General features: G+C 34.0%; 193 protein-coding genes, 1 tRNA gene and 3 pseudogenes (2 of these 197 cut by a window edge). 91 read left to right on the top strand and 106 right to left on the bottom strand.

Features of this window, described 5'->3' with window-relative positions; translation table 11 throughout:
• Positions 1-505 (bottom strand): annotated as a pseudogene (locus ASG22_RS01095) (DNA polymerase III subunit alpha) (its annotated part extends 848 nt beyond the left edge of the window); the annotation flags it as partial.
• Position 506: 1 nt separating this feature from the next.
• Here ASG22_RS01095 and mobA point away from each other — a divergent pair.
• On the top strand, positions 507-944 hold the full coding sequence (gene mobA, locus ASG22_RS01100) for a conjugal transfer protein MobA (protein WP_055980228.1): 438 nt from the start codon (positions 507-509) through the stop codon (positions 942-944).
• A 1-nt stretch (position 945) separates the two neighbouring features.
• Positions 946-2,256, top strand: a pseudogene (gene mobB, locus ASG22_RS01105) (conjugal transfer protein MobB).
• An 883-nt stretch (positions 2,257-3,139) separates the two neighbouring features.
• On the opposite strand, the gene ASG22_RS01110 reads toward mobB, so the two are convergent.
• Both ASG22_RS01110 and ASG22_RS20940 read right to left on the bottom strand, forming a co-directional pair.
• Entirely contained in the window at positions 3,140-3,736 is a 597-nt protein-coding gene (locus ASG22_RS01110; protein ID WP_055979246.1) for a hypothetical protein, read from the bottom strand.
• 139 nt (positions 3,737-3,875) lie between these two features.
• Positions 3,876-4,049 (bottom strand): hypothetical protein, encoded by a 174-nt coding sequence (locus tag ASG22_RS20940; protein ID WP_157844696.1) that lies wholly within the window; start codon positions 4,047-4,049, stop codon positions 3,876-3,878.
• Positions 4,050-5,019: 970 nt separating this feature from the next.
• Between ASG22_RS20940 and ASG22_RS01115 the strand changes: the two genes are divergently transcribed.
• Positions 5,020-5,271 (top strand): hypothetical protein, encoded by a 252-nt coding sequence (locus ASG22_RS01115; RefSeq protein WP_055979249.1) that lies wholly within the window; start codon positions 5,020-5,022, stop codon positions 5,269-5,271.
• Between the two features lie 716 nt (positions 5,272-5,987).
• On the opposite strand, the gene ASG22_RS01125 is transcribed toward ASG22_RS01115, so the two are convergent.
• Positions 5,988-6,827 carry a hypothetical protein gene (locus ASG22_RS01125; RefSeq protein ID WP_055979254.1) on the bottom strand — a complete coding sequence of 280 codons (840 nt, stop codon included), beginning with the start codon at positions 6,825-6,827 and terminating at the stop codon, positions 5,988-5,990.
• A gap of 277 nt (positions 6,828-7,104) precedes the next feature.
• Here ASG22_RS01125 and ASG22_RS01130 point away from each other — a divergent pair, with 277 nt between their 5' ends.
• Positions 7,105-7,875: a transporter gene (locus ASG22_RS01130; protein WP_082504915.1), complete on the top strand. Its 771-nt coding sequence runs from the start codon at positions 7,105-7,107 to the stop codon at positions 7,873-7,875.
• 160 nt (positions 7,876-8,035) lie between these two features.
• Here ASG22_RS01130 and ASG22_RS01135 read toward each other — a convergent pair whose 3' ends face one another.
• Genes ASG22_RS01135 through ASG22_RS01145 form a run of 3 tightly spaced genes read right to left on the bottom strand, consistent with a single transcriptional unit; the run spans position 8,036 to position 10,699 of the window.
• Complete coding sequence (locus ASG22_RS01135) at positions 8,036-8,950, bottom strand: helix-turn-helix domain-containing protein (protein WP_055979261.1); 915 nt, start codon at positions 8,948-8,950, stop codon at positions 8,036-8,038.
• 21 nt (positions 8,951-8,971) lie between these two features.
• Complete coding sequence (locus ASG22_RS01140; protein WP_055979266.1) at positions 8,972-9,709, bottom strand: SDR family oxidoreductase; 738 nt, start codon at positions 9,707-9,709, stop codon at positions 8,972-8,974.
• 12 nt (positions 9,710-9,721) lie between these two features.
• Positions 9,722-10,699 carry an aldo/keto reductase gene (locus ASG22_RS01145; protein WP_055979269.1) on the bottom strand — a complete coding sequence of 326 codons (978 nt, stop codon included), beginning with the start codon at positions 10,697-10,699 and terminating at the stop codon, positions 9,722-9,724.
• Positions 10,700-11,276: 577 nt separating this feature from the next.
• Between ASG22_RS01145 and ASG22_RS21605 the strand changes: the two genes are divergently transcribed.
• From ASG22_RS21605 to ASG22_RS01185, 8 genes are all read left to right on the top strand, one after another.
• Entirely contained in the window at positions 11,277-11,456 is a 180-nt protein-coding gene (locus tag ASG22_RS21605) for a hypothetical protein (protein ID WP_409991351.1), read from the top strand.
• A 2-nt stretch (positions 11,457-11,458) separates the two neighbouring features.
• Positions 11,459-11,665: a helix-turn-helix domain-containing protein gene (locus ASG22_RS01155; protein ID WP_055979275.1), complete on the top strand. Its 207-nt coding sequence runs from the start codon at positions 11,459-11,461 to the stop codon at positions 11,663-11,665.
• Positions 11,666-11,784: 119 nt separating this feature from the next.
• A complete protein-coding gene (locus ASG22_RS01160) occupies positions 11,785-12,657 on the top strand; it encodes an ABC transporter ATP-binding protein (protein WP_055979277.1) in 873 nt (290 codons plus the stop codon).
• Positions 12,658-12,659: 2 nt separating this feature from the next.
• Positions 12,660-15,830, top strand: a complete 3,171-nt coding sequence (locus ASG22_RS01165; protein WP_055979280.1) for an ABC transporter permease/M1 family aminopeptidase — start codon at positions 12,660-12,662, stop codon at positions 15,828-15,830.
• Between the two features lie 653 nt (positions 15,831-16,483).
• Complete coding sequence (locus ASG22_RS21270; protein ID WP_238586832.1) at positions 16,484-17,170, top strand: helix-turn-helix domain-containing protein; 687 nt, start codon at positions 16,484-16,486, stop codon at positions 17,168-17,170.
• A 139-nt stretch (positions 17,171-17,309) separates the two neighbouring features.
• Entirely contained in the window at positions 17,310-17,918 is a 609-nt protein-coding gene (locus tag ASG22_RS01175; RefSeq protein ID WP_185113776.1) for a DUF2306 domain-containing protein, read from the top strand.
• 256 nt (positions 17,919-18,174) lie between these two features.
• Positions 18,175-19,146 (top strand): aldo/keto reductase, encoded by a 972-nt coding sequence (locus tag ASG22_RS01180; RefSeq protein ID WP_055979282.1) that lies wholly within the window; start codon positions 18,175-18,177, stop codon positions 19,144-19,146.
• Positions 19,147-19,956, top strand: a complete 810-nt coding sequence (locus ASG22_RS01185) for a helix-turn-helix domain-containing protein (protein ID WP_055979285.1) — start codon at positions 19,147-19,149, stop codon at positions 19,954-19,956.
• Between the two features lie 136 nt (positions 19,957-20,092).
• Here ASG22_RS01185 and ASG22_RS01190 read toward each other — a convergent pair whose 3' ends face one another.
• From ASG22_RS01190 to ASG22_RS01215, 6 genes are all read right to left on the bottom strand, one after another.
• Positions 20,093-20,971, bottom strand: coding sequence for a glycerophosphodiester phosphodiesterase family protein (locus tag ASG22_RS01190; protein WP_238586833.1), 879 nt, complete (start codon positions 20,969-20,971; stop codon positions 20,093-20,095).
• Positions 20,972-21,270: 299 nt separating this feature from the next.
• Complete coding sequence (locus ASG22_RS01195) at positions 21,271-22,674, bottom strand: RagB/SusD family nutrient uptake outer membrane protein (protein WP_055979292.1); 1,404 nt, start codon at positions 22,672-22,674, stop codon at positions 21,271-21,273.
• Positions 22,675-22,677: 3 nt separating this feature from the next.
• Positions 22,678-25,899, bottom strand: coding sequence for a SusC/RagA family TonB-linked outer membrane protein (locus ASG22_RS01200; RefSeq protein WP_055979294.1), 3,222 nt, complete (start codon positions 25,897-25,899; stop codon positions 22,678-22,680).
• Positions 25,900-25,971: 72 nt separating this feature from the next.
• A complete protein-coding gene (locus ASG22_RS01205) occupies positions 25,972-26,781 on the bottom strand; it encodes a FecR family protein (RefSeq protein WP_055979297.1) in 810 nt (269 codons plus the stop codon).
• 161 nt (positions 26,782-26,942) lie between these two features.
• Entirely contained in the window at positions 26,943-27,434 is a 492-nt protein-coding gene (locus ASG22_RS01210; protein ID WP_055979300.1) for an RNA polymerase sigma factor, read from the bottom strand.
• 195 nt (positions 27,435-27,629) lie between these two features.
• Positions 27,630-29,435, bottom strand: a complete 1,806-nt coding sequence (locus tag ASG22_RS01215) for a hypothetical protein (protein ID WP_055979304.1) — start codon at positions 29,433-29,435, stop codon at positions 27,630-27,632.
• Positions 29,436-29,709: 274 nt separating this feature from the next.
• Between ASG22_RS01215 and ASG22_RS01220 the strand changes: the two genes are divergently transcribed.
• From ASG22_RS01220 to ASG22_RS01235, 4 genes are all read left to right on the top strand, one after another.
• Positions 29,710-32,520, top strand: a complete 2,811-nt coding sequence (locus tag ASG22_RS01220; RefSeq protein WP_055979307.1) for a TonB-dependent receptor — start codon at positions 29,710-29,712, stop codon at positions 32,518-32,520.
• Positions 32,521-32,550: 30 nt separating this feature from the next.
• Entirely contained in the window at positions 32,551-33,576 is a 1,026-nt protein-coding gene (locus ASG22_RS01225; protein WP_055979310.1) for a phytase, read from the top strand.
• Between the two features lie 302 nt (positions 33,577-33,878).
• A complete protein-coding gene (locus tag ASG22_RS01230) occupies positions 33,879-34,937 on the top strand; it encodes a 3-oxoacyl-ACP synthase III family protein (RefSeq protein WP_055979313.1) in 1,059 nt (352 codons plus the stop codon).
• Positions 34,938-35,143: 206 nt separating this feature from the next.
• Entirely contained in the window at positions 35,144-35,338 is a 195-nt protein-coding gene (locus ASG22_RS01235; RefSeq protein WP_055979315.1) for a cold-shock protein, read from the top strand.
• Between the two features lie 149 nt (positions 35,339-35,487).
• Here the strand turns inward: ASG22_RS01235 and ASG22_RS01240 are convergent, their stop codons facing one another.
• Positions 35,488-36,483 (bottom strand): SDR family oxidoreductase, encoded by a 996-nt coding sequence (locus ASG22_RS01240; protein WP_055979318.1) that lies wholly within the window; start codon positions 36,481-36,483, stop codon positions 35,488-35,490.
• Between the two features lie 404 nt (positions 36,484-36,887).
• The gene (locus ASG22_RS01245) at positions 36,888-39,776 is read right to left on the bottom strand and encodes an AsmA-like C-terminal region-containing protein (RefSeq protein ID WP_055979321.1); all 2,889 of its coding nucleotides are present in this window, start codon (positions 39,774-39,776) and stop codon (positions 36,888-36,890) included.
• A gap of 454 nt (positions 39,777-40,230) precedes the next feature.
• Between ASG22_RS01245 and ASG22_RS01250 the strand changes: the two genes are divergently transcribed.
• The 3 genes from ASG22_RS01250 to ASG22_RS01260 all read left to right on the top strand — a co-directional run bounded on the left by ASG22_RS01250 (position 40,231) and on the right by ASG22_RS01260 (position 45,526).
• Positions 40,231-41,472, top strand: a complete 1,242-nt coding sequence (locus ASG22_RS01250) for a helix-turn-helix transcriptional regulator (RefSeq protein ID WP_131726131.1) — start codon at positions 40,231-40,233, stop codon at positions 41,470-41,472.
• A 367-nt stretch (positions 41,473-41,839) separates the two neighbouring features.
• Entirely contained in the window at positions 41,840-43,207 is a 1,368-nt protein-coding gene (locus ASG22_RS01255) for a T9SS type A sorting domain-containing protein (RefSeq protein ID WP_055979326.1), read from the top strand.
• Positions 43,208-43,366: 159 nt separating this feature from the next.
• Positions 43,367-45,526: a TonB-dependent receptor domain-containing protein gene (locus ASG22_RS01260; protein WP_055979330.1), complete on the top strand. Its 2,160-nt coding sequence runs from the start codon at positions 43,367-43,369 to the stop codon at positions 45,524-45,526.
• A 79-nt stretch (positions 45,527-45,605) separates the two neighbouring features.
• Here the strand turns inward: ASG22_RS01260 and ASG22_RS01265 are convergent, their stop codons facing one another.
• The gene (locus ASG22_RS01265) at positions 45,606-46,355 is read right to left on the bottom strand and encodes an NUDIX hydrolase (RefSeq protein ID WP_055979333.1); all 750 of its coding nucleotides are present in this window, start codon (positions 46,353-46,355) and stop codon (positions 45,606-45,608) included.
• A gap of 593 nt (positions 46,356-46,948) precedes the next feature.
• Here ASG22_RS01265 and ASG22_RS01270 point away from each other — a divergent pair.
• Positions 46,949-49,213, top strand: coding sequence for a TonB-dependent receptor (locus ASG22_RS01270; protein WP_055979336.1), 2,265 nt, complete (start codon positions 46,949-46,951; stop codon positions 49,211-49,213).
• A 9-nt stretch (positions 49,214-49,222) separates the two neighbouring features.
• Positions 49,223-51,514: a glycoside hydrolase family 3 protein gene (locus ASG22_RS01275; RefSeq protein ID WP_055979339.1), complete on the top strand. Its 2,292-nt coding sequence runs from the start codon at positions 49,223-49,225 to the stop codon at positions 51,512-51,514.
• 64 nt (positions 51,515-51,578) lie between these two features.
• Here ASG22_RS01275 and ASG22_RS20945 read toward each other — a convergent pair whose 3' ends face one another.
• On the bottom strand, positions 51,579-51,722 hold the full coding sequence (locus ASG22_RS20945) for a hypothetical protein (protein WP_157844697.1): 144 nt from the start codon (positions 51,720-51,722) through the stop codon (positions 51,579-51,581).
• Positions 51,723-51,835: 113 nt separating this feature from the next.
• On the opposite strand from ASG22_RS20945, the gene ASG22_RS01280 reads away from it, so the two are divergent.
• The 4 genes from ASG22_RS01280 to ASG22_RS01295 all read left to right on the top strand — a co-directional run bounded on the left by ASG22_RS01280 (position 51,836) and on the right by ASG22_RS01295 (position 57,907).
• Entirely contained in the window at positions 51,836-52,714 is an 879-nt protein-coding gene (locus tag ASG22_RS01280; protein WP_055979342.1) for an alpha/beta hydrolase, read from the top strand.
• 14 nt (positions 52,715-52,728) lie between these two features.
• A complete protein-coding gene (locus tag ASG22_RS01285) occupies positions 52,729-53,760 on the top strand; it encodes a nucleoside hydrolase (RefSeq protein WP_055979346.1) in 1,032 nt (343 codons plus the stop codon).
• Positions 53,761-53,772: 12 nt separating this feature from the next.
• Positions 53,773-56,229: a glycoside hydrolase family 3 C-terminal domain-containing protein gene (locus tag ASG22_RS01290; protein ID WP_055979349.1), complete on the top strand. Its 2,457-nt coding sequence runs from the start codon at positions 53,773-53,775 to the stop codon at positions 56,227-56,229.
• A gap of 256 nt (positions 56,230-56,485) precedes the next feature.
• Positions 56,486-57,907, top strand: coding sequence for a sugar MFS transporter (locus ASG22_RS01295; protein WP_055979353.1), 1,422 nt, complete (start codon positions 56,486-56,488; stop codon positions 57,905-57,907).
• A gap of 68 nt (positions 57,908-57,975) precedes the next feature.
• Here the strand turns inward: ASG22_RS01295 and ASG22_RS01300 are convergent, their stop codons facing one another.
• A complete protein-coding gene (locus ASG22_RS01300) occupies positions 57,976-59,067 on the bottom strand; it encodes an AbiH family protein (RefSeq protein ID WP_055979356.1) in 1,092 nt (363 codons plus the stop codon).
• Positions 59,068-59,459: 392 nt separating this feature from the next.
• On the opposite strand from ASG22_RS01300, the gene ASG22_RS01305 reads away from it, so the two are divergent.
• Complete coding sequence (locus ASG22_RS01305; protein ID WP_055979357.1) at positions 59,460-60,149, top strand: DUF6261 family protein; 690 nt, start codon at positions 59,460-59,462, stop codon at positions 60,147-60,149.
• A 52-nt stretch (positions 60,150-60,201) separates the two neighbouring features.
• On the opposite strand, the gene ASG22_RS01310 is transcribed toward ASG22_RS01305, so the two are convergent.
• On the bottom strand, positions 60,202-60,990 hold the full coding sequence (locus ASG22_RS01310) for an SDR family oxidoreductase (RefSeq protein WP_055979360.1): 789 nt from the start codon (positions 60,988-60,990) through the stop codon (positions 60,202-60,204).
• Positions 60,991-61,271: 281 nt separating this feature from the next.
• Between ASG22_RS01310 and ASG22_RS20885 the strand changes: the two genes are divergently transcribed.
• From ASG22_RS20885 to ASG22_RS01345, 7 genes are all read left to right on the top strand, one after another.
• The gene (locus ASG22_RS20885) at positions 61,272-61,715 is read left to right on the top strand and encodes a hypothetical protein (RefSeq protein ID WP_131726133.1); all 444 of its coding nucleotides are present in this window, start codon (positions 61,272-61,274) and stop codon (positions 61,713-61,715) included.
• Entirely contained in the window at positions 61,712-63,820 is a 2,109-nt protein-coding gene (locus tag ASG22_RS01320) for a GMC oxidoreductase (RefSeq protein WP_055979366.1), read from the top strand. Before ASG22_RS20885 ends, ASG22_RS01320 begins: the two co-directional genes overlap by 4 nt.
• Positions 63,801-65,255 (top strand): ferritin-like domain-containing protein, encoded by a 1,455-nt coding sequence (locus tag ASG22_RS01325; protein WP_131726134.1) that lies wholly within the window; start codon positions 63,801-63,803, stop codon positions 65,253-65,255. The genes ASG22_RS01320 and ASG22_RS01325 overlap by 20 nt, the downstream gene beginning before the upstream one ends.
• Before the next feature lie 175 nt (positions 65,256-65,430).
• Positions 65,431-66,435 carry an aldo/keto reductase gene (locus tag ASG22_RS01330; protein ID WP_055979373.1) on the top strand — a complete coding sequence of 335 codons (1,005 nt, stop codon included), beginning with the start codon at positions 65,431-65,433 and terminating at the stop codon, positions 66,433-66,435.
• A gap of 19 nt (positions 66,436-66,454) precedes the next feature.
• Positions 66,455-67,357: a helix-turn-helix domain-containing protein gene (locus tag ASG22_RS01335; protein ID WP_055979375.1), complete on the top strand. Its 903-nt coding sequence runs from the start codon at positions 66,455-66,457 to the stop codon at positions 67,355-67,357.
• A 103-nt stretch (positions 67,358-67,460) separates the two neighbouring features.
• Positions 67,461-67,817: a response regulator transcription factor gene (locus ASG22_RS01340; protein WP_055979378.1), complete on the top strand. Its 357-nt coding sequence runs from the start codon at positions 67,461-67,463 to the stop codon at positions 67,815-67,817.
• 177 nt (positions 67,818-67,994) lie between these two features.
• Positions 67,995-69,848, top strand: a complete 1,854-nt coding sequence (locus ASG22_RS01345; protein ID WP_055979381.1) for an ATP-binding protein — start codon at positions 67,995-67,997, stop codon at positions 69,846-69,848.
• Positions 69,849-69,971: 123 nt separating this feature from the next.
• On the opposite strand, the gene ASG22_RS01350 is transcribed toward ASG22_RS01345, so the two are convergent.
• The 7 genes from ASG22_RS01350 to ASG22_RS01380 all read right to left on the bottom strand — a co-directional run bounded on the left by ASG22_RS01350 (position 69,972) and on the right by ASG22_RS01380 (position 77,933).
• Complete coding sequence (locus ASG22_RS01350; protein WP_055979385.1) at positions 69,972-70,421, bottom strand: PA2169 family four-helix-bundle protein; 450 nt, start codon at positions 70,419-70,421, stop codon at positions 69,972-69,974.
• A 253-nt stretch (positions 70,422-70,674) separates the two neighbouring features.
• A complete protein-coding gene (locus ASG22_RS01355) occupies positions 70,675-71,160 on the bottom strand; it encodes a DUF4385 domain-containing protein (protein ID WP_055979388.1) in 486 nt (161 codons plus the stop codon).
• Positions 71,161-71,516: 356 nt separating this feature from the next.
• Positions 71,517-72,131 (bottom strand): DUF4142 domain-containing protein, encoded by a 615-nt coding sequence (locus ASG22_RS01360; RefSeq protein ID WP_055979393.1) that lies wholly within the window; start codon positions 72,129-72,131, stop codon positions 71,517-71,519.
• A 598-nt stretch (positions 72,132-72,729) separates the two neighbouring features.
• A complete protein-coding gene (locus tag ASG22_RS01365; RefSeq protein WP_055979396.1) occupies positions 72,730-73,896 on the bottom strand; it encodes a zinc-dependent alcohol dehydrogenase in 1,167 nt (388 codons plus the stop codon).
• Between the two features lie 48 nt (positions 73,897-73,944).
• Positions 73,945-76,080 carry a catalase gene (locus ASG22_RS01370; protein WP_055979398.1) on the bottom strand — a complete coding sequence of 712 codons (2,136 nt, stop codon included), beginning with the start codon at positions 76,078-76,080 and terminating at the stop codon, positions 73,945-73,947.
• Between the two features lie 252 nt (positions 76,081-76,332).
• Entirely contained in the window at positions 76,333-76,974 is a 642-nt protein-coding gene (locus ASG22_RS01375) for a ferritin-like domain-containing protein (protein WP_082504895.1), read from the bottom strand.
• Positions 76,975-77,054: 80 nt separating this feature from the next.
• Positions 77,055-77,933 carry a KGG domain-containing protein gene (locus ASG22_RS01380; RefSeq protein ID WP_055979400.1) on the bottom strand — a complete coding sequence of 293 codons (879 nt, stop codon included), beginning with the start codon at positions 77,931-77,933 and terminating at the stop codon, positions 77,055-77,057.
• Positions 77,934-78,519: 586 nt separating this feature from the next.
• Between ASG22_RS01380 and ASG22_RS01385 the strand changes: the two genes are divergently transcribed.
• The 7 genes from ASG22_RS01385 (at position 78,520) to ASG22_RS01415 (ending at position 85,475) form a co-directional block, all read left to right on the top strand.
• Complete coding sequence (locus tag ASG22_RS01385; RefSeq protein WP_055979401.1) at positions 78,520-79,125, top strand: hypothetical protein; 606 nt, start codon at positions 78,520-78,522, stop codon at positions 79,123-79,125.
• Positions 79,126-79,383: 258 nt separating this feature from the next.
• Entirely contained in the window at positions 79,384-79,980 is a 597-nt protein-coding gene (locus ASG22_RS01390; protein WP_055979404.1) for a Crp/Fnr family transcriptional regulator, read from the top strand.
• A gap of 176 nt (positions 79,981-80,156) precedes the next feature.
• Entirely contained in the window at positions 80,157-80,471 is a 315-nt protein-coding gene (locus tag ASG22_RS01395; protein WP_055979408.1) for a hypothetical protein, read from the top strand.
• A 49-nt stretch (positions 80,472-80,520) separates the two neighbouring features.
• Entirely contained in the window at positions 80,521-80,691 is a 171-nt protein-coding gene (locus ASG22_RS20825) for a lmo0937 family membrane protein (protein WP_055979411.1), read from the top strand.
• 142 nt (positions 80,692-80,833) lie between these two features.
• Positions 80,834-82,678, top strand: coding sequence for a chloride channel protein (locus ASG22_RS01405; protein ID WP_055979416.1), 1,845 nt, complete (start codon positions 80,834-80,836; stop codon positions 82,676-82,678).
• A 107-nt stretch (positions 82,679-82,785) separates the two neighbouring features.
• The gene (locus ASG22_RS01410) at positions 82,786-83,346 is read left to right on the top strand and encodes a hypothetical protein (protein WP_055979419.1); all 561 of its coding nucleotides are present in this window, start codon (positions 82,786-82,788) and stop codon (positions 83,344-83,346) included.
• 5 nt (positions 83,347-83,351) lie between these two features.
• A complete protein-coding gene (locus tag ASG22_RS01415; RefSeq protein WP_055979423.1) occupies positions 83,352-85,475 on the top strand; it encodes a cation:proton antiporter in 2,124 nt (707 codons plus the stop codon).
• A 77-nt stretch (positions 85,476-85,552) separates the two neighbouring features.
• Here ASG22_RS01415 and ASG22_RS01420 read toward each other — a convergent pair whose 3' ends face one another.
• Positions 85,553-85,927 (bottom strand): PleD family two-component system response regulator, encoded by a 375-nt coding sequence (locus ASG22_RS01420; RefSeq protein WP_055979426.1) that lies wholly within the window; start codon positions 85,925-85,927, stop codon positions 85,553-85,555.
• A gap of 275 nt (positions 85,928-86,202) precedes the next feature.
• Between ASG22_RS01420 and ASG22_RS01425 the strand changes: the two genes are divergently transcribed.
• The 3 genes from ASG22_RS01425 to ASG22_RS01435 all read left to right on the top strand — a co-directional run bounded on the left by ASG22_RS01425 (position 86,203) and on the right by ASG22_RS01435 (position 90,387).
• Positions 86,203-88,311, top strand: a complete 2,109-nt coding sequence (locus ASG22_RS01425; protein WP_055979429.1) for an ATP-binding protein — start codon at positions 86,203-86,205, stop codon at positions 88,309-88,311.
• Positions 88,312-88,511: 200 nt separating this feature from the next.
• Entirely contained in the window at positions 88,512-90,023 is a 1,512-nt protein-coding gene (locus ASG22_RS01430; RefSeq protein ID WP_055979431.1) for a PAS domain-containing sensor histidine kinase, read from the top strand.
• Positions 90,013-90,387 carry a response regulator gene (locus ASG22_RS01435; RefSeq protein WP_055979434.1) on the top strand — a complete coding sequence of 125 codons (375 nt, stop codon included), beginning with the start codon at positions 90,013-90,015 and terminating at the stop codon, positions 90,385-90,387. Before ASG22_RS01430 ends, ASG22_RS01435 begins: the two co-directional genes overlap by 11 nt.
• Before the next feature lie 96 nt (positions 90,388-90,483).
• Here the strand turns inward: ASG22_RS01435 and ASG22_RS01440 are convergent, their stop codons facing one another.
• The 5 genes from ASG22_RS01440 to ASG22_RS01460 are packed head-to-tail and all read right to left on the bottom strand — an operon-like array spanning position 90,484 to position 94,641.
• On the bottom strand, positions 90,484-91,173 hold the full coding sequence (locus ASG22_RS01440) for a lycopene cyclase domain-containing protein (protein WP_055979436.1): 690 nt from the start codon (positions 91,171-91,173) through the stop codon (positions 90,484-90,486).
• Between the two features lie 3 nt (positions 91,174-91,176).
• Positions 91,177-91,632, bottom strand: a complete 456-nt coding sequence (locus ASG22_RS01445; protein ID WP_055979439.1) for a sterol desaturase family protein — start codon at positions 91,630-91,632, stop codon at positions 91,177-91,179.
• Positions 91,633-91,657: 25 nt separating this feature from the next.
• On the bottom strand, positions 91,658-92,494 hold the full coding sequence (locus tag ASG22_RS01450; RefSeq protein WP_055979442.1) for a phytoene/squalene synthase family protein: 837 nt from the start codon (positions 92,492-92,494) through the stop codon (positions 91,658-91,660).
• A 5-nt stretch (positions 92,495-92,499) separates the two neighbouring features.
• Complete coding sequence (locus ASG22_RS01455) at positions 92,500-93,969, bottom strand: phytoene desaturase family protein (protein WP_055979445.1); 1,470 nt, start codon at positions 93,967-93,969, stop codon at positions 92,500-92,502.
• A 3-nt stretch (positions 93,970-93,972) separates the two neighbouring features.
• Positions 93,973-94,641 carry a MarR family winged helix-turn-helix transcriptional regulator gene (locus ASG22_RS01460; protein WP_055979448.1) on the bottom strand — a complete coding sequence of 223 codons (669 nt, stop codon included), beginning with the start codon at positions 94,639-94,641 and terminating at the stop codon, positions 93,973-93,975.
• 203 nt (positions 94,642-94,844) lie between these two features.
• Here ASG22_RS01460 and ASG22_RS01465 point away from each other — a divergent pair, with 203 nt between their 5' ends.
• Entirely contained in the window at positions 94,845-95,207 is a 363-nt protein-coding gene (locus tag ASG22_RS01465) for a response regulator transcription factor (protein WP_055979452.1), read from the top strand.
• Between the two features lie 183 nt (positions 95,208-95,390).
• Here the strand turns inward: ASG22_RS01465 and ASG22_RS01470 are convergent, their stop codons facing one another.
• The 3 genes from ASG22_RS01470 to ASG22_RS01480 form a co-directional block, all read right to left on the bottom strand.
• Positions 95,391-96,158: a hypothetical protein gene (locus tag ASG22_RS01470; protein WP_055979455.1), complete on the bottom strand. Its 768-nt coding sequence runs from the start codon at positions 96,156-96,158 to the stop codon at positions 95,391-95,393.
• A 244-nt stretch (positions 96,159-96,402) separates the two neighbouring features.
• The gene (locus ASG22_RS01475) at positions 96,403-98,079 is read right to left on the bottom strand and encodes an alpha/beta hydrolase-fold protein (RefSeq protein ID WP_055979459.1); all 1,677 of its coding nucleotides are present in this window, start codon (positions 98,077-98,079) and stop codon (positions 96,403-96,405) included.
• Positions 98,080-98,148: 69 nt separating this feature from the next.
• Complete coding sequence (locus ASG22_RS01480) at positions 98,149-98,961, bottom strand: AraC family transcriptional regulator (protein WP_055979464.1); 813 nt, start codon at positions 98,959-98,961, stop codon at positions 98,149-98,151.
• Positions 98,962-99,170: 209 nt separating this feature from the next.
• Here ASG22_RS01480 and ASG22_RS01485 point away from each other — a divergent pair, with 209 nt between their 5' ends.
• From ASG22_RS01485 to ASG22_RS01510, 7 genes are read left to right on the top strand one after another with little or no spacing between them, the layout of a single operon-like run.
• Complete coding sequence (locus tag ASG22_RS01485) at positions 99,171-99,827, top strand: hypothetical protein (protein WP_055979466.1); 657 nt, start codon at positions 99,171-99,173, stop codon at positions 99,825-99,827.
• A 1-nt stretch (position 99,828) separates the two neighbouring features.
• Entirely contained in the window at positions 99,829-101,157 is a 1,329-nt protein-coding gene (locus ASG22_RS01490) for an ABC1 kinase family protein (protein ID WP_055979469.1), read from the top strand.
• Entirely contained in the window at positions 101,147-101,290 is a 144-nt protein-coding gene (locus tag ASG22_RS20650; RefSeq protein WP_082504897.1) for a DUF2256 domain-containing protein, read from the top strand. Before ASG22_RS01490 ends, ASG22_RS20650 begins: the two co-directional genes overlap by 11 nt.
• Before the next feature lie 15 nt (positions 101,291-101,305).
• The gene (locus ASG22_RS01495; protein ID WP_055979471.1) at positions 101,306-102,784 is read left to right on the top strand and encodes a cryptochrome/photolyase family protein; all 1,479 of its coding nucleotides are present in this window, start codon (positions 101,306-101,308) and stop codon (positions 102,782-102,784) included.
• Positions 102,784-103,062, top strand: a complete 279-nt coding sequence (locus ASG22_RS01500) for a TIGR03643 family protein (RefSeq protein WP_055979474.1) — start codon at positions 102,784-102,786, stop codon at positions 103,060-103,062. The genes ASG22_RS01495 and ASG22_RS01500 overlap by 1 nt, the downstream gene beginning before the upstream one ends.
• Positions 103,063-103,090: 28 nt before the next feature.
• Positions 103,091-103,789, top strand: a complete 699-nt coding sequence (locus ASG22_RS01505; protein ID WP_055979477.1) for an SDR family NAD(P)-dependent oxidoreductase — start codon at positions 103,091-103,093, stop codon at positions 103,787-103,789.
• 41 nt (positions 103,790-103,830) lie between these two features.
• The gene (locus ASG22_RS01510; RefSeq protein ID WP_055979480.1) at positions 103,831-104,487 is read left to right on the top strand and encodes a MarR family winged helix-turn-helix transcriptional regulator; all 657 of its coding nucleotides are present in this window, start codon (positions 103,831-103,833) and stop codon (positions 104,485-104,487) included.
• 81 nt (positions 104,488-104,568) lie between these two features.
• Here the strand turns inward: ASG22_RS01510 and ASG22_RS01515 are convergent, their stop codons facing one another.
• Entirely contained in the window at positions 104,569-104,802 is a 234-nt protein-coding gene (locus ASG22_RS01515) for a hypothetical protein (RefSeq protein WP_131726135.1), read from the bottom strand.
• A gap of 174 nt (positions 104,803-104,976) precedes the next feature.
• On the opposite strand from ASG22_RS01515, the gene ASG22_RS01520 reads away from it, so the two are divergent.
• Complete coding sequence (locus tag ASG22_RS01520) at positions 104,977-105,291, top strand: hypothetical protein (RefSeq protein ID WP_055979486.1); 315 nt, start codon at positions 104,977-104,979, stop codon at positions 105,289-105,291.
• A gap of 71 nt (positions 105,292-105,362) precedes the next feature.
• Here the strand turns inward: ASG22_RS01520 and ASG22_RS01525 are convergent, their stop codons facing one another.
• Together ASG22_RS01525 and ASG22_RS01530 are read right to left on the bottom strand one after the other, a co-directional pair.
• The gene (locus ASG22_RS01525) at positions 105,363-107,357 is read right to left on the bottom strand and encodes an ATP-binding protein (protein WP_055979489.1); all 1,995 of its coding nucleotides are present in this window, start codon (positions 107,355-107,357) and stop codon (positions 105,363-105,365) included.
• A gap of 78 nt (positions 107,358-107,435) precedes the next feature.
• Positions 107,436-109,538 (bottom strand): outer membrane beta-barrel family protein, encoded by a 2,103-nt coding sequence (locus ASG22_RS01530; protein ID WP_055979491.1) that lies wholly within the window; start codon positions 109,536-109,538, stop codon positions 107,436-107,438.
• Positions 109,539-109,711: 173 nt separating this feature from the next.
• Here ASG22_RS01530 and ASG22_RS01535 point away from each other — a divergent pair, with 173 nt between their 5' ends.
• Together ASG22_RS01535 and ASG22_RS01540 are read left to right on the top strand one after the other, a co-directional pair.
• A complete protein-coding gene (locus tag ASG22_RS01535; protein WP_055979494.1) occupies positions 109,712-110,734 on the top strand; it encodes a sensor histidine kinase in 1,023 nt (340 codons plus the stop codon).
• Entirely contained in the window at positions 110,727-111,413 is a 687-nt protein-coding gene (locus tag ASG22_RS01540; RefSeq protein ID WP_055979497.1) for a LytR/AlgR family response regulator transcription factor, read from the top strand. Before ASG22_RS01535 ends, ASG22_RS01540 begins: the two co-directional genes overlap by 8 nt.
• A gap of 335 nt (positions 111,414-111,748) precedes the next feature.
• On the opposite strand, the gene mdlD is transcribed toward ASG22_RS01540, so the two are convergent.
• The 22 genes from mdlD to ASG22_RS01650 all read right to left on the bottom strand — a co-directional run bounded on the left by mdlD (position 111,749) and on the right by ASG22_RS01650 (position 139,185).
• Positions 111,749-113,068, bottom strand: a complete 1,320-nt coding sequence (gene mdlD, locus ASG22_RS01545) for an NAD(P)-dependent benzaldehyde dehydrogenase MdlD (protein ID WP_055979500.1) — start codon at positions 113,066-113,068, stop codon at positions 111,749-111,751.
• A gap of 3 nt (positions 113,069-113,071) precedes the next feature.
• The gene (locus ASG22_RS01550; protein ID WP_055979502.1) at positions 113,072-113,503 is read right to left on the bottom strand and encodes a MarR family winged helix-turn-helix transcriptional regulator; all 432 of its coding nucleotides are present in this window, start codon (positions 113,501-113,503) and stop codon (positions 113,072-113,074) included.
• Positions 113,504-113,551: 48 nt separating this feature from the next.
• A complete protein-coding gene (locus tag ASG22_RS01555; RefSeq protein WP_055979505.1) occupies positions 113,552-114,232 on the bottom strand; it encodes a type 1 glutamine amidotransferase domain-containing protein in 681 nt (226 codons plus the stop codon).
• Between the two features lie 464 nt (positions 114,233-114,696).
• Positions 114,697-115,476 (bottom strand): SDR family NAD(P)-dependent oxidoreductase, encoded by a 780-nt coding sequence (locus ASG22_RS01560; RefSeq protein ID WP_055979508.1) that lies wholly within the window; start codon positions 115,474-115,476, stop codon positions 114,697-114,699.
• Positions 115,477-115,502: 26 nt separating this feature from the next.
• Positions 115,503-118,571, bottom strand: a complete 3,069-nt coding sequence (locus ASG22_RS01565; protein ID WP_055979511.1) for an efflux RND transporter permease subunit — start codon at positions 118,569-118,571, stop codon at positions 115,503-115,505.
• A gap of 6 nt (positions 118,572-118,577) precedes the next feature.
• Entirely contained in the window at positions 118,578-119,621 is a 1,044-nt protein-coding gene (locus tag ASG22_RS01570; RefSeq protein WP_238586834.1) for an efflux RND transporter periplasmic adaptor subunit, read from the bottom strand.
• A 13-nt stretch (positions 119,622-119,634) separates the two neighbouring features.
• Positions 119,635-120,969: a TolC family protein gene (locus ASG22_RS01575; protein WP_055980240.1), complete on the bottom strand. Its 1,335-nt coding sequence runs from the start codon at positions 120,967-120,969 to the stop codon at positions 119,635-119,637.
• Positions 120,970-121,026: 57 nt separating this feature from the next.
• Complete coding sequence (locus ASG22_RS01580) at positions 121,027-121,644, bottom strand: TetR/AcrR family transcriptional regulator (protein ID WP_055979516.1); 618 nt, start codon at positions 121,642-121,644, stop codon at positions 121,027-121,029.
• Positions 121,645-121,810: 166 nt separating this feature from the next.
• Complete coding sequence (locus ASG22_RS01585) at positions 121,811-122,506, bottom strand: VIT family protein (protein WP_055979518.1); 696 nt, start codon at positions 122,504-122,506, stop codon at positions 121,811-121,813.
• 64 nt (positions 122,507-122,570) lie between these two features.
• Positions 122,571-123,740, bottom strand: coding sequence for a DUF3570 domain-containing protein (locus tag ASG22_RS01590; RefSeq protein WP_055979521.1), 1,170 nt, complete (start codon positions 123,738-123,740; stop codon positions 122,571-122,573).
• Positions 123,741-123,767: 27 nt separating this feature from the next.
• On the bottom strand, positions 123,768-123,995 hold the full coding sequence (locus ASG22_RS01595; protein ID WP_055979523.1) for a DUF4266 domain-containing protein: 228 nt from the start codon (positions 123,993-123,995) through the stop codon (positions 123,768-123,770).
• Positions 123,996-124,036: 41 nt separating this feature from the next.
• Positions 124,037-124,963, bottom strand: a complete 927-nt coding sequence (locus ASG22_RS01600; protein WP_055979525.1) for an FAD:protein FMN transferase — start codon at positions 124,961-124,963, stop codon at positions 124,037-124,039.
• 3 nt (positions 124,964-124,966) lie between these two features.
• On the bottom strand, positions 124,967-125,413 hold the full coding sequence (locus ASG22_RS01605) for a thioredoxin family protein (protein WP_055979527.1): 447 nt from the start codon (positions 125,411-125,413) through the stop codon (positions 124,967-124,969).
• Positions 125,414-125,456: 43 nt separating this feature from the next.
• On the bottom strand, positions 125,457-125,873 hold the full coding sequence (locus ASG22_RS01610; protein ID WP_055979529.1) for a hypothetical protein: 417 nt from the start codon (positions 125,871-125,873) through the stop codon (positions 125,457-125,459).
• Positions 125,874-126,357: 484 nt separating this feature from the next.
• Positions 126,358-127,281 carry a hypothetical protein gene (locus ASG22_RS01615; protein WP_055979532.1) on the bottom strand — a complete coding sequence of 308 codons (924 nt, stop codon included), beginning with the start codon at positions 127,279-127,281 and terminating at the stop codon, positions 126,358-126,360.
• Positions 127,278-130,439: a hypothetical protein gene (locus tag ASG22_RS01620; RefSeq protein ID WP_055979535.1), complete on the bottom strand. Its 3,162-nt coding sequence runs from the start codon at positions 130,437-130,439 to the stop codon at positions 127,278-127,280. The genes ASG22_RS01615 and ASG22_RS01620 overlap by 4 nt, the downstream gene beginning before the upstream one ends.
• Complete coding sequence (locus ASG22_RS01625; RefSeq protein ID WP_055979538.1) at positions 130,436-131,110, bottom strand: condensin complex protein MksE; 675 nt, start codon at positions 131,108-131,110, stop codon at positions 130,436-130,438. The genes ASG22_RS01620 and ASG22_RS01625 overlap by 4 nt, the downstream gene beginning before the upstream one ends.
• Entirely contained in the window at positions 131,086-132,444 is a 1,359-nt protein-coding gene (locus ASG22_RS01630) for a hypothetical protein (RefSeq protein WP_055979541.1), read from the bottom strand. Before ASG22_RS01630 ends, ASG22_RS01625 begins: the two co-directional genes overlap by 25 nt.
• A 13-nt stretch (positions 132,445-132,457) precedes the next feature.
• Positions 132,458-135,391: a DEAD/DEAH box helicase gene (locus ASG22_RS01635; RefSeq protein WP_055979544.1), complete on the bottom strand. Its 2,934-nt coding sequence runs from the start codon at positions 135,389-135,391 to the stop codon at positions 132,458-132,460.
• Complete coding sequence (locus ASG22_RS01640) at positions 135,388-136,176, bottom strand: Hachiman antiphage defense system protein HamA (RefSeq protein ID WP_055979547.1); 789 nt, start codon at positions 136,174-136,176, stop codon at positions 135,388-135,390. Before ASG22_RS01640 ends, ASG22_RS01635 begins: the two co-directional genes overlap by 4 nt.
• A gap of 46 nt (positions 136,177-136,222) precedes the next feature.
• Positions 136,223-137,989 carry an ATP-binding protein gene (locus tag ASG22_RS01645; RefSeq protein WP_055979550.1) on the bottom strand — a complete coding sequence of 589 codons (1,767 nt, stop codon included), beginning with the start codon at positions 137,987-137,989 and terminating at the stop codon, positions 136,223-136,225.
• Positions 137,986-139,185: a hypothetical protein gene (locus ASG22_RS01650; protein WP_055979552.1), complete on the bottom strand. Its 1,200-nt coding sequence runs from the start codon at positions 139,183-139,185 to the stop codon at positions 137,986-137,988. Before ASG22_RS01650 ends, ASG22_RS01645 begins: the two co-directional genes overlap by 4 nt.
• Positions 139,186-139,510: 325 nt before the next feature.
• Here ASG22_RS01650 and ASG22_RS21275 point away from each other — a divergent pair, with 325 nt between their 5' ends.
• The 3 genes from ASG22_RS21275 to ASG22_RS01660 are packed head-to-tail and all read left to right on the top strand — an operon-like array spanning position 139,511 to position 141,170.
• A complete protein-coding gene (locus tag ASG22_RS21275; RefSeq protein WP_238586835.1) occupies positions 139,511-140,008 on the top strand; it encodes a recombinase family protein in 498 nt (165 codons plus the stop codon).
• A complete protein-coding gene (locus tag ASG22_RS01655; RefSeq protein WP_238586836.1) occupies positions 139,963-140,982 on the top strand; it encodes a recombinase family protein in 1,020 nt (339 codons plus the stop codon). Before ASG22_RS21275 ends, ASG22_RS01655 begins: the two co-directional genes overlap by 46 nt.
• 5 nt (positions 140,983-140,987) lie before the next feature.
• Positions 140,988-141,170 (top strand): hypothetical protein, encoded by a 183-nt coding sequence (locus ASG22_RS01660; protein WP_055979555.1) that lies wholly within the window; start codon positions 140,988-140,990, stop codon positions 141,168-141,170.
• 169 nt (positions 141,171-141,339) lie between these two features.
• Here the strand turns inward: ASG22_RS01660 and ASG22_RS01665 are convergent.
• From ASG22_RS01665 to ASG22_RS01675, 3 genes are all read right to left on the bottom strand, one after another.
• Positions 141,340-141,413, bottom strand: a tRNA-Arg gene (locus ASG22_RS01665).
• A 61-nt stretch (positions 141,414-141,474) separates the two neighbouring features.
• Positions 141,475-143,238 carry a TonB-dependent receptor gene (locus ASG22_RS01670; protein ID WP_055979558.1) on the bottom strand — a complete coding sequence of 588 codons (1,764 nt, stop codon included), beginning with the start codon at positions 143,236-143,238 and terminating at the stop codon, positions 141,475-141,477.
• Between the two features lie 85 nt (positions 143,239-143,323).
• Entirely contained in the window at positions 143,324-146,287 is a 2,964-nt protein-coding gene (locus ASG22_RS01675) for a tetratricopeptide repeat protein (RefSeq protein ID WP_055979560.1), read from the bottom strand.
• Positions 146,288-146,538: 251 nt separating this feature from the next.
• Between ASG22_RS01675 and ASG22_RS01680 the strand changes: the two genes are divergently transcribed.
• Both ASG22_RS01680 and ASG22_RS01685 read left to right on the top strand, forming a co-directional pair.
• A complete protein-coding gene (locus ASG22_RS01680; RefSeq protein ID WP_055979562.1) occupies positions 146,539-148,209 on the top strand; it encodes an APC family permease in 1,671 nt (556 codons plus the stop codon).
• A 118-nt stretch (positions 148,210-148,327) separates the two neighbouring features.
• Positions 148,328-148,663, top strand: coding sequence for a DUF962 domain-containing protein (locus tag ASG22_RS01685; RefSeq protein ID WP_055979565.1), 336 nt, complete (start codon positions 148,328-148,330; stop codon positions 148,661-148,663).
• Positions 148,664-148,686: 23 nt separating this feature from the next.
• Here the strand turns inward: ASG22_RS01685 and ASG22_RS01690 are convergent, their stop codons facing one another.
• On the bottom strand, positions 148,687-150,042 hold the full coding sequence (locus ASG22_RS01690; RefSeq protein WP_055980243.1) for a deoxyguanosinetriphosphate triphosphohydrolase: 1,356 nt from the start codon (positions 150,040-150,042) through the stop codon (positions 148,687-148,689).
• Positions 150,043-150,113: 71 nt separating this feature from the next.
• Here ASG22_RS01690 and ASG22_RS01695 point away from each other — a divergent pair, with 71 nt between their 5' ends.
• The gene (locus ASG22_RS01695) at positions 150,114-150,848 is read left to right on the top strand and encodes a DNA-formamidopyrimidine glycosylase family protein (protein ID WP_055979568.1); all 735 of its coding nucleotides are present in this window, start codon (positions 150,114-150,116) and stop codon (positions 150,846-150,848) included.
• 3 nt (positions 150,849-150,851) lie between these two features.
• On the opposite strand, the gene ASG22_RS01700 is transcribed toward ASG22_RS01695, so the two are convergent.
• Both ASG22_RS01700 and ASG22_RS01705 read right to left on the bottom strand, forming a co-directional pair.
• A complete protein-coding gene (locus ASG22_RS01700; RefSeq protein ID WP_055979572.1) occupies positions 150,852-151,574 on the bottom strand; it encodes a LytR/AlgR family response regulator transcription factor in 723 nt (240 codons plus the stop codon).
• Entirely contained in the window at positions 151,571-152,644 is a 1,074-nt protein-coding gene (locus ASG22_RS01705; RefSeq protein WP_055979574.1) for a sensor histidine kinase, read from the bottom strand. Before ASG22_RS01705 ends, ASG22_RS01700 begins: the two co-directional genes overlap by 4 nt.
• A 188-nt stretch (positions 152,645-152,832) precedes the next feature.
• On the opposite strand from ASG22_RS01705, the gene ASG22_RS01710 reads away from it, so the two are divergent.
• Together ASG22_RS01710 and ASG22_RS01715 are read left to right on the top strand one after the other, a co-directional pair.
• The gene (locus ASG22_RS01710; protein WP_055979577.1) at positions 152,833-153,261 is read left to right on the top strand and encodes a hypothetical protein; all 429 of its coding nucleotides are present in this window, start codon (positions 152,833-152,835) and stop codon (positions 153,259-153,261) included.
• Between the two features lie 2 nt (positions 153,262-153,263).
• Positions 153,264-154,229 (top strand): DUF6268 family outer membrane beta-barrel protein, encoded by a 966-nt coding sequence (locus tag ASG22_RS01715; protein ID WP_055979580.1) that lies wholly within the window; start codon positions 153,264-153,266, stop codon positions 154,227-154,229.
• Positions 154,230-154,351: 122 nt separating this feature from the next.
• Here the strand turns inward: ASG22_RS01715 and ASG22_RS01720 are convergent, their stop codons facing one another.
• Positions 154,352-154,687: a DMT family transporter gene (locus ASG22_RS01720; protein ID WP_055979583.1), complete on the bottom strand. Its 336-nt coding sequence runs from the start codon at positions 154,685-154,687 to the stop codon at positions 154,352-154,354.
• 934 nt (positions 154,688-155,621) lie between these two features.
• Here ASG22_RS01720 and ASG22_RS01725 point away from each other — a divergent pair.
• Both ASG22_RS01725 and ASG22_RS01735 read left to right on the top strand, forming a co-directional pair.
• Positions 155,622-156,335 carry an AAA family ATPase gene (locus ASG22_RS01725; protein WP_055979584.1) on the top strand — a complete coding sequence of 238 codons (714 nt, stop codon included), beginning with the start codon at positions 155,622-155,624 and terminating at the stop codon, positions 156,333-156,335.
• Between the two features lie 364 nt (positions 156,336-156,699).
• Complete coding sequence (locus ASG22_RS01735) at positions 156,700-157,527, top strand: hypothetical protein (protein ID WP_131726136.1); 828 nt, start codon at positions 156,700-156,702, stop codon at positions 157,525-157,527.
• 98 nt (positions 157,528-157,625) lie between these two features.
• On the opposite strand, the gene gcvP is transcribed toward ASG22_RS01735, so the two are convergent.
• The gene (gene gcvP, locus ASG22_RS01740; RefSeq protein ID WP_055979595.1) at positions 157,626-160,484 is read right to left on the bottom strand and encodes an aminomethyl-transferring glycine dehydrogenase; all 2,859 of its coding nucleotides are present in this window, start codon (positions 160,482-160,484) and stop codon (positions 157,626-157,628) included.
• Between the two features lie 382 nt (positions 160,485-160,866).
• Between gcvP and ASG22_RS21090 the strand changes: the two genes are divergently transcribed.
• A complete protein-coding gene (locus ASG22_RS21090) occupies positions 160,867-161,022 on the top strand; it encodes a hypothetical protein (RefSeq protein ID WP_185113777.1) in 156 nt (51 codons plus the stop codon).
• On the opposite strand, the gene ASG22_RS01745 is transcribed toward ASG22_RS21090, so the two are convergent.
• A complete protein-coding gene (locus ASG22_RS01745) occupies positions 161,019-161,669 on the bottom strand; it encodes a DnaJ domain-containing protein (RefSeq protein ID WP_055979598.1) in 651 nt (216 codons plus the stop codon). The genes ASG22_RS21090 and ASG22_RS01745 overlap by 4 nt on opposite strands.
• A gap of 592 nt (positions 161,670-162,261) precedes the next feature.
• On the opposite strand from ASG22_RS01745, the gene ASG22_RS01750 reads away from it, so the two are divergent.
• The 3 genes from ASG22_RS01750 (at position 162,262) to ASG22_RS01760 (ending at position 163,531) form a co-directional block, all read left to right on the top strand.
• Entirely contained in the window at positions 162,262-162,816 is a 555-nt protein-coding gene (locus tag ASG22_RS01750) for an RNA polymerase sigma factor (RefSeq protein WP_238586837.1), read from the top strand.
• A 13-nt stretch (positions 162,817-162,829) separates the two neighbouring features.
• Positions 162,830-163,174 (top strand): hypothetical protein, encoded by a 345-nt coding sequence (locus tag ASG22_RS01755; protein ID WP_055979604.1) that lies wholly within the window; start codon positions 162,830-162,832, stop codon positions 163,172-163,174.
• A gap of 84 nt (positions 163,175-163,258) precedes the next feature.
• The gene (locus ASG22_RS01760) at positions 163,259-163,531 is read left to right on the top strand and encodes a hypothetical protein (protein ID WP_055979607.1); all 273 of its coding nucleotides are present in this window, start codon (positions 163,259-163,261) and stop codon (positions 163,529-163,531) included.
• Between the two features lie 66 nt (positions 163,532-163,597).
• Here the strand turns inward: ASG22_RS01760 and ASG22_RS01765 are convergent, their stop codons facing one another.
• The 19 genes from ASG22_RS01765 to tpx form a co-directional block, all read right to left on the bottom strand.
• The gene (locus tag ASG22_RS01765; protein ID WP_055979610.1) at positions 163,598-164,059 is read right to left on the bottom strand and encodes a hypothetical protein; all 462 of its coding nucleotides are present in this window, start codon (positions 164,057-164,059) and stop codon (positions 163,598-163,600) included.
• Positions 164,060-164,113: 54 nt separating this feature from the next.
• Positions 164,114-164,587, bottom strand: coding sequence for an SRPBCC family protein (locus ASG22_RS01770; RefSeq protein ID WP_055979614.1), 474 nt, complete (start codon positions 164,585-164,587; stop codon positions 164,114-164,116).
• Between the two features lie 45 nt (positions 164,588-164,632).
• Positions 164,633-165,061, bottom strand: a complete 429-nt coding sequence (locus ASG22_RS01775; protein WP_055979616.1) for a hypothetical protein — start codon at positions 165,059-165,061, stop codon at positions 164,633-164,635.
• A gap of 76 nt (positions 165,062-165,137) precedes the next feature.
• Positions 165,138-165,971: an SDR family oxidoreductase gene (locus ASG22_RS01780; RefSeq protein WP_055979620.1), complete on the bottom strand. Its 834-nt coding sequence runs from the start codon at positions 165,969-165,971 to the stop codon at positions 165,138-165,140.
• A 75-nt stretch (positions 165,972-166,046) separates the two neighbouring features.
• Complete coding sequence (locus ASG22_RS01785; RefSeq protein ID WP_055979623.1) at positions 166,047-166,913, bottom strand: VOC family protein; 867 nt, start codon at positions 166,911-166,913, stop codon at positions 166,047-166,049.
• 18 nt (positions 166,914-166,931) lie between these two features.
• Positions 166,932-167,174, bottom strand: coding sequence for a hypothetical protein (locus tag ASG22_RS01790; RefSeq protein WP_238586838.1), 243 nt, complete (start codon positions 167,172-167,174; stop codon positions 166,932-166,934).
• 29 nt (positions 167,175-167,203) lie between these two features.
• On the bottom strand, positions 167,204-167,617 hold the full coding sequence (locus ASG22_RS01795; protein WP_055979627.1) for an SRPBCC family protein: 414 nt from the start codon (positions 167,615-167,617) through the stop codon (positions 167,204-167,206).
• 78 nt (positions 167,618-167,695) lie between these two features.
• On the bottom strand, positions 167,696-168,127 hold the full coding sequence (locus tag ASG22_RS01800; protein WP_055979630.1) for a VOC family protein: 432 nt from the start codon (positions 168,125-168,127) through the stop codon (positions 167,696-167,698).
• Between the two features lie 227 nt (positions 168,128-168,354).
• Entirely contained in the window at positions 168,355-169,056 is a 702-nt protein-coding gene (locus ASG22_RS01805; protein WP_238586839.1) for an alpha/beta fold hydrolase, read from the bottom strand.
• Positions 169,057-169,058: 2 nt separating this feature from the next.
• Positions 169,059-169,583 (bottom strand): hypothetical protein, encoded by a 525-nt coding sequence (locus ASG22_RS01810; RefSeq protein WP_055980246.1) that lies wholly within the window; start codon positions 169,581-169,583, stop codon positions 169,059-169,061.
• A gap of 109 nt (positions 169,584-169,692) precedes the next feature.
• Positions 169,693-170,100, bottom strand: a complete 408-nt coding sequence (locus ASG22_RS01815) for a VOC family protein (protein ID WP_055979633.1) — start codon at positions 170,098-170,100, stop codon at positions 169,693-169,695.
• A gap of 78 nt (positions 170,101-170,178) precedes the next feature.
• The gene (locus ASG22_RS01820; protein ID WP_055979637.1) at positions 170,179-170,769 is read right to left on the bottom strand and encodes a Crp/Fnr family transcriptional regulator; all 591 of its coding nucleotides are present in this window, start codon (positions 170,767-170,769) and stop codon (positions 170,179-170,181) included.
• An 80-nt stretch (positions 170,770-170,849) separates the two neighbouring features.
• The gene (locus tag ASG22_RS01825) at positions 170,850-172,061 is read right to left on the bottom strand and encodes a DUF763 domain-containing protein (RefSeq protein WP_055979640.1); all 1,212 of its coding nucleotides are present in this window, start codon (positions 172,059-172,061) and stop codon (positions 170,850-170,852) included.
• A gap of 78 nt (positions 172,062-172,139) precedes the next feature.
• Positions 172,140-173,021 carry a YitT family protein gene (locus tag ASG22_RS01830; RefSeq protein ID WP_055979645.1) on the bottom strand — a complete coding sequence of 294 codons (882 nt, stop codon included), beginning with the start codon at positions 173,019-173,021 and terminating at the stop codon, positions 172,140-172,142.
• Positions 173,022-173,029: 8 nt separating this feature from the next.
• Positions 173,030-173,614 carry an HD domain-containing protein gene (locus ASG22_RS01835; RefSeq protein ID WP_055979647.1) on the bottom strand — a complete coding sequence of 195 codons (585 nt, stop codon included), beginning with the start codon at positions 173,612-173,614 and terminating at the stop codon, positions 173,030-173,032.
• A 108-nt stretch (positions 173,615-173,722) separates the two neighbouring features.
• Positions 173,723-175,729, bottom strand: coding sequence for an adenylate/guanylate cyclase domain-containing protein (locus tag ASG22_RS01840; protein WP_157844698.1), 2,007 nt, complete (start codon positions 175,727-175,729; stop codon positions 173,723-173,725).
• Between the two features lie 4 nt (positions 175,730-175,733).
• Positions 175,734-177,773, bottom strand: a complete 2,040-nt coding sequence (locus ASG22_RS01845; protein ID WP_185113778.1) for an adenylate/guanylate cyclase domain-containing protein — start codon at positions 177,771-177,773, stop codon at positions 175,734-175,736.
• Positions 177,774-177,783: 10 nt separating this feature from the next.
• Positions 177,784-180,117 (bottom strand): adenylate/guanylate cyclase domain-containing protein, encoded by a 2,334-nt coding sequence (locus tag ASG22_RS01850; RefSeq protein WP_055979655.1) that lies wholly within the window; start codon positions 180,115-180,117, stop codon positions 177,784-177,786.
• Positions 180,118-180,203: 86 nt separating this feature from the next.
• A complete protein-coding gene (tpx, locus tag ASG22_RS01855) occupies positions 180,204-180,704 on the bottom strand; it encodes a thiol peroxidase (protein ID WP_055979657.1) in 501 nt (166 codons plus the stop codon).
• Between the two features lie 170 nt (positions 180,705-180,874).
• Here tpx and ASG22_RS01860 point away from each other — a divergent pair, with 170 nt between their 5' ends.
• Complete coding sequence (locus tag ASG22_RS01860) at positions 180,875-183,094, top strand: NADP-dependent isocitrate dehydrogenase (protein ID WP_055979659.1); 2,220 nt, start codon at positions 180,875-180,877, stop codon at positions 183,092-183,094.
• Positions 183,095-183,296: 202 nt separating this feature from the next.
• On the opposite strand, the gene ASG22_RS01865 is transcribed toward ASG22_RS01860, so the two are convergent.
• The 3 genes from ASG22_RS01865 to ASG22_RS01875 all read right to left on the bottom strand — a co-directional run bounded on the left by ASG22_RS01865 (position 183,297) and on the right by ASG22_RS01875 (position 186,558).
• Complete coding sequence (locus tag ASG22_RS01865) at positions 183,297-184,487, bottom strand: MFS transporter (protein ID WP_055979662.1); 1,191 nt, start codon at positions 184,485-184,487, stop codon at positions 183,297-183,299.
• A 76-nt stretch (positions 184,488-184,563) separates the two neighbouring features.
• The gene (locus ASG22_RS01870) at positions 184,564-185,565 is read right to left on the bottom strand and encodes an aldo/keto reductase (protein WP_055979665.1); all 1,002 of its coding nucleotides are present in this window, start codon (positions 185,563-185,565) and stop codon (positions 184,564-184,566) included.
• 87 nt (positions 185,566-185,652) lie between these two features.
• The gene (locus ASG22_RS01875) at positions 185,653-186,558 is read right to left on the bottom strand and encodes a helix-turn-helix domain-containing protein (protein ID WP_055979668.1); all 906 of its coding nucleotides are present in this window, start codon (positions 186,556-186,558) and stop codon (positions 185,653-185,655) included.
• A gap of 283 nt (positions 186,559-186,841) precedes the next feature.
• On the opposite strand from ASG22_RS01875, the gene ASG22_RS01880 reads away from it, so the two are divergent.
• Positions 186,842-187,636: an alpha/beta hydrolase gene (locus ASG22_RS01880; RefSeq protein ID WP_055979672.1), complete on the top strand. Its 795-nt coding sequence runs from the start codon at positions 186,842-186,844 to the stop codon at positions 187,634-187,636.
• A 204-nt stretch (positions 187,637-187,840) separates the two neighbouring features.
• Here ASG22_RS01880 and ASG22_RS21280 read toward each other — a convergent pair whose 3' ends face one another.
• Entirely contained in the window at positions 187,841-189,796 is a 1,956-nt protein-coding gene (locus tag ASG22_RS21280) for a sigma 54-interacting transcriptional regulator (protein WP_055980251.1), read from the bottom strand.
• Between the two features lie 216 nt (positions 189,797-190,012).
• Here ASG22_RS21280 and ASG22_RS01890 point away from each other — a divergent pair, with 216 nt between their 5' ends.
• The gene (locus ASG22_RS01890; RefSeq protein WP_055979674.1) at positions 190,013-192,421 is read left to right on the top strand and encodes a histidine kinase dimerization/phosphoacceptor domain -containing protein; all 2,409 of its coding nucleotides are present in this window, start codon (positions 190,013-190,015) and stop codon (positions 192,419-192,421) included.
• Between the two features lie 11 nt (positions 192,422-192,432).
• On the opposite strand, the gene ASG22_RS01895 is transcribed toward ASG22_RS01890, so the two are convergent.
• The 7 genes from ASG22_RS01895 to ASG22_RS01925 all read right to left on the bottom strand — a co-directional run bounded on the left by ASG22_RS01895 (position 192,433) and on the right by ASG22_RS01925 (position 198,729).
• Positions 192,433-193,053: a pyridoxamine 5'-phosphate oxidase family protein gene (locus tag ASG22_RS01895; RefSeq protein ID WP_055979678.1), complete on the bottom strand. Its 621-nt coding sequence runs from the start codon at positions 193,051-193,053 to the stop codon at positions 192,433-192,435.
• Positions 193,054-193,070: 17 nt separating this feature from the next.
• Complete coding sequence (locus ASG22_RS01900) at positions 193,071-194,054, bottom strand: type I glyceraldehyde-3-phosphate dehydrogenase (protein ID WP_055979681.1); 984 nt, start codon at positions 194,052-194,054, stop codon at positions 193,071-193,073.
• Positions 194,055-194,056: 2 nt separating this feature from the next.
• Positions 194,057-194,833, bottom strand: coding sequence for a sulfite exporter TauE/SafE family protein (locus ASG22_RS01905; RefSeq protein WP_055979684.1), 777 nt, complete (start codon positions 194,831-194,833; stop codon positions 194,057-194,059).
• A gap of 185 nt (positions 194,834-195,018) precedes the next feature.
• Positions 195,019-195,429 (bottom strand): DUF1348 family protein, encoded by a 411-nt coding sequence (locus ASG22_RS01910; RefSeq protein WP_055979687.1) that lies wholly within the window; start codon positions 195,427-195,429, stop codon positions 195,019-195,021.
• A 228-nt stretch (positions 195,430-195,657) separates the two neighbouring features.
• Complete coding sequence (locus ASG22_RS01915; RefSeq protein WP_055979690.1) at positions 195,658-196,524, bottom strand: alpha/beta fold hydrolase; 867 nt, start codon at positions 196,522-196,524, stop codon at positions 195,658-195,660.
• 185 nt (positions 196,525-196,709) lie between these two features.
• Entirely contained in the window at positions 196,710-197,549 is an 840-nt protein-coding gene (locus ASG22_RS01920; protein ID WP_055979692.1) for a helix-turn-helix domain-containing protein, read from the bottom strand.
• 316 nt (positions 197,550-197,865) lie between these two features.
• The gene (locus ASG22_RS01925) at positions 197,866-198,729 is read right to left on the bottom strand and encodes an alpha/beta fold hydrolase (RefSeq protein WP_055979695.1); all 864 of its coding nucleotides are present in this window, start codon (positions 198,727-198,729) and stop codon (positions 197,866-197,868) included.
• Positions 198,730-198,941: 212 nt separating this feature from the next.
• Between ASG22_RS01925 and ASG22_RS01930 the strand changes: the two genes are divergently transcribed.
• Both ASG22_RS01930 and ASG22_RS01935 read left to right on the top strand, forming a co-directional pair.
• Positions 198,942-199,577: a Crp/Fnr family transcriptional regulator gene (locus ASG22_RS01930; RefSeq protein ID WP_055979698.1), complete on the top strand. Its 636-nt coding sequence runs from the start codon at positions 198,942-198,944 to the stop codon at positions 199,575-199,577.
• Between the two features lie 86 nt (positions 199,578-199,663).
• Positions 199,664-200,737, top strand: coding sequence for a proline iminopeptidase-family hydrolase (locus ASG22_RS01935; RefSeq protein ID WP_055979701.1), 1,074 nt, complete (start codon positions 199,664-199,666; stop codon positions 200,735-200,737).
• Positions 200,738-200,849: 112 nt separating this feature from the next.
• On the opposite strand, the gene ASG22_RS01940 is transcribed toward ASG22_RS01935, so the two are convergent.
• Together ASG22_RS01940 and ASG22_RS01945 are read right to left on the bottom strand one after the other, a co-directional pair.
• Positions 200,850-201,923, bottom strand: coding sequence for a TlpA disulfide reductase family protein (locus tag ASG22_RS01940; protein ID WP_055979704.1), 1,074 nt, complete (start codon positions 201,921-201,923; stop codon positions 200,850-200,852).
• 322 nt (positions 201,924-202,245) lie between these two features.
• Positions 202,246-202,512, bottom strand: coding sequence for a hypothetical protein (locus ASG22_RS01945; protein ID WP_055979707.1), 267 nt, complete (start codon positions 202,510-202,512; stop codon positions 202,246-202,248).
• A 151-nt stretch (positions 202,513-202,663) separates the two neighbouring features.
• Here ASG22_RS01945 and ASG22_RS01950 point away from each other — a divergent pair, with 151 nt between their 5' ends.
• The 11 genes from ASG22_RS01950 to ASG22_RS02000 all read left to right on the top strand — a co-directional run bounded on the left by ASG22_RS01950 (position 202,664) and on the right by ASG22_RS02000 (position 213,291).
• Positions 202,664-203,026 (top strand): two-component system response regulator, encoded by a 363-nt coding sequence (locus ASG22_RS01950; protein ID WP_055979709.1) that lies wholly within the window; start codon positions 202,664-202,666, stop codon positions 203,024-203,026.
• A gap of 66 nt (positions 203,027-203,092) precedes the next feature.
• Positions 203,093-203,548 (top strand): hypothetical protein, encoded by a 456-nt coding sequence (locus ASG22_RS01955; RefSeq protein WP_055979711.1) that lies wholly within the window; start codon positions 203,093-203,095, stop codon positions 203,546-203,548.
• A gap of 392 nt (positions 203,549-203,940) precedes the next feature.
• The gene (locus ASG22_RS01960) at positions 203,941-205,401 is read left to right on the top strand and encodes an OmpA family protein (protein ID WP_055979714.1); all 1,461 of its coding nucleotides are present in this window, start codon (positions 203,941-203,943) and stop codon (positions 205,399-205,401) included.
• Positions 205,402-205,752: 351 nt separating this feature from the next.
• Positions 205,753-206,445 (top strand): hypothetical protein, encoded by a 693-nt coding sequence (locus tag ASG22_RS01965; RefSeq protein ID WP_055979717.1) that lies wholly within the window; start codon positions 205,753-205,755, stop codon positions 206,443-206,445.
• A gap of 150 nt (positions 206,446-206,595) precedes the next feature.
• A complete protein-coding gene (locus ASG22_RS01970; RefSeq protein ID WP_055979721.1) occupies positions 206,596-207,492 on the top strand; it encodes an SDR family oxidoreductase in 897 nt (298 codons plus the stop codon).
• 45 nt (positions 207,493-207,537) lie between these two features.
• On the top strand, positions 207,538-208,452 hold the full coding sequence (locus ASG22_RS01975; RefSeq protein ID WP_185113779.1) for a helix-turn-helix domain-containing protein: 915 nt from the start codon (positions 207,538-207,540) through the stop codon (positions 208,450-208,452).
• Positions 208,453-208,949: 497 nt separating this feature from the next.
• Positions 208,950-209,489, top strand: coding sequence for a pirin family protein (locus ASG22_RS01980; protein ID WP_082504899.1), 540 nt, complete (start codon positions 208,950-208,952; stop codon positions 209,487-209,489).
• 352 nt (positions 209,490-209,841) lie between these two features.
• The gene (locus tag ASG22_RS01985; RefSeq protein ID WP_055979728.1) at positions 209,842-210,750 is read left to right on the top strand and encodes a universal stress protein; all 909 of its coding nucleotides are present in this window, start codon (positions 209,842-209,844) and stop codon (positions 210,748-210,750) included.
• A 10-nt stretch (positions 210,751-210,760) separates the two neighbouring features.
• A complete protein-coding gene (locus ASG22_RS01990) occupies positions 210,761-211,207 on the top strand; it encodes a GNAT family N-acetyltransferase (RefSeq protein ID WP_055979731.1) in 447 nt (148 codons plus the stop codon).
• A 1-nt stretch (position 211,208) separates the two neighbouring features.
• On the top strand, positions 211,209-212,324 hold the full coding sequence (locus ASG22_RS01995) for an alanine racemase (protein ID WP_055979734.1): 1,116 nt from the start codon (positions 211,209-211,211) through the stop codon (positions 212,322-212,324).
• An 82-nt stretch (positions 212,325-212,406) separates the two neighbouring features.
• Positions 212,407-213,291 (top strand): helix-turn-helix domain-containing protein, encoded by an 885-nt coding sequence (locus tag ASG22_RS02000; protein WP_055979736.1) that lies wholly within the window; start codon positions 212,407-212,409, stop codon positions 213,289-213,291.
• A 27-nt stretch (positions 213,292-213,318) separates the two neighbouring features.
• Here the strand turns inward: ASG22_RS02000 and ASG22_RS02005 are convergent, their stop codons facing one another.
• Positions 213,319-215,055, bottom strand: a complete 1,737-nt coding sequence (locus ASG22_RS02005) for an APC family permease (RefSeq protein WP_055979738.1) — start codon at positions 215,053-215,055, stop codon at positions 213,319-213,321.
• 236 nt (positions 215,056-215,291) lie between these two features.
• Here ASG22_RS02005 and nhaA point away from each other — a divergent pair, with 236 nt between their 5' ends.
• Both nhaA and ASG22_RS02015 read left to right on the top strand, forming a co-directional pair.
• Positions 215,292-216,635 carry a Na+/H+ antiporter NhaA gene (gene nhaA, locus ASG22_RS02010; protein WP_055979741.1) on the top strand — a complete coding sequence of 448 codons (1,344 nt, stop codon included), beginning with the start codon at positions 215,292-215,294 and terminating at the stop codon, positions 216,633-216,635.
• Positions 216,628-217,914, top strand: coding sequence for a DUF389 domain-containing protein (locus tag ASG22_RS02015; RefSeq protein WP_055979743.1), 1,287 nt, complete (start codon positions 216,628-216,630; stop codon positions 217,912-217,914). The genes nhaA and ASG22_RS02015 overlap by 8 nt, the downstream gene beginning before the upstream one ends.
• A gap of 81 nt (positions 217,915-217,995) precedes the next feature.
• Here ASG22_RS02015 and ASG22_RS02020 read toward each other — a convergent pair.
• The 4 genes and pseudogenes from ASG22_RS02020 to ASG22_RS02035 all read right to left on the bottom strand — a co-directional run.
• Positions 217,996-218,358, bottom strand: a pseudogene (locus ASG22_RS02020) (dihydrodipicolinate reductase C-terminal domain-containing protein); the annotation flags it as partial.
• Positions 218,359-219,489: 1,131 nt separating this feature from the next.
• The gene (locus ASG22_RS02025) at positions 219,490-220,401 is read right to left on the bottom strand and encodes a DUF5655 domain-containing protein (RefSeq protein WP_055979745.1); all 912 of its coding nucleotides are present in this window, start codon (positions 220,399-220,401) and stop codon (positions 219,490-219,492) included.
• A 3-nt stretch (positions 220,402-220,404) separates the two neighbouring features.
• Complete coding sequence (locus tag ASG22_RS02030; RefSeq protein ID WP_055979746.1) at positions 220,405-220,878, bottom strand: hypothetical protein; 474 nt, start codon at positions 220,876-220,878, stop codon at positions 220,405-220,407.
• A gap of 3 nt (positions 220,879-220,881) precedes the next feature.
• Complete coding sequence (locus tag ASG22_RS02035; protein WP_055979749.1) at positions 220,882-221,421, bottom strand: hypothetical protein; 540 nt, start codon at positions 221,419-221,421, stop codon at positions 220,882-220,884.
• Between ASG22_RS02035 and ASG22_RS02040 the strand changes: the two genes are divergently transcribed.
• From ASG22_RS02040 to ASG22_RS02060, 5 genes are all read left to right on the top strand, one after another.
• Positions 221,411-222,145, top strand: coding sequence for an AAA domain-containing protein (locus ASG22_RS02040; RefSeq protein WP_055979752.1), 735 nt, complete (start codon positions 221,411-221,413; stop codon positions 222,143-222,145). The genes ASG22_RS02035 and ASG22_RS02040 overlap by 11 nt on opposite strands.
• A gap of 643 nt (positions 222,146-222,788) precedes the next feature.
• Positions 222,789-225,986, top strand: coding sequence for a sacsin N-terminal ATP-binding-like domain-containing protein (locus ASG22_RS02045; RefSeq protein WP_055979754.1), 3,198 nt, complete (start codon positions 222,789-222,791; stop codon positions 225,984-225,986).
• Between the two features lie 242 nt (positions 225,987-226,228).
• The gene (locus ASG22_RS02050; protein ID WP_055979757.1) at positions 226,229-227,827 is read left to right on the top strand and encodes a TIGR04141 family sporadically distributed protein; all 1,599 of its coding nucleotides are present in this window, start codon (positions 226,229-226,231) and stop codon (positions 227,825-227,827) included.
• Between the two features lie 22 nt (positions 227,828-227,849).
• Entirely contained in the window at positions 227,850-228,677 is an 828-nt protein-coding gene (locus tag ASG22_RS02055) for a glycosyltransferase family 32 protein (RefSeq protein ID WP_055979760.1), read from the top strand.
• Positions 228,678-228,680: 3 nt separating this feature from the next.
• Positions 228,681-230,686, top strand: partial view of a family 16 glycosylhydrolase gene (locus ASG22_RS02060; protein WP_055979762.1) — the 5' portion only. 148 nt of this gene lie beyond the right edge of the window; only the first 2,006 of its 2,154 coding nucleotides appear in the window; its start codon is at positions 228,681-228,683; its stop codon lies beyond the right edge, outside the window.

Consider the following 230,686-nt stretch of genomic DNA (forward strand, 5'->3'; position numbering starts at 1 on the left):
GATTAACGCAGGGATTTAAGATGTTGGCACCTGACATTTTTGCTTCGTGTACATAGACCTCTGTTCGGTAAAACCCGCCCTGATTGTTAATGACCGCTACCATAAATTCTATGGGATAGTACACTTTTAGATACAAACTTTGGTAGCTCTCTACCGCGTAGGAAGCGGAATGGGCTTTACAGAAGGAATAGCCCGCAAAACTCTCAATCTGCCGGTATACCTCAGCACTTAATGTTTCGGAGTGGCCTAACTTTTTGCAGGATTCAAAAAAGTGATCTTTTACTTTCTGTAAAGCGTCCAGTGACCGCCCCTTACCACTCATGGCACGCCGCAACACATCGCCGTCGGAGGCCGAAAGCCCACCAAAATGCAGGGCGATTTTAATCACGTCTTCCTGGTACACCATGATCCCGTAGGTCTCTCCAAGCTGTTCCTGAAAAACTTTATGGAAATATTCGAACTTTGTCGGGTGGTTATGCCTGAAAATGTATTCCTTCATCATCCCGATGGACCGGAATAATAACACAAAACAGCATAAAGGCGGACGGAACCCGAAAAGTGATCCCAGCATCCACCGCCATGTTTTTCGTCTCACCGACGAAGAAAACACCAGGCTGTTATCACTTTTTGAAGCTTCAGGAATGAACAACAAAGCAAAATTTATCATATCCCTCTTGTTCGGAAAGCAAATCAGAACGGTCAAAATTGATAAAGCAGCGATGGATTATTACATGAGGCTGACCTCTTTATACGGACAATTCAGGGCGGTTGGGGTAAATTACAACCAGATCGTAAAGCTCCTTTACCGTAATTTTTCTGAAAAAAAAGCGGCTGCTTATCTCTATAAAGTGGAAAAACAAACGCAGGAAATGGCAAAATTATGTCAGGAAATCATTCGGTTGACGCAGGAATTTGAAGAAAAACACCTTAAAAAAGATTTGTAAAATGATTGCAAATATATGCTGGGGAGAAAATTTATTGGGTGCAATTGCCTATAACCTGCTGAAAGTAGAGAAAGAAAACGGAAAGATTTTATCTACCCATAAGATGGTGGAAACACTGAGCGGTCAGTATACAACCGCACAACTGCTCCGCTCTTTTCAACCTTATCTGCTCGCCAATAACAAAACTGAGAAGCCTGTTTTGCACATTTCCCTTAATCCAAATCCAAAAGATCAGGTCAGTGATGAGAAATTCAGGACGATGGCTGAGGATTATATGAAAGAAATGGGATACGGAAACCAGCCTTTTGTCGTGTTCAAACACACAGACATTGAGCGTACACATATCCATATTGTATCGGTATGTGTGGATGAAAATGGCGTAAAAATATCTGACCGTTTTGATAAAAGACGTTCCGTTAAAATTACAAGGGCATTGGAAGAAAAGTACAGACTATTACCGACAACCGAGGGAGGGGTTCAAAATAACAGAATTTTCCGACCCCTGGATTACAGTATGGGAGATTTGAAAAGCCAGATCGCCTCGGTCGTCCGCCATCTGCCATCCTATTACAGGATGCAAAGCCTTGGCGAATACAATGCCCCGCTCTCTCTTTTCAATATTACCGCGGAAGAGATCAGAGGGGAACTGCATGGAATGCAGAAACAGGGACTCATTTATTTCGCATTGAATGAGCATGGTGAAAAGATCAGCAACCCATTTAAAGCCTCACTATTCGGAAAAAGCGCAGGATACAAGCAGCTTAACAACCATTTTGACCAGTGCAAAGAATCCTTCAAAAAGGAACCTGCAAAGCCGCTGCTGATCAATCTAATCAAGGTTGCCCTACAGGATTCTTTTGATGAAACAAGCTTTAAAAAACAGTTGCAAGAGCAGGGTATCAATCTTGTGATCCGCCGGAATGATACCGGACGGATTTATGGAATCACCTTTATTGACCACAACTCCAAAACGGTATGGAACGGATCACGTTTGGGTAAGGAATTCTCGGCGAATGTTTTTAATGACTGGTGGAATAACCATCAGAAACCTGCTCTTAAAGGTACTACGTCCGAAGAGGTTGAGGACAAACAAAGTGGCATTAAAGACGTTGATTCTCAACATAAACCCCATGATCTGTTTAATTTTCTTTCCGGTACTGATTTCCAATCTACAAACAATCTGAACTAGCAGGATCTGATAGAAAGTATTGCCGGGTTGTTCCCTGACGCTTTAGGTGAGAATTACGAAGAACTGGATTTTGAAAATCAGATGAAGAAAAAGAAAAGAAAGAAACCTGGTCATCAGAAATAGCATACAACTTTTGGATGCTGGCGAGCATTATTATGGAAGAAAAAAGGACAATTTTAAATGGTCAAAATTAATTTCATTGTTTTGACTTTTTAATACTTTACCAGCCAAATTTTAAATACCCTATTAAAAAAACAAGTATCTCCACAACTACATTCCAAATGATTAGTTGTAACAGAGATTTTATTTCAACGCTTTGCCTGCGAACAAATCGGTAAAACAGAAAAATCAACAATAGAATGATGCATGCCGGAAATGCAAGGAATATCATACTATAAAACGTGCCATAAAATACGATGTAAGGAATGGCATATAAAGTAGTTACAGTTGTTTCAAACCGGCCGTAATAGCCTGTCTTAGGTAAAATAACGAACAGCAATGATAAAATACTCAAGCCCAACGACAGCCGGAATATAATCTTAATTATATACATAACCGTTAAAATACATTGGTCGTAGATACCGTTTTTGAATGATTCTTTAATTTTTATTTTCACCTTCTTTCCATTATGTTATTAGTTTTGTCATTATCCAGCTGTAAAATATTGTCAATGCGTTTTTCCTTTTGTTGAATAACCTTTAGGAATTGCCTTTCCTTTTTTAAATGTCCCTGTTACAGCAACTTTGAAGGGTAATGTTTCTCCACTCCATAGCTTATTGACATCCGGCAGTTTTTCACTTCCTCTTTCTAAAAAATGTTTTCTTTTTCTCCCTCAACTTTCCATTGTGCACAGGGACACGAAATTGCTGAATAGGACGCAACGATTCTTTTTTGTGGCGCCCCATATAAAAGTTGTAGGATAGTTAGGAATGTTATTAGTTTTGTCATTATCCAGCTGTAAAATATTGTCAATGCGTTTTTCAGCAATTTTTATCAAATATAAATATTACTCGCAAACGAAAACTTTATTCTGAAACACAAATCCTACGGGTGGCTTTCCTGAGTACAAATTAGAAAAAGTAACTACATTTTTATAGGAATCGATATTTTCCAGAACTTCCTGACAATTTGGAAAATGTTTCTTGATGGCCTCAAGCATTACCTTTTCTTTTGATGGTGTATCTTCCCTATAGAATGCTGATACGATGTCTTTATTATTAGCGTCTAAAATGGAGTAACTGATTTGAAGTCTGTCTCTGTCACTTCCATAAGGTCTGAAACAAATCACCAGCTTTTTACCGGCACCATTTATCAAAGTTTTATAGAAACCATACGGTGCTTTTTCATCTCTTCTAAATGTTGTGTATGTAACGCCATTCACCGTTTCAAGTTTTTCGATCTTTTCTATATCTATCTGGCGAGGCGAAGACTCAAATTTACCGTTTTTCTTTAGTTGATGGATGTAAACTCCATCACGCCAGGTAAAATAAACATCATGGTCTTCTATCATAAGTTTTTCTCCGGTTTTTAAATACAGAAAAGAATTTTGAGAATAGGCATAGATACAAGTTAGAAGAGCTAACAGCAGTAATAATTGTTTCATGTTTAGAAGTTGTTTGTATTATTAGTATTGAATTTTCAAAATCATAAGGAGAAGTGTATGAATCTACTTTCCGAATGCTAATGGTTAGATTAATTTCTTTTAAATATAATCATTATTCTAATACAAGACGCATTTATCTTTAACTGGATATTTGGTGTGTGATGTCCAATACTTTATTAATTTCATTACCATCATTTGCCTGATCGTCGTCATACAATCTAAACTTGCGTGCCACAGACTGCGTTTGTAAGTATTCAATATTTGCCATACATTTTTGCGAGCCTCCTTTTGATCCGTTATAAACTACTCGCATTATGGTTATAATACAAATGAAACAGGTGAATGGTTGAAGGGTGTTTTTCACAAAAATGATAGTTATCAATTACCAATTGTAATAAATCCATTTCGCGAAGAAGGTAATATAGATATAAATTCTGAAAGTACTTAGCATCATCTCGTTTTCTCGTAAATATTTTACAAGAAAAAAATCTTAGAACTATTGCAAGCGGTAAAGATGTTTCACATATATCAATAGAAATTGATTATAAGAAATTTAGTCATTGGGACGAGAGTGAAAAAAAAGATCTTCGGATAAATAATAGAGATGAAGAAAAAATTGAATATCTCGAATTGTTACTTGAAATATTTTATAATGAAAAAATAGAAATCAAAAACGTTATCAACAAAAGTTTTTACCCTTACTTGAAAGATTATATTCTTTGATACAGCATTTAAGTCTAGAATAAATCCCGAAGAACATTATTTAATGAATAAGTTCTCTATTGCACAGTCGCTTCCTTCTATCTTTAAAGTAAATTACTTTTTTGGAGAATTATTCAAATCATAATTTTAATAATTTTAGCTCTGGAGAGAAGCAAAAATTGTATAGCATTCATTCAGTAATTTATCATTTGCGAAATCTAAAATCTGTTCAAGAGTTAATAATAGATGAGAACGATCCAAATGAAAAAATGATTTATTATAAGAATGTTAATATAATTTTTGATGAAATAGAATTATACTCGCATCCTGACTTTCAAAGAACTTTCCTAAATGATTTGTTGAAAGCGATAAATTCCGTTTATCAACGATATGACAATCTCAATATTCTGTTTATTACTCATTCGCCGTTTATATTATAAGATATTCCAAAACAGAACGTACTCTTTTTAAAAGATGGAGGTGTAGATAGTTTTGATAGAGCAAGTACTTTTGCTGCAAATATTTCTGATTTATTAGTTAATAGCTTCTTTTTCAGTGATGAAATCAAAAGTGGCTTATTAATGGGGGAGTTTGCAGAAGAAACAATAAATAAAACAATTCATTGGATCAGCGAAGCTAAAAAAAGTGAAAAATCTTTTAATCAAAATAAAGATGATTTTGATTACCATAGGCAGATTATCAAAATTATTGATGAACCAATATTAAGATTGAAATTGGCAGAAATGCTAGACGAGCTTTCAGGGAAAAGCGAAGTACAAAAGCAGGTAGCAAGAAAACAAATTGATTATTTGAACAAAAAATTTAATTTATAATACTAACAATAAATCCATCTGAAAGTGCGGTAAAATTTCATAAACAAGAAGTTACTAGAATATTCAAAAAAATACTTACCGACAAGTTTGTAATAAGAGTAAAAAGTAGAGAAAGAAAATACTTGCATTTTAGCTTCTTAAAATTCCTAAAGGAGCATTATAAAGAGCTGATTAGTAGCAAACCAAATGAGCTTTTAAAATTGCATAAGAAATATGAATCTTTACCATTATCTTCTAATCACAGAAAACCTATTAAAAGTTTTTTTATTGACACAGGATATGGCAATTTTAATAACCAAGAATTTTTAGAAAAGCTTAATATTGTCAAGCGCAAAGATAATAACTAAATTCTCGATTTGAACTCTAAAAAACCTGTTCAAATTTTGAACTTTTTACTTGCAGATTTGAGCAGAAATTTTCACCTTTACTACCTAATATTTAAATTAGGATTTTACCACTTTTTTGCAAATGCCCTATTTAAGCCCTTTCACAAGATGCTACAGCGAAACGCTTATCAATAAAAGGACGGGAAGAAGTTACAAAAACCCTCTCTCTCCGCATTAATGCAAAAGAAGATTTCTTCTTAATACAAAAAATTATAAAAAAGCCTGTGATTTTAAAGAATTGCAGGCTTTTTTCATTATATGTATTAAATTATTCTTACTTTATGACAAATTTGTGGTTTAAAAAAATAAGTCCCACGATGTCAAGCTAAATTAATCTATCTTCTCTAATTCAAGGACGGTTTTTGTGTTGTCAATGTTTGTATATTCAAGTTTTACAAAACCAAATTTGGGATTAAAGTAAGAGATGAGTTCAGTTTTACCTATTCTGTTATTTGCATTTGCATGAACAACATAACATTCTAAATTTCCTAACTTCGTTAAAATATTTTTCTTGTCTTTTATTTCGTATGTATATTGATTTTCGATGCCTCCTTTCCATTCAAGCCATCTCTTGTCCGACCAATGGTCTCCAATTTCTAGACTCCAATTCCATTTTGTTCCTATTTGGTAAGGTGCTTTGATGTAAGGAAAAGGATTTATCTCTAAAATTTTGAAAAAATCATTTCTTGGTGGATGTATCCAGACGTTCATTTCATTCTCGATTGCACCGGTTTCTTCCGTGCTTAGAAATTCGCCATTAGCCATCACATATTCGTATCCTATGGCAGTTTGGTTGTAATCGGGAACAACTCTTTCAAATGGATTTCCTAGCTTAGGTTTTAAAATTAAATGATTTATGGTTTCTTTATCCTGTTTATCTGTCTTCACAAATTCCCAACCAGCAATACTGTAACCTTCAGGCTGTAAAATTTCCTTCCCTTTTTTTATTAGAAATTTTTCTCCTTTTATATCCTGATAGAAATAGGAGTAAGTGAATTTTTTCCCATGAGTGTAGATGATATTATTGTTGTTATAAATTTCATCATAAGGTCTTTTGCCGTCAGGTTTTTCAACCATTATGCCATCATCAATAATATATTTTTCCGAATTTGTTTGTGAAAAACAAGAATTACTGAATAAAACAAATGGTATAATTTTAATAAGGTTCATTGATAGATATTTAGGTTGGTGATAAGTTCCAAATATACTATTTCTTGAAATAGTGAGAAATTTTATTTATATCTTGATATGTTTCAACAAAGCCGTTTTGTGAGATCATTTTTTAATCTAAAAGAAAAATGAATTAATAAATAATTTTGATTGATTTTATCATTAGTACACAATTTGTATTACTCTTAAAAAAATCATGGATCAGAATTCTAATCGACAAGTATTAATATTTATTTTTTTCACACTAATTCTCTCGTATCCATGTAGTGGACAGCAGATGAAGACTGAAAATTTTTCACTTTTCAACCCTGTTCCCAAAGCCAATATGCGAGAAATGGAAACTGACCGTCCAGATGTGACTGAATCTCCGTATACGGTTGATGCGGGACATATTCAGTTTGAAACAGATGTAGTCAGATTTATAAAAGAGAAAGATGAAATAGTACAAACAAATACCCTATTAATCAATCAAATGAATCTCAAAATTGGATTAACAAATAATACAGCAATACAGATTGGTTTTCAATCTTATGGCAAAATGCACGAAAAAGAATTGGATTCTGATACCGAAGAAATAACTTCCGGTCATGGTGATCTTACATTCAGGTTAAAACAAAATTTAATAGGAAATAACAAAGGCGATTTTGCACTGGCGGTTCTTCCCTATATAAAACTTCCTATTTCAAAATATGACAGGGAGAGTCGCTTTGAGGGAGGTGTTATTGTCCCAATGTCTTACAAATTCGCAGGAGAATGGAAGCTCGGACTTCAAGTTGAAGTGGATCGATTAAAGGATAAAGACCAGCCTGCAATGCATACTGAATTTTTGCAGACATTAACCATTAGTCACCCATTAACTAAACATGTAGACTGGATTGCAGAGACTTACTATACCTATGATTTTAAAGCACATCATTTTTCAAATTTTCTCAATGCAGCTATTCAGGTTGAAATATTTAATGATTTCAAACTTGATGCGGGATTGAATTACGGTTTACAGGATTCTGCGGATAAACATTTCTTTTTCGGTGCTTCATACCGTCTTTAATAAAGTTGAAAAGAATTTTTCAGAATATTATTAGATGGAAAGAATTGATAAGTTAAAGTCACTACTCCACATTATGCCCTTTAGGATTGTATTGGCAAGTTATATAATTTAACTAAGATTCAAACCCCGTAAATATTAATAATTCTGTTTTATCTCCCTATTAATTAAACGACTTTCTGAACTCCAAAGGTGAAACATCAGTTTTAGCCTTAAATAATTTGCTGAACGACTGCGAATGTTCAAATCCCAATTCATAAGCAATTTCTGAAACGGATAAATTTGTATTTGATAATTTTTCTTTCGCCCTTTCTATGATGGTATTTTGAATATATTGTTGCGTGTTGAGTCCTGTCAGTGAACTCAACATATCACTCAGATAGCGTTGTGATAATTTTAATTCTGTGCTGATGTATTTGACAGACGGTAAACCGTTCTTAAGGCTGTTCTCTTCCTCAAAATAATTATTTAGCAGTTTATCCAAAGAAGTGATGATATCGTGATTGACTGCTTTCCTCGTAATAAATTGCCTGTTGTAAAAACGGTTGCTATAATTCAGTAACAATTCTATCTGAGAGACCAAAACATTCTGGCTGAAATTATCAATATTATTTTCCAATTCATTGGCTATTGAAGCAAATAAACCGGCTATGATTTCTTTCTCTTTTGCCGATAAAAACAAGGCTTCTGAAACATCGTAAGAGAAAAAGCCATATTGACCGATTGTTTTTCCTAATGGATAATTTCGGATAAAATCAGGATGGAAATACAGCGAGATTCCTTCATAACTTTCTATTTCTTCAGGCGGAAAAACAATTTGTTTAGGCTTCAAAAAAGCCAGTCCGCCTTCTTCAAAATCGTAATACCCCTGTCCGTACTTGATATGACCTGTGAATGTAGGTTTAAAGGAAACTTTATAAAAATCGATACTCACTTTTTGTCCTTTCGGAAACATATCATTGGAGACCGAATTGTAATCTACCAATGCAATTAAAGGATGCATTGGCGCAGGTAATTCCAGCATACGCACCAATTGCGATATGCTGTTAATATGATTGATGTTGGTTGGTTGCTGCATTTTTTTCTACTACTAATGTAATCAATTTTGCTTTGACGGACGAATGACGATATCACCAATTTCAACATCTTTTGGTTGGCTTATGGCATAAATCACAGCATTGGCGATGGCTGTCGGGTTGATAGCAATTTCTTCCATCCCTTTCTGAATAGCTGTTTTCATTTCTTCGTTTTTGATGTTGTCCGCAAAATCTGTTTTCACAAATCCGGGCGAAATTCCTGTAATACGAATGGTTCCGTCTGACTCCTGACGAAACGCTTCTGCAATCGTACGAACGGCATTTTTAGTGCCTGCATAAACACCTTGCAGCTGAACAATTTTTATTCCCGAAGTTGAAATGATATTGATGATATGCCCCGATTTTTGTCGTTTAAAAATAGGAATTGCAGCCGCCATCCCATACAGAACCCCTTTTAGGTTAATGTCGATCATTTCTTCCCAACCGTCCACGTCCAATTCATCAATTCTGCTTAATTGGCTGACACCCGCATTGTTGACGATAACATCTAATTTTCCGTATTGCTCCACTGCTTTATTGACCAGCCGAACTAGATCGGTTTTATTCTTCACATCAATTTGAGCAAAGGTGGCATCACCACCTTCACTTTTTATTTCTTCAACAAGTTGTTGTAATAGTTCTCTGCGTCTTGCACCCAAGACAACCTTTGCACCTTTTTTGGCTAATTCTATGGCAATGGCTTTGCCCATTCCGCTGCTTGCACCGGTAATAACCGCTACTTTTCCTTTGATATTTTGCATTGCTGTTAATTTTTATTTGTCTATTTGTTTTGCTAAAAATTCAGGATAACGCTCTCCTACCAATGTAATTCCATTGAGTGTTGTGTTAATTTTTGTAAGCTCATCAGCTGTTAAAATAATTTTTGTACTCCCGATGTTTTCCTCTAAGCGATGTAATTTCGTGGTCCCGGGAATTGGTGCGATCCAAGGCTTCTGAGCTAATAACCAAGCTAATGCCAATTGTCCGGTCGTCACATTTTTTTGTTTAGCAATCTCAGAAAGTGCATCTACCAAAACCAAATTGGCTTTAATATTTTCTTCTGCGAAACGGGGAAGAACATTTCTACGGTCAACATCCTCTAATTTTTTGTTAATAATTCCTGTTAAAAAACCTTTTCCCAAAGGACTAAATGGAACAAAACCAATTCCCAGCTCTTCTAAAGTAGGTATGATTTCATCTTCCGGTTCTCTCCAAAACAGAGAATATTCGCTCTGCAATGCCGATACAGGTTGAATTGCATGTGCTTTTCTAATTGTTTTTGCACTTGCCTCCGACAAACCGAAATATTTTACCTTGCCCTCCTGTATCAGGTCTTTCACTGTTCCTGCAACATCTTCTATCGGAACATTGGGATCAACTCTGTGCTGATACAATAAATCGATGTAATCTGTTTTTAATCTTTTCAATGATGCTTCAGTGACTGCTCTTATCGTTTCGGGCCTGCTGTCCAGACCTATCGCCGGGCTCGCATCTTTGCAACCAAATTTCGTAGCGATTACTACATCTTTTCTAAAGGGCATTAATCCTTCGCCTACGAGTTCTTCGTTGGTGTAAGGTCCGTAGGCTTCTGCGGTGTCGAAAAATGTGATTCCTCTTTCAACGGCGTTTTGAAGTAAGGTGATGGCTTCTTTTTTATCAAGACCTTTCCCATCGAGAAAGTTCAAACCCATACATCCAAAACCCAATGCTGAAACTTCCAATCCGCTATTTCCTAATTTTCTTTTTTGCATAATTTTTTTATTAATTGATTTTAAAAGCGACTTTATTTTCAATTACAAAATTGCCGATTATCATTCTATAAAAAGTAGCCTGATTGGTAAGTATTGTAGCCAGATTGTTTCATCCTCTAACACCACAAATCTGATATTGTCCAACAATTTAAGTAACGTTGGATTAAATAATATTTTTAATTAATTAATGTTTTACGATAATTAATTATATATTTGCATTAACAAATTTATTGATCATCTTATGAATCAGAATAAAAACATTTCAAAGATCTTATATTACCTGTGCATTGTATTATCCGCAGGCTATCTCCTTACGTTTTTCTATTCGGTATTTTGCCTGTTGACAGGTTTTGCTGTAACTCCTTACAAAGAAGATCTGTATCTGCATATTAACTATCCTTTTACCGAGCAGCCTTTTTTGAATATTGAAAATAACTATCCGTATATCATTCTGTCTTTCCTGCTGGTCCTATTGACTTACGGAATCTTTTTTTGGTTGTCAGCAAAAGTGTTCAAGGTTTTCTTTCAATTTAAATTATTTACCGAAGAAAATATAATACATCTTAAAAGATTTTACATGTATAACATTTTCTGTCCTTTACCGATTGTCATTATAGCAAGTTTCTTTGTAGAAGTGGAAAGTTTCATTTGGGGACTGGTTTTTATTCATTTCATGTTGGGAATTTTCTGTTATTTTCTTGCCAATATTTTTAAACAGGGATTACATTTACAAAACGAACAAGATTTATTTATATAAAAATGCCAATTATCATCAACTTAGACGTCATGCTTGCCAAACGAAAAATGCAGAGTAAAGAATTGGCAGAAAAACTGGGCATCAGCACAGTCAACATTTCTGTTCTTAAAACGGGAAAAGCAAAGGGTGTCCGTTTCGATACCCTAGAAGCAATCTGTAAGGCTTTGGAATGCCAGCCCGGAGATATTCTGGAGTATAAAGAAGAATAATTAATATAACAAAAGCTTCTGTGACCTTAGTTAATTAAGCTTTATTATAAACACTTTTATGCACAATTTAAAAAGCGATGGAGACGTTGCCAGGAATTCCATGATCTAAAATCAATCCTATGAATACTTTAACAATTAATAATCTAAACCTCACCTACAAAAATGGTTTCCAAGCTATTAAAGACATTTCTTTAAAAATAGAAAATGGGATATTCGGTTTATTGGGACCTAATGGAGCCGGAAAATCATCTTTAATGAAAACCATCGTTGGGCTTCAGAAACCAACTTCTGGAACGATCACATTCAATGGGATAAATGTTTCCGAAAATCCGGATCATATCAAACGAAATCTCGGATTCCTGCCGCAGGATTTTGGCGTTTATCCCAAAGTATCTGCATATGATCTTTTGCAGCATATCGCTCTGTTGAAAGGGATTAGCAACAATACAGAGCTGAGTAGCCAAATTTTAAACCTGTTGGAAAAAGTCAATCTTTCCGATTTTAAAAACAAGGAAGTCCATACCTTTTCCGGTGGGATGCGGCAGCGATTCGGTGTAGCACAGGCATTGCTGGGAAATCCTAAGATCATTATTGTTGACGAACCGACCGCTGGTCTGGATCCCGAAGAACGAAACCGCTTCAATTCCTTACTTAGCGAGATCAGTAATGATGTGATCGTGATTCTTTCTACCCATTTGGTTGAAGATGTACGGAATCTATGTTCAGATGTAGCCATTATCAATCTGGGGAAACTTTTAACTCAGGGAAATCCAACTGAATTGATTGCTGAGTTGGAAAATAAGATCTGGTCAACACCTATTGAAAAAAATCAGTTGGAAGATTACCAATCCCGTTACCGCATCATCAGCCAGCAGCTGATCGAAAGAGAATTATATATCACTGCCTTCTCGGAACAGCCGCTTCCTGATTTTACATCCGTAAATCCATTGTTGGAACACGTCTATTTCAACACACTTACCCAAAACTCATAGTTATGAATGTTTTATTCTTATTCGAGGTCAAACGTACAATCAAACGTTGGCCTGTATATCTTATTGCCTTAATTCTAGTATTGATCGGCATTTTTTGCGGCAATCAGTTCAACCTGACAGTTGGAGAAGGAATTTATCTTAATTCTCCTTACACGATTGGTTTTATGGCAGGATTACTGAGTCTGGTTATCATCTTTTTTGCAATAATTTTTGCTATTCAGGTGCTTTTTAAAGATTGGGATTCGAAATTTGATATTCTTATTTTCTCGTATCCCTTTTCAAAGCGAGCTTATTTACAGGGAAAGTTTCTCACATTTTTTCTACAGACTTTTTTAAGTTTTACATTTTTAATGATCGGATTTGTAATTGGACAAAATCTAAGAACGGGAAGTGAGATCCAACCTTATTTTAACTTTTGGCATTACCTCTACCCTCTTCTGATCTTCGGAGGAATCAATTGTTTTTTCGTGTGCAGTTTTTTATTTTGCATCTCTTTCAACACGAATAAAAAGCTTCTGGTTGTGGTTGGCGGACTGTTTCTTTATGTTCTATACATGATCATACTGGTATTTTCCAACTCGCCCTTTATGGCAGGAAGTTTACCACAATCCCTGGCAACACAGCAATTATCAGCATTGATCGACCCTTTTGGCATTTCATCCTATTTTTTTGAAGCAAGAACATTATCTGCTCAGCAAAAGAATGAAATAATTGTTCCCTTTTCAGGATATTTATTGATCAACAGAATCGTTTTTGTGATTATTTCAATGCCCTTTTTAGTAGTGACATACAGGTTGTTTTCATTCTCTCTGCTTTCTCAAAACAGAAATAGAATCAAAAAAGGGATAGCAAGTATTTCTTTTAATAAAAATTTAGCACCTTTTGGAACCGCAAGATCTTCTTTTGGGTTTATTTCTAATATAAAATCCATATTATCGTTTGCGAAGATCGATCTCATTTATCTTTTTAAAAGCATCACTATTATAGCTGTTTCAATATTACTCTTATTTTTTGTGGGAATGGAAATGTATGCTGAAATTGAAAAGGGAATCCGTATTCCGCAACAATACTCAAGTTCAGGATTGATGTCGACCACCATTTCGGAAAATTTTCATCTTCTCGGAATACTTATTGCCATTTATTTTATCAACGATCTGTATTGGAGAAGCCATTCGTCGGGATTTTTACTGATTGAAAAAAGCACCTTTTTTTCTAAAAATAAATTGAGCGGGCATTTTCTTTCTATCACTGTTTTATTTTTCTTTCTTACCGCAATTTTAATTTTTGAAGGGTTGATATTTCAGTTCATTTACCGTTATTTTCAAATCGATTGGAATGCGTATTTGGGAACCGTTCTTTTTAATACTTTTCCATTGATTCTTTTTTCAGCTTTTATTTTGCTAATCAATGACAATATCAAAAATCGATTTGTAGCGCTGGGAGTTTCCGTGCTTGTTGGTTTTACATTTGCCGGACCGGTTTCAAAAAAAATCTTATCCAATCCACTGTTGAGAATATTTTCTGATTATAAAGGGGTCTACAGCGACTTTAACGGATATCAACCCTATGCTTCAGCTTTTGTAGAACGATTGCTGTTTGGATTAGGTCTAATTGCTGTTTTATGGATGATTAATGAGTATGTTAAAACTAAAAAACGAAATATCAAATCACTTATTTTCGCCACCCTTTTATTATTTATCGGAGTTTTTGCTGGAAATCTTTTTATGAAAGGCTATATTCCTCAAAATGAAGATGAAAAGATCATACAATCGGCTCAATACGAACAGAGATTTAAACATTATAAAAATATTGCACAGCCAACGATCATAGATGTGATAACCGAAATCCAGCTTTATCCATCTGAAAATTCTTATAAAATAAACGGAACCTATAGGTTATCAAATCAGACTGATAAGCCTATTGAAAAGATCTTAATTAATTTCAATCCCGACCTCAAAATAGAATCAGCTACTTTCAAAACAGCTTCCGAATCCAAAAAAATTGATCATACAGTCACTGTGCTTTATCTAAAACAACCTTTACAGCCGGGAGGAAAAGCCAGTTTAGATTTTAAAATTTCCTACCATTGGTCGGCTGTCAATGGTCACGATTCTTTCAATTCAATCATAGAAGATGGATCTTTTATGAGGATCAGCCGATATTTTCCTACTTTCGGATACCAAGCGAGTAATGAAATTGAAGATGAAAAAAAACGGGCCGAATTTAAGCTGGGAAAACAATCGGAATTAAAAAAATTAGAAACTCCTGAAGTATTAAAAAAAGATTTCATTAATCTGGATATGACCGTTTCTACGGAAAAGAACCAGACTGCTATCGGAACCGGAGATTTAATTCAACATTACGGTAAAAATAACAGAAACTATTTTCATTACAGATCGAATGGCATTCCGTTTCGTTTTGCGGTTTCTTCTGCTCGTTATAAGGTAAAAAGTATGATCTATAAAGGAATAACGATCAATATTTTCTTTAACAAAAAACATTCAGAGAACGTAAATCATTTACTTGAAAATGCAAAAATCACATTAGATTACTGTAGAGAAAATTTTGGAAAATATCCATTCAAGACCGTTAATTTTGCAGAAGTTTCTTCTTTCACCAAAGGTTTTGCAGCAACTGCTTATCCATCATCCATCTTTATGACGGAAGATATGCTTTTCCACGCCAATATTCGTGCAGATAAAAATCAGGATGTCATCAATGAGCTTGCCGGACACGAACTTTCACATCTCTGGTGGGGAAATAGCCAAATCGATCCGGATGAAAGAGAAGGTGCGACGATGCTGACCGAGACGCTTGCCATGTACACCGAAATGATGATCTACAAAAAAATGCACGGTAAAGAAAAAATGATGGAAAAACTGAAAGTGCATCAACAGATATTTGACAATGAAAAAGGCTTGTCTGAAAATCAGCCTCTTTACAAAGTGAGCGGTGAAAATACGCATATTTCGTATTCAAAAGGTGCAATCATTATGGTAAAATTAAGCGAAATGATTGGTGAAGACAAAGTTAATATTGCTCTTAAAAATTTTCTTTTGCACAATCAATATCCTAAAAAACCAACCACTTTGGATCTGCTTCAAGAATTTTATAGAGTAAGTCCTAATGAAGAAATCAGAAAGAAAGTCTACAATTTATTCAGTTCTAAATAACTTTAAAACCTGTATTAATCATATTTAGATTACCTAAATGAACAAACAAATCCTCACTTTTATCATTGTGGGGATTTGTTTAATATCAATTTTTAACTCTAAGACATAGTTTCCTTTAAATATCAATGCCTAACCTGAAAGTTTTGTTTTAATTTTCTTATTAAATTTAAAATGAATATATTTCAGTTCATTTTATGTCTATTTTGATGGGTCTTGATGTAGAATCTTTTTCTTTGCAACTATTTTATTTAGCTGGAATTTTAATTGCTTTTTTTGCCTGCTTTCTAATATTGGGAAAGCCTCACAAAAGATCGGCAGATTATTTTCTTTCGGTATGGTTCTCCTTAATTGGGATACATCTGATCTGCTTTTTATTTATATTTTCAAACACCTATATTGAATTTCCTCATTTCCTTGGGTTAGAAATACCTCTGCCTCTGGTTCATGGTCCAATGTTATATTTGTATATTCGATGTCTTACAGGGAATTTTCCGAAAAGAAAGACCTGGCTGCTACATTTCGTACCCATGCTGATTATTTACATTTTTCTGACGAACTTTTTTTTGATGTCATCCCACGAAAAAATTGCTATCTATCAACATAATGGAGGCACTTACAAAATACTTCGTACCATCATAAGCTTAATAATTCTTATGTCTGGTATTTTATATATCATTTTAAGTACTTTAGAAATAAAAAAATATCAAAGACAGATATCAAATATCTTCTCCAATACTGAAAAGATCAACCTGAACTGGGGATATTATCTTATCATTGGAATATCGACAATCTGGATAGCTGTTATCATAAAAAGTGAAATTCTCATCTTTTCTCTCGTGGTATTATTTGTGGTATTAGCAGCTTATTTTGGAATCAGTAAAGTAGGTATTTTAAATCCGGATCTACTCACAAAGAAGGACGAAGAGAATTTAAATACCGACAATGATCTTGAGCATCCAAAATACCGGAAAAATTTTGCCGGTGACGAAATGATCCAGCGCATTTATAAAAAATTAGATTTTTTGATGAACGATCAGAAGATTTATAAAGATCCGGAACTCAATCTGAACCATATAGCAAAACTACTGGATGTTCATGCCAACGTATTGTCGCAAACCATCAACTCTGTCGAAAATAAAAACTTTTACGACTACATCAACCGTTACCGTATCGAAGAATTTAAAAGGCTAGTTATATTACCGGAAAATCAAAAGTTTACAATTCTGACATTGGCATTTGAATGCGGGTTTAATTCCAAGACCTCCTTCAATAGAAATTTCAAGAAATTTACAGGTTGTTCACCTCGAGAATTTTTAAAAGACCAAAAGATTATTTCCTGATGATCTTTCCTGCAATTCAAAACAGACACACCGAGCATTTTTATATTTAAATTATCTAAAAAATAGGTATCATCTCTCATTTTGGAACACTTTGATCATCTGTAATGCTGACATTTACAGAAAATTGATAAATTATATTATGAGAAAATTACTGTTTGTAATACTTTGTATTTCTGCGCTTTTAATTGGTGCCTATCCTTTGATCTATCTTTTTGTAGATCATAAAAACACTTTCCTAAGCACCAAATCGCCAGAGCTTATCACTGATTTAGTTTGGAGATCCGCATTTTTTCTACATATTATTTTTGCTGGTTTTTCATTATTAATTGGCTGGGCACAATTTGGCAGTAAGTTTCGAAATAAGCATTTGAAACTACATAGAGTTGTAGGAAAAATCTACATTATATCTGCATTGATAGGCTCGCTTTCAGGAATTTATCTAGGCTTTTACGCTAATGAAGGCACCTTAGCCGCTTTAGGATTTATATCTTTGGGATCGGTCTGGTTTATATGTACACTTACTGCTTTTTTAGAAATCAGAAAAAGAAATATAATACTCCACCAACAACTTATGACATACAGTTATGCGTGTACATTTGCAGCGGTTACACTGCGATTGTGGTATCCATTTTTGGTAAAAATGACTAATGATAATTCCATCTCATACATTGCTGTTGCTTGGTTATGCTGGATTCCCAATATTTTTGTGGCTTATTTTATTAATAAAAAGAATAAAATAATATCGTAAATGTAAATCAGTACAAATTTGTAAGTATCTTTTATTCTCTGTATTGATTTTATTATTCTTGTTACAAATACAACCATTTTCCGATCAACTCCAATACAAATATCTTTGCAAAAAACTAAATAACAGTATAAAAAGTTTAGTGACTTGTCAATTCAATGTTGTTATAATGAACTGTACAGACAAGTAAATTGAACCGTACGCTAAAGTTACCTGCCGAATAAATACTGAACTTTGTCTTATCAAATTCAATCAAAAAATGTCAAAAATTACAAAAATTCAATTGGGTCATAATGGACCTATGGTTTCAAAACTCGGTCTGGGATGTATGCGAATGTCATCAATATGGGGAGGTTCAACTCCTGATGAGACAGAAAGCATTGCCACAATTAATGAAGCTTTGGACAGCGGGATCAATTTCCTGAATACCGGAGATTTTTATGGTGCAGGCCACAACGAGATGTTGATAGGAAAAGCCATCAAGGGAAGACGGGATGATGCCTTTATCAGCGTCAAGTTCGGAGCTATTTTCCACAATGGGCAGTGGATCGGAATGGATCTTCGTCCTGCAGCCATCAAAAACTTTGTCAACTATTCCCTTACCCGATTAGGAATAGAGACCATAGACCTTTACCAGCCCAGCAGAATTGACAATAGTGTTCCAATAGAAGACATTATCGGAACAATCGCAGGTTTGGTTGAGGAAGGCAAAGTACGTCATATCGGGGTATCAGAGATAACTGCTGATCAGCTTCGTACGGCTAACAGTGTCTATCCGATCAGTGCCCTGGAGATCGGTTATTCTTTGGCAGACCGTCAGATAGAATATGATCTGTTGCCTGCTGCAAAAGAATTGGGAATTGCTGTCATTGCTTTTGCCAACACAGCCGAGGGTCTTTTGACAGGAGATCTGAAAGCACCAATCGCAAATAATGACTATCGAAATCATTTCTCCCGTTTTCAGGGCGAAAACCTGATCCATAATCTTGAGAAAGTTGAGATTCTGAAACAGATGGCTCACAGCAAAGGTTGCACACCGACTCAGCTGGCGATTGCCTGGGTCAAGGAGCAGGATAAAAACATAATGCCATTGGTAAGTATGAGCCGCAGATCAAAGCTGCCCGAAAACATTGCTGCAATGGATATTGTATTTACACAAGAGGAGATGAACATTTTAAACAGTACATTTGCAATAGGTGCCATCAAGGGCAGTACTTATTTACAAAGATAAATGGAAAGTCCAGCAGAAATTCTTCCCGGCGTTATATTTTACTCTTACCTTTCGTCAGAAAAGAAGGAAAAGGCATGTATCTGGAATCACCACACATTGGTAATGCAGGTTTCCGGTCAGATGGTTCTTGAAACTTCGGAGCAGAATTTAACAATCTCTGCCGGAGAAGTGTTGCTGATCCATAAAAATCAGCTGGGAACGCTTACCAAAACACCTGAACCCGGTGGATATTATGAAACGATAGTTATCTCACTACAGGAAGATCTGATGCGTAAGATTTTTTTGGAAGATAAAATGGATGTTGTTTGTAAATATACAGGTGCTCCCAATTTAGTAATCCCCAATGATGATTTTCTCAAAGGTTATTTCCAGTCTATCATTCCTTATGCGCGAAATTCAGGTGCTGCAATGACAGACGAAATGGGACTTTTAAAAGTGAAGGAAGGCATCAAATTAATGCTGCTTGCCGTTCCGGAACTTCGAAATTTTTTATTCGATTTTTCAGAACCGTTTAAAATCGATCTTGAAAGATTTATGTTGAGTAATTATCAGTTTAATGTTCCAGTAGAAGAATTTTCAAAACTAACGGGCAGAAGTCTTTCCGGGTTTAAAAGGGATTTCCAGAAAACTTTTGGAATGCCCCCACGCAAATGGTTGCAGGAAAAAAGACTGAATGAAGCCAGGCATTTAATTGAAAATAAAAATAAAAAACCGTCTTCCATCTATCTTGATCTTGGATTTGAAAGTCTTTCCCATTTTTCTCATGCTTTTAAGAAGAAATTTGGGAAAGCACCCACATTAGGCTTGTAAAAAGAACCTTTTCAATGAATAAACAACAGCCCTGAAACTTTTGATAAAGCATCAGGGCTGTTCATCATTTTTTAGCATGACATTCCTTATTTAATTACCTGAATACAAATAAGATGACTCGCAAATTATTTTTAATCTAATAATAAAGTTTTTTATTTTTCAGATAGATAATCAACTCTTTAGGTCTGTCTGTTTGGATAATATTAACCCCTTTGCTGATGTACCAATCATAAATATTAGGATTTTCCAGCACTTTATCGTCATTATTTCCTGCATTGTGATGTGGCCATAAAGAGTTTACCCATATTTTAACCTTGTTTTCTCTTATTTTCTTAAAATCGATCAGGCTCTTTTCGGTTACTCCAACTGTAAATTCAAAGCCATATACCTTATAGTTTTTAAGAAAATCTGAAATGTTTTTAAGATCTTCATCTTTCCCTAATCTGATAATCGGCATATAATGAATCTCATTTTTAATACTACTATATTTTTCATTAAACTCAGCATAAGATTCGTGACCCTTAAACAAAATCTGATCAAACATTTTTCTATTTTTCACTAAAGGATAAACCTGTTTGATGTAATCAAAACCTTTGTCCAGATTAAGCAGAATTTTCCCTTCAGAAATTTCCAAAATTTCCTGTAATGTAGGAACTTTCATTTGAGTTTCTACTCCCAAACCGTCTCTGAGATTAAGCTGTTTAATTTCAGCTAATGTAAAATCCGATGGTTTTCCTTTTCCGGTTGTTGTTCTGTCGATTGTATTGTCATGCATTAAGACCAAAACACTGTCTTTCGTCATTGCAAGATCTATTTCAGCCATATCAACCCCTTTTTCAATGGCCTTTTTTACCGCCCATACAGAATTTTCAGGAGCTTCCCTCCAATCACCACGATGAGCAACCACCATTACTTTATCATCAGGAAATTTAGATAAAGAAACTTCTTTTTTTTGAGCAGAAAATTTTAAAAAAGCAGCTACAAAAAGCAGTACAAATAATTTATTATTGATCATTATTTTTAGTTTAAATTATTAATTGATTTTGAAAATCCCATCCCGGGAAAGAAAGTGTAAAAAATTAAATCTAAAGGAGGCCGGGATGAGATAAATTATTTTAACCGTTGTACATTTTGCTGCATTCTCGTCGATTTGAATATCTTTTTGAAAAAATTCATATCGAAAAGCTTGTAATTTTGAAGATAAAATCTATTCTCGATACATTTTTTCTCCACTTTGTTACGAAAAAACACTCGAATTGAAGAATTTAATACCAATTTTTTTCAAATGCACAACGGCTTTATTTTATTATATTTTTAATATCCGGGATTTTGCTTAAGCGCAGGATCTGTATTAATTTGTCCTTGTGGAACAGGCATAAAAAGATGATGTTCTTTAATCTGCGCCGTGCTGTATCCCGGATTATTATTGAAATACGTAGTCATTACCGAAATAGCTTTTCCTGTTCTTACCAGATCAAACCAACGGTGCCCCTCTCCCACAAATTCCAGTCTTCTCTCTCTGTCTATTTCATTTAAAAGTAAATCTTTAGTGGAAAGACTGACGGTGGAAATTCCTGCTCTGGTTTTGATTTTATTTAAATAGAAATTAGAATTGGTAAAATCGTTCTGTTCTGCGAAACATTCAGCCATCATTAAATAAACATCGGCTAGCCTTAGAACGACAAAATTACTTCCCCCATCGGCAATGGTATTGGAAGTTTTCGCCAATTTTTTACTGAACGGAATTCCGTTTGATGTAAGACCTATGTAAGCCGAACGTCTTGTATCGCCCGCTGAATAAAGATTATAAACTTCTTTGGTCGGAAGATTATGTCCTTTTGCCCCGGAAACCGACCCCGATGGACTGAACATCTGAAAAGCTGTACTCCCTTCTGAGTTTCCATTTAATCCTGACGCAAACTGTACATCAAAAATAATCTCTGCGTTGTTTTCATTGGCAACATCGAAAATTTTACTGACATCCGTTAATAATTGATACCCCAACCCTTCAATCTGATTGAGATACGTTAAAGATTCTGCATATTTTTTCTGTGTTAAAAGCACTTTGCCTAAAATCCCTAAAGCAGCACCTTTTGTCACTCTCCCCTTCTGAATTGTAGACGTGGGTAATAAAGTAATAGCTTCTTTTAAATCAGTTTCTATTGCAGTATAAACTTCTGAAACAGGTGTCCTTGGCTGACCGAAATAGTCGTTCACATTAGTAGTTTCTTTTAAAACCAGAGGAACATCACCGAAAGTTCTTACGAGATTAAAATACATCAACGCTCTTAAAAACTTCATTTCGCCTTTTCTTGAACTTTTCAGAGCATCTGTCATATCAGAGATTTTATCAATTCGTGCCAAAATAATATTGGCCTGCTGGATTCCAATATAGTTGTCTTTCCAAGTGCTTGCAATTAAACTGTTATTAGGCTGAATGGTAAAAAAATCAAGTTCTCCATACGTGAAAGCGTCGTTTGCAGGAACCTCATCGTAGGTATTGTCAGATGGCAATTCTCCCAACGCCGGCATTCCCAATTGGTATTGTCCTGTATACTGAAGCGATCCGTACACTGATGTTATACCCTGCTCGATTTCTGCAGAATTGGTGTAAAACTGTGATGAAACTTTTTGTGCTTCAGGATTTACATCCAAAAGATCAGATGAGCACGAAGCAATAACTGAAAGGCTGAATATTGTAATAATTATTTTTTTCATAATTTAAAATTTAAGATTAAAGCCCATTGAATAAATTCTGGCAACAGGATAATATGCCTGATCGAAACCTTGTGTCAAAACATTATCTGAAGTGGCATCGATGTTCATTCCTTTATATTTTGAGATGGTAAAAATATTGTTTCCGACAAGGTAGATTTGAGCATTTTCGATTCCTATATTTTCAAGCATATTTTTAGGTAAATTAAAAGCTAATCGGAGTGACCTCAATCTTACATAATCTCCATTTTTGAAATAAAGATTTGAAGTTCTTGCTTCTTTTCTGTTATTTGAAAAATTCATATTTGGCATCCCAAAAAATCCGCCCGGATTGGAAACTGCATTGTAACGGTTATCAAAATAATATTGCGAAGCCATCCCGAAACCTTCCCCGGATTCTAAAGTGGTCACCGCATCAGCATTGTAAATTCTCTTCCCAAGTTCACTGTATAAACTGAAACTTAATTCAAAAAGACCGTATCTGAAATTGTTATTAAAACCGAAAATATATTTAGGAACGCCCGTTCCAAAGCTTCTTTTATCATTAACATCAATTTTTCCGTCTCCGTTCAGATCTTCCATAATATAATCTCCTACCATTGTTCCCGTAATATGTGGCGAATTGTTGATTTCAGCCTGATTTTTATAAATCCCAAGAATATTGTACCCGTACATTTCACCGATCGAACCGCCTACTTTTGTAATCGAGAAATTATTTTCTCCGGTAATAATTTGATTTTGACCATTAGCTAAAGCCAACACTTCATTTTTATTGGTTGAAAAATTTAAACTTCCTGAATACGTAAAATCTTTTGCAATGCTGAAAGTTTTTGATGCAATTTGCAATTCAAAACCTGAGTTTTTAATTTTACCAATATTTTGCAATGAAGTACTAAATCCTGACTGTTGCGGAACCGGAACATCGAGTAACAAACCGTCTCTATTCAGTATATAATAGTCTGCAGATATATTTAATACATTTTTAAATAGAGAAAAATCGACTCCGAAATTATTAGATCTGGACTTTTCCCAGGAAATATTCGGGTTTGGCGCTGTTGCGGTAGTGTAACCGGGAGACAAAGTTCCGCCAAAATTATAATTATCCGGATTCATTAAAGAAAGTGCCCCGAAATTCGGGATCTGATTGTTCCCATTGCTTCCTAAACTGTACCTTAATTTTAAATCTGTTACTACCTTATTCTCAGGGAAAAAGTTTTCATTACTGATCGTCCAGCCTGCCGAAAATGCGTAGAAATCTCCCCATTTGGAGTTTTTCCCAAAACGTGAAGAGCCGTCTCTCCGGTAAGATGCCATCACATTATATTTATTATCATACGTATAATTTACCCTTGTAAAATAGGAAAGCAATCTCCACTTATACTGTGTTAAAGTATTTTTAAAAGCCGTTCCGCCTGCGATATTTCTGATGCTGTTATCAGGAAATGCTGTTGCTTCTGTTAAAAGCTGCGTATTATCTTCTTGTTGGAAAGACTGCCCTGCAATTGCATCTACTCTGTGATTTCCCCACTTTCTGTCGAAGGAAAGCAAGTTTTCAATTAAATAATTTTTACGGATATATTCTGTTCTGTTGGCGAAAGTGACATCCGGGGCGGCAGCTCTGTAAGCTCCAACTGTAGATGGATCAAAGAAATTATATTCATAATTTGAATAATCTCCGCCCACCGAGAATCTGTATTTAAAACCTTTCATCAATTCCAGCTCGGTGAAAATATTTCCGAAAGTTTTAAATAAAGTATATTTTCTGTTGGTCATCTCCTGAACGGCAACAGGATTTTCGACCAAAGCGGCATCTGTAGGTGTGTTTCCTAAAATTTGCTGTGAAATCGTTGGGCTTCCGTCATCATTGTATGCCTTAAAAAACGGATACATCGTTGTTGCCATCTGTACCGGATTATAACTTCTGGACAAATCTGCGACAATAGTTCCTGTGGCGTAAGATGGAGTCATCGTAATACCTACTTTCCATTTATCCGTAAGATCAGTTGAAAGATTTACACTTGTTGAAAATTTCTCATAATCTGTACCTATTACTAACCCTTTCTGGTTAAAATAGCTTGTCGTAAAGGCATATTTACTTTTATCACTTCCTCCCGTGATATTTAATGAAGTCTGACTTATTGGTGCAGGTCTCATGACGGTATTCAGCCAGTCGGTATCTGTTAATCCCGGTTGCTTTGCCAAGTAAGGTGCTAAATAATCCGGAATCAATTCCCTCAAAGAAGCGCCTTTGCTTATTCTTGTTGCAGTATCATCTAAACTGCTTCTGTTACTTCCTTTGGATAGATAATTATTATCTCTTGCCTCTTTAAGGAAAGTCGCCATATCATAAGCATTCACCAGTTTTACATTGTCGCTTCTGGTCTGCATTCCGTAATAAGTATCAAAAGAAACATTCATTCTTCCCTTTTTCCCCTGCTTCGTTTCAATAATAATAACTCCGTTAGCACCTCTTGAACCATAAATGGCAGCAGAAGCGGCATCTTTTAGGATATCAATTTTAGCAATGGAATTAGGGTCTATTGCATTTAGATTTGAACCTTCGGTTAAAGGAAATCCGTCTACCACAATCAATGGATTTGAACCTGCCGTTAAAGTTCCTATACCTCTCACTCTGATGGATGGTGAGCTTCCCGGACTCGCATTAGCTTGTGTAATCTGAATACCTGTAGCCTTTCCTGCAATTAAATCTCCGAAATTACTTGAAGCTACGCCTTTCATCTGTTTTTCGTCAATAGAAGAAATAGATCCTGAATTGTTTTTCTTGCTTTGTTTTCCGTAACCTACCAAAACGACTTCATCAATTGTTTTCTCTTTAGATTTTGCAGTATCTTTTACAGAATTTGCCTCATCTAAAAAGTGAACAGCATTCATTCTCTGGATATTGGCAATTGTTTTTGGATTCAGGCGAACCGTAACTGTTTTCTGATCAACATTAAAATCTAACCCCACATTTTTCTTCAGATAATCTAAAGAAGCTGATAAAGACTGATAATTAATTTGAGATTCATCAATCTGAATATCTTTCAGATCTGAAACTGAATAAAAGAATTTTACTCCATGTAATTTTGAGAGCTTCTCAAAAACTTTAATTAAAGAAGTTTTCCTCTGAATTACAGATTGTTGAAAACATTTTTTAGCCTCTGCGAAGGAAAATTGTGGTGCACACAAAAGCCCTAACAACATCATGCTAATTGTTGTTTTTTTCATAGCTTTGCTTAAAATTAGTTGTTATTTGACTGATTTATATTCAATGCATCGGTAACCCCCATTACCGCTGCATTATTTTTTTAGAACAATATGATTATCTGAAATTTTATTTGTCTTTAAATTAAACGGAAAACTCATGGTTTGAAGCACCTTATCCAGATTTCCGATGATATCACCGTCGATAATATTACTTTTAAATTCCTGCGGATAATCTATGGTGATATTATATGTTTCCTCTAGTTTTGAAATAGCTTCACTGAATTTCATATCATTAAAATTGAACTTCCTTTGTACATCCTGATCATAGAAATGTTTCTCAATTCCATTTTTGTCTGCGAGCCAGGTTTCTTTAGGAAGAAGATAAGTGATATGACCTTCATAATCAACCTTTACTTTGCCTTCTTTCAGATAGACTTTGTTATTTTCTTTCTGATCTAATATAAATTGAGTTCCTAAAACCTGTACCTTAAAACCTTTTGCATCTATAATAAACGGTAAGTTTTTATTTTTTGCAACAGAGAAAAAAGCTTTTCCGGTAAAAGAAACGTTTCTGGCTTTCGAGCCGAAATCTTTCGCCAGTTTCAGTTTACTTTGAGGTTCAAGCGTAATGGATGTTCCATCTGGTAAGACAAATTCTTTCTTTTCATTAGCCGTTTGAAAAACCAGTTCCTTCTGAGTCAAAAATGAATTTTCACCGCCTACAAAAAATAAACCTGTTACAATGAATAATGGCAAAAGAACCGCTGCAACCGTAATAAACTTTCTTCTATTATTTCTAACCTGAATTTTTCGTTCAAGCCCGATCCAAATTCTTTGGTCTGAAGCTGTATTGATTTTACGGTTTTCTTCTTGTACCGATTTCCACTGATTTTCGAAATCCATAGTATTCTTTTGTCTTTATTAGAGAATACGCTGAAGTAGTACAATCGTCCACCCCACTTTTCCTGAATTAATAATTAATTCATATTGATTAACATTGCGTTTAATTTAAAAACAATGTATCATCCGAGTTTGTAATCGGAAAACTCGTAAGTATTAGATGATTAGAAAAAGTTTAGATTTGTTCTTAGAAACTTCAACACTTTATTGACGTGCTTTTCAACAGCCGTTTTGGAAATATCATTTTCCTGAGCAATAGTAAAAAGGCTGAGATTCTGGATTTTATTTTTGATGAAAAAATCCCGGCTTCTTTCGGGAACCTGTTCGAGAAGATTTTCAATTTTTTGAAGCTGATCTTCCTGTGTGATTTTCTTTTCGATATCAGAATTTTCTTCAGTATTTGTCTCCTTAGAATTTTCCAATGGAACGAAAATCATTTTTCTTTTTCGGTAGAAATGGGAGATTTCCTGTTTGGCAGATTTAAATATAATTGCCTCAGTTTGAGATGCAGAATCAGTTTTGGAAAGGTGTTTCCAAACGTGTATAAAAATATCCTGTACCAACTCTTCAATGTCATTTTCATCAGAAACATATTTAGCCACAAAAAAATACACTCGGTGTTTGTATGTGGAATATATTTCTTTAAAATCCTCCATTTTGCAATATGTCTTAGTAGAATTTAGAACTCGGTTTTGCAAAAGTATCTAAAAGTGACATCAATCACATTAAGCTTATATTAAGTTTAATTTTTAGAAATTGTATATATGTTAAATATTTTACTTTCTTGGAAATATGACGAAAATTTTTTCTATAAAAAGAGCCTTTACATACAGTTAAAGGCTCTTTTATTTTTATTTTTGAATCTGTAGAATTTCTATTTCCAACAGAGATATTTGATATTGCTGAAGCTGCTCAATGAGTAACAAATCTTTCTTAAAAAAATCCGATTCTGCGAATATATTCCTGTAATAATAAATTCCCTGCAAAAGATTTTCTTTAAAAGTGTTCCATTTTTTAACCTGAGAATTGGTAATCGCTTCAGAAAAATATGCAATTTCTTTTTTGAGATGATCAACATATAATTTCAGTTCGTTGATAAACATATTCGGCCGGTTATTTTCCGAAATAATATTATCATTTCCATAAATATGCTTTACCATTTTTGAAAGAGAAACTTCTTTATCAAAAAATGCCAAATTCGGTCCCGGACAGATGACAACACCTTGCTTTTCACCTTTTATTTGTAGATTCTGCTCCATGTAGGCCGCATTTACCAAGCCCACGCAGAGACAGGCTTTTTCAGTAATTTTTGCCTTTCTATTTTCAAATTGTTTTTCCGTTAACTGTTCTTTTTCATTTTCAAGCTCCGAAAGTTTAATATCCTGATATTTCTTTGAAGCAGTACAGATTCCTTCATTTGAAAACTCTTTACTTAAAGCCAACAATTTCTTAGGGCAAGAACTTCCGTAATGGTTTTTATTTTCTTTGTTTCGTCTAAAAATTTCGTTTGAAGTTCCTTTCACTGTATTAAAAGGTACTCCCAAAGGAGAAATATTGCTTAAATAAAAATCTTCTTCTTTAGATTTAATCAACAATTCACGGGTCTCTCGATCCATCGCCGTAGCTTCCGGAACCAATAAAAACGGAGATCCCCAACCCACACTGTCAACATCATAATTTTTCAGTAGAAAATCGTGTTCTTCAGATGTTCCTACCCCACCCTGAACGGTAATTTTCATTTTAAGAGGTTCAGAAACTGTATGTTTTCCTTTTTGCTCTAAAGCTTTAAGCATTAATGAAAAAGCAGATTGAATCAAATCATTCTTTTTTTGCTTAAATTCTTCCATAATCGGACCTAACAGCAAACCTTCTGTTGCAAAAGCATGACCACCACAATTCAAGCCGGATTCTATTCTGTATTCTGAAACCCAAAGTCCTTTTTTAGCCAAAAAATTCCCCTGAATCATTGCTGAACGGAAATCACTTACTTTTAGAATAATTTTTTTCTTTAAAAATCCGTTTTCATCAGGAAAAAAATCGTTGAATTCTTCAATATAACTGTACAAACGAGGATTCATGCCTGCAGAAAGTACAACTGATGAAGATAATTTACTGTTGGCAAAACCACGCAAAGACGCATGAGCGTCATTGTACATAATAGGTAGCTGCTCATTTTTACTAAAATTATCTTTGTCAACTTTCGTCATGATGTTGACATCTATACTTCCGGGAGTAAGATGTGTCTCAACAAAATTTTTAATGGAAGAAGTAAGATTATCTTTCTGATTGAGAAAATTCTGAAAACTATCCTTCAACTCAGAGGTATTAGGAAGCATTTCCACAAAATTCATCAAAGCCGTTTTGTTTTTAGAAATTTCTTCTTTAAATGCCTCAAATTTTTCGTTGACAATATCATCCATCATGTCCAGATAAGCGGTTATTCTTTTGGCACGATAGTCTTCTATCTTCGTAGAAATACTTAAGAAATTCAGATTGAACTTCTTACTGTAAAAATTTTTCATCTTTTCTATAATCTCATCATCAATTATAGAAACTACGGAAGAAATTCCGTACTGCGCCACACGAATCGGACTATCGATCGTGTAAGCTAATCCCATTACGGGAATATGGAAATTGTGCAAAGGTTTTTTAATCATTATTATATTTAAATTAAAATAATTCTTACCTCTAAATTCCCATCAACTAATTCACGCCTACAAAATTATCAGTTTAAAATTAATTATGCATATAATAATAAATATTTTTCTAAGAAATATGTTGAAAATCATTCATAGAAAAATTTAAGAATATCATAACATTGATCCGGATAATACTATTTTACGTAACAATTCTTTAAGACAAGCATAAAACTCTGTTCAACTCATTCTCTAACCAACTATTTAATTTTGCAAGAATTTAAATCGAAAGAAAGTGAAGAAAATTTTTACCTCTGTGCTGTTTTGCGCATCCATATATTTTTATGCTCAGACAGGAACGGTTTCGGGAAACATTAATGACGATGCCAGAATCGCATTACCTGGAGCAAAAATATCTCTGACTCCCGGAAATATCTACACAACATCCGACGACCACGGAAATTTTGTATTTCTTAATGTTCCGGCAGGAAATTATACGATGTCAATCGATTATTTGGGATATGGAATTCATGAATATAGTGTAGCGGTAGAATCAGACAAAAATACCAAACAGAATATTGTTTTCGCCAAAAAAGAAACAACCATACAGGAAGTTGTTGTCAACGGAGCAACATTAAAAAATCAGGCAAGAGCTTTAAATAAACAGAAAAGTAACGCCAATATTACCAACGTAATTTCTTCAGACCAAATCGGACGTTTTCCGGATGCCAATATTGGTGATGCATTGAAGCGTGTTCCGGGAATTACCATTCAAAATGATCAGGGTGAAGCAAGAAATTTGATTATCAGAGGTCTGGCTCCCAACTTAAATTCTGTAACACTGAACGGTGACAGAATCCCATCTGCTGAAGGCGATAACAGAAATGTTCAGATGGATTTAATTCCTTCCGATATGATTTCCACGATTGAAGTCAACAAAACCCTAACTCCCGATATGGATGCAGATGCAATCGGAGGTTCAGTTAATTTGATTACCAGAGCTTCACCGAACGGCCAGAGAATTTCTGCAACCTTGGCTGGAGGTTATAATCCGATTCGTGAAAAAGGAAATTATACCGCAGGTTTGGTGTATGGAGACCGTTTTTTAAATAAAAAATTAGGAGCCGTTTTCAGTTTTTCATATAACAATAATAATTTCGGATCAGACAATATTGAGCCAACCTGGAGTTTAGCTAATGATGCTGCGCAAACTGCTTATGTAAGCAAAATGGGAATCCGATATTATGATGTTCAGCGTATCAGACATAGTTTTGATTTAAATCTTGATTATGAATTTAATTCTAAAAATAAGATTTATGCTTCAGCAATGTATAATTTCAGAACCGACAGAGAAAATCGTTATGCTTTAGGATACAAAATTAAACCAGTCTACAACGATGACGAATCTGAAATAACAGGCTGGAAAGGAAGCATGACAAGACAAAATAAAGGCGGAGATTTTAATAATGACAATGCACGTCTTGAAAGACAGAAAATTCAGAATTATGCACTACGCGGAGAGCATCTTTTAGGTTCAAAAATCGATTTGGACTGGTCGATGAACTACGCCATGGCAAGTGAGAAAAAACCGCATCAACGTTATATTGAATTTGAAAGTGACGGCTTGAAATTCAATACAGATTTCAGCGATTCTCAAAAACCAATGATCTCAACAATCGGAGCAGATAATCTTGCAAACTATCAGCTGAGTGACCTTTCGGATGCTAATGATTTTACGCAGGAAAAAGAATTTGGAGCTAAAGTGAATTTACGTTTCCCATTCTCGGTTATCGACGAACAAAAAGGAAGAATCCGTGTGGGAGCCCGTCTGCGTTTAAAAACCAAAGAAAGAGAAAATGATTATTTTGCTTTTGAGCCCATCAATGATATCGGAAGTCTACTGAATGTTCCAACTACGAATTTTGACGGACACAACTTTCAGCCGGGAAATTACATTCCGGGAACTTTTGCCAGTGCTTCTTATTTAGGCGGATTGGATTTGTTTAATGCTAATTTATATAATTCAGAATCAAAACCAGACGAATTTCTTTCCGGAAATTACAGTGCCAAAGAAAATATTTATGCTGGATATATCCGTTGGGATCAGGATTTTAGTGATAAATTATCAATGATTGTCGGTGCCCGTATCGAAACCACAAATATTGATTACACAGGAAATTATGTTTTGGATGAAGAAGATTTAGTAGGAAAAATCACTAACAACAATACTTACACGAATATTCTCCCAAATTTATCATTTAAATATGTTCCGACGCAGAATCTGGTTCTTCGTGCGGCATTTACAACCGCTTTGGCTCGTCCTAATTATTATGCTTTGGTTCCTTATCTTAATGTCGTTTCGGGAGACGAAGCAATTTCTGCAGGAAATCCCGATCTGAAGGCGACTTACGCTTACAATTTCGATTTTATGGCAGAAAAATATTTTAAATCTGTCGGAATTCTTTCCGGAGGTTTCTTCTATAAAAATCTGAAAGACTTCATTTATACCTATTCAAGAAAAAATTATTCTGCGGCTGATTTTGCCAATGATTTTGCCGGCCAGTCAAACCCGATTCCGGCAGGCGACAACAATTGGAATTTTACACAACAAAGAAATGGTGACAATGTAGATCTTTTCGGTTTTGAAGTTGCCTTACAAAGACAGTTAGATTTTATTCCGGGAGCTTTCTGGAAAGGGTTGGGAGTTTATGTAAACTATACTTATACCCATTCCAAAGCAAAAGGAATCACCAATGAGGATGGTTTGGAAAGAACAGATGTCGGATTTCCGGGAACTGCTCCGCATATGTTCAACGGATCACTTTCTTGGGAGAACAAACGATTTTCCGCAAGGGTTTCTATGAACTATGCTTCTCATTACATCGATCAATTGGGAGGAAATGCTTTTGAAGACCGTTATTACGATAAGCAGATTTTTCTTGATGCCAATGCTTCCTACAAGATTACAAGTAAACTGAGAATTTTTGCTGAGGCTAATAATTTAACCAATCAACCATTGAGATATTACCAGGGAATCCCAAGCAGAACGGCTCAGGCAGAATATTACAGACCGAGATTTACGATGGGTGTAAAGTTTGATTTCTAATTGAAAATATAAATAATTGTTTTAATTTAAATGAAAAAAGTAAATTACATCATAGCTTTTTCCGTTTTGCCATTTGTGGTAAATTGTGTCGGGCAAAGTCAATTAGGAAAAAAAATAAAACCAACCGTTGTTACAGAAACGGTCATGTACGATACAGACGATCCTGCGATTTGGATTAATCCTCAAGATGCATCAAAAAGTATCATTATCGGAACTGATAAAGATACGAATGGCGGTTTATATGCTTTTAATTTAGACGGAAAAATCATCAATAAAGTTTTAGGATTAAAACGTCCGAACAATGTTGATATCGAATATGGATTTAATTTAAACGGGAAAAAAATCGATTTTGCAGCGACTACAGAAAGAGAAACCAATAAAGTAAAATTGTACTCTCTTCCCGATTTGAAAGAAGTTGGGGAATTCTCTGTTTTTGATGGAGAAACGGAGCGCGGACCGATGGGAATTTCCATGTACAAAAATCCGGATACAAGTGAAATTTTTGCGATTGTCGGAAGGAAATCCGGACCAAGTGACGGTTATTTATGGCAATACAAATTACTTGAAAGAGATGGAAAAATAACGGGAGAAGTTGTAAGAAAATTCGGTAAATACAGCGGTTTAAAAGAAATTGAAAGTATTGCTGTAGATGATGAAATGGGATATATTTATTATTCCGACGAGCAATTCGGTGTTCATCAATATTATGCTGATCCGGCCAAAGGAAATGAAGAATTAGTAGTTTTCGGAAAAGGAGATTTCAAATCTGATGTTGAGGGAATTTCCATTTATCCTACTTCTTCAAATACAGGTTATATATTGGTTTCCAATCAGCAGAAAGATACTTTTAATGTGTATTTAAGGGAAAATCCTTCAAAAGGAATGATTGCAGAAATTCCGGTTTCTACCAAAGAAAGTGACGGATCGGAAGTAACCCATGTAAATTTAGGACCGAAATTTCCCAAAGGTGCTTTTGTTGCCATGAGCAACGGAAGAGTTTTTCATTTTTACGACTGGAGGATCGTTGAAGAAAAAATTAAAGCCAATATGAAATAAACAAGAATAAAATCAATTACTATATTTTCAAAGAAAGCCGTTGCGATCATTTAATTGCAATGGCTTTAATTTTTAATTAGTTAGCTAATTAATATACAACTTTTATTTTAAATTGATAGTTATTTAATAAAAAACATTTTTTAGTCTAAAGCATTGATTTGAAAATAAAATATTATGCAAAACTTTATTAATTTTGTTTAATTTTTAATTAGTGATACAATTTCCTCCTAATAATGACTATCTTTACTTCATTATTCGTTTAACCAAAATTAGAAGACAAAAAGCGTCTAAGTTTATATTTAATGACAAGTAAAATAACCGGAGTTGGTAATTATATACCTTCAGAAACAATCACCAATTTGTTTTTTGACAAACACGTTTTTCTTAATGAAGAAGGGGTTTTATTGAAAGACAACAATACAGCAATTACTGCTAAATTACAAAAAATAACAGGTATTGTAGAAAGGCGATACGCCAAAAATACTCAGGTAACTTCTGATTTGGGTTTAATTGCCGCTCAGGCAGCAATAGAAAATTCAGGAATAGATCCTGAAACATTAGATTATATCATATTTGCCCATAATTTTGGTGATGTAAAATTCGGTACTGTTCAGTCCGATATGGTGCCAAGCCTGGCATCGAGAGTAAAACATTTATTAAAAATAAAAAATAACTTCTGTGTTGCCTATGATGTTTTGTTCGGTTGTCCGGGCTGGATTGAAGGAGTGATACAGGCCAATGCATTCATCAAATCTGGTATTGCGAAAAAGTGTCTGGTAATCGGTGCTGAAACACTTTCCAGAGTTTCGGATTCGCACGACAGAGACAGTTTAATTTACGCAGATGGTGCAGGAGCAGTAGTTTTGGAAGCTTCAGAAGATGAATCTGGAATACAGTCTCATTTATCTGCTTCTTTTACATTTAAAGAAAAAGATTATCTGTATTTTGGAAAGTCATATAATAATGAAGAATGTCAGGACACAAAATACATTAAAATGGATGGGAGAAAAATCTATGAATTTGCTCTTGTAAATGTTCCTGAAGCCATGAAACAATGCCTTGATAAAAGCGGATATTCTATTGATCAGTTAAATAAAATCATCATTCATCAGGCAAACGAAAAAATGGATGAAGCTATTGTAGAGAGGTTTTATCAGCTTTACGACAAGCCACTTCCTGATAATATAATGCCAATGGTTATTGATAAATTGGGTAACAGCAGTGTTGCAACAATTCCTTCTTTATTGACGATGATTCTGCAGGACGAACTAGAATCTCATAAGATTGAAAAAAATGATATTGTTTTATTTGCATCGGTAGGTGCTGGAATGAATGTTAATGCTTTTGTTTATAAATTTTAAATAGTAAAGTCACTCATTTTTGATAATATAATATTTTTTTGTCAATCAATTAATTAAAATAAAGAATATTCATTTATTTATTGTATATTTGCAAAGTAAATAGGTTCTTATTTAAAACAATTAAGTTTTTAGTTCCTGTTTATGGTTAACATTTTAGCTTTTAAAATGTGGCCAAATAATAACAACAATTTTTTAATACAATTACCATGCAAGAAGGTACAGTAAAATTTTTTAACGAAACAAAAGGTTTCGGATTCATTTCTCCAGCAGACGGTGGAAAAGACGTATTTGTACATTCATCAGGTTTAGTTTCTAGAAACATCCGTGAGAATGACCAAGTAACTTTTGAAGTAAAAGAAGGACCAAAAGGTTTAAATGCAGTTAATGTAAAATTAGCGTAGGCATTTGAATATCTGAAATATATAAAAATAAATTTTTCATTATCTTTTGAAATTCGAAAGGTTTTAAAAAATTCAGATATTAAAAAGTACAAAAGCTCTGATCAATGCGATCAGAGCTTTATTTTTATGTTTAATAGATAAAACTATTCTCATTTATTACTTGAAGATCTATTTTTTAAGATCATATATGCTAATCCCAATCCAACTCCTGCAACTAAAGCTATCTTAGTTTTTCTTGAAGGTACAGGAAGTATGGTTTCTCCATAAATACGATGTGGCTCAGAGGAAGGTTCCAATACATTTCCAGAATCAGCGGGAGCATTTTTAATTTTCATCATCAGTCTCATAGCCGCAGAAGCCGTATTGATAATTGGTTTAGGAAATAATCCGTACATATTTTTAAGCAACAAGGAAGTAAAATCCGGAAATAAATCTTTTCTTGGATTTTTTGCCAACTCAACAATTTTAGCCGCTGTATCTCTCGGATCTGCCGCAAACGGAGGAATTTTAAAATCCAAACCCGAATATTTAGCAGAATGCATATTTCCTGTAGATCGCTGAATCTGTGGATAAAGATTACAAATATGAATATCTTCGAAGTCCGAAATTTCACCATGAAGACATTCCATCATGCCACGAATTCCGAATTTCGTTGATGAATAAACTGCGCTGTAAGGTGCAGGCATGAATCCACCAATTGAGACATTATTAATTAAAATACCGTCGTTCTGCTTTTTGAAAATCGGTAAAACACTGTACGCACCATGCATATATCCGAAAAGATTGGTTTTAATAACCTGTTCGTTCAGATCCATTGGGATTTCTTCAAACTTTCCGCTCGCCATAACACCTGCATTATTCACCCAAATATCAATTCTGCCGTTAAATTGCAATGCTTTATTGGCTAAATTCTGAACATCTGAAGCTATAGAAACATCAGTCGGAATGCCAATTGCCGAAACTTCTAAATCTCTGCACAAAGACACCACTTCATCAAGTCCTTCCTGCCCTCTTGCTGCAATTACAATATTGCAGCCTTCCAAAGCAAACGCTTCTGCAGTCGCTCTACCTACTCCACTGCTTCCTCCCGTAATGACGACGGTCTTTCCTCTAAGGCTTTTTTCAATTATATTGTTTGATTTCATTTTGTGAATGGTTTTGAATTTAGTATCTAAAATCAACCTATTATCATGCCATACAATTCTATCATTAATTAATTTGATGAAATCTTGACTGATAGAATGTCTATCAAAGAACAGTATAAAAATTTCTAATGATGAATTCGACTAAAACTTAAAAATTATTATTTTTTCTTAAATAATCTTAAATTTTCATAATAAAAAACTGATAATAAATTCTTGGCACAATATTTTAATATAGTATAATAACTCAGTTTAATTTGAGTTTTCATGGTTATTAGTTTTTATCCTCAGGTTTCTGAGGATTTTTTGTTTTTATAGATGATATAATATTATATTAACAAAAAATCGAGTTTCGACAAATCAAATATTTGTCAAAACTCGATCAACTAACTGAATTTTACTATAAATTATTTTTCTTTAATATCTTTTTTAATTTGTTTTTCTGCCTGTATTGCTTTTTGTTCCTGAACTTTCTTAGTTTTACGCTGTTCTCTTCTTGATTTTTTCTCGGCACGTCGCTCTTCTCTAATAATCTTGTTCGATTTTGTATTATACAAAGCATCTACAATTCCCTGTCCGGTTTTGCTGAAAATTTTAATTTTTGGTTTTTCATGAGTTCCGGTGACAACAACCGGAAAACCTATCAGTCCACCAGGCAGAATTCCTACTCTTATTCTTAAATCCAATAATCCGTTAAAACTCGTTGTACCGCTGATTGTAGGTCTTAAAATAGAAACTTTAAACGTAAATTTATCTACGTGAATCAAATTATTCTTGATATGTGTTTCAATATTCACGCCCTTCATATTCGGATCATTAAACGCTTTCGCCCCGATATTATCACCAACTGCCGAAAGCATTTTCAAATTTTTCACTTCCACGTCACGAAGATTTACAACTCCTCCGCCTTCTAGAGAAGGATAAATTGGAGCCATATTTTTGTCAAAATCTCCTTTTAATTTATAATCTACAGATACAATTCCCTTTACATTTTTTGCGGCAGTTGCCATTTCACGCACCATATCAATTTCTTTATAAGCCCTTTGTACATCAAAATCCAATACTTTCAATGCAACATCATAATTGGCCGTCAACGGAGATTCATCCTGATAACGGGCATCAATATTCATACGGCTTCCAACGACATCAAATGAAGTATTTTTAAGGTAAACCTGACCTGCATTTACCGAAGCTGTTCCTATAAGATGATTTAAACCTAATCCTTTAAACTCAACTTTTTTTGTATTAACGTCCAGAGAAACATCCAGATTTTTAGGAACAATCACAACTCCGCTACTTTTAGGGTTTTCTACTTTTGCATATTCAACTTCTATCGATTTATCTGTATTATCTCCATTTTTCAACGCCATAAATTCATCGATTAAAATGTAATTAGAATTAAGTCCAAATTTGCCGTGAAGTGTTCCTTTTCTTTCGATAAAATAATTGATTGTATTTAAAAGATAACCATTTAAAGCAAAATCTGATTTTCCATACGTTGCAAAAAATTTCCTGAACCACATTTTTTCATTTTCAAACTGAAAATTTCCTTCTTTGATGTAAAATGATTTCGGTAAATATTCTGTAGTGGCTTTTATATTTTTTAAAATTAAATTTCCTTTATTATCCAATTTGCTGTATTGACCTGTCGTAGCATAGCTCTGTCTGCCATTTAGGGAAAGATCAGCCATAATCAATCCACTGATATCCAATCCTTTTTTCGCAAATACTTTATAAATTCTGCCGACATTCAAAACACCTTTTGCTTTAACTTTATATAAAACATCTTCAAAATTTTGTAAATCTGCATTGATGAAAACAGGATTTCCTTCAAAATCAAACTTAAACGGATCAAGCTTTACCCCTAAACTTTTAAATGTCCCATCTGTATTGATAATATTCGCAACAATATTGATATTCTGAATTGGGTTTGGATAATACTTTGTCTTCAACCAGCCATTTTTCAGATTAAGATATCCATCGGTTTTAGGAAATAATTTTTTATCTAAACTAAATATTCCATTGGCTTTTATATCTGTATTCATCAAGCCTCTCACATCAATATCTTTCAATCCTAATGCATTATTTAAAGTCTGAAGATCTACAACGCCTTTTATTTTAGCCTCAACCTGCATTTCGTTCATACCTTTTGTCTGTACAGCTGCTTTAAAATTATTCGGTCCAAGATCAAAACTTAAATTTCTCAAATCCAGACCTAACTGTTCTGTGTCTAACGAAGGCAAATCAACATTTAGATCCATATTAAGATGATTCATAGGAACGGGCGCTTTTCCGTTAGAAACAAATCCGTCTTTTACAAAAAGTCTTGCTTTTAATCTAGGTTTAAGATTTTTCTGCTCACTAAATCTTCCTTTCAAACTGAAAAACAAATCACTATTTCCTTCAATTTTAGTGTCTTTTGCCCAATCCAGATATTGTGGCGGCAGTACAGAAATCATATCACGGATAGTTGTTTTTTCAGAAGCGGCTTCAATATTAAGGTTATACCCATCCTTTAAAATACTCAAAAATCCTGTGAATTTCAACGGCAAATCATTAATTCTCAATTCATTTTTACGTAAAACGAAAGTTAATGCGTTGGTATTTATTCTTGTAATTAAATCGGCGTGAAGCGATTTTTGTTTTGCATAATAAATTCTATTTAGACTAAAATCAACCTTATCAATATTAAGATCCGTTTCCAGATCAAAAATATCCTGACTTAATCCACCTTTTCCTGTATAATTTAATCCTTTTGCATCTACTAAAATCCTTGCAGAATGATCATTATACTTTATATTAAAATTTCTGAACTTTATAAGATCCAATTTAATAGAAGCTGCGGTTGCTGTTGTATCTTTCGGTTTTTCGGATGGTTTTGACACATAAACATTATAATTAGCTTCCCCTTTACTGTTAACAAAAACATTGGCATTAGCATCTGTTACGTAGATTTCATCGATTTTAACTTCACCGTCAAAAATCAGATTTTTTAAATTAATTCCTGCTGCCACTTCTTTAGCAGAAAGCAAGGTGTCATTTTGAAATGGTTTTGAACCTTGTAAAACCAAATCATCCACAGAAACTGTAAGCGATGGAAAATGCCTGAAAAATGACAGGTGAGTTTTTTTATAATCTAATTTTCCTGCAAGATGTTTATTGGCAAAGATCTTCACCTGCTGAGAAATCGTTCCGGGAAATAATATAGGAATTATAAACATTAGAAATAAAATTGCCACAATTGAAATTCCTGTCCATTTTAGAATTTTCAAAATTATTTTTTTGAACCTTTCCATAATTTATAATCTTGAGTTGATAATATATCCTATTTTTAGCTATTAAAGTTTATAATTATCTAAAATCAAGCCATTTCACATAAAATAAAATCTGCTTCTTTATGAGATTGATTGAAAATATATTATAAGTAAATTTAAATAACTCCTATTTTCTGTTTTCATTATAATTTCACATAATATGATGATAAAACTTATAAATTAATATCTCAACAATAAGATACCACAAAAATTATTGTTAAATTTACACAGTATTCATAATTTTTATTTAATCTAACCCACACAATAAATGATTGAAAATTCTACCCGATTTTTATTTTTTTTCAGCTTAATTATAAGTTCAATAGTATTTTCTCAATCAAAAAAAAACCTTGAGGGATTTAAAAGCAGGGTTAACGCTAATTCTCAACTTTTCAATACAGATATTAACAAAGCATATCTTCAAATCAATCAACTTTTGAGAGAATCCAGGATTTTAAAAGATTCTCTATCTGAAATGAAGCTTTTGGATAAAAAATGTCGGTATTTCTATTATAAAAATCTTACCGACAGCTTAATTATTTCCTCAGAAAAGCTTCAGGACATAGGCAAAGAATACAATAATGCATATTACGAGGCAATGGGAAATGTTTATATTGCTGAAACATATTCGGTGAATAAATTTTATGATAAAGCTATTTTCCATTTAAATAATGCTTATACGATTCTCCAAAAAGACAAATCAAAAAGTAAGAAAATTTTCTATGCAAAAGCTAATGTTCTGAGTAGTTTTGCAAATGTTTATGTAGATAAAAATGAACCTAAAAATGCCACAAAAAAAATTCTTGAAGAAATAAAAAGTGGCAGCGAATTGAAAAATCAAAGAGAATTTGCCAATTTTCAGTACCTGAATTATTCTAACATATCCAATATTTACTCATTATACAATATAGATTCGGCGTATTATTATGCTCAACAGTCAATCAATATCAAGCCTTCGGATATTTCTGATGACAAAGCGATGATTGATAATTATACGGTAATCGGTCAATATTACCAGAAGCGAAAGGATTTTAAAAATTCGATTGATAATTTTCATAAAGCCTTAAAAACTATTAAAATAACAGGTATTGAACTCAATATCAATCATATCAACACCTATTTAAAAGAAATATACACTGAAACGAATCAAAAAGACAGCGCAGAATATTATGCAAATAAGATCGAGCAATATGAGCTTAAAGTGCTTCAAAGCAAATATAATTCGCTGCAACAGGTTATTGAGAAAGGTGAAAAAGAACAAAGCAAATCATCTTATAAAAATCTTTTGATCTGGATAATTTCTCTCTGTTTAATTACAGGTGTATCGGTATTTATCTTCTTCAGGTTTAAAAAGAAAAAGATTGTAGAAGTTAATAAAAATCTGAATGAGATGTACAACCATCTGATTGATCTTTTGCAAAAAAATGACCCTGGATTTATGTTTGCCTTTGAAAATATCTTCCCTGATTTTTCCGAAAATCTTTTGAAAAAACATCCGGAATTGCAACAATCGGAAATCGAATTTTGCGCTCTTTTGAAATTAAAATTAACAACAAAAGAAATTGCAAAATATACCTTTATTGAAACTCGCACCGTTCAGAATAAGAAATACAGATTGAGAAAAAAGTTTGAAATTCCCCAATCTGTAGATATCTATCAGTGGATAGACAACTTATAAAATTCGTCATTTATTCATTTTTATTTCAACAGAATAATTTATAATAATTAAAAAATACTGCTTTTAATTATCAATTTATCAATTCTAAATTTCGCTGAGATTTAGAATTAATTCTGATTAATTCTCTTCTAAAGATTCCGAAATATTTTCAAAAAATTATATAATTCACAAAAATTACATTTAAATACACTAAAAAGTATGTAATGAGTATCTAATTTTTTAAGAAATTTTATTCAAAAGTAGAGTTATGTTAATCCAACGTATAAATTTGCTGATAATTCTTTTCCGATAGAATACCACCCGACATCACAATATATCAGATTAAAAATTCGTAAAAAAAGTTCAATATTTTAAAATCCCCTTTATTATGAGAAAAAACTCTTTTTTTAATTTTAGAAAAACTCTTTTGGTTTGTGGAGTTGGTCTGAATATGTTTATGAATGCCCAACAGTGGGACGTTGTAGGATCTACAGATATTGTTTCAGCAGGAAATTCAAGTTATAACAATTTAGTTATTGATGCATCTGGAAATTATTATCTTTCTTATTATGATGTTTCAGTAGCAAAAGGATCAGTACAAAAATTCGACGGAAGTTCATGGTCATATCTTGGAGGTTCTCCAGGAATAACTACCGGAACAGCTCTTTATAATTCTTTATGCATCGATGGGCAGGGAAGACTTTATTACAGCAATCAGGCAGGTTATCCGGCAACCGGATTGGAGGTTAAAAGATTCTCATCCGGAGCTTGGGCTGCATTACCCAATGCAACAAATGCTGCAGTAAACTATCAGGCAACAGCCATTTCCCCTTCCAATACTCTTTTTGCGTACAGCTCAGATGGAGCAGGTACAGTAAGAAGGTTTTCTAACGGTGGGTGGGAGCAGGTAGGAAATGTGGGATTTGCCGGTGGATCTACTTTTGCAGAAATGGTCATTGGTTCAGATAATAACATCTATGTCTGTCAGATTGCGAGTGGCGTAAAGGTCTACAGAATTAGTGCCACTGCATCAAGTACAGATTCCTGGACATTACTTGGAGGAATGGCTGTAGGCAACGGATACAGTTCAGATAACTCTTTTTCAGACATCGCTTTAGACAGCAATAATATACCGTATGTTCTCTATGTTTCCAGTACTGCAGAAGGAAGAAAACTCAATGTAAAGAAATTCGATGGAACCTCATGGATTCAGGTAGGGGCAGCTAACTTTTCTGATACTATGGTAAATCATACAGCAATTACCGTTTCACCAGACGGTACACCTTATGTTGTAGCAAGTATTTGGGACAGCTCAAATGCCAACCACACAAAAAATTCGGTATATAAATTTAATTCAGGAACATCTAGCTGGGCAAAATTTGGTGGTGATATGGTTTCAGACGGTACTGCAACCTATAGTGATTTAGCATTTGACCCTGTTAATAACTATTTAGTATTAGCATATACTCAAAACGGAACTCATATTAAGAGAATTTCTACGGCTGTTTTATCTACGAATGAGGTAAAAACCACTGACAGTTTTTCAGTCTATCCAAATCCTACCAACGGAATAGCTTTCATTAAAAATGAAGAAAAAATAAAATTAGCTGAAGTTACAAATTCTGTAGGACAGATTATAAAAACAAGATTTTCAGATCAGCAAATTGATCTTAACGGAGTTCCAAACGGTGTATATTTTGTGAAAGTTCAGTTTGAAAACGGAAAAACAATCACTAAAAAGGTGGTTAAAAAATAAAAAATTTCATACTTAATAAATTTGGATCGAAAACGTGGGACCTGTATTACAGTGTCTTGCGTTTTCTTTTTTTTAGCTAAAATAAAACTTTTAAATATTTTCACTTTTGATGTAACAAATATTCTCATGTAAGTGTCTTATAGCTAAAACCATTACTTCATGAAAATTATTTTCGTACCAATCGCCCTGATCATAAGCACTGCGGCTTTTGCACAAACACAAAATGATACCATCAAACCCAAAGAAAAAGAAATTGAAGCGGTAACCCTTGTTGCACGAAAACCAACTGTAGAATCCAAGGTCGACCGTACTGTTTTCAATGTTTCCAACAGCTCAATTTTAGCAGGAAATACCACTTGGGACGTATTGAGAATGACGCCTTTGTTAAGTATTGATAACAACGACGCAATTAAGGCAGAAGGAGAATCGGTTACCGTTTACATCAATGATAGAAAAACAGTTTTCACCGGTAAAGAATTAAAAGAATATTTAAAGACTATTCCTGCTGATAATCTAATGAAGATCGAGGTAATTACAAGTCCGTCTTCACGTTATGAGGCAACAGGATCGGTTATTAATATTGTTTTGAAGAAGCGTGATGATGAAGGATTAAAAGGAAGTGTAACCTTCAATAACAGACAAAATACCAAAAATTCACAATACACGAATTTAAATTTAAATTATCATAAGAAAAATTTTACTCAAACATTAATCGGAAGTTATAGTGACAACACTAATGTCCAAAGAAGTTCCAGTTTGTACACTTGGTATCAGGATAATGAGACCAATAATATTGACAATTACTTAATAAGCAGAAGCAAAAGCCCTTCCCTTTCTTCAACCTCAGAATTTGAACTCAACAGCAAAAATACAGTAGGTGTTATTTTAGAATATTACCAAAGTAATTCTACTTCAAATTCCGAAGCCAGCAGATTAGACTATATTAATAATGTATTCAAAAGTTCTTCTGAACAAAATCAAAATTCCACCGGACTCAATCGTAATTTAGGAACTAATTTTTTCTATAAATGGTATGATAAAGAAAAGAATAAAATTCTGGATGTAAACTTGGGTACAAATTATTACGGACAATCTGAAGACAGCTATTTTGTTAACAATATCACTTCAAGTACAGATTCAGAAACAAAAGATTTAGGAATTCTTTCAGATAACGAAAACCGAAATTATTTTATCAAAGTTGATTATACACAGCCTTTAGGAAAATCCGGTGCTACTTTTGAAGTAGGTGGAAAAATGAGTTTTAACAACAATGTAGTTCCTAATAATTTGTATGGCGAAATACTTCCCGGGCTAAGTGCGCATGATATTTTCCATTATGAGGATAATATTAACTCTTTATATGCAAATTATAGCAGAACTTTCTTTAAGAAATTAGAGACAAGAGTCGGGCTCCGTTATGAATATATTGATTATAAAATGCGTCAGGATGTTGCCGGAGCATCAAGAAAAGATTCATATGGTACTTTCCTGCCGAATCTTTTATTAAAATACACATTTTCAGATAAATATGACTTAAGTTTAACCTATAACAAAAATATCTGGAGACCTTGGTATGCAGAATTCAATCCTTTTATGACTCCAAACACCGACGGAATTTATACCCGTGGAAATATGGATCTGGAGCCAAATCCAAGCCACAGAGTTTACATGAAATTGGGAATTTTAAAGAAATATTTTCTTTCAGCAAGATATTCATTTACCGATCAGGATTACTGGACAGATTATTTAAAGGGGGAAGTCGGTAACGAAACAGTTCCAATCAGTCAGGAATCTAATTTTAAAGGAAAAGTACATAAATACTATCTTTATGCAAATACCAACCAGACATTTTTTAAAAATAAGTTTACGGTAAATGTTGGTTTAGGATGGTATTATATTGATAATAGTGATTTCAACAAACAAAATGGTTTAGAAAACAACTTCTACATCAGTTATTTAAGTGCTTCTACTAACCTTTCTTATAATAATCTTTTCAATAAAAATATTAATATAAGTGCGTGGGTTGAAGTTTCTAATCAGAATAACGGAAACTCTACTACCAATAAACCGAATATATTTCACAATATTTCTGCGACCAAAATATTCCCGAAAACTCAGATGGAAGTCAGCTTACAACTGATGAATATTTTCCAGCGACCAAATTATGATGCAACTTCATACGTCCAGGGAGGATACGTTAGAAGTACTTCCAAATGGGATTGGTACGGTGCCTCCATCTCTTTTGTGAAACGATTTGGAAACCAGAAGGTAAAAGAAAATACCAAAACCGATGTTGAAAAAAGCGGCGGCGGAAAATAAAAACTAATAACCTTCAATATAAAATAAAAATACCTTCTGCACAGAAGGTATTTTTATTATCAAGACTGCACTACTCTATTTACCAGCTGGTTAAGCCATTTTCAAGAGCTTTCAGGTAATTTTCTTCGTCAAAAGAATATAAATCAGGGGCTTTATGAGCGCCTCCTGTTCTTCTTTCATCCAATTTTTTAAGAATTCCAAGATTTTTTATTTTTCTGTAAAAATTTCCCCGGTTTAATTCTTTTCCTAAAATAACTTCGTACAGTTTTTGTAGTTCTGAAAGTGTAAATTTTTCCGGTAAAAGATTGTATCCTATAGGTTTATGAGAAATTTTTTCTCTTAATGTCAGCAAAGCTTTTTCAACAATTTCACGATGATCCATCGCCATTTCGATTTCAGGAAGTTTACTCAGATAAATCCATTCACATGTTTCACTGAATTCATCAGCAGTCAGACTAAATCTGTCAGGATTGTACAATGCATAAAATCCGATGGTGATAAATCTCTGCTTATGAAAAAGCGTCTCATCGAAATCTTCAAAATAAAATTCGCTTCTGTTTTTCTTTCCAAAAACTCCAAATTCTTCAAGATAAACATCGGTAATTCCCGCTCTGTCTCTTACAATTCTTACAACTGCATCATCAAGATCTTCATCCTTACGAACATATCCACCGGGTAAAAACCACTGTTTCCGGTAGTTCATTTTTAGAAGAAGAACTTTGAGCTCGTTCTGATCAAAACCAAAAATTACAGGATCTGCCGACAAATGAGGAATAAAAATTTCTTTTGCTTCATTTGATCGTTGTAAAATTAATTCTTTTGAATCCATTTGTTGTTTGAAAAAGTATATTAAATACAAATCTAACAATAAAATTTTTGTATCAGCAGAAATGTGGCATCTTGAGACCTTTTTTGGGGATTTTTTAAGATGATTTTTATCATTGTTTCGTATAGAATCAATAATTAAATTTCATAATAATAAAAATTATACATTTGATTATCAGTTAATTAAATTCAATATTAACTTTTATTAATATTTTTCTTGGTAGATTAATGAAGATAATGTACTATTGTAATGCTTCGCATTGAAGCAATGATAACACAAGCTTTTGATCAGAGAATTATTCGATAAATTACTTCTTCAAAAAGTAATAGTAACTGAAAATGATAAAATTAATTCAGTTAAAAATATTGCTCGAAACAAATTATGCGAGTTTCCGCAATATAAATGTTGTGAAGGTACAAATGCTGATGAAAGCCGGCTAAAATAAATCAATCCGGTGCTGATATTTTACAAAGTTCATCCCAATGAAAATTTGGATGCAGGATATTTTTATGTCTTTATTTTAAACAGAGAAAAAGAATTAAAACATTCAAAACCAGTAAATTAAAACAATAATTAGAAACTATACGAACTAAGAAATGAAAAAATCAACTTTAAAAATCTCAGCATTAGGGCTTTTGCTTTCTTTCGCAACAGCCTTTGGACAGGAGAAAACTGATACATTAGCTGTAAAAAATGCCATAACCGCAGCAAAAACGGAAGAAGGTGTAAAAACTGTGACAACTTCATCCAAAGAAGATAACAACAGAAACGTAATGTTGAACGCAGCTAATAACACAAGTCCGAGAGACGTGAATATCGGTTTGCCGTCAACAGTTGGAGGAATTACGATCCTTGAAAACGACCTTCCTGCAGTATATTTTTTCTGGCCTGAACTTCCCAACAAAACATGGAGACAAAGTGTAGGTTTAGAAAAAACAGGACTTCTGAAAATGGATCAGCTTGCCAATACAATGGGAGACCTTGGTTTTGCGGTAAATTCTTATTCTCAGACAGGAACTAAAGATTTCAAATTAAAAGGAAAATTAACAACAAGTACTTTCGGCTGGTTGCAGGGCGATGTAAATGCTTCAGGACCGATTTCTAAAAACGGCTGGACGTACACCGTTGGCGCTTTTGCAAACTATGATCCAAGTACCTATAAATTAGGTTTTGCCAGAAACGCCGATGAAACTAAGATTTTCAGAGCAGGAATTACCAAATATTTCAATGACGATAAAGGTAAAATCTCAATTTTATACAAATACTCAGATTCTTACAGCATTACCAACTATGCGGTTTTTCAATATGGAGAAAATGGGAAAGTTACCGAGTTGGATAACTTCAAAATTGGTAGAGATTCTTACGTGGTGAATGATGGAAATATGAAGTTTAAAGACATTCTTTCCGGACAAACCTATTTTGCAAACCTTGCAGGAAATGACAACAGGTCAAGTGCACATAACATCGATGTTTTAGGAAATTATATGTTGAATAACGGTTGGAATTTCAAATTCTCTACAAGAGCGCATTTCTCAAAAGTGAAAATGGCCAACAGCATTCCTTTAAGTATTTTCAATGCAGATTCGGCGGCTGGTTACACTTTGGCTTCCAACGGTCAGGCTTATTCTGGACCAGTCGGAACGCAATTGGCAATGTACACGCCAGAAACTCCGATTACAAGTATTTCAGGACGTTTTTCACTAAACAAACAGGTTGGAAATCATAATCTTACGGTAGGTATTTTGGAGCAATATTATCACGTCGATAAATTTACTTCGAACCGTTCTTTCTTCTACCAGACTGTTGGCGCGCAACCTCAAAGATTAATTGGTCCGAATACAGATGCAGACGGTTTTTATAACTACAATGCAGGCGCAGAATACCATAGCGGAACAGAAAACAAATTATCAGTTTACGGAACAGACGAATGGAAAGTTTCTGACAATTTCAATTTGAGCTATGGTCTACATTTGAAAAATCATATTTTGGACGGAGAATATTCTCTAACACCGAGAACAATTGGTTTCAGCTTTACAGACCCAAGTCAATTTAATCAGATCAATCACAGCTTTTTCCAGATTGGAGGTAGTTTGAATGCGACTTATAACATCAGCAAAAACTTCGGAGTTATTGCCAACTTACTTTATACCGAAGAAAATAGAAGACTGGAAAGTTATTCTCAAGCCTTTGAACCAAATACCAACAAAATTAAAAGTCCGTTGGGAGCTTTAGGAATTTTCTGGAATACAGATTGGATTCAGTTAATTTCTCAGGCGACTTATCTTAAGAAAAATAACAACCTGAACAGATACAATTTGGTAAATCCTGCCAACAGTTCACAGGCGCAGACGACGACGGTTTATTACGATATTCAAACGTTGGGTTGGACGACAGATTTTGTTTTGAAACCTTTCAAAGGATTCAATTTACATTATTTGGTAACGTTCCAAAATCCGGTTTACAAGAAATTTAATTTTGACGCTTTCGGAACATCTTACAATTACAGTGATAACAATGTGCTAGGAGTTGCTAAAGTGTTAATGGAAATCGACCCAAGCTATACCATTGACAAGTGGAGATTTTGGGCAAGTTTCAGATATTTTTCAAAACAATATGCTAACCTTACAAACGCTTTATATTTTGCTCCAAGATGGGAAACTTTCGGTGGCGTGACTTATACAGTTAATAAAAATATCAATGTTGGCGCAACGGTTATCAACTTCCTGAACCAAAGAGGAGCAAGCGGAACAATCAACGGAGCCGAATTGATTACCGATGCAAGTCCATACTACGGAAGATTGTTGACGGGAACGTACATTATGCCATTAACGGGTCAGTTTTCTGTAAGCTTTAATTTCTAAAATTTAACAATGAAAAAATCAGTATTAAATATAGCCGCATTATTTTTAGGCATCACTGCTTTTTCTCAAAATATCCAAACCGTGACCAATTCCAAGGGTCCGGTTTTGGGGTATTCGGTTGATTCAGGTGTGAAAATTCTAACAATTGGTGGGAATAAATTCAAAGATTTAAACCGTAACGGAAAACTCGATAAATACGAAGACTGGAGACTTCCTGTGGACGAAAGAGCAAAAGATTTAGCTTCAAAAATGACGGTTGAGCAAATAGCAGGATTGATGTTATACAGCGGTCACCAATCAGTTCCGGCTCCTGCAGATGGCTTCAGAGCAGGGAAATACAACGGGATGTTCTACAAAGAAAGTGGTGCAAAAGCTTCTGATTTAACAGACCAGCAAAAGAAATTTTTAAAGGAAGACAATCTTCGTCATGTTTTGGTAACAACGGTTGAGTCTCCTGCAATTGCTGCTCAATGGAGCAATAATATTCAAGCTTATATTGAAGGCTTAGGTTTAGGAATTCCTGCCAATAACAGTACAGACCCAAGACATTCAGCAACCGTAACAGCCGAATTTAATGAAGGAGCAGGTGGACAGATTTCACTTTGGCCGGACGGTTTGGCAATGGGCGCAACTTTTGACCCGGAATTGGTTAAAAAGTTCGGAAACATCGCAGCTCAGGAATATAGAGCCTTGGGAATTTCAACCGCTCTTTCTCCACAAATCGATTTGGGAACAGAGCCCCGTTGGTACAGAATTGCTTATGTTTTCTCTGAAAGTCCGGAATTGACGGCAGATATGGCAAGAGGTTATATCGACGGTTTCCAGACGACAGCTGGAAATAAAAACGGTTGGGGAAATAAAAGTGTGAATGCTATGGTAAAACACTGGCCGGGAGGCGGACCTGAAGAAGGTGGTCGTGACGGTCACTGGGCGATGGGAAAATATGCGGTTTATCCCGGAAATAATTTCCAGAACCACGTGAAACCTTTTACCGAAGGTGCTTTCAAATTAAATGGCGGAACCAAAGAAGCCGCTGCGGTAATGCCGTATTATACGATTAGTTTTAACCAGGATACGAAAAACGGCGAGAACGTTGGAAACGGTTACAGCAAATATATCATCACCGATTTACTTCGTGGAAAATACAAATACGACGGTGTAGTTTGCACCGATTGGCTCATCACCGCAGACGAACCAAAATCTCCAGGCGGATTTGCAGGAAAACCTTGGGGCGCAGAAAAATTATCTATTGCAGAACGTCATTATAAAGTCTTGGAAGCTGGTGTTGACCAGTTTGGAGGAAACAATGACAAAGCACCCGTTTTGGAAGCGTATCAAATGGGAGTAAAAGAACACGGAGAGAAAGCATATCGTGCAAAATTTGAGCAATCTGCAGTTCGTTTATTGAGAAATTTCTTCAGAACAGGATTATTTGAAAATCCTTACGTTAACATTGAAGAAACTAAGAAAATTGTTGGTAATCCTGAATTTATGAAAGCAGGTTACGAAGCTCAGGTGAAATCTATCGTGATGCTGAAAAATAAAGCGAATGTTCTTCCGATTAAAGAAAGAAAAACGGTTTACATTCCGAAGAGATATTCTCCGGCAACCTTCAACTGGTGGGGAATTTACACTGCTCCATATTTAGAATATCCTGTTGATATCGAGAAAGTGAAAAAACATTTTAACGTAACGGAAAACCCTTCAAAAGCAGATTTCGCATTGGTTTTCGTGAAAAGTCCGCACAGTGAAGAAGGCGGTTACAGCGACATCGATGCAAAAGAAGGCGGAAACGGTTATGTCCCGATTTCCCTTCAATATCAAACGTACACAGCAACAGAAGCTCGTGAAAAAAGTATTGCTGCTGGCGACCCGGTTGTTGCACCCAATATTCACGACAGAACATTCAAAAACAAAACTTCTACAGCGACCAACTTTACCGATTTGTTAGCAATAGAAAATGCGTACAAAGCAATGAACGGAAAATCGGTAATCGTTTCTGTAACCGCTTCAAAACCTATGATTTTTAATGAATTTGAAAAGCACGCAGATGCGATTTTGATGAATTTCAATGTTTCAAATCAGGCTGTTGTGGATATCATTACAGGAAAATACGAACCTTCAGGATTACTTCCGCTTCAGATGCCTGCGAATATGGTAACGGTCGAAAAGCAGAAAGAAGACGTGCCGTACGATATGGAAACGCACAAAGATTCAGAAGGTCACAACTACGATTTTGGATACGGAATGAACTGGTCTGGAGTAATTAAAGATGCCAGAACTCAAAAATATCATAAATAATATTTCATCATAAATTGGTTAAATTGATGTCTTGAGACCGGATATCTTGTTCGGTTTCATTTCTTTAAAAATATTTATTTGGGCAGCTATTTCCGCCTTCCGTTCCCGCTTTTTTGTCATTGCGAAGAAACTGAGTCAATAAGTTGAACTTTTCAGCAATCGCAATAACAAAAAGAGCTTCACTCAAGTCGGGCTGCGTACGATTCAATGTTACAAACCTTGTTTTACTTATATAAGTGAAACGGCTTTGCAAACTTAAAAACGTCGAATTACATAAAAAAAACTTTGCGCTCTTTGCGTTTAAAAAAAAATAAAATCAAAATGAAAAGATTAATCATAGCAGGTTTATTTCTTGCAGGTTTAACGACCATCAACGCTCAAAAATCAATTCCATTATACAAAGGAAAAGCGCCCGGAACAGAAAGCTGGACGCAGAAAGAAGCGCAACAATTCAACGAACTTTTCAAAACAGAAGTTGTTTTCAACGTGGCACAACCTTCAATGTTAGTTTTCGAAGCCGATAAAGCAAAAGCCAACGGAACAGTTATCGTTATCGCTCCAGGAGGCGGTTTTCAAAGTTTATCCATCAACCGGGAAGGAATTGATGTTGCCAAAAAACTAGCCGAAAACGGAATCACCGCAGTCGTTTTAAAATACAGATTACTGGAAACCAAATCTAACGATCCTGCCAAAGAAATGATGGAAAACATCAAAGACAGAAAAGCGTTTGATGCGAAAACGGCACCGATTAAAGTAATGGCAGGAGACGACATCAAAACGGCAATCACCTACATCAGAACCCACGCCAAAGAATTGAATATTAATCCAGAAAGATTAGGCGTTATCGGTTTTTCTGCGGGTGCCAGTGTCATTCTGGAAAGCGTTCTTCATAGTAAAGACTTTTCAACTATTCCAAATTTTGCAGCATCCATTTATGGTGGACCAAGTGAGGAAATTTTAGATACAGAAATCCCAAAATCTTCTCTCCCATTATTCATTTGTGCAGCGAGTGACGACCAATTGAAACTCGCTCCAAAATCTGTTTTGCTGTATAACAAATGGTTGGAAGCAGGACAACCAGCCGAACTTCACCTTTACGAAAAAGGCGGTCACGGTTTCGGAATGGGAAAACAAAATCTACCGGTTGATAAATGGTCTGATGTTTATCTGGATTGGTTAAGATTCCACAAATTTTTATAGTCAAAATTTCATTTATGAAAACAATATTTGCAAGTATTTTATCCGTATTTGCTGGAACATCATTGCTTGCGCAGACGACTTCTGTGATTTCAGAAATGGACAAATACGTAAAACCCCGCTATCGTGTCATTGTTGATAACGATTTCGGCGGCGATCCCGACGGATTATTTCAACTCGTTCATCAGATTCTTTCGCCTTCCACTGAAATCAAAGGAATCATCGGTTCTCATTTAAAACCGGGCGACCCATTTGATTCTTCAAATATTACCGCTGAAAATGCGGTGAAGAAAGTTAATGAAACATTGGAAGTAATGAATCTGAAAAACAAATTCAACGTTCTACAAGGTTCCAATGACCAATTGAAAGATTTGAAAACACCAAACATTTCCGCAGGTGCAAAAGTGATTGTTGCTGAAGCAATGAAAGCTGATGAAAAAAATCCTTTATTCGTGTTTTGTGGCGCAGGTTTGACGGAAGTGGCGAGTGCTTATTTAATGGAACCAAAAATCGCCGATAAAATTATTGTCGTTTGGATTGGCGGTCCTGAATATCCAGATTTGGCAACGCCACCACCCGGTTACACGCCCTTGGAATATAATCTCGGAATCGACATCAAAGCAGCGCAGGTTGTTTTTAATGAATCGAATTTAAATATATGGCAAATCCCGAGAAATGCTTACCGACAGACTTTGATGTCTTATGCAGAACTCATAACAAAAGTAAAACCGGAAGGAAAAACCGGAGTTTATTTAACTAAAAAGATTGAAGATTTGATGGAAATGGTTCAGAAATTCAATCTGAAAATTGGTGAAACATACATTATGGGAGATTCTCCATTGGTTTTAGTAAACGCTTTACAGTCGTCATTTGAAGCTGACCCGTCTTCGAGTTCTTATGTTATCAAAAATGCGCCTAAAATCAATGATAACGGACTGTACGAATACAATCCGAAAAGCAGAAATATCAGAGTTTATACACAACTCGACACTCGACTGATGTTCGAAGATTTCTATTCAAAATTAAAATTATTCAATACTAAAAAATAAAAATATCTACATATGAAGAAGAATATATCAACATTGATAGGACTTTCTCAGAAAGCAAAATATGCAGGAATGTTCGTGGCTTTACTGGCTGCTGCACCTCTCGCAAAAGCCCAGGATAATCCTACAGTTACGGTTGGTGGAAAAACATTCAAAGACCTTAACAAAAATGGAAAATTGGATGTTTGGGAAGATACCAGAATTTCGGTTGACAAAAGAATTGAAGCCATCATCAAACAAATGACCAACGCTGAAAAAGTTGATTTGCTTATTGGAACAGGAATGCCTGGAATTGAAGTTTTGACAGGTCCTGTTGGAGATTCAAAACAAGGTTTGGTTCCCGGAGCTGCTGGAGGAACAGCAAATTTCGACCGTTTCGGAATTCCTGCGACGGTAGTTGCTGATGGACCTGCAGGTTTGAGAATAGCACCAACGAGAGATAATGATTCAAAAACATACTATGCAACAGCATTTCCGGTAGGAACAGCTTTGGCTTCGACCTGGAATAAAACGCTTTTGGAACAGGTGGGAAAAGCGATGGGAAATGAAGTGAAAGAATATGGCGTTGACGTTCTTTTAGCACCTGCATTAAACATTCAGAGAAATCCACTAAACGGTAGAAACTTCGAATATTATTCTGAAGACCCTTTGATTTCAGGGAAAACCGCTGCGGCAATCGTAAACGGAATCCAGTCTCAAGGTGTAGGAACTTCCATCAAACATTTTGCTGCGAACAATGAAGAAACCAACCGTTTGACCATCAATGCGCACGTTTCTGAAAGAGCAATGAGAGAATTATATCTTAGAAATTTCGAAATCACTGTAAAAGAATCTCAGCCTTGGACGGTAATGTCTTCTTATAATAAATTGAATGGCGTTTATACATCAGATTCCAAAGATTTGTTAACTCAGGTTTTGAGAAACGAATGGGGTTTCAAAGGCATTGTAATGACCGATTGGTTTGGAGGTTTTCCAGGATTTGAATCGATCAGAGGCGGTGGAATTTCTGATGTTGTAAAACAGATGAACGCCGGAAACGACCTTTTGATGCCGGGAATTCCAGCGCAGAAAAAAGTGTTATTGGCAGCTTTAGATTCAGGAAAATTGTCTCAGGAAGTTGCTAATCTGAATGTAAAGAGAATTTTGGGATATGTTTTCAAAACACCAACTTTTGCTCAATACAAATACAGCGACAAACCGAATCTGGTTGAGCACGCAGAAATAACAAGAAGTGCTGCTACAGAAGGAATGGTTTTACTTAAAAACGAGAAAAATGCACTGCCTTTTGCCGACAAACAGAAAGAAGTTTCGTTGTTCGGCGTGACATCTTATGCGTGGATTACAGGTGGAACAGGGAGCGGAGCTGTTAACAATAAACACACCGTTTCTTTGTTGGAAGGGCTGAATGCTGCAGGTTACAAATTAGACAAAGAGTTAGTTGATTTATACAAACCATTCGCTGAAAAAGAACAGGCTGCAGAAAAGGAAAACAGAAAGAAAAGAGGAATTTTAGCTTTGCCGGAAAGACTTCCTGAAATGAAATTAGACGATGCTTTCTACGCTAAAAAAGCGGAAACTTCTGAAATTGCTTTCGTAACTTTGGGAAGAAACTCAGGTGAAGGCGGTGACCGAGTGGTAGACAATGATTTCAATATGGCAACAGAAGAAATCGAAATGCTGGATAAAATCTCTAGGGCTTTCCACGCAAAAGGGAAGAAAGTTGTGGTCATTCTTAACATCGGTGGTGTAATCGAAACCGCTTCCTGGAAAGATAAAGCAGACGCTATCTTGTTGGCTTGGCAACCAGGTCAGGAAGGTGGACATTCCGTTGCAGATGTGATTTCCGGAAAAGTAAATCCTTCCGGAAAACTGACGATGACTTTCCCGGTGAATTATGCAGACCACGCATCAGCGAAAAATTTCCCGGGAATTCCTGCGGATAATCCGAAAGAGGTGACATATCAGGAAGGCGTTTATGTTGGATACCGTTATTTCAATACTTTTGGGGTGAAACCTTCTTACGAATTCGGTTATGGGAAATCTTACACGGATTTTGCCTATTCAAATATTAAAACCAATTCTAAAACTTTTAATAATAAATTAGAAGTTAGTGTTGAAGTTAAAAATACCGGAAAAGTTGCCGGAAAAGAAGTCGTAGAACTCTATCTTTCTGCGCCAAACCGATCCATCGACAAACCAAAATCTGAGTTGAAAGCCTACGCCAAAACAAAAGATCTGAAACCGGGAGAATCTCAAACCATTACTTTGACTTTGAATCCGAAAGATTTAGCATCTTATGAAACGGCAAAATCAGCGTGGGTTGCAGAAGCCGGGAATTATAAAGTTTCTGTTGGTGCATCATCTTTAGATATTAAGCAAACGGCAGAATTCTCTGTTCCGAAAGAATTGGTTGTTGAAAAAGTTCAGCACGTTTTTCCTGCGGATACAAAGTTTGAAGATTTAAAACCCTAAAATTTTCTTTGGTTTTAAAATTTTCAATTATAAGGTAACTGTTCGTCAATTAGAGTGATTTTTGAAACGGAGTGAAAAAAATTGTATCGAGAATGGGTAATAATACAAAAACTTTTCGATACAAAATTCTTTCAGAATTTCACTCGAATCGACGGTTTCTTAAAAAAACATTGAGAATCCAATAAATTCATTGTCTCAAATTAAGATATTATAAACAAAAGGGGCTATCTTTAGCCTCTTTTTAAATTAGATGTATATGATCAATAATGAAGTACAATCGAAGAGGAATTATACCGTTCCGCTGATTACCATTACACTTTTATTTTTTATGTGGGGATTCATCACCTGTATGAATGACATTCTTATCCCCTATCTGAAACAGCTTTTCAAACTGACATTCTTTGAATCGATGTTGGTGCAGTTCTGTTTCTTCGGAGCTTATTTTATAGGTTCATTAATATATTTTCTCGTTTCCACATCGAGTGGAGATCCCATCAACAAAGTCGGATACAAAAAAGGAATTCTTTTCGGGATTTTCCTTGCGGCATTCGGATGTATTCTATTTTATCCGGCGGCAACTTTCTCTTCTTACGGATTGTTTTTAGGCGCTTTGTTCGTTCTTGGATTAGGATTTACTGTTCTTCAGATTACCGCAAATGCTTACGTTTCGCTGTTGGGTTCAGAAGATTCTGCATCGAGCCGACTGAATATGACACAGGCTTTCAATGCATTCGGAACTACGATTGCACCGGTCTTAGGCGGACATTTGATTTTTGAATTTTTCTCAGCTGACGACGGTTCGTTTTCTGCGGTGGCAACAAGAATTCCTTATTTAATTTTTGCTGGAATTTTATTATTAGTGGCTTTGTTAATTTCGAGAGTAAAGCTTCCATCGTTTCAGACTGCGGAAGAAGAAATCGAAAAAGGTTTCGGAGCATTTAAATTTAATCATTTGAAATTCGGGGTTTTGGCGATGTTTTGTTATGTTGGTGGCGAAGTTGCCGTGGGAAGTTTCATCATCAGTTTCCTTGAGCAGCCACAAATCATGAATCTGAATGAAGTAGTAAGCAAAAATTATCTTTCTCTGTATTGGGGAGGTGCGATGATCGGAAGATTTCTGGGAGCAATTTCTCTGAATCATTCGATCAGTCAGGGGAAGAAAGCCCTGTATATGCTAGGTGCGGCGGCAGCGGTTTTCTTAGTGATTTTCAGTATTGTTGATCTCACTTTTTCACAGATTAGCTTTTTCTTAGTATTTATCGCCCTGAATTTTGTGGCTTTCTTTATCGGAAAAGCTGCTCCGGCAAGAACGTTGTCGATCTTTGCATCAGTCAATGTTCTATTATTGATTTCAGCGATGCTGAACCACGGTGAACTGGCAATGTACAGCATTTTAGGAATCGGAATTTTCAACTCTATTATGTTCTCTAACATTTATACACTGGCGATTTCAGGATTAGGAAAATATACCAGTCAGGGTTCTTCTTTGGTCGTGATGGCTATTTTGGGAGGCGCCATTGTTCCTATTTTTCAGGGATATCTGGCTGACCAGTTTGGCGTTCAGCATTCCTTTATTATTCCTGTGTTCTGTTATATTGTGATCTTGATTTTTGGTGCGTATTGTACTAAATATTTAAGTCATGTGAAACAGGATGGCGATGCGAAATCGGGACATTAAGATTTTGTTTTTATATATTAAAACCTGCCGTTGGGCAGGTTTTTTTAACACTTATTTAATTACAAATCTTAAGTTAAAGTATCACATAAATTTTTTTCAACTACTTTTTCTCTAAACGTGAAGTTTTTGGTAAAGTTTCTATAAATGTTACAGATTATATCGAAATAGTTATCACCTCCATCCCATGCATGATAATACGGTTTTATGGAAATGCAGTTTTCGTGTTCAAAAATTGTATTTAAAAGTGTTCTATCAGAATTACCACATGAATGTCCCATTATAGTAGCTTGAAATTTATCCTGAGATAAAAATTGTAAAACATCTTTATAATTACTAGAAAACTGATAATTAATTGATTTAACATTTTTTAAAAATTCACTATTATTAAAATCCACAATATCTTTACTATGTTTATCTAACTCATCTCCATAGCCAAATATCATCGGATTTTTATGAAACTCGTTGATATCACCATGAATATGAATAATAGAAACAGTACAAAAATTTTTACTCGCTAAATGTTTCAATTCATCTAAGTAAACTTTTTCAATAGTATTAGTATAATTAAAGTTAAGAATAAGAATATTGTTTAATGAAAAAGAATATCTATTTAAATGAGAGAAGTCATTTATATCTGGCGTTAATAAAATATTCTTAAATATTTTTGAATTTAATTTTATTGGTTTTATCATTTCATTTGACAAATGCTTACATAATAATTTTTTAATAGATTCGAAATTCTTATTGAGTTGTTTTAAGTCATCAATGCTTTCTAATTTTTTACACTTATCAAGATGGTTAACTAATGTTTTATAATACTCATTTTCAACATCAACCCAATTTTCAATACTATTAATCTGTAAAATTTTTTGGAAAAAATCGCCTTTAATTCTATAATCGTACGCTGGTCTGAGATAAGATTTTGCTTCCTTTAGGCCTTTTGTGGCTAATATCTCTTTTAAATTATATATAGCCATTTGTTTTTGTTGAATAGTAACAAGTTCATCATCATATGTCAGATAATGTGATTTTCTATTAGCATTCAATTTATAACATTCATCAAAGAAATTATTCCAAAAGAAATCAACCATATCAGAATATTTCGTTTTTAGACCATGAGCTAAATCAAAACCATTTCCAACTATTATAAGTTTATTCATTATAATTATTCATCATATTTTTAGTTTGTAAATATATTTAATTTAATTCTCAATATTAGATATTATCGTTTAGTTAACTCCTGTTTCCACCTTAAAATCTAAGGAAAACAAATAATTATGGCGAAAATCACAACAACTCCTATTTCATTTAAAACACAACTGTTTGTAACAAAACATAATCTCAGGAAAATACAAACAACTTGTTTAAACAAAAACAAAAACCCATTTTAGTCCAAACAACCTGTTTTAATTAAAACCAAAAACTGTGCAAGCTCAAACATCATGTTTGCACTAAAACATAAATTTATTTTAATCTAAACATGATGTTTTGTTATAAATAAAAAAGTTTATATCTTTAAAACTTAGAATTAATAACAAAAACACATTAACTGATGAAAATTACACTATCCACGCTGAGTACAAAAGACTTGGCAACGTTTACTCAAAGATTGATCAATACTTCAACTTCCGGAAGTTATTCTGTAATCAACAATCATCCCCTTATTAATGACATAAAAAGTAAGTATGCAGACTATGATGCTGTGTACACAAAACAGACCTTCAGCGGAAAAGGGCGTGATGTAAATAGCGCAGATAGAGAAAGGGACTCTGCTTTTATAAATTTAAAATCGTATCTGAGCAGCTACAGAAAAATGAGCTCACTGCCGAATCACCAATATGCAGAAGACCTGTATCAGATATTTAAAGTGCATGGTCTTGATCTCGACCGCATGAGCTATTCTTCCCAAACGGCTCAAATGAAAAAACTGATTGAAACTCTACAGACAACCGAGAATATACAGAAAATTACAGCTCTTTCTCTTCACACGGCTTTCAGTGAAATGAAAAGCAAGCAGAATGCTTTTGAAAGTATTTTTGCAGAGCAGGCAGGCGCCAACGCCGAACTCCGACAAATGAACAGTGCATCGTCTATCCGCAGAGATCTGGAGAAAACACTGAAATCTTTTCTCAGTCTTATTACAGCCATGAAGGATGTTCCGGACTGGCAGCTCCTATACTTCGATACCAACGAACTGGTGAAAGCGGCTAAAAATTCTAATACTGCAAAAGAGAAAAACTAAGAAAATCTAAACATAAATAAATATAAAGAGGTTAAAATTTTTAACCTCTTTTTTAATAGGTATTATTCAGTCCGCCATCCAGAGGAATGCTTGTTCCGGTAATGTAAGAAGCAAAATCTGAAGCCAGAAAGGAAACCAAATGACCGTATTCTTCAGGCTTTCCTAATCTTTTCATCGGGATTTTTTCTTCTCTGCCTTTTTTAATTTCTTCCACGGATTTATTGGTTTGCTGAGCTTCATGATCGATGAGATTTTTAATTCTTTCAGTATCAAAATATCCGGTCAGAATATTATTGATTGTCACATTATGTTTTGCAACTTCAATGGAAAGTGTTTTCGACCAGGCAATTACCGCCGAACGAATAGAATTGGAAAGTGCCAGATTAGGAATCGGCTCTTTTACAGACAGTGAAGAAACATTAATAATGCGCCCACTCCCCTTTTTGATCATATTGGGTAAAGCGAGATTGGTTGTTTCACACACGGTTTTAAAGAGAAGATCAAATGCTGTTTGATACTCTTCAACGTCTTTATCCTTAGCTAAACCGGGACTTGGACCATTGGTATTATTAACTAAAATATCGACTTCATTTTCATTAAAATACTCTGTAATAATCTTTTTAAAATTTTCAAAATCAGAAAAATCCGCCACCAGATATTGATGTTTCTGCTGATCATTAATTATGGGAAGTGTTGATACAAAATCTTTTAATTTTTCTTCATTTCGAGCCATAACGGTTACGTTGGCTCCGCATTTTGCGAGTTCAATGGCGATCCCTGCTCCTATTCCCTGCGTAGCAGCTCCTACCAAAGCATTTTTTGAAGTTAATTGAATATTCATAAAAAGTTGATTTTACATTTTGTTGTTAGGTAGGATAAATTTACTTAAAATCGATTAGTTTTTGTATTAAAAATATATTTCAGATGGAGTAATAATTATCTTCAAAATTTTGCTTCTTGCTTTGAAACATTCTAAATTACAGTGTTTCATTAAATTTTATTCAAAATCATGTGAAAAAAAAATTAATTTTATCATTCATAATTTCATTATTAAAAAAGATTAAACATGAATTAAAACAATATAATAATAAAACGAAAACTTTAACCATAAAAATTCAACGTATGCAAATTAATCCGATCCTGAACGTCAGCGATTATTATTTTGACGTGTTTATGTCAATTTCAGAGGCACTCACTGGCTTTTCTGTCAACGAACTGCAATCAACCGGTCTGGCAACCGATTATTACACTCATATTCTGGGGGAAATTGAACTCGCCACTTTTACAGCATTCCTTAATACTTCAAGACGTATATTAGAATCTTCTTCCGATGAAGAGCAGCTTGTCCATTCTATCAAAACAATCATTCTTTCGGCTCCCGCTACAAAAGGTATTGCAGACAATGTGATTACGCTTTGGTATCTGGGAACCTGGGAAGGATCTTATGTAAATGACCGGTCTTATAAAGAAGGTCTGGTATGGAATGTCATGCATTCTCATCCACCGGGAGCAAAACAGCCGGGCTACAAATCTTGGGCTATTCAACCTGTAAACAGCAAATTATGAATCCATTAGAAAAATTAGAAAAAAAAGATGTGATCATTGTCGGTACGGGTATCGCAGGATCACTTATTGCTAAAATTTTGACCGATCATGTTTTCGATGTATCGAAGGGAAAAATCATCCATCGGACAGAAATTGAAGACAGCAGCTTAGTTAGGGAATTACAAATCGTGATGTTCGAGGCAGGATTAGAGGCTGGTCTCGAATTGGAATCTGCCGATTCTGCAACAACTTATAATGAGTATATCCGCACTTTTTATATGAAAGAAGCGAAAGTTCCCAATTCTCCTTATCCGAATTTAAAGCAGGCTCCTTCGCCTGATGTTTTGGATATGCAGAAAATAATTCCGCCATTTCCGGGTAAAAAAGGTTATTTGGTACAGTTTGGTCCGATGCCGTTTGCAAGTGATGCTATTCGAATTGGTGGGGGAACTACCCTTCACTGGCTGGGAACTACGCCAAGAATGCTTCCGAATGATTTCAGATTAACCAAAGAATATGGAATTACCATAAATAAACCAAATTCTGAGGAACAAACACCAATCAATTGGCCAATCGATTACGAAACTTTAAAGCCGTATTATGAAATGGCTGAATTTGAAATCGGTGTTTCAGGAAATGTTTCAAAACAGGAATATCCTATTTCTGAAAGCATGGAAGAATATTATGGTGATTATGTTTTTCCGATGGAAGAAATTCCTCAAAGTTATATGGATCATCAAATTGCAAAAACATTGACGGGAACAAGTATAGAACTAAAATCTGAAAACTTCCCTATTCTGCTGGTTCCGTCTCCACAGGGAAGAAATTCTGTTCCCAATCCAGCATACGGAAAAACAAAAATCATAAAAGCGGAAGCATCGGATAATCAATACAAATTAACTCTAAACGATTATAAAAAAGAAGATTACAAAGCATTAGGCTCAGTCTGGAATCCGTATATGGGAGAACGTTGCGAAGGAAATGCATCTTGTGTTCCCATCTGCCCTGTTCAGGCTAAATATAATGCACTGAAAACATTAAAAAAGGCACTTTATAAATTCAATAAAAACGAAAACCTTGTCTCAAATAAAAACATTCAGGTGAGATCACAAAGTGTCGTGTACAGATTGAGCGTGGATCAGGAAAAGATATCGAAAGTACACATCAGAAGATATATTTCTGAAGAGAAAACAAATTTTGTGGAGGAAGTTATTGAGACATCAGATTCTGTTGTTATTCTCGCAGCCAACGCCTTTGAAAATCCTAAAATATTGCTCAATTCTAAATATACGGTTGAAGAAAACGGTGTAAAAGTTGAAAAAACCGTTGCTAACAAAAGCGATCAGGTAGGACGAAACCTGATGGATCATATGGTGATGCTGACTTGGGGATTATTCCCTGAAGCAGTTTATCCGTTCAGAGGTCCTGGTTCTACAACTAATATTTCGTCTTTCCGGGACGGAAAATTCAGAAGCGAATATTCCCCATGGATTTCACCTCTCGACAATTGGGGCTGGGGCTGGCCGGCAAATTCACCATCATCCGACCTGCAGGAATTTATCGGAAATGGGCTTTTTGGAAAAGAACTGAAAGAAGCTTTGGCTGACAGACTTTCCAGACAAGTATTGTTTCATTTTGAAATCGAACAATTACCAAATCCAAATAACCGAGTAGTTATTAATAATGAATATCTCGATGTATTGGGAATTCCAAGACCTGTCGTTTATTATGAACTGACAGATTATGAAAAAATAGGAATGCAACAGGCAAAACTAGCTTCCGATCAAATGTTTAAAACACTTGATATTAAAGATCATACAGAATATAAAGCATCCGACAACAATACTTTTGTGTATGATGATGTGAGATATTCTTATAACGGTGCCGGGCATATCGTGGGAACTCACAGAATGGGTGATTCACCGGAAGATTCGGTAACCAATAGCTATTGTAAATCCTGGGACCACTCGAATTTATACATCGTAGGCGCAGGAAACATGACGACGCTAGGAACATCAAACCCAACTTTAACATTATCCGCATTTACCATCCGTTCTGTAGAATCTATTTTAACAGATCTTGAGCAAAAATTTAAAACAGAAAAACATGAGACAAAAGCTTATTAATAAAACAGAACCTCAACAACCTATTGTAGAAACCAATTCTTTCGCAAAAGGTGCAGCCGTAGCAGTGGCAGAAGATTCAACTTCATTACAGTCAATCATTTTTGATTCATCCATCAGCAAAGAAGAATGGATCAAATCATTGAAATACCACAGCCAAATGGTTACGAATTTACTGCTGAATAATGAAACTGAAAAATTCAATCAATATTTAAGTTTACAATTTAACGGGAAAATAGATTCTTCTGCGAAGAGCAAATTAGAAAATATAAACTATATTCCTATTTTACAGGATTTTCTGCAGACTGCCATTCTTATTGAACACTCAACCATTCCACCGTATCTTACAGCTTTATATTCCATAAAAGACGGAACGAATCTTTTGGCTTCACAGATTATCAGAAGTGTTGCCGTGGAAGAAATGCTTCACATGATCATGGTTTGTAATGTGATGAATGCGGTTAATATCCAGCCAAGCGTTAATCAGAAACAAAATTACCCGATGTATCCGATGAAACTGCCTATGAATGTAGATTTCTTTGTCGGATTGGAAAAATTTTCAACGAACAGTATCGCAACATTCATCGCCATTGAAAGTCCGAGCAATCCTATGGTAAAAGCTCCTGAGTTTCATTTGGAACTTGAAAATGCGGTAATGCAGACTAGAAAAATGATACAGGAAAATAATTTCTGGAATCTTGATGACATGAAAGATTTTATGATGAAAAACGTTCATACCATCGGTGAATATTATGATCTTGTATTCTTTTATATTGTTATTTTCCAAATTATAGAATATTATAAAGTAAACAGTACCCTTCCGCAGACTTTTGAAGAATTAAACAAAGGTGGAATTTTCACAGGAGATCCTGCCAAACAAATTCGTCCGGAACAATATTACGGAAGCGGAGGGAAATTGCATTTTGTAGAAGCCTTATCCGGTGTTATCGAAGTTTTTCAGGAAATAAAAGGTCAGGGCGAAGGTGTTGATGATTCTGTTTTCACGGTAGATGCTTCTCAATTTGAAGAAGGTGCAGAACTGGCACATTACTTCCGTTTCAAAGAAGTTTTTCATGAGCATTTTTATGCGGGAGGAGATTATACACCATTCGCAGAAGATGGAATGATGCCTGTCACCACGCCGCCTGTCGGAAAAGAACTTCCTGTCGACTGGAACGCCGCATATCCGATGAAAACCAATCCGAAAATAGAAGAATATAAATCCAATCCTCAGTTGTATGCTCAGGGGCAGGCATTTAACGCTACTTATAAAAAATTACTTGATGCTATTCAGGCAGCGGTAGAAGGTCATTCGGAAGAACTGGAAAAATCAATCATGTATATGTATGCTTTAAAAGAGCAGGCTGTGGAATTAATGAAACAACCATTAACCGCTCAGGAAAATGCAGGACCAACTTTCGAATTCCCTTTAAATTAATAAAATCTTTCCTCAGATTTACATACCTTAAATTTGAGCTTATGGATAATAATTATCCCTTTAAATTTTATTTGAAGGGATTTTTCATTTCAGTAATTTACATACAACCTTCTTCGTTTTGCATACATTTATGTAATGGTTTCTTCTGAATTTTGTACTCAATAAAATCAACAATATGAGTTTAAAACACATTAAATTAGGAAGTCAAGGGTTGGAAATACCAAATATCGGATTAGGATGTATGGGAATGACAGGTTTTGAAGAAGCTAATATGTATGGCGAAGCTGATGAAAAAGAAGCTATTGCAACCATCCATCGTTCATTTGAATTAGGAGGAAATTTTTTGGATACAGCAGATCTGTACGGTCCTTTAAAAAATGAACAGCTTATCGCAAGAGCCATCGGAAACGATCGTGACAAATATATTATTGCCACAAAATTCGGGTGGGAAATTAATGATGCCGTAAAAGTAACTTGGGCAATTAACGGAACTAAGGAATATGTAAAAAAAGCAGTGGAAAGGTCATTAAAAAATCTAAATACCGATTATATAGACCTTTATTATATGCACCGTTTAGATAAAAATACTCCGATAGAGGAAACGGTTGGTGCTATGAGTGATTTGGTGAAAGAAGGAAAAATCGGATACATCGGATTATCAGAAGTTTCTTCAGAAACCGTTACAAGAGCGCATGCCGTTCATCCGATTACTGCTGTACAAAGTGAATATTCTCTGTTTGAAAGAACAGTTGAAGAAAGAGGCGTGCTAAAAACGCTTCAGGAGCTTGGGATCGGATTTGTAGCTTATTCGCCGCTGGGTCGTGGTTTTCTTTCCGGGCAGATACGTTCGATTGATGATTTGCCGGAAAATGATTTCAGAAGAGCAATTCCTCGTTTTCAGGAACAATATTTCCACAAAAATATCGAACTGGTGGAAGCGATCGAAAATATGGCGAAAGAAAAAAATATTACATCCTCCCAATTGGCTTTGGCATGGATTATAAGCAAGGGCATTGTACCAATCCCGGGAACGAAACGCAGAAAATATGTCGAACAGAATATTGAAGCTGCCAACATACAATTGTCTGAAAGTGATCTTGCGAAGCTGGAAAGTATCGTACCTTTAGGAACCGATACAGGAGCTCAGTATGATGAATTCAGCATGGGACTTTTAGATTAAAAATTTTTAATAATCGATTATGAATATTATTCCGTCAATTTCAGCTTTTCATCGTTTATTGTCTTTGCCAGAACCTAAACATCCGCAGGTAAGTGTCATTAATTTATCCGAAAGTATTTTTCTGGATGATGAAATCTGGAAAGGTTTTACCAATAGATTTTATTGTGTGGCTTTGAAAAGAGATGCAACAGGTAAAATGAAATACGGACAGCAGCACTACGATTATGATAAAGGAGTTTTAAGCTTTACTGCACCCAATCAGGTGCAGTATCTTGACTTCCACAATATGGAATGCGGTGCCGGTCATCTGCTTATTTTTCATGAAGATTTCATGCTCAGCCATCCGCTTGCCGAGACTATTTCAAATTTTGGATTCTTTTCTTATGCTGTGAATGAAGCTCTACACCTGTCTGAAGATGAGGAAAATGATTTAATTGAAATTCTCCATAAAATAGATAAAGAATGCCAGCATATTGACAGACACACACAGGAAATTATCTTGTCACAGATTGATCTGCTTCTTAATTATTCAAACCGTTTTTATGAAAGACAGTTTATCACCCGGAAAAACAGCAACCATCAGCTATTAGCAAAATTTGAAAAGTTTTTAAACGATTATTTTGATCAGGATAAACCCGCAGAAAAAGGACTTTTAACTGTTCATATAATTGCTGAAGCGATGAATCTTTCTCCCAATTACCTCAGCGATCTTTTGAGAATTCACACAGGACAAAACACACAGCAGCATATCCACGAAAAACTGATCAGTAGAGCGAAAGAAAAACTCTCTAACACTCAATTATCAGTGAGTGAAATTGCTTATATACTAGGTTTTGAGCATGCACAGTCATTCAGTACTTTATTTAAAAAGAAAACACAAATGGCTCCTTTGGAATTTAGGGCTAAGTTTAAATTTAATTGATCATAATTAATTGATCGCTATACCTTTAAGCTTTAATTATTAATCATTTAAATAAAATATTTCATCTCATGCTAGATTGGCTTTGTTTTTGCCAGCCAAGGGTATGAAAACAATTTTTATCGTGGAAGATGAGACAGGCATTAGAGATGCATTACAATTGCTCCTGTCATTCGAAAATTATGATGTTCGTTCTTTTTCAAATGTAGAAACATTTAATAACCGTGACAAATCTGTAGTTCCTGATATTTTTATCTTGGATGTAATGCTTCCGGATGGACGGGGAACCGACCTTTGTAATCAAATTAAAGAAGATCAGACGACTGCAGCAGTTCCCGTGATCATTATCAGTGCACACGCAAAATCCGATGATGTTGCCGGACAATGCAAGGCAGATGAATTTGTCAGCAAACCTTTTGATATTGATGATGTTATTTCTAAAATTGAGAATTTAATCAATTAAGATATTTTACACGTTACCATTAAATATAAATACCACACATACGCTCCGAAGTTTTCACTTTGGAGTTTTTTGTAAAATTATTTAGTGAAAAACTTTAAACATTTTTGCAAAAGTGGTACTTAAAAATTTAGTAAAAAGTGAAATAAAAATTATTTTTGTAATCAAGATAGTGCATACATGGAAAATTTTAATAATAACAATATTTCTCACGAATCTCTGTTAACTTTATTCAGTAAGGCTCCTGTTGCAATGGCTTTAGTTACGGGGGATGATTTTATTATTAGTAATGCAAACCCTAAGATTCTGGAACTTTGGGGAAGAGATAATTCGGTATTGGGAAAGCCTTTATTTGATGCCCTTCCTGAAATAGAATCACAGGGTTTCAGGGAGATTTTTAACAATGTATATAATAAGGGAGAAATATTTAATGGCAATAAATGGTCAGTTTTTCTGTATAAACAAGGAAATTATGAAGAACATTTTTTCAATTTTATCTATGCACCGGTTTTTAATGATGATAAAAAAATTACCGGAGTCACTATAGTTGCTACTGAAGTAACGGATCAGGTAATATCTGAGCAAAAACTCAAAGAAAGCGAATACCGTTTTGAAGATTTGATCAAACAGTCGGATTATTCCATTGCCATTTACCGGTCTGAGGATCTATTTATTGAACTTGCCAACGAACCTATGCTGAAGAGTTGGGGGAAAGATTCTTCAGTTATTGGAAAAAAACTTGAAGATGCACTTCCCGAGCTGGAGGGACAGCCTTTTGTCGGAATTTTAAAAGATATATTTAAAACTGGAATCCCTTATATGGCGACTGAAGATGAAGCAAACCTTGTCGTAGATGGCAAACTTCAGACTTTTTATTTTAATTTTTCATATAAACCGTTGAAAAATTCTGCAGGAGAAATTTATGCTATTTATAATACCGCAGTGAATGTTACCGATTTGGTGATGGCAAGAAAAGCCATTCAGGAAAATGAAAAAAAATACCGTGATCTTGCGGATTCTATGCCTCAATTTGTCTGGACCTCTGATAAAGATGGCAGGATTACCTATATGAATGATAACTGGTACAAATATATGGGTTTCAGTAAAGATGAAAATGCCAATGAAGCTATTCGCAAGATTATTAGACCCGAAGTTTATCCCAGTATCATTGAAATTTGGCAACAAAGCACAAAGACGGGAAAACCATTTGAAGTGGAATATGAATTTGCCGATCCTCAAAATCCTGATAAATACCGTTGGTTTTTGGGAAGAGCGGTTGCTAATTTTAATGAAATTGGAGAGATCAGCCAATGGATTGGAACTTTTACGGATATTGATGATTTTAAACAACTCCAGACCCAAAAAGATAATTTCCTCGGCATAGCGAGCCATGAGCTGAAAACACCACTTACAAGCCTTAAATTATACACTCAATTTATCGAACTAAATCTGAGTAAACAGGGGGATATAAGAAATGCCGAAGTTGCCAAACGCATGAACAGTCAAATTGATAAACTTACCGAACTTATTAATGATTTGTTGGATGTAACCAAAATACAGAACGGAAAAATCCAGTTAAACGACTCTGATTTTGATTTTGACAAGCTTGTAGAAGAAGTGATTATTGAACAACAAATGACTGCCAGACATAAAATTCTGTCTAATGAACATCATATCGGTATTGTAACCGCAGATCGTCACAGGATTTCTCAGGTTATGAGTAATCTTATAAGCAATGCTATTAAATATTCACCTGATGCAGATGAAATTTTAGTATCAGTAACTTCAGAGGAGGATACGATTAAGTTCAGTGTTAAAGATTTTGGTATCGGAATTCCTACAGACAAACAGCAAAAAGTTTTTGAGCAATATTATCGTGTAAGCGGAACAAAAGAACATACATTTCCGGGTCTGGGATTAGGTTTGTACATATCATCTGAAATCATTAAAAGAACAGGAGGTAAAATTTACGTTAATTCTGTAGAAGGAAAAGGATCTGATTTTTGTTTTGAAATTCCTAAACTAAAAGTATAAAGTTGGTTAGCGTTAATTCGTTGATAAATACTGTTATTATTTTCAACATAATGATCTGAAATTCTTATAAATAAAAAGGTTGCCATTTTCAGGCAACCTTTTCTGTTTGAAATCAAGGATATTTTAATTTCTGTTTTCTAAATTTTCAAATTTAGCATAAGATGATTTTAAATGATGAAGCTGATCAGAAACCAATCTTGTACTTTCCGGGCAAAGATCTCCGCTGTCTAAAGCATCCTGATAAGCATCAATAGCCGCTTTTTCTCCAAACACTACATTTTCCAGAGTCGCTTCATCCTTATCAGCTGAAAAAGAGTTTTTCACATCAATCCATGCTCTGTGAATGGCTCCTGCAGTACTTGTCGTATTATCTGCTTCTCCACCTTTTTGGGTAATCAATCCGATAACATCATTTTTCATCGCCTGAGATTGAGAAACCATCTGGTCGTAATCGACTTTAAGGGCAGAATGAGTATCCCAAACTTTGTCTTCTACTTTTGAAAATCCTTCAATTCTGTCGTTGGTAATGTTCAGCAAATCGTTTAGTACTGAAACTGTGTTTTCGTTGTTCATATTAAATTATTTAATGGTGTTGTTATTTTATAATATTTAAATTGATTGGTGATTTTTTTGGTTGATTGCTCCCGCTAATAGAAGAATTGAAAGTTGTGTCAATTTTTGCGAGAATATTCCGTCTCGTTAGTTGTTTTCCATTACTAATAAATTTCGTGATTGAATGTGGATGACGATAATTATACAACTATAAGACCATCCTTGCCATAAATCTTGAAATGTGGTACTTAAAGTTTTTTAATTAATAACTATGTCAACCTTTTTCCTCTTTCCACTTTTTTTTCATGAATGCGTATTGAGGATCTGCCTCAGCTTTTTGCCATTTCTCATAAAATATAGCTGCCGATATGGCTTTTTGAGGATCACCGGTTCCTTTTTCCAAAACATTATAATTGTTGTCTGCATCATATTTTTTTCCGCCTTTATAGTTGCAATATCTTCTTGCCCTCGTAAAACCCATTTGCAGATATTTCCTTGCCATATCTGCTCCTACAAAATCGTCTTGTGAAAGATAATTTTCAAAAAGTTCAAATATTTTCTCTGAACTTTCCTTGGCAATATCCGGTGTTTTAAATCTCCAAAATTTTCCGATTTCACTTTTATAAGGTTCACAAATCAATACACCTTGTTCACCCTTACCCACTCTGTACTTTTCAGGATGCAGCCTATAATCAATATTCGGTTTCCAATGATAATCTGAATTATTAAAATTCAGATAAGAAGGTTTTTGCTTTTTCATAATGGTCTATAAAATGAAATATGCTTAAATAATACCAATGTGCACTTTTAACATGTAACGGTGAAGCTTTTGTATATTTTCAACTTTATTAAACAGAATTAGTATTGGATTTTATAGATATTTTTCAATCATATTTAATAATCAATCACTACTATGAAATTAAATTTTGAAGAAATCTTTTTGTGCTATTTAAATTTTAATTTTTGCTATGGAAATTGTCATCAGAACTAGAAATATCCATCATATTATCAAAATAAATTAGGATTTAAAAATAAAAATTCCGAAAATCCAACTATAAAAGCTTTGATTTTCGGAATAAACTTAATATTGAGTTATATTAAAGACCGGAAAGTACTTTATTTCACAGCAGCTTTTGCTTTTTCAGATTCCATTAAATGGTGCTCTAAAGTAGGTACTTTACCGCTTGCAAAAGATTTTAATGAAGTTTCTGTACCTTCAGAAGCTTGTTTTTTAAATTCTGCTATATCCATTTTGTGGTCAGAAACCATCAGATCCGCATACATTTTATCAAACTCTGCTCCTTTTTTTACTTTCAGGTCATCATACTTTTTTTGCTGATCACTGTCTAAAGCCGTTGGAAGCGCATAACCTGCCTTTGTCGCCCAACCTTTAAGTTCATCATTAGCTTTTCCATGATCTTTTACCATCATTTCGCCAAGTGCTTTCACTGTTGCATTGCTCGCATTAGTTGCAGCTAATTTTCCCATCATCACTTCCATCATTCCGCCTTTTGCTGCTGCGTCGGCAAATTTTTTGTCCTGATCACTCAAAGCATTAGTTGTTGCCTTGGTGTCGGTAGATACGTTTGCAGAGTCTCCAACTACCCTACCCGAATCTGCCGGAGCAGATACCGAATTGCTATCTGTAGACTGATCTACAGCTGTTGTTTCATTTTTTTTGCAGGCTACCATAGCTGCTACTGCGAAAATCGCTAAAATCGAATTTTTCATATTATTATTTAAATGGTTAATGGTGATATTACAATAGTCTTAACAATTTGTTTGCCAAAACTTTATAAAATCATTTCAAATATTACCAATCAATCGGTTTAAATCAATATTTTTTAAATGGATATTGTTTAATTAGCAAAAATTTAATTTAAAATAATTTTTATGTGAATTTTATTCTTTATTAATATTAATTATTAGTAAAAAATTAAATATTGGCATATCATTTGAACACTCAACGACGACTGTTGAAAAACAGCTGTTAATAAAGGGGGTATCGCAATATTCCCGAAAAAATTCGGGAGTATTTTACCCTATTAAAAACGAAACACCATCACTTTTAAAATACTTTCTTTCATTAATCCTTGATTTCGGTCGAGGATTTTTTTTATTAGTTTTTAACTCTACATATAAAAAATAGTTTAATTGAACGCAGACAATTTATCAACTCTGGCATAATCACACATAAAACTCCCGAAATCGATTGACTTCGGGAGCTATTTAATCAAATAAAAAATATGGAGTCTAATTGTTGGATTCCTGAGCGTTCTCCCAAAGCCACATTGAAAAGATGGCAAGTGAAAAAACTACAAGAAATTGATTATTTCCAAGGATCAAGAACGACCTTTACACATCCATCTTCTTTCTTATCGAAAATATCGTAGCCTTTCGCAACATCCTTCAGAGAAAGCCGATGGGTAATAATATCATCCAGAATAACACGCCCGCTTTGTACGTGATCCATCAATTCATCAATAATCGTATGTACGTTACATTGACCTGCTTTAATGGTAATTCCTTTATCGAAAATCTGTCCCAACTTGAAGTTGTCATAATTAACAGGATAAACACCTAAAATAGAAACGATACCGCCACGTCGTACGGCACTCATACAGGCTTCCAGCACTTTGATAGACCCTTTTTCAAGATTCAACACTGCTTTTGCTCTGTCTAATAAATTTCTGTCGGGTTCAAAACCTACGGCTTCAATACAGACATCTGCCCCTCTGCCGTCGGTCATATTCCTAATTTGTTCAATAACGTCTTTTCCATCTTTCCATAGAATGGTATCGCAGCCTGTTAATGCTTTTATCTGATCTAATCTGTATTGCTGGGTATCAATAACAATTACTTTTTTAGCATTGTGCAGGATGGCACTTTTTGCTGACATAGATCCTACAGGCCCAGCTCCAAAAATGGCTACTGTTTCTCCACCTTTCAGTTCTCCCCACATTACTCCGGTGTAACCTGTAGGGAAAATATCGGTAAGAAATAACACCTGTTCATCAGTAAGATTATCAGGAACTTTTCTGGGTCCGATATGAGCATAAGGAACTCTTACATATTGTGCCTGACCTCCATCGTAACCACCATATAAATCTGAATATCCGAACATTGCTCCACCTTTTTCAGTGACGATTCCTCCTTCAGGACCGTAATGTTCAGGATTGCTGTGCTCGCAAGCTGTCGGAAGATCATGCTGGCAAAAGAAACAACTTCCGCATGAAATAGGAAAAGGAACTACCACTCTATCTCCAACCTGAAGATGGGTTATATTTTTCCCGAGTTCTTCTACAACTCCCATGAATTCGTGCCCCATAACCATTGGTCTGGCTTGAGGAATCCCTCCCGAATACATGTGGAGATCACTCCCACAAATCGCTGTGGAAGTGACTCTTAATATAATATCATTTTGATCTTTAATGATGGGATCATCTACGGTATCGCATGTAATGACTCCCGGTGAATGAATAACTGCTGCTTTCATAATTTTAATATTTAGTGTGGTGTAAGGGTGTGATATATTTTAAGTGAGTTAAGAATTTCTTTCAACTTCTAATTCCCAAACTCTGTGATTAGCAATTGCTTTGATGAATTTATCCGATCCTTCGGCATCGTCCCAGTTAATAATAGCAGGATCTTCGTGTTTTTTTGAAGCTACATTGCTGTTTGCATAAATTGGTTCTGTTCCTTCTCCAAAATAAATAGCCTTGCAATGTTTGTAAGCATCATTAATAAAACACAATACCAAATGTTTATTATCCGGAAGCAAAAGTTCTTTCGTAGAATCTTCTCCTGCCGCAATATATAAAGCATCAAAACAAACGCTTGCTGTACTTTGCAGAGAATGCTGAGGTGTTAAAGCTGTTCCGTCATTTGTTTTTACCGGAGCAACACTCGGAGCAATAATTTCTACTACGGCACCTTCGCTTTCCAATTTTGTTTTTAAATCATTTACTGCTGAAGCATCTGCCCCATTTCCTATAATAAATCCGATTTTTCTACTTTTAACCGTATCTTTTACGGTATTCGCCATACTTAAAGCTTCTGAAATTCTCGTGTGCGCTTCTCTTTCTTCACTTTGAAGTTCCGCAGGGTCTGCATCAGCCGGAAGACTTTGATTCGGCATCTCCAGTTCTTTTACCTCGACACCAAGTTTTACCGCTACCTTAGACGCTAAATTTTTATCAATAAAAGCCAACTGTGAAACTAATCTTTGTCTGATTTCAGGAATGGTGACTTTCGATAATTCGAAAATAAGTGCATTCTGAAGGTGCATTTTTTCTGGTGCCGATTGGCTGTTGTAGAATAATTTTGCCTGAGAATAATGCTCTACAAAACTCTTGCTTCTGCTTCTGATCTTAGAACCTGAAACTCTTTCCTGATGAGAAACGAAACCGCCTTCTTTCATCATCGCCTGGAAAGGACAACCCCCTCCTATAGAATTGGGTTCATAGTTTACCTTATCTTTTGAAATCTGTTGTCTCATAATACCGTCACGCTGATTATTATGAATTGTTTTTACCGGTCTGTTAATCGGAATTTCATGAAAGTTCGGCGATCCCAATCTCGTAAGCTGAGTATCGGTATAAGAGAATAATCTTCCCTGTAACAAAGGGTCGTTGCTAAAATCGATTCCAGGAACCAAGTGCCCCGGATGGAAAGCAATCTGCTCTGTTTCTGAAAAGAAATTATCGGGATTTTTATTTAAAGTTAATGTTCCGATGATCTGAACGGGCACTTCTTCTTCGGGAATCAGTTTTGTAGGATCCAATAAATCGAAATCGAATTTATCTTCATCTTCTTCAGGAATTAGCTGAACTCCGAAATCCCATTCAGGAAATGCACCTTTGTCAATAGCTTCCCAAAGATCTCTTCTATGGAAATCGGGATCGTAACCGGAAATTTTCTGTGCCTCGTCCCAAGCCACGGAGTGAACGCCCAATTTTGGTTTAAAATGAAATTTCACAAAATGAGATTTTCCCTCCTGATTGATAAATTTAAATGAGTGCACACCAAAACCTTCCATCATTCGAAGACTTCTCGGGATTGCTCTGTCGCTCATCAGCCACATAATCATGTGCATACTTTCCGGCATTAATGAAATAAAATCCCAGAAACTGTTATGCGCAGAAGCTGCCTGTGGCATTTCATGATCCGGTTCGGGTTTTACAGCGTGTACCAAATCCGGAAATTTAATCGCATCCTGAATAAAAAATACAGGAATATTATTCGCTACAAGATCATAATTTCCTTCTTCCGTATAAAATTTTACGGCAAATCCTCGTACGTCTCTGGCAAGATCTGTACTTCCTCTGCTTCCGGCAACTGTTGAAAATCTTACGAAAACCGGAGTTTCTTTTCCTACTTCATTTAAGAAATTGGCTGTAGTAAATTCTTCAAGGCTTTTCGTTAATTTAAAAACACCGTGAGCACCAGATCCTCTTGCGTGAACAACCCTTTCAGGAATTCTTTCATGATCAAAATGGGTAATTTTTTCTCTTAAAATAAAATCTTCCAACAAGGTTGGACCTCGGTCGCCTGCTTTTAACGAATCCTGGTTATTATTAATCCTTATTCCCTGATTCGTTGTCAGTTTTTCTCCTTCATTTGAGGTTGTGTGCGATTGTAATTGATCCAACTTTTCATTGGTAGGTTTATTGTCTTTCATAATTCTTAATTTATAATGTGGTAATTTCTTTTATCAGTAAAATAAAGTGTTGTATTAAAAGCAGTCAGTTCAGTTTAAGTTGCTTTTAAATATTCTTGAAATAATGGAGATCGTTTTCATTGGTATAAACCTATAAAATAGGATTTGCTCCGGTTCTCAAAAGCAAGCACACTTCTGTTTTTTCTTCATTCATATCTTTGATTTTATCGTAAAAAAGCCATATAGAAAGCTCTACATGGCTTTTTTGATTTATTAATTTTCCTGTTGTGCATCAAAATTGATGTACGTTTCGGCAATTTCTGTAAGATTATAATCGGTATCTTCTTCTTCCTGAAGTGTTTTTTCTAAAAGGTCGGCAGCTTTGTCATGTCCCATGGTAATCGCCAATTGAGCTAATCCGCCGTAGGTTGCAATTTCGTAGTGCTCTACTTTTTGCGCAGCAATTATTAACGCAGCATCTCTTGTCATAGAACCTTCTTCGGTAGATTTGATGATTTCTTCACCTTCTTCAATAATCCCTTTGATTGCTTTACATTCTTTTTGTTCAGGCTTTTCATCAATTAATTTGAACACTTTTTCTAAACGGCTGATGTGTTTTTTTGTCTGAAGTTGATGATCTTCAAAAGCTTCTTTCAACTCCTCAGTTGTTGCTGCTTCCTCCATTTTTTGCAGTGCATCTACAATTGCATTTTCAGCAAAATAAATATCTTTTAATGCCGAAACAAAAAATTTGTGAAGTGAAGAATTTTTCATTTCGCTTTCACTAACCTCTGCATTGTCTACAGACATTGTTTTTTCTGATGTAGATGCTTTTGTTGATGTTGAAGTAGCTGTTGCTGAATCTGAAGTTGCAGATGTCGTTTTATCTTTATTTTCTAGTGATTTAGTTGCCATAATATATAGTGGTGTTTGGTGTTAAAAAAGATTACCCCTTTATGTAATCAAATCGGATAAAGGGGTAATTGTAGAAAGAATTATGAATTACGTCTGCCTCCAAATCCTGATCTTCCGGAACCTGAAGCATTTCCGCCGCTATGAGAAGCCTGACCGCCCATACGAGCAATTCTAGTACGTTCTGCCTTACTCATTGAAGCGAAACCTCTTTTTGAAGTTCCAGAACCTGATCCTGAATTGGAGCCACGACCTGAACCGCTGTTGCCGCTATTTCCTGATCTGGAATTTGAGCCGGAATTTCCTCTTCCGCTGCCTGATCCTGATCTTCCTGAATTGGAGTTTGAATTAGATCTTGACCCTGAATTGGATCCCGATCTTCCTGAGTTTCCTGAATTTGATGATCTTCCATTGTTGCTTCCGCTGCCTTTCGGTCTCCCTGGATTATCGTGTCTGCGGTCATAATTATCATTGTCTGATGATCCTCTTGACGATCTTCCACTTCCGCCTGATCTTGAACCAGAACCGGAGTTAGAATTAGATCTCGAGTTGGATCCTGAATTTGAACGACCTGTTGAACCGCCTCTGTTTCCGCCACTTCCAGAAGTAAATCTTCCTTGATTATCTCTTTGCTGGTTTCCGTTTCCGCTATTTCCTCGGCTTCTGCCTCTTCCACCTCCTCTGTTGTCTTCATCTTCGTCGTCATCATCATCGTCATAATCTTCATCGTAGTCATCATCTTCATAATCGTCGTCATAACTATTTTCATAATCATCGTCGTCGTAATCCTCGTCTTCATCAAAATAATCTTCATATTCTGAGAAGTCATCATCATAATCTTCATCATTTTGGGCATCTTTATATCCATGATCATACCCTAATTGATAAATTTCTTCAAGATTACTGCTTGATGAATTTGAGTTTCCTCTGGAACTACGGTTGTTTGAATTTCTAGTGTTCATAATAGATTTTTTATATTAATATTTAGTGATAATTATTGCTGGCCGTGACTAGTATTAGACAGCAATAGATTTGATTATTAAAAGTTGCATGAAAAAAGCTAATGCTTTATAAACTGCTCAGTAACAGAGCAGAAAAATATATGAATTATTATTTACTCAAATGTACAACAGACTACTTCACTTATATATGATTTGAGTCATAATAGATTGAATTGTAGTAATTTTTCATATTTTAATTAATTGATATTTAAATAATTCTGGTATAGTATTTCAAATAATACACCAAAGCAAGAATTTTTATGAATAAAAAATACCACATTTTAGCACTTTTATTTTAAGTTAGAAATAAGTTATTTTTTATTCGTGAAAATTCTTGTTTTATTTAAGTAATTTCAATTGAAAAAAAATGATTAAAATATCTATTAATATTTCTCCTATTCCATCGTTTTTGTCAATATGCAAACCGAATTTCGTAAATAAAATGTATAATGAATATGATTTCAATCAAATGAAGGATATTATGATTCTGCTCATAATCAGTACACTCTATAGATTCTAACTTTGTAAAACATCAAAGAATATTCTTATGAAACCGAAACAGATCCCTGGAATCCCGATGCAGAAAAAAGGAGGATTCCATGATACCGAAAGTATACAGCAATTTAATGTTTTAGAGATACATTCAAAGTTTGATGTTTTAAAAGAACGTTTTTTTTCCATAAATAAATGGAAAGAATATTGCGGAAATGCATCTGCAGAGTTCAAACATTTTGATGCTACAGGACAATTTGTTGACAGGATTCCGGTAAAAGGAGATTTGATCCGGATAGGTATTCCCGGCCCTGGTACAAAAGAAGCTGACGGTTATGACTGGGTTGAAATTATAAATATATCTCACAAAAATACTGATACCTATGAGTCTTTTCTGATGATGTGCCGACCGTGTAAAGCCCCTCATACGCTAAAAGGTTATATTGCCCATTTTTATAGTCCTGCTGCTACTTCCAATTTAATGATTGTAAAAGAAGGAGACACTTTAAAAGTAGGAATCTACGGGCGTAACGAAAGACCCAATTTTAATGCTGGGTTTTTAGATAAAATAAGAAATTTCTTCATTGCATTCGGCGGAATGTTCGGTTTCGGAAAAATGCAGTGGAAAATGCTGACAGAAGGATTACTGAACTTTAAATAGCCGAAGATCAAAACAAAAATCCCCGATTAAAAAATCAGGGATAAAACTAATAACCATGACACCTCATTTGAAATGAGAATCGGGACAAATATATTGATAAACTACGTCTTACATTATGATTCAAATCTATTCACATCCTTTTACACCATCTAAATAAAATTTCGCTCGTATTCTATTATGATTTCAATCATAACAGTTCATTTGTTTTAGCTCTATATTTAAATATTTATCGTTTAATTTTTATAACTAATATTATTTATGCTAATCCCTGAAGAACTTTTATTAGCGTATGGTGCTGACACAGAAATACTTGATCCACATCAAACCATATTTAATGAAGGTGATACTCCCAAATATTATTATCAGATTGTTGAAGGAAGAATAAAACTTAATCACTATAATGATGATGGCAAAGAACTTATTTTAGCAATTCTGGATAAAGGATTAAGTGTTTGCGAATTGCTATTGTTTATTGATAAAACCTATCCTGTAAACGCCATAACTTTTGAAAAATGTACCATTTTACAACTTCCAAAAAGCAGTTTTGTAAAATTGGTTGATGAAAATCCTAATATTTCTAAAGATATCAATAAGTTTCTGTCCGAAAGACTGTATTACAAATATATCATGCTTGAAAACAATTCATCTCTGCGACCTGACATTAGAATTAAAGGGATGCTCAGTTATCATAAAAGCTTTAGCGAACATCAGGACAGATTCACTTATGAACTGCCATTAACAAGACAACAAGTGGCATCGCTGACCGCATTGAGAGTAGAAACTGTCGTGAGAACCGTAAAAAAGCTGGAAAAGGAAAACTTCCTTAAAATCATCAACAGAAAGATTCATATATAAGTATTCCTAAAATATATCATTTAAAAAGAGACCGAAAAACGGTCTCTTTTTATTATTTATCTTTTCAATTTATGACGTATGTGAATAAAAAGCAAAAATAATATCACATAAAAATACCACATATTTTCTCAATGGCAGAAGATTTGTAACTACATCATTAAAATAAATAATATCGTATGAAAAATACAGTAAAAATAGCATTGGCATTAGCAGCAGGAAGTTCTCTACTTTATTTGGGTCTGCGTAAAAAAAATAAAAAAGAAACCTTTCTTGCTCCGGACGGTAACACTTATGAGAAAGATCAAATTTATCGCACATACGACAATAAATTGTTTAAAAACGGTAAAGAATTTCACTTCAATACTCCGGAAATGAATCAATCAAATCAAATAAGTTTGAATCAAGGTAAAACTCATGAAAATCTTCATCAGAATTATCAGGGTACAAACAAAGAGGTAAATTATCACCAAAAAGGTTTCAGACATCAATAATCAAATAATCAAATAATCACACAATACTAACCACAAAAAAAATATTATTATGAGAAGTTTATTATGGCTCGTTGCAGTAATCTGCATTATCGCTTGGCTACTGGGAATGTTAGGAGTAATTCCGGGAATGGATACAGGAAGTTTAATTCATGCACTGTTGGTAATCGCAGTAATTGTCATTTGTATTAATCTTTTTACAGGAAGAAAACCACTCAATTAACTGAGTATTAAGAAATAAAAAACACCGCTGAAAATATGTTTTTAGCGGTGTTTTTTTGGGAATAAGACAACTCATTCTATTGTTGAAAATATATTCCTTAAATTTACAATTCTATTCATTATTTACTCCCAAATTAAGACAGGTGAAAATTCATAATAAAAAAAAATTCCTAAGCTTTTTAAAGTTTAAAAGAGACTTTCAGAAGTTTGGGCTTGAAAAGGCACGCAGTTATGAGATTATTCTTCATTGGCTGAATAACAGACTCAGCAGAAATCAGTTTTTAGTACTTTCCGGAATTTTGGTGGGATGTACAGCCGGTTTGGCAGGCGTTTTACTGAAAACTCTCGTGCATACAATTCACCATTTCATCACGACAAAAGTTCATTTTGAATATCAGATTTTATTTTATGTTGTTTTTCCGTTTTTAGGTATTGTTTTAACGACAAGTATTGTTTTAACTCTATTTAAAGGGCAGGATAGAAAAGGAATTGGTGCTATTTTATACGAAATTGCACAGAATTCCAGTATCGTATCATCGGTAAAAATGTATTCTCAAATTATTCAGAGTGCAGTTACAGTAGGATTAGGAGGATCTGCCGGTCTCGAAAGCCCGATCGCAGTGACGGGAGCTGCCATTGGCTCAAACTTCGCTCAAACTTACCGATTAAGTTATAAAGAACGTACACTTCTTCTGGCGGCAGGAGCCACAGCCGGAATTGCCTCTGCCTTCAATGCTCCGATTGCGGGAATTATGTTTGCTTTTGAAATTCTGTTAACGGGTGTTGTTTTCACAGATTTTATTCCTTTGGTTGTAGCTGCGGTTTGCGGAAGTTTACTATCAAGAATTTTGTTGCAGGAAGATGTCCTTTTCAGATTTTATACCAGAGAAGCTTTTAATTATAAGAATGTTCCTTATTATATGATTTTAGGGATTGTCACAGGTCTTTACGCAAGATATTTTGTTGTCATTTCTCAGAAAGTTGAACATTTCATTAAAGGTTTACGAATGTCCCGTTTAAGAAAAGCAATGTTTGGAGGAGCTGTTCTTTCTTTACTTTGTGTCTTGTTTCCACCTCTGTTTGGAGAAGGTTACGAAACGGTAAAAGCCCTTACCAACGGAGATACCCATCAGATTATAGAAAACAGTTTTTTCAGATATTTTGAAATTAAAAATTTCACCATCATCATTTTTTTGGTTTTGGTTTTACTTTTAAAAGCTTTTGCTACTTCTTTCACAATTTTCAGTGGCGGAAACGGTGGGAATTTTGCGCCTTCTCTTTTTGCAGGCGGAACTGTAGGATATTTATTTGCAATAGTTTGTCAGCAGATTGGTTTTAGTGAAGTTCCTATAACAAATCTGGTTCTGGTAGGTATGGCGGGGGCAATGAGCGGCGTTATGTATGCACCGCTGACTGCAATTTTTCTTATTGCAGAATCAAGTTTCGGTTATGATCTTTTTATTCCTTTGATGATTGCGTCCATCATATCTTATCTTATTGCTAAATGGTTCTCCCCTATTTCTCCGGAGCTGAAATTCATGGCTGATCAGGGAAAAATATTCACCAATAAACATGATAAGAATTTATTATCTTCATTAAAAACAGAAGATTTTATCGACAAATATTCTCAAGCCATTAATGAAGAAGCACCTATTACAGAATTATTTGATTTAATTAAAAGCGGAAATAAAAATATTTTTGCCATCGTTAATGATCAAAAATTACTGCAGGGAATTCTTACATTAGACGATATAAGACCTTATCTTTTCAGTAACGAAAAAATTTCTATAAGAATAAAAGAAGTGATGAAAGTTCCTCCGGCAATTATTCATCCTGAAGATCAGCCGTTAGAAATCCTTCAACAATTTGATGATACGGGAGTCTGGAATTTACCGGTAGTAAATAATAACAATGTCTTTATCGGTTTCATTTCAAAATCTACAATATTAACGAGTTACAGGCAATTATTAAAAGGTTATTCTGAGTAAATTTCATCGGATTTTATGAGATGAAAATACTCTAATTCTCCGGTTTTTGCTTTCAAATTGGGGATAATTTGTAAGTTTTTCTTATATTTAGGTAACAACTTATCTATATGAAAAATCCTATACTTATCATTTTCAGTCTTTTCGTATTAATTAGCTGCAACGACAAGGCTAAAGAAACCGATCTGGTAGCAAGAGAACAACAATTGTTGGAAAAAGAAAAATCATTTGCTCAAAAAGAATCAGAATATCAGTCTCTTTTAAAAATGAGAGACAGTATTTTTGCTAAAAAAGATACAGTTGAAATTGTAGATTGGCCCACAGAAGTTTCCGGTGCATGGACGGGAAAGGTGATCTGCACAGAATCCAACTGCAGCGATTATGTAGTTGGAGATCAAAGAATTGACACTTGGGAATTCGACAGTGATTCTACAAGATTATTTACCAAAATCATCAACAATAATAACCTGGTAAGAGTCTATTCCGGAAGGTTGGAAAATAACGAAATCAAACTTAATTTTAAAACTGATTCCACGGCAAAAAAACAAGTGGATATGAATATTTTACTTAACGAAATTTCTGCCAGCAAGATCAGAGGAACCAGAAGCATTGCAGTCGAAAACAGCTGTATGGCAAGATTCTCTGTAGAATTAACCCGTTCCACAAAATAGCACCTATGATCTTACTGAATATACAAAACCTGACTCTTCCCATTGAAGATCCGGTCCTGAAGTTTTTGCTGGTGCTTATCATCATTCTGGCGGCACCGCTTTTACTGAATAAAATTAAAGTTCCTCATTTATTGGGATTAATTATCGCAGGAGCAGTTATCGGTCCAAACGGATTCAATGTGCTGTCCCGTGACAGCAGTATTGTGGTAACAGGAACTACCGGACTCCTTTACATTATGTTTCTTGCCGGTCTAGAAATCGATATGGGAGATTTCAAAAAAAACAAATGGAAAAGTCTCACTTTTGGACTTTACACTTTTATTGCCCCTTTTATTTTAGGATACTTGGGAGGAATTTACATCCTAAATTTCTCAGTATTAACGTCGGTTCTTTTTGCCAGTTTATTTTCCTCGCATACACTGATCGCTTATCCTTTAGTTAGTAAACTCGGAATTGCCAAAAATCCTGCCGTCAACATTACCGTTGGAGGCACCATGATCACTGATGTGTTAGCACTTTTGGTTTTGGCCGTTATTGTAGGAATGTCTCAGGGAGATGTAGGAACAAAATTTTGGTTGAAACTTTCTGTTTCATTTATTGTTTTCGCCCTTATCGTTTTGTTGATTTTTCCGATGATCGGAAGATGGTTTTTCAAAAAAGTGGATGATAAAATTTCCCAGTACATATTTGTATTGGTGATGATATATCTGGCTGCTTTACTGGCTGAATTAGCTGGTCTCGAAGCAATTATAGGAGCCTTTTTCGCCGGATTGGCTTTAAACAGATTAATTCCGCATACCTCTTCATTAATGAATCGTGTAGAGTTCGTGGGAAATGCTATTTTTATTCCTTTTTTCCTTATTAGTGTAGGAATGCTGATCGATTTTAAAGTTTTCTTTAAAAGCTGGGAAACGCTTGAAGTGGCGGGAATTATGCTGGTGGCATCCATTGGTGGTAAATATGTTTCTGCGGTAGCAACTCAAAAAACTTTCAGGCTCTCAAAAGAGGAAGGAAAATTAATTTTCGGGTTAAGTTCTGCTTCTGCGGCGGCGACTTTAGCTTCTGTAATGGTTGGTTATAACATTGTACTTTCAGAAACCGAAACCGGCGAACCTATAAGATTATTAAACGAGCATGTGCTGAACGGAAGTATTTTACTAATTTTAATTTCCTGTACAATTTCATCATTTATCTCGATGTCAAGCGCCCAGAAAATTGCAGAACAGGATAATGAAGATACCGTTTCAGGAAATACACATGAAGAGGAAAATATTCTTCTCGCCATCAATCATGAAGCGACGGTGGAACGAATGGTAAATCTGGGAATTTTAATTAAAGCACATTCAAACAAAGAAAATCTTTTTGCCTTAAATGTAATCAATGAAGATAAAAATGAATCTTCAGTAAAAAATGCTGAAAAACTTTTACATCAGGCAGTTGATACCGCCGCCGCCGCCGATGTGAAAATGCAATCGTTGAAAAGATACGACAATGATGTCATCAATGGTGTAAATAATGTAATAAAAGAGCAGAATATCACCGATCTCATCATCGGACTGGAAGATCAAAAAGGCTTCTCTCCTTCTTTTGCTTATAATTTGTATAATGGTTATCTTCAGAGTGATGACGTGAATGTTCTGGTGTATCATGCTGCACAGCCTATATCAACGATAAAGAAATATGCTGTCATGATTCCCGAAAACGCTCACAAAGAAGCCGGTTTTTTCCACGCACTTCTGAGAGTGTGGAACATCGCCAGAAATTCAGGAGCAACCATTGTTTTTTATACCCCTGAAAATATTTTGAATTTATTGCATAAAATTATTAAAAAAGCAAATATTGAAGCAGAATTTGTTATCATGAATTCGTGGAAAGACGGTGAAAAAACGGCTGCCCAGCTTAAAGAAGATGAAGCATTAATTGTCTTTATGGCGAAAAACGGAATGCGTTCCTATATTCCAAGAATGCGATTGATACCGGAACTGTTAAATAAATATCTGAATAATCATAATTATCTTTTAATTTTCCCGTTTTCTGAATTCGATAAAAATAATACTGAAAAACGTTCTGTTGGCAATCACGATGATTTTATGGAAATCGGAAATGTGATTAAAAAAATATTTAAATAAAAAATATAGTATAATATAACAAAAAACACCGCTGGAATTAATTTCTAAGCGGTGTTTTTTACATTCTATTTTAATTACTAATGTACGAAAAGTAACTTCTCAACCATTGTTTCCAATGCTGCCAGATCAAAAGGTTTAGCGATATAATCGTCTGCCTGCGCTTTTTTAGCCAACGAATTGATATCGCTGTTTGCACTGATGTAGATGACAGGAATATTCCTGAAATCTTCATTTTCTTTAAGAAGTTTCAATGCTTCAATACCTCCGATATTCGGAATCCAATTATCCATTAAAATCAAATCCGGCTGAAAATCTGCTACTCTTTCAATAATATCATGGGACGTTTCAGAAATTTCGACTTCGTATCCGTTTTCTCCAAAAATGATCGTAAAAACATCTAAAATTGCCTTTTCATCATCAAAAACTAAAATTTTCTTTTTTTCATTCTTCATTTTTGAAATATTTAGGCATCAAATATAAAATTTAAATCTGATACAGATTATGATCATAATCTGTTTTACGAAAATATTATAGTTAATAAAAATATTAACTGACTATCCAACATTGATGTAAATCATTCTTTTTCATTAGACTTAATTTAACAACGGAAGAAAAAACCATAATTTATAACCAATCAAAATTTCATTTGTTTAAAATGCAGCGCATAGGTACCTGATATTTATATCATTTAAAATTATATCTTTACTTACTCATTTGTGTAGTTATTATGATTGAAAATACTTTTGGTATCAACATTATACCTGATAATGAAGCCGGCCGTTTGGCAGCTTTACAACGGTATAAAATTACAGATACTCCTTCAGAAGAAAGTTTTGATGGGATTGCCAGACTGGCTACACAGATCTTTAACGTGCCTATATCTCTTCTGTCATTAGTGGATGCAGAATCTGTATTTTTTAAAGCCAATATAGGCATGGGGAAAGCCACAGAAGCTAACAGAGGGAAAAGCCTTTGTGCATTGGCTGTTTTGAATGAACAAGTTACGGTTTTTGAGGATGCTATAAAAGAACCTTGTCTTATGTCTAATCCTAATGTTGTTGGCGATTTTGGATTAAGATTTTACGCCGGAGCGCCATTAATTACTCATGACGGATTTTTGATAGGTACTTTATGTATCATTGATAAAAAACCACGGGAATTTTCTGAATCTGACCGCCGTATACTGGAAGGGCTGGCTAAAACAGCAATGGATCAGATAGAACTCAGAAGATCAGCACTGGATACGATTGACGAGCTTAAACAGTCTAATATTAAATTGTTAAATGCCCAGCAGTCACTGGCAGATTTCAATATGGAAATGGAAGCCACCAATGAAGAACTGAACAGCATTAATGATCAGTTAGGTAAATCATATGACCTTACGGTGTTGCTTAATAAAAATTTAGAAAAAAGTGAACAGCGACTGAAGTCTTTCATCAGTAAAGCACCTGTTGCTTTTGGCATCCTTACAGGACGTGAGCTGGTAATTGAAGTTGCCAACGATATGATACTAAAGGTTTGGGGTAAAGATTTGTCAGTAATTGGAAAGCCTCTGGCAGTAGCACTTCCCGAACTTGATGGGCAGCCCTATTTTTCTATTTTGGATGATGTATTTACTTCAGGAATGACCTACATTGGAGATACTGCTTTTGTGCAGTTAAAATCTGAAGGAGTTGTTAACGACTGTTATTTTGACTTTATCTACGAACCATTGAAAGATCAGGATGGTAATACAGTTTCAATTATTGTGATTGCGAATGAAGTTACTGAACGTATTAAGAAAAAAGAAGAACTTGAAGACCTTAACAGACAACTTCAAACTGCGCTTCATGCAGGGCAATTAGGATCTTATAACCTTGATCTTACAACAGGAAAAATGGATTGTTCAAAAATTTGCAAATCAAATTATGGTGTTCCTGAAAATGAACCTTTTAATTTTGAAGATCTTATGGAAACCATTATTCCGGAACATCGGGATTTAGTGAAAGACAAAATGAGTGAGGCAATACAAAATAAGTCAACCTATCAGGCCGAATATTTAATTAAATGGCCCGACGGATCAAGCCATTGGATGAGTGCTATCGGGCTTCCAAGTTATGATACAGAAGGAAATCCGACCAATATAATCGGGCTTACAGTAGACATTACCCAAAGAAAAAATTATGAAACGCAGAAAGATGATTTTCTGGGAATAGCGAGCCACGAGCTTAAAACTCCTATTACAAGTTTAAAAGCAACCTTGCAGTTACTTTCGAGATTAAAAAATAATCTGACACATGATATGGTTCCGAGGTTAATCGAACAATCATCGGCAAGTCTCGAAAAATTAAATAATCTGGTAGATGATCTGCTGAATATGCACCGCATCAGTGAAGGACAACTTGAACTGAAAAAAGAGATTTTTTCCGTTTCACAAATGATTCAATCTTCAATAACCGATATCCGACTGACTGAAGAACACGAATTGATTATTGAAGGAGATCTGAATGCAAAAGTATTTGCCGACGAACACAGAATTGATCAGGTTGTGGTAAATTTCATCAATAATGCAGTGAAATACGCTCCGGAATCTAAAAACATTCATATCATCATTGAATCAAAAAATGATCATGTAAAAATATCTGTAAAAGATCAGGGCGAAGGTATTGATCCTGCAATTCAGCCTTATCTTTTTGACCGGTATTACAGAGCCAATCATCAGGGTAAAAAATATTCCGGTCTTGGATTGGGCCTTTATATTTCTTCAGAAATTATCAAACGTCACGGCGGCGAAATTGGTGTAGAAAGTACCAAAGGAAAAGGCAGCACTTTCTGGTTTTCATTACCTACACTTTAAAAATGAAGGAATTTATGATTATAGATATATATTTAACCAAGATGATAAATTTTTAATAAAAAATTGGTGAAGATTATTTTTAGAGGCATAGTATTTGTGTTATGTCTTAAAACAAAGCATACAAATTTTATTTGCGAATAATTTCTGTTGCTTACTTTATAAAAAACTAAGATTTGGAAACACCACACAATAATAATATTATGAATAAGGATCTTGCTATTTATCTGCAGGCTTTGAATTCCACTAACTGCGGTGTCATCATTACAGATAATACTCAGCGTGACAACCCTATCATCTATTGCAATAAAGCATTTGAAACGATGACTGGATATTCTACAGACGAAATTATAGGTCACAATTGCCGTTTTTTACAGGCACAGGATCGATCGCAAAGTGAAAGAAAAAAACTTCGTGAAAGTATTAACAATGGTGAAGATTGTAAAGTAGAAATCCGTAATTACAAGAAAAACGGAACTTTATTCTGGAATGAATTATTTATTTCACCGGTAAAAAATGAAAACGGAGAAATTATTCATTTTATCGGAATTCAAAATGATATAACAGATAAAAAGAATACCGAGCACCAACTTCGTGAAGAAAAGCATTCGGTAGAAAAGAAAATTACAGAACGTACAAAAGAACTTACTGATAAAGAAGCATTTCTCTCAAGTATTATTCAAACAGTAAGAGAAAGTCTTTTGGTATTAGATGCAGATTACAGAGTTTTAAGTGCTAACAGTCATTTTTTGAGTTCGTTTAAAGTTACGCTGGATGACACATTGGGAAAAGTTCTTTTTGAACTCGGAAACCACCAATGGGATATTGATCAGCTGAAAGAACTTCTTACCAAGATACTGCCAACCAATAATCCTGTTGTAGATTATGAAGTCGAGCATCATTTCCCGCACATTGGCAAAAAAGTAATGCTTCTTAATGCATATAGAATAGAGTTTGAAGGGGAATATAAAGACAGAATATTAATTGCAATAGAAGATATTACCGAAAAGAAGGAGCTGGATCGTAGAAAGGATGATTTCTTATCAGTAGCAAGTCATGAATTGAAAACACCTTTAACAACCATTAAGGGTCTTATTCAACTATTGCAAAGAATGGCTCCAAACGGACCTACTGATAAATTTATTTCATTGCTAGATAAAGCTTCAGTGTATGTAGACAGGCTTAATATTCTTATTACTGAACTTTTAGATACTTCCAAAATACAATCCGGAAACATAGAGTTGCATAAAGACCCTTTCGATATTGATACTCTTATGCGGGATACTATTGAAAACCTGTCAATGGCAAATTCAAGTTATAAAATATCATTATCAGGCAATACAAAAGCTACTGTAAATGGTGATGAACTTCAAATTTCGCAGGTAATTAACAATCTGATTTCCAATGCAATTAAATATTCTCCGGAAGCCGATAAAGTTGATGTTAATATGAATGTTGTAGGAAGTTTTATTAAAATTACCGTTACAGATTACGGAATGGGAATTCATGCGGATGATAGAACGAAAATTTTCGAGAGATTTTTTAGAGCTAATAATATACAGAAAAAATTTCCTGGCTTAGGAATTGGATTGTATGTGTCCAAAGAAATTATTGCCAATCATAAAGGAACGTTATGGGTGGAGAGTGAAGTTGGTGAAGGATCAACATTTAGTTTTACATTACCAATTATGAAAAAAGAAAACGATGGAAAATAAAAAAATAATGGTTTGCGATGATGATCAGGGAATACTCGATGTTTTGGAAATGCTGCTTGAGACAGAAGGTTTCGGTGTTTATACAGAAATAAACAGTACAAATCTAGTCGATGAAATTTTACTGAAATCCCCGGATTTGCTTCTCCTTGATCTCTGGATGCCATTGTTATCCGGTGATCAGGTTTTAAAGACAATCCGAAATACTGATAAAATTAAAAACTTACCGATAATTGTGCTTTCTGCGAGTGTCGATGGCAGCGATATTTCAAAAGATGCCGGCGCAGACAGTTTTGTTGCAAAACCATTTGATGTGGATGATCTCATCCAAAAGATAAGAAATTTGTTAGAAATCCAGGTTATTTAAACTATTTGAAATAAATCAACTTTATTTTTAATGATTAATTATATACTTAAAGCAGCAGTTTGACTCCTGCTTTATTTTAATGATGACTAGAAAAAATTACATCTCTACTTTTTTGAATTTTTCGAAGAAGTAAATATTCCACAAAATCAGAATGTAGCCGTATACCGTATCTTCAATCGGAATGGTTAAAATTCTCAGTCCTATAAAATTATTGGGGTTATAATTAACAATTGGAGATTCAAGTCCGGTTCCTGTTAAAATGCCATTTACCATTAAAAATCCCGGCATCAATAAGAGATAGATAAACGAAGCTTTTCCGATCCATTTTACTTTTAAAATGAAATACAAAACGGAAAGGCTGACTGCTGTGGAAATAAAGGTAATACACGTATAAATTTTATCATTAAAATATAAACCAATAAACAAAGCGATAATGATACTTGTTATGACAAAAATCTTTTCAGGCAGAGGTTTCCAGTCTAATTTAAAAAATTTATTAATACAGAAATAAGTAAAAATACACGAAAAAGGAATACAGAAAAAAAATAAAATCTCCTCAATCGGCAAATCCAAAAGCCTGAGTCCGATTAAATATTGATCATTAAACCACCACACTCCTATTTTTGTAAACCAAGCATCCCAGACAATAAAAACTAAAGCAACCAGAAAAGATGATTTAATAAAAGCACCAAAATGTCTGTTGAATTTTATTTTATGATGAAAAGAAAAAATAAAACAGATAATTATCGTGAAAAAATTAATTAAAAGATAAGTGTAGGAAAGCATCTATTATTTATTTTTATTAAAAAACATTTTAAAATATTTCACGGGAACCCAAAGAAAACCAAAACATTCTCCAAATTCTTTCCCTATATGCTTATGATGCTGTTTATGCGCCCTTCTGATGGCTAAAAGATATGGATTTTGGGTATTTCGCAAAAATTTAATCCGTTGGTGGATAAATATATCATGAACGAAAAAGTACGCCATTCCGTACAATGCAATTCCTACAGCGATGTAAAACCAATGATTAAAATTCTGGATTGTTCCGTAATACATTAAAATAATAGTGGGAATAGCGAAAATCACGAAAAAATAATCATTTTTTTCCATATGCCCTTCATTGCTGTGATCATGGTGATCTTTGTGCAAAGCCCAAAGAAAGCCGTGCATAATATATTTGTGAATCAGCCACGTCATTCCTTCCATGACAAAAAAAGTTACTGTTACGATCAGAAAATTCATATCTTATTGTTAAAGAGTAATTTATTTATAAAAGAGTCGTTTTATACTGAACATAGCTGCTCATCATTAAAGAAATCTTGGCTCCGTTTGATATTCTTATTCTTTCGCACATAATGTTTGTTGCAGAACTTTTTTTAATCTTTCTGAAAAGAGATAAATAGTAACGGTAAGCCAGATAAACACCGAATCTTGAGGAGCTTGGAAGTCTTCTAATGCCTTCTAAAGCTTCTCTGAATTCCAATTCTATATCTTTTTCAATGGAAAGTTTTACCTGATTATCAAAAGAAGAAATATCCAGATCGGGGAAATAGCATCTCCCCAAAATATCAAAGTCATCTTTCATATCACGAAGGAAATTGACTTTTTGGAAAGCAGATCCCAATTTCATAGCGAAAGGTCTCAGTTTCTCAAACTGATCTTTATCTCCGTTTACAAAAATCTGAAGACACATCAATCCCACCACTTCTGCCGAGCCCAGAATATATTCTTTATATAAATCTGAATTATAATCGATTTTTTGAAGATCCATTTCCATACTTTTTAAAAACTGATCAATAAGATTTTGATCAATATTAAACTGATGAATAATTTCCTGAAATGAATGAATAATAGGATTTAAGGATATTTTTTCCTCTAATGCCTGCCATGTTTCATCTCTGAATCTTTTAAGCAGTTTTGCCTTATCAAACCCGTGAAAACTGTCTACAATTTCGTCTGCCAATCGAACATATCCATAAATGGCGTAAATAGGATTTCTTATAGTCGGCGACAAGGCAAGAATTCCCAAGGAGAAACTCGTGCTGTATTTTTTCGTGGTCTCCTTGCTGATTTTAAAAGAGAGTTCATCAAACAAATTTTTCATAGTAATTAATTTTTGGTGGCTTCGTGTGCTGCTATTTTCCCGGAAATAATGGACGGCGGAACTCCCGGCCCGGGAACGGTAAGCTGTCCTGTGTAATACAGGTTTTTAACTTTTTTATTTTTAAGCGACGGTTTCAAAACTGCAGTTTGCGACAGTGTGTTTGCTAAACCATAGGCATTTCCTTTGTAGGCGTTATAATCTTCCTGAAAATCTTTTATACAATAGCTTCTTTTATAATCAATTTTTGATAATAAATGATCAGTTGCCGTATGTTTTTCCAATCTTGAGATCATTTCAAGGAAATATTTCTCCCTGATTTCTTCAGAATCTTCAATTCCCGGTGCAACTGGCATGAGCAGAAAAACATTTTCACAGTTTTCCGGTGCTACGGAAGGATCGGTTTTAGAAGGACAACAGACGTAGAATAATGGTTTTGTAGGCCATTTTTTATCTTTATAAATCTCTTCGGTATGAAGGTCAAGATCATTTTCAAAAAATAAAGTATGATGCTTTAGATTATCTATTTTTTCATTAAAACCTAAATAATAAATAAGACAGGAAGGTGCAAAAACACGTTTTTCCCAATACTTTTCATCATAATTTCTGAACTCTTCCTGAAGAAGTTTTGTCTCGGTGTGATGATAATCTGACGAAGCAATAATAGCATCAAATTCAATTTCTTCGTTATTTACAGTTAATGATAACGCTTTATTATTTTCAACATTAATTTTTTCAACATTAGCATCAAAATAAAATTTTGTCCCGTGCTGATCAGCCACTTCTTTCATTGCATCAATAATTTTTGAAAAGCCTCCCATCGGATACCATGTTCCTAATTTGTATCCTCCATAATTCATTAAACTGTATAATGCAGGAATATCTTTGGGTGCAGCTCCGAGAAAAATCACGGGAAACTCCATCAACATTATTAATTTGGGATGCTTAAAGTATTTTCTGACGAACTTTTGAAAATTGGTTAACAGATCTAATTTAAATGCACTTTTTGCAATTTTTGGAGAAACAAATTCAAACCATGAATGGCACGGTTTATTCACGAAATCTTTCATGCCCACTTCATATTTATACTGCGCATCTTCCATGAATTCATCCAGTTTATTCCCTGCTCCGGCCTCTGTTATTTCAAACAAATCTTTCATTTCCTGATAATTATGAGGAATATTCATAACACCATCAGAAAAGACCATCTCAAATTGCGGATCTAAAGGTACGAGAGTATAGAAATCAGAAGAATTTTTACCAAAATCATTAAAAAAAGAATCGATAATATCCGGCATCCAATACCAGCTTGGTCCCATATCGAAGGTATAACCGTTTTCAGTTTTAAAATGTCTAGCCCTTCCGCCGGCATCAACATTTTTTTCGAATAAATGAACTTCATGACCGTCTTTTGAGGCATATGCTGCCGCAGACAATCCTGAAAATCCAGAACCAATAACTGCAATTCTCTTTTTCATGGTTTAATTTTTTAATGAATATTCTTCATAAACTGTTTTGAGAAGATCTCTGCTGTTTATATTTTTAGAAAATATAGGATAATGAAAACGATCAAGCTTATTTAGAATTCTGATTAATTCCATTTTTTCACTATAATTCAAGTTACCGGCAACAATTTCTGTTGCCTTACGAATGTTGACCATTTGATTTTCCAGTGCTTCTCTACCTTTTTCAGAAATAGAAATTACTTTAGTTCTTTTATCAGCATCAGAATCTATCTGTTCAATCCAGCCGTGTTTTAACAATCTTGCGATGATGAGCATCCCAACAGGTTTATCGTGAATATTTTTCTTAATAAGCTCCATCTTTGTCATACTTCCCAATGCTTTCAGATTAATTAAATAAATAAAATCCTCCTGAGTGGCAAAGTCCGAATCTGAAATTGCTGATTTTGAATACGTTTTTGCGTATCTGTTAAGATGTACTAATAATGTGCTTATAGCACTTTCAGGACTTCTTCCGCTTTCTTTGCCTTCCCAATATGGTTCCTCCTTATCACTTATTGTACCGTTATTATTATCGCATATCCACTGTTTGAAACCATGCAGATCTTTAGAATAGTAATCATTGCTATTCTCAGTTTCAAATTGCTGTAAAAGATCAAAGATATCTTTAGCGATGCCGTAGTTCATAGGACTAAATTTGTTTACAACTGAACTATAAATTAATTTAATAGTTCATAAATAAACCAAAGCATCTATTGTGCCAAAGAATATTTAATGGTATAAAATAATTCGACAGTGAAATCATATTATAAAAAAATTAATTTGAAATCATAAAATATATACAAAAAGGTCTGATATTTGCTTCCCAATATGCAAAATCAAAATGTACCATGTCTACACAAGTTTTAGTATTAGATGATAATCCCGCAATTGTTGATTCTATAGAGATGATGATGGAGCTTGAAGGATTATCCGTATCCAAGTTCTACAAGGGTTCTGATATGCTTGATGTATTAAGTACACAGACCAAACCTGATGTTATTTTGATGGATATGTGGCTTTCAGGCGAAGATGGAAGAGATATTTGCAAACATATACGATCAGATGAAAACCTCCATGATATTCCCGTTATTATCATGTCCGCCAGTAGAGGTCTCGGTCAGTCAGCATTAGATGCGGGTGCCAATGATTTTGTAGCGAAGCCTTTCGATATGGATGATATAATCAATAGAATAAGAGTTTACATCAAATAATTGTTCTGCCATCGAATTGTGCTAAACATTACTTAATCAAAATAAAGTTAATAATTCTATTCTATTTTTGGAATTATTATCAAGTCGAACAGCAAAATTTATCTGGAAATTTCGGGTTGAGTATTCTAGTTTTTGTTTCTGCATAAGATTAGGAAGTTTATTTCGTAACTTTTTGTCTTTTCCTTATTGTTTTTTCCAAAATTGATTTCCTGGTGAATAAATCTGGAGACTTTCCATCTTTTTAATATAAGATTTTTCAAACATTGCTAGGTTAATTTCTATTACATTAATCGATTTAGCTTTTCTACTTCCCTGTGAATCATAGGATACTTCCTCCTCCTCACCTTCTCTCTTAGAAAGAAAATAATAGAACGATTGATCTTCACAGTAAAAAGCATTAGAGTCATTATCATCAACAGTAATTTTCTTAGCATTTTTACTGAGGTATTCTTTAATTTTATTAAAATCATGTATAGTCTTGGAAGTTTTTCCAACCTCAAGATACGTAAGGTTTCCTTTACGGTCTTCTACCATATCCATTTTGGGGAATGAGATGGTATTAAAAATAGCCAAAGTATCTTTTTCAGGATCATGTGCAACGGTTTTGTAACCGTAACCAAATATTTCGGTTGGCTCTTTATTTCTTACCATCCAATCATTGGTTGGCTCCAAAGACAAATCTGTAGGTAGTCTTCCATCTGTTTTAAAATAACCTAAAGTATCTTTTACAAAAAAAGCATTGTTTAAAAGTTCTAATGCCTTTTCTTTACCCACACTTTTAGGATCCGTTGCAATTGTTTCATTAGTCTGTTTAACTTTGTTTTTGTAAAATTCTGAAACATCAAAATCATTTGATATTTTTGTTAAATCAACAAATTTTTGATCTTGAGAATGGCATGAAGCAACTATAACTGAAGCAAAAAGAAAATAAATCTTAATGGTATTTTTCATAAAATATAAATTTGGTGGTGTCTTTTAAAAAATTATAATGAGAGAGATATTTTATGTCTCACGTTATTATTTAAAATTTTCATGCCTTTGATTAGAAATAGTTTTAATTGTTTTCCACAATTGCAATAAAATATATTCTGAAAAATAAGCATTTTTTTAAGGTAATAGTCATTAATAAATCAATAGGAAAAAATAATCTTAAAGAAATGATATTTTGCACTATAGATTTAACCAAGAGTAAAAATTATATCACTATTTTAATATGATTTACCCAAACTTGCTCTCTGTCTCTGTTATCCTCAAAAGTTTGTAACATCAATTTATTATCATATTTTATTTTCTGGTGAAAATATAGTTTTCCATTAACGTACACTCTTACTTTTTTATTTAGATTAACCATTTCTGGAGAGATATTAATGTAGAATGATTGTAGACATGAAGTTCTCAAAGAGAAAATATTATTTGCATATGTGGCCTTTATTTTTCCAGATTTTCTTTTGAAATTAAAGGCTTCTTTATTTACTTTCTCAAGAATCAAACTGTCATTTTTATCGTATTTTAACCATTCTGTTATTTTGAAATTCAGTTCTTTGTGCCAAACAGCTTTTGATTTGAGGGTATCAAGTTTTGCATTAGATAACCAATCGACAGTACCATATTTATCATCATCAAACTCCCAGGAAATATCTTTAGGAAAAGAATTTCTTGTACGGTCTTTTATATCTTTAAAAAGTATCTGATAAGCAGGCTCAGATTCATCAAATTGAGGAAACCAATGAGGAAAACCTGTGTACCGATATTCTTTATAATCAGCATTTATTCCTTTCATAAGTTTGTTAAGATCATTATTGGCATTAGGAGGGTAATAATAATCCTGATCAGTAGAAAAATTAATGAATGAGCGGTTTTTAATATTCTCTACGAAAGTTCCGCCAGTGAAAACTTTAGGATATGTATTAAAGCCATAGAAACCTGCAAACTGGGTAGATTCTTTCATTAAGTAAGAAAATGAGCCTGTAGCACCGTTGGAATGCCCGGAAATAAAAACTTTATTATCGTCAATATTGATTGTTTTCTTAATCTGTTTCAGCATATCCGGTATCATGAAAAAGCCATCATCCGGACTCATCCAGTTATATTTCTCACTTCCTTTTGGAAAAACCAATATCACATTATTTAAATCTGCATATTTGGTGTAAAATCTGTTCCATCCGCCTAAATTTTCCTGTACCATCTGATAATCTGACAGAGCATTTACTCTGACCGCACCGTGTAGAAAGAAAAGTAATGGATATTTATTCTGAGGATTGTAACTTTGTGGTAAATGGATAAGATAAGAAGTTTGTGCAGAATCACTTATTTTAAATGTGATGGAATAATTCTGTTGATTTTTTGGTAAATATGGGTTGTAATTTTTTATCTTTTCATACAATGCTTTTCCATCCAGCGCTTCATCCAAAGAATAACTCTTTATCTTGAAAAATTCGTCTTCAATTTTATTTAATTCCTTATAAAATTTTTCTTTATCCTTTATGGCGTTTTGTTTTAAGACATTCCACCTTTTGTCACCAAGTAAATTTTCATATTCACTTTCTGCTGATTCTCCAATGATATAGCTCCAGCCCGGAAAGCCATCTTCATCTACCTTCATCTTCGCCAATGGGATAAGGTATTTGAAAGCTTTATCATAATCTTTCAACTCTGCTGCAATAACAGAGGATTTGTAAAGTCCTGTTCCATCAATACTGTCAGGATACATTTTAAAAGCCTTTTCATACATCTCCAATGCTTTTTCGTAACCTGCTTCGTCCTTAGATTTCCACATAGTCTCCAATGCTTTTTGAGTTAATGTCGAATAATTCTCCTGTCCGTTTGCAAAAAAAACAATTAAAAAAAGGCTCAATGTTAAATACAATCTCATAACTAAAATTTGATAGGACAAAAATAATAGCAATAAGTTTTGAAAACTTGTAAAAATGGAACATTAAGATTATTGCTGCAAACGCCAGAATATATCTTGATTTCCCAAAACAGTGCCTTTGTTGAAGAAGCTTTTCGGTGAGTCTGCTGTAAAATTTTTGTAAGTCTTATTTAAATGAGATTGGTCATTATAGTTAAATTCATAAGCAAGTTCAGTAAAGTTTCTTTTGGGATTTTCGAACAGTTTATTATTGATAGTCTTTCTGAACAACACGATTTCGTGAAATTTTTTAACCGAAACTCCTAAAAATGATTGGAAGTTTCTGTTGAGATGCTGTCTGCTAATTCCAATTGCAGCTGATAAGTACGCAACAGAAAAATTCTCACAATTATTAAATATATATAAGATTGAACGTTCTAAGATCGAATTTTCAACATGATTAAACCTACTTAACAGCAACCTGTCGAGCGATAGAGCTAAAGTATCTGTGTCTGTGGTACAGAATATTTCCTGTAACTCATATTCTTTAAGAAATTCAAAACTTGTAATATAGTTTGCAAAATTGAGGTCTTTGTAGAACTGTTGAATTCCCAAAGGCTTAAACACAATAACAACTCTGTGCACTTCTCCTCTTTGTATTACATTGAGAACTCTCTGCCTGATGGGTGTGAATATCTGTAAAGCAAGATCAGTATTGCTGAAAATAATTTCTCCGTTTTGAGACCTGATGTGAGATCTGTAAAATGATATTGTATTATTGAAATGCGGGAAACATTGAAATTCGTTGATACTATTATCTGGTTTTATATCCAAATAATAATAATCCACATATTTTTTGATCAGCAGATGTTGAGGTTTGAATGTTTTAAAGATTTCTTTCATTGTAAATAATGACGTAAATACATTTCTTTTGACCAATATACTAAATCAGAAATAAATTTCAATTCAGAAAAATCATTTTTATAAGTTAAAATATGATAATCGTTTATCATATAATAGCATTTTTCAATAATTCAAATATAATATGTTTTACAAATATTTTATATTTAGTATAATTAATTACTAAATTTGTTCTATAATAAAATTGTATTATGGAAAAAGAAAATCAAATCACAGAAGAAAAAATATTCGAGTTATACGGCGATTACATTTTAAATCATGGTGAAAGACCGAAAAACATTTACCGTTTTACAAAAGACAATCAGTTTGAAGAAAAAGAATTTTACGATTATTTTGCCAGTTTCGAGCAGATTGAAAAACAGATGTTGGTCAATCTTTTTGTAAAATCTGTAGAATTGGCCGCAGAAGTAAATGACACAGACGTAATCACTCCAAAGGAAAAACTGCTGAACGTTTATTACATATTTTTCGAAAATCTGACGATGAATCGCTCATTGGTTTTAATGATTTTAGGAAATAAAATGCAGGCTGCAAAAATTTCAAATCAATTAAAAGAAGTTCATCGGGAATATATCAGGACACTTGATTTTAACGATTGGGAAATCATTGAAAAAGCAAAGGAAAACATCAAAAATGCTCATCAAAAAGCCCGTGAAGAAGCACTCTGGCTACATTTGGTTTCTGCAATAGAATTCTGGAAAAAAGATAGCTCTCCTGCTTTCGAGAAAACCGACATTTACATAGAAAAGACTATTGATACAGGATTTGAATTGATGGATAATGAACCATTGAGAAAATTGGCAGACTTCGGAAAGTTTTTATTTAAAGAAACATTTAAGAAAAACTAAGATGAAAACACTCAATAAAATCCCGACCGGGAAAATAGAAAGAACAGGCAGTTTACTGAAAGCCGGAGCCAAAATCGGCGTTAACTACATTAAATATTACGGAAATAAAATAACTAAAGACGAACAGGAAGCAAGACAGATTTTAAACGAAGAAAATGCCACAGATATCTATGATTCATTAAAAGAATTAAAGGGTTCTGCTTTAAAAGTTGCCCAAATGCTGAGCATGGAAAAAAATATTCTTCCGCAGGCTTATGTTGAAAAATTTTCTCTGTCTCAATTCTCAGTTCCGCCACTTTCAGGGGCTTTGGTCAAGAAAACTTTTAGAAAATATTTCGGTAAAAATCCGGAAGCAATGTTTGATCAGTTTTCTGCAGAATCGGTGAATGCGGCAAGTATCGGACAGGTTCATAAAGCGAAAAAGGATGGTAAAGATTTGGCAGTTAAAATTCAATATCCCGGAGTAAGAGAAAGTATTTCCAGCGATTTAAAATTGGTAAAACCAATTGCTATTAAGATGTTTAACATCAAAAAAGAAGGTTCTGAATCTTATTTTCAGGAAGTTGAAAATAAATTGTTTGAAGAAACAGATTATGATTTGGAATTAAAAAGAAGCCAGCAGATTTCTGAAGATTGCAGCCATTTACCGAATCTAAAATTTCCAAAATATTATCCCGATTTGTCGTGTGAAAAAATCATCACGATGGATTGGATGAACGGAAAACATTTTTCTGAATTTACCAAACAAAACAATTCTCAGGAAAACCTTAACAAAATCGGGCAAACGCTCTGGGATTTTTATATGTACCAGATGCATATTTTGAAACAAGTTCATGCAGATCCGCACCCCGGAAACTTTTTGGTTTCGGAAAATAACGAATTATTGGTCATTGATTTTGGTTGTATCAAAGAAATTCCCACTGAGTTTTATGAACCTTATTTTGAATTGGCAAAAGAAGAAAATCTTAAAAATCCTGAAGTTTTCAGATTAAAACTTTATCAATTGGAGATTCTCCGTAATGACGATACACAGAAAGAAAAAGAATTTTTCACTAAATTATTCTATGAGCTTTTAGAATTATTCACAAGACCTTTTAACCGGGAGACTTTCGATTTTTCTGATGAAAGTTTCTTCCAGGAAATTGCAGACCTCGGTCAGCGTTACGCTAAACTGAGCGATATGAAAGGAATGAATGCCAACAGAGGTTCTAAACATTTTATCTATCTGAACAGAACTTTTTTCGGGTTGTACAATATGATGCATGATGTGAGAGCTAAAGATATTAAGATAAATCATTACAAAAATTTCATCCGACAAGATGCCCGCTAATTTACCTTCAAAAATCTGCGAAGTTTGCGGACTGCCATTCAACTGGAGAAAAAAATGGAAGAAAAATTGGGACGAAGTAAAATATTGCAGTGAAAAATGCAGGAAGAATAAAAGTTTGAAAACATCAGAATAATCAATTAAATAGGAAATGACAGAGACTGAAAATTTGGTTGCGCAGTTGATATTTCCGCATCAGCTCTTAAAAAACACCGATTATTTAGATAAAAATCAGCCGATTTATTTGGTTGAAGAATTTCTGTTTTTCAAACAGTATAAATTTCACAAACAGAAAATTGCCTTTCACCGGACGAGTATGAAGTTTTATGAAAAATATTTGCTGGAAGCTGGTTTTAATGTTCATTACGTTGAAAATAGTGACGAATTATCGGACATTCAACAATTGATCAAACACTTAGAAAAGAAAAAATTTACCGAAATACTGATTACAGATGTTTGTGATAATTGGCTGGAAAAAAGAATAAAAGAAACAAAATTAAAGCTTAAAATTGTCGACAATCCGATATTCATCAATACGAAAGAAGATCTGAAAGAATATTTTGAAGGCAAAGAATTTTATCATCAAACCGATTTCTATAAACAGCAGAGAATTTCACGGAATATCCTGATGAAAGCTGGAAAACCTTTGGGTGGAAAATGGACTTTCGATACAGAAAATCGTAAGAAATATCCAAAAAATAAAAAATCGCCGTCCATCATTTTTCCCGAAAACTCAGAATATTATGAGGAAGCGAAAATTTACATTGAAAAATATTTTGGAGAAAATTATGGTAATCTGACGAGTTATCAACTCTATCCGACAACTTTTGAGGATGCTGAAAAATGGCTCGACCAGTTTTTAGAAATGCGTTTTGCCGACTTTGGAATTTATGAAGATAGTATTGTTGAACGTGAACATTTCCTGCACCACAGCGTGCTTTCTCCCCTACTCAACATCGGACTTTTGACGCCTGATTTTGTTTTGGATCAAGCTATAAAGTATGCTGAAGATTTCGATATTTCCACTAATTCTTTAGAAGGATTTGTTCGTCAGATTTTGGGTTGGCGTGAGTTCGTGAGAGGAATTTATTTATACCAAGGAACGTTTCAGAGAAATAAAAATTACTGGAAACACAAAAATGCTCTTCCAGAATCATTTTACACAGCAAAAATAGGAATCAAACCTATTGATAGCACAATTCTGAAAGTTTTAAAAACAGGATATGCACACCACATTGAACGACTGATGATTTTTGCCAACTTGATGAACCTGATGAATATAAATCCAAACAATATCTATCAATGGTTTATGGAAATGTTTATCGATTCTTACGATTGGGTAATGGTTCCCAACGTTTATGGAATGAGCAGTTTTTCTGACGAAGGAAAAATGAGCACGAAACCGTACATCAGCGGAAGCAATTATATTAAAAAAATGAGTAATTACTCCGATGGTGACTGGTCGGAAAAATGGGATTCGCTGTTTTGGAATTTTGTGAATGACAATCGTGAGTTTTTCGAGAAAAATCCGAGGTTAGGAATGATGATTCGGACTTTTGATAAAATGACGGACGAGAAAAAAAATGCACATCTGAAATTGGCGAAACAAACGATAAAAAACTTAAAATAATGAAAGATTTTAATCCAGAACAGACCGACCGTATCATAGAAATGGCGTGGGAAGACAGAACTCCTTTTGAAGCCATCGAATTTCAGTTTGGAGTAAGTGAGGCGGAAGTGATTGAAATAATGCGAAGCGAACTAAAACTTTCAAGCTTTAAACTTTGGAGGAAAAGGGTAAATTCCGGTGTGAGTCAGAAGCATTTGAAGAAAAGAAACACTGAGATTAACCGTTTTAAATGCAATAGACAACGAACAATCAGTCATAATAAAATTTCAAAGAGTTAATATTTTATTAAACTTAAAAAAATAGGAAATGAAAAATATCGTCATTATCGGTTGTGGACAGGGCATCGGGTTTGCCACTGCAAAACTTCTTTCGGAGAAAAATCATATTATCGGAATTTCAAGAAGTCATAACGCTGAAGTAGAAAATTTAAATATCAATTTTCATCAAATGGATATTCTTTCTGGAAATCTAGATGAAATTAATTTTCCTGATGTGATTGACGGATTAGTATATGCGCCGGGAAGCATCAACTTAAAACCATTTAACAGACTTTCAACGGAGGATTTTAGAAATGATTTTGAAATTAATGTTTTAGGAGCTGTGAAAATAATTCAGAGATTATTGCCCAACCTGAAAAAATCTGAAAGTGCATCTGTTGTACTGTTCAGTTCGGTTGCTGCGAAATTAGGAATGCCTTTTCACGCCTCTGTTTCAGCCAGTAAAAATGCGGTAGAAGGTTTAACCAAAAGTCTTGCGGCAGAACTTTCTCCTCAGAAAATAAGAGTCAATTGCATTGCACCGTCTTTGACGGATACAAATTTGGCTTCACAACTTCTTTCAACAACTGAAAAACGCGAAGCTTCCGGAAAGAGGCATCCTTTGCAAAGAATCGGAAATGCAGGAGAAATGGCAAAAATGACAGAATTTTTATTATCTGAAAACGCCTCGTGGATTACAGGACAAATCATCGGTATTGACGGCGGGATGGGTAATACAAAGCTTTGATTGAAAAAACTAAATATTTATCTTTGTTTTAATATAGAACTATGAAAACCGATTTTATTATTGATCTTCTTCTTCAGGTCAAAGAATTTGAAAACTCCTCTGCCTGCAAGCCCAATTGTAGCGTAGAAGATTTTAGGATGTGGCTGAATGATAAAAAATATACTGAGGAAAGTCCTACCAAGCTTTTTAAAAATGAAAATCATTTGGTTTCATTTACAGAGAATGAAATTTGCAAGCAGGTTCTCTTATTAGGTAGATATTCTAAATTGCTTATCAGGAAAGGTTTGGGAGAATTCCCTGAACTCGCCAACGAAGAATTCACCTACTTGTATCGTCTTAAAGATGAACCTTTTTTAACTAAAATTCAGTTGATCGAAAAAAATGGTCACGAGAAACAAACGGGAACTCAAATCATCAAAAGACTTCTGGAAGCGGGATTTTTAGAAGAAAAAAATGATGAATTTGATAAAAGAAGCAAAAGACTTAATCTTACGGAATTGGGTCAAAAAACCTTTCACGAATCTGTTGAAAAGGTAAATCAAACTTCAAAAATACTGTCTGGAAAATTAGATGATGAAGAAAAGAATCAACTGTTGAAAATTCTTAAAAAACTTAATGAATTCCATGGTCATTTATATACTGAATATCGAAATACTGATATCAAAGAAATTGGCATCATGCTACAAACAATATCATAACAGATTGGTTTAAATATAATTACCGGAATATTTAATACAAATTAAGTAAAAAAGCCTCTTCCAAGAAAAGGCTTTTCTATATTAGATAATGACAGGGGTAACTTTATCATCCCCTTTTTCTATTTCAATGATACTGTTTTTTAGAAAAAGTGCAGGGAAGAATTTAGAAGAACTGTCCTGTTCATAAAAAACCCCTTTCGTATTGCTGTCATCTGTTAGAGCTTCTAAGATTTGCTCATGAATTTTTATGAAATCCTCTTCGCTTTCAAAAGTGAGAGAAAACTCTTTAAAACTGCTGATAATTTTTATAACCATAAATCGTAAGCACCACATTTGAGTGGTTAACCTTTAATAACGGAATTCAAATACGTAGCCAAACTGTTAACGGACAGATAAATTCCCAAAACTTAATTTTAATGGCTTCCTCAACACTTTATTTTTTATCTTACAATTTTAAAATCTTATTTATATTTGTCTGATTTTAATGATATGAAAATACCAATACACTTTAAAGCACTAATTAATTTTTTCAGTACCGAAAAGGGAGGACTTGTAACTCCTTTATCTTCAGGCTATCGCTCAGAGATCAAATTCCCTTTTGAAATGAATTCTTTTATCGCAGCTCAGACCTTTACAGAGACTGAACTTATATTCCCGGGAGGCTCAGCTGCTGTTGATATTACACTAATCGGCGCAGAACAATTTCTGGAGAAGTTGTACAACGGGATGGATTTTGAGCTTTACGATAACTCAGGTATTATCGCTGATGGTGTCGTTACAGAAGTTTATGCGAAATATAATTAACAATAGAATACTCAACATTCCATCAAAATGAGTGAAAGTTTAATTAAAAAAATGACTTTTTAGCAAAATGATCAGTTGGTAGCCGTATCTCCATCAAGTGGTAGAACAAATGAAAATGTAGTGCCCTCGTTCGGGTAACTTTGAACTTCAATAATACCGTTATGAAGTTCGATAAATTCTTTACAGAGATAGAGTCCTATACCAAATCCTGCTATTGATGCATTGTTAATACCCTTTACACGATAGTAGCGATCAAATATCCGCTGCTGGTCGTCTGCTGAAATTCCTATTCCCTGATCCTGAACATTAATTTGTAAATTATTATCTGTAGTTATCATATATTCTACGATGATTAACGTTTCCGTAGGAGAATACTTCACTGCATTTCCGATAAGATTATTTAGTACTTGTGAAATCTTTTCGCGGTCTGCAAGTATTGATAGTGGTCCGGCAGATTTGAATAGAAAATGATGTGTATGAATGGTTGAAATCACTTCATCCTCAATTTCCGAGAATAATAACTGGAAATCAAAGGCGGTTTTATCAATGTAAATTTGTCCTGAATCAAGTCTGGAAACATTGAGGAAACCGTTAATCATACCGGTCATATTATCCACCTGTTTTAAAGATTTTTCCAGTGTATTTTGCTGTAAAACGCTTTCCATATTTACTGCCATTCGTTGTAAAACCTGAAGGTATGCCTTGAGTGATGTAAGTGGTGTTTTAAGTTCATGACTTACCATTCCCATAAAATCATCTTTTCGCTCTTCCTCTTTTTTTTGTTCAGTAATATCTCTGAGCGTACCGTTAAGACTTAACGGATTGCCCTGTTGATCATAGAAGACTCTGCCATTTGCTTGTAAAAGTCTTATCTTTTCGTCTGTTTTATTTTTAATTCGGTATTCTATAAAGTAATAGCCGTCAGAATCTTTACTCAAAGATTGCGAAATAGCTGCCGTCACCCGATCCCGATCCTCTGGCAAAATAACTTCTAATGCTAAGGATAGATCTAGATTTTCCTCGGAAGATAAACCAAACCATGTTTTAAGTAGATTATTTCCTGAAAAGAGATTTGTTGTGGGTTGATAATAGAAGGTAGCAAGTTCCCCGGCATCTATCGCAAGAGCCAACATTTGCTGGTCATTTTCATTCTTGCGCCGCTCTAAAACCTGTTGGGTAATCTCTTCAAGAATGACAAGAACACCTGAAATATCGCCGTTATTTGAAAAAATAGGCTGATAGATAGAGTTTACAATAGCTTCTCTTAATCCATCTTTATGGTACAGCTTGACTGTAAATTCGGTATTAATTTTGGGTTTTCCGGTTTGGTAAACTTCTTTAAGCCAAATATTGACAGACTGCCCATGCAATTCAGGACGTGCATTCTCATGAGCATAACCAATTACTTCCGATTCTGTACGCCCCCATATATTGAGAATAGCCGGATTGGCGATTTCTATGATATGTTCAGGTCCTTTCAACATAGCAATTCCGACAGGTGCCTGTTCAATGATGGTCCGGATATACTCCCTGCTTTGGGCAAGCTGCTCTATAGAATTGCTGAGCTCATCATTGGTGGAAGTCAGTTCTTCAAGTGTTGCAGCCATTTCCTCATTGAGACCATGTTCCCTTTCTTCTTTCTCCTGTATCTGCTGTAAAAATTCTCGGCGGGAAGTTACCTCAAGTGCTGTATTAAGGATGCACCATGTTTTATTATGATGATCAGTAAGTGCTTTATATTCGTAATCAAAATAATCAAGCGTTTCCTCTCCGTTTTTTATCAGTTTTGCAGGAGCGTCAACTACCGAATAGGTTTTACCGGAACGCCAGACCTCTTGCAACAGTTCTAAAAACGGTTGTCCTTCCAATTCTGGAATTGCCTCCATCAATGGTTTACCGATAACAGAAGAGTCTTTGCCCCAAAGTGCTAACATACCTTCATTCGCAAAACGTATGACCATTTCTTCGCCCGAATAAATAGATGTAGGTGTAGGAGACGAAGCAAGCGCCTGGATAATTAAATCAGAACTAAACCTATTATCAAACAAACTTTCTTGAGTACTCATAAATTATAACAAATATATGTAAAAGCATTTATTTTCCATCAAACATGGTATATGAAATACTAAAGTTCAGTAAGAAATTTAATTTACTCTATCCACTTCTTCAAACTTGATATTCTTTTTTTGGATTTGTTTTTTATTATTCCCGAAGGTATAGTTCACACTCAGTCTCAAACTTCTGCCATCCCAATAATTATTGAAATATTGGCTGTTATCTTTGAAAAACATATCACCACGGAATCTTTGGGCAAAAATATTCGTTACCGTTGCATTGATTTGCAGTTGCTTTTCCATCAAAGAAAACTTAAATCCTGAATTCAGATTAGAAAAATTATGAATATGAGTATTCACATTATCGTTTGGTAAACTTTGGTCGTAATTTAAAAACAGAGAAATCGTTCTTTTTTTGTTCAACATAAAAGTGTTGTTGATAGAATAATTGAATGAATTTCCTTTCTGAGCGACGGCTTCAATTCCGAAAACTTCTGAAGTTTGGATGGTTGCATTCAAGGTAACTGTTGCTTCCCAGAATTTGAAAAAAGTATCGGTGTAAGAAGCATTTATGCCGTAGGAATCGTTGTTATAATAATTCAGATAGCCTCCGATTTGGGATTTTTCAGTAAGATTGGCAATTTGTCCGAACGCATTTTTTAGTTTTAAATAATAAATACTCGCCGAAAATTTATTATTGAAAGTATAACCCAATTCAAGATTATTGATGTAAGAAGGTGTGAGCAAAGGATTTCCTGTGGAATAAGAATAAGGATTTTCATACCAGCGAAACGGATTCAAATTACTCATACTTGGACGGTTAATTCTTCTGGAATAAGAAAAACTGAACACATTTTTTTCATTTTTATAAGACACAAAAGCAGAAGGAAACCATTGTCCGTAATTGAAATTATTCACTGTGCTTTTCACAGACGTATTTTCATATCGTATTCCGGCTTTCGTTTCCCAATGTTCACCGAAATTCTTTGCAAAACTTCCGTACACTGCATAATTTTCTTCCTGATATTCGAATTGACTTCCTTTTTCTTCATCAATGATGTATTGATTATTTTCAAGATTCAAATATTTCAAATCCGCAGAATTCCTGAATTGATTGAACTTTACTCCTGTTTCTATCATCCCAAAAGAAAACGGCAACTCCAAATCTGCCTGAACAGAGAAAATTTGTGGTTTAACTTCCGACAAAGTTTTCACATCCTGAACCGTATTCTCCGGAAGTGTCAAAGTTGAAAAATTAACTTCTGTATCATTGTTATTTTTATAAAAATTTCCAGCTAAACTCAATTTCTTTCCTAATGAATCCAACTTCAAGTCATAATAAGCACTGAAAGTATGCGTTGGCGATTTTTCTCTGTGAAAAGTATTGGTTAAAAGGTTTGTTTCTTTTAAATCTGAACTGATGTTTCGGGTTGTATTCAAAATATTCATTCCGTTTTTGTCGCCACCAAAAATATATTCAAATCCAACTTCAGAATTTTTATTGATTTTATAAGAAGCGTTCAAACTTGGTGCTAAATCCTGCCACATATCTTTTCGGATAGATTGGCTGTAATTTTTCGATGCACCGAGAATCGTAAATCTTTCATCTGTACGTTTCGCACCTTCAATATAAGCTGTTTTTAAACTTAAACTAAATTTTTCAGTTTGGTAATTCAAAGTTCCGTTCGTGCTTCCATTGTGATAAGTCCTTTGCGTCAGTCCAGAACTGATATTTCCGCTGAAACCAAGATTCGGATTTTTCTTTAGAATAATATTGATAAGCCCGCTGTTTCCCTGAGCTTCATATTTTGAAGGCGGAGTCGTAATCACCTCGATTTTCGAAATATTTTCAGAACGAATAGATTTTAAATAATTCAAAAGCGCAGTTCCGGAAAGATTCAGCATTCTTCCGTTTACCATCACATTCACAGAACTTTTCCCGGTAATAGAAATCGTTCCCAGATTTTCATCCACTTTCAACATGGGAACATTGGCTAGAGTTTCGCCAGCATCCATTCCTTGAGAAGCGATGGATGCATCTACATTGAAAATTAATCGGTCAGCTTTTCTTTCCAGTAATTTTTTCTTTATCAATATGTTAACTTGCTCGATTTCCTTTAGACTGTCTTTTTGAGTTTGGGCAAAAGCTGCTGTTGAAAATAATGTTGCGATGAATAGATAAGTCAGTTTCATAATTTCGAATAGTTTAATTTTCTTGGTACAAAAGTATTTTCAAACTAAATTTTATGAAATAGCATTTAGATTTGTCCCAATTTTAATCCGACCAAAATATGTTCATCGATAAAAAATGGAGGTTTGTCGGAAATGGTTTGGTTGAAGAAAACTTAGAAGCTTACATTTGAAATATGAAAAAACAACAAATCATCTTACTGCAGATCATCTATTGGAGTCTCAACTTTTTTGGAGCCGTGATTACGCCTGTTTTCTTTTTTGCGAAAGAGAATGATTTGCAGAGTACCGTTTTGAGAACTACTTTTTTCCTAAGTGGTATTTTTACATTTTACATTTGTTATTTAATCATCATCCCCAAAATTTTCAAGCCTGAGAAAATCTATACTGCAATTATTTCATTTTTTTTGTCGATTGTTTGTTTTGCTACGATTAGATATTCTTTAGAAGAAATTTTAGCGCCCGCAACATTTGGATTCAGAAATTATGACCAAGAAACGGGATTGCTTTTTTACTTTTTTGATAATATTTATTATGGATGTATCAACGTATTTATCGCAGGTGTTTTATGGTTGCTGGAAAAATTTGGAGTGATAGAAATTGAAAGACAAAAATTGGAACAGGAAAGAAATCAAGCGAAAATTCAAGCTTTAAAAACACAAATTAATCCTCATTTTATATTCAATACACTCAATAATATCTATTCTTTGGTGTATCAAAACTCTGAGAAAGCTTTGCCTGCGATTGAAGAATTGAGTCAATTATTGAGATACAGCACCAAAGACTTAGAGAAAGATTTCATTCCATTGGAAAAGGAAATCGGTTATTTAGAAAGTCTGATTGAACTTGAAAAACTCAGAATCAAAAATCCGGAATTATTAATGATTAATAAAAAAATTAATTTCCCTACTATGAATATTTCTCCCATGCTTTTGGTTCCGTTTGTGGAAAATGCTTTTAAACACGGCGACTTCAGTGGAAAAGGTTTTGTAGTAAAAATTTCTGATGAGAATCAAAGGTTGCAGTTTTACCTTCACAATTTTAAGAAATCGAAATCAAAAGATTCACTTTCCGGAATTGGAATCGGGAATGTGAAAAAACGTCTGGAAATTCTTTATCCAAACAAACATGAACTGAATATTACTGAAACCGAAACCGATTTTACCGTAGATTTGAAAATTGATTTAAAAAATGGATAAAATTAAATGTATTGTTGTTGATGACGAACCGCTTGCAGTTTCTTTGCTTGGAAGTTATGTGGAGAAAATCCCTTTCTTGGAGCTGGTTTTTTCTACAGAAAATCCAATTGAAGCCATGGAATTTATCCAAAATAACGAAGCAGATTTGATTTTTCTCGATATCCAAATGCCCGAACTTTCAGGCATTAATTTCATGAAGATCGTCGGCAGCAAACTCAAATATATTCTCACAACAGCCTATACAGAATATGCTTTGGAAGGCTACGAACACAATATTATCGATTATCTTCTGAAGCCAATTTCTTTCAGTAGATTCGAAAAAAGTACACAAAAAGCTTTGGAAAGATTTACGATAAATGAAACCAAAGAAAATACTTATTTTTTTGTAAAATCTTCCGGACAGCAGCATAAAATTAATTTTGATGAAATTCTTTTCATAGAAAGCATCAAAGATTATGTGAACATTAAAACTGAAAATCAGGAATATATCGTTCTTGATACGTTAAAATCTCTGGAAAATCAATTGCCGGAAAATTTTGCGAGAGTTCATAAATCTTTTATTTTAAACCTCGATAAAATTGAAAAAATTGACGTTAAAAATGTCTGCTTAAGCTCTGGAAGAGAAATTCCTATTGGTGAAACTTATAAGTCTGATTTTTTTAAGAGATTAAAAAAATAATCCTTTATTTCTAATTACAGTTAAAAATAACAAGACTTAAAGTTTATTATTCTATACCCGTTGTGCATTTTGATGTACTTTCGTCACTTCGAGTAGGTTTTTGAAAAAAATCGTATCGAGAAGTTTGTAATTGAAGGCAGATCTATTCTCGATACATTTTTTCTCCACTTCATTACGAAAAAACACTCGAATTGACGTATCTAACATTAAAATTTTTCAAAATGCACAAAAACACTGAAGATCCTTCTTCAGTGTTTTTTCTATTTGCAGCTGTTTGTATTTTTGAAGTTTAAGCTTTTCCCGTGGAATTATTAAAGTAAATTATCATATTCTGCTTACTTAACTTGCAAAATCGATCTTTGGTGACTGAAATTTTCCAAACTAAATTTTCCGTGGTATTTTCCCATTCCTGAAGTTCCCACCCCACCAAATGGCAGAAAATGAGATCCTACGTGAATTAATGTGCTGTTGATTTCCGCATCTCCGCTGGTGGTTCTTGCAATTACATCATCTGCAAAATTTTGATCTTCAGAAAATACATACAATGCCAAAGGTTTTGGTCTGTTGTTGATTTCTTTTAGCGCTTCGTCAATATTGCTGTACGTTAAAATCGGTAAAACCGGACCGAATATTTCCTGCTGCATCACCGCATCATTCCAATTGACATCCGACATTAATGTTGCTTCAAAATGACGTGTTTCCAAATCATAATTTCCGCCATACACTACTTTTTCAGGAGCATCTTCTAAATATCCTGCTAAATTCTTTATCTGATGCTGACTTACTATTTTTCCAATCTTTCCTAATGATTCATCGTTGTAAGTCGCTTTCAAGTAAGATTTAAATTGATCAATTAAAGCATCTTTAACCGATTCATGAACATAAATATAATCCGGAGCAACACAGGTTTGTCCGCAATTAATCCATTTTCCGGCAGAAATTCTCTGAACAGCTTTCTCTAAATCTGCATCGTGATGAACAATCGTTGGAGATTTTCCTCCTAACTCTAAAGTTAAAGGGATCAATTGTTCTGCAGCAGCTTTCATTACAATTTTACCTACATTCGGACTTCCAGTAAAGAAGATATAGTCGAAAGGAAGACTTAATAAATAAGTATTTTCTTCAATAGCACCTTGAAAAACGGCTACATATTTTTCGTCAAAAGCTTCAGTTACAATCTTCTCAATAACTTCTGCAACGTGTGGAGTATTTTCAGAAGGTTTAATAATCGCTGTATTTCCTGCCATTAATGCCCCAATTAAAGGACTGAAAGTGAGCTGTACAGGATAATTGAAAGGCCCGATAATATAATTTACCCCATAAGGTTCGTAAATATATTTGCTGATAACTTCAGCTCCTGAAGAATGAGGTTTTGATGCTACGAAAGTCGGTTTTACCCATTCTTCCATATTTTCAATCATATCATCCAGCTCATCCAGCACAATTTGCACTTCCACATATTCAGCTTCTGCTCTGCTTTTTCCTAAATCGATATTCACGGCGTCACAAATTGCATCAGTATAACCTGCAAATACGTTTCGTAAATTTTGTAACTGTTTTTTACGGAATGCTATTTCTTTAGTTTGTTGAGTTGCGAAAAATTCTTTTTGTTTTTCGAATACTTCTTTTATTCTGTTTTGAATTTCTGTTGTCATTTTTTACATTTTTTGCGCTCCATCAAATACCTTATCGGATAAAGTTTTTAGAGCATGCATATCATCTAAATTAAGATTCAGTGCAGTTAATATTTGACTCGGAACACAAGCTGCTTTTTCTTTCAATTTCTCTCCTTCATCTGTCAAATTGATTTCTACAACCCGTTCGTCGCTTTTTCTTCGGGTACGGGTAAGAAGATTTTTAACTTCCAAACGCTTTAATAACGGGGTTAAAGTTCCATTGTCCAATTTTAATTTATCCCCTAATTGGTTAACAGTCAGCCCATCATTTTCCCATAAAGCCATTAATGTGATATACTGTGGATACGTTAAACCTATATTATCCAAAATAGGGCGATATTGTTGCATAATTTCCCGATGTAAAACGTATAGAGAAAAGCACAGCTGTTTATCTAATTTTAAATAATCTTCCATCTGTATTAAATTTTAAAGGCAGTTTTTACTGCCTTTAATTGATTATTTTTACTTCTTTAAAAGTGTGATAAGCTTTTCAGCAACACTTTCTGACGATGCAGGATTCTGTCCTGTAATCAAAAGCCCATCTTCTACAACATGAACTCCCCAATCATCAGTTTTGGTATAATGACCACCTGACTTTTTTAATTCATCTTCAACTAAGAATGGAACTACATCGGTCAATTGAACTGCGGCTTCCTCTGTGTTTGAAAAACCCGTCACGTTTTTACCTTTTACAAACGGCTCTCCATTATCGAATGTTATATTTTTGAAGACACCCGGTGCATGACATACCGCACCTACAGGTTTTTCACTGTTATAAAAATCAAGAATCAATTGTTGAGAATCTTTGTCATTTGCCAAATCCCAAAGCGGCCCGTGACCTCCCGGATAAAAAACGGCATCGAAATCACCGGCCTTCTGATCACTCAATTTTTCTGTATTGGCAATAATATTTTGTACGTCCTCATCTTTATAATAACGTTCTGTTGCAGGAGTTTGCGCATCAGGAACTTCACTGTTAGGGTCAATCGGTGCCTGTCCGCCTTTTGGAGTAGCAACAACTACTTCAAATCCTGCATCTTTAAATGAGTAATATGGAGCTGCAAATTCTTCAACCCAAAATCCTGTTTTATGACCTGTCTTACCCAATTCATCGTGGGATGTTACTACAAATAGTACTTTCATTTTGTTTATATTTAGTGTTAATTTTTAGTATTAATTATTTTAAACGGTAAGTTTTACTTCAATTCTTCATTGGCATTTTTGGAATAAGCACAGATCTGATATCCTTTCTCAATTAGAATTTACGTTCGGGATATTAACATACAATTCCACTGCCAATCCAAATCCTCCATTTTCCAATGCTCACTTTAGCCATTAATCAGTTTATCCAGCTTTAATCATACTGACCAATCCTCTTGGTATCCTTACTTGAAGATTATAACTCCGCTAACTCGTAACATTCCATTTCTTACACCTTTTCAGTTGGTTAACTTTCTAATGTTTCAATTATTAGCGTTTTTTAATTACTATACAAATGTACACATAAAATTATATTGCGCAAAATATAATATTGTAAAATATTTTAGTATTTTATATTTTGATTAAATGGATGTCGGTAATGTAATATGCAATTTCATATCTTTATTTTACGAATGCTGACTCGAAAGTTTTCTTTTAATTTTCATCATCAGAACATCAGGCGTAATCCTAGGTAAGTTAGAAAGAAACCAATTCATCGAACCGACTATTTTTTTGCCTTTGCCATTTAGTAAAAGTTTCACACCAGCTTTAGCTACAACTTCAGGATGGACAGGTTTATTGGTCTTCATCATATTGACTTTAAGCATTTCCTCGTTGTAAAATCCGGTATCAATCGGTCCCGGACACAGCGCCGTAACTATCACTCCTGTTCCTTCCAGTTCCGAAGCCAGTGTTTCGGTAAATGCCAAAACGAAACTTTTTGTCGCTGAATAAACCGAATAGTAAGGAAAAGGTAGAAATGCCATCAACGAAGCTATGTTCATTATCCTGCCTGATTTCCTTGCTACCATATCTTTCACAAAGAGTTTATTGAGTGCCACCAAGCTCGAAATATTAAGGTCTATCATTTTCAATTCTTCTTGCAAAGAAGTTTTGGTAAATTCGCCATAAGTTCCTACTCCTGCATTATTGACCAATCCCGAAACTATCAGATTTTTGTTTTTAACTTCGTTGTACAATAAAATGGCATTAGAGACAACAGAAAGGTCTTTTACAATATAATGAACATCAACTTTGTAAATTGATATTAATTTTTCCTGTAGTTTTTTCAGTTTTTCCTCGCTTCTTGCGACCAATATCAGATTTTTGCCATTTTCGGCAAGCTGAACCGCCATATGATAGCCGATGCCGGATGATGCGCCGGTAAGTAAGATGTATTCTTCCATTTTTATTTAAATTTTAATGATTAATTCTAATTTTCTTCGTCTCCGTTTTCAATATTCAGACTTGGCGGAATAAGCTTGTACATTACCGGTGTGACAATCCTTGATAGAATCGTTGAACTGATGAGTCCTCCAATCAATACAATAGCTAAAGGTGCAATTAATGGATTTGAGTTTAAAGCTAATGGAATAAGCCCACAAATTGCTGTAATAGAGGTCAACACTACTGGCAAGAAACGGGTTTCTCCGGCAATAGCAATCGCTTCATCAATCGACTTTCCTTCCATTCTGAGCTGGTTGGTAAAATCCACCAGAAGCAGCGAATTTTTAACCTGAATTCCTGACAAGCCGATAAAACCGATGATGGCAACTAATGACATCGGGCTTCCATTAATTAACAATAAAATAACACCACCCAATATTCCCAACGGGATGATTGACAGTACGATAATAATTCCTTTAAATGTTTTGAATTGAAGAAGCAAAACTGCCACAAACAAAAATGTACTCAAGATAATAACTGAAAGAAAATTTCCTCCTAACGCATCGCCCTCCGATTCTTTTTCTCCAGCCAATTTATAGGAATAACCTTGCGGCATCTTCAGCTTGTCAAGTTGTGGAATAATCTCCATCAGCAGATCATTCGCATAATACCCTTTTGCAGACATTGCGGTTACTTTAGCAAAACGAGATTTGTTGAAATGGTTGATTGCTGTCGGCGAAGTTTCAAAGGTAACCGTCGCAATCTGATTCAATGCGATCGGTGCTCCCTGAACATTATTGACATAAAGATTTTTCAGGGCATCCAGGTTAGAGAATTTTTCTCTTGGTAATGTTAAGGTCACTGTCCGAGCATCGCCACGGTCATCAATATAATCACCGACAGAAAGTCCTGCTACCGCAAGACGGATCACCTTATCAACTTCGCTTGTTAATACTCCAAGTGTTCTTGCCTTTTCCTTATTTATTTTTACTTTGACATCGGTTTTGTAGGTATTCAACTCATTGTTGATGTAAACAGTTCCTTTCTGTTGTCTTAAAATATTTTCAACTTGCGAAGATAATTGTCTCAAAACAGTCGGATCTTCTCCAAAAAGTCGGACTACAATATTGGCTTCAATCGGTGTCCCTTGTTCAAAATCTTTCACTTCGACCTTTGCGTAAGGCATCGTCTTGAATTTTTCTCTTAAAATCTCTATTAGGGCAGTTTTTGTTTGAGGCTTTGCTTCATCATCCAATTGAACAAAGATCTGTGCAAAATCAGGTTTTCTGTCCTGGGGATGAACGTTGTAATAGATCTGTGGATTTCCCTTCCCGACATTCGTGGTATAATAGGCAATTTCCTTATGATTTTTTAATTCAGATTCAACAATCTTTGCCACACGGTCACTTTCCGAAATGTTTGATTGAAGTGGCGTTTTAATATTAATTAAGAACATCGGTTTTTCAGAAGTCGGGAACAGCTTAAACCCCGTAAAACTGAATAGAACAAATGCCAATACACTCAATCCCACTGAAATTCCGATGGTAATTTTAGGATATTTCAACGCTTTAGGCATAATTCCCTTGTAACTGTTCGTAAGGAATTTTTGAAGATACTGAAGGAAAATATTCCCGCCTTCGTGCTCGTGCGTTTTTAGAAATCGACTTCCCAAGAAAGGAACCAAAGTCAACGCAACTACCACTGAAGCCAAAACACTTGTAATTACCGCCATCGGAAGACTTCTGATGAATTCTCCGGCAATATCCGGAAGGAATGCCAGAGGTAAAAAAGCGATAATAAGTGTTGCAGTACATCCTACGACAGCCAGACCTATCTGTTTTGTGCCTTTCAGAACCGCCTCTTTTTTGGAATGGCCTTCACGAAGCCAACGTTCAATATTCTCAACCACAACGATACTGTCATCGACGAGTAAGCCTAATGCTACCACCAATCCTACAATACTTAGCTGATTTAATGAAAATCCCAGTGCATTCATCACAATTAATCCTAACGCCAAAGACAATGGAATAGAGATCATTACTATAATTGAAGCGCGTGAACCTAAGGGTAATAATGTAATAATTACCAAAACAATCGCCAATCCAAAATCAAAACCTAAATGCCCCAGACGCTGTGAAACCATATTCGCCTGATCGAAGTTTTTAACCAGTTTAATATTCTCAGGAAGATCTTTTGAAAACGACTCCAGAATAGGCTCAAATTGTTTCTGAACATCGGTAATATTTACATTATCCTTCATTCCGGCACTTACCAGAACGCAGCGATGTCCATTGATTCTGGTAATGTGGTCTACCGTTTGAGATTTGTAACCGACCTCCGCAACATCCTTCATATAGATAATCTTTCCGTTGGCATTGTAGATAACCGTATTGGCAACATCCTGATCGTTTTTGAATTTTCCGCTGGTTTTCACATTGAAAACTTTGTTTCCCATATCAATACTTCCGCCTGGAATGTCCGCAGCCTCGCTTTGCAAGCTTCCCATCACAACATTTAAAGGTATTCTCAATTGAGCAAGCTTATCCAGCTTGAGGTCTACTCTGATTTCCTGTTCAGGAGTTCCTGAATAGATGACATTTTTCAGATTCGTGATCTTTTCAAGTTTAGTTTTAAGTTTATCTGCCTCGTCACGAAGGTTTTTCTCTGAAGCATTTTCCGAAACCAATGCCACCTGCAGAATTTTTACATCGGAAGACGATATTTTTTCTGTCTTTATCTGATAGATATCCTTCGGAAGCTCACTGTTTTTTAATGCATTGATCTCAGTTGAAATTTCCTGATATTTATTATCGACATCGACCCCGTATTTGAATTTAACCTGAAAGGCTGCAACGCCATCTTCAACGGTTGTGAGAATCTTATCGATATTCTCCAGTCCATAGATTTTGTTTTCGATAGGTTTTACGACCTGCTCCTCCATATCTTTCGGGCTTGTTCCGGGATAAATTACGGTAATGAGATATTGTGGCGGATGTGTTGACGGATCTTCCGACCTCGGCATTGTGAACAGCGTCAAAAATCCGACAACTGCAACCAAAAGAAATATAATCAGTGTAAACTGGTAGTTTTTAACGGCAAAATTTGTAATTTTCATCGGTTCTTACTTAATAATTTTAATGGTTGACTGCTCGTTCAGGTAAGCACTGTTCGAAATGACAATCTTATCATTTTTTTGTAGTCCATCCTGAACATATACCTTATCATTTTCAAATCTGGCAATCCTTATCGGTCTCTTTTTTACCTTATTGTTTTCGATTACAAAAACAAATGCCTTGTTGCCGTCCGCTTCAATTAATGAATTGTAAGGAACCATCATAAAATCTTCCGAATGGTCAGTTTTAATTTCTGCTTTTCCGAACATCCCAACGGCAGGCTTACTATCATTCATCATTAGTTTAAGCTCAACCTGGAAAGATCCGAGTGCTCTATCCGCTGCCTGCGATTTTCTGAAGACAAAGGCATCAAACGTTTTTCCGGGATAACTATCTAAGGTTACTGATGCTTTTTGTCCGATTTTTACAGATGCCCATTCGGTGTCGGTCAAACCGACTTTCAAAAGATAATTGTTGTTATAAGAAGTCTCATTGATGATCAAAACGGGAGAACCCGGACCAACAATTTCGCCCTTATTTGCTACCTTCTGAGCAACAAAACCGTCGGCAGTCGCATATATTTTTGAATATTTTACGTTAAATGCAACGGCATCTTTCTGTTTGCGGGCAATGTCGAGACCTGTTCTTGTATTCTGAACCTGCTCTAAAGTGTATACACTGTCTTTGTAAAGATTCGTGGCCCGTTTGTAATCCCGTTCGTTTTTTTGAACATTCAAATCTGATTGGTTAAGTCCTGCACGGATTTCTGTTTCGTCCAAAGTAGCTAGCAACTGACCTTTTCTGAAAAACTGGCCTTCCTCGACAAAAACCCCGCTTACTACCCCACCAATCTTGAAAGAATAGGTTGCTTCGTTCTCTGTGGTTACTAATCCGGACGCATTAATATTTCCTGCAAGTGCCAATGAACCTACAGATGCAGTTTTAATTGGAATCACTTCAGCATTTTCAAATGGTTTTGCCTCTTTTTTTTCCTCCTTGCAGGACGAAATCAGGAAAAGAGATAAAAGTGATATTGTTATCGATTTATTCATTATCGTTATTATTTTATTTGTTAAAATTAAATGAGGCATTGGCTCTTTCCAGCTCTGCAAAGGCAATCCAGGAATTGTATAAAGAAATATTAGCATTCAGCTGAGTATTGACCACCTGATTCTGGGCATCCAGCAGTTCGATGTAGATCGCCATTCCTTCTTTGTAGAGTTTGGTAACATCTCCGTTATACTTTTTTGCTGTCTCTTTCTGCTTGAAATCCGACTCGTATTGCTCTAAAGCAGATCTCAGATTATTTTGGGAGACTTCATATTGTAGCAGTAACTGTTGTTTCACATTGTCGATTTGGGAATCAATCTTTTTACTGTCTTCATCCACCTGCTTTAGTTTGTATTTATTCTTATTGCCTGAGAAGATGTTCCATTCCAAACTTATACCTGCAAAATAATAGCGTGAACCTTTATCAACCCTGAAATCAAAATCCTGAAAACCGAGGTCTGCAAAACCACTTAATTTGGGAAACCAATTCGATCTTGTTAACTGATACACATTTTCATTGATCTCTTTCGCCTGCCCTAATTGTTTCAACTCTTCCCTGTTTGCGGTATTTTCAGCAATGAGTTCAGCAGGCAATTCCATATTTTCATCAATTTCAATCTCCGAACCCAGTTTCTGGTTGAGAAGAAAATTAAAATAAGATCTTGCATTTTTGCTTGTGTTTTTTGCCGTTTCAAGATTCGCCTCGATTCTTGCAACCTCATTATCACTTCTCAGAACTGCCGTTCGGTTGATTTTATCATTCTTAAAAAGCGATTTGTTGACCCTTTGATTTTCTTTGACGATGGACAATGCATTTTCATAAATCCTGATGCCTTCCACTGACTGCAGATATTTGTAATAGGCAATTTTTATATCCTTCACGAGTTCACGCCGATAGATTTCCAGCTCGATTTTTTGTATTGTCGTTTGTTGGACCTTGATCTTTTTGTTGTAAATAATCTCATAATTTAAGAGTGGCATCGTAGTGTGAAGTTTGACATCATAGAAATTATTAGGATTGATCAGCACCGACTGATTCTGCAATTGCGGAAAAGCATTGGAATTGGTAATTTGATTTAAGGTGCTGTATACCGGATTCAGCATATCCCCGATAGGAATATCAATCGTCCTACCCCCATCTGCAATCGTGTAATTGGTTACGAATGTAACATTCGGGGAAAACAATGACTGCGCTTCTTTAAGGGCATAAAGACTTTTGTTGATGTCGAAATTCTTCTGCTTGATGACCTCATTATTTTCCAGACCCATTTCGATATACCGGTCGAGATGGTTTTGAGAATACCCGAAAAACCCGATGAACATCAAAACCAGTGATGATAATTTTTTCATTATTATATACATTGTTTATTATTTGAACATTGTTCATTTTATTGAACAAAAAAAACTTTACAGTTTTTCTAATATTTTTAAATATTCGTTGTAACCTTCTGACATGATTGTATCTGGACTGCTGAATTTAACACCTTTGGTTCTCTGACGAATTTCGAGACAGCACATACCGTGCACCAAACTCCAGATCATAAAAGATAATGCCTCTGAATTATTATCTTTGAAATGTCCTTTAAGCATACAATCCTCAACCGTTTTTTTAACATAACCAAATGTGTTATTTCCCTCCGACCAAAGTTGATTTTTCTGTGATTCCAGATATTCCATTGGTGCTTTCAGATTAAACATCAAATCATACATCTCAGAATTTTCCATAGCAAACTTCATATAGACGAATCCCATTTTTCGAAGTCGAAGCATCGGATCTTCTTCACTTATTAAATCTTTAAAATATCCACCCAATTCCTGAAAACCTATCGAATGTAAATCATGGAAGATTGCATTTTTATCTTTAAAATAGACATAAACCGTACCCACACTATAGCTAATCTCGTCAGCTATATTTCTGATCGTAGTATGTTCTATACCCTTTTCTACGAAAAGTTTCTTTGCTCCGTTTAGAATGAGCAAACGCAAGGTTTCTTTTTCTTTCTGTTTTCTTTCGCTTATACTCATGAATAAATTTATAATGCAAATGTATGAATATTTTTTGAACAGTGTTCATTTTTAAATATAATTTTTAACATAGATGATATTTAAAGACATATGTACTTTAATAAGATATTAATTTATAACAAATGTGAATTTTAAAGTCAATTATCAGAAAAGCAGTTGTCCAAAACTATGAAACTGTTGTACCAAACAAATGTCCAATCAACGCAGTGACTCCCATCGCTACGGTTCCCCAAAAACAGATTCTCAATACCGCAATTCCTATTTTTGAACCGCCTGTTTTTGCAGAAATAGCACCCAAAATCATCAGGAATATAATTGAAAACCCATACTGGAAATAAACCATTTCTTTTATCGGAGCTAAAAGAGAAACTGTAAAAGGTAATATTGCTCCCAAAGCAAATGAGCCAAATGATGCAAACGCCGCCTGCAAAGGTTTTGCCTGCGTAATCTCGTTGATTCCCAATTCATCGTGAGCGTGAGCTGCCAAAGCATCATGTTCGGTCAATTCTGTAGCAACTTTTAAAGCCGTTTCTTTGCTTAAACCACGTCTTTCATAGATTTTTGCCAATTCTTTCAGTTCGATTTCCGGCATTTCTTCGAGTTCACGTTTTTCTCTCAACAAATCAGCTTTTTCAGTATCTTCCTGCGAACTTACGGAAACATATTCTCCTGCAGCCATAGACATTGCTCCGGCAATCATTCCGGCTAAAGCAGCGAGAATAATGGTATTTCTCTCAGGATTTGCTGCTGCAACGCCAATCACAATACTTGTGGTAGATAATAATCCGTCGTTTGCTCCCAAAACGGCGGCACGAAGCCAACCCACTCTGTTGACGTAATGTTTTTCCAGTTGATGATGCATAGCTTTTAGTTTTTAAAAAAATTTTGACTTGCTAAGAATTTAACAAGTCAAAATTAAAATGATTTTATTTAAATCTTAAATTTAATGAAATAATATCAGACTTCATACCAATTGATTTTGTATAATGTCCATACCGGATTTCTACCATATTGAGTCTTGAAATTCCAAACAAGCCATTTTTGGGATTGATTCTAATTCCTGCTCCGTAAAAATTGCTACTGAATTTCGACAAATCATAATTGCTGGTGTAAAAATCATCAAATGCCGTGTGGTGCTGATAAGGTGCAAAATATTTTGCCGACGTCTGAGAATAATATCTGTAAAACGGACTCACCGAAACAAAAGGTGAAATTTTCACAGGAGTTTCCAGGCTGAACGTATTTGATTTCAAGCCCCAATCGTCGGTGTAATAACGGTAGTAAGCCCTTACAATCACTTTATCACCAAAGAAATAATTGGCTCTTACACCCAATGGAATTTTAAAACGTTTATCAGGCAAAGCTTCCTGATGAACCGAATTATCTTTAAAATAAACCCTGTGAAAAGGCAAGCTTAAATAACCCGTCTGCTGAACCACATCACCCAAAAACTCAACCTGAAAATTCTGATTGATGATTTGAGAATATGCCAAAGAAAGCGCATAAGTATTTCTTCCGCTGGTTCCTTCGTTGTCCGCAGTTCGCAGTTCTATTGGCGCAATCATCTTTACCTGATCCATATACGCCTGGAACTTGGCGGTAAATTCGCCCATTCTGTTTTGGGTTTTTTGGGAAAATCCGATATTGGCACTGTATGACTGATAATCGTACTCAAAAGAAGTGGAAACGCCTGCCATCAAAGTTGTTCCTTTTTCTGCATTTTCACGACTCCAACTCAAAGCTGGATAAATTCTGTTGTCAGCGTGGGAAGCCGATGAATTCGCCTTCAAATCAATCATATCCGAAGATGCAGAAGTGTAATGGTCTATCCCGACACTGAATCCGAATTTGTTTTTTCTGTCTTTCTTGTCGTATTTCACCATTGTCACATCAATGGTATTGGAAATATCAGATAATTTCTCAGTTCCGATTCCGCCTGTTACAGCAGAGTTGTTTCCATCCTGTTTGTAATAGCTGGAAACCAGATTGGCTTCATCAAAAGTCAGTTTCTTTGGTTCTTGATTGACTGTATTTTCCTGCGCTTTGGCATTGAAAATTCCGAAAAGAGCAACGATACTTATGATTATTTTTTTCATTTTTTATAATTTTACCGTTACTTATTCTTAATTACAGCCACAACCGCCACCTACTTTTCCTGCATTGGCGCCAGAAGAGCCTTCTCTGTATGACTGGAAGCTCAGTTCGGTCTTTTCAATCGTTCTGTTTCCAAGCGCCATTTCGGCATCGTTGAGTTTATTTTTTTCGTATTCTTTCACCGTTACGCAAGATTGCATCGAGGCAATTATTGTTATAGAAAAGCTTACTATCGTTATTTTGATTAGATTTTTCATTTATTGAATTTGTTTTTACTATTGATATGAAATCGATGAAATCATTTTAAATTGATGTTTTGAGAGGTATAAATAGTATCATTATCATCGATAATGATGCATTCCAAATGGTTGATTTGGTTCACCATATTGAGCGCGGCATCAATGCCCATAATGCTTACCGGAGTTGCCATCGCATCGGCAATTTCTGCATTCGGACAAAAAACCGTCACACTTTTCACGCCTGAAACAGGCATTCCGGTTTTCGGATTGATGGTGTGAGAATATTTTTTACCGTTGATGACGACAAATTTTTCATAATTTCCGGAAGTTGCAACCGCCATATCTGTGATGTTCATATAGGAAAACGGCTGTCTGGAATTATCGGGGTCGGCAATTCCCACCGTCCACGGTTTTCCGTTCGCCTGAGTTCCCCAAGTCGTCAAATCGCCGGAAGCATTAACGATTCCCGAATGTACACCACATTTCTGCAATACCTGTTTAGCCATTTCCGCAGCGTAACCTTTCCCGATTCCTCCAAAACCGATTCGCATTCCTTTTTCTTTCAGGAAAACAGTCTGATTTTCGCGGTTAAGAATAATATTCTGATAATTAACGAGTTTCAGATGTTCTTTTATCAATTCAGGATTTGGGAGTTCTTTCATTTCCTTATCGAAATTCCAGAAACTCTTGTCGATTCCGCCATAAGAAATATCGAAATAGCCATCGGTTATTTTACTTATTCTAAGACTTCGTTCAATCAAATCAAAGATTTCCCAATCTACTTTTACTGGTTTTATTCCTGCATTTTGGTTGATGAAATTGGTCTGACTTTCGTCGCTGAAAGTGGTCAGAAGCTTTTCGATTCTCCGGATTTCATCAATGGCTGCATCGATGTGCAGATTTGCAGACTTTTCATCATCGCTTACAACGGTAATTTCAAAAGCGTTCCCCATTAATTTTTGAGGTCTTTTGAATTCTCTCAACATATTTTAAGGTTTTTGATTGTCTTTTATATCTCTGATTTCTTTACTGAAAGCCAAAACGTTTTCCGATGGCAAACCTTCCCAACTTTTGAGGATTTTACCGTCAGAATTCAATAAAATCGTATAAGGAAACAGTCCTTTTTGGTTGTATTGGTCGGCTAGAGCGGCATTTTCCTTTTTAAGTTCTGCAGAGAGCTGATTCTTCTTGTCTCTTGGAAAATCTGCATTGATGTAAACAATAACATTTTCGGTTTCCAGCTTTTTAAATTCATCCGTTTCGATGATATTTTTATGAAGTTTGATACACGGAATACACCAGTCTGAACCGGAAAAATTAAGCAAAATAAGCTCTTTGTTTTCTGAAGCTGTTTTTTTTGCATTCTCCAGACGGCTTTGCGCCTGAATGCAAACAGCGAAGACAACCATCAGTATGGCTGAAAATAGTGTTTTCATTATTTTTAAATTAATGATATGTAAAAAATGTTAAATTGATGATTTACAGATTGTAAATCAATTGCTTGCCTGATTTAAAAGAAAATCTTGGCGGTTCCCAGACGGAATTTAAGAAGCCTTTGAAACAATGGTCTTCGTCCATTGAAGGCATTTTATGAGAAATAATATTTACAAATAATTCTTGCTGGGTATCAATCTGCAACCCTTTATCCAATGTAAAAAGTAAAGTTAACGGTTTTGCATGAATAATAAACGGTAATTTTTGGTCTTTACCGTAATCACCGTCTTTTACAGGATGGTCATAGTGGGTTTTAAGAAATGCGGTAAGTGTCATTTCCGAATTGAGATCCTTATGTTCAAAATAATGTTCAATAAGTTGCGGGATTTTCAAAAGCTGATAGAGCTCGGTTGTGGAAACCAAAAACAGGATCAATAACAATATGGAAATAAGCTTTTTCACTCTATTAAAATTATAACTTCTTTTGTTAAGAATGATTTTAAATTAGTGCAAAAGAAACCTTTATAAGTTATGAATCTAATTAGATACAATTGAATCTTCCCATTAAACAAGGCTTTGAACAATTTAGAATCAACTGCAAAATTCAGAAATGATTTTGAAGAAATTTAGAATTTATTATTGATAATCATAACTGGTGCGCCCTTTTTCGTATCTTAAAAATAAGGTTCTACGCTTAATTTTGAAAGGTAAATCAGCATATTCAAAACAAATTAACAACAGCTTGGAAATAAAAAAAAGGAAAAACCATTAATAAAATGATTTTTCCCTTAGAGTGACCTCAGCGGTACATTTTTCGAAAAATTTTGTAGAGGATTTGGATAGACTTGCTCAACTATCATCGTTGATTATTAGTAAAATTTAAGATTATTAGAAAGTACATTTAGAGAAATATTATAGAATTTTATTAAAATTCAAAATGCCTAAATTAAATTGATTCTTCAAATCTGACCATGTATACCAAATCATTAGATTCCTCGATTATCCATTGATCGAGCTCTATTAATTTATTCATAATATCTGGCTGGTTATCTGTTAATAAATCTTCTATATTTCTATCCTTAATATTCTCCCACCTACTATTATGCTCAGTTTCTGCGATACCTTTTGGAACTCCATTTGGTGTAAGTAGTTTAATGTTTGGCATTTTTTCTTTTACCAAAGGATAAATAATGAACAAACCATCATAGTCCCAATCACAGGAATAATAAATAGGTAGTCCTCTTGTGTTAGAAAAATCCAGTTTATTTACATTCTTACCTCCAGCATACCATAATTCTATGTTATTAGCCCGGGCCAGTGTAGGACGCTTTAAAAAATCGATATTTTCACAAAGCACAATGCAATTGGGATCTTTACATTCTAGCACATATTTATATTGTAGATCTTTATCATCAGCTAATTCATCAATATCCAAAAGAAATTTCACAGCATTGATCAAAGCCTCTTTACCTAATAGATGCTTTTCATTTTTGAAAAACATAAGAGATACAATTCTGACAGTTGCTTCATTTTTTATAATCTGCTCCCGCAATGGCTCTAAATTACAATTGTCCATATCTTCTTTTATCCCTATCAGGATTTGAATATCAGATTCTTCAAATCGAATCTGAGGTTTTAATAATCCATTATCAAATAAAAAAGCTTCATAACGGTGATATTTCTCCAAATAATCTTTTTCATACAGTTTTGCAAAGCCGTCTAAAACAAAAAGCTTATCGTGCGTTCTGTCAAGTATTCTGAGAGAATTTATAAGATAATTAATTTCACCACTTTTTGCTAAAGTATCATTTATCTTTACCTCAGCGTTTAAATATAATTTATTTAATGCCCTTATCTCAATCCAATTCATTTTTCTATTCGGTTTATATAGATATTTAAATCTTCGTTATTGTCCTTTGTTTTAAAATAAGAGGCTGAAGGGCAATAGTTGATATTGTCATCTTCTTTTCCTTTAATTAAATGATGGGCATACCATTCATCAGACAATCCGATATTGAATGTATGTGGTGCCATTGTTATAATCTGATATTGGAATTCCTCTGCGATAGCAGGAAAGGTATTAAAATTGGTATTATCCAAACTTCCTAATTCTTCCAAAATGATAAATCTTAAACCATTACGTTTTTCCTTTTGTACGGCAGAAAGTCTTGCGATCCCCAGTAACGCAATAGCTGAATAAGTTTCTCCGGTACTACCGGGAACTTCTTTTTCAAACTGATCTGTGAGCTTAGCTGACAGTTCAAAGTATGTTTTAGGGTTTAGTAATTTATCAATTGGAACTTTGTTTTTGATTTTTGCTTGTTTCCTGAAAAAATCTTCAATGAAATCTACTATAGATTGTCCAAACTGTAATTCTCCTTTTGTCGCTGTATTACGAACCTCGTAAGCTATCTGCTTGATATAATCAATCTTTATTTCTTTATTACCATCAAATTCAAGTTTGAAATAAAACTTATTACTAATCTTTCGATCAACAAAGAATGCGTTTATTCTTTTTACCTGGTCATCATACTTTTCGTATCGCTCAGTAGTTTTACTGAATATCTTAATCATATTATCCCTGATACCATTGGCTATGGTTGTTCGGGTTTGATTAGCTTCATCTAACGCAGTAGTGATATCATCAGTAGATTTGATTTTGTTGCCCAATAATGCTTCTTCCAAAACCCTGAATGAAAAATCCTGGTCTTTAATCGTTAATTGTACCGCCGGATTCTTTTCATCGTTCGTTTCTTCAAATGAATTCGAAATACCAATAAATGCTGTTTTATATTCTTCCCATAGCCCATTATAGGTTTGCTCCAATTCCTCAGTGTTTTCAGGTGTTAAAGGAAAGTCTGTTATGTTCTCTTGGAAATGTTGGTAATAAGCATTGTTGAGCGTAGTGAATGCTGTTTGCTTCTTAGTCAGATTACTAATAATCATCAGCAAGTCTTGCCTATCATCTTTTATTTTACTTTCCAGAGATTTGAACTTGCTTTGTTTAGCTCCTTTTTCTTCGTAAAACTTATCTTTCTTATCGCTCCATTCTTTACGAACCTTCAACAACTCCTCTTTTACAACTTCTGGTTCATCATATTCAACCTTAAACTTATTTTTAATTTGCGATAGTTCTTCTTCTTCTCTTTTCTTTTGCGATTGCAATTGCGAGATCTTTTCATCGATCTGTAAGATACAGGCTACTGCATTTTTTAATTTTTCAATATTGCTAAAAACAGCAATAGAGATATCAAAGAAATAGTCAAATAGATTTACATCGTAAGGCTTTCCATCTGCGATATTCTCCAATGCTTCTAGCTTGGTATTTATCAAGCTGATTTCGGTGGTAAATTTTTGAATTAACTGTTGTACAGATTTTTCCAGATTTGCTTTGTCTCCCAATAGCGTTGCATCTGGATTAAATTGTATAAATTGGTGTAATGCACCCAGTTTTAACCAAAAACCTTCTTTAGATGGTATTGCTTTAAAATTATTAATCAGCTCATCAGGATTGATATATTGAGATGAATTGTCAGGATTAGAAATTTCAGAAATAGGTTTGGTTGCATAATACAAAACCGTCTGTAATTGTTCATTATCTAACGAGGGTAGATTCTTGATGTACCAGTGTAAAAGTCCATTTTCATTATTGTCCTGCAATAATTCTAATAGTTTTTCTTTGGTTGCTTTATCGTTTTTTAATGATGATTTTAATTCATCTAAATTTTCCGATTGTTCTTTTCGAGTTTGGACTATTTTTTCAAGTGTTTTGCACTTTTCCAGATAAGGTTTTGCAAAAGTAATTTCTTTTTTAATACCTTCATTGTTTCTACTTAAAATATCAATTCTTTGTATCTCATTCGCCCAGCTATGATCTACTTCAGGACGAATAAAAATTTTAAGTTCATCTACTTCTTTACCTAACTTTTCTACGCTATTCGATAAGTCTTGATAACGGTTGAACATATTAAAATTTTCATCTGATTCCTCGTAACTCTTTTTTATTATTACTTCTTCTGCTGGAAGATTTTCGATAGTCGTTTTTAGTTCAGTAAATTCAGTTTCTTGGGTCTTTATAAGTGTCTTCCCTTCTGATTCTCTTTGTTCTAATTGCTTTAGTTCTATATAGGCGTTTTGTAATTCAGCTTCTTTAAATGATTTGAATTTTACTTTGTGAGATTGTTCCAACTCTCGTAAACTGGTTAATCTTTTTTGCTTGTTGGACAGATTTTGAATGTCTTTATTCAGACTTTCATATTCTCTCAAAATCTTTTCCAGTTCGGATTGCTCTTTTTGAAAGTTGGCAAGAATATCTTCATCGGATTCTTCAAAGAGAAATTCTTTTAAGTTTCCGGAAGCTTGATTACCGCTTAAATTTAGTGTTTTAGCTTTTGAAAAGGATTGTATAACCTTAGCAAAAGCTTTTAGATTTTTGTCCTGGCTAAGATTCAGAGGTAATACATTTTTATCATAAAGGAACTTGTAATAGTTATTGACAGTTTCATTGTTACTGAAGAAGTTCAATCGAATTCTATCCTTTTCATAAAGGAATTTTGCCAAATCCTGTATGTCCATTATTTCTTTCTCTCTAGTTTCTTTTTCCTTTAATAAATCTTTGGCGAAAATAAGCTCTTCTTTTTCAAGAGCTAGTTCATTTATTTTCAGGCTCAAATCTGCCTGTTTTGTAACTACAAAAGGAATAACACGTTTTCCCTTTGGGCTATTTATCTGTATTCCGATGGTAATAAATTTACCAGCATTTACTTCAATATTCAAGAAACAATAGGCACATTTTGTTTTATATGGAAGGGTATTGATTTGTCGTTCTTCTTTCTTTACCCCATCAGTGCCAAATTTGATAAGGTCTTTATCAAAGACAAAAATCATTTGGAGTAAATCGGCAATAATGGATTTTCCGACACCATTTGCACCAACAAAATCTGTTCTTGTCGGATGAAAGAGGTAGTCGTGTATATAGTGTTTCAGAATACCTACGGTAGATAAAGAGTAAATTCTTGGATAACTCATAGAACTTCATCATTTTTAAGTTGTTGGCTAAATGACTCAAAATCCTGAAGCTCATCCTGATATAATTTGGTTAAACGGTGAATAGCAGGTCTTATTTCAAAGACTAAATCCTCATTCTTCCCTGATTGCTTTTCTACCCAGCCTAATTTATCAAAGCTGTCTATCGTTTTACTAAATTTGCTTTCTACTGTACTCCATTCTTTTTCATCATAAGAATCCCTTATGTCATTGAACAAAATCCTTTTGTATGCTTCCTGATGGTCACTCTCCAGTATTTGTGTTTTGATGTCGTTCCAGTGAATAATCTTTTCCTCATCGAAATACTTTTGATAATACATATCCAAAAGCGTCAGCCCAATAAGTGTTTGTAATTCAGTAAGCTCTTTATTACGGTTTGCATCGCTTAATTTTCCTTTCCCGTTTTCTGTGAAATCAAGATAATAATATCGACTTCTATCAGAGATATCAGCAACAAGGTTAAGCCTGTACAAATTACTGTAATAATTTTTCCATTGTGATTCATAGCTTTCAAGTACGGTATACTCTGCGTAATACTTGTGGTCAATATGCTTACCAGACAACAACAGAATATTGATGTCAGCAAAATACTTTTCAACACTCTCCTCTGTGAGAAAAGAATAATCGCTTATTTCATAATTTTCGTTTTCCATAGGGATAGGTTTTGTTGTGACAAGGAAATGATTTTTTGTTCTACATCGATAAATACATCGTTATTATCTGAAGTATAAGCTGTCATACGAGATGCCACTTGATAAGCAATGGTCAGATCTTTTTCTTCATCCACGATACTATTCATAAGTTCATCTATAGACAATTGTCTTTTGCTTTCCAGAATATCTTTGGCTTTATCAACCCATTGATTGATGATTTGTTGACGGTTGATTTCTTTTGCTATTTTCTGCTTTTCATTACGTTCGTAAGATTCATCAACCTCAATGTTTACAATTAAATTGGGCTTTGGTTGTTCAAATTCAAAATATCTTGAGTACAGCATTCGGACATGCTCATATACCAATTGCTTTAGCGGAAAATTGTTACTAAACTTGACACCTTCAGCAGTATATTGAGAGCTTTCTAAAACTGTTCGATGTAGTTTTTTTATTTGTAATCTAAAAAATGCTCGTGCTGAAAATTGTTCTTGCAACTCCGTCAATTTTTCACTTGAGTGATTAATTTGTCTACGGATAATGTAAACTTTACGGTCTACTAAATTGAAAAAATCCCTAATATCTGTATATATTTCCTGTGCTTTTTCCCAATCACTTTTACTTTTCTGTACATTTTCGGTATCGAACTTTCCATCATCTTCCATGTTTCGATAAAAATAATCAACCACATTTAGTAAATTACTAAGAAATTGGTCTTTGGAAATAATAGCTTCCGTAATATCTTCTGCTCTTTCTCCAAACTTTCTAAAAACAACAGTAAACTCTCGTACTAAAGAAGTTGCACTTTGTTCATCTTCTTTTCTGAGAATATCATTTAATTCTTTGTAAGCCTCTCTCAGCTCATCTTCTAATGCTTCTAAATGATCCGTAATGATTTTCTTTGAGCCCTGAATAAATATTCTTCCGAATTTTCTTTCAAGCTCTTCAATAGTATTGATTTCACCATGCCGTATAGTAAATGAGTCTTGCACACTTTTTTTGAGTGGGTGATTCTTGTAAGGATTCTCTAATTTGCTTATCATTAAATCCACTACATTTTTTGCGTAGTCTGTCAGGTAATATTTCCACGGTTCATCGGGATGGCTTCGCAGGAAGTAATGGAAAAGATTGTCTTTAATGTTATTCCAAGGACGAATTGATTCCAAATTAAATTCAGTTTTTATATCTGCTAGAATTTCGCGGATCTCTTTTTGTGTGAAGTATTCTTCGATTTCACGGTTTTTGATTTTTTCATAAAGAGCAATAACCAAATAACCTCCATCAAAAACTGAGGGAAGAAGAAGGTCGTATTTGGTATATAGTTCTTTATTAGTCATAATCTAACATTCATTATACAGTCCTATAAAAATATTGATTTAGCAAGTCAATTGAAATTTGTGGAACTCTTCCTTCTAAATACCCAAATAGCAATAATTGGTTTCTTAAAATAATTGATCTAAGAGCTGCTTGGTCATCATAAGGTATTTCATTTTCTATAAACCAATTGGCTATTTGTTGAACTAGTATTCTATCGGGAATATTAATTTCCATTAAGTCCAATTTCAATCTATTATTCACCCCATATACTACGTAATTAGACCAGTTCAATATAATATCAGATGTTTCTTCTTCGTTTTCTCTACGTTTGGTGTCGATATACTTAATTATTGAACCAGCAGAGTTTTGTAATCCATATTCTAAGAATCTTATGAAGATTAGAGCATCATCAACCGTTGAATTCAAACCTTGTGCGACATCATGATACCATCCTCCTTCAATCCATATAGCTAATGCTTCAATGAATTCTTCCCTTGATCTATCTGAAGGAAAATCTTCAATTTCATAAAGAATGTCAAATAGAAAATCTATCCAACGATTATCCAATGGGTTTTCTATTTCAGATAGAAAATTTTGTTTAAAGTCAACTAATTCTTCGATCCTATTAAATGATCTTAGAGGAATACCAGTGTATCTTATTAAATCAAGGTTTCCATATTCAACTATAGGGCGTACTCTTTCTGCCCTTAAAGAAAATAGTTCTCTTAATCTTGTTTTTAAAGCATCATCGCTTTGATAAAAGGTCAGAGTATTTTCAATTAATGTATTGATCTCCTGTTCAAGATTTTCTACAGGTACATCCTCTGCTAATAACTGCATGATCGAATTGTCTATATAATCTGCCTCCTTTAATTGATCTAGAAGTTCATTACTTAAAGTGGTCGCATTTTTTGTTATGTAGCCTTCAATAACCTCAACAACATGGTATAAAAAACCTTTAACATCTTCCAAGTTTCTATCAGCAATCACATCGGATAGTATAGATTGATCTTTCGGGTTTACAACAATTATAGTTCCTTTTGTTTCTTTTCCGGCTCGACCTGCCCTTCCAATTAAGTTCTTTAAATCCCTTGTTTCTAGAGGCATTAAATATCCCTTGTTTCCATCGAATCTTCTTGCAGTATTGATTACAAGTGTTTTTATCGGAAGATTAACACCTTCAGCTAACGTACTAGTACAAATAAGAAGTTTAACTTTTTCGTCTCTTATTGAATTTTCTATTAACTCTCTTATAAATTGTGGTAAATCACCATGATGAAATAAGAAACCTTCTTTAGCGCACTTAGCCAATAAATAATTGTTGCTGAAAATATAATTAAGATAATCTTCAATTTTTGCAATTTCATCGGTATCACAAAACTGTATAGGTTTAGGAAGAGAAGTAGGTAGTTGATTTAATACTTCTGATGCGATACCAGCAACACCTTGATTATAGTCTTTTGTTGGAGAAAATATAGCAACTGCGCCGGAGTTTAATGACTTAAGGGCAGCTGCTACCGTTTTTGATTTAAATGTACTGACATTATAAACACCATTTGGTGTACTAAAATCATTAGTAGATAAAAAACGATTGAGAATATATTTAGTTGGGAATTCATCATTAGGATTCACTTCTAAATTAAAGTGACTTGCACTAACCTGAGTCAGAAATGCCAATTCTATCTCAGTCGGTCTATAATTTGATCGCGCAATGTCATTATCCGATCCACCAAGCCAAGAGTTTATTATCTCTATGTTGGGTATAATTGCAGATAGAAAAACAAATCTTCTTTCAACTGACTCAGTATTTTTTAATCTTGAAAGTAATAATTCATAACTAATCCCTCTTGTTGTGTTATCTATTAAATGTCCCTCATCACAAATTACGGTTTGAAAATCATCAAGCATTCCAGACAATCCCAATTCTATTGCCATAAACTTTTCGGGTGTTGATATTAAAACATTGGATTGTTCAATGCTTAATCGATCGGAATCTGTTACGATATTGCCTCCATAAATAGTTTTGACCTTTATTCCTAGCTTAGAAGTAAGATTTCTGCCCAAATTATTCTTTAACTCGGATGCGAGAGCTCTAAATGGAGCTAAATAAAGTATTTTGCTTTCTGGGTTTCTTGATAACTCATTAAAAATTACTAATTCATCGATAGATGTTTTTCCTGAACTAGTAGGTGTCTGTAAGCTAAATGCTTTATCAAATGTTAATAAACCACTCCTAATTGCTGTTTGCTGGGAAGGAAAGAAACTCCATATTTGTGGGCTTTTTCCTATATTGAATCTGACATAAGTTTTCCAATCTATCTCTGCTCCATACTCCGTTAGATCATACCATAGATTGTTGGTTGAAAATTTTTTTAAGATAGACTTTGCTATATAAGTCAACACGAATAAATGACTTTCTATTTGATTATCTGGTGAGAGTATATTATCAAAAATACCTCGAAGTATATCGATTGCTTCATTGTTTCCTTCCCGTAAGTATTCTATTATATATCCGAAATAAGGATTTTCTTGACCTTGTTTTCTTGTGTAATTTCTTGATAAGAAATAATAAATAAATTTTTCAATATTAGTTTGGAACTCTTCCTGTGGAAATTGTTTAAGTAATAAAAATGAAGTGGCGGGAAAATCTGCTAAATAATACAATGAAGCGACATATAACATATTCCGGCTGTAGTTTACGCCAGAAAAACTTTCTCTTTTCCCTCTTAATGAATATATTTCTAAACCCTTAGCTATAGAAAGTAAACCTTTTTTCACATCATCTGATTCCTCTTCCTCAAATTGATCAAGAATGTCCTGCAGCTTGGTTAAAAGCGAGATATAAAAATCCTGAGGTCGATTATAGAAAGTATAATTTGCCTGTTCTTCATTAGCAATATTATAATCTATAAATGCCTGCCATGACTCAGATTGAGCAATCCACCTTTTAAGTTCCTGATAAATCATGTTGCTAAAATTTGAGTGAAAGTATGTTCGTAAGCTCCTTTTAAGTCTTCAATTCTTATAAGTATCACTTCAAACGTATCTCTGATATCATCAGGAATTTCAGTAACATTATTTAAATGAGTGTCAGCAAATGAATTGTCAACCGTTGCAATTGCTTTGAAGTGTTTTAGGAAAGTAGGATAATTAGCTACATCCATGAAACGACTTAATCTATTTACAGCTTCTGCGTTTCTATCGTCTTTATAACGTGTTTTCAAATGGAACAAACTTTCCCCTAAACGACTTACATAATCTTTATGAGCATCATCAATTGCTTTTTGTAGAGAACTTTCTGTATTTGTTGGTTTAGTAGCTCTTGCTTTTGATTCAATTGATATTAGACTATCATCAGTACCGGGGTTATCAAGATCATTCTGACAAAAAAGAATAACATCAGTAAAATGTGCGGGATTATTTTTACTCTCTTTCCATTTCCATTTAGGTGGTCTTAAATGCGAGGAAGGTAAATATTTTTCAGGTATAATATAATAACATAGAATTTCCGAAAATTCCCCAGATTGGATAGTTGGATTGTCTGGGATTTTGTCGACTATTTCTTCAGCTCTAGATGTTCCAAATTCATTAGTACGCCAATCTAAGTCTTCATCTGTTAAATATAAACACCTAAAAGGTTGTGGTAATTTATTAAAAAAAGCATTTCTTTCGGCTTCTTTTAAAGAGAAAATAGTTATTCCATTTTCACCTGCCGATTCTTCAAAATGAGTTAGTATGTCGATGTTTACCATGTTATATACGTTAATCTATTCTTGATTTTGATTGCATGAGAATTTATCAATCCTCTTTTTTCCATCTTTTTATAATTTCTTCAAAGCTTACGTCTTTCCAGTCTTTATGCCATTCATCTCTAAATTTCACGGATTGTGATTTAGGCTGTGGATCGGGTAAATCTAACTTTACAACAGAAGGAATTAAGGTTGCATCTCCAACTATAAGACATTCCCCAGAACCTAAGTTGGGTAAAATATCAGCAATAGCATTTGAGTTTTCCGGCATTAGAGCTTTGACATAACTTTGGTCATTCACATTGGTGAGTCTTAATGATATGAAATTATTGCATTGTGAGAAAATAGTTTCAGACACTTTTGAAGGTCGCTGACTGACAACCATAAGGCTTAATCCATACTTTCTTCCTTCTTTGGCAATCCTCTCAATTGATTTTTTTGAAGCTTTATATTCTGCTCCACCCGTTTTTGGAATATAATTATGAGCTTTCTCACATACAATCATAAACGGAATGTCATTTTGTTCATCTTTCGCATGTTTGATTTTAGAATAATGAAAAGCAAAATCAAATACCAATCTTGAAATTAGGCTTACAGTTATACTTAATACTTCGAACGGAATTCCACTAAGGTCAATTATCGTAACATTCGATTTATCGAGATAACCAAGAAATTGCTTAAGAATATCTCCAAAATCTGAAGTCTGAAACGATGTACTATCTTCCTTTTTAGCATTGAGAATAAAATGCAATCTTTTATCCGAAAGTTTCGTTTCCAGCCTAGATATGAACCTATTAAATTCTCCATAGAAAGCTCCATTGGAGGCTTTTGTCGCTGCAGCTGTAGATTGGGTTATAAAATCTAATTTATTATTGAAATAATCCTTTTTCTCTGGATCTGTTAGCAAAGTACCATTGCTCAGTTTCGGGCAATTTTCAGAAGCTAACTTTCCCATCACTTCATTATTAAGATTCCAGATATAGTTGTAGACCTCATTTATATCAAAGTAAACAGGTGTATCATAATTTATTTTGTCTTTTAAAGTTGGATTGTGTTTTTCTTTATTAAGAATGACCGCTCTTTTGAATTGTGAAACTTGATTATGATGGTTGTTTTCATTTCCTTCGATAAATAACGATTCCAATTCTTCAGAGTTCATCAGCCAATACGGTAATTTCAAGCTTTCTGCATCAAGATTATTCAGATTGAATTTTTCGTCGCTATGGAGATCAAAAGCAGACTTGTATTCCGAATGAATGTCAAATATGATTATGTGAGCATTTTTTTGTTGAGCGGCATTCTGATTCTTCTTTTTATCTATACCTACTGCGTCCTGAAGTATTTTTGCAACTGTACACGATTTTCCAGATCCAGTTGACCCAACGAGTGCTATATGCTTCCCAAAAAATTTGTTCGCATCAATTTTAAGATCAATGGTCTTATTTTGAACTAGCTTTCCAAATGGAAAGTTAAAATCCTTATTAGAATCATATATTAATTTAATGGTAGAATCTTCAGCAACAGAAACCGGTTCTGTTGGGCTCGGGATAACAGCGCTACCTCTATGAAACTCTTCATTTTCAATATATCCGATAGGCTGCGTTTGGACAAGAAACTTCAAACCTGCATCAGAAGCATTAGACTTTATATTCTGAATAACGGCTATCACTTTATTTAAATTCCCTTCATCAATTTCCAAATACTTTCCAATTTGGAAATCTTTCTTATGTGTTTCAAATATCTTTTCGTCATTGATTTCGATTAATATTGCGTTGGGGGAACTCTCCAATACTTTACCTATTTTACTTGTACTCATAATGTTGATGTTAATGATAATAAATATTTTATCTCGTTGATTTCTGGTGTTTTTAATTTTTCAACATTACAACTTATCGCATTTTCAAAAGGAAAGTCATTATCAGATATAATAATTACATCATCAAAACCTGCGTCATTTACTATTGAATCAAACTCATTTTCATGATTACATAATTTCAATTTGAACTCAATAGTTCCGTCCTTAATAACTTTAAGAGGATCTCTAAGGAAACGAACAGAATTAAATGCACCCGCAACTAGCCCTCTTTCTAAGTTTAGTTTTTTCTGGTCGAGAGATTTCCATATACTGTTTAGCACATCTTCAGTACAAACAAGACTAAAAACAGGACATTGATTTAACCGTAATTTACTATTGTATTTCGCTACATAATCTTGTAATAGTAATGGAATACTACGTTCAAAATCTGTTATATAACTTGCATCTAGAATTACAGCTCTTTTCCGAGCATTATTATTCAATACTTCTGCTATCTGTCTCCGGCGTTGCTTTAAAAACTTAGTATAATCTTGTGGTTCTTTTGTCCATCTACTTATAGCAGTTTTCTTTTTCTTTTTAAGTTCCTTCAAAAAATTTACTTTCTTAATTTTTCGTTTTTGCTCATCATGTTGAATGCTCAATTCGGCTATAGCATGAATTGCATTAGGATAAAATATTTCAGTTGCGTCTTCAGTTGTAAATCCTTCATTTGAAAGACATACAATAACGGCTTTTTCAGTATCTGACAGAGAAGCTCCAAATTCAACTTTGAACCGTTTCAAAAATTCATCTCCTCCGGCAAAACCAGAAAGCTCAGCTATATATTTTTGTAAATCTATTGCTCTTGAATCTAATATAGAGTCTAGTTCAGTTTTCGTTAATATTTTTTCTGAACCTACAGTTTCATTAGGGAAGTGTGCGTGAAGTCGATAATTTATATTTGCAGTTAGATTATTTTTGTAATGACAAAACATCTGTAATACCGGTTTGTAAATAGTTGAGAGGGTAAATTTTTGCTTACTCTCACGATATTTACATTGTACTGCTTTTTGTCCCGTAGGGGTACTGACATCAATGTCTTCTATTATTCCTTCAACGATGATTTCATCATTATCTGATGAAAGTAATAATTCATGGAACGTTATTATGAATTGATAAATAAATCCTTGTATTGTATAGTCTGCTGTTCTGCTCATAATGATAATTGATAAACAGATAGCTGAAACGACAAGGTAAATCCAATAGAAATCTTAGTAGATTTGGTATAATAAATCATGGTTTTTAGTAGTTTTTAGATTTATCGCAAAGAATGAATAAAAACACCCAACAAATTGCAATTCATACAAATATAATCAAATAAAATATCTATAAATTACAAATTAAACTTAGGTTTCAATTTTTAAAAACTTTTAATTACTCCTTATAAGAAAAGTCAATTTCTAGATTTTTCTTTATTAAATTAATTCTTCTTAAAATATAAAAGCCATTCTTAAAACGTTAACATTTTATAATCTCACATTTATGAAATCAGCGTATTTATATGTTCGTGTAAGTACAGACGAACAAAAAAGAAAAGGTTACTCCTTGCCTGAGCAGGAGGACAGATTATTGAAATATTGTAAATACAACAATATCGAGGTCAAAGGAATTTATAGTGAAGATTACTCTGCTAAAAACTTCAATCGACCTGAGTGGAAGGAATTATTCTCCGAAATTAAAAAGAAGTCATCAGGAGAAGATAAAAACATATTATTTATAAAATGGGATCGATTCAGTCGTAATGTTGAGTATGCTTATGAAATGATTGGAAAGCTTCGGAAGTACAAAACAACTGCAATGGCTATCGATCAACCTATTGATTTCTCCGTACCGGAAAGTACTGTTATGCTGGCTGTATATTTAGCTGTTCCTGAAGCGGAAAACACCCAGAGAGCCCAGAATACATCAAATATGGAATACGGCGTGCAAAACTTATGGGTAGATATCCTAATAAAGCTCCAATGGGATTTATCAACGTAACATTAATTGATGGTAAAAAAGCTATTGTACCTAAAGAACCGGAAGCTGAAATTATAAAATGGGCTTTCAGTCAAGCTGTTCAAAATCATCACAAAATATCTGAAATCGGTAAAATTGCTAATGAGAAAAGATTGCTATGTTCACGATCATACTTGTTCCGGATTTTGCGTAATCCAATTTATTGTGGAATCATATCAGTCAAACTTAATTCTAATGAAAGACAGATGGTGAAGGGATTACATGAACCATTAATATCTGAGTCATTATTTGATCAAGTTCAGTCTGTAATTAATACAAAACGACAAACGACAGCTAAAAGAGATGATTTAAAAGAAATGTTTTTTCTTCGAGGCTTTTTGACGTGTCCTGTTTGTGGTCGAAAACTTACGGGGAGTTTTTCAAAAGGCAAGCAGAATAGATATCCCTATTACCATTGCCATAATCGTTGCAAAATTAGAATTGGTGCAGTTTTACTTAATGACAGTTATCGAAATAAACTTCAAGAATTAATACTAGCAGATAACACGATGGATTTGTTTAAGAATATTTTGGAAGATCAGAATATAAAGACTCAGAAAGCAAGTTATTTATATGCTCAACATTTAATAGAGAGAAAAATAAAAGAGGAAAAACTAACGCTTTCTCGAGGCAGGAAATTATTTATAGCAGGAATATTAAAGATCGATGATTATAATGAATTAAAACAAGAAAGTCAAATCAACACAAAAAATCTGAAGAAAGAAGAGCGTGACATTACTGTTAATTTAAGAGTAATTGATAAAATTAATCAAATGGAAAGTAAAACATTCCGTGAGATTTTCCAAAAATTTGCAGAGTTTGATACTTCAGATAAAAAGCATCTTGTGAATCTTATTCCTCCTGTCAATATTGATTACAAAACCGGAGATCTTTCCTTACAACTAAATCAAGCATTTTCAAAAATATTGTCAAAAAAAGTAATCGAAAAACAATAGGAAAAATGAATTTCATTGATAGAAATGTTTCAGTAGAACAAGCGATTATTATTCTGGCCAAGAATGGTGTTCAGGTAAATGAGAAAGAAGCTAAGGATATATTAGAATTGCTATATTTAGTAGCTAAAAACTACAATAAGTCAAAAGAGAGAAAAAGCACTGACCTTAAGGAGATTTCGAACTCTTAATGATTGTAGATTAGAAGCCTATTGTGGCACTTTCAGACTGTTTAATTCAAACAGACTAAGTATTTTACGCTTAAAATGTCGAACACAAAAAGTCAGATTATAAGGATTTGATAAATAGATATTTATGGCTATAAAAAAGAGACAACTAAAAAATAGTTGTCTCCTTAAGTGACTTCGGAGGGGTTCGAACCCCCAACCCTCGGAGCCGAAATCCGATATTCTATCCAGTTGAACTACGAAGCCATAATTTATAAGTGATGAATAATCGGTAATTATTACTTATTGCGATTACTCATCACTCATGTTAAAATGTAATCTTCACACCTCCCAAAATCTGGGCACCAAGAACTTTATATCCTTTGTACGTTTGATATTTTGAGCTCAGAAGATTGTTTCCGAGTGCGAAAATACTGAAATTTTTATGAATTTTATACTCTGCAGATAGATTTAAATCTGCATACCCTCCCACTTTGTCATTTGTATCTTCAGTAGATTGGTACATCATGGGACTTCCAACTCCCTCAATCATAAACGAATTCGTTGTCCTGTCACTGGCAAAAATTCCTTTAAAACCAAGTAATAATTTTTGATCCAACATGGTATATTTTGCACCAAGACTTGCCGTTAACAACGGAACATTATAAATATTCTCGTAATTTTTCAGGTCAAACTTGGTAAATTTCACTTCAGTATCCAGTACTAAATTTGCCAATGGGAAATATTGCAGACTTCCTTTAATATCACTCACATTTCCATCATCATAGATTGCAGAGAAAGTATTGGCAAAATTATAGGCAGAACGATTTAAGGTAAAATTGTTGTCGAAGATACTGTTTGCTTTGAAGAACATAATATCTTTCATTTTTCCGTATCCTGCTGAAACATCGTATTTAAAAGTTTCATCAATATCACCTCTTAAACCTGCATAGAAATGATATTTTGTTTCAGTTGGTCTTAAATACTGATCAGAAACAATGAATGGATTTTGTTGTAATAAATCTGAATAGGTATTTAATTTTAGACCTCCGTCAACTCCACCATAAAACTTGAATTCCTGAGCTGCAGCATACTGAAACTCAGCTTTTGGAAACCAATACGTTTTATTATTTTTCATTTGCTCTATCATCAAATCGTTTTGATTCTTTGAATTCAAAAATGCAAATGATGAACCCAACATCAAATAAGATTCTCCTTTTCTGAATGTTACCTGCGGAGCCAAACTCATATTAAAAAAGTCTGACGTATTTTTATCCCTGATCGCAAATTCACTCTTTACGGCTTCTAAACCAATTCCAAGATCTGCATTTAAGTTAATTCCTGATTTACCAATTTCTACAGCATGTTTAGATAAATTGGCCAATATAGAAACCTGATTTTCTTTAGCATCAAAATGATCTTTCAGAAACGAAGATTTTACTCTTACATCATTCAAAATTTCATTGGAATAGAAATCGTAATATCCATTTACTTTAAACTGATTCACTCTTTGATCCAAGTCTACATCGCCTGGCTGCAACGCATAAATACCGTAATAATTGTAGCTGTTTAAGCCATATTCAGCATTCAGGTTAAACTTTCCTTTGTCTCCATAAGAATTTAGAAAAGCCCCTAATGTCGTTGAACTTTGTTTAGAATCCCAATCGTATTCTTTTTTCAAACCCTGAGTTGAAAGAAAATGTACGTCCGCTCCTACTTCAAGCTTATTTTGGAGTGTTTTTGAAATGTTCATATCTCCTAATATCTTCCCGTAATTCCCCATTCCGAATTGCAGATAATTGTTCTGAGCCGATCCTTCAAATTTCGGAGTTACATCCTGTCCCTGAATCGTTGAAGTTTTGAAATCCGAAACTGCAGGAACATCCGTAATGGTGTATTGTACAGGATTTTGAGATTTTTCTTCTGGTGGATAATTTTTAATGGTTTCCACAGAAGTTTTCTTTTTTTCGATCTTTTTTACTTCCGGTTCTCTTTTTTTATTAAGAATCAGTTTTTCTTCTTTGATCTGGGAAAACGCAACCGACGAAAACCCTAAAAATATAATGGATAATAATTGAATTCTTTTGTTCATTACTTTTTGTATTTAAGCATTTGAGTAAAAAATATTAATGATTTCAAATCATAGTACTTTCTACGGTAATACATTAGTACGCTTTTTACTTTTTAATCGACTTCTTAACCTCTTTAGCTTCAGCTACAATTTCAGGGAAATCTTTATAATTTTCAATGATCTGGTCACAAGTGTAACTTGCCTGATAATTATCTTTCAAGCCCACATAATTCTTAGCCATCAGCACCAGCGCTTTTGCACCCCAATATTCTTCGGAAGCATAGTTATTTGCCAGTTTGAAGATCGTTTCATTAGAAGATTTAAAGGCTTTTCCTTTGTTTTGATAGAAAGCTTTTGCATACAACGCTTCTGCAGCAACCGATGTATTGGACGATTTTTCAAGAGAAGCATAAGCTGTTTGTGCATCTTTATCTTTTCCTGAATTCATCAGGCTTCTTGCCTTGATTACTTTTGCTGTTTCAATAACTGCAACAGAATTTTTATTATTCGCAATTACCGCATCTGCTAATTTCTCAGCTTGAGAGAAATTCTTTTCATCGGCATACAACTTCATCAATTCTACATTGGCGTAGTTTTTAACGCTTATGTCAGACGAGTTTTTGATATTTTCCAAATACTTTCTGGCTTCCGTATTATCTCCCTGCGCAATATAAATCTGTGCTAAACGGGTCTGCGCGTCATCCTGATAATCATTCTGAACATTGGCAACATCCTGTAAAACCAACAGTGCTTTTGTTGTATTTTTTGTCTGATAATAACTTTCTCCAAGCTCGTATTTAGCCTGATAAAGTCCTTCTCCGGTCGGATTTTGCGTTAAATATTTCTCGTAATAAGAAATTGCATTTTTATAATCTTTCTTAATGAAATATTGCTTAGCAGTTGATAAATTAATTTCATCAATTTCCGCAACATCCACATTAATACCGATATTTTTAGCAAAACTTTCATATCCTGCAACATCACCGTTTTTCGTAAAAATTGGTTTTGCAGCCTGAACTATTTTTTCTGCGTAAGCTGTATTTTTATACTGATCACCAAGAGATCTCAATTCAGACAACGCTTTATCACTTTGGTTCTGATCGATATAATTCTGAGCTCTGTAAATCGAAGCATTGGCAACCAGGTCTTTATCAGACGAAGTTTTAATCACTTTATTAAAGAAATCATTCGAATTCGAAAAATCATCCTGTGCCGCATAAGCTGTTCCTATTTCGTACTGAGCATCGTCATAATAATCAGACCCCGGATATTTCGATAAAAGATTTTTTAAGTTGGTAATTTTTGCCTGCGTATCACCTTTAAATCCTAAAGCCATTGCTTTCTGGTATAAAGTATAATCCGTTGCATCTTCATTTTTATCATAAATGGCAATCGCTTCGTTCAGATTGTTATTGGCATAATTAATATCTGCCAAACGAAGTTCTGCATCATTTTTAAACTCAGATTTCGGATTCGTCAAATACTGTTTGAAATACGTTTCCGCCTGATCGAATTTTTTAGATTTAAAATAAGCATATCCCAAATCATAAGGCAATTGCTGCTTTTCAGGGAAAGTTTCGTTCAGTAATTTTTCATAACGAGCAATTGCAGACGGATAATTTCCTTTTTGATAATATACCTGCCCCAACCAATACAGTGCTCTGTTATTGAATTCTTTATTGATATTAAAGCCTAAACTTCTTAAGAAATACTGTTCCGCTTCATCATAATTTCCTTTGTTGAACTCTTCCGTTCCCAATAAATAAGAAACTTCCTGATCTATTTTATCAATTTCGGGTATTGAATTCTGTAATCTGTCGATTGCATTCAACGTTTCCTTATAATTTCCTGAATACAGATAAGATTTCACCAAGAGAGATCTCATTTCGGAAGCATTGCCCGCATTCTGATTTTCATTAATGTATTTCTGAATTACTGTTGAAGCACTTTCAAACGGGTTACCGATGTCGTAACTCAATTTTGCGTATTGTTCGTGCGCCAGTTTTTTCACTTTCGGATCGTAATTCATCTGATAAGACGAACGGAAAGCTGATAAAGCTTCCTGCTTTTTACCAACCGCCAGATAAGCATTTCCAAGTTGGTAATAGGCGTTCTGAGCTAAGGCAGAATTGCTGTTCAACAATTGATTATAATAGGAAACCGCTTCATCATATTTTTTAAGCTGCGCTGCAACAAATCCCATTTCATACAAATCGTTTTCGGATGGATTTTGCTGAACACTCAGATAATCTTTCAAATGAGGATATGCCGAAGTGTAATCATTTTTCATGAAATAACTTTCACCAATGATTTTGTGAACTTCCGCTTTATAAGACTCTGAAATATCTTCATTCAACAACGCTGTTCCTTCAGAAATTGCCTTGTCATAATCCTTATCATTATAATACATCTGAACGTAGTAAGGACGAACCAACTTAGAATATTTCGGCTGGTCTTTTACAGAATCAAAATACTGAAACGCTTTATCATTCTGTCGGTTTGAATAATACAAATGTCCCAACATATAAGCAATATCTCCTTTTTGAGTATTGTCTGCCGTTTTGTAGGCTTCTTCCAACGCATCAGTCGCCCCTTTAGAATCACCCATCATGAATTTTGCATAACCCAATTTCAGAATATACTGTGTATTTTCTTCTTTTGAAAGTTGATACTGATTAACTTTTTTCAACGTTTCCAAAGCTTTCTCAAAATCTTTTTTAGCCAGATAATAATCCGCCAACGGAAGATTTGCCTGAGCAAAATACGCAGAATTCGGATATTCTTTCATGAAAGCAGTTAACCCTTCTTCCGCATGATTTTTCTGAAGGATCACTCCAATGATGTTATCAAAAAACTGAGCTGCCTCTTTTCTCGATCTCGACAAATTTTGATTATAAAAATATTGTCTCGCATATTCGTATTGGGAAGCGTTGTATATTTTAGTCTGATAAAGATTTTCAGCCAGATTAAATCTGTAATTTTCCTGTTGTGTAAAGTATTGAGACTGTTGTGCCTCGGAAATCCCGAAATAAAACACAGCCGCCGCTAAAAGTATTTTTTTTGATCTCATTAATATCAAATTTTAAAATGTTTTAACCTCAGAATCAGGGCCATATATTTTAAACTTAAAGTGGGTTTTATCCACATTTCATCAACGAAAATATCGAAAAGATATTGCATATACAAGCGTTTTAACATATTGTTGATAACTACAATCTTTTTTAATAGTTGTTAACTTTCCCGTAAGAAATTTTAAGATTTCCTTAATTATTTCTCAGAAATAATTACATTTGCTTTTTTCGAAATCAAATATAGAATTGAATGAATCAACTTTTTAGAAGGAAAAACTATTCAGAAACAGATACATCCACCGATTTAGCAAGAGTTTTGGGTGTTTGGGATATCGTTTTTTTTGGTATTGCGGCGATTATAGGAGCAGGAAGTTTCAGCAGTTTGGGAGAAGCCGTTTTCAGAGGCGGTCCCGGTGTTATTTTACTATATTTGATCTGCGGTTTTGCCTGCGGTTTTACAGCATTGTGCTACGCAGAATTTGCCAGTAGAATTCCTACAGCTGGTTCCGCTTATACTTATGCCTATGCCAGTTTCGGAGAATTAATTGCCTGGATTATCGGCTGGGCTTTGATTATGGAATATTCTTTCGGAAATATATATGTTGCCTTTTCATGGTCAGATTATTTTACCAGTTTTCTGCATCGTTTAGGAATGCATATCCCTGATTATCTTACATGTAGTTACACCGAAGCCAAGAAAGCTTTCATGAATGGATCGGAGAACAAAGAATTACTAAATGCCTGGCAAACAGCTCCGTTATTAGGAAGTTTAAAGGTTATTTTTGATCTGCCGGCTTTGGTCATCAATGGTTTAATTACCTGGTTGTGTTATGTTGGCGTTAAAGAAAGTAAGAATTTCAATAACTCATTGGTCATCTTAAAATTAGCCGTTATTGTTTTGGTTATTTTGGTGGGATTCTCTTATATTAATACAGAAAACTGGACTCCAATAAGCCCTGAAACAGGAACACCATCCTTCATGCCGAATGGTTTTGTCGGTGTAATGAGTGCCGTTTCAGGAGTTTTCTTTGCTTATATCGGTTTTGATGCATTAAGCGTACTTTCTGAAGAAACTAAAGACCCTCAAAAAACATTGCCCAAAGGAATGATTATCTCTTTGGTTCTGTGTACCGTAATCTACATCGCATTAACTTTAGTATTAACAGGAATGGTGGATTACAAGAAGTTTGACGGTGTTGGAGATCCGCTTTCATTTATTTTTGAAAAAGGAAACGCCAACGTTGCCTGGATGGAATTAACAGTCTCATTCATTGCTATTGTTGCCATTACAACCGTATTATTGGTTTTCCAGATGGGTCAGCCGAGAATCTGGTACGCAATGAGCCGTGATGGTTTGATGCCTAAAAAATTTCAGACCGTACATCCGAAATACAAAACACCTGCATTTGCAACGATTGTTACGGGTATTGTTGTCGGAATCCCTATTTTGTTTACAGACAAATCTTTCATCTTAGATTTCACAAGTATCGGAACAATTTTCGCATTCGTATTGGTTTGCGCCGGAGTTTTAATGCTTCCTCCAAAAGAGAAAATCAAAGGAAGATTCCATTTACCATATATCAACGGAAAATTTATTTTCCCGGTAATTATCATTGGCGGATTGGTTTTCTTTTACTTCTGGCAGCCTGAATTTTTTGATAATTTAATGAAATGGGACGATCCTAAAGAAGGTGAATTCAGAGCTTCTATTTTCTTCTTCATCTTGGTTAATTTAATTCTTTCTATTTGGACTTTCGTCAAAAATCTTTCATTAATTCCGTTAATCGGGTTGAGTTCATGCCTATACCTTCTTACCGGAATGAGCCATGACAACTGGTTCTGGTTCGGACTTTGGTTTGCGATAGGTTTAGTCATTTATTTCTTCTACGGATATAAAAACAGTAAATTGAGAAAAATCTAAGCTTCAGATAAATAAAAACTTAAAAGGCAAAATTGTACATCACAGTTTTGCCTTTTTTATTTCATGATAACATTGGCGGAATTATTGCTTATTCTTTAAAGTTTAAACTAAAAATGCCATGTCTGAAAGAATAAAAACATTTAAAGAATTTTATCAGTTTTACCTTACTGAACACAGTAAAATGGGAACAAGAATTTTTCATTTCCTGGGAACACTTTTAGTGTTTTTTGTTGTAGGATATGTAATTTATTCCGGTAAAGAGCGTTTTCTATGGTATGTTCCTATTTTCGGCTATGGATTTGCCTGGTTGAGCCATGCAATTATCGAAAAAAATACACCCGCAACTTTTAAATATCCGATTTGGTCTTTAATTTCAGACTTTAAATTATTTTTTGAATTACTTATCAGAAAACAGAAATTCTCAGGAATTAAGACTGAAAAGGCATCAGAATAACTATGACCTATAATAAATAGAAATTACACCGTCATTCCGATGTCGATTCCTTTGATTTTTCTGTAAAGATCGGTAGCATAATTATCCGTCATTCCGGAAACAAAATCGATGACGCCTAAAACTTTCTGATAATCGGTTCCGTCTTCATATACAAACTGTTGCGGAAGAAGTTTTAATGCCATTTTATCATATGATTTTCTAGTGTCTTTCGACTTTAAAATTGAAGGAATAAAGTGATCCAGCAACTCATACATAACATTATAACCTGCATTTTCGATCTCTACAACGGCTTTATGATTATAAATTTTTGCAATAGAGAATTTTTCAATTTCCTTTAATGCAGCATTTTCAGACTTATACATATCAAGGAAAGCTTTATCTAATTTTCCTTCCATAATGGTTTCAAAGTTTTGTTTATACATTTCAAGAGATTTATTGATTAATGCATTAATCACTTTTGCTCTTAAATAAGAAATTTTTTCGTTGTCATTACCAATTGACACCAATTTATCCTTTACCCTTTTAATATCATCAGTTTCAGATTTTACGAGTTCAAAGAACAGGTTTTCGCAGTCAGCCGTGGAAACAATCCCCAATCGGTGAGCATCTTCCATGTCAATAATATTATAGCAAATATCGTCTGCCGCCTCAACCAGCCAAACGAATGGATGTCTTTTGAAAATATGAGGTTCTTCGTTTTCTGAAATTAAATTTGTTCCTTTTGCAATTTCAAGAAAAATATCCTTTTCATTTTGAAAAAACCCGAACTTTTTTCTGTGAAGAATTGATTTATCTCTGGCAATTGCCTCACATGGATATTTAGCAATACTTGCCAACGTTGCAAATGTCAGCTGAATTCCGCCCGCATCTTTACCTTGCTGCTGTTGTGCCAACACTCTGATTGCATTGGCATTTCCTTCAAAATTCACCAAATCTGCCCACTCTTTTTCATTGAATTTAGACTTTATTTCATTCTCATTTCTTTCAAAATAACTGGCAATCGCATCCTCACCTGAATGTCCGAACGCAGGATTTCCCACATCATGACAAAGACAAGCCGCTGCAATTACATTTCCTAAATTATGAAGATAAAAATTTCTGGAATCTTCCGTTAAATCATTTTTAAACTGATCATGAATAAATTCTCCGATAACACTACCCAAACTTCTCCCAACCGAAGAAACCTCCAGCGAATGCGTCAAACGATTATGCACAAAAACACTGCCCGGAAGCGGAAAAACCTGCGTTTTATTTTGCAGTCTGCGGAAAGCCGATGAAAATATAATTCTGTCAAAATCTCTCTGAAAATCTGTTCTTGAAGCCTTTGTCTGTGGATTGTTTCCTGTACGCTGATTGGTGAAAATCTGGTTTAAGTTCATCATTTTTCAAAATTACTTCAAATTTTATTTTTTACGGAATAATATTTGAATTTTTCTTAAAAAATAAAGCTATGCCTGAGGGTCCTACTATTGTTCTTATGAAAGAAAATCTGCAAAAATTTGTGGGTCAGAAAGTAACTGAAGTCGAAGGAAATTCAATTAAAGATCCGTCAGGAATTAAAAATGAAATTTTGAGAGAAATAAAAACTTTCGGCAAACAAACTTACCTTATTTTTGATACTGTAAATATTAGAATTCATTTACTCATGTTCGGTTCTTACAGTTTATTTGAGAAAAAAGATCAAAAAGATAATTTACGTTTAGGATTAGCTTTTAATGATGGGGGAATGTATTTTTACACCTGCAATGTAAAACTTGTAGATTCTAAATTTTTATCAAAAATAGATTGGGAAGCTGACGTGATGAGTGATGATTGGAATCCTGAAAAAGTGGAGGAAAAATTAAAATTAAATCCTAAAATGATGGTTTGCGATGCATTGATGGATCAGGATCTATTTTCCGGTGTTGGAAATATTATTAAAAACGAAGCGTTGTTTAGAATTGGTATTCATCCTGAAAGTCTGATTGGAAATTTACCTTCGAAAAAACTTGAAGAATTAATTGAGGAAGCAAGAAATTACAGTTTCGATTTCAAAAAATGGAAAAAAGCGAATGTTCTGAAAAAACATTTTCAGGTTTATCATCAAAAAAACTGTCCGAAATGTGGTGCAGACATTATAAAAAAAGATACAGGTCATGGAAAACGGACAAGCTTTTTCTGTGAAAATGACCAGAAATTATACTGAGAATTATTCCAAACTCATAGAATCACCAAAATATGCTGTAAAAAAAGCATTTTTATACACTTCCCCTAGCGGAATTTCAGAATCGCCAATGTAGAGACTGTGCGTATCAAAAGAATCAATACAATCCGTATTCACTACATAAGATTTGCTTACGCGGATAAATTTGGGTGAAATAATTTTCTGATGAATAGTTTTTAGATTCATTGCGGTTATCAGTTTTTGATTTTGCGTATGGATAACGACATAATCTTTCAATGCTTCGATAAATTTTATCTCAGAAAAATTGGTTTTATAATATCTTCTTTCAGCTTTAATTAATAAAAAATCGTTTGTATTGGATTCTACCGTATTTTTTACCGTATTATTGGATAATAATTGTTTATAAAGAACCGCTTTGCTGATTGCTTTTTCAAGTCTTTTTTTATCAACCGGTTTCAATAGATAATCTACTGCATCAAGTTCATAACTTTTCAATGCATATTGAGAATATGCTGTTGTAAAAATCACAAGACTATGCTTAGGAATCATTTTTGCGAAATCCAACCCAGTTACCAAAGGCATTTCAATATCCAAAAAAATAAGATCGGTTTCGTTTGTTTTGAGGAATTCCAAAGCTGCCGGAGCATTGGAAAACTCGCTTAGAATTTCCAATTTTGACACTTCATTGATTAGCGAACGCATTTCTGCTCTCGCCAAGGGTTCATCATCTACAACAATACAATTCATACGGGAATATTTAATATTACAATATATTCATTATCAAAAGACTGCATATTCAGTGTATAAGTTTTACCATATAAAAGTTCAAGTCGTCTTTTTATATTTACTAATCCAAGTCCGCTGTATTTTTTATCTGAAGCCGACAACTGCAAATCCTGAGAATTAACGCAGGTAAAACGGAGGATTTTGTCTTCAATTTTGATATTAATTTTAATATAAGATTCTTTTCCTGTGATATTTACACTGTGTTTTATTGCATTTTCCACAAAAGTTGTAAAAAGATTGGGCGGAATAAATGTGCTGTTTAGAATCTTTTTGTCGGTCTCTGAATGAATTTCAACGGAAAAATTTTCTCTTCTAATTTTTTCAAGATTAATAAAATTCGATAAAAACTCTATTTCTGAGGTTAATAAAGTCTTTTCTTCCCCGTTTTCATACAATTGATATCTTAGAAATTCCGAGAGCTTAATAATTACCGTTGTTGCTGCCTCAGGATCGGTTCTTATTAATGCTTTTACGTTATTCAACATATTAAATAAGAAATGCGGATTGATCTGGTTTCTCAATTCATTCAATTCCATATTTAATGTAAGACTGCTCAATTCTGTGATTCTTTTATTGTCTTTTGTCCATTTTTGAAGAAGTTTTACCGTTGTTGTGGTTAAAATAATAGAAACACACATCATAATCCCTTCATAAAAATCCCCGTCTTTATTATTGTGAATATGACTGATGTTATAAGCATCAAAATAATTCTTAAAACAATAACTGATAAAATTAATTCCGGCTACTCCGAGCAATATCAACAGTATAAAATAAGAAACATAATACGTTCGGAAAAAGAAATACGGAACAAGCACATATATATTAATATATGCCATGATTATTAACATCGTATATGCAAATAGCAGTACAAAATAACGGTAAGGATCTTCAAACCAACTCCAAAATCTGGTAAAATAAATAAGTCCGAAAAATCCAATACAAAATACCAAATGACGCAAAAACCGATATCGGTCGTCTATCAAAAAATTTATCAGCAAATTATTTTTCAATTCCGGCGAATTGTATTTCATATCTTCATTTTATCCTAAACAAAAATAAGTAATAACGGAGCTAATACCGATAATATTATACAAAGTCGGTTATTTTTTATACGAATTTCAGAAGCGTCCGATTTTGTATAAAATACCTGCCGTTTCATATAAAAAAAATATTGTGAAGAGCTTTTCTCTATTCCTTTGCGCTATAAAATGTAAACATTATGGAATTAAGCGCTTTTCAGGAACTCAGCGAAAAAATCACTTTAGAATGCTTCTATATGTCGGATTCTCAGCAGGAAGAAAAAATTATTCAGTTAATCGACCTTCATCACTTTGTAGAATGCTATAACCAAAGCCTGAAAGTGATTGATTATGTGAATAATCCTGTAAATATCATTGAAGAAAACGGCATTAAAAAAGGAATTTTATTTTATGATTTAAAATTTTCTTCCGCCTTAAATCCTTATGAATCTGACACCTTCAAAAAAGAAAATAATCTGCAGGAACTTTGGTTTGTTTTCGTGGAAGAAGATACCAAAACGCTTCACAGCCAACATTCGGATTTTATTACTGAAAATGCCTTAGAAATTTTCTTTGATAAAATATTTGTTTTCAATTTTTTCCAATCTCTCATTACTTCCTTAAAATAACCATGAATATATTACACAAAACAATCCTTACATCTTCTATTCTTTCGATTTCCAATATTGCTTTCGCCCAGAAACGAGACAGCATTCCGCAAAAAGTAACCGCTTATGTGGCAGAAAAATTTCCGATAGCAAGAGATTTCAACGTTGAATTTACTCAACTCACGCCTTACAAATTTTCATCTCAGCTCCACGGTGCAGATTTACCGGAAAATAAAGTCGATCATTTTTCACAGGTAAAAGTGAGTTCAAATATCAATTTCATTAAAACTCAAAAATGGGTCCTGAGTACTACTCTCAACTATCGTTATACGTCTTTAAATACTGAAAATTCAATCTCAGATTATCGAAAAAACAATGATTTTCATTATCATTCTGAAACATTGAGTTTTACATATTTCTCAAAACTTTTTAATAAAATGACCATTTATTCTGCCAGCTTTTCTGTGGACGGAAGTGATGAACATTTTGAAAGAATGCGTGGCATGCTGACCGGAACAATGATTTTAAAAGCCAATGCCAAAACAAAAATGACGGTAGGATTAGTGGGAATTATTGATCCTTCAACTCAGATTCCTATTATTCCTACTTTCAGTTATGAACATACATTTGATAATGGACTGATTGCAGATATTATTCTGCCGAAAAGAGTTTTAATCAAAAAGAATGTTTCTGAAAACGGCAGAATTTCTTTAGGCTCAGAGATGGAAAATACTTCATTTTACATTTATGACAGCAATAAAAGGTATGAATTCAGACAATTGGAAATCAATTCGGGAGCAATTTACGAACATAAAATCGGCAGTTTTATCGGGACTTTAAAAACAGGAATACGAACCGTTCCTAATGCCAGAATTTTCGAAAAAAATGAATCTTTCAAAAATTATTTCTTCGAAGCCAGTCCAAAAACTTCTTTTTATTTTAACGTCGGTGTTTCTTACAACCCTTTTGGAAAATACAAAGCAAAATAAATTATAAATACATAAGACACACTTTTCGACTTTCGCTTCGCAAATTTTTCAATCTTGTATAATTTTCACTCCTTTATATTATAGAAGCGGAGGTATGATCTTTCTTTTATTTCATTTAAAAATTAATGAGATCCCATCTTTGAGAACAAATTAATCACTACTACTCCTATCACAATTAATAATATTCCTATAATTGCCGGCAAATCGGGAACTTGTTTAAATACAACGATCCCGATGATGGTAATAAATATAATTCCAACTCCCGACCAGATTGCATAAGCAATTCCTACAGGAACCTGACGCAGAGTAAGACTTAGCAGATAGAAGGTCACAATATATCCTATTAACGTAATAATAGAAGGAAGCAATTTCGTAAACTGTTCAGATTTTTTCAGGAAAGTTGTCGCAATAATTTCAAAAATAATCGCTAGCAATAGATACAAATAACTTCTTCCCATATTCTTTATTTTAAAGCAAAAATAACCAAAAACCGTCTTGCAATACATTTTATCGATGTAATTGATATCACAAATCTGATAAAATAACGAGATGAAAACTCACATGAAATTGAATAATGATAATTTTTATTAACATTAAAACACATCATGTCAAAATTAAGTGACTTAATTTACTCACAAATAATATTATTATGCTGAGCATTTTTTCTTTTTTGTATTATCAACTTTTAAATGCAAAATATGAAACTATTGAGAGATTGATAAAACTTTACACATAACACAATAAAACCATCAATAAATTTTCAATTTTATATTAAATTAATGTAAACTAAATCTGTACAAAATCTTAAATAAAACATCATAAAACACTGATATACATCATAATTATTTGTTTTGGTACATCATTTGAAAGTCGTAATATTGCAATACAGAATAAGCAATAAATAATCAAATAACTAAAAATATAATAAAATGATCACTTACATCGGAATCGCAACATGTTTAGTAGTTTTCGCTTCATATTTCGCAACAGCGAGAAGAGAAGGAAACTAATTTTGAAAATAAAGAACTAGCCAGAAAACTTATAAAACATGTAATACACTTGTTTTAGAATTTTAATCATTACGATTAATCTTATCATAGGAAATATTTTCATTTACATTATAATTAAGCAGTAAAAAGCCGGAACTTCATGTTTCGGCTTTTTGTTTTAAAATACGTTTATTCGCAGTACGGTAAATTAAAGACAAAAAGAATGATGAAAGAAATTGAAATTCTTCGGGCGAATATTTTCGAAAAAAATAAACGTAAACAGTAGCAGACACAATTTTTTATAAATTTTTCAGCTGATAGCATTCCGGAAAAATTCAAATTTATTCTTCAGTCAAATATTTAAATTTTTAAGCTTTATCTTTGCGTATAATTTCAATAGACGATGAATCTGTACGACCTTATTATTCAGGATAAAGAACAAGTGACACTTAATAATGTTTTCCTTGAACCCCAAAATAAGGAACAATTTGTACAGCTCATTAAAGAACATAAGTACATCAAAGAACTGCAGGAATACGGTCTTCCGGTAAATAATAAAATACTTCTACAAGGAAGCTCAGGTTGTGGGAAAACCATGACAGCAAAGGCAATTGCCAACGCTTTAGGCAAAAATATCATCATTCTTAATTTAAGCAATATCGTTTCTTCGAGAATTGGTGAAACGTCTCAGAATATCAAAATGATTTTCGATAAAGCTTCCCGAGAAAAATCGGTACTTTTTCTTGATGAACTCGACCAAATCGGGAAAGCGAGAGGCAGCAACGACAAAGATGTAGGCGAAATGAGACGACTTGTGAATACATTGATCCAGTTGATCGATTATTATCCCGAAAATGCCCTTTTACTGTGCGCAACAAATCACCCCGAAATCATTGATACCGCTTTGTTGAGACGTTTTCAATTGAAAATTAATTATGAAATGCCTTCTAAAGAATTTTTGGATACTTTTTATGATGATTTACTTTCAAAATTTCCTGAAGATTTAAGAAAAATTGATCGAAAATATCATGTTTCTTTTGCTGAGGCGAAGGATTATGCTTTTACAGTGGTGAAAGGAAATTTAATACAAAAACTGGAAAATAATACTTCCTTATAAATTATCAAAAGCTTTTTTATTGAAAATATGAGAATAATAGTCCAGTATATTTCGACTAAGGAAAAAACATTCGATAAGACTATCAACCGTTTCAATAAAGCCCTCAAGTACTTCTAAAGGACAATCAATCATTTTGGATGGACAATCGAGCAATTCGACGAAGCAATCAAATGTTTCGAATAGATAATCAACCACTCCGAATGTACAATCAAGCATTCCTATGAAGCAATCAACCGCTCCGAAGAGACAATCAAGTATAATTTGCTATATTTCAGTATTTTACGATATTTTAAAAAAAACTTTCATCGCTGAAATAATTTACTATTTATTAATAAATAAAATTTAACTTTTAGACCTTTAATGTATGACAACAATTTTAACAAGCAAAATATCATTTGGAATTGGAGAATCTTTTTCAACAATATTTCTAATATTATTTCTTCTATCTATTTGTGTTTTTATATATCGAATTTCAAAATATGTTCGAAATAAAAACTTTAAATATGCAATAGCGTCTCTTTCAATTTTATTAATCTTACATTCAGTTATCTTCCCTTTTATATATACTTTAATGCTAAAGAATAATCCGGCAAGTTTCGAATTTAAAACTACAATTTATACAAATCGAAAACAGATTGTACTTAATGAATGGATTAATGATTCTCAATCTCTTCCACATGAAATTAAAGATCTTGACAATATAAAACTCTTAAATAGTATTATTTTAAATAAGCAGATAAAAGAATTAAAACAATTAACTTTTACCAAAGATTATGTAATACATTCAGATATTAATTTTAATATTCCTGGAAGAAATTATATGGCAACTATTTACATATTTGATAAAAAAGGTATTTTAAAAAAGAAATTAGATAAAAGCGGAAGTTATATTGAGTTAGATTCTATGAAATTTGGAAGCATTATAAATCATGATATTAACTATCTTAAAAACGAACTTCAATATTACAAGGTAAAAAAAGCAGAACTTGATAGAAATAATTTCTGGACTTTTGCAACAATACTTCCTTACAGTATATCGTCAATATTTACGGGAAATATGTCTCCAATAACACCAATAGCCAATGTATTTTATTCATTTCATTATTTTATAATTTATTGTATTGGAATAGGTATCTTTCTTCATTTTCTAATTTTGAACATTAATTTCTTAATTAAAAATCGAAAATCTTAGCTTTCCAAATGAGATTGCTTCGTCACTTCGTTCCTCGCAATGACTAAAAAAAACTCCCTCTCATCACTGAAAGGGAGTTTATATTTAAAAATTTTTAATTACATATAAGCTTCAATCGGCTCACAAGTACACACTAAGTTTCTGTCTCCGTAAGCTTCATCAACTCTTGAAACAGAAGCAAAGAATTTGTGATCTCTCACCCACTCCAGCGGATATGCCGCTTTTTCTCTGCTGTATGGTTTATCCCAAGAATCTGAGATTACCAATTGTTCTGTGTGAGGAGCATTTTTCAATACGTTGTTGGTAGCATCAGCTTCACCGTTTGCAATCTCATCAATTTCATGTTTGATAGCAATTAAAGCTTCCGCAAAACGGTCGATTTCAGCTTTGCTTTCAGATTCAGTCGGCTCAATCATTAATGTTCCCGCAACCGGGAAAGAAACTGTTGGAGCGTGGAATCCATAATCCATCAATCTTTTCGCAACATCAGCAACTTCAATTCCTAAAGATTTAAACTGTCTGAAATCTACGATACATTCGTGAGCCACTTTTCCGTTTTCGTTTGAATATAAAATCGGGAAATGCTCAGCTAAAATTTCTTTCAAATAGTTAGCATTCAAGATCGCATGCTCAGTTGCTTTTTTCAATCCTGAAGTTCCTAACATTTTGATGTAAGCATAAGAAATATTCAAGATCAAACCAGAACCGTAAGGTGCGGCAGAAATACCGTCAATAGCTTCTTTAGCTCCGATTCTGATATTTGCATTTGAAGGCAAGAAAGGAACTAAGTGTTTAGCCACACAAATTGGACCAACTCCAGGACCTCCACCTCCGTGAGGAATAGCGAAAGTTTTGTGCAAGTTCAAGTGACAAACGTCTGCCCCGATGTTTCCAGGACTTGTATATCCTACCTGAGCATTCATGTTGGCACCATCCATATACACCTGCCCGCCATGTTGGTGGATTAAGTTTGTAATTTCGATGATGTTAGCATCAAAGAATCCGTATGTTGACGGATATGTGATCATTACACAAGAAAGGTTTTCAGAATGCTGTTCTGTTTTAGCTTTTAAGTCTTCGAAATCAATTTCTCCGCTTTCAAGATTTTTAACAACAACAATTTTCATTCCTGCCATTGCTGCAGATGCCGGGTTTGTTCCATGTGCAGACTGAGGAATTAATACTACATTTCTGTGACCTTCGCCTCTTGAAATGTGATATTCTCTGATTACCATTAATCCCGCATATTCTCCCTGCGCTCCTGAATTTGGCTGAAGAGAAGTTCCTGCAAAACCTGTAATTTCAGCTAAATCTTTCTCTAATTCACGGATCATTTCCTGATAACCACCAGCCTGATCAACCGGTACAAACGGATGAATCGCTCCCCAGTTGTCCCAAGAAAGTGGTAACATTTGCGTTGCTGCGTTCAGTTTCATCGTACAAGAACCCAAAGAAATCATTGAATGAGTCAACGATAAATCTTTTCTTTCCAGACGCTTGATATAACGCATCAATTCTGTTTCCGTATGGTATTTGTTGAATACACTTTCTGTAAGAATTTCGTCTTTTCTAAGATTTTCTTCAGGAATGCTGTATCCTTCTTTTATTTCTAATTTGAAAGTCTGCTTGTCTTTAAACTGAGCGAAAGAAGCCATTAGAACATTTAATTTTTCCAATGTTGTACTTTCGTTGATCGCAATACTTACAACGCCTTCTGTGAAATAGTTTAAATTCAGTTTATGATCAAGCATCATTCTCATTAATCTGCCTTTCTCATCTTCGCTTAAAGTAATTTTTACCGTATCAAAAATTGGTTCTTCAACAGTTTGATAACCTAAAGCTTTCAAACCATTTTTCAAAGCATTTGCTTTAAAGTGAATTTGGTCAGCGATGTAATTTAATCCTTTCGGACCGTGATAAACAGCATACATTCCGGCCATAACTGCCAAAAGAACCTGAGCCGTGCAGATATTTGAAGTTGCTCTTTCTCTCTTAATATGTTGCTCTCTGGTCTGTAAAGCCATTCTCAATGCACGTCTTCCGTACATATCCTGAGAAACCCCGATAATTCTTCCCGGAATATCTCTTTTATAATCTTCCTTACAAGAGAAAAATGCTGCGTGAGGACCTCCGTAACCCAATGGAATACCAAATCTCTGAGTGGTACCAACAGCACAGTCAGCGCCCATTGATGCAGGAGATTTTAATTTAACCAAAGCCATAGGATCACAAGCAACAGCTACCTGAAGATCTAATTTTTTATATTCTACAATATCTTCTGTATAATCCAGAACAATTCCGTTTTTACCGGGATACTGCAATAAAACTCCGTAGTAAGAACCATCAAACTCATGCATTTTGTGATCACCTTCTACGATTTCTATCTCCAACCCTTCAGCTTTAGTTTTCAATACTGAAATTGTCTGAGGTAAAACTAAATCAGAAACGAAGAACTTGTTAGCTCCTGCTTTTTTCTGATCTTTTGTTCTGTTGTTGAAGAACATGTGCATTGCTTCCGCAGCCGCTGTAGATTCGTCCAACAATGAAGCGTTTGCCAAAGCAAAACCTGTCAAATCACATACAACAGTCTGGAAATTAAGAAGAGCTTCCAATCTTCCCTGTGCGATTTCCGCCTGATAAGGTGTATAGGCAGTGTACCAACTCGGGTTTTCAAAAATATTTCTCTGAATAGCCGATGGCAAAAGCGTATTGTGATATCCAAAACCTATATAGCTTGTATAATCAGTATTTTTCGATGCCAATTCTTTCGAATGATTCAGCATTTCGTATTCTGAAAGCGGTTCTGAGATTTCAAGATCTTTTTCTAAGCGGATAGAAGAAGGGATGGTTTGAGAGATGAGCTCTTCGATACTTGAAACGCCAACTTTTTCCAGCATCGCCTGTTTATCGGCTTCATTTAAGGAAATGTGACGGCTCACAAACTGTTCTGTATTCATTTTTTATATTAGATTTTGTTTGTAAAAAAGATGGGTAAAATTACGCATTTTTAGAAAATTTTGCAACTAATTTAAAATCACAAACAAATCAGATTACTGCTCTAACTATTTCAAAATTAAAAGGTTTTTATTGTCATTTTAATTACAAAAACAGTTAAAATTCACTTTTATATTAAATTAATATTAACCGCAGAAATTCAATTTTTGTAAAAAAACATAAGATTTTAGTTAGAAAACTCACATTTGTTGAGAAAAATTTAAATTTTTCAAAAATTCAAGATTTTAGTTTATTGATAATCGCGATAAACTGTTAAAAAACAGGAAAGTAACATTTTTTGCAAAAACATTAATTATATTTATTCTAAATTAATATATTTGCAACATGAATACGATTATCCCTTTCAAAGTACCGGCTTTAACTCCTGCATTTGCATTGAATAATGAAAATATGTATTGTGGCGATAAAAAATCTTGTTGCAAGAAGTTTAAAAAAGGGAAAAGATGCAAAAAATGCCCGGGAAGAGCAAAAATGGCTTAATTGCTATAGTTCTTTACTAAAAAATAAATCGCCAAAATAATCAACAAAACGGCTGCCATTATTTTCATAATTTTTGGTCGACCATAAGGATTTGCAACAGTTCTCGGTTGCGACTTGAATAGTTCTTCCGCTTTATCCTTAAATTTTTCTGAATTGCTCTCAAATACTTCGGTAATAGTAATTCCCTGAACTACAGTCTTGTGTAACAGTGAATTTGTCGCATGAAGGAGAATCTGGAATTTTCCATCTTTGAATTCTGTTATCTTAAAAACTCTTTCTCCATAAGGTTTTTCTAATCCGAAAGGTAATACCTTTACGACATCCGCATTCTGTGTCTGCCAATTAATGATGATCTCCTCTCCTTTCTTCACATGAATTTTGTTTGCCGTAAAAGTCTTTATAGAAGGTGGAATATTATATCTGAAACTTTTCTGATGACTTTCTAAATTCTGGTCATAAGTATATCTGAGGCTTTTATCACTCAATGTTTCATACGCTTCCTGAATTTCTTTAAAACGATCAGAAAAAAAATCATCGTCTGGGTTTTTGTCAGGATGATATTTTAAGGACAATTTTCTGTAAGATTTTTTGATGTCTTCTTCTGAAGCATCGTGAGAAATCCCGAGAAAATAGTAATAATCTTTCATTGAACTATGCAAAAATACGGATTTTTGTCATTGCGAACAAAGTGAAACAATCTCTTTCATTACTGAAACTCATATTTTTTCTTAACCAAAGTCTACAAAGATTTTCTTTGTAATGTTTGAGAATATTTTTCGTTTGCAAAGCCGTTTCACTTAGTAAAGGGTGCGATTTTAATATAAAAAATGTAACGATTGAAATGATTTAATACGATTCAAAACCAACCCGTCAAAAATTCTTCCGAATTTTCGCCACCTCTCCGGTGGAGGGGAATTTGTGTTGTCGGTTCGCTACTAGTGTTGGAAAAGAATGACTACAACCTTAGCCCCGATAGAAACGGCATCCTTTTGGGTTGCGGCTGAAGCGAAGCGGAAGCCGTAACCCAAAAGATATAGTGGATAGCGGGAAAAAGCTTCTAAGAAACAGTAATAAAATCTCATATAATTGTGTATAAATTCATTCTTTATCAAAATAAGAAAATTAAATATCCGATGAATAAAAGAAAAATTGGATTTCCCAGAAAATATTTTAAATTTATTAAAGTAAAATAAAATTTTCAATCGTCATAGCAATATGGAGGTTGTCGAAAAAATAACAATGCCACAGAAGGAGAAGGAAAATATCATCTCACAAACCGTTTCAAAGTACGGAGGAAAGCTGATGTCGTATATTCGTCCGAAGGTGAAAAATACGGAAGATGCCGAAGATATTCTGCAGGAGGTGTGGTATCAGTTCAGTAGTCTTACCAATATTTCTGATATTGTGAATGTTGGTGGCTGGCTATACAGGGTGACGGCGAACAAAATCACTGACAAATACCGAAAAAAGAAGACCGAAAATCTTGAAGATTTTGTATATGAAGATGAAGACGGCGAATTTTCCATTAAGGATATTCTGCTGATGGATGAAAGCGCCGGCCCGGAAGTGAAAATGTTTCAGGATGAAATCTGGAAAAAGTTATTTGAAGCCTTAGAAGAACTTCCCGAAAAACAAAGAATTGTCTACGTAGAAAATGAACTCAATGATAAAACCCTTCAGGAAATTGCTAATGAGCAAGGGGAAAATATCAAGACCATTATCAGTCGAAAAAATTATGCTGTAAAGCACCTGAGAAACAGACTGAGAAAATTATACGAAGATCTAAATAGTTAGTAAAAAAGAAATTATGAATCATAAACAGAAAAAGGGCTGGATTTTTTTAATATTATGTCCACCGTTGATTTTTTTAGGCGTAACATGGATCGTCATGTTACTGTGGAACTGTCTGCTTCCCGATATTTTAGGAGTGAAATCGATCACATACTGGCAGGCAATGGGAATATTGATTTTATGTAAAATTCTTTTCGGAGGTTTCCAGTTCGGAAAAGGAATGAAAGAATTTAAAGAGAAAAAAATGATGCGCGAAAGAATGATGAATCTGTCGCCGGAAGAAAGAGAAAAATTCAAAGAAGTCTGGAAAGACAGATGTTCCGGAGGATTTTTCAACAGAAACAACAGAACAAACGAATAATTAAATTTTAGGAGTAGTAAAGTAAAATGGTAGTTCATTCGTCTCTATAAAAAACAAAGTAGTAAAATTTAAAATTTGAAAAAAATGAAAAATTCAGTATTAAAAGGTGCTCTCGGAGCATTAGCTGTGGCAGGAATTGCCATCATCGCTAAAAAAGCGATCCAAAGAAAAAAATTCGTAAAAGGTATTTTTGAAGAATACGGAATTAAAGAAAAATCCCCTTTCGGATTGGCAGACAAAATCAGAGAAATGGATGAAGAGCAATATCAGGAACTGAAAGGAAAATTCAAGAAAGAATTTGCTTCAAAGTGCCACCACAGAGGTTTCGAAAGAAAACAAGATGTTGCAGAAGCATAATAAAAAGTAGCTAAATTGAAATTGTTTGATTCAGGCGGGAAGCTTTGCTTCCCGCCTGAATCTTTTTTATCCATTTAAATAAATTCCAAAATACCAGGTCCATACTACCAGAATAATCTGCATTAGAATTCTTTCCTTATATAAATACCTCATTCCCGGACCCGAATAATCCCCTTTGAAAAGATTCACTTTTTTCTTTGATGCATTAATATTCGCCAAAAAAACTAAAAACAAGAAAATAATTAATAAAATTGAAGTCAGCTCACGAATCGAAGGAATCATTAATCCAACTCCGGCAGCAATTTCAAGAATTCCAGTAAAATATACCCAAAACATTTTAGCGGGAATAAAATCAGGAATCATCATCGCCATTCCTTTCTGAAATTTAAAATGTGCTAACCCTGTGAATATAATAAAGACTGCCATTCCCAAATTTCCGGAAAATAAAAAATTCCAGCTTCCCTGGAAAATTTTTGTTCCCAACAAAGCCAGAATAAAAGTTATAAAAAGGATTGATAATAATTTCATATTTAATTTTAACTGTAAAATTATCTCAAACTTGGTAACAATCAAATAAAAAAATCAGAATAAACTATTTAACTCATCTTTATTTTCTTCGGCAAGATCTTTTACAATTTCCAAACCTTTTATAAAACCTTCATTCATATGATCATGCCATTCTTTTTCTATTTGAACCTCAGCGTGAAGTTTCGTTTTTCCGTCGAAATCAATCAGAATATATTTTTCAAAAAAACCACTCCATTGTTTAATTTCCATACTTTCGGTATCTTCATTTCCATCTTTATCTACCATTCCCAAATGTTTAAAAATAATTTGGTTGGGCTCTTCAAGACTGTCGATAGTAGAAACCATTCCCTCGCCTTCAGTATTGACAAAATAAGTTTTCCCACCTACTTTCCAATCAGATTTCATAAAAGAAGCAGATTTAGGGTTAAAAAATTTAGTCCATTCCTTATACGTTTCGGCATCCCAGAGAATATCCCAAACTTTTTGTTTTGAAGCGTCAATTATTTTTTCATACGATAAAGTTTCCATATTGTTGAGTTTTTGGTTGATATGTTATAATTACTTCGATTTAGATTAAAACTGATTTTCTGAAAGATTTTTAATAATTCCCAATGCTAAAGGAAATTTTTCTTCAAAAAATGCTTTGTATTCTTGCGTAGTCTGAATTTCACCTTTTAATATTGTACCCTCATCATTTTCTTCCAAAATATAAGATTCGGTCGCTTCGCCCCAATCCTGAGGAGCTTCCACACCTTCATAAATTTCGCCAAGATGTAGAAATTTCATCTCTTCATTAGCAATATTTTTCTCTACTCTGCTGAACATTCCATTATTATTGGGATCATAAAATTTTACGATACTACCCTCTTCCAAAGTACCCTCATAAAAAGAACCTTCATTAAAAGCCGTTGTCCATTGCCTGTACGAAGTGTGATCCCAAAGAACGCTCCATACTTTTTCCGGTTCTGCATTAATCTGAATTTTAAATGTAAGCTTTTCCATTGCTGTGAATATTTTTGCTGTTTTAACCTAAAAAGGTTTATGTTAAATTTAATTTTGTGTAATTATTAATTTAAAACTATCCTCCTACAAAATCTCCGCCATTAATATGAATAATTTCTCCAGTAATAAAACTGGAATCTTCCGAAGCCAGAAAAACGTACGCAGGCGCAACTTCAGAAGGTTGTCCTGCTCTTTTTAGTGGATTATCTTTACCAAAAGTCGATAGATCATCGAAGGTTTCTTTTACCAATGGAGTCCAAATCGGTCCCGGAGCAACACCGTTTACCAGAATTCCTTTCTCTGCAATATTGGTTGCCATAGAACGGACAAATGTTGCAATTGCTCCCTTGGTCGCTGAATAATCAATTAAATGATCACTTCCGCGATAGGCGGTTACGGATGTTGTACAGATAATGCGGCTGCCTTTTTTCATCACTGACAGAAAATCTCTCGTTAAGGCAATCATAGAAATAATATTAACATTGAAAGTGGTCTGGATCTGATCATCAGAAATATTTTCAATATCATCTTTGGGAAACTGTATTCCGGCGTTATTCACCAGAATATCTAGCGTTTTCCAGTTTTTTTTAATTGTATTTAAAATTTTAGATCTGAAAGCTTTTTTCGAAACATCACCTTTCAAAAGAATACATTTCCGACCTTCTTTTTCAACTAATTTTTGGGTTTCTTTAGCATCTTTGTCGCTTTCCTTGTAAATGACGGCAATGTCTGCCCCTTCACGGGCAAAATGAACAGCAACGGCTTGCCCGATTCCGCTGTCGCCGCCTGAAATAACAGCTTTTTTGTTGAGAAGCTTTTTACTTCCTATATAATTTTTACGGATAATTTCAGGAAACATTCCGTCTTTAGGTACTTTTGATTTTGATCCTGACTTGTTCTGTGTTTTCATATGCAAATCTTTTCTTAAATCATACAAACAACACGCCGAAGAGAAAAAATGTGAAGGCAAGAAGTTTTTTAAATCTTAAGAATCATAAGCATTTTCTAAATCCTGAATCATAATTTTCTGCATTTTCATCATCGCTTGAACCACTTTCTGAGATTTTTCCTGATCCGGATCACTCATTAATTGAATCAATCTTTTCGGAACAATCTGCCAGCTAAAACCAAATTTATCTTTCAGCCAACCGCACATACTTTCTCTTCCACCGTCAGAAATCAGCGTATTCCAATAATGATCTGTCTGCTCCTGATCATCAGTCATTACAACCATCGAAATTCCTTCATTAAAATCAAATTGATGATCGTAAGAATTATCCATGCAGAAGAAGCTGTAACCATCAATTTCAAAATGAGCATGTTGAATATTGTCGGCAGGTTCAGGACTTGGATGACCTTCACTTCCGTCTCCGTATCTCAGAATATTTCCGATTTTAGAATTCGGGAATATTTTTGTGTACAATTCCATCGCTTCCATTGCTTTTCCATTGTTTTCATGGATAAACATTAAGGTCGGAATAATTTTCTGTTCGGCTTGCTTTTCGCCTAAAAATATTTGCCAGGTTACCCCATATTTATCCTGAATCCAGCCGTATTTTTTACTCCAAGAATAAGAATCCAAAGGCATTAAGACCATTCCGCCATCCAATAACTGATCCCAATATTTCTGAACCTCATCTTCAGTTTCACAAATTACCATAAACGAAACGGAAGCATTTTTCTTAAAATGTGGACCTCCATTCAACAACATTAGTTTCTGACCGAAAAGATCAACATTCATCACAACAGGGGTATCTGCGGTAATTTTTCCATTGAAAATTTTACAGTAAAATTCTGCCGATTCCTCAGCATTATCATCGTACCAAAGACACAGGAAAATATCGTTATTCATAATTTTAAATTTAGTTGATTATTTAATTTTAAAAGAAACATAATTTTGTTTCATATGATTTTTCAACTTTAACATTGCATTTTTATCAAAATCCTTCAATTGCATAATTTGTTCTTCAGAATAATCAGACAATTTTTCAAGTGAATCAATATTCTTTTTTTCCAACGCTTTTCTTGCCGGAATTGAAATAATTCCCTGTAAAAAATTATTCTCTTTCACAACATGACTCACAGCGCAAATGGAGCTTAAACATTTCGCCATTATTACTAAATTGATCATGATAAAGATTATTAATGATTTTCTACATATTTATGAAAATTATTCAGGATCGCATACCAGCCGTCTCTCTGCATTTGTACTGAATTTTGCTTCTCAGGATCGAAATTGATCTTTACATTCGTTGTATTTTCATCAATTATCTTGAAAATTACTTCTACGTTTCTTCCGTCTTCCAAATGGTATTTTATTCTTTCATTAGAAATAACTTCATCATAAATGCCTTCAAAATCAAATCCGAAACTTCCGTCTTTCGCTTCCATTCTGTTCTTGAATTTTCCACCAACTTTCAAATCATTTTCAGAGCTTGGACAATGCCATGAATCGTCTGCAAAATTCCATTTCGTAATATGTTCCGGATCGTTGTAATAATCCCAAACCTTCTGAACAGGGGCTAAAATTGTGATGTCAATAGTAATTGTTTCCATAATCGTATTTTTTTTATTGATGTGAAAAGGGCAACCAAAAATCAGTTACCCTTTTTATAATTTAGTTTAAAGATAAGATTATTTTATATATTCTTCATTATAGTTCACCATCCAATGAACTCCATATTTATCTTGAAAACTTCCAAAATAATCACCCCAAAACTGGTCTTCAATCGGCATTTCAACGTTTCCACCATCGGAAAGCCCTTTGAAAAGTCTGTCGGCTTCATCTCTTGATTCAGGGAAAATGGAAACGTAATTGTTATTTCCAACCGTAAGATTCTGCCCGAAACTTGGAACAATGTCTGATGCCATCAACAAATCTCCGCCAACAGGAAGCGCAATATGCATCACTCTGTTTTTTTCTTCGTCTGATAAATTTTCAGTTCCGGGAGCATTTCCCATTTTGTGAATTTCACCTAAGAATTCTCCTCCGAAAACGGATTTGTAAAAATTGAAAGCCTCTTCTGCTTTCCCATCAAAATTTAAGTACGGATTTAATTTAGCCATGATTTTTTATTTTTTAATTGTTAATATTTTGGTTGGTTTAGTTTGTAATTTTTTAATTTCGAAAAGTTTGAAAATATTTTTGTTCACAAAGGTGTTTCACTCAGCAAAGATCAAAAGCTGTACTTATTATTAAGTTTATTCTCAACGAAAAAAATTAATTATTCAAAAAATTTTCGACTTCATTCACTGTAAAATCAATCAGTTTTTCATCTGTATTTCCACTAAAATCAGCCATCATGTAAGAGCCATGAGTTGCAGGAAGAATCATTAATTCTGAATCTTTTACAACGCCACATTTCGACAATATGTTCCGGTTTTATCACGTCTTTATCACCGGAAATAAACAAAGTCGGAGATTTTATCCCTTTTAAAATATCTTCATTCCAATCTTCAAAAGTCTGCATTCTTTTACAGTCTTTATCAAACATATTTTCAAGTGCTGAAAAGTCCTGATTTAAGTTTAAGAAATTAATTTTCAATGGTTCCGGCATTGATTCCAGTGTTGCTTCCATCATATTCTCAAAAAAACCATCCATCATTCCGCTTTTTTTATAAAATGCTGATGCAATAACTAGTTTTTCAACCATTTCAGGATAAATATGAGCCACCTGCATCACAGTATTTCCGCCATTACTGAAACCCCAGAATGAAGCTTTTTCAATATTTATTTCTTTTAAAAGAGCAGCAACATCATGAGCATCCTGTTCAAAAGTTTCAGGAATCTCTCGATGTTCAGTCATTCCGTGATTTTGAAGATCAATTCCGATGAGTTGAAATTGACTTTCCAATCTCGAAATGATTTCTTTAAAATCAAATAAAATCGAACCGTCGCCGCCATGAATCAATACCAAAGGCTTTCCGGAACCATAGATTTCATAATACATCCTGATTCCGTTTACGTGTTTATAACCTTTTTCGACTGGTTTCATTTCTAATATTTTAAATCTTTATCAAAATCATATTTCATTCCTTCGTAACCTAGAATTTTACGCATCAAACCGATCTGTCCGCTTAGATAATCTTCTCTACCAATGCACATTCCTATAAAATTCAGACCTGTTTCGGGGAAGAAATCAATGTTCATTCCCATCGGAAAAGCTTTGTTCAATTCTTCATCAGAGACTTCCAATAATTTATTGTAAACCAACGGTGAAATTTGATGAAAACTATTTTTTAATTCTTTTAAACTTGGGTAAGTTAAACTTTCATCCAATGCTTTTCCCTGAAAGAAAAAATCTTTAAATTCAAATTCTTCCTGAAGTCCGAGAACAGATCCCATTGCATAACGCATATCAAGAAAATTCCCAACCATCCAAATAATATGGTTTGTTCTTTCTTCAATTCTTTTCAGTGCATCGTCTTCAGAAATTCCATCGAGAACCATCAGGAAATTCTGACTGTGACCTCGAAATGCCGGAATGATGATGTCTAATTTTTTTGATTTTGGTGTATCCATTTGATTGTTTTTTATTTTCTCTCGCATTTTTTTGATCGCACAGAGTTTGTGTTCCACTTGTAAAGTATTAGTGAAATTATTGGAAAATATCGTGATATTAGTATTTAAACTATTCTATCGGAAACTGAGAAGGGTCTGCAAAAATGACATTCCAGCCATGTCCGTTGATATCCCAGAAAGAGTTTTGATACATCCATCCGTGATCCTGTGCTTCTTCATGCTGATAAGCTCCATTGGCCAAAGCAGCATTCACTAACTGATCAACCTCGTCCCTACTGTCTAGACCAATAGCAACCAAAACCTGAGTTGTATCACCTTTCGGAACTGGTCTTTCAGAGAAAGTCTGGAAAAATTCTTCCGTTAAAAACATTACCTGAATATTGTCACTCATCATCACACATACTGCTTTTTCATCAGTAATCTGCTCGTTGATCGAGAAACCAATATTCGTCCAGAATTCTTTAGTTTTCTGAATATCTTTTACCGGAAGGTTCACATAAATTTGATTGATTTTCATGTTGTAATTTTTTTAGTGTTAAATTTTTAACCAAAATTACCAAGTCAGAACGAAAATCAACTTGCCATAGGGCAAGATTTAATTTTTCTTGGGATGCGAAACCAATTCTTTACGGATTCTACTTAAAGACGTGTCGGTAACTCCTAGATAGGAAGCGATCTGCTTCAAAGGAGCAAATTGTATGACCTGCGGTTTCTGTTCTAAAAGATGTAGATAACGTTTGGTTGCAGAAAGAGTAAATATCTCAACAGAACGTTGCTTATAAACGAAAAGTTGCTGAGACATCCACGCTCTTCCCCATTCGCTGAGATTTTGGATTTTATGATAGAGCTCCTGAAAAGTATCAAAATCCATCTTTCGAAATTCGCAATCGGTGATGCAGACAATATTTTCCTGAGTCGGAATTCTCTGAAATAACGAAGATACTTCAATAACGATTTCATTTTCGACGAAAAAGTGTGTGGTTACTTCATTTCCGTTAAAGTCATTGACAAAAGAACGCGCCAGCCCTTTTTCCAAAATATAATATTCGTTGGCGGTTTTTCCTTCTTTAAGAATAAAATCACCTTTCTGAAAAACTACTTTTTCATGTGCCTGAAATATTTCTTCAAGTTCTTCTTCCATAAAAAAGGGAAAGTCACGATAGATTTGAAAGGCATCACTACTCATTTTTGTCAATTTAAAACTGACTTTAAAAATAAAGTTTTTCCGGGAATTGTAGAATATTAATTTACAACAAAGAATAAGCTCTAAAACAAAGAAAGCTGAATAGGTTTAGAAGGAGCAGGTTTTTCCGCATCACCAAACACAGTTTTACCACCAAAACGCCAAGAATTTTGCCTTTCTTCTTCGATGACATCATTAATATCGAAATCCGGAGTGAAATTTTTCTCTGCTTCAGCAATAATGGTGTGAAGTTTATTTATAGATTGTAATTTATCTGAATTTCCAAGCTTTGATTTTTCAATTCCTTTTTGCAAAATTGAAATTGTTTCGTCATAAATAGTAATGGGAACTGGAAACGGATGACCATCTTTTCCACCATGAGCAAATGAAAACCTTGCAGGATCTCTGAATCTGGATGGTGCACCATGAATCACTTCGCTCACCAATGCCAGACTTTGTAAAGTGCGCGGTCCTACTCCTTTCAATAACAGCAGTTCTTCGAAATTTTCGGGTTGATTTTCTCTTGTCATGTACAAAAGTGTCCCCAGTTTTTTTAAATCAACATCAGAAGCACGAACATCGTGATGATTAGGCAAAATTAAATTGGCAAAATCCTGCATAATTTTTTCTGAATTAGTATGTGAAATATCTAAAATTCCTTTACGGTTTTCCTGCGCCTCACTGGCTGTTAAATTAAGAATATTCCCACGATTAATCCCTTGAATTCCTTTATGGGGCTCATCAACAAAAGATTCCATATTTTCGGAATGCCAATGATAACGACGGGCAGTTCCGTCTGAATCGTTCATTCCCTGCTGAACAACCGACCAATTTCCTTCATCCGAAACAATAAAATTATGCAGATACAACTGATAACCATCCTGAATTGCTGTATTATCTACTTTTGCGGAGAGTTTACTTGCCCGAACCAATTCGTTACCATTCAATCCTGTTTTATCGGCAATGACTAACAGTTCGTTTGGTGTTTCTTTGGACAATTTTCCTTTTCCACCACAAATATAAATTCCTAATTCTTTGGAATTTGGATTAATACTGCGTTTCAAAGCGCCCATCACAGAAGTGGTAATTCCTGAAGAATGCCAATCCATCCCCATCACTGCACCAAAACTCTGAAACCAAAACGGATCTGCAAGTCTCCTTAAAACTTCATTTTTCCCATAATCTGCAAGCATCACTTCTACAATGGAAAGTCCGAGAATCGACATACGCTCGTACAGCCAAGGTGGTACTTTGCCGTAGTGAAGAGGTAATGTTGCGGTTCCGGAGCGTTTCATTGTTTTGGATGTTTGTTATACAAAATTAAAGCCTTATGATTGAAATTCATAAGGCTTTAAGCATATTTTATTAAAATTTTAATGTTTAATAATTTCCTTTACAATTCCGCCTTGAGGTTCTCTAACGGTTTGGGTAAAAATAAATGCCTTAGGATCTATTGAACGGACAATATTCTGTAATTTTCTTACTTCAAGTCTTGTTACAATCGTGAAAATAATATCTGCATCACTGCTCTGCTCAAAAGATTCTTTCATAAAACCTCTCTCGCCTCTATAAACAGTGATTCCTTTATTCATCGTTAATACCAACGCTTTTTTTATTTCTTCGCTGTTTGCTGAAACAATCGTTACGCCTGTGTAGGCTTCAATTCCTTCAATCACATATTTGGTAATCTGACTTGCAACAAGATAGGTCATAATCGCATACAAAGCCGTTTCCACTTTTAAGAAAACTGCTGCGATGATGAAAATCACAACATTCATTCCTAAAATGATTTCAGTGATGCTGAAACTGCTTTTTTTGAAAGTCAGCAATGCTAAAACTTCCATTCCATCGAAAGTTCCGCCACCGCGCATTGACAATCCGATTCCTATTCCCATGAAAAATCCACCGAACATGGCGACTAAAAGTTTATCGTGAGTCATTTCAGGAAAAGGAACGAAATAGATGGTTATGATGATTAATAAAATCGTCAAAAAACTTCGAATCGCAAAATGTTTTCCGATTTGGAAATATGCCAAAACGATGAATGGGATATTTAAAACCAATAAAACTATTCCCAGATTCCAATGATACACTTCGTGCAGTAAAAGTGAAATTCCGGTAACTCCACCATCTAAGAAGTGGTTGGGAACCAGAAAAGATTTTAAGGCAAAACTTGCAGAAATTACGCCTAAAACGAGATAAATAATATCTGAAATGGTAAATAGCGGTCCATGTTTAGTTGAAGCTGAGCTCATAACAGTGATCAGTAGTTTTTTAATTTTGTTTTAATAATATTCAGGTTATCCTGTTTTTTTTGATTTCTGCTGCTGATAGCAGTTTCAGTAAAATAATGGTGGCTTTCTAAGAATTTTTCCTGCAATAAATTCCAGTCACGCTCAGAATTAACTATTCCGAACATTGAAAGTTCTTCGAACAATTTATCGCCTATCACGAAAAAATCATCTCTTCCCAAATAATCCAGATCGGCATCTGCCAAAATCTGTTCTAAATGGTTATGCGGAGTCTGCGGAATTTTTGTCGCCATAATCATTCCTTTTATCTTCTCAGTCTGATCGTTTGAATAGCCATAATTTGAAAGATATTCTTCTGCAATTTCACAAGATTTTTCCTCATGGTTTTTCGAGCCGTACAGAAATCCTGTATCATGAAATAAGGCAGCAGTTTTTAGCAACATTAAATCTTCTTCACTAACACGTTCAGATGTTGCAATTTTTTCTACAGAATCAATAACGTCTTTCACATGCATTACGCTGTGATAGGAAAGATGTTCAGGAAGGTTTTCCTTTAATCTGTTGATGATGATTTTTTTTAATTTTTCGTATTCCATATTTAAAATAGAGAATGTTATTATTTATTTAAACGCAAAGAGCGCAAAGATTTTTCTGACTGTTTTCTGCATATTTTTCGTTCGCAATGGAAAGGTTTTAGATTATTTTTATAAATCCTTTTTAGTTTCCAAAGCGAAATACATATCCATTTCACCCTTTCCTTTGGTGTGGATTTTCCCCCTGTATTCGCAGACAATTCTATCTTTTATCAACTGATAGGTTGATTCAGAAATATTTATTTTTCCTTTTTCGCTGTTCTGCTCCATTCTTGCGGCTGTATTTACCGTATCACCCCAAATATCGTAAGCGAATTTTTTTACTCCCACAATTCCTGCAATTAAAGAACCTGAGTTAATTCCTATTCTGATATCCAAAACATCCGGATTGGTCTTTTTTCGTTCTTCGATAAAATTAATAATATCTAAAGCTACCAAAACAGTCTGATAAGCGTGATTTTCATTTTTAATCGGCAATCCGCAAACTGCCAAATAAGCATCACCTATCGTTTTAATTTTTTCCAAACCATGTTTTTCCATGATTAAATCGAAAGCAGTGAAACATTCGTTGAGTTCAACCAACATTTTTTCAGCCCCCATTTTCTCGGAACTTTGGGTAAAATTAACAAAATCGGTAAATAAAACGCTTACTTCATCATAATATTTAGCTTCTGAACTTCCGTTTTCCTTTAATTCTTCAGCAACTTCATGGGGAAGAATATTTAATAATAAATTTTCTGTTTTCTGTTTTTCTTTCTGCAATTCAAAGGTGCGTTCATCGACCTGTTTTTCAAGCAAATCATTCTGATCCTGAAGAATCTGCTGTTTTTCCTGTTCCTGTTTTAAATTAACATCCGAAAGACGATTGACCTCATCGAGTTGTTTTACCAAACTTAAATTGGTGGACGCAAACTGCCATCCAAGGTAAGCAGAAATTGAAATCGGGAAACTTACAAAAATAATAATTAAGACGACTATTCCAAATGTATCTCCTGAAAGCATTTTAGGAATAACAATATTTAAAGAATCTAAAATATTAAAAATGATGGCGAGAATAATGATAGCAAAGAAAGTAATAATCCCGCCACCGACTATAAAAGCCGATTTTTCTCTTCTTATCATTGCTCTTATAATCAGATATAAAGATTCAAACCAAACAAAAAACAGATAAGAAGTAACCAGACCGATAGCCAACTTTGCACTGAAGTAATAAATCATCAGAAGCAGTGCTGCAAAAATTAGTGAAATTTTCAATCTGATTTTACTTTTTCCAAATAATGTGTTGACAAAACCTGTAAGTGATGCTCCAAAAGCCAGCATGGAAAGGAAAGCAAAGAAACCGTAAGAATCTATACTCTCAGGATCCTTCATTTCATAAAATAAAAGAACCATATAGCTCATTAAACCAATAGAGAGGTTGTATATTGAGAAATACAGATTATAAACAGCTTTTCTATAAAATAAAAACAGGAGCAGATGTATAAATCCTAATGCGGAAAAAACACCACAAATCAACATAGATAAAAAGTTGAATCTCTGCATCATCTTTATATTGTCCTCAAAAAAAACATTAGCAGAGACCAATTCTACATCTAATGCTACAGGACTATAATTGATCGCCATTTTTTTCCCTCCAACCATAGGCAGAAAGCGAATCGCCAATACATTAACTTCTGTATTATCCAACGAAAACAATTCAGGAGTATCATTTTTTATTCTAAATTCTCTGGAACCGGTTTTCCCAATTCTCCCTATAGTCTCGATCTTTTTACCATTTATGTAAATTTCAGAAGCTCCTATTTGTTTTACATCAAAACACAAAGATTGATTTACGGATGCCGAATCTATTTTAAAGTAATAGCGAATCCAGTAAACCTGATTTTTATTGTATGTTTCCTTAGAACTGAAATCACCGTATTTCCAGGCAGAATCATTGTAGTTTCGCAATGCAAACGCAGGATTATCGCCCGCAATAAACTTACTATCTTCATCGATCAATGCTCCATCTAACAGATTTTTTTCAGTAAAGATTCTAGGTTTTTCAAAAGAGTTTTGAGCAAAACAGAATGTCTGTAATGCCATCAAAATCAAAAATGTAAAGAGGATATTTTTTTTCAAAATTTTAAGATTTATTTAAATGACTCACAAAATACATCTCCATTGCGCCTTTACCTTTGGTTTCGATTTTACCTCGAAATTCAAAATTAAAATCATCTTTTACTAATTGATACGTCGATTCAGAAATATTTATTTTTCCTTTTTCGCTTTTCTGCTCCATTCTTGCAGCCGTATTTACCGTGTCTCCCCAAATGTCGTAAGCGAATTTTTTCACTCCGACAATTCCTGCAATCAAAGAACCTGAGTTAATTCCTATTCTGATATCTAAAACATCCGGATGGGTCTTTTTTCGTTCTTCGATAAAATCAATAATATCCAAAGCTACCAAAATCGTCTGATGCGCATGATTTTTATTTTTAATTGGCAATCCACAAACCGCTAAATAGGCATCTCCGATGGTTTTAATTTTCTCTAAACCATGTTTTTCCATGATTAAATCGAAAGCGGTGAAGCATTCGTTGAGTTCAACCAACATTTTTTCAGCCCCCATTTTCTCGGAACTTTGCGTAAAATTAACAAAATCAGTGAATAAGACAGTAACCTCATCGTAATACTTGGCTTCTGAACTTCCATTTTCCTTTAATTCTTCAGCAACTTCATACGGTAGTATGTTTAATAATAAATTTTCGGTTTTCTGTTTTTCTTTTTGAAGTTCAAAAGTTCGCTCATCCACCTGTTTTTCAAGCAAATCATTCTGATCCTGGAGAATCTGCTGTTTTTCCTGTTCCTGTTTTAAATTAACATCAGAAAGTCGGTTTACTTCGTCAAGTTGTTTTACCAAACTTAAATTGGTGAATGCAAACTGCCATCCCAGATAAGCAGAAATTGAAATCGGGAAACTAATGAGAATAAATATGAAGACATATCCTAAGAAATCATCTCCGAAAAGTTCACTTATATCAATGGTATTCAGTTTATTTAAAAACATAAAAATGATGACCATCACAATAAAAAGAAAGAATACCAAAACTCCCCCTCCAACAATGAAAGCCGATTTCTCTCTCCTGATCATCGCTCTGATGATTAAATAAAAAGATTCGAAAGCAACAAAAAAGATGTAAAAAAATGCAAAACTTGCTGCAGTTGTTGCACTCAAATAATACAGCATAACGATAAAGGCAGAAATAATCAACAGTACTTTCAGCCTTTTCTTTGTTCTTCCAAATAATGTATTGACAAAACCTGTAAGCGAAGTGCCAAATAACATCACTGCGAGAAATGAAAAGAAGGTATAAGAGTCAAGATCTAAAGGATTTCTCATTTCAGAAAAAAGCAATGTTAGATAGCTCATCAAAGAAATCGAAATATTGTACGTAGAGAAATATAGATTATAAATCGCTTTTCTATAAAAAAGAAACAACAGTAAATGAATAAATCCTAATGCGCCAAATATCCCGCAAATCAGCATGGTATAGAAATTAAAATCCTTCCATAACACTACTTTATCTTTAATAAATTTGTGAGCAGAAACAAGCTCTACACTTATTGCTACAGTACTTATAGTCACTGTCTTTTTTTTATTCCCAACAATCGGCAAAAAACGTATCGCCAAAACATTTACATTCGTTTTGTTTAGAGAAAACAACGCCGGAATTTTATTTTTAATCTTAAACTCTTTCGATTTTATATTTCCAATGCTTTCTATTTTTTTACCGTTCAGATAAATTTCTGAAGCGCCAAGCTGACTGATATTCAAACACAAAGGTTGATTCAGCAATGTAGAATCTATTTTGAAATAATAGCGAACCCAATAAATCTGATCTTTTTTAGAAACATTTTTAGAACTCAATTTGATAGGATTCCATGAGTACACTTTTTTAGAATTAAAATTGACATGTTTCCATGAAGAATCATCGAATTGCGGCAAGGCAAAAGCAGGATTGTCCCCAACAAAAAATTTACTGCCTTCATCGATTTTTGCCCCTGTTTTAATTTCTTTTTCAGTAAAAACTCTGGGTTTTTCAAAAGAATTTTGTGCAAAACAAAAAATTTGCAATAGGAATGATGTAGATAGTAGAAATTTAAAGAGTAGATTTTTTTTCACATTGATAAAATTAAATTTCATTTACAAAATACATTTCCATTGCCCCTTTACCTTTGGTCTCGATTTTTCCCCGGTATTCAAAAGTAAAGTCATTTTCCACTAATTTATGAGTCGCTTCGGAAATATTAAGTTTTCCCAAAGCACTGTTTTGCTCCATTCTTGCAGCCGTATTTACCGTGTCACCCCAAATATCGTAAGCGAATTTTTTTACACCGACAATTCCCGCAATCACAGATCCTGAATGAATTCCGATTCTGATATCGAGTGCATCCGGGTTCTCCTTTTTGCGTTGTTGAATATAAGAAAGAATTTCCAAACCTGAATTCACCGCATTTTTTGCGTGCTGATCATTGGAAACCGGTAATCCACTCACCGCCAAATAAGCATCACCAATGGTTTTTATCTTTTCTAAATTATATTTCTCCATGATTCTGTCGAATTCTGTAAAGCAAATATTCAGCTCATTCAAAACTTCCTGAACACCTATTCTCTCGGAGTTTGCTGTAAAATTGACAAAATCTGTAAACAAAACCGAAACTTCATCAAAATGTTTTGCGCTGGTTTTGCCTTTTTCTTTTAATTCTTCGGCAACTTCATAGGGAAGAATATTGAGTAATAAATCGTCTGATTTTTTTTTTTCTTCGGCTATTTTTTTGTTGTCCTTTCTTTTTTGGTTGTACGAGTATCCTGCAAAACCCAATAAAAGAAGCGACAAACCAGCTCCGAAAGCCCACCTGTTTTTCTGGGTTTTAGAACTTTCTAAATCAGCTTTGGCAATGGCATCCTTTTTCTCCTGATTGATTTTGGCAATACTTTTTTCCTGATCGTATTTTAATGCAACGGCTTTTTGCTCTTCATTAAATTTTATCTGAATCTCTTTTCTTTTTAAATCTTCCTCAAGCGCAAGCCTTTTCCGTTCTTCTTCAGTTTTTGCAGCTGCCTGTTTTTTTTCGTATTCAAAACGAAGTGCTTTTAATTCTATTTCTTTCTGAAGCTGAATTCTTTTGGTTTCTTCCTCTAATTTTATTCTTGCTCTTTCGTTGGCTATTTCAGTTTTTGATTGTATCTCGGAAAGATTTCTCATGTTATCCAAACTGTACGTTTCTTCCTTCTTATCTTTTGCCTTTTTCAGATAAAACAGAGACTTTTTATAATCTCCCAATTTTTCATAGGCTTCCTGAAGAATCTCGTAATTTTGAATAAAAACTTCAGCAGATACCACTGTTTTTAAATTCAGAAAATATTCTAAATTTTCAGATTGTTTATTTGTAAGTTTCTGAAGTTCCTGTACTTTTGCAACGTCTTGATTAAAATCGACATCATCAATCAGAGTTTTTAAATCAATCAATCCTTTTTGGTGTGTAAAGTAGCGATACATTGGATCTTGCTCTTTGCTCAATTTCAAAGCTTTATTAATGTAGATCAGAGCATTTGTATAATCTTTCTGTTTATAATTTATATCAGAAAAATAGTAATAAACGAGCTTCAAATTATCATTCGATTGATTGTTTTCAAAGTAATTTTTGGCATCATTTAAGAAAGGCTTTGCTTGTTCATATTGCTTGGTTTCAGAGTAGATATTGCCTATCAACATTTTAGAAGTCGCAACTTGTTGTTCGTTTTTATTTTTCTTTCCAATTTCAAGTGCTTTCTGATAGTAATCTAATGATTTTTTGAAATCTTTATTTGAAAGGTAAAAGGTTCCTGCGAAAAAATACGCATCATGTAAATAATCTGGGAAATTACTTTTTGTAAACTCAATGTATGTATTCAGAGATTTGTAGCCATCAACAGCGTTATCTTGTAAAAAGTTATTTTGAAACAACCTTTGATATGCTGCCAAAACTACTTTTTTATCTTTAATTTTCTTTTGATTATTAAGATTTAAGATTTGATTGCAATAATCATTGGCAACTTCATTTTTCTTATTGATTGAATTTACCGTAGCTAGTAAAAAATAGGCCCAGGCTCTTTTATCATAATTTTCAGTTCTATTAAGATATTTTTCTCCCTCAATTAAATATTTCTCGCTATTTACAAGATCCAATTTTTCCAGAAACAAACCACCAATAAACAGATTAGATCTTCCAACCTGTTCAGTATCGTTTAATCTTTCATAAATGGGTAAGCCCAATTTAGAATAAGCGATTGCACTATCAGCTATCTTATTTTCTACGTATAAATTTCCGAGATCAACATAGATTTTGGCCTTTTCTCTGTCGCTTTTTGCTAAAGACAATTTTCTTTTCAGTTCTAGAATACCTACAGATTCCTGCGCTTTAAAAACTGTATTCCCATAAAAAAGAAAACAGATTATAATAAAAGATGTAGTTTTATTTTTCAATAGGATGGTTATATCGTTTATTTACAAAAATAAAAAAATCATTCTATTAAACTAACAGAATGATTCATTTGATATAGAAAACATTATTATTTAAGAGATTCCAAAGCAGCGCTGTAATTTGGCTCGTCTGCAATTTCTGAAACCTGTTCTGTATAAACAACTTTATTATCAGCGTCTGTTACAATCACCGCACGGCTCAATAATCCTTTCATTGGAGAATCTGTAATTGTCACTTCATATTCATCACCAAAAGTTCCTCTAAAATCTGAAAGTGTTTCAACATTACTCAATCCTTCTGCTGCACAAAATCTTCCCAATGCAAAAGGTAAATCTTTAGAAACATTGATTACTACAGTATTTTCCAGTGCAGAAGCTTCTTCATTAAACTTTCTTGCAGACGATGCGCAAGTCGGTGTATCGATACTTGGGAAAATATTGAAAACCTTTTTCTTTCCTTCAAAGCTTTCCAACGTCTTTACATTTAACCCGGAATCCACCAATGCAAAATCTTTGACTGTTGTTCCTACTGAAGGTAAAGTTCCTATTGTATGTACTTCGTTTCCTTTTAAAGTGATTGTCGTTGACATATATTTATTTTTAAATGTTTTTCAAATTTAATCAAATTGATACGTTTTTTCAATCAGCCAAAGGTTAAATTAATCTTAAAGTGGAAAATCTTATTTCGGATTAGTCTTAAAAATTTAATTTTTAACTAAATTTGTGAGTCTTAAAAAATCAAATAATAAATTACACTATAATGTCAGACAAATCAAAAATCTATTACACCCTTACGGATGAGGCTCCAATGTTGGCAACACACTCGTTTTTACCGATTGTAAAAGCGTTTACAAAGTCAGCAAACATTGAAATTGCTGTTCCGGATATTTCTTTAGCAGGTAGAATTTTAGCCAACTTCCCTGAGTTTTTGACTGATAATCAAAAAATAGGCGATGCTTTGGCAGAATTGGGTCAATTGGCGACTCAGCCTGATGCAAACATTATCAAATTACCAAATATTTCGGCTTCTGCCCCTCAGTTAGATGCTGCAATCGCTGAATTACAAGGAAAAGGATTTGCGGTTCCTAATTATCCTGCAGAACCAAAAAATGACGAGGAAAAAGCAATCAAAGCTAAATATGCTAAAGTTCTAGGAAGTGCGGTAAACCCTGTATTGAGAGAAGGAAATTCTGACAGACGTGCTCCAAAAGCTGTAAAAAACTATGCAAAAGCAAACCCTCACAGAATGGGAAATTGGGCTTCTGACAGTAAAACAGACGTTGCTCACATGAACAGTGGAGATTTCTACGGTACAGAAACTTCAACTACTCTTGAAAATGCTACAAAATATAAAATCATTTTCAAAGGAAATGATGGTGCAGAAACTTTATTAAAAGATTTCGCTGGTCTTCAGGCTGGAGAAGTGATCGATTCTTCTGTAATGAATTTAAATTCCTTGAAATCTTTTGTTCAGGAAGCCATTGAAGAAGCTAAAAACAGAAACGTACTTCTTTCTGCTCACCTTAAGGCTACGATGATGAAGATTTCTGATCCAATCGTATTCGGAGCTATTGTTGAAACTTTCTTCAAAGATGTTTTCACTAAATATGCTGAAACTTTTAAATCTTTAGATGTAAATCCAAACAACGGTTTGGCTGACCTTTTCGATAAAATTAAAGGAAACGCTCAGGAAGCTGATATTAAAGCTGATATTGAAAAGGCTTTGGCAAACGGACCAAGAGTGGCAATGGTAAATTCTGACAAAGGAATTACGAATTTCCACGTTCCTTCTGATATTATCGTTGATGCTTCTATGGCTGCTTTGGTAAGAGGCGGAGGAAAAATGTGGAACAAAGACGGAAATGAAGAAGATACTGTTTGTATTATTCCAGACCGTTCTTATGCAGGTTTCTATCAGTCAGTTATTGATGATATGAAAGCACATGGAAAATTAGATCCTACAACAATGGGTTCTGTTCCGAACGTAGGTTTGATGGCTCAAAAAGCTGAAGAATACGGTTCTCACGACAAAACTTTCCAGGCTTCTGCTGAAGGAACAGTTGAAGTTCAGGACGAAAACGGAAACGTTCTTCTTTCTCAAAAAGTTGAAAAAGGTGATATTTTCAGAATGTGTCAGACGAAAGATGCTCCGATTCAGGACTGGGTAAAATTAGCGGTAAACAGAGCAAGATTATCTGATACTCCTGCTATTTTCTGGTTAGATAAAGGAAGAGCGCACGACAGAGAAATGATCAAAAAAGTTGAGAAATATTTAGCTGATCACGATACAAACGGTCTTGACATTAAAATTCTTGACGTAAAAGATGCAATGACGGAAACGCTACAAAGAGCAAGAGAAGGAAAAGATACAATTTCTGTTTCAGGAAACGTATTGAGAGATTATTTAACAGATCTTTTCCCAATTCTTGAACTTGGAACTTCCGCTAAAATGCTTTCTATCGTTCCATTGATGAACGGTGGCGGTTTGTTCGAAACAGGTGCTGGGGGTTCTGCTCCAAAACACGTTGAACAATTCTTGGAAGAAGGATATCTAAGATGGGATTCTTTAGGTGAATTCTTGGCTTTACAGGCTTCTTTAGAGCATTTGGCACAAACTCAAAACAATACAAAATCTCAGGTTTTAGCGGATGCATTGGATGAAGCAAATGCTAAATTCTTAGCGACAGATAAATCTCCGGCAAGAAAAGTTGGAGAAATTGATAACAGGGGTTCTCACTTCTATTTAGCGATGTATTGGGCTGAAGCGTTGGCAAACCAAACTGCTGATGCTGAATTGGCTAAACAATTTGCTCCGGTTGCACAAGCAATGCAGGAAAATGAAGAAGTAATCAATTCAGAATTAATCGGTGCTCAGGGAAAACCTCAGGATATCGAAGGATATTACAAAACTGATAAGTATAAAACTTATTCAGCGATGAGACCAAGTACTGTTTTAAATGAAATTATTGACGGGATATAATTTTCGGATTTAATATAAATGAAAAGCTCCTTTTTTTAAGGAGCTTTTTTTGTAGTTATTTCTTCTATTTAAAGTAAAAACCAAACATCTTCGTCTTTAATAAAACAACAATCAACTTTTCAGACTTATGTTAAAAAATAACTCCTCTCATTACTGAGAGGAGTTACTGTTTTATTTTAATGTTAAAATTAAGGTTTAATTGTTAAGCATGGGCTTTTCGTAATTTAATCATGCTTAAAATAAATAATCCTAAAATTCCCAATACAAAATATCCTTCCGCAACCTGCAATTGAATTTGAGGTTTGATGACCGCTGCAATTCCGTAACTAATTGCTGATGTGATGATAAACGCAACTCCTCCTGTTAATCCACCAGCAATTCCGGCAGAATTTGGAAACCTTCCGATACAGTACGAGAAGTAATTATTAAAAATAAATCCGGCAGTAACATGAATCATAAATGCAAAAGCTACCAGACTGTAAATATTATTTGAAAAATAGGACGCAAAAAACATCAAAACGATTAAAAATATTTGGATAAAGTTAGCATAGCGAATTTTAGGCAAAAATGCTTTATTGATTAATGCTTTTCCTAAAAACCCTCCTGTCATCCAGGCAAATCCAAGAATTAAAGAAACGTACCCTGCAACCACTTCAGAATACCCCATTTTATGTTCAATAATGAAAGATCCGCACAAATTGAAGAACATAATCATCGAATAGCTCAATCCGCACATTATCATTCCGTAGAAAAAATCTTTTGCCTTAAACATAGAATTATATTCTTTCAATAAAAATTCTATATTAAAAGGATTTCTTTTTTTCAATGTTTCACCGGAAAATATAAACTCCAATAATAAAAGCAATAAACTATAACCTGCCAAGACATAAAAATTCGACTGCCATCCGAAAATTTTCTGTAAATATCCTCCAATAAACGGTGCAACGATAGGGCCCACCGACCAGACAATCGTCATAATACTCAGATAGTGCTTTCGTTCGTCTCCTTCATAAACGTCCACAAAAAATGCCCGCTTCGAAACGACTGCAAATCCCGATAAAACTCCTTGCAATACACGCATTGCATAAATTACAAAAAGATTTTGAGTCGTTGCCGTAATTAAAAAAGATACTACAAACAACGCTAAAGAAACCATTGAAACCTTATACCTTCCAAAAGAATCAACGATGCTTCCTGCAAAAAACTGGGTTAATCCGTAACTGATTAAAAATATAGATAAAGTAAGCTGAATATTGCTTTCCGGTTGGTGCAATTCAGTTGCCATACTCGGCATGGAAGGAAGATAGATATCCGTTGCAAGACCTGACATGGGAATTACTGCAAACGCTAAGAGCGTAGCAATAAATTTATTTTTTTCTTTGAGTGTAACCATTGTTGTGATTAAAAATTTTCATGAGAAATTTAAATTCCCGAAAATAAATTCAGGAATTTAAATGGTGTAATTTTGTTTAGTTGTTTACTAATTTCATAGAACCTTCGCTGTATCTTTCACCGACATTCGGATATTTTTTTAATATTGAATCGATGGTTTCTAAATCTGATGGAGAAAGTTCAATATTAGTAGCTGCAATATTTTCTTCTAAGTATTTGATGCGTTTTGTTCCGGGAATCGGGATAATGTCTTCCCCTTGACTGAGGACCCAAGCCAATGCAAGCTGTGTTCCCTTGACACCTTTAGACAAAGCAAAATCATTGATTTCTTTTGCTAAATTTCTGTTATTTTCAAGATATTCTTCCTGATAACGCGGAAGCGATTTTCTGAAATCTTCATTATCAAAATTCTGAACATCATTAATATTTGAAAAAAGTCCTCTAGCTAACGGAGAATATGGAACTAAACTAATTCCCAGTTCTCTTATCGTAGGCAAAATTTCCTTTTCAACATCTTTTGTCAATAAAGAATATTCTGACTGTAAAGCAGCAATTGGATGAATTTTATTCGCTTTTTTAATCGATTCTGCGGAAGCCTCTGACAATCCTAAATATCTCACTTTTCCGGCTTTTACCAAATCTGCCATGGCTCCGACCGTTTCTTCAACGGGAATATTCGGATCTACTCTATGAGCATAATACAAATCGATTTCATCAATTTGTAATCTTTGAAGACTTAAATCAACTGCTTTTTTAATCCATTCCGGTGAACCGTCGAAGTAGGTTCCAGGCGCACCACTGTGACTTGCTTTTCCGTCTTTAAACCTGAATCCGAATTTTGTCGCAATAAAAATCTTATCCCGATTCGGAACGAGAACTTTTGAAATTAATTTTTCATTTTCTCCATTCGCATACATATCGGCGGTATCCAAGAAGTTTACGCCTAAATCCAAAGCTTTGTGCAATGTACTGATACTTTCCTGCTCGTCTGTAGGTCCGTACGCAAAACTCATTCCCATACATCCTAAACCTATTGCAGATAACTGCTCTCCTGTGTTTCCTAATTTTCTAAATTTCATGATGATTTTGATTTAAAATTTATAGTACAAAATTATATCTGAAACCTGCTGATTGCAATATAGAATTCAAACGAAGAATTATAAAATTCAAACAACGGCATTTCGAACTGCATTGGGAGTAATTCCTGTTTGCTTTTTAAAATAATTGGTAAAATAGGCGGGTTCTTCGAAACCCAATCCGTATGCGATTTCAGAAACATTCCAATCTGTGTGTTTCAATAAAGCATTGGCTTCCTGAATGATTCTTGATGTAATTTGCTGACTGGTAGTTCTTCCAGTAATTTCTTTTACAGAACGGTTTAACGAATTCACATGAATCGATAAATTTTCAGCATAATCAACCGGACTTTTTAGTCTTAAAAACTGTTCCGGACTATCGATAGGAAACTGTCTTTCCAGCAGTTCCATAAATAAAGAAGCAACTCTTTGCGAAGCATTTTGATAATGTTCAAAATTTTCTACGGGACGCATTTTCATCGTTTCATGAATTAAAAGATGAAGATAAGCCCGCAGCATATCATATTTATGCAAATAATCTGACTGAATTTCGGTCATCATTTTAATGAAAATATCTGCTACAGTTTTTTCCTGTTCTGAATCAATAAAGAAGATGGGAGTTCCACCAACTTTGAAAAGCGGTGATTCCTGCAGTGTTCCCAAACGGTTTCCATCATATAAAAAATGATCTGTAAAAAGGCAGAAAAATCCTTTCTGATCTTCATCGTCAGCTTCCCATGAATACGGAATGGCAGGATTTGAAAACAACAAAGCGGGCTTATTGACGTGAATCCATTTATCTGCATAATGCAACTTTCCCTTTCCTATAATCAAGGATATTTTATAATAATCTCTTCTGCTGTAAGGCGTGATTGATGAACAATTTTCGCGTGAAAACACATTAAAATGCCCTACTCCAGGGGTTTTGATGCATTGCAAACCTCTATTTTGAGCATTACGCTCATAAAAACCTTTTATTGTCTCTCTGGATTCCATGGCTCAAAATTATAAAATTCAAACAAAATATCAGTGAGAAAATAATGATGATTGATAAAATAAAAAATAACTAGTTGTGACCTTAAAGCAATTCATATAAAAAATAATAACGAACAATTACGCTATATCAATAATATGCTCATATCATTATCGATATATCATAAAATAAAACTCCTTCAAAAATACAATTCAATGATAATCAACAAATTAATTAACTGGTATATTATTCGTCATTATCTTTTGGTCGACATAAACATTTAAAATAACTACTAAAACAAAAAAAATGAAAAGTTTTTTACAAAATAAAAAAGTACAAACAGCTTTTTTAAAAAAGATCATCCTAATTTTTTTACTGATAGTATCGGTAAGTAACTTGGTATATGCCCAAAACAAAGTAAAAAATATAGTATTGGTACACGGAGCTTTCGCTGACGGATCCGGTTGGGAAGGAGTTTACAAACTGTTAAAAAAGAAAGGATTCAACATCAGTATTGTAGCTAACCCCAATACCTCTTTTGCTGAAGATGTGGCAGCAACTAAAAGAACCATAGATCGTATGGACGGACCTATAATATTGGTCGGGCATTCTTATGGAGGTGCTATAATAACAGATGCCGGAAATTCGGAGAAGGTTGTAGGATTGGTTTACATCGCCGCTTTTGTACCTGACGAAGGTGAGACCTTGCTGGATCTGCTTCAGGCAGGACCTCCTGCAAAGAATTCCGGCATTGAACCACCATCAGCTGATGAATTTGTCTGGTATGGTAAAGCGAAATTTCATTCCGGCTTCTGTGCAGATTTAAGTAAGGAAAAAGCAGATTTTATGTATGATTCTCAAGTCCCCATTGCCGCTTCTGCTTTTCAGGAAAAAATGGGTAAAGCTGCCTGGAAAACAAAATCAAACTGGTACATTTTAGGTACTGATGATGAAACACTTCCCGCAGAAGGAGCAAGATTTATGGCAAAAAGAGCGAAATCTAAGCTGACTGAAATAAAATCCAGTCACGTAGTGTATGTTTCACATGCCAAAGAAGTAGCTGATATTATAGCATTAGCCGCTCAGGAAAAATCAAAATAATCTTTACTACAACTTCAACCTCATATTGTATATCTAAAGTTGAATATGTTCAATCGGAATATGGCATATTTTTAAAATATATTAAATAAACCAGAGATTTGTATCTCTGGTTTTTACAATCACTACCTATGAAGAAATTTCTATATACTTTCTTTTTACTATTCAATGCTCAAAAAAGTTACTATTTTAACATCTAAGATGGTACTAAATAGAGGAAACATTTTTTATTCCTAATTTTTTCATTTTTGAGTACAAGGTAGATGCGGGAATATTTAAAATCTCGGCTGCACCACCGGTTCCTGAAACTTTTCCTTTGCATGTTTTTAGAATATAATTAATATAATCCCTTTCGTTTTCGTGGATTGTTTTAATTGAAAATTCCTGTGTTTTTCCATGTCCGGAATTGGATGCAGCATCAGGAAGTAATATATCATTCAGTGTATTGCCATCCATCATCAGAATGCTTCTTTGGATCACGTGTTCAAGTTCACGGATATTTCCAGGCCATTCATAGCGCATCATTTGCATTATTGCGTTATCAGAAACTTTGGGAGTCTGTATACTGTTTGCCTTACTAAATGAATCGATAAAATGCGATGCCAAAAGACGAATATCTTCTCTACGCTCTTTAAGTGGTGGTACAGTAATGGGAAATACATGAAGCCTGTAGTACAAATCCAGTCTGAAACGACCTGCTGCCACTTCCTCCACAAGATTTCTGTTGGTTGCTGCTACAATACGAACGTCAACTTTCACAGGGAATCTCCCTCCTATTCTTTCAATTTCTTTTTCCTGCAGAACCCGTAATAATTTTACCTGAATATCCATTGGCATTTCACCGATTTCGTCCAAGAAAATCGTTCCTCCGTCTGCCGCTTCAAACTTACCGATACGCTTTTCAAGAGCTCCGGTAAATGCACCCTTCTCATGTCCGAAAAGAAGAGATTCTGCCAAATTATCAGGAATGGCTCCACAATTTATAATAACCAGCGGTTTGCTTTTCCTTTTTGAAAGATTATGTATACTTTGTGCCACCTTTTCTTTACCTGTACCACTTTCACCTAAAATTAAAACCGAAGTATCAGAGGGCGCTACCTTTTTTATACAATCATATACGGCAATCATTTTCTGACTGTTGCCAATCATGGAGGAAAACCCATCAGAATTATCCTGAGCGATAATTAGCAATTGTTTTTTAACCGAAATATTGGAAAGCTCTTTTTTCGTAATATGCATTGTTGATACAAACTTTGCCAGTTTTGTTTCAATTTTAATTAAAAGTTCCAGATGTTTTTTAGTATAAAAATCTGCATTTCTACTAAAAAAAGAAAAATTAAAAATCTTTCCTTCCTCAGTTCTTACGGGTATCGCCAAAAATGATTTGATCCCAAAAATTTCTACAACCAGTCTTATTCCAGCTGATTTTTGAAAAATTTCTCTAAAAGAATCATTCGAATAAATTTTAGGATATTCCTGTTTCGGAGACGTTGATTTTATTTCAGTAAGCTCATTTTTACTTTTTCCTGATAAACTGGCTATTTTATCAATGTCAATAATATCATAAGTCTCAAAGTTCTTTCTGTAAAGTCCCGTAGGATTATATTCATTCTGAATCTGCTCTACCTGCAGATAATCAAACGGAATATAAGTCTGTAAAACTTTTGCCAACTGGAGTAAAGCCTGCTCCCACTTTAAAGGGTGACGACATATTGCTTCAATATTTTCCTGAAGAATGCTTTGCTGCTGCAACTGCCATTCTATCCCGTGATTATGCCTATAACAGGCAATTTCTAAAGTCACCAATACATCCTGCTCTCGGAATGGCTTCACTATAAAACCATATGGATGCGTTTTTTTGGCTTCTTCTAGTATCGATTTGCTGGAATTTGCAGATAAATAGATAAATCCGATATAATTTTCACTTAATATTTTAGCCAAATCTATCCCCGTTTCCACACCTTTTAAAGAAATATCCAAAAAAACCAAATCTGGTTTGTCTTGTTCGATACATTGAAGTGCCTGACTTACCGAGCGAGCAATTCCGGTAACTTCATATTGGGCTTTTTCAAGTATAAGCTGTAGATCGTGTGCTTCAATAAACTGATCTTCAACAATTAGAATTTTCTTTTTTTTATCGGTAATATCGATTCGTGAGTCCATTTCAGAATATTTATGAAAGTCAGCCATAAATATATTACGGCTCATTAAATTTTAAGTTAAATAACAGTTTTTATTACTATTAATGATCTGTAAAATAGCAACTTCAAAATTATTTTCTCTTTTTTAGCAAATATTTATTACATAAATAAATTGCATTGAGAAATTTGTAATAAAATTAATAATTTTACGCTAAAAAAGCAATAAGGAATAAAAAATATGAAGATAAAATATATATTTTGTTTTATTGTAGTGTCTGCTTTAAACAGTTACGCTCAAAATTCAGCCGGAAATAAATACAATATTAAAAAAAACAGGTTACTCGTTAAAGCAACTGCCATGTATATTAATTCTGTAAATCAAGGATTTGTAGATATGGACAGTGCCATGGTATTGGCCTGTACTGCTAATAAATTTCCGGCATCTATTGCTTATGACGAAGGATATAATGATGGAAGCAATTTCGAAGGAGGCAAAATGGTTGACCAAAATAATATAAATGCAGCACTGCAAATACTTCAGAAATCTAAAAAACAGGATCAGATAAAATTGCTATTGCAGCTGGGGAGCCACTATCTATTTAAAAGTGAAGAAAAAAAAGAAGATCTTGAAAAAGCATTTTTTTACATTAAAAAAGCGATTGCTCTAAGTAATGCTCTCGCAATACCAAAATGGAAGCTTCAAAGCCAAATACTATTAGCCAGATACTATATACAGGCAAAAAATCCACTTGAAAGCAAAAAAATATTTGAAAAGGTTATCAATGAAAGTAGAAAATTAAAAGACAGAAAACTTTTAGCCTTTGCTCTCAATAATATGGGATCAAATCTTGCTCTGGGTGATCCTGATAAAGAGAAATCGCTCTCTGAAGCGATAGCATTATACAAATCCATGAATGAAAATGAGCTGGAAATAGAAATGCTGATGAAACTGCTTACTATCCATTTTTGGCGCGGAAATCTTGATCTTGCCGAGAAAGAACTATTAGAAAGCATTACCCTTCAGAAAAAAATCGGTTTTAATTACATTCATTATACTTCTGCGCCTCTTGCCTATATATATTCTGTAAAACACAATCTCAACAAATCACTTTTCTATGCTATCAACAGTATAAAAACGATGGAAAAAACAAAGGATATGATCTGTGCCGATAATTTTTATCTGCGCTTAGGCAATACCTACGAAAATATGGAACATACCAAAGAGGCAATGGAAATGTATAAAAAAAGTTTTGAAGTTGGTACTAAAAATATTAACAGTGGCAGCTGGTATAAAAGTTTTCCTTTGATTATTCAGCTTCTTATTAATGATAAAAAATATAAAGAAGCGCTCGTATATATAAAAAAAACAAATGAATATCCACCTAAAAACCAACTTGATGTGTATTTCCTCTCTGAAACGAAAGCGCATCTTTATGAGAAAATGGGAAATATTCCGGTGGCAGAAAAATATTATACTGAAATGGAAAGACAATCTGAAAGCATACTTTCCCCAAGAACTCTTATGGTTGTTGCAGATGGATATTCCCAAATATCATTATTCTATGCAAAAATAAAAAATCCGGTAAAAGCAAGATTCTTTGCGGATAAGGTTCTGAATTTAGAGAAAAATGTGAATCAACATTTCAATCTTCAGGATCTGGAACTTTCATTATTTAAGATAGATTCTTTAGAGGGCAGATATGCGTCTTCGATACAGCATTATCAGAATTACAACAGAATTAATGACTCCATTTATAACTTTTCAAAAAAACGGCAGATAGAGGAATTAAAAATCCAATATGAAACTTTGAAAAGAGAAGATGATATTAAAAATCTGGAAATGCAGAGCAGACTGCAGAAAAATAAGCTTGATAAATCCAGACTATTGATAAATCTAGCGATCGGATCTATAGCATCTCTCATGATCATTATCGGATTACTGTATAACCGCTATCAATTAAAACGACACAACAACAAAAACCTAAGAATCAAAGAAAATGAAATCAGTCAAAAAAATATAAAACTTGAAAATCTACTCGATGAAAAAGAATGGCTGATTAAAGAAATACATCACAGGGTAAAAAATAACCTTCAAACCGTCATCAGCCTTCTGAATTCGCAATCTGCCTATATTGACAATGATTTTGCACTATCTACCATCAAAAACAGCCAGCATAGAATTCACGCCATGTCATTGATTCATCAAAAACTTTATATGTCTGAAAATGTTTCTACTATCTGCATGCCCGTTTACATCAAAGAATTGGTTGAATATCTTAAAGAATCTTTTAACGTAAGACAGCGTATCCGGTTCTTAACTACTGTTGACGAATTAGAGCTGGATGTGGTACAAGCTATTCCGCTGGGTCTTATTATTAATGAAGCTGTAACCAATTCTATAAAATATGCATTTCCTGATGACAGGTATGGACTTGTCTCAGTATCATTAGTTTCAACAGACGTTAATCATTACGTGTTGACTATTCAGGATGATGGAATCGGAATTGTTCTCAACCCTATTATAAAAACAAAAAAATCATTCGGAATGAGCCTAATCAAAGGTTTGTCTGATGATTTGGAAGGCACTTTTTCCATCGAAAACAACAATGGCACTCATATAAAGCTATCTTTTGAGAAAAATATATAAAATCTCATTCTTTACTCTTTCTTTCGTGAAAGTGCTTCTTTCAAAACTTTGATCTGTTCTTCCAAATCTGATACATATTTTTTTTGATCTGCAAAAGCTTCATTTATCTGTTGTACCGTGTATCTGGGTGTAATATGCTGTGGGCAATTCCAATCATAGGCTTTGATTTTGAAAATCATCATACGTTCAGGTCTGAATTTATAATCTTCCGGCTTAAGCAATTCAAACAGATCGTCATTATCCTTAAGCTCTACTATTTCTGCTTCTGCATAAATTTTCAGCCTTGCTCTGTCAGGATATGATACCATAATTATGGCAACTTTCGGATTTTTTGATAAATTCCCTACAGAAATATATTGGCGGTTTCCCACAAAATCTACAATCCCAATGGTATCATTATCAATAACCTTTACAAAACCGGGAGGTCCGCCTCTATGCTGAACATAAGGGTATTCATTTTCGCCACAGGTAGCCATATAAAAGCTGTCCTGATTTGAAATAAACGAAATCTCATGTTCCGTTAAGCCATCCACAAAAGATGTATTCTCCATTCTGGCGTAGCCGCTTCTGCTTCCATTATTTTCCTGAATTTTCTTTATAGATTCAGTAAAAGCCAATTCATGATAATTCATATACTTTTTATATTTTTTTAAAGCTCCAGTATCTGTCGGATCATTTGGTTGGTAAAACCCCATTCATTGTCATACCATGCCATTACTTTCACCAGATCTCCATCTACTACCCTCGTCATCTCAAGATCTACGATGGTTGCAAAAGGACTCTGAATAACATCTGTAGACACCAACGGCTCATCGGTAACAGCAACGACTTTATGATAGCGGGAGGTTAATGATTCTTCTATTAATATAGCATTAATTTCCTCTACTGTTGTTGTTCTCTCTGCCACAAAGGTAACATCAGATATTGATCCTATCGGAACAGGAACTCTTACTGCAATTCCATCAAATTTACCTAAAAATTCTGGTAATGCTTGCGTAACAGCGATTGCTGCACCCGTTGCCGCTGGAGCAGAATTTATTCCTGCAGCCCGACCCATTCTGGGTTCTTTTTTTGAAGGAGCATCTATGAGAGTTTGAGAAGCTGTATAAGCATGTGTAGTATTTAATATTGCTTTCTTAATGCCTATGCGTCTTCCAAGAATTTCTATGATCGGCCCGATATTATTCGTAGTACAACTGGCACATGAAAATACAGATACTTTCCCTTCATCGGTATTTACCCCGTGAACTATTGTCGGGGTGTCTTTTGTAGGTCCCGAAATAACAACAAATTTAGCACCTGCTTCCAAATGTTTTTCTGCGTCTGCTTTATTGGTAAATAAGCCTGTACTTTCTATGACCACATCTACTTCCAAGTTTTTCCATGGCAGATCGCCGGGATTTTTGACAGAAGTATATTTAATTGACTTTCCATCAATTATAAATTCGTCTTCTTTACAATCTACTTCTTTATCATATTTACCGTAAATACTATCTCTTCTAAGCAGAAAAGCGGCATTTTCTATCGCCATAAGATCATTAATACCTACTACATCCAAACCAGGTGTATCGTTGATAATTTTTAATGCAGCTCGTCCTATTCTTCCGAATCCGTTAATTGCTATTTTTTTCATTATTAAATATTTAATGTTATTACATTCAAAAAATAAAGCGTTATCACCGCTCCAATTCCTATCATAATTTTTTTCACTAATGCTGTATTTACTTTTTTTATGAGTAAAATTCCGCAATATGATCCTACAACAGATCCGATAACCATTACCAAAACAAATGGCCAGAAAATTAATCCTGCACAAGTGTAAATAATAAGAGCAATACCATTATTCGCTGCTACCAATACTGTTGCCAGTTTTTCCAGTGTATCGTTATTTTTTATTCCGTAAAAACGGTACAGTATAAAAATGATCATTCCCATTCCCGCACCGAAATAGGCGCCATAAATGCCTAATAAAAATAATACAACAAGCATCGGATGAGAATATTTGAAATCTTTTCTCTGTGCTATTTTCGAACCGACAAAATGGAGAACATTTTCATAACTTATAAACAGTATGAAAGATCCTAATAATAAAAAAGGTCCTATGCTTTCAAATATCTTATACGGAAAAGCGATTAGTAAGAAAGCTCCCAACACACCGCCTGATATGCAGGCTAAAAGCATATATTTAAAATTATCTACAGAAATGCTCCCCATTTTTTTTATCGGGTCAGATGTAGCAATATGTCCCGACCAGAGTACGAGCATAGTTGTAGCATTAGAAATCACGGGCTGTAACCCCCTGAAAATTAGTCCGGGAAAAACAAAAAACCATCCACCACTTACAGTCGTACTCAGTACCCCTCCTGAAAAAGCTACCACAAACAAAAAAAAGAATTCTAGGGAAACGCTCATGATTACTATGTATTAAAATGCAAATGCCAGTATGATATTATTTCTTCCGTAATGTCCTCACAAAATTCCTCAAGAGCAAGAAACAAGACAGAATCGCCCATTTTCCCGGCTTCTCTATAAGCCACCTTTAAAGATTGAACAGAGAGATAATTGTAGTAAACTTTACCTGATTTCATCTTATTTAATTATTGAATTTCCTTTATGTCTTTAATTTCCAAATCATTAATACTCGCAAATCTTTTGATCATTAATCCATCCATATCGAATTCCCAATTCTCATTTCCATAGGCTCTGTACCATTTTCCTTGTGCATCCTGATATTCATATTCGAAACAAACAGCAATTATATTTTCTGTATATGCCCAATGTTCTTTCTTTACTATGTAATTACTTTCTTTTTTCCACTTACCGGTAAGAAAACAGGCAAGTTGATTACGTTCGTCGATGACTTCTGAATGGTTGCGCCAGTCGCTATCTACTGCATACCTATCACATCCTTCAGAATGACTGTGAGTATTGTAAGCATCTTGTGTCAGTTGAATTTTTTCAAGAGCAGTTTCTGCAGTAAACGGGGGAATTGGGTATCGTTTTTCCATTTTATATTTTTCATTTACTTACCTATTTTACTTTAATATATACTAGATTTTCAGAGAAACCGTAAAATGATTTTCTCTGATTAATCACATATTATTATCCATACTATTTTTTTCTATAGCATAGTTTGATCTTTCAACATGATATTGTGCTTTAATTATTTGGATAATTGCAGCAATAAAACTTATGGTTATATTGCCACAAAAAATCAAATAAATAATGAAAATCTTTTATTTCGCCACCTTTCTATCAAGAAAATCGCCTATTAACTGACCTATTTCTTCACCAAAACTTTCCAGAGCGAAATGTCCGGTATCAAAAAGATGAAATTCTAAGTTTTTTAAATCTTTTTTGAAAGCCTCAGCTCCAACACCCGGAAATATATAATCGTCTTTTCCATAAACAACAAGAGTCTCCGGCTGATATTTTCTAAAATATTCCTGCCACTTTGGATACAATTTTACATTCGTCTGATAATCATAAAACATCGCAAGCTGAATATCTCCGTTTTCGTGGCGTTCCAGATGTCTCAGGTCTATTTCCCAATTGTCCGGCGAGATCGCGGAAGGATCCGGAACGTTGTGGGTATACTGCCATTTTAGACCGTCGGGACTGTGGAAACCTTTCAAGGTATTTTCTGCCTCTTTATTATTGATATCATTCCAATATACTTTAAAAGGATCCCAAAATGTTTCCAGCCCCTCTTCATAAGCACATCCGTTCTGGATAATCAGGCTATCTACTTTTTCCGGTTCAGCACTTGCTATTCTAAAACCAATAGGCGCACCATAATCCATCAGATATAAGCTGTATTTCTGAATGTCCAATTCTTTTAAAAGAGATGTCATTAACCTCGCCATATTCTCGAATGTATAATCGAATTCTGCGATAGGCGGCTGCTCACTTCTTCCGTAACCAGGGTAATCTGGAGCAATTAAATGATACCTGTCTGATAGATCTGAAATCAAATTTCTAAACATATGGGAAGAAGTCGGATAACCATGCAGTAACAGCAAAGTTGGTTTGGTTTTATCACCAGCTTCTCTGTAAAAAATTTCTACTCCGTTAATTTTCTTAGTGTTGTACTTTGTTTTCATGTTAAATAATTTTATTAGGTTTAGGATTAAAATGATAAAAAATTGAGGCACCTAATAAGAATGCTTGATGTAATTACTTATTAGCTTATTACAAAATTGCATTACTTTACACGCATTATGATAGGCATATTTTCCCGATCAGTTAGCTATTTTTCCCAGACGTAAGAATGTAGATAAAAAAGACCTTACACTACAGCACTCATCCCCTGAATATTGCTCACTCTATATTGCACAGGAGAGATTCCTTCTCTGTTTTTGAAAAATCTGCTAAATGTCTGCACATCTTCATATCCCAGATTATAGGCAATTTCTTTAATCGATTTATTGGTATAACAGATTTCCTTTCGGGCTTCGGTCATGATTCTTTCGTGAATAATTTCAATAGGACTTCGGTCTGACAGTGTTGAGAATATATTTGATAATGTCTTTGGAGCCCGGCTGAGCATTGATGCATAAAAAGCGATGTCGTGATGTTTTGAAAAATAATTTTCAACAAGAAACCTGAATTGTCTCAGAATATCTGTCTCTTTTTTGGGAATCATTTTAATATTTCCCTTTAATTTTCTTGTACAGATGACCAGCATTCGCTTAAGAACCGATTGGAGCATTGCATATTGCAGAAAGTCATTAGATTTCATTTCTAAACGGAAAATATCCCAAAGCGTTTCAAAATACTGTAGTTCATCTTCATTGAAACACAATACTGAGGTGTTTTCTACATTAAAAAGGATAGTTCTAAGATCTTCTACAAGCTCATCGGTAGCATGATTGAAGAAAGATAGATTAAACTTTATAAGTCTTACTGATTCGAAATTGACGACTTTAATATTGTGATGTTTTGTGAGAATCAGAATATCATTTTTTTTCAACAGATTTTCTACCTGATTAACTTCAATGTGTATATGACAACCTTTATTCCAAACAAAAATAAGATCTGTAGTAGAATCTTCCACAAAAATATTTTTATTTCCATTTTCAACTTCTTTACATGTGAGAAGATTCAACATATTATTTTTAAAGATCATGATTAGTAATTTTTATGTTATAGCTGCAGCACTGTATAAAAATCATACACGACACCACAATTGATCAATCTTTATAGACATTCACAATTGCAAATAGCCAAATGATGAACCGAAAAACATAAAATATTAAAAATCAAAACATTCAGTAAAAAACATCTTAATTCTATTATCGAAATACCAATACTACAAGAGATTTTAGCGATATATCAATACCTAAAAAACAAAAAAACTCCCCGATATTTTTATGTCCGAAGAGTTTTTAACAGTAAAAATTACAATTGCTGAATTTATTACATCAAGCGTGAAAACTTCAATTTTAAGTATTTATTTTGCTAATAAAGTGATTCATGAGTTTTGCTACATGGTGATGATGCTCCTCTAAAAGAAAATGTCCGCCGTCTATCTGATGAATTTCTGCCTGTGGCAAATCTTTTTTATAAGCATTTCCGCCTGCTGACGTAAACATTTCATCATTTTTACCCCAAACTATTAAAACCGGGGGTTGTGATTTTCTAAAATATTCCTGCCACTCTGCATATTTGGAAATGTTACTTCCGTAATCACGGAAAAGAGAAAGCTGTATTTCATCATTTTTATCACGATTAAGATAATACTGATCAATAATATAACTGTCTGGGCTTACTTTTTCCGGATGCGACGCTCCATTGAGATAATGCCACTTCGTAGCTTCCAATGATAAGAAGAAACGAGCCGATTGTTCGTTGGTTTTGGGATCATTAATATAAGCTACCAACGGTGCAGCAGCCGATCCGAAACCTTCTTCATAAGCATTTGCATTTTGAATAATTAATGACTGAATAAGCTCAGGACGACGACAGGCAATACGAAATCCTACAGGTCCGCCATAATCCTGCATATAAAGGTTGATATTTTTTAGACCCAACTTGTCGATAAAATGTTCAATCACCAACGACAGATGATCGAATGTATAGTCAAAATTTTCTAATTCCGGTGCGTCACTTTGACCAAAACCCGGATAGTCCGGAGCAATAAGGTGATACTTTCCCGACAGCTCGTTTATTAAATCACGGAACATGTGCGATGAAGATGGAAAACCATGCAATAACAGGAGCAATGGTAATTCTGAAGCACCCGATTCGCGGTAGAAAACAGTAACGTCATCCACTTGAATTGTTCTGTAGAAAATTTTATTTTTCATATTATAATAGATTTTTATTTTCTTTCGATTAATTACATCATCTTTTAGCTGATATTTCTTAACCGTTTTTTATGATGTAAACCTACATTGCATCAGAAGCTTTTTGTTAGGCATAAATTCCTGATCTGTTAGCTATTTTTCCCTTCAATCTTTATTTCATTAAAATTATTGCTTAATTTGTAACATCTATTTTCTCACAGATTTCCTTCGATATGACTAATACGTTAGATATTTCAAATCTTTTTGATGATCAGCTCTTTGCTATACCTTTTTTTAAATTCGTATCACAAGACTGTGCGCTTGATGCAGCAGATATGTCTCTGATTACAAAGAATTGCAAATTGGTTAGTTTTGAAAAAGGAGATGTTTTGCTTAATGCCGGAACCGAGTGTAATTATATTTATTTTATATTAAGTGGCGAAGCTATCTCTTATTTTAATGATCATACCGGCAAGACGACAATATGGTTTTTTCATTTCAACAGACCCGAAAGTTATGTGAAAAATATTTTTGCAGTAGATTATAAAAGTTTTCTGTCTGGTGCTCCTTCAACTATTTCCATAGAAGCGCTCTCTAAGCTTGTTGCTATTAGATTCTCTAAAGAAGATATTAAAATAATTAAACAAGATTCTTCTTTTTTTAAAAGCTGGATTAACCTTATTAATGAAAGAGCACTGATAATGATCTACGACCGCCTGTCTGCACTTCTTACTTTATCTGCAACTGAACGGTACAAAAATTTGCTTAAAGAAGAACCTTATCTACTGAATATGTTTACCAGCTATCACATCGCTTCTTATATTGATATTGCTCCACCATCGCTGAGCAGAATCAGAAAAAAAATATAATTGGTATAGTCGTTATTAACATAGGTGAATGCAGTTTTAATGAGCAAAAGTGATATTTGTAGTACTAATTTAATTTAATTAATTTTATGTTATTACAAGTAAAGTTTATCGCTGTGTGCAAAAAGCATTTATCATTAAAAAAGTTACTCCCGGAATCTTTATTATTTCTGATATTACTGCTGAATTCCTGTTCTCCGAAACAGCAAAATCCTGATCAGATCAATTATTTTAAAACAGATTCTACCATTGTTCAAACCGGCGGTGTAACCATGATTCCTGTCACTACTCCAAAGGGCAGATACAACGTATGGACAAAACGAACAGGAAGTAATCCTAAAATTAAAGTATTGCTCCTTGCAGGAGGTCCCGGTTTTCCGCATGATTATCTGGAAGCATTTGAGAGTTTTTTTCCTGCTCAAAATATTGAGTTCTATTATTATGACGAATTAGGATCAGGCAATTCCGATAAACCAGACGGCAACTCTATCTATAGTATTGATACTGCTGTGGAAGAAATTGAACAAGTGCGAAAAGCACTGCATCTGGATAAAGACAATTTCTATATATACGGACATTCATGGGGAGGTCTGCTGGCAATGGAATATGCTTTGAAATATCAAAATAATCTTAAAGCAATGATTGTTTCTAATATGTGCTCCAGCGGAAAAGAATTTAACAGATATGTGCAACAAGAACTCACGAAACAGATTCCTGTTGAGATCATGAGCCGTATCAACAAGCTGGCTGAGAATACCGATTATGATAATCCTGAATATATAAATTTAGTCACCAAACACTTTTATTCTAAATTCATCTGCAGAATTCCCATAGAAAAGTGGCCGGAGCCGTTAAACAGAGGTTTTGGAAAGCTTAATAAATCTTATTACATGAAATTTCAGGGACCCAATGAGTTTGGTATTGTAGGTGATCTTAAAAATTGGGATATATCGGGTCGATTAAAAAATATTACCATTCCTACATTAATGATAGGAGCCAAATATGATGAAATAGATCCTCTGCATATTAAATGGATGAGCAAGCAGGTAAAAAATGGCCATTATCTGTACTGCTCCAAAGGAAGTCATTTAAGTATGTACGATCAACAAAATTACTATATGAAAGGAATAATTGATTTTATTAAAAAAATAAATCATCACTAAATACTGATTAATTCAACTGAAAAGACCAGCGTATTTTTTTGCGCTGGTCTTTTTATAAGGTGTTATCATTGTACAGAATTTTATCAACAATAATAAGTGACAATTTCTTTACTTACAATTTTATTTCTTTTTTTCTGTCAGACAATATTCGTTTTAATTCAGATACCTGCAAATTAACTCCAATAACCACTCCTTTTTCATCAATAAGATAATTATAAGGAATATATTCAATACCTAATACATTTTTAAAAGTCTGTCCTTCATCCAATACATTAGTCCATGTTAATTGATCTTTAGCTATGGCAACAACCCATTGTTTTTTATTTTGATCGCTGGAAATCCCGATGATTTCGAAATTAGCTGATGCAAATTCTTCATTAATTGCTTTAAGTTCAGGATTTTTTTCTCTGCAGGGTTTACACCAAGAAGCCCAAAAATCAATCAAAATAAGTTTTCCTTTGTAGTCTTCGAGATGTACGATATTTCCCTTCTGGTCAGGCAGGTTAAAATCAAGAAAAGGTTTACCAATTCCAAAATCATCAAGCTTTTCTATTCCTTTTTTGAAGAGTTCCAAGTTTTGAGCATTTTGTTTCTCAACATTTAAAAGAGCGTAAAGCCGATTGAGTTCTTTCTTATTCAGTACAGGATTTACCAATGCCAATTCTGCCAATATAGCTCCGCTAAACGGATGAGCGCGATGTTTACGAATAAAAGACACCAATTTTGAATAAAGTAACTTATTAAAATCTTTCTTTTCTGCATTTGACTGATAAAATTTCTTATACTCTTCACTCAATTGAAAAGAATGTGATCCATTAATGGCATCAACATGAAGATTCTGAACAGATACTCCGTTTTTTACAACCTCATTCATGTCAAGCTGAATATCAATTTTACTATTTTCAAGGTAAAACTGCGGTGCATTGGCTGCCGAACTGATACCAATCTGTGCCATTATTGTATCTTTAACATTACCCTTAAATTCAAACTTTCTATTAATTATCTTTGTACTGTCCGTTTTATCATTATAGTAAAGATATGCATAGCTGTTCTCACCAATATTTCCCTTTACACTACCTGATACAACAAACGATTTAACTGGAAGTTTAGATTTTTTTTGACCAAATCCTAACACACTTATCAAAAATAAAGCTGGCAATGCCAAGTTTAACATTTTCTTTTTCATAAATTTATAATATTAACATTCTAATAAATTGAATAGGAGAATATTGAATTACAGTATGGATTTCCATAGTTGATACATTCAATAAAATTTCTCATATTATTCTACAAATATGCTATCTTAGAATCTATAAAACATTCACCTATGTTAAAAAAGGGTTTGTGTTTTTCCCAAGGAATAAAATGATGTTTATCAAAAAAAAAGAATTATAAAATTGAAAATTTTGAACTGATTTTTATTCAATACTCATGATTGAAAGTTTAAAATCAAAAAATTCCAATTCAGATTTTAAATAAAGGAAGTGTGATAACTTTATAAATTGATATCATTGCTCGCTTAACGTTCGGTACATATCCTCTCTTGTAATTATTTTAAAATTGATATTGGAAATAACGATATCAAGATAATTTTTCAAGGCAGCATTTTTTACGATTTGTTCTGAAAAGTTCTGTACAACAATGATTTCCTTTGAAACAATATTTTCTGTAAAGATAATTTCATTAAATAAATCATAAGAAATATTGAAATCCTCTGCGATTAAAAATTCCAAATATCGTATGACTACTTCTTTGAAATCGAATAAATTACTCATAATTTGGTTTGTGTTTTTCGGATAACTATGAAATTACTAATAGCATGCCATGAAGGAGCTGCAGAATTTTAATATTATTTTAATGATGCTAAACTTAAAAAAATTAATAATTATTTAAATTTTTATTATATTTATATAAATATTGACAATAATGGATAAAACAGTTGTTCTAATTCAGGATAATGAAGAAATTCTGGATATTATGGATGAGGTTTTAAAAGACGAAGGATTTGAAGTCGTTTCGTCATTAACAACAGAACCTATTGAAAAACTTGATGAAATAGAGCCTGATGTTGTAATTATAGATGATCATATCAAAGGAAATAAAACGGGCTCAGAAGTTATTGCAGAACTAAAATCTGATCCTGAAACTGAAGATGTATCGGCTGTTTTAACTTCGACTTCTCTTGACTTACCGGCAAAAGCAAAAGACTGTAATGCCGATGATTATATAGAAAAACCGTTTGATATCGATCATATGATAGATGTGGTTAAAAAAAATTCTTCATTATAAAACCTATTATCATTGCGCTAATAGATCGATGAATTATTTAAACTTAATGCAATGTAAAATCTATTGATGAACAACCAAAAATCCAATCCCTGGAATTTCCATAATACCGATAAATCACTTATATCACCGAATGATCTCTATAGAGCTGTTTATTATGATCTCAACGAAATTGCAATGGGAGCGCCACTTGGAGGATCCTGCTTCATAGAAGGCTCTGACAATACAAAAATTAAATTGCACGATTGGTGCGGCGGACCTCCTGTCTGGGAAAAAACCGGATTTTCATTAGCAATTCCTGTCTGGACAAAAAATAATACACACGGTACATTTCAGCAGATTGCTGTGATGGACATGGGTACAAGACAATTTAAAATATTCAAAAAGAAATATAAGGTTCTCCAACTGTCTTCTTTCGATACATTGACCATCCACGGATATGACAGCCCTCTCTTCAACCCTGAATCAATATTATTCGATATTAATCATGAGAAAATCGATTATATAATAAACCTCAATGATTAATTAATTCTACAAAAATTAAAGAGTATAGGTAAAGCTTACATAAAAATTGCAGCTATTCTCACAAATATACATTACTGATATAAAATAGTTTCTCCTTAAACTATTGACTTCGTTAGAGCCAAATACTGAAAATTTATAATCCTAATAAGTTATAATAAATCTACGCGTATATATTTATTAAAACTAATCTACATCTGACCACCTAAGTTCCATCGGAAATTTACATAAAAATTTAGTTATGGCAATCAGACAATTACGCCTTTTCCCAATCTTTTAACTTTGAAAAATATTCTTAAATAGTAGCAATGGTATGGAAATTGTAAACTATGAAATCCAATTCAATTAATATTATTAAGTATTGTTTTAAAAAATTAATCATTAAAAAATAAATTATGAAATGTAATCTAACTTTTTTAGCTATAGCTGTGGCTATACCTATGTACGGTTTTGGTCAGGATTCCACAAAAGTTGTTAATAATCAGTATCCTAATACCTTCAGCTCAGGATCTGCTAATGTATCACCTTTCAATTCTTCTGCTAAAAGATTTAACGATTGGTCTATATCAGTAGGAGCAGGTGTTCCGTTAATGCAAACCGCAGATTTAACTTCTATAAAGAGTAAAAATAGGGGAGGAAATCTTTTCGGATATTCTGCTTATGTAAGTGTTGACAAAGCTATTACTCATGCTTTTGGTCTGAAACTACAATATGACAGAGGTGAAACAAGACAAGGATGGTTTGATACTAAAGATGCTGCACCTGCTAATGCAAGAGCGACAGGACAAGTTGGAGCAAGAACGCAGTATGATGCGATCTCTATTCTTGGAGACATCAATTTTTCCAATCTATTAAGAAGAGTTGATAACCATTCTCCATTCAGATGGGCTTTCCACGGATATGCAGGTGTAGGTACTATTGCTTATAGAGCGTATCAAAAAGACGAAATAGGGCAAAGATTAATGACAGAAAAAAAACCTTTTAAATTGAATTCACTTTTTGGACAAGTAGGTGCAGGGTTGAAATATAAGGTAAGTAACAGAGTGGATATCGAAGGTAGAGTAATGTATGTAGTAACTGGAGATGATGGATTTGATGGCGGAGGTAACAAAAATAGTGTGATTAACCAACGTACAACAGGCACTTCAGATAATTTCTTTAACACTACTTTAGGATTAACATTCAATCTTGGAAAACATGAATCTCATTTAATGTGGCATGATCCTTTGCAGGAAATGTACTATAGAATGGATGTACTTGCAGAAAAAAATCAAGATATTACAGTATGTAAGAAAGGTGATTTAGATAATGACGGGGTTTGTGATGACTGGGACAGACAATTAGATACTCCTGCAGGAGCAAGAGTTGACGGTGCCGGAGTAGCATTGGATACAGATCTTGATGGAGTTATCGATTTATACGACAAGTGTGTAACAGTTCCGGGACCTGTAGAAAATCAGGGATGTCCTACTGCCACTGCTTCTAATGGAGGAATGGTTGAAGAACAAAGCAGAACATTGGAAGGAATTGAGTTTGATCTAAATTCAGATAGAATTTTACCATCAAATACTCCTATTTTGAACAATGCAGTAAGCTATATCAATTCATCAACAGGTGATTACAGAGTAGTTGGAACTACTGATACAAGAGGAACTGCTGCATATAACAAAAATTTATCTGAAAGAAGAGCCGGAAACGTTAAAAACTATTTAGTTAAAAATGGTGTTCAATCAGGAAAGTTAGAAGCTGTAGGTAAGGGTAAAGAAGATTTAAAATACCCAGAATGTGACCCGGCTTCTAAGTGCCCAGAATGGAAAAACAAAGCCAACAGAAGAGTATATTTTGAAGCAAAATAATATACGAATAGTCTTAAAAAACTATTAAATAATTGAAAGAGGCTATCTCATTTGTGGGATAGCCTCTTAATTTATTCTGCAATAAAGGATGAATTTCACGTATGAGCCTTCTTAAAATATAAAATTTTTAATTTTCAAATGATTTAATTACCTCTATTATTAACTTAATTTTATCGTTAAAAAGACGAACCCAACTTATCATTGAAATTATTTTGTTATTTTTAATTGTTATAAAATAGAGATTTTTCAAAGACTGGAATTGTCATAATTTTGTAAAACCGATCTTAACAAAAAAATTAAATAAAAGTTTTGAAACATCTAATATTATCTTTAATTTTTTCATTTGTACTGATGTCTTGTAATTCAGATCTTTCGTCAGGAAAGATAGAAGATATTAGACTGATAGGTACAACTATCGAGATTACTCAAAATCCTACAGACAGAAAAGATAACTGGATGACTGTTGATTTGTTTGATAAAGACAATAAAAGCATTAGAAATGATTCTATAAAAATAATAGTGAATGATATTGAGACCTCACTACAACACCGTCAGGGGTTATATTATAATGATGAATCAAGGTATTATGCCGAAAATGTCCCTTTAAACAATATCTACAATTTTGAAATAAAACTATCTGATGGAAAAAAATACCATCTTGGGAGTATCAGTGCTTTGAGTGAAGAAAAAATCGGAAGCATAGAATGCGATGAACAAGGTAATTTAAATAAAAATACGGTCATCAGATGGAAAGAGCTGAAAAACATAAACGAACTCACCATTTATACATCAATTTTACTAAAAACACCAAATAGCAATGATAAAAATTATTCAAGTAAGGATGTTATAGTAAAACAAATAAACAGTACAGGGGAATTCACAATACCAAAATCCGAATATTTCGACCCAAAATGGACGGTAAGTGGCTTTGAATTAAAATTTACGGCAAAAAAATTTGGAAAAACAAACCCTAAACTTATTGCAGGAAGTAAAATATCCATCTCTACAGTAATCGAAAAAAACATCAATCTCGAAAAAGAGTAATAAAAACCACCTTTAAAATGGTTTTGGTATCAGCCGGCATGAAATTGATACAGAAAGCATCAAGTTAAATTTTCGGCTACAAGAAATCAATTTTCGGATACAAGAATACTGAAACGAAACCTGAACTTTGCTTCATTAAATTTTATCAAAATGAAAGTATTTGTTACAGGTGCTACAGGTTTCGTGGGAACTGCCGTAGTACAGGAATTACTAGCCAATGGGCACCAGGTTTTGGGACTGGCTCGCTCGGAAGAATCAGCGGAAAAATTGTTGGCAGCCGGGGCAGAACCACTCCGTGGAGACTTAAACGATTTTGACAGTTTGAAATCAGGAGCTATCGCTTCAGACGCAGTGATTCATCTAGGTTTTGTCCATGATTTTACTAGATTTGAGGAGATGTGTAAACTGGATGGGAAAGTGATTGAAACCATAGGCGAAGCTTTATTGGGAACAGACAAACCTTTTCTCATTACCTCAGGAACGGCACTTTTTTCAAAAGAAGGAATTACAACTGAAGAAGATCTTTCTGCAAACAATCCACATCCAAGAATCGCAACAGAAAATGCCGCTGATGCTACAGCCGCAAAAGGCGTGAAAGTCGCTGTTGTGAGACTCTCACCATCTGTCCACGGTAAAGGTGATATCATTGGTTTTGTTCCGACCTCAATTAATATTGCAAAAGAGAAGGGAAAAGCTGCGATTATTAATGATGGAAATAATTTATGGCCTGCTGTCCACGTAATGGATGCTGCCAGGTTGTACCGATTAGCTTTGGAAAAGTCCTTCATAAGCGGAACAAGATATCACGCAGTTGCAGAACAGGGAATTGCGTTTAAAGACATTGCCTCTTTTATAGCAGAAAAATTGGATATTCCTCTTGTTGAGCTAACCAACGATGAGGGAACAGCTCATTTCGGTTGGTTCGCACATTTTGCAAAGCTTAATAATCTGACTTCAAGCGAACAAACTCGGGCAGCATTAGGCTGGAATCCACAAAATCCAACTTTAATGGAAGATTTGAAAAGTGATGTCTACTTTTCTAAGTAAATAACCTATGCCTTTATTCCTTAAATTTGATTAAATATTAAACTGATGTCTGATTCGCCTTTAAGAATAAAAACCATCTCTCAATTCCATACTTTACGTGGCTTGCCAAAGCCAAAGCATCCACTTATCAGTGTGATTAATTTTGAAGACATGGCACCGGCTTTGGAAAGTATAAATCAGAGTTTGATCTTTGATTTCTATCTGATTTCTGTAAAACGAGATATGGATCACAAATATAAATACGGGCAGCAGGATTACGATTTTGATGAAGGTGTCATGTTCTGTATGGCTCCGAACCAGATTCTGAGTATCATACGGGAAGAAAATGGCAAAAATCCGTCTGGATGGATGATGATGATTCATCCGGATTTTCTTTGGAATACGCCGATGGCAAGTGCAATCAAAAAATATGAATTCTTTGATTATTATGTCAATGAAGCGTTATTTTTATCTGAAGATGAAGAAATAAAAATCCAACAGATTACAGATAATATCAAGCAGGAATATCAAACCAACATTGATAAATTCAGTCAGAACATTATTATTTCACAACTGGAAACACTTTTGAACTATTCTGAGAGATTTTACCAGCGACAGTTCCTTACGCGCAATAAAGCGCATCATCAATTTTTAGAACGGCTGGAAATTCTGCTTAAAGATTATTTCGAAGTAAATAATCTGAAAGAACAAGGTTTACCGAGTGTTCAGCTTCTTTCAGACAAACTTAATATGTCCCAATACTATATGCGGAGTCTATTAAAAACTTTAACCGGACAAACAACACAACAGCATATCCACGAAAAACTCATTGTAAAAGCTAAAGAAAAGCTCTCAACAACTGAACTTTCAATAAGTGAAATTGCTTATGAACTGGGGTTTGAACATTCGCAGTCTTTTAGCAAGTTATTTAAAGCTAAAACTGATATTTCACCTCTGGAATTCAGGAAGTCTTTAAATTAAATTATCCATCTGGGTTATTATTATCTTTTGCCCTATATTTGATTATGAATATCGAGGAAAAATCTACCAAGTCTTTTTGGTGAAGATCTTATAATGCAAGCATTAAGCTACTCCTTTGGGTCTACTTCCATATAGTCCGGTGAAAATATAATCTTTTAGTTTGCCAATGAGGCTATACTTTCACTATTGAGCAAAGATTCTTCGATTATTGGTAACCTCCCCACAAGTAAGTAGAATATTTTGTAAGTGAAACAAGAAATTAATTCCTTTTACCGAGGATCTGTATAACGGTCTCTATGCAGGAAACTTAGATGCAGGCGGTTCACATACTCAGATTGCAGATACAGTTGCTCAGCAGACCTGGGAAAAAGAGGACGTAAAAACAACTACGATCAACCAACTGATCTCGGAGATGGTAGATAGCTGGACCTCCGAAGACGGAATGAAAGTTATGCCTATCTTTTTCGAAGAAATCATTTCTAGTATTGGTCAGTTTAATGAGTAGTATTTGTAGCATTCAATATCTACGGTCTGATCAAAGTTCTCTATCCGGGAATTGCATTAGGCAATACAGATACAGGTTTGGAAGTATTGGAAGAATAGACCACGCATTATTCAGAGGGAATAATCTTATAAAAATGCATCCTCATATCAATGATGAGATCCTGACCTATATACGCAGCGGGTATGTTGAGCATATAGACTACGAAGGAATTATAGCCAACCTCGACAACAAAAAACTTATGTTGATGAAAGCCGGAAAGATTTTTCAGCATGAAGAAGAAATCATAGATAAGGGAGAACCGCTCGAGGCATTGCAGATATTTATCCGGCCTAAAGAAAAAGATCTGAAACCGATTGTCACATTTTTGGATTTGGAAAATGATAAAAGCGAAAATCAGTGGCGATCAATTGCTTTACCAAGCCCTGAATCTCCTCTTCAGTTTACAAGCCGCATTATAATGCCAGACTTCTTCTTCCTGACAGAGGAATTGTTTTTTACGAAGTTTTTTCGGTTTACAGACAGATTCGATTAACTGCAATTCGTCGTTGGAAAGTTCTATTTTATCGGTAAGTTATTTAGGAAAATTTCGAACATTTATTTCTTAGCTCAGAACAAATTTAGAAATTTAAAATAATTAAACTATTTGAATTTTCTAAATATAATTTGTTAAAGTTAGATGCCTCATTTATAAAAGTGTTTAAAGATATGCTCGTCTCCTTAGTGAGACAATTATTTATTATTTATTAGTTATCTCCTTTTTACTCACAAATATCTATTTTACAAAAGATAAAATGTACCACGATTGTACTATTTTCTAACAGGGATTGAAATCAATTTTTCAGAATTTTGTATCCAAATGTTTTTTAATAACAAACTTTATCCCGATGCAACATTCTATCAACACCATTTTAGTAACCACTGATTTTACAGAGAAAGCCAATAATGCGGTCAAGATGGCAATGAGAATCGCTGAGAGACATCGATCACATACAATCATCTATCATAATATCAATAACTATTTTGTTACCGACAGGACAGGAAAACAAGTCCTTGGATCTGATATTATCAACGAAAATATTGAAAAAGCAGAAAAATCACTGGAAACTTTAAAAGATGATTTAAAAAATCAATACCCGGATTTGTATATTGAAACTGTGATCAAAAATGACAGTCTGATTCACGGCATCAATGAAGTGATCGAGCAGGAAGATGTAGATCTTGTGGTAAGCGGAACTTCCGGTAAGCAAAACTTCGCACAGGTTCTTTTAGGTTCATTATCTTATGAAATCCTGACCGGAGCAAACTGTTCGGTTTTGCTGGTGCCTGAGACCTGCCAAAAATATTCTTTTGAAAAGATACTGGTTCCTATAAGGATTTTGGATCATTTATTAGACAAGGTCGATCTGTCGATTACTCTAGCCAGAAAAAACAGAGGTATTATTAGTCTATTGGGATTAAGCAATGAGGATGATATTAATAAAATCAAAACAGCTTATTCCAAAGTAAAAAAAACGCTAGACTACAAATCTCTGGAATACGAATCCCAATTTTTGTTAACAAAGAATAATGCCTCTGAGATCTCAAACTTATCAAAAGATGATCAAGCCGACATTATTATCCTCAATTATAAGGATGAAAATAGCTGGAAGTCATTTTTTATGGAAAACTTTTTCAAGCAGATCATTAACAATACAGATATTCCTTTGTTCTTTTACAAGAACAGGTATGAACTAAAAATAAACAACAGATCCGGCAATGCAGGTTATGATATTACGCTGCCTCATCCCGGATAACAAAAAAATTATGATTACATTAAAAACATATTCAGAAAAAAACACAAGTGATGAAAAAGAAAAACAAGAGATCGTACAATTCCTCTTCCAGCATCTGGAACAATATGGCGATCCGCAGGAAGATATTTCTGATGCGGTGAGCTATGCGTTGGGTGATCAGGATAAACCGGGAGGAATCATTATCACTGCTACAGATGACAGTAATAACAAGCTTGTAGGTGCTGTTGTGGTGAACAAGACCGGAATGGCAAGATATATTCCAGAAAATATATTGGTTTACATAGCAACCGACAAAGATGTCCGTGGAAAAGGCATTGGAAAGAGCCTGATGCAGACCGCCATCGAATCTACTGACGGCGATATTGCACTGCACTGCGAACCGGAAAATCCTGCCATACATCTTTATAAAAAACTTGGTTTTACAAGCAAGTATCTTGAAATGCGATTAAAAAAATAAAATGTCATATATTACTTTAAATTCCAAAAAACTAATCTATAATTACCATTATCTGGACCATCTTTTTGAAGAGAATCACATCGAATGGGCCGTAGTTGCAAAGCTCTTATGCGGCAATGGGACATTTCTGAAATGCCTGCTTGAGTTCTGTAATAAAGAGATCTGTGACTCCAGGCTGACAAATCTTAAACACATCAAAAAAATATCACCTGAAACACAAACTGTCTATATAAAACCTCCTGCCAAAAGGCTTGCGAGAAGTATCGTTCAATATGCTGATGTGAGTTTCAACAGCGAAATCGATACGGTTAAGGCGCTTTCGGATGAGGCTATCCTACAAAATAAAATCCATAAGATTGTGATTATGGTAGAGATGGGTGAGTTACGGGAAGGTATTATGGTCAGGAACCTCTCCCAATTTTATGGAAAAGTGAAAAAGTTTCCGAATATAGAGATTGTAGGAATCGGAACGAACCTCAATTGTCTGAATGGTATTCTTCCTGATGAGAAAAAACTCATTAAGCTCAACCGTTTCAAAGAGATTATAGAAGAATCCCACCAGACAAAAATACCTTATATCTCTGCAGGATCCTCTGTTACAATTCCTCTTATTTTTAAAAATGAGATTCCGGAAGGCATCAATCACTTCCGTGTGGGAGAATCTTTGTTTTTTGGAACCGATGTTTACAGCGATTCTACCATCTCGGGAATGTATCAGGATGTTTTTACATTGACGGCAGAGATCATAGAGATCGTAGAAAAACCGATGATCCCGGCTGGTGATTCTGGTACTAATCTTATAGGAGAAACGCCTTTGCACGATCCATCGAATATTGGTAAAACGTCAATCCGGGCAATCGTCGATCTCGGTATTCTGGATGTAGATCCCAAGCAGATACAACCATTACCTGAAGGTATCGAGATCATTGGTGCGAGTTCTGATATGATGATTCTCGATGTTTCTGATAATAAAGATAATTATCGTGTAGGAGACAAGATCGGTTTCAGGATGAATTATATGGCCGTTCTGCGTGCTATGAACTCAGAATATGTAGATAAAGTTGTCGATAGTAAAATGAATACAAATGACCTGAAGATTCTGGAGCACAAAAATTAAAAATTTCAAATTAGTTTCTTCTTCCTTTCAAATAATATTGCTTGGTTTAAATGTCTATATTTGATGATAAAAAGAAAAGCTTATGAATCAAGATATTCATACGTTGACCTTGGGCAAACTTAAAAATCATTCTGTCACAAGAAATGAGTTTGTTATTTTCCCCTACCCGACATTTGTCAACCAATTAAATTCAGATTCACATTTCAAAAATAAATTCTACACCATCCTGATAATTAAAGATGGTGCCGGATCCATCGTTATAGATGACAGGGAATATAATATTCAGCCGGGAAAGTTCTTTTTCATCAATTATAATCAGGTTTATTTTTTTAAAGACAGTGAATCTGTTCAGGGCGAAGTTATATTATTTACAAAATCATTTTACAACCACGTTTATACCGGAAATAAGATGATTAAAAGCGACACCGCATTACAAAATGTTTCCCCTTTTATTATATTGAAAGACGAAAATCTGGAAGATCTTACCCAAACATTTGAAGAAATTTCCATTGAATTTAATAAATATCAATTATTCAGGAAGGAGATCATCTGCCTTTTACTCAAGGTCTTCATTCTGAAGTATATCCGCAATTCCAACAAAAGAAATCTCTTAAACCGATCGGTCGATCACAAGAAAGAATTGGTCGGTCAATTCAATGAACTCGTCAACCGACATTACAAAGAATTAAAAACGACTTCACAATATGCTGAAAAACTGAATGTAACACCCAATTATCTAAACTCATTGGTAAAACAGAATCTCGACATTCCGGCTGGTCAAGTGATCAAAAACAGAATCATTCTGGAAGCGGAAAGATTATTACTTCACACTACCCTTTCTATCATAGAGATCTCTTATGAATTGGGGTTCAGTGATAATTCTCACTTTGGAAAATACTTCCGATCGGTCAAAAATATGTCGCCTAATTCATACAGGTCATTGTATACTACTGATCGTTTGACCTGATGAAGTTCTGGCTGAGGTTTCATCAATTTACAATATCAGCCTCACTCCTCCAAGTTCATCTACCCTGTAGCTGAATTTTTCTCCAGGACTGCTGATGAACATAAAGTTCTTTGGGATTCCCCATTTGTTGCTGAGCTCTTCTACAAGTTCCGGCGTGAAATCTCCCAACAAAGTAACGTATTCCATATCGACCTCTGGATACGCACGGTCTAAAGTGTCAAAATCAGCAAGGAACTTTGGATCCGGTTGCTGTTGCTCTTTTAATACCGTAACGATCTTCATTTTGTTGGTCACCTCATTCTCATGCAGGTACATCATTACTTTATTCAAGGTTGCAATATCATCACCTTTGGAAAAGAAAACAAAGTCCTGCTCATAAAGTTTTTTCAAACTGCGGTGTAAAATCCTTTGTCTGGTAACAGTGTACCTCTTGTAATTTTTGGAAAGTGACTGAAGCAGATTGACAATAAAGTGCATAATATCTTTCCGCATCAGCATTGCCAAAATGATAAGTACTGATGGAATGAAATACTGCAGAAAAGTTACAAGATACCTTGGTTTGGTCATAACATTGCCATACAAGGCAATAAGGATGGCAAATAAAGCAATTAAAACAAATCCCGGCTTCGCATATTCAGGGCGCGGCAAACGCGATCTTCTTAATTTGAGCAGAATATTACCCAAGGCGAATGATGCCATTACTGTTAAAAATGATAAAGCATAGACAGCTGCCAATGGTGCAAGTTGTCCTCTCGTAACGATCAATACTGAAAGACATAACAGAAAGAAAAGAACCAGAATCCTGTAGGTACTTCCCCTTTTATTTTCCTTCAAAAAATAATTTGGCAATATCCTGTCCAGCGTCATTCTTTTGATGAGACCGTTCACCCCAACAAACGAAGTCAATACAGCCCCGCTCAGAACAGATACTGCATTGATTGAGATGATGGTGGCCAGCCATTTTCCGCCGGTCAAAGTTCCTATATAACTGAGAAACGAATTCTGATGGGACTCTACAGCAGAAATAGGAATGATACAGATCACCAGAAATGCAATCAGCGGATTCAATACCGATACTGCAATCCACATATTTCTCAGCGTTTTCGCAAAAACACCTCTCTCCTGTTCCTCAACAAAATTGGAAGAGCTCTCGAAGCCTGAGATCCCTAGCATAGCAGCTGAAAACCCAAAGAAAATTGCAGTGATTATACTCCCATTTCTAGCAGGAAGATGAAAATTATCTACCAATATGGAGAACCCATTCTGCCAGACAAAGAAAAAGCAGGATCCTATTAACAAACTCATTGTTGCAAGATGAAATACAAAAATGACCAACGCCACTACAGCACTTTCAGAAATTCCCAAAATGGTAAGTCCTAAAAATATGAGTAAAAGTACAAACGTTGCTATATTCACATTGAAATATGGCATAATATGATGCAAATAGTGCATAGCTTCGCTGGAAGAGATCACAGCAGTCGCCATATATGATAATATCGTAAGACAAGCTGCTACGGAAGCATTACTTTTCGTCGTTGTATTAAGCAGAACATTGTAGGCACCTCCATTTAAAGGAAGTGCACCAACAACCTCACCATAGATCTTCCTAAAAAGAAAAAGTACGACCGCCACCATCAGAAGGGCAATCCACGCATACTGACCTGCCGCCACGATTGCAAGGGCTGAAACATAGAGACAAGAAGAAGTGATATCATTTCCGCAAATTGCGGTAGCGTACCATTCGCTAAGCTTTTTTGTTGACATTTTTATGGATCAATTAAATTTCAAGCCTATAATATTAAACAAATTAATCTTAAAACATCTATTATTTTCTGATAATTAACTTTAAAAATTAGAATAACTACAGCTGATAAGATCTTCCAATTGTTTTGCAGATCATCAAGGATAATTACTTTTTATATCTAAAAATAACTTTTTCAATGCATCCCTATTTTTCACTTTGGGATTCATAAATTTGCAATTATCAATATTCATAAACTATGATCAAAAATTACCCCACAAAACCAATAGACAAGATCACACAGCCCGTTCAGCGTTTTATCCAGCAGGAAAAATCAGGAGGATTACTTTTAGGAATCAGCGTAATCATTGCTTTGATATTGGCCAATACACCTTTATCCGACGGTTACCACCATTTTCTGGAACAGACCTTTGGATTCCGGTGGAATGACAAAAGCTTTTTCGATTTCAGTGTCCATCACTGGATCAATGACGGATTGATGTCTGTTTTCTTTTTTGTGGTAGGTCTTGAACTGAAACGGGAAATCATCGGCGGGGAACTTTCCAATCCACGAAAGGCCATTTTGCCTATTGTTGCGGCAGTTGGGGGAATGGTGATGCCGGCATTAATCTTCCTGCTGCTTAATCCAGCTGGGGAAATGCACAAAGGTTGGGGAATTCCTATGGCCACGGATATTGCTTTTGCTTTGGGCGTACTTTTTCTGTTGGGAAAAAAAATCCCGCTTTCTTTGAAGGTGTTTTTGACCGCCCTGGCCATTGTGGATGATCTCGGTGCCGTTTTGGTTATTGCATTTTTCTATACTTCGAACATCGAAATGACCTACTTACTGATAGGCTTGTTTATTCTTGCAGTGATGTACCTGGGAAACAAGCTTGGCATCAGATCTATCTTTTTCTTTGCATTCCTTGGCATCTTCGGCGTATGGACGTGCTTTGTGATTTCGGGCGTTCATGCGACGATTGCCGCTGTTCTCGCTGCCTTTACCATTCCTGCGGATGTGAAAATAAAAGAAAATGTATATATTTCAAAGATCAGCAGTTATCTGGACCGGTTTAAAAATTTAGACCTTACCGAAAATACACCCACGTTGACCAACGACCAGCTGCACGTTCTGGAAAAGATTAATGAGACGACAAATGCTGCCACACCTCCCCTTCAAATATTGGAACATGCCATGCATCCTATTGTAACCTTCGTCATCATCCCGATCTTTGCGATCGCCAATGCCGGAGTATCTCTTGACATTAACCTTAAAAGTTTGTTTGATACCAATATTGCATTGGGTGTAGCATTGGGCTTATTAATAGGAAAAGTTTTAGGTGTGGTAGGCTTTACTTTCATTTTCATTAAACTGAAGATCGCCCAATTACCTGAAGGAATGACTATCCGTAATCTGCTTGGACTTGGTTTTCTTGCATCCATCGGGTTTACGATGTCCCTGTTTGTAACTTCTCTTGCCTTTACACATCAAGAGTACCAGACACAGGCTAAAATCGGCATATTTGCGGCATCGCTTATTGGAGGTATCATTGGCTATATGATTCTTAACAAAAATTCTAAAACAACACAAACCGATGAATAATATCTTTAATTTTATTAATCTTCACAACGGTGAGGAAAAGAAGGACAAAGTATTGGAAAATGTCACGTCCAACATTTCATTCAGAGGTTCCAATCTCTGGATCCTGGCCTGTGCAATCATTATTGCATCTGTTGGACTTAATGTCAATTCCACTGCAGTCATTATCGGAGCAATGCTTATTTCTCCATTGATGGGCCCCATCGTCGGAGCAGGATTTGCACTTGGAACATATAACTTTCCTCTGCTCAAAAAATCTTTTAAAAATCTTCTTATTGCAACAGTGGTAAGTCTTTTGGTCTCAGCATTCTACTTTTATATCAGTCCATTTAAGGATGTACAGTCAGAGCTTTTAGCAAGAACGGCACCTAATATCTATGATGTTCTCATTGCATTTTTTGGTGGCTTGGTCGGTGTCATTGCAATAACCAGAGTAGAAAAAGGAAATCCTATACCGGGCGTTGCAATTGCTACTGCGTTGATGCCTCCTTTATGCACTGCCGGATTTGGTCTGGCAACTTTTAATTTCTCCTACTTTTTAGGTGCTTTCTACCTTTATACGATCAACTGCTTTTTCATATGCATTGCTACTTTTCTCGTGGTAAAATATCTGCATTATCCCTCCTCTATTGTCGACAGCAAGTATGAAAAATGGATCAGGTACAGCATATCTTTCTTAATACTGATAATGATCGTTCCTAGCTCCTATTTGGCTTATAATCTTTACAATGAAAAGAAATTCACGAAGACCGCAGAAATTTTTCTTCAGAAAGAATTTGAAAAGAATGGATATACATTGATCTATAAAAAAATAAACTACAACGGAAGTCCCAAAACAATAGACGTTGCATTCCTTAATAAAAAATTCACGGCTGAAGAGATTAAGTCTTACAACAAAATGCTGACTGATAATGGACTTTCAAATACAACTATTAACATCAGGCAAAACAATTCCGATCTGAAATCCGAGATACTCAGTGAAATCAATAAAAATAATACCAACTTATCAGAGAAGGATATAGCTTTATCCAGCCTGAGATCAGAGCTTGATAGTTATAAAGTTTCTGACTCCACATTAGGGAAAGAGATAAATATTCTATTTCCGGATATGTCAGACGTTTCCTACGGAAAGATAGCCCAATATCCTCATACTGACAGTGCAAGACTACAATTCGTGATGCTGTATTCTGGAAAGAAAGTGAATGAAGTACAGCTTAAAAGCTGGCTTGAAAAGAGGCTTAATGAAAAAAATATTAAGCTGTTAAACAACTCTGAAAACTAGGCTTTTGTAAGTATTATAAAATGCCACTCCGAACTGGAATGGCATTTTTATTTAAAATCTTGACATCAGTTATTTTAAATATCAAGACAAAATACTTTGAGTTTGATCAAAAAAGTAAGGTCGTAGAATATCTTCAAAATTATAAAATCCTTTCTGTTCATTTTTCAGGTTCTCAGCAACAAAAAGGGCACCACTTCCAAAAGCCTCCCGGGATATAGATTCATGGACGAGCCGTACAGTTTGGTAGGGAAAACCGAAGATGACTTCATGCTTACCAACAATTCCCCCTGCCCTTACGGAATTGATGCTTTCTGTTTCAATGTCCAAAGTTTCTGCAATTTTCATTGCTGTTCCAGACACTCCTGATTTTGCTTTAAAATGTTCTTCAACCACCTCTATATCAACACCGGGCGCAATATTTTTTAAGAGTGATGCGGCAAACAATTGATTAATAATTTAGTTTTTGTTACCACTTTCTGCAAGATGTTCAATCGTTAGACTTCTTATTGGTCGGGTTTTCCTGAATTTTTCGTGTTCCATTTTCTAATTTTAAGAATGGGACATGTAAATCGTGACCTATTTTGATTTTTTGATTCTATCACAAAACAAAAAATGCTGTAAACATTGATATTTACAGCATTTTAGCTTATTTTAGTTTCTCAACCAGCGGAGAGAGAGGGATTTTGTACCCATTCCTCATCGCTTTATTGATAAGTGTTTGCTGTAGCATCTCTGTGAGTGGCCCTAAATAGGACATTGGCAAAAAAGTGGTAAAATCCTAATTTAAATTTTACGTAGTAAAGCTAAAAATTTCTGCTCAAATCTGCAAGTAAAAAGACCAAAATTTGAACAAGTTTTTTAGAGTTTAAACCAAGAATTTAGTCCTTCCCTTTGCGTCTGAAATTTCTCAGTTGAAATAATTCTAAAAGAAAACGAAGAAAAAAAAATGAAAAAAAAGAAAAAAAGAAAGCCTTTTGAAAATGAGCGTGGCATTCTGTCAAGGTTTTTTGGAAAAAGTTTTTGCGTAGATTTTTATACGTAAAAAGTTTTTCTGAAAATCCGGAGGACTTGACCTTGACAGAATCTGGCTGTGGACTGGGAAGCAAATTATCTTTGGTTTCTGTTTTTATTTTTGTAGTCTACTATAGATGGAATTTTCTAAAAGATAAATCATTTTCAAACAATTCAGAACTTTAAATTTTGCAAGTTTATATATTAAATATAAATTAAAACCACTGCTTTTGAATTGTTTTTTTTCACATCCCAATTGATGTATGCTTAATATTTCATCGAATAATCTGCCTTTCCAGTTTCTGTCGTTAAATGGTAAAGTAAAAATGATTGGAATATTATTTTTGCTATAAATTTCCCATCTTCGATTAATAATTCAATTTTGGATTACCAATAACTTCAATGTATACTCTTAACTCGGGAAAAAAATTCTTGGTATATTTTCATCATCTGATAAAAATACTGGCTGTTCAAATGTCCAAAAAATTTTAAGTTCTTTAAAAAAAATTACATACCTCCAACTCTGCATTGGACATATTTTAATAAACATTGGAGCTCATAATTCTAGATAATTGCCTGTTTTATCAAACTCATAATATATTCTAGATTATCCGTATTAGTAACAATTATTTCATAATCTCCGTTTCCATTATGGCCTTTCAAGATCGAAACATCTCTCATAATCTTCTTAGGATCATTGAGACGTCCCTTCTTAAGATTAATCCACAATTTTAATGCTTTGGATTGAACTTCAATGTCAACTATGTTTGTTTGCTTTTTAAATGCTATATACCATTTTTGTGGTTTAATTTCAATATCTGAGGATAAATTTAGTATAGAATTTTTATAGTTTTCATATAGTTCTATAACATCGTCTGTTTTATTGTTTAGATGATCATCCTCAGTATAAACTTTAATTTCCTTTACAACTTTACTTATTTCAGAATTATCATTTTTTTGTATTTGTTTAATACTTGGTGCTGATTTTGATTTTTTAATTGGATTAATGACAACGACATCATTTTCAAACTGCTTAATTTCCCAAAGTTCAATAGCTAAATCTTTGAAGTTAGAAGATTGTTTTTGAAAATCAGTGAATGAAGGAGAAACGAATATAATTTTACTTTGTGACCAGTCCACATCATTCCGTTTTAGATTTCCTTTTTGGGTTTCGTTGTATTCTACAATGAAATCTGCCTTATACTCCAACATTAGGTTGAGATAAGAAACACCTTGGTCAACTACACTGTAATTTTGATTACGCTTGTACTCAATAATGACAAAAGCTTTGCTTTCTTCATCAAAAGCAAGAGTATCAATACGGTTATTCTTAATAATAAACTCCGATTTAATGAGCTTTAGATTGGTGATTAATTCCAGATTTTGCTCAAAGAGCTTTTGTATGTCTTTTTCCAGCTTAAAGGATTTTTCTTTAAGTATAGAAAGAGCTTGTTTGTTGTTTTTGAAGAGTTGCATTTATCACAAATTATAAGGGTTATTTCTCAAAATATGTTGATGCAAAGCCAGTAAACTATCTTTATACCAAGTGTCAGCAAGGTTAAAATCATTTCTACGAGTAATTTTTCCTAACGGTGATTCCAGGAAAAATGTAGAAAAAGGTCTTATATTTTTTGTAAAATAATCTCTTTCCCAATAAATATCTCTGCAGGAAGTAATCACAATCTCTGCATCTGGATGAAATTTGAGTTTTTTAATTAATGAATCCATATTTGGTAAGTCGTCCGTTGCTGAGTGAATAATTATCTTCTTTCTTCTCAATATTATCACTATCGAAAAATCCCAATATTTTCCCTTTGGATCGGGCAGAAAAGAAGGTAATAAATTACCGTCAACATCTGTTGTGATTATACCACTAGTTAACCATTCTGCAATTTTATTGATTGCAGTTGTTTTACCTGTACTTGGTGCTCCTGAAATAACTAAAAATTTCATATATTACTCTTTATTCAACTGGTTATAAATTCTTTTCATAATAAATTCTTTAACTAAACCTCCAAAAGCTTTATCTTCCAATATCTTTTCAAAAATCTCCTGGTTCTGATCCATACGCCCAATAAGTTTCTCAATAAATTTATCATCAAAAGCATATTTGAAAGTATCCAGCTTGTTTGCTTTTGCCTGTAATTTCAAGGTTTCATCTTCCAAAAGTTCCGCTTCTATCTGGTCGAAAAATAACTTATCGGCTTCTTCAAATTCAGTTCCAAATTGACTATTGAGTAAATGAATAATTTCCGACAATAAGACTTCTTCTTCCTTTTGTCTTTTTAGACCTGCTTCCGTAATGCCACTTAATTCACCATCTTCATTTTTTGTCAATTCAATGGCCCCTTCTTTAATTTTTTGAAGCCTGTAATATTCCAAAGCAATTTCGTCATCTAATTGAATGACTTCTGATAAATCTCTTTTTGGTAGTCTGGTTTGTAGCAGTTTGGCATAAGCATAGAACTTTTCAGAATCCACGTCTATGAACGGCATTATCTGGGATAAAAAAGCATATAGATTCGTCCAGGTGGTCGATAAATTTCAGGGAAGAGAAAATGACGTGATCATTCTTTCTACAGTAGACAATGAAATCTCTAAGTTCACCGACAACCCGAACCGCCTGAATGTAGCCATTTCCAGAGCTAAAGATCAGCTGATACTATTGGTAAACGGAAATGAAAGTGATAATGACACGAATATCTCAGATCTTATCCGCTATATTGATTACAATAATTTCAGCACGATCAACAGTGAAGTACATTCTATTTTTGATTATCTGTACAAAGGGTATGAAGAAAAAAGAAAATTGCTTTTATCGGGACAAAAAAAGAAATCTGTTTTTGATAGTGAGAATCTTATGTATTTGTTAATTAAGGAAGTTTTATCAGATGAACAATTTTCAAAATATGGCGTTATTCTACATCATCCCTTAAGAAATTTGCTATTAGATTTTTCCAAGTTAACTCCTGAAGAAGAACCATACGCCAGACATCACGCAACACATATTGATTTCCTAATCTACAATAAGTTGGGAAAAAATCCTGTATTAGCAATAGAAGTTGATGGGTATGAATATCATAAAATAGAAAGCCGACAAGCCAAAAGAGATCATATGAAAAATGAGATCTTGGAGAAGTATAGAATTCCGTTGGTAAGGTTTTCGACGACGGGAAGTAAGGAAAGAGATAAATTAACCAAAGCTTTAAGAGAATTGTAACTAATAAGTTTCTGAGAATACGGAAAACCGTAATTACTTCGTATAAAGTAGTTTTAGATTTGTAAATCAATAAAAAAAATAATCTACAATGAAAAAATCATTACTTTACCTTGTATTATTTCTCTCAGTCACTCTTACATTCAATCTAAAACCTACAATAACCCTACATCTTCCTATAATTATACTCCAAGCACAAGCAGTGGCGGAACAGTTCATGTGAAAGGCTACACTAGAAAAGATGGAACTTATGTAAGTCCGCATACCAGAAGTGCGCCGAGAAGAAGATAATAAATACTTTAATTGAATGCTTACAGTGTTACACCATACTCAAAAATCTAATTTTTTTGCGAAGCCCAGCGTTGAATTTTTGTTTTGAGAATGTGATTAGATTTCTATAGCGGCCATCGAAATTCAGTAAAAATACTGATTCTATATTTTTTGGTGGTTTATATTTTTGTGGTTTGTGGAAAAGCCCTAATTGCCTTAAGAGAATAATTTTTTATTTTTTACTATACTTATCTTATAATATCCTAAATATTTGCAAAATTATCTATATGTAAAATGATTAATCGTAATAAGTTCGAAAATCTGCTAAATCTTAGCGGTCATAAGAAAAGCAAAAACATAAACTAAGTTAATTTTTATGGAAACACAAGTATCAAGAGCCGATTTATACAAATATAAAACCCAGCGTAACGACCTAAAGCAACATGCAGATAAGATAATTCAAGGCATAAAGAAAATTGGCCCTGGCCACGCTAAAAGAGCTATCTGGGAATTATTTCAGAATGCAGTGGATTTAAGTCCATCCTGTGAGATTGAATTAAAGCTATCAGATAATGAGTTAACCTTCTCACACAATGGGGTGCCTTTTACGATGCACACCTTAGACTGTTTATTTACACAAGTAAGTTCAAAAACTCTTGCAGAAAAGAAATTAGACAGAGAAGAAGCTGACCCTATTGGTCAATATGGTACTGGCTTTATGACTTCGCATTCTTTTGGCGATATAGTGAAAGTAAGCGGTACTATTCAAGATGAACCTGAAGGAGACGATTCAAATATGGCATTAGGACACATAAAATTCACCGACCTTTTAATAGACCGCAGTACACAAGATTGGGAAAAGCTGTGTGATGAAATAAGCAATTTGAGAAAGACAGTTGCAGAATTACTAAATGAGCAACCAACTTTTGACGAGTTGCCAAAAACCGCTTTCAAATTCGGTTTCAACAACGAGCTCAATAAAAAAAGAGCATTTGATGCTACCGAGTCACTCAAAGTAATTTTGCCTTATGTGATGATTTTTAATGACAGGTTAAAGAAAGTAACTATTATTGATAATCAAGGTAATACAACAACCTATATCAAGAATGAAATTGAAGAATTTCGTGAGTATTTTTATACAAGAGAAGTACAAATAAATGACGAAATTAAAAGAATCAACTATCTTAAAACGGATAGATTAACCATAATACTTCCCCTTGACGATCATCCAATTTCTGATAAATATATTGGAAATGCACAAGTATTGCCGGAAAGTTTACCACGACTTTTTCTTTTTTACCCATTAATAGGGACAGAGCATTTTGGGTTCAACTATATAATTCACTCGAAAAATTTCCAACCTACAGAACCAAGAGACGGTTTACATCTCAATTCAGAAAATGAAAAAAATAAGACAGAGGAATTAGCCAATCAGAAACTAATGCAAGAGGCGTCTGATTTGATTTTTTCTTTCTTAGAAAACAACCTTTCAAAAATCCAAAATCCACATTTACTGGCGGAAATCAACTTTTCGGTCAGTTCAGATGATACGGAGCTAAACAAATACTTTATAGAATTCAAAGAGAAGTGGTCGAGTAAGTTTAAAACCCTTCCATTTGTTGAAACGCAAACCACCAGAATATCGGCACAGCAGGCAGTTTTTCTAAGCAATGTTGTAATTAATGAAGCAAGTGAAAACACCCTCAAAGCCATTTACAACATTGTTGGTGGATTTTATGAAAATGTTCCCAAATCAGACCTCACACCAATCTGGACAAAACTTATGGATGATTGGAATATTTTGGATATTAAAAGAATTGGGTTTGCAGATATTGCAGATAAAATCCAGGAAAAGGGAGCAATTGAATCATTCAATAATCCGGATTTAATTCTTTTATATCAGGAAATGATTCGTAAAGGCGAAGGAGAATTGTTCGCCAATAGAAGTTTATTACCCAACATCAAAGGTCAATTCAGAAAGCAAGTAGAGTTAAGCAAATCCGTTGATTTGACGGATGCACTTATTCCACTAGCAGATGTAATCAATCCCAAAATAACCAACAGGCAAATTGATACTGATTTTTTACTTGAAGGTTTGGAGTTTGAAAACTTTGGCAGAAGAAATTACATGGAGTTAATCAATACTTCATTAGATGAACATATAAAGGAAAATACACGTTCAGCAAACCTGCCTGAAAACTACTTGGCATGCTTGATTCAATATGCCAGTATTATTCCTAAGGAAGATTCGATAAGTGGTCCTGTGAAAGTGATAAAGCTGATTGAAGAGCATTATGGTTTAGAGTTAAGTTCGATTATTCTTCCTTCAATTACCGGTGAGGAAAAGGACAACATAGACATTAGAAAAGGGCAAAACGATTTATTCAAAGTATTTTTGAATGATATCAGTGATAAAGATACTGAATTGACAAAAGAAAAGTTAGAAGAATTAGCCACGGTTTTAAAAGAAGCTTTCAATTACGCAGATGTCAGAAAGATATTCTTGCGATATGATGTTTATCCAAATCAACTTCACGAATTAAAAGGTATTCCAAATCTTTACAGGGATAACAAAATACCAGAGTTTGTAAAGGATTTGTACGACAGCATAGTAGAGCCAAATAATCCAATTAGAACCAAACTTGCACATTCGATAATTGAAAATATTCATGATGAAATGAAACCCATCAAAGCATTGGAGTTGACATCTGACATAGAAGCACGGTTTTTCGGTGAATCAGGAAATGAGATACACATGGAAAATAATCCTTACAGAAGTTATATCATTGATATCATTAAAAATTTCAAGCCTGACCAAGGAAACAACGAACTTTATGAAAAGCTTTTTCCTGCAACATCAAGAAATAAGTCGGCAATATTAGTACAATTGGCAGACGGTGATGCATCCTTCACCATTTTAAGCCAGCATGAAACTGTAATTAAAAAACTTGCAGGTATTGCTGGACATCCTAATCTTGAAGAAATAATAAAGCTTGGAGAAGATGCATTACTAAGAAAACAACAGGATGAAATTGAAATGCAATACAAAAAGAAACTTGGGAATCATTTGGAAGAAGTTCTTCTAAAAAGATTAACCCAAAATATTAATGCAAAAGTAATAAGTGAACAGGATGGACAAGACATTGTAGTTTATGTTGATGAAAAACCTATTTATTACATTGAGGTTAAATCGAAATGGATTGAAACAACACCAATAAGAATTTCAAGAAATCAAACGTTAAGAGCACACCAAAATCCGAACTGTTTTGCATTATGTTCAGTTGATATGACAAAATATACAGGAGCAGATAAATATGAGATTGAAAAAATTGAAAATGTTGTTGATTATATGAAATTCAATATTGACCTAAGTAGTAAAGTAAGTCACTTGGTAGATATTTATGAAAACGCCCATCAAGTAGACAAATTTAGTTTAGATGGAGATTACCGGACACTAATACCGACAGGTTATATAAATGGAGGACTAGCTTTAGGGCTGTTTGAAAATGAACTTTTGAGATATATAGAAATTAATCATACTAAGTCAACTAGCGAAAATACATCTGAAAATTAATTATAAAACAAAACATTAGATCCTAATTCTGTTTTTCACTGGCACATAAATAATACTAAGAAAATTCAGTGAAAATACTGAATGGATATTTTGTAGTAGATTTTATTTTTGTTTTTACGGAAACCCGTAATGTTAGCAATAAATTTATATATAGTTTTGACTTTTAAATAATTGCAGCCACTCTCTAATAGAGTCTGTTTGTAACTTATAAATATTTATAGGTCGATAATAAAAACTAAACCATGAGCAACTTTCTCACTAAAAAGCTAGCTATTTTTCTATTGAAAGAAAAATATACCACATTTGATTCTACATTAAAATCGAATTTTATTACTAAATATAAACTTAAAGATGATATTGAAAATGAGGGATTGGTTGTAATCGGTCATGAAAAAAAGAAAGAGCCAGAATGGAAATATTTGTTACAAACAATTTGTAAAGATGAAATTCCCGATTTAAATAATTCATCTAATCGAGCTGTATTATTCTTCAAAAGTGAAGAAAGAATTTTTGCGATTTGTTTTGGTTATGGAAAGTACTTATTAAGAGATGAATGTATAGAACGTGAATTTGGATTAAAAACGGCGTTAAATATAATTGATGCTGATAAATTGATAAGTGTCGACAAAGCAAATATTGGCGATTTAAATCTTCTAACAAAAACACAAGCATCTCAAAAAGGGAGTCCATATCATTTTGAAATAGATATTTTAAGAGATTTGGTGAAAGGAATTACCGGCGAACCAAAGAATACCAGCGATAAATTATTTGGTAAAATAATTACTGGTAATGAAGCTATTCATATTGTACCTAGAGTTAAACTTCGTAATGTTCCCAAAATTCTAAAAGAGTTAAGAACATCTTATTTATCTGATGATTACAAGGAGCGTTTTGACTGGATTGATAACATAAAGCCAGAAAAAGACCCTGCTACCTTAGAAAAATTGAAGACACGACTACTTAAAGCCATAAATTCTAAAGAAAGCTCATCTTTACATCTTGCTCCACCTTTCTTAATAGATTGGGAAAATTTTGAATATTTATCATACACCCCAAAGGGAGATAAGTTCAATCAATTCGATATTAAACATTTCTATCTTTACAAATTCCAAGATGATTTTGTATTTGATGACTGGGATAAATTGACGTATCAAAATTTCTATATCAAGTTTTCTACTTACGAAGAGGCGTTTTCATATAAATTATGGAGATTTTTAAATTTTGAAACAGAATTAAATGGTTTCAGATATATTTTTACATCTTCAAATTGGTACAAAATAAATAAAGATTACTATAATGAAATTTATCAATATTGTTCATCAATTGAAGAGTCAGAATCAGTATTTATTGATTGTATTCAAAATGAGGATGGAAAATATGATGAGGGATTTTATAACATCCAGCTAGCAAATTCAAAAGCAGACTATCTGCTTTTTGACAGGAAGTTCGTAAAATCTGATATAAATAGGTCTCAGATTGAAGTGTGTGATGTATATAATGTATCAAATAATGAATTAATTCATATTAAATTCAGAGAGAGTTCTTCTACTCTAAGTCACTTGTTCTCGCAAGGAAAAGTATCGGCCAATTCTTTACAAAAAGATAAAACGTATCGCAAAAACATTCGAACTATATTAAAAGACAATCGTAACCTAATCCCGATAGAAAATAAGGACATTCATCCTTATAATTATACAATAACATATGCAATTATTGAAGATAAGCAGCGAAAATTTGTTGACTCATTACCTTTTTTCAGCTTGGTAAATTTTCGATTAACACTTGAAGATTTATTATCAAGAGGTTTTAATATAAGAGTAAAAAAAATCTTAAAAAAATAATTCATCCAAATATTGTAACGAAATGTCTACACAAAAAACAACAGATGAACAAATTCGTTCTAATTTTGTAAAAGAAATTGTTCAGGGGACTTTTGAAAATTTGTCATTTGATAAAAATAAAATTCCAAAGAAGATTATACAATTTTGGGATAACAGTGAACAACTACCCGCAGATGTAAACGAATGCATTCAAAGTTGGTCTCAACTTGATTCTTTAGGGTATAAAAGATTGCTTTTTGACAATAAAAAAGCAGGAAAATTCATTCTTAAAAAACTAGGCAATAAATATAAAAAGGCTTATGATAAATGCTATCATCCTGCAATGCAATCAGATTATTTCCGTCTTTGTTACATTTTTATCGAAGGAGGATGCTATATAGATGCTGACGATGTTTACAGTGGGGAAGATATTAATTACCTATTTGATGATAACAGATTAAAACTTCAACCACTTTGTTATGATATTTCTACGCAGTCAATGGTTTCACCATCTATTTTCACCAAAGCAGGAGCATATTCAAGCAGTTGGATTTTCTATTTCAATAATAATCCCCTAATTGCCAAAAGTAATCATCCAATAATTGAACAAGCTCTTTCTTTAGCAACCTTATTATTGTTAGAATCGGATACAATTGATAGTTTACCTGAAATACAATCGACAACCGGCCCAGGTAATATTACAAAATCAGTAACAAATTTTTTACAGGAAACTAAAAGTGAAGAGCAATTAATTTTAGTATTGACAGATTGGGAAAATGTTGCCAAAAGTAAATGGCCATTGAGTTACAGAAATGATGCAAGAAATTGGCGCTTGTCAAATTGTCAAGATTTCAAAGGTCTTAATAAGTAGTTTATGAGAAAAAATTCTAAGTGGCCTTTAGCTTTAAAATATTTGTTTCGTACTGCTTTACGATACCGTAGATTACTTCCAAGTAAAAAGTGTAAAGCATTCGGAAGTAAAGATAATAATGAAAAATTTCTCATAAGCCATATTTATGTAATCAATTTAAAGCGTCAGCCTTCTCGTTGGAAAAATATTGAAAAAGAATTAAAACAAATACTAGATTTATCGGGAAATAAACTCAATAGTTTAGTAGAGAGATTTAATGCTATAGATGCAAATGACTTCTATGAAGAACCTCTTAAAACCAGTGATTTAGATCCTGTATATACTCTTGAAGATCAACTTTTTGTTGAACCTCAACCTCTTGCGATGCCAACGATTTTGGATCTTCATTCCAAAATCCAAATGAGTAGACCTGAAATAGCTGTTGCATATTCACATATCGAATTGTGGAAACGCATAGCTTCAAATGACAACCAATACACTCTTATTCTTGAAGATGACATTTGGTTTAAGCCCGGCTTTTCTAACAAACTCAGCAAAGCTTGGATAGAAATAAATGAAAATAAGCAAAATAAATTTGATGTACTATATTTATCTTTTGAAGAAGTAAAAAACGGGGCTCCAAAAACTTTTATATCCGAAAAAATATTTCGTCCCACTCGTGGTTTGTGGAATCTATCAGGCTATGTTATTTCAAAGCAAGGGGCAATAAAACTTCTTAAGCTTCTTCCATGTACAGGTCCAATAGATCTATGGATAAATCATAAATTTAAGTTTTTGAATGTCCTTGCTACGCATAAGTCTATTATTAGTCAACGACTTGATCTAATCTCCACTAATTCTTATTCTATATTACCTACACTTACTAAAATTGGAGCTATAACAAGCGAAGGAGCATCATTATTTCATAATGTTCCACTAGAATATCCAGTATTTGCATTTGGCTCGAAAGATTCGGGACTTACCTCTCTTGCAATGGCAATATCAATGCTTGGCTACAGATGTTGTAGTGATTTGGAAACAATACCAGATAGTGAACTTGATAAACTTACATCGGGAAAAAAAAATCAACTTTTTAACGCCTATATCAATATTAGTATTTTAAAAGAACATACTAATGATTTAAAGAAGTTATATCCTAATGCTAAATTTATTTTTACATTGCATGGAAACGAATCTATGGATAAAAGTTATTTAGATCTAATTGAAAATCTTGATAAAAATAGTTTTGTCATTTTAGATTCAGCAGCACAAAATAAATGGCAGATTATATGTCAGCTTCTCAGAATTGCACCGCCCAATTGCTCTTTTCCTGATTTAAAAGATAAGGGAAATAGAAAGATTAAAATCGCACTTAAGGAAAACAGTAAAATTTTTGAGTTAGGAAATTTAAAGTGTGACACTTCTCCTTGGATAGTAGAAACTGATTCTTATTGGAAAGGTATTGATATACTGCATAGTAATGAATTGAAGAAAAACCTTTTGGCAAGAGAAGAAAATTTAAGAGATTTAGATAATAAATTTTGGGCACTAAGGAATGATACTTTCACAGATAATCTAGCATTATTTAGAGAAGGTAATGCAGAGATTGATTTACAACAAGGACTTAAACTAATTGTTAAGAAAAATGATCTTGGAGTTAGAGATTATAGTGCAGGAGCTCTTACAAGTAACTATCAATATCTATACGGGAGATTTGAAACCGTCTTAAAAGCATCTAATAAACCTGGCGTTATAACTGGATTTTTTCTGCATAGAAATTCTCCTCGCCAAGAAATTGATATTGAAATCGCTGGTATAAATCCTAATCTTTTACTGGTTAATGTATTTTATAATCCCGGTGATGAAGGTGCAAAATTTGATTATGGCTATAGAGGAACTCCTACCTACATTAGTCTTGGATTTGATGCTTCCGAATCCTTTCACAAATATACTATTGAATGGGATGAATATGAAATACGTTGGTTTGTAGATGATAATTTAGTACATAGACGTATCGAATGGAATCCTAC

This window comes from Chryseobacterium sp. Leaf405 (assembly GCF_001425355.1).
Classification (GTDB): domain Bacteria; phylum Bacteroidota; class Bacteroidia; order Flavobacteriales; family Weeksellaceae; genus Chryseobacterium.

Excerpts from the sequence above, each read along its gene's own strand:
- mobA (WP_055980228.1), top strand. The coding sequence starts at position 507 with ATGGACCGGAATAATAACACAAAACAGCATAAAGGCGGACGGAACCCG.
- ASG22_RS01110 (WP_055979246.1), bottom strand. The coding sequence starts at position 3,736 with ATGAAACAATTATTACTGCTGTTAGCTCTTCTAACTTGTATCTATGCC.
- ASG22_RS20940 (WP_157844696.1), bottom strand. The coding sequence starts at position 4,049 with ATGCGAGTAGTTTATAACGGATCAAAAGGAGGCTCGCAAAAATGTATG.
- ASG22_RS01115 (WP_055979249.1), top strand. The coding sequence starts at position 5,020 with ATGGGGGAGTTTGCAGAAGAAACAATAAATAAAACAATTCATTGGATC.
- ASG22_RS01125 (WP_055979254.1), bottom strand. The coding sequence starts at position 6,827 with ATGAACCTTATTAAAATTATACCATTTGTTTTATTCAGTAATTCTTGT.
- ASG22_RS01130 (WP_082504915.1), top strand. The coding sequence starts at position 7,105 with ATGAAGACTGAAAATTTTTCACTTTTCAACCCTGTTCCCAAAGCCAAT.
- ASG22_RS01135 (WP_055979261.1), bottom strand. The coding sequence starts at position 8,950 with ATGCAGCAACCAACCAACATCAATCATATTAACAGCATATCGCAATTG.
- ASG22_RS01140 (WP_055979266.1), bottom strand. The coding sequence starts at position 9,709 with ATGCAAAATATCAAAGGAAAAGTAGCGGTTATTACCGGTGCAAGCAGC.
- ASG22_RS01145 (WP_055979269.1), bottom strand. The coding sequence starts at position 10,699 with ATGCAAAAAAGAAAATTAGGAAATAGCGGATTGGAAGTTTCAGCATTG.
- ASG22_RS21605 (WP_409991351.1), top strand. The coding sequence starts at position 11,277 with ATGTATAACATTTTCTGTCCTTTACCGATTGTCATTATAGCAAGTTTC.
- ASG22_RS01155 (WP_055979275.1), top strand. The coding sequence starts at position 11,459 with ATGCCAATTATCATCAACTTAGACGTCATGCTTGCCAAACGAAAAATG.
- ASG22_RS01160 (WP_055979277.1), top strand. The coding sequence starts at position 11,785 with ATGAATACTTTAACAATTAATAATCTAAACCTCACCTACAAAAATGGT.
- ASG22_RS01165 (WP_055979280.1), top strand. The coding sequence starts at position 12,660 with ATGAATGTTTTATTCTTATTCGAGGTCAAACGTACAATCAAACGTTGG.
- ASG22_RS21270 (WP_238586832.1), top strand. The coding sequence starts at position 16,484 with ATGTCTGGTATTTTATATATCATTTTAAGTACTTTAGAAATAAAAAAA.
- ASG22_RS01175 (WP_185113776.1), top strand. The coding sequence starts at position 17,310 with ATGAGAAAATTACTGTTTGTAATACTTTGTATTTCTGCGCTTTTAATT.
- ASG22_RS01180 (WP_055979282.1), top strand. The coding sequence starts at position 18,175 with ATGTCAAAAATTACAAAAATTCAATTGGGTCATAATGGACCTATGGTT.
- ASG22_RS01185 (WP_055979285.1), top strand. The coding sequence starts at position 19,147 with ATGGAAAGTCCAGCAGAAATTCTTCCCGGCGTTATATTTTACTCTTAC.
- ASG22_RS01190 (WP_238586833.1), bottom strand. The coding sequence starts at position 20,971 with ATGATCAATAATAAATTATTTGTACTGCTTTTTGTAGCTGCTTTTTTA.
- ASG22_RS01195 (WP_055979292.1), bottom strand. The coding sequence starts at position 22,674 with ATGAAAAAAATAATTATTACAATATTCAGCCTTTCAGTTATTGCTTCG.
- ASG22_RS01200 (WP_055979294.1), bottom strand. The coding sequence starts at position 25,899 with ATGAAAAAAACAACAATTAGCATGATGTTGTTAGGGCTTTTGTGTGCA.
- ASG22_RS01205 (WP_055979297.1), bottom strand. The coding sequence starts at position 26,781 with ATGGATTTCGAAAATCAGTGGAAATCGGTACAAGAAGAAAACCGTAAA.
- ASG22_RS01210 (WP_055979300.1), bottom strand. The coding sequence starts at position 27,434 with ATGGAGGATTTTAAAGAAATATATTCCACATACAAACACCGAGTGTAT.
- ASG22_RS01215 (WP_055979304.1), bottom strand. The coding sequence starts at position 29,435 with ATGATTAAAAAACCTTTGCACAATTTCCATATTCCCGTAATGGGATTA.
- ASG22_RS01225 (WP_055979310.1), top strand. The coding sequence starts at position 32,551 with ATGAAAAAAGTAAATTACATCATAGCTTTTTCCGTTTTGCCATTTGTG.
- ASG22_RS01230 (WP_055979313.1), top strand. The coding sequence starts at position 33,879 with ATGACAAGTAAAATAACCGGAGTTGGTAATTATATACCTTCAGAAACA.
- ASG22_RS01235 (WP_055979315.1), top strand. The coding sequence starts at position 35,144 with ATGCAAGAAGGTACAGTAAAATTTTTTAACGAAACAAAAGGTTTCGGA.
- ASG22_RS01240 (WP_055979318.1), bottom strand. The coding sequence starts at position 36,483 with ATGAAATCAAACAATATAATTGAAAAAAGCCTTAGAGGAAAGACCGTC.
- ASG22_RS01245 (WP_055979321.1), bottom strand. The coding sequence starts at position 39,776 with ATGGAAAGGTTCAAAAAAATAATTTTGAAAATTCTAAAATGGACAGGA.
- ASG22_RS01255 (WP_055979326.1), top strand. The coding sequence starts at position 41,840 with ATGAGAAAAAACTCTTTTTTTAATTTTAGAAAAACTCTTTTGGTTTGT.
- ASG22_RS01260 (WP_055979330.1), top strand. The coding sequence starts at position 43,367 with ATGAAAATTATTTTCGTACCAATCGCCCTGATCATAAGCACTGCGGCT.
- ASG22_RS01265 (WP_055979333.1), bottom strand. The coding sequence starts at position 46,355 with ATGGATTCAAAAGAATTAATTTTACAACGATCAAATGAAGCAAAAGAA.
- ASG22_RS01270 (WP_055979336.1), top strand. The coding sequence starts at position 46,949 with ATGAAAAAATCAACTTTAAAAATCTCAGCATTAGGGCTTTTGCTTTCT.
- ASG22_RS01275 (WP_055979339.1), top strand. The coding sequence starts at position 49,223 with ATGAAAAAATCAGTATTAAATATAGCCGCATTATTTTTAGGCATCACT.
- ASG22_RS01280 (WP_055979342.1), top strand. The coding sequence starts at position 51,836 with ATGAAAAGATTAATCATAGCAGGTTTATTTCTTGCAGGTTTAACGACC.
- ASG22_RS01285 (WP_055979346.1), top strand. The coding sequence starts at position 52,729 with ATGAAAACAATATTTGCAAGTATTTTATCCGTATTTGCTGGAACATCA.
- ASG22_RS01290 (WP_055979349.1), top strand. The coding sequence starts at position 53,773 with ATGAAGAAGAATATATCAACATTGATAGGACTTTCTCAGAAAGCAAAA.
- ASG22_RS01295 (WP_055979353.1), top strand. The coding sequence starts at position 56,486 with ATGATCAATAATGAAGTACAATCGAAGAGGAATTATACCGTTCCGCTG.
- ASG22_RS01300 (WP_055979356.1), bottom strand. The coding sequence starts at position 59,067 with ATGAATAAACTTATAATAGTTGGAAATGGTTTTGATTTAGCTCATGGT.
- ASG22_RS01305 (WP_055979357.1), top strand. The coding sequence starts at position 59,460 with ATGAAAATTACACTATCCACGCTGAGTACAAAAGACTTGGCAACGTTT.
- ASG22_RS01310 (WP_055979360.1), bottom strand. The coding sequence starts at position 60,990 with ATGAATATTCAATTAACTTCAAAAAATGCTTTGGTAGGAGCTGCTACG.
- ASG22_RS20885 (WP_131726133.1), top strand. The coding sequence starts at position 61,272 with ATGCAAATTAATCCGATCCTGAACGTCAGCGATTATTATTTTGACGTG.
- ASG22_RS01320 (WP_055979366.1), top strand. The coding sequence starts at position 61,712 with ATGAATCCATTAGAAAAATTAGAAAAAAAAGATGTGATCATTGTCGGT.
- ASG22_RS01325 (WP_131726134.1), top strand. The coding sequence starts at position 63,801 with ATGAGACAAAAGCTTATTAATAAAACAGAACCTCAACAACCTATTGTA.
- ASG22_RS01330 (WP_055979373.1), top strand. The coding sequence starts at position 65,431 with ATGAGTTTAAAACACATTAAATTAGGAAGTCAAGGGTTGGAAATACCA.
- ASG22_RS01335 (WP_055979375.1), top strand. The coding sequence starts at position 66,455 with ATGAATATTATTCCGTCAATTTCAGCTTTTCATCGTTTATTGTCTTTG.
- ASG22_RS01340 (WP_055979378.1), top strand. The coding sequence starts at position 67,461 with ATGAAAACAATTTTTATCGTGGAAGATGAGACAGGCATTAGAGATGCA.
- ASG22_RS01345 (WP_055979381.1), top strand. The coding sequence starts at position 67,995 with ATGGAAAATTTTAATAATAACAATATTTCTCACGAATCTCTGTTAACT.
- ASG22_RS01350 (WP_055979385.1), bottom strand. The coding sequence starts at position 70,421 with ATGAACAACGAAAACACAGTTTCAGTACTAAACGATTTGCTGAACATT.
- ASG22_RS01355 (WP_055979388.1), bottom strand. The coding sequence starts at position 71,160 with ATGAAAAAGCAAAAACCTTCTTATCTGAATTTTAATAATTCAGATTAT.
- ASG22_RS01360 (WP_055979393.1), bottom strand. The coding sequence starts at position 72,131 with ATGAAAAATTCGATTTTAGCGATTTTCGCAGTAGCAGCTATGGTAGCC.
- ASG22_RS01365 (WP_055979396.1), bottom strand. The coding sequence starts at position 73,896 with ATGAAAGCAGCAGTTATTCATTCACCGGGAGTCATTACATGCGATACC.
- ASG22_RS01370 (WP_055979398.1), bottom strand. The coding sequence starts at position 76,080 with ATGAAAGACAATAAACCTACCAATGAAAAGTTGGATCAATTACAATCG.
- ASG22_RS01375 (WP_082504895.1), bottom strand. The coding sequence starts at position 76,974 with ATGGCAACTAAATCACTAGAAAATAAAGATAAAACGACATCTGCAACT.
- ASG22_RS01380 (WP_055979400.1), bottom strand. The coding sequence starts at position 77,933 with ATGAACACTAGAAATTCAAACAACCGTAGTTCCAGAGGAAACTCAAAT.
- ASG22_RS01385 (WP_055979401.1), top strand. The coding sequence starts at position 78,520 with ATGAAACCGAAACAGATCCCTGGAATCCCGATGCAGAAAAAAGGAGGA.
- ASG22_RS01390 (WP_055979404.1), top strand. The coding sequence starts at position 79,384 with ATGCTAATCCCTGAAGAACTTTTATTAGCGTATGGTGCTGACACAGAA.
- ASG22_RS01395 (WP_055979408.1), top strand. The coding sequence starts at position 80,157 with ATGAAAAATACAGTAAAAATAGCATTGGCATTAGCAGCAGGAAGTTCT.
- ASG22_RS20825 (WP_055979411.1), top strand. The coding sequence starts at position 80,521 with ATGAGAAGTTTATTATGGCTCGTTGCAGTAATCTGCATTATCGCTTGG.
- ASG22_RS01410 (WP_055979419.1), top strand. The coding sequence starts at position 82,786 with ATGAAAAATCCTATACTTATCATTTTCAGTCTTTTCGTATTAATTAGC.
- ASG22_RS01415 (WP_055979423.1), top strand. The coding sequence starts at position 83,352 with ATGATCTTACTGAATATACAAAACCTGACTCTTCCCATTGAAGATCCG.
- ASG22_RS01420 (WP_055979426.1), bottom strand. The coding sequence starts at position 85,927 with ATGAAGAATGAAAAAAAGAAAATTTTAGTTTTTGATGATGAAAAGGCA.
- ASG22_RS01425 (WP_055979429.1), top strand. The coding sequence starts at position 86,203 with ATGATTGAAAATACTTTTGGTATCAACATTATACCTGATAATGAAGCC.
- ASG22_RS01430 (WP_055979431.1), top strand. The coding sequence starts at position 88,512 with ATGAATAAGGATCTTGCTATTTATCTGCAGGCTTTGAATTCCACTAAC.
- ASG22_RS01435 (WP_055979434.1), top strand. The coding sequence starts at position 90,013 with ATGGAAAATAAAAAAATAATGGTTTGCGATGATGATCAGGGAATACTC.
- ASG22_RS01440 (WP_055979436.1), bottom strand. The coding sequence starts at position 91,173 with ATGCTTTCCTACACTTATCTTTTAATTAATTTTTTCACGATAATTATC.
- ASG22_RS01445 (WP_055979439.1), bottom strand. The coding sequence starts at position 91,632 with ATGAATTTTCTGATCGTAACAGTAACTTTTTTTGTCATGGAAGGAATG.
- ASG22_RS01450 (WP_055979442.1), bottom strand. The coding sequence starts at position 92,494 with ATGAAAAATTTGTTTGATGAACTCTCTTTTAAAATCAGCAAGGAGACC.
- ASG22_RS01455 (WP_055979445.1), bottom strand. The coding sequence starts at position 93,969 with ATGAAAAAGAGAATTGCAGTTATTGGTTCTGGATTTTCAGGATTGTCT.
- ASG22_RS01460 (WP_055979448.1), bottom strand. The coding sequence starts at position 94,641 with ATGAACTACGGCATCGCTAAAGATATCTTTGATCTTTTACAGCAATTT.
- ASG22_RS01465 (WP_055979452.1), top strand. The coding sequence starts at position 94,845 with ATGTCTACACAAGTTTTAGTATTAGATGATAATCCCGCAATTGTTGAT.
- ASG22_RS01470 (WP_055979455.1), bottom strand. The coding sequence starts at position 96,158 with ATGAAAAATACCATTAAGATTTATTTTCTTTTTGCTTCAGTTATAGTT.
- ASG22_RS01475 (WP_055979459.1), bottom strand. The coding sequence starts at position 98,079 with ATGAGATTGTATTTAACATTGAGCCTTTTTTTAATTGTTTTTTTTGCA.
- ASG22_RS01480 (WP_055979464.1), bottom strand. The coding sequence starts at position 98,961 with ATGAAAGAAATCTTTAAAACATTCAAACCTCAACATCTGCTGATCAAA.
- ASG22_RS01485 (WP_055979466.1), top strand. The coding sequence starts at position 99,171 with ATGGAAAAAGAAAATCAAATCACAGAAGAAAAAATATTCGAGTTATAC.
- ASG22_RS01490 (WP_055979469.1), top strand. The coding sequence starts at position 99,829 with ATGAAAACACTCAATAAAATCCCGACCGGGAAAATAGAAAGAACAGGC.
- ASG22_RS20650 (WP_082504897.1), top strand. The coding sequence starts at position 101,147 with ATGCCCGCTAATTTACCTTCAAAAATCTGCGAAGTTTGCGGACTGCCA.
- ASG22_RS01495 (WP_055979471.1), top strand. The coding sequence starts at position 101,306 with ATGACAGAGACTGAAAATTTGGTTGCGCAGTTGATATTTCCGCATCAG.
- ASG22_RS01500 (WP_055979474.1), top strand. The coding sequence starts at position 102,784 with ATGAAAGATTTTAATCCAGAACAGACCGACCGTATCATAGAAATGGCG.
- ASG22_RS01505 (WP_055979477.1), top strand. The coding sequence starts at position 103,091 with ATGAAAAATATCGTCATTATCGGTTGTGGACAGGGCATCGGGTTTGCC.
- ASG22_RS01510 (WP_055979480.1), top strand. The coding sequence starts at position 103,831 with ATGAAAACCGATTTTATTATTGATCTTCTTCTTCAGGTCAAAGAATTT.
- ASG22_RS01515 (WP_131726135.1), bottom strand. The coding sequence starts at position 104,802 with ATGGTTATAAAAATTATCAGCAGTTTTAAAGAGTTTTCTCTCACTTTT.
- ASG22_RS01520 (WP_055979486.1), top strand. The coding sequence starts at position 104,977 with ATGAAAATACCAATACACTTTAAAGCACTAATTAATTTTTTCAGTACC.
- ASG22_RS01525 (WP_055979489.1), bottom strand. The coding sequence starts at position 107,357 with ATGAGTACTCAAGAAAGTTTGTTTGATAATAGGTTTAGTTCTGATTTA.
- ASG22_RS01530 (WP_055979491.1), bottom strand. The coding sequence starts at position 109,538 with ATGAAACTGACTTATCTATTCATCGCAACATTATTTTCAACAGCAGCT.
- ASG22_RS01535 (WP_055979494.1), top strand. The coding sequence starts at position 109,712 with ATGAAAAAACAACAAATCATCTTACTGCAGATCATCTATTGGAGTCTC.
- ASG22_RS01540 (WP_055979497.1), top strand. The coding sequence starts at position 110,727 with ATGGATAAAATTAAATGTATTGTTGTTGATGACGAACCGCTTGCAGTT.
- mdlD (WP_055979500.1), bottom strand. The coding sequence starts at position 113,068 with ATGACAACAGAAATTCAAAACAGAATAAAAGAAGTATTCGAAAAACAA.
- ASG22_RS01550 (WP_055979502.1), bottom strand. The coding sequence starts at position 113,503 with ATGGAAGATTATTTAAAATTAGATAAACAGCTGTGCTTTTCTCTATAC.
- ASG22_RS01555 (WP_055979505.1), bottom strand. The coding sequence starts at position 114,232 with ATGAAAGTACTATTTGTAGTAACATCCCACGATGAATTGGGTAAGACA.
- ASG22_RS01560 (WP_055979508.1), bottom strand. The coding sequence starts at position 115,476 with ATGGAAGAATACATCTTACTTACCGGCGCATCATCCGGCATCGGCTAT.
- ASG22_RS01565 (WP_055979511.1), bottom strand. The coding sequence starts at position 118,571 with ATGAAAATTACAAATTTTGCCGTTAAAAACTACCAGTTTACACTGATT.
- ASG22_RS01570 (WP_238586834.1), bottom strand. The coding sequence starts at position 119,621 with ATGAATAAATCGATAACAATATCACTTTTATCTCTTTTCCTGATTTCG.
- ASG22_RS01575 (WP_055980240.1), bottom strand. The coding sequence starts at position 120,969 with ATGAAAAAATTATCATCACTGGTTTTGATGTTCATCGGGTTTTTCGGG.
- ASG22_RS01580 (WP_055979516.1), bottom strand. The coding sequence starts at position 121,644 with ATGAGTATAAGCGAAAGAAAACAGAAAGAAAAAGAAACCTTGCGTTTG.
- ASG22_RS01585 (WP_055979518.1), bottom strand. The coding sequence starts at position 122,506 with ATGCATCATCAACTGGAAAAACATTACGTCAACAGAGTGGGTTGGCTT.
- ASG22_RS01590 (WP_055979521.1), bottom strand. The coding sequence starts at position 123,740 with ATGAAAAAAATAATCATAAGTATCGTTGCTCTTTTCGGAATTTTCAAT.
- ASG22_RS01595 (WP_055979523.1), bottom strand. The coding sequence starts at position 123,995 with ATGAAAAATCTAATCAAAATAACGATAGTAAGCTTTTCTATAACAATA.
- ASG22_RS01600 (WP_055979525.1), bottom strand. The coding sequence starts at position 124,963 with ATGTTGAGAGAATTCAAAAGACCTCAAAAATTAATGGGGAACGCTTTT.
- ASG22_RS01605 (WP_055979527.1), bottom strand. The coding sequence starts at position 125,413 with ATGAAAACACTATTTTCAGCCATACTGATGGTTGTCTTCGCTGTTTGC.
- ASG22_RS01615 (WP_055979532.1), bottom strand. The coding sequence starts at position 127,281 with ATGAATTGGATTGAGATAAGGGCATTAAATAAATTATATTTAAACGCT.
- ASG22_RS01620 (WP_055979535.1), bottom strand. The coding sequence starts at position 130,439 with ATGAGTTATCCAAGAATTTACTCTTTATCTACCGTAGGTATTCTGAAA.
- ASG22_RS01625 (WP_055979538.1), bottom strand. The coding sequence starts at position 131,110 with ATGGAAAACGAAAATTATGAAATAAGCGATTATTCTTTTCTCACAGAG.
- ASG22_RS01630 (WP_055979541.1), bottom strand. The coding sequence starts at position 132,444 with ATGACTAATAAAGAACTATATACCAAATACGACCTTCTTCTTCCCTCA.
- ASG22_RS01635 (WP_055979544.1), bottom strand. The coding sequence starts at position 135,391 with ATGATTTATCAGGAACTTAAAAGGTGGATTGCTCAATCTGAGTCATGG.
- ASG22_RS01640 (WP_055979547.1), bottom strand. The coding sequence starts at position 136,176 with ATGGTAAACATCGACATACTAACTCATTTTGAAGAATCGGCAGGTGAA.
- ASG22_RS01645 (WP_055979550.1), bottom strand. The coding sequence starts at position 137,989 with ATGAGTACAAGTAAAATAGGTAAAGTATTGGAGAGTTCCCCCAACGCA.
- ASG22_RS01650 (WP_055979552.1), bottom strand. The coding sequence starts at position 139,185 with ATGAGCAGAACAGCAGACTATACAATACAAGGATTTATTTATCAATTC.
- ASG22_RS21275 (WP_238586835.1), top strand. The coding sequence starts at position 139,511 with ATGAAATCAGCGTATTTATATGTTCGTGTAAGTACAGACGAACAAAAA.
- ASG22_RS01655 (WP_238586836.1), top strand. The coding sequence starts at position 139,963 with ATGGGTAGATATCCTAATAAAGCTCCAATGGGATTTATCAACGTAACA.
- ASG22_RS01660 (WP_055979555.1), top strand. The coding sequence starts at position 140,988 with ATGAATTTCATTGATAGAAATGTTTCAGTAGAACAAGCGATTATTATT.
- ASG22_RS01670 (WP_055979558.1), bottom strand. The coding sequence starts at position 143,238 with ATGAACAAAAGAATTCAATTATTATCCATTATATTTTTAGGGTTTTCG.
- ASG22_RS01675 (WP_055979560.1), bottom strand. The coding sequence starts at position 146,287 with ATGAGATCAAAAAAAATACTTTTAGCGGCGGCTGTGTTTTATTTCGGG.
- ASG22_RS01680 (WP_055979562.1), top strand. The coding sequence starts at position 146,539 with ATGAATCAACTTTTTAGAAGGAAAAACTATTCAGAAACAGATACATCC.
- ASG22_RS01685 (WP_055979565.1), top strand. The coding sequence starts at position 148,328 with ATGTCTGAAAGAATAAAAACATTTAAAGAATTTTATCAGTTTTACCTT.
- ASG22_RS01690 (WP_055980243.1), bottom strand. The coding sequence starts at position 150,042 with ATGAACTTAAACCAGATTTTCACCAATCAGCGTACAGGAAACAATCCA.
- ASG22_RS01695 (WP_055979568.1), top strand. The coding sequence starts at position 150,114 with ATGCCTGAGGGTCCTACTATTGTTCTTATGAAAGAAAATCTGCAAAAA.
- ASG22_RS01700 (WP_055979572.1), bottom strand. The coding sequence starts at position 151,574 with ATGAATTGTATTGTTGTAGATGATGAACCCTTGGCGAGAGCAGAAATG.
- ASG22_RS01705 (WP_055979574.1), bottom strand. The coding sequence starts at position 152,644 with ATGAAATACAATTCGCCGGAATTGAAAAATAATTTGCTGATAAATTTT.
- ASG22_RS01710 (WP_055979577.1), top strand. The coding sequence starts at position 152,833 with ATGGAATTAAGCGCTTTTCAGGAACTCAGCGAAAAAATCACTTTAGAA.
- ASG22_RS01715 (WP_055979580.1), top strand. The coding sequence starts at position 153,264 with ATGAATATATTACACAAAACAATCCTTACATCTTCTATTCTTTCGATT.
- ASG22_RS01720 (WP_055979583.1), bottom strand. The coding sequence starts at position 154,687 with ATGGGAAGAAGTTATTTGTATCTATTGCTAGCGATTATTTTTGAAATT.
- ASG22_RS01725 (WP_055979584.1), top strand. The coding sequence starts at position 155,622 with ATGAATCTGTACGACCTTATTATTCAGGATAAAGAACAAGTGACACTT.
- ASG22_RS01735 (WP_131726136.1), top strand. The coding sequence starts at position 156,700 with ATGACAACAATTTTAACAAGCAAAATATCATTTGGAATTGGAGAATCT.
- gcvP (WP_055979595.1), bottom strand. The coding sequence starts at position 160,484 with ATGAATACAGAACAGTTTGTGAGCCGTCACATTTCCTTAAATGAAGCC.
- ASG22_RS21090 (WP_185113777.1), top strand. The coding sequence starts at position 160,867 with ATGAATACGATTATCCCTTTCAAAGTACCGGCTTTAACTCCTGCATTT.
- ASG22_RS01745 (WP_055979598.1), bottom strand. The coding sequence starts at position 161,669 with ATGAAAGATTATTACTATTTTCTCGGGATTTCTCACGATGCTTCAGAA.
- ASG22_RS01750 (WP_238586837.1), top strand. The coding sequence starts at position 162,262 with ATGCCACAGAAGGAGAAGGAAAATATCATCTCACAAACCGTTTCAAAG.
- ASG22_RS01755 (WP_055979604.1), top strand. The coding sequence starts at position 162,830 with ATGAATCATAAACAGAAAAAGGGCTGGATTTTTTTAATATTATGTCCA.
- ASG22_RS01760 (WP_055979607.1), top strand. The coding sequence starts at position 163,259 with ATGAAAAATTCAGTATTAAAAGGTGCTCTCGGAGCATTAGCTGTGGCA.
- ASG22_RS01765 (WP_055979610.1), bottom strand. The coding sequence starts at position 164,059 with ATGAAATTATTATCAATCCTTTTTATAACTTTTATTCTGGCTTTGTTG.
- ASG22_RS01770 (WP_055979614.1), bottom strand. The coding sequence starts at position 164,587 with ATGGAAACTTTATCGTATGAAAAAATAATTGACGCTTCAAAACAAAAA.
- ASG22_RS01775 (WP_055979616.1), bottom strand. The coding sequence starts at position 165,061 with ATGGAAAAGCTTACATTTAAAATTCAGATTAATGCAGAACCGGAAAAA.
- ASG22_RS01780 (WP_055979620.1), bottom strand. The coding sequence starts at position 165,971 with ATGAAAACACAGAACAAGTCAGGATCAAAATCAAAAGTACCTAAAGAC.
- ASG22_RS01785 (WP_055979623.1), bottom strand. The coding sequence starts at position 166,913 with ATGAATAACGATATTTTCCTGTGTCTTTGGTACGATGATAATGCTGAG.
- ASG22_RS01790 (WP_238586838.1), bottom strand. The coding sequence starts at position 167,174 with ATGGCGAAATGTTTAAGCTCCATTTGCGCTGTGAGTCATGTTGTGAAA.
- ASG22_RS01795 (WP_055979627.1), bottom strand. The coding sequence starts at position 167,617 with ATGGAAACAATTACTATTGACATCACAATTTTAGCCCCTGTTCAGAAG.
- ASG22_RS01800 (WP_055979630.1), bottom strand. The coding sequence starts at position 168,127 with ATGGCTAAATTAAATCCGTACTTAAATTTTGATGGGAAAGCAGAAGAG.
- ASG22_RS01805 (WP_238586839.1), bottom strand. The coding sequence starts at position 169,056 with ATGAAACCAGTCGAAAAAGGTTATAAACACGTAAACGGAATCAGGATG.
- ASG22_RS01810 (WP_055980246.1), bottom strand. The coding sequence starts at position 169,583 with ATGGATACACCAAAATCAAAAAAATTAGACATCATCATTCCGGCATTT.
- ASG22_RS01815 (WP_055979633.1), bottom strand. The coding sequence starts at position 170,100 with ATGAAAATCAATCAAATTTATGTGAACCTTCCGGTAAAAGATATTCAG.
- ASG22_RS01820 (WP_055979637.1), bottom strand. The coding sequence starts at position 170,769 with ATGAGTAGTGATGCCTTTCAAATCTATCGTGACTTTCCCTTTTTTATG.
- ASG22_RS01825 (WP_055979640.1), bottom strand. The coding sequence starts at position 172,061 with ATGAAACGCTCCGGAACCGCAACATTACCTCTTCACTACGGCAAAGTA.
- ASG22_RS01830 (WP_055979645.1), bottom strand. The coding sequence starts at position 173,021 with ATGAGCTCAGCTTCAACTAAACATGGACCGCTATTTACCATTTCAGAT.
- ASG22_RS01835 (WP_055979647.1), bottom strand. The coding sequence starts at position 173,614 with ATGGAATACGAAAAATTAAAAAAAATCATCATCAACAGATTAAAGGAA.
- tpx (WP_055979657.1), bottom strand. The coding sequence starts at position 180,704 with ATGTCAACGACAATCACTTTAAAAGGAAACGAAGTACATACAATAGGA.
- ASG22_RS01860 (WP_055979659.1), top strand. The coding sequence starts at position 180,875 with ATGTCAGACAAATCAAAAATCTATTACACCCTTACGGATGAGGCTCCA.
- ASG22_RS01865 (WP_055979662.1), bottom strand. The coding sequence starts at position 184,487 with ATGGTTACACTCAAAGAAAAAAATAAATTTATTGCTACGCTCTTAGCG.
- ASG22_RS01870 (WP_055979665.1), bottom strand. The coding sequence starts at position 185,565 with ATGAAATTTAGAAAATTAGGAAACACAGGAGAGCAGTTATCTGCAATA.
- ASG22_RS01875 (WP_055979668.1), bottom strand. The coding sequence starts at position 186,558 with ATGGAATCCAGAGAGACAATAAAAGGTTTTTATGAGCGTAATGCTCAA.
- ASG22_RS01880 (WP_055979672.1), top strand. The coding sequence starts at position 186,842 with ATGAAAAGTTTTTTACAAAATAAAAAAGTACAAACAGCTTTTTTAAAA.
- ASG22_RS21280 (WP_055980251.1), bottom strand. The coding sequence starts at position 189,796 with ATGGACTCACGAATCGATATTACCGATAAAAAAAAGAAAATTCTAATT.
- ASG22_RS01890 (WP_055979674.1), top strand. The coding sequence starts at position 190,013 with ATGAAGATAAAATATATATTTTGTTTTATTGTAGTGTCTGCTTTAAAC.
- ASG22_RS01895 (WP_055979678.1), bottom strand. The coding sequence starts at position 193,053 with ATGAATTATCATGAATTGGCTTTTACTGAATCTATAAAGAAAATTCAG.
- ASG22_RS01900 (WP_055979681.1), bottom strand. The coding sequence starts at position 194,054 with ATGAAAAAAATAGCAATTAACGGATTCGGAAGAATAGGACGAGCTGCA.
- ASG22_RS01905 (WP_055979684.1), bottom strand. The coding sequence starts at position 194,833 with ATGAGCGTTTCCCTAGAATTCTTTTTTTTGTTTGTGGTAGCTTTTTCA.
- ASG22_RS01910 (WP_055979687.1), bottom strand. The coding sequence starts at position 195,429 with ATGGAAAAACGATACCCAATTCCCCCGTTTACTGCAGAAACTGCTCTT.
- ASG22_RS01915 (WP_055979690.1), bottom strand. The coding sequence starts at position 196,524 with ATGAAAACAAAGTACAACACTAAGAAAATTAACGGAGTAGAAATTTTT.
- ASG22_RS01920 (WP_055979692.1), bottom strand. The coding sequence starts at position 197,549 with ATGATCTTTAAAAATAATATGTTGAATCTTCTCACATGTAAAGAAGTT.
- ASG22_RS01925 (WP_055979695.1), bottom strand. The coding sequence starts at position 198,729 with ATGAAAAATAAAATTTTCTACAGAACAATTCAAGTGGATGACGTTACT.
- ASG22_RS01930 (WP_055979698.1), top strand. The coding sequence starts at position 198,942 with ATGACTAATACGTTAGATATTTCAAATCTTTTTGATGATCAGCTCTTT.
- ASG22_RS01935 (WP_055979701.1), top strand. The coding sequence starts at position 199,664 with ATGTTATTACAAGTAAAGTTTATCGCTGTGTGCAAAAAGCATTTATCA.
- ASG22_RS01940 (WP_055979704.1), bottom strand. The coding sequence starts at position 201,923 with ATGAAAAAGAAAATGTTAAACTTGGCATTGCCAGCTTTATTTTTGATA.
- ASG22_RS01945 (WP_055979707.1), bottom strand. The coding sequence starts at position 202,512 with ATGAGTAATTTATTCGATTTCAAAGAAGTAGTCATACGATATTTGGAA.
- ASG22_RS01950 (WP_055979709.1), top strand. The coding sequence starts at position 202,664 with ATGGATAAAACAGTTGTTCTAATTCAGGATAATGAAGAAATTCTGGAT.
- ASG22_RS01955 (WP_055979711.1), top strand. The coding sequence starts at position 203,093 with ATGAACAACCAAAAATCCAATCCCTGGAATTTCCATAATACCGATAAA.
- ASG22_RS01960 (WP_055979714.1), top strand. The coding sequence starts at position 203,941 with ATGAAATGTAATCTAACTTTTTTAGCTATAGCTGTGGCTATACCTATG.
- ASG22_RS01965 (WP_055979717.1), top strand. The coding sequence starts at position 205,753 with ATGTCTTGTAATTCAGATCTTTCGTCAGGAAAGATAGAAGATATTAGA.
- ASG22_RS01970 (WP_055979721.1), top strand. The coding sequence starts at position 206,596 with ATGAAAGTATTTGTTACAGGTGCTACAGGTTTCGTGGGAACTGCCGTA.
- ASG22_RS01975 (WP_185113779.1), top strand. The coding sequence starts at position 207,538 with ATGTCTGATTCGCCTTTAAGAATAAAAACCATCTCTCAATTCCATACT.
- ASG22_RS01980 (WP_082504899.1), top strand. The coding sequence starts at position 208,950 with ATGAGTAGTATTTGTAGCATTCAATATCTACGGTCTGATCAAAGTTCT.
- ASG22_RS01985 (WP_055979728.1), top strand. The coding sequence starts at position 209,842 with ATGCAACATTCTATCAACACCATTTTAGTAACCACTGATTTTACAGAG.
- ASG22_RS01990 (WP_055979731.1), top strand. The coding sequence starts at position 210,761 with ATGATTACATTAAAAACATATTCAGAAAAAAACACAAGTGATGAAAAA.
- ASG22_RS01995 (WP_055979734.1), top strand. The coding sequence starts at position 211,209 with ATGTCATATATTACTTTAAATTCCAAAAAACTAATCTATAATTACCAT.
- ASG22_RS02000 (WP_055979736.1), top strand. The coding sequence starts at position 212,407 with ATGAATCAAGATATTCATACGTTGACCTTGGGCAAACTTAAAAATCAT.
- ASG22_RS02005 (WP_055979738.1), bottom strand. The coding sequence starts at position 215,055 with ATGTCAACAAAAAAGCTTAGCGAATGGTACGCTACCGCAATTTGCGGA.
- nhaA (WP_055979741.1), top strand. The coding sequence starts at position 215,292 with ATGATCAAAAATTACCCCACAAAACCAATAGACAAGATCACACAGCCC.
- ASG22_RS02015 (WP_055979743.1), top strand. The coding sequence starts at position 216,628 with ATGAATAATATCTTTAATTTTATTAATCTTCACAACGGTGAGGAAAAG.
- ASG22_RS02025 (WP_055979745.1), bottom strand. The coding sequence starts at position 220,401 with ATGCAACTCTTCAAAAACAACAAACAAGCTCTTTCTATACTTAAAGAA.
- ASG22_RS02030 (WP_055979746.1), bottom strand. The coding sequence starts at position 220,878 with ATGAAATTTTTAGTTATTTCAGGAGCACCAAGTACAGGTAAAACAACT.
- ASG22_RS02040 (WP_055979752.1), top strand. The coding sequence starts at position 221,411 with ATGAACGGCATTATCTGGGATAAAAAAGCATATAGATTCGTCCAGGTG.
- ASG22_RS02035 (WP_055979749.1), bottom strand. The coding sequence starts at position 221,421 with ATGCCGTTCATAGACGTGGATTCTGAAAAGTTCTATGCTTATGCCAAA.
- ASG22_RS02045 (WP_055979754.1), top strand. The coding sequence starts at position 222,789 with ATGGAAACACAAGTATCAAGAGCCGATTTATACAAATATAAAACCCAG.
- ASG22_RS02050 (WP_055979757.1), top strand. The coding sequence starts at position 226,229 with ATGAGCAACTTTCTCACTAAAAAGCTAGCTATTTTTCTATTGAAAGAA.
- ASG22_RS02055 (WP_055979760.1), top strand. The coding sequence starts at position 227,850 with ATGTCTACACAAAAAACAACAGATGAACAAATTCGTTCTAATTTTGTA.